The 230,686-nt window shown below is 35.1% G+C and carries 229 protein-coding genes, 5 tRNA genes, 1 other RNA gene and 17 pseudogenes (2 of these 252 only partly in view); 108 read left to right on the forward strand and 144 right to left on the reverse strand.

Going from position 1 to position 230,686, the window contains the following annotated elements; genetic code table 11:
• The 3 genes and pseudogenes from AACH21_RS05735 to AACH21_RS05745 form a co-directional block, all read left to right on the forward strand.
• Positions 1–290 (forward strand): annotated as a pseudogene (locus AACH21_RS05735) (IS481 family transposase) (its annotated part extends 655 nt beyond the left edge of the window); the annotation flags it as partial.
• A pseudogene (locus tag AACH21_RS05740) lies at positions 291–710 on the forward strand (IS5-like element ISWpi1 family transposase); the annotation flags it as partial.
• Positions 711–819: 109 nt separating this feature from the next.
• A protein-coding gene (locus AACH21_RS05745; protein WP_338482425.1) for an IS630 family transposase occupies positions 820–1,831 on the forward strand; the annotation gives its coding sequence in 2 pieces (ribosomal slippage) (positions 820–1,281 and positions 1,283–1,831; 1,011 coding nt in all).
• A gap of 36 nt (positions 1,832–1,867) precedes the next feature.
• Here AACH21_RS05745 and AACH21_RS05750 read toward each other — a convergent pair.
• A protein-coding gene (locus AACH21_RS05750; RefSeq protein WP_338482219.1) for an IS5-like element ISWpi1 family transposase occupies positions 1,868–2,700 on the reverse strand; the annotation gives its coding sequence in 2 pieces (ribosomal slippage) (positions 1,868–2,331 and positions 2,331–2,700; 834 coding nt in all).
• A gap of 145 nt (positions 2,701–2,845) precedes the next feature.
• Here AACH21_RS05750 and AACH21_RS05755 point away from each other — a divergent pair.
• Together AACH21_RS05755 and AACH21_RS05760 are read left to right on the forward strand one after the other, a co-directional pair.
• The gene (locus tag AACH21_RS05755) at positions 2,846–3,652 is read left to right on the forward strand and encodes a DUF2163 domain-containing protein (RefSeq protein ID WP_010962809.1); all 807 of its coding nucleotides are present in this window, start codon (positions 2,846–2,848) and stop codon (positions 3,650–3,652) included.
• A 31-nt stretch (positions 3,653–3,683) separates the two neighbouring features.
• Positions 3,684–3,770 (forward strand) — tRNA-Ser (locus AACH21_RS05760).
• 106 nt (positions 3,771–3,876) lie between these two features.
• Here the strand turns inward: AACH21_RS05760 and AACH21_RS05765 are convergent.
• From AACH21_RS05765 to AACH21_RS05780, 4 genes are read right to left on the reverse strand one after another with little or no spacing between them, the layout of a single operon-like run.
• Positions 3,877–4,128, reverse strand: a complete 252-nt coding sequence (locus AACH21_RS05765; RefSeq protein ID WP_022626339.1) for a hypothetical protein — start codon at positions 4,126–4,128, stop codon at positions 3,877–3,879.
• Entirely contained in the window at positions 4,103–4,276 is a 174-nt protein-coding gene (locus AACH21_RS05770) for a transposase (protein ID WP_338482426.1), read from the reverse strand. Before AACH21_RS05770 ends, AACH21_RS05765 begins: the two co-directional genes overlap by 26 nt.
• Positions 4,270–4,479, reverse strand: coding sequence for a hypothetical protein (locus tag AACH21_RS05775; protein WP_338482427.1), 210 nt, complete (start codon positions 4,477–4,479; stop codon positions 4,270–4,272). Before AACH21_RS05775 ends, AACH21_RS05770 begins: the two co-directional genes overlap by 7 nt.
• A gap of 37 nt (positions 4,480–4,516) precedes the next feature.
• Positions 4,517–4,810 carry a transposase gene (locus AACH21_RS05780; RefSeq protein ID WP_080717625.1) on the reverse strand — a complete coding sequence of 98 codons (294 nt, stop codon included), beginning with the start codon at positions 4,808–4,810 and terminating at the stop codon, positions 4,517–4,519.
• Positions 4,811–4,844: 34 nt separating this feature from the next.
• Here AACH21_RS05780 and AACH21_RS05785 point away from each other — a divergent pair, with 34 nt between their 5' ends.
• From AACH21_RS05785 to AACH21_RS05800, 4 genes are all read left to right on the forward strand, one after another.
• The gene (locus tag AACH21_RS05785) at positions 4,845–5,021 is read left to right on the forward strand and encodes a hypothetical protein (protein ID WP_265014317.1); all 177 of its coding nucleotides are present in this window, start codon (positions 4,845–4,847) and stop codon (positions 5,019–5,021) included.
• Between the two features lie 148 nt (positions 5,022–5,169).
• On the forward strand, positions 5,170–6,279 hold the full coding sequence (locus AACH21_RS05790) for a PQQ-binding-like beta-propeller repeat protein (RefSeq protein ID WP_077188230.1): 1,110 nt from the start codon (positions 5,170–5,172) through the stop codon (positions 6,277–6,279).
• Positions 6,272–7,660 carry a dihydrolipoyl dehydrogenase gene (gene lpdA / locus AACH21_RS05795; protein ID WP_236514553.1) on the forward strand — a complete coding sequence of 463 codons (1,389 nt, stop codon included), beginning with the start codon at positions 6,272–6,274 and terminating at the stop codon, positions 7,658–7,660. The genes AACH21_RS05790 and lpdA overlap by 8 nt, the downstream gene beginning before the upstream one ends.
• 2 nt (positions 7,661–7,662) lie before the next feature.
• The gene (locus tag AACH21_RS05800; RefSeq protein ID WP_006279615.1) at positions 7,663–8,595 is read left to right on the forward strand and encodes a tyrosine recombinase XerC; all 933 of its coding nucleotides are present in this window, start codon (positions 7,663–7,665) and stop codon (positions 8,593–8,595) included.
• On the opposite strand, the gene AACH21_RS05805 is transcribed toward AACH21_RS05800, so the two are convergent.
• The 3 genes from AACH21_RS05805 to AACH21_RS05815 form a co-directional block, all read right to left on the reverse strand.
• Positions 8,540–8,935: a hypothetical protein gene (locus tag AACH21_RS05805; RefSeq protein WP_338482430.1), complete on the reverse strand. Its 396-nt coding sequence runs from the start codon at positions 8,933–8,935 to the stop codon at positions 8,540–8,542. The two genes, AACH21_RS05800 and AACH21_RS05805, sit on opposite strands and share 56 nt — an antisense overlap.
• Positions 8,932–9,943, reverse strand: a protein-coding gene (locus AACH21_RS05810) for an IS630 family transposase (protein ID WP_338482425.1) whose coding sequence is annotated in 2 segments (ribosomal slippage) — positions 8,932–9,480 and positions 9,482–9,943 — 1,011 coding nt in all. Because the reading frame shifts where the segments join, the coding sequence is not laid out codon by codon here. The genes AACH21_RS05805 and AACH21_RS05810 overlap by 4 nt, the downstream gene beginning before the upstream one ends.
• A 109-nt stretch (positions 9,944–10,052) precedes the next feature.
• A protein-coding gene (locus tag AACH21_RS05815; RefSeq protein ID WP_236514306.1) for an IS5-like element ISWpi1 family transposase occupies positions 10,053–10,885 on the reverse strand; the annotation gives its coding sequence in 2 pieces (ribosomal slippage) (positions 10,053–10,516 and positions 10,516–10,885; 834 coding nt in all).
• Positions 10,886–11,215: 330 nt separating this feature from the next.
• Between AACH21_RS05815 and AACH21_RS05820 the strand changes: the two genes are divergently transcribed.
• A complete protein-coding gene (locus tag AACH21_RS05820) occupies positions 11,216–11,632 on the forward strand; it encodes a hypothetical protein (protein ID WP_006279382.1) in 417 nt (138 codons plus the stop codon).
• Here AACH21_RS05820 and AACH21_RS05825 read toward each other — a convergent pair.
• The gene (locus tag AACH21_RS05825; RefSeq protein ID WP_077188223.1) at positions 11,625–12,155 is read right to left on the reverse strand and encodes a Na+/H+ antiporter subunit E; all 531 of its coding nucleotides are present in this window, start codon (positions 12,153–12,155) and stop codon (positions 11,625–11,627) included. The genes AACH21_RS05820 and AACH21_RS05825 overlap by 8 nt on opposite strands.
• A gap of 116 nt (positions 12,156–12,271) precedes the next feature.
• Between AACH21_RS05825 and AACH21_RS05830 the strand changes: the two genes are divergently transcribed.
• From AACH21_RS05830 to dapA, 10 genes are all read left to right on the forward strand, one after another.
• Positions 12,272–13,774, forward strand: coding sequence for an ankyrin repeat domain-containing protein (locus tag AACH21_RS05830; protein WP_338482432.1), 1,503 nt, complete (start codon positions 12,272–12,274; stop codon positions 13,772–13,774).
• A gap of 120 nt (positions 13,775–13,894) precedes the next feature.
• Positions 13,895–14,344, forward strand: coding sequence for an SsrA-binding protein SmpB (gene smpB / locus AACH21_RS05835; protein ID WP_006279384.1), 450 nt, complete (start codon positions 13,895–13,897; stop codon positions 14,342–14,344).
• 6 nt (positions 14,345–14,350) lie between these two features.
• Complete coding sequence (gene lgt, locus AACH21_RS05840; RefSeq protein WP_010962823.1) at positions 14,351–15,142, forward strand: prolipoprotein diacylglyceryl transferase; 792 nt, start codon at positions 14,351–14,353, stop codon at positions 15,140–15,142.
• Between the two features lie 690 nt (positions 15,143–15,832).
• Complete coding sequence (locus tag AACH21_RS05845) at positions 15,833–17,578, forward strand: type I secretion system permease/ATPase (protein WP_065094799.1); 1,746 nt, start codon at positions 15,833–15,835, stop codon at positions 17,576–17,578.
• 361 nt (positions 17,579–17,939) lie between these two features.
• Positions 17,940–19,379 (forward strand): hypothetical protein, encoded by a 1,440-nt coding sequence (locus tag AACH21_RS05850; RefSeq protein WP_338482433.1) that lies wholly within the window; start codon positions 17,940–17,942, stop codon positions 19,377–19,379.
• 4 nt (positions 19,380–19,383) lie between these two features.
• On the forward strand, positions 19,384–19,992 hold the full coding sequence (locus AACH21_RS05855) for a hypothetical protein (protein ID WP_015589194.1): 609 nt from the start codon (positions 19,384–19,386) through the stop codon (positions 19,990–19,992).
• A gap of 4 nt (positions 19,993–19,996) precedes the next feature.
• Positions 19,997–20,812, forward strand: coding sequence for a hypothetical protein (locus AACH21_RS05860; RefSeq protein ID WP_065094808.1), 816 nt, complete (start codon positions 19,997–19,999; stop codon positions 20,810–20,812).
• Between the two features lie 13 nt (positions 20,813–20,825).
• Positions 20,826–20,899 (forward strand) — tRNA-Arg (locus AACH21_RS05865).
• 67 nt (positions 20,900–20,966) lie between these two features.
• Entirely contained in the window at positions 20,967–21,440 is a 474-nt protein-coding gene (ssb, locus tag AACH21_RS05870; RefSeq protein ID WP_006279368.1) for a single-stranded DNA-binding protein, read from the forward strand.
• A 9-nt stretch (positions 21,441–21,449) separates the two neighbouring features.
• A complete protein-coding gene (gene dapA, locus AACH21_RS05875; RefSeq protein WP_077188220.1) occupies positions 21,450–22,331 on the forward strand; it encodes a 4-hydroxy-tetrahydrodipicolinate synthase in 882 nt (293 codons plus the stop codon).
• A gap of 38 nt (positions 22,332–22,369) precedes the next feature.
• Here dapA and ligA read toward each other — a convergent pair whose 3' ends face one another.
• Complete coding sequence (ligA, locus tag AACH21_RS05880; RefSeq protein ID WP_338482434.1) at positions 22,370–24,358, reverse strand: NAD-dependent DNA ligase LigA; 1,989 nt, start codon at positions 24,356–24,358, stop codon at positions 22,370–22,372.
• A 214-nt stretch (positions 24,359–24,572) separates the two neighbouring features.
• On the opposite strand from ligA, the gene gltX reads away from it, so the two are divergent.
• Positions 24,573–25,895 carry a glutamate--tRNA ligase gene (gene gltX / locus AACH21_RS05885; RefSeq protein ID WP_338482435.1) on the forward strand — a complete coding sequence of 441 codons (1,323 nt, stop codon included), beginning with the start codon at positions 24,573–24,575 and terminating at the stop codon, positions 25,893–25,895.
• 102 nt (positions 25,896–25,997) lie between these two features.
• Here the strand turns inward: gltX and AACH21_RS05890 are convergent, their stop codons facing one another.
• From AACH21_RS05890 to AACH21_RS05900, 3 genes are all read right to left on the reverse strand, one after another.
• Positions 25,998–26,150, reverse strand: a complete 153-nt coding sequence (locus AACH21_RS05890) for a hypothetical protein (protein WP_338482437.1) — start codon at positions 26,148–26,150, stop codon at positions 25,998–26,000.
• 62 nt (positions 26,151–26,212) lie between these two features.
• Positions 26,213–27,133 carry an IS5 family transposase gene (locus tag AACH21_RS05895; RefSeq protein WP_338482226.1) on the reverse strand — a complete coding sequence of 307 codons (921 nt, stop codon included), beginning with the start codon at positions 27,131–27,133 and terminating at the stop codon, positions 26,213–26,215.
• A 191-nt stretch (positions 27,134–27,324) separates the two neighbouring features.
• On the reverse strand, positions 27,325–27,891 hold the full coding sequence (locus AACH21_RS05900; RefSeq protein WP_338482828.1) for a hypothetical protein: 567 nt from the start codon (positions 27,889–27,891) through the stop codon (positions 27,325–27,327).
• A 32-nt stretch (positions 27,892–27,923) separates the two neighbouring features.
• Between AACH21_RS05900 and AACH21_RS05905 the strand changes: the two are divergent.
• Positions 27,924–28,868 (forward strand): annotated as a pseudogene (locus AACH21_RS05905) (IS481 family transposase); the annotation flags it as partial.
• A gap of 1,069 nt (positions 28,869–29,937) precedes the next feature.
• Here AACH21_RS05905 and AACH21_RS05910 read toward each other — a convergent pair.
• Entirely contained in the window at positions 29,938–31,074 is a 1,137-nt protein-coding gene (locus AACH21_RS05910; protein ID WP_338482438.1) for a cysteine desulfurase family protein, read from the reverse strand.
• 155 nt (positions 31,075–31,229) lie between these two features.
• Here AACH21_RS05910 and AACH21_RS05915 point away from each other — a divergent pair, with 155 nt between their 5' ends.
• Positions 31,230–31,928 (forward strand): alpha/beta hydrolase, encoded by a 699-nt coding sequence (locus AACH21_RS05915; RefSeq protein ID WP_338482439.1) that lies wholly within the window; start codon positions 31,230–31,232, stop codon positions 31,926–31,928.
• Between the two features lie 238 nt (positions 31,929–32,166).
• On the opposite strand, the gene AACH21_RS05925 is transcribed toward AACH21_RS05915, so the two are convergent.
• Together AACH21_RS05925 and AACH21_RS05930 are read right to left on the reverse strand one after the other, a co-directional pair.
• The gene (locus AACH21_RS05925) at positions 32,167–32,841 is read right to left on the reverse strand and encodes an ABC transporter ATP-binding protein (RefSeq protein WP_077188294.1); all 675 of its coding nucleotides are present in this window, start codon (positions 32,839–32,841) and stop codon (positions 32,167–32,169) included.
• Between the two features lie 194 nt (positions 32,842–33,035).
• Positions 33,036–33,491 carry a HesB/IscA family protein gene (locus tag AACH21_RS05930; protein WP_338482440.1) on the reverse strand — a complete coding sequence of 152 codons (456 nt, stop codon included), beginning with the start codon at positions 33,489–33,491 and terminating at the stop codon, positions 33,036–33,038.
• A 47-nt stretch (positions 33,492–33,538) separates the two neighbouring features.
• Between AACH21_RS05930 and AACH21_RS05935 the strand changes: the two genes are divergently transcribed.
• The 3 genes and pseudogenes from AACH21_RS05935 (at position 33,539) to tnpC (ending at position 37,304) form a co-directional block, all read left to right on the forward strand.
• A complete protein-coding gene (locus tag AACH21_RS05935) occupies positions 33,539–34,738 on the forward strand; it encodes a deoxyguanosinetriphosphate triphosphohydrolase (RefSeq protein ID WP_338482441.1) in 1,200 nt (399 codons plus the stop codon).
• On the forward strand, positions 34,738–35,820 hold the full coding sequence (ribD, locus tag AACH21_RS05940; protein ID WP_338482442.1) for a bifunctional diaminohydroxyphosphoribosylaminopyrimidine deaminase/5-amino-6-(5-phosphoribosylamino)uracil reductase RibD: 1,083 nt from the start codon (positions 34,738–34,740) through the stop codon (positions 35,818–35,820). The genes AACH21_RS05935 and ribD overlap by 1 nt, the downstream gene beginning before the upstream one ends.
• A 112-nt stretch (positions 35,821–35,932) precedes the next feature.
• A pseudogene (gene tnpC / locus AACH21_RS05945) lies at positions 35,933–37,304 on the forward strand (IS66 family transposase).
• A gap of 143 nt (positions 37,305–37,447) precedes the next feature.
• On the opposite strand, the gene rpe reads toward tnpC, so the two are convergent.
• Together rpe and AACH21_RS05955 are read right to left on the reverse strand one after the other, a co-directional pair.
• On the reverse strand, positions 37,448–38,128 hold the full coding sequence (gene rpe / locus AACH21_RS05950; RefSeq protein ID WP_077188290.1) for a ribulose-phosphate 3-epimerase: 681 nt from the start codon (positions 38,126–38,128) through the stop codon (positions 37,448–37,450).
• Positions 38,129–38,230: 102 nt separating this feature from the next.
• Positions 38,231–38,659 carry a zinc-ribbon domain-containing protein gene (locus AACH21_RS05955; RefSeq protein ID WP_236515113.1) on the reverse strand — a complete coding sequence of 143 codons (429 nt, stop codon included), beginning with the start codon at positions 38,657–38,659 and terminating at the stop codon, positions 38,231–38,233.
• A 75-nt stretch (positions 38,660–38,734) separates the two neighbouring features.
• Between AACH21_RS05955 and dapD the strand changes: the two genes are divergently transcribed.
• Positions 38,735–39,565 (forward strand): 2,3,4,5-tetrahydropyridine-2,6-dicarboxylate N-succinyltransferase, encoded by an 831-nt coding sequence (gene dapD / locus AACH21_RS05960; RefSeq protein WP_077188288.1) that lies wholly within the window; start codon positions 38,735–38,737, stop codon positions 39,563–39,565.
• A gap of 6 nt (positions 39,566–39,571) precedes the next feature.
• Here dapD and AACH21_RS05965 read toward each other — a convergent pair whose 3' ends face one another.
• Together AACH21_RS05965 and AACH21_RS05970 are read right to left on the reverse strand one after the other, a co-directional pair.
• Complete coding sequence (locus AACH21_RS05965; protein ID WP_010962783.1) at positions 39,572–39,856, reverse strand: DUF2610 domain-containing protein; 285 nt, start codon at positions 39,854–39,856, stop codon at positions 39,572–39,574.
• Positions 39,857–40,228: a hypothetical protein gene (locus tag AACH21_RS05970; RefSeq protein WP_077188297.1), complete on the reverse strand. Its 372-nt coding sequence runs from the start codon at positions 40,226–40,228 to the stop codon at positions 39,857–39,859.
• A 101-nt stretch (positions 40,229–40,329) separates the two neighbouring features.
• Here AACH21_RS05970 and AACH21_RS05975 point away from each other — a divergent pair, with 101 nt between their 5' ends.
• Positions 40,330–41,379 (forward strand): class I SAM-dependent methyltransferase, encoded by a 1,050-nt coding sequence (locus AACH21_RS05975; protein ID WP_338482445.1) that lies wholly within the window; start codon positions 40,330–40,332, stop codon positions 41,377–41,379.
• Between the two features lie 70 nt (positions 41,380–41,449).
• Here AACH21_RS05975 and AACH21_RS05980 read toward each other — a convergent pair.
• From AACH21_RS05980 to AACH21_RS05995, 4 genes are all read right to left on the reverse strand, one after another.
• Positions 41,450–42,282, reverse strand: a protein-coding gene (locus AACH21_RS05980) for an IS5-like element ISWpi1 family transposase (RefSeq protein ID WP_236514306.1) whose coding sequence is annotated in 2 segments (ribosomal slippage) — positions 41,450–41,913 and positions 41,913–42,282 — 834 coding nt in all. Because the reading frame shifts where the segments join, the coding sequence is not laid out codon by codon here.
• 393 nt (positions 42,283–42,675) lie between these two features.
• On the reverse strand, positions 42,676–44,127 hold the full coding sequence (terL, locus tag AACH21_RS05985; RefSeq protein ID WP_077188287.1) for a phage terminase large subunit: 1,452 nt from the start codon (positions 44,125–44,127) through the stop codon (positions 42,676–42,678).
• Between the two features lie 892 nt (positions 44,128–45,019).
• Positions 45,020–46,594 (reverse strand): penicillin-binding transpeptidase domain-containing protein, encoded by a 1,575-nt coding sequence (locus AACH21_RS05990; protein ID WP_006280388.1) that lies wholly within the window; start codon positions 46,592–46,594, stop codon positions 45,020–45,022.
• Positions 46,549–47,388 carry a polysaccharide deacetylase family protein gene (locus AACH21_RS05995; RefSeq protein ID WP_010962787.1) on the reverse strand — a complete coding sequence of 280 codons (840 nt, stop codon included), beginning with the start codon at positions 47,386–47,388 and terminating at the stop codon, positions 46,549–46,551. The genes AACH21_RS05990 and AACH21_RS05995 overlap by 46 nt, the downstream gene beginning before the upstream one ends.
• A gap of 122 nt (positions 47,389–47,510) precedes the next feature.
• Between AACH21_RS05995 and AACH21_RS06000 the strand changes: the two genes are divergently transcribed.
• The 4 genes from AACH21_RS06000 (at position 47,511) to AACH21_RS06015 (ending at position 49,219) form a co-directional block, all read left to right on the forward strand.
• The gene (locus AACH21_RS06000) at positions 47,511–47,633 is read left to right on the forward strand and encodes a hypothetical protein (protein ID WP_255317433.1); all 123 of its coding nucleotides are present in this window, start codon (positions 47,511–47,513) and stop codon (positions 47,631–47,633) included.
• An 84-nt stretch (positions 47,634–47,717) separates the two neighbouring features.
• Positions 47,718–48,377: a RadC family protein gene (locus AACH21_RS06005; protein ID WP_012673223.1), complete on the forward strand. Its 660-nt coding sequence runs from the start codon at positions 47,718–47,720 to the stop codon at positions 48,375–48,377.
• 103 nt (positions 48,378–48,480) lie between these two features.
• On the forward strand, positions 48,481–48,813 hold the full coding sequence (locus AACH21_RS06010) for a helix-turn-helix domain-containing protein (RefSeq protein WP_041582615.1): 333 nt from the start codon (positions 48,481–48,483) through the stop codon (positions 48,811–48,813).
• A gap of 34 nt (positions 48,814–48,847) precedes the next feature.
• Positions 48,848–49,219, forward strand: a complete 372-nt coding sequence (locus AACH21_RS06015) for a helix-turn-helix domain-containing protein (protein WP_041582616.1) — start codon at positions 48,848–48,850, stop codon at positions 49,217–49,219.
• Positions 49,220–49,291: 72 nt separating this feature from the next.
• On the opposite strand, the pseudogene AACH21_RS06020 reads toward AACH21_RS06015, so the two are convergent.
• Together AACH21_RS06020 and AACH21_RS06025 are read right to left on the reverse strand one after the other, a co-directional pair.
• A pseudogene (locus tag AACH21_RS06020) lies at positions 49,292–50,666 on the reverse strand (IS66-like element ISWen3 family transposase).
• Positions 50,667–50,837: 171 nt separating this feature from the next.
• Positions 50,838–51,920, reverse strand: a complete 1,083-nt coding sequence (locus AACH21_RS06025; RefSeq protein WP_012673224.1) for a hypothetical protein — start codon at positions 51,918–51,920, stop codon at positions 50,838–50,840.
• 198 nt (positions 51,921–52,118) lie between these two features.
• Here AACH21_RS06025 and AACH21_RS06030 point away from each other — a divergent pair, with 198 nt between their 5' ends.
• From AACH21_RS06030 to AACH21_RS06060, 8 genes and pseudogenes are all read left to right on the forward strand, one after another.
• Positions 52,119–53,042, forward strand: coding sequence for a hypothetical protein (locus tag AACH21_RS06030; protein WP_012673225.1), 924 nt, complete (start codon positions 52,119–52,121; stop codon positions 53,040–53,042).
• A 51-nt stretch (positions 53,043–53,093) separates the two neighbouring features.
• Positions 53,094–53,423 carry a helix-turn-helix domain-containing protein gene (locus AACH21_RS06035; protein ID WP_007549995.1) on the forward strand — a complete coding sequence of 110 codons (330 nt, stop codon included), beginning with the start codon at positions 53,094–53,096 and terminating at the stop codon, positions 53,421–53,423.
• A gap of 22 nt (positions 53,424–53,445) precedes the next feature.
• Positions 53,446–53,820 carry a helix-turn-helix domain-containing protein gene (locus AACH21_RS06040; RefSeq protein WP_007549999.1) on the forward strand — a complete coding sequence of 125 codons (375 nt, stop codon included), beginning with the start codon at positions 53,446–53,448 and terminating at the stop codon, positions 53,818–53,820.
• A 297-nt stretch (positions 53,821–54,117) separates the two neighbouring features.
• Complete coding sequence (locus AACH21_RS06045; protein WP_007551899.1) at positions 54,118–54,249, forward strand: ankyrin repeat domain-containing protein; 132 nt, start codon at positions 54,118–54,120, stop codon at positions 54,247–54,249.
• Positions 54,250–54,258: 9 nt separating this feature from the next.
• Positions 54,259–54,480, forward strand: coding sequence for an ankyrin repeat domain-containing protein (locus AACH21_RS07170; protein ID WP_353278965.1), 222 nt, complete (start codon positions 54,259–54,261; stop codon positions 54,478–54,480).
• A gap of 84 nt (positions 54,481–54,564) precedes the next feature.
• Positions 54,565–55,180: pseudogene (locus tag AACH21_RS06050) on the forward strand (IS3 family transposase); the annotation flags it as partial.
• Positions 55,181–55,265: 85 nt separating this feature from the next.
• A complete protein-coding gene (gene tnpA, locus AACH21_RS06055) occupies positions 55,266–55,703 on the forward strand; it encodes an IS200/IS605 family transposase (protein ID WP_265024376.1) in 438 nt (145 codons plus the stop codon).
• Between the two features lie 66 nt (positions 55,704–55,769).
• Positions 55,770–56,264 (forward strand): annotated as a pseudogene (locus tag AACH21_RS06060) (IS3-like element ISWpi17 family transposase); the annotation flags it as partial.
• Between the two features lie 667 nt (positions 56,265–56,931).
• Here AACH21_RS06060 and AACH21_RS06065 read toward each other — a convergent pair.
• Positions 56,932–59,022, reverse strand: coding sequence for a hypothetical protein (locus AACH21_RS06065; protein ID WP_338482446.1), 2,091 nt, complete (start codon positions 59,020–59,022; stop codon positions 56,932–56,934).
• Between the two features lie 8 nt (positions 59,023–59,030).
• Complete coding sequence (locus tag AACH21_RS06070) at positions 59,031–60,503, reverse strand: hypothetical protein (RefSeq protein WP_338482447.1); 1,473 nt, start codon at positions 60,501–60,503, stop codon at positions 59,031–59,033.
• A gap of 408 nt (positions 60,504–60,911) precedes the next feature.
• Between AACH21_RS06070 and AACH21_RS06075 the strand changes: the two genes are divergently transcribed.
• Entirely contained in the window at positions 60,912–61,811 is a 900-nt protein-coding gene (locus AACH21_RS06075) for a DMT family transporter (protein ID WP_338482448.1), read from the forward strand.
• A 47-nt stretch (positions 61,812–61,858) separates the two neighbouring features.
• Entirely contained in the window at positions 61,859–63,166 is a 1,308-nt protein-coding gene (locus AACH21_RS06080) for a UDP-glucose dehydrogenase family protein (RefSeq protein WP_338482449.1), read from the forward strand.
• A gap of 17 nt (positions 63,167–63,183) precedes the next feature.
• Here AACH21_RS06080 and AACH21_RS06085 read toward each other — a convergent pair whose 3' ends face one another.
• From AACH21_RS06085 to AACH21_RS06145, 11 genes are all read right to left on the reverse strand, one after another.
• A complete protein-coding gene (locus AACH21_RS06085; RefSeq protein WP_010405355.1) occupies positions 63,184–64,329 on the reverse strand; it encodes an MFS transporter in 1,146 nt (381 codons plus the stop codon).
• A gap of 140 nt (positions 64,330–64,469) precedes the next feature.
• Complete coding sequence (locus AACH21_RS06090) at positions 64,470–65,513, reverse strand: threonine aldolase family protein (RefSeq protein WP_108784044.1); 1,044 nt, start codon at positions 65,511–65,513, stop codon at positions 64,470–64,472.
• Positions 65,510–66,559, reverse strand: a complete 1,050-nt coding sequence (locus tag AACH21_RS06095) for a GntG family PLP-dependent aldolase (RefSeq protein WP_338482831.1) — start codon at positions 66,557–66,559, stop codon at positions 65,510–65,512. The genes AACH21_RS06090 and AACH21_RS06095 overlap by 4 nt, the downstream gene beginning before the upstream one ends.
• A 1-nt stretch (position 66,560) precedes the next feature.
• Positions 66,561–68,336 carry an ABC transporter ATP-binding protein gene (locus AACH21_RS06100; protein WP_338482451.1) on the reverse strand — a complete coding sequence of 592 codons (1,776 nt, stop codon included), beginning with the start codon at positions 68,334–68,336 and terminating at the stop codon, positions 66,561–66,563.
• Complete coding sequence (locus tag AACH21_RS06105; protein ID WP_338482452.1) at positions 68,337–69,326, reverse strand: phytanoyl-CoA dioxygenase family protein; 990 nt, start codon at positions 69,324–69,326, stop codon at positions 68,337–68,339.
• A gap of 4 nt (positions 69,327–69,330) precedes the next feature.
• Positions 69,331–71,007 (reverse strand): WG repeat-containing protein, encoded by a 1,677-nt coding sequence (locus AACH21_RS06110; protein ID WP_338482453.1) that lies wholly within the window; start codon positions 71,005–71,007, stop codon positions 69,331–69,333.
• The gene (locus AACH21_RS06115; protein WP_338482454.1) at positions 70,968–73,295 is read right to left on the reverse strand and encodes a glycosyltransferase; all 2,328 of its coding nucleotides are present in this window, start codon (positions 73,293–73,295) and stop codon (positions 70,968–70,970) included. Before AACH21_RS06115 ends, AACH21_RS06110 begins: the two co-directional genes overlap by 40 nt.
• Entirely contained in the window at positions 73,252–74,205 is a 954-nt protein-coding gene (locus AACH21_RS06120; RefSeq protein ID WP_338482455.1) for an NAD(P)-dependent oxidoreductase, read from the reverse strand. The genes AACH21_RS06115 and AACH21_RS06120 overlap by 44 nt, the downstream gene beginning before the upstream one ends.
• Positions 74,206–74,330: 125 nt before the next feature.
• Positions 74,331–75,080, reverse strand: a complete 750-nt coding sequence (locus AACH21_RS06125) for an NTP transferase domain-containing protein (protein WP_338482456.1) — start codon at positions 75,078–75,080, stop codon at positions 74,331–74,333.
• A 121-nt stretch (positions 75,081–75,201) separates the two neighbouring features.
• Positions 75,202–77,223 (reverse strand): ankyrin repeat domain-containing protein, encoded by a 2,022-nt coding sequence (locus tag AACH21_RS06130; protein ID WP_410541811.1) that lies wholly within the window; start codon positions 77,221–77,223, stop codon positions 75,202–75,204.
• Positions 77,211–77,801, reverse strand: a complete 591-nt coding sequence (locus AACH21_RS06145) for an ankyrin repeat domain-containing protein (RefSeq protein WP_338482457.1) — start codon at positions 77,799–77,801, stop codon at positions 77,211–77,213. The genes AACH21_RS06130 and AACH21_RS06145 overlap by 13 nt, the downstream gene beginning before the upstream one ends.
• Before the next feature lie 517 nt (positions 77,802–78,318).
• Here AACH21_RS06145 and AACH21_RS06150 point away from each other — a divergent pair.
• Entirely contained in the window at positions 78,319–78,471 is a 153-nt protein-coding gene (locus AACH21_RS06150) for a hypothetical protein (RefSeq protein WP_174516912.1), read from the forward strand.
• 201 nt (positions 78,472–78,672) lie between these two features.
• On the opposite strand, the gene AACH21_RS06155 is transcribed toward AACH21_RS06150, so the two are convergent.
• Entirely contained in the window at positions 78,673–79,593 is a 921-nt protein-coding gene (locus AACH21_RS06155; RefSeq protein WP_264378081.1) for a patatin-like phospholipase family protein, read from the reverse strand.
• A 4-nt stretch (positions 79,594–79,597) separates the two neighbouring features.
• Positions 79,598–79,816 carry a hypothetical protein gene (locus tag AACH21_RS06160; protein ID WP_191110950.1) on the reverse strand — a complete coding sequence of 73 codons (219 nt, stop codon included), beginning with the start codon at positions 79,814–79,816 and terminating at the stop codon, positions 79,598–79,600.
• A 124-nt stretch (positions 79,817–79,940) separates the two neighbouring features.
• Between AACH21_RS06160 and AACH21_RS06165 the strand changes: the two genes are divergently transcribed.
• Positions 79,941–80,387 (forward strand): ankyrin repeat domain-containing protein, encoded by a 447-nt coding sequence (locus AACH21_RS06165; protein ID WP_338482458.1) that lies wholly within the window; start codon positions 79,941–79,943, stop codon positions 80,385–80,387.
• Positions 80,388–80,452: 65 nt separating this feature from the next.
• On the opposite strand, the gene AACH21_RS06170 is transcribed toward AACH21_RS06165, so the two are convergent.
• The 25 genes and pseudogenes from AACH21_RS06170 to AACH21_RS06290 all read right to left on the reverse strand — a co-directional run.
• The gene (locus AACH21_RS06170; protein WP_191110948.1) at positions 80,453–81,421 is read right to left on the reverse strand and encodes a phage late control D family protein; all 969 of its coding nucleotides are present in this window, start codon (positions 81,419–81,421) and stop codon (positions 80,453–80,455) included.
• A gap of 1 nt (position 81,422) precedes the next feature.
• Positions 81,423–81,626 carry a tail protein X gene (locus AACH21_RS06175; RefSeq protein WP_338482459.1) on the reverse strand — a complete coding sequence of 68 codons (204 nt, stop codon included), beginning with the start codon at positions 81,624–81,626 and terminating at the stop codon, positions 81,423–81,425.
• Positions 81,607–82,014 (reverse strand): phage tail protein, encoded by a 408-nt coding sequence (locus AACH21_RS06180; protein WP_338482460.1) that lies wholly within the window; start codon positions 82,012–82,014, stop codon positions 81,607–81,609. Before AACH21_RS06180 ends, AACH21_RS06175 begins: the two co-directional genes overlap by 20 nt.
• 3 nt (positions 82,015–82,017) lie before the next feature.
• Positions 82,018–84,189, reverse strand: a complete 2,172-nt coding sequence (locus AACH21_RS06185) for a phage tail tape measure protein (protein WP_338482461.1) — start codon at positions 84,187–84,189, stop codon at positions 82,018–82,020.
• Between the two features lie 112 nt (positions 84,190–84,301).
• Positions 84,302–84,553, reverse strand: coding sequence for a phage tail assembly protein (locus tag AACH21_RS06190; RefSeq protein WP_015588509.1), 252 nt, complete (start codon positions 84,551–84,553; stop codon positions 84,302–84,304).
• Positions 84,554–84,569: 16 nt separating this feature from the next.
• Entirely contained in the window at positions 84,570–85,070 is a 501-nt protein-coding gene (locus tag AACH21_RS06195; protein WP_065094343.1) for a phage major tail tube protein, read from the reverse strand.
• A gap of 14 nt (positions 85,071–85,084) precedes the next feature.
• Positions 85,085–86,242 (reverse strand): phage tail sheath subtilisin-like domain-containing protein, encoded by a 1,158-nt coding sequence (locus tag AACH21_RS06200; protein WP_338482462.1) that lies wholly within the window; start codon positions 86,240–86,242, stop codon positions 85,085–85,087.
• Between the two features lie 15 nt (positions 86,243–86,257).
• A complete protein-coding gene (locus AACH21_RS06205) occupies positions 86,258–86,815 on the reverse strand; it encodes a hypothetical protein (protein WP_208571640.1) in 558 nt (185 codons plus the stop codon).
• 6 nt (positions 86,816–86,821) lie between these two features.
• Entirely contained in the window at positions 86,822–88,252 is a 1,431-nt protein-coding gene (locus AACH21_RS06210; RefSeq protein WP_338482463.1) for a hypothetical protein, read from the reverse strand.
• The gene (locus tag AACH21_RS06215) at positions 88,249–88,443 is read right to left on the reverse strand and encodes a hypothetical protein (RefSeq protein WP_338482464.1); all 195 of its coding nucleotides are present in this window, start codon (positions 88,441–88,443) and stop codon (positions 88,249–88,251) included. Before AACH21_RS06215 ends, AACH21_RS06210 begins: the two co-directional genes overlap by 4 nt.
• A complete protein-coding gene (locus AACH21_RS06220; protein ID WP_338482465.1) occupies positions 88,443–89,627 on the reverse strand; it encodes a hypothetical protein in 1,185 nt (394 codons plus the stop codon). The genes AACH21_RS06215 and AACH21_RS06220 overlap by 1 nt, the downstream gene beginning before the upstream one ends.
• A 4-nt stretch (positions 89,628–89,631) precedes the next feature.
• Positions 89,632–91,557 (reverse strand): DUF4815 domain-containing protein, encoded by a 1,926-nt coding sequence (locus tag AACH21_RS06225; RefSeq protein ID WP_338482466.1) that lies wholly within the window; start codon positions 91,555–91,557, stop codon positions 89,632–89,634.
• 6 nt (positions 91,558–91,563) lie between these two features.
• Entirely contained in the window at positions 91,564–92,250 is a 687-nt protein-coding gene (locus AACH21_RS06230; protein ID WP_338482467.1) for a hypothetical protein, read from the reverse strand.
• 20 nt (positions 92,251–92,270) lie between these two features.
• Complete coding sequence (locus tag AACH21_RS06235; protein ID WP_338482833.1) at positions 92,271–93,488, reverse strand: phage tail protein; 1,218 nt, start codon at positions 93,486–93,488, stop codon at positions 92,271–92,273.
• Positions 93,489–93,494: 6 nt separating this feature from the next.
• Positions 93,495–94,292 (reverse strand): baseplate J/gp47 family protein, encoded by a 798-nt coding sequence (locus AACH21_RS06240; RefSeq protein ID WP_015588499.1) that lies wholly within the window; start codon positions 94,290–94,292, stop codon positions 93,495–93,497.
• A 9-nt stretch (positions 94,293–94,301) separates the two neighbouring features.
• Complete coding sequence (locus AACH21_RS06245) at positions 94,302–94,637, reverse strand: GPW/gp25 family protein (RefSeq protein WP_264683014.1); 336 nt, start codon at positions 94,635–94,637, stop codon at positions 94,302–94,304.
• Between the two features lie 5 nt (positions 94,638–94,642).
• Complete coding sequence (locus tag AACH21_RS06250; protein WP_065094333.1) at positions 94,643–94,897, reverse strand: PAAR domain-containing protein; 255 nt, start codon at positions 94,895–94,897, stop codon at positions 94,643–94,645.
• A gap of 8 nt (positions 94,898–94,905) precedes the next feature.
• Positions 94,906–95,361, reverse strand: coding sequence for a phage baseplate assembly protein V (locus tag AACH21_RS06255; protein ID WP_338482469.1), 456 nt, complete (start codon positions 95,359–95,361; stop codon positions 94,906–94,908).
• Positions 95,348–95,821 (reverse strand): hypothetical protein, encoded by a 474-nt coding sequence (locus AACH21_RS06260; protein WP_065094331.1) that lies wholly within the window; start codon positions 95,819–95,821, stop codon positions 95,348–95,350. Before AACH21_RS06260 ends, AACH21_RS06255 begins: the two co-directional genes overlap by 14 nt.
• On the reverse strand, positions 95,802–96,290 hold the full coding sequence (locus AACH21_RS06265; protein ID WP_264377374.1) for a phage tail protein: 489 nt from the start codon (positions 96,288–96,290) through the stop codon (positions 95,802–95,804). Before AACH21_RS06265 ends, AACH21_RS06260 begins: the two co-directional genes overlap by 20 nt.
• Positions 96,283–96,603 (reverse strand): hypothetical protein, encoded by a 321-nt coding sequence (locus AACH21_RS06270; RefSeq protein ID WP_338482470.1) that lies wholly within the window; start codon positions 96,601–96,603, stop codon positions 96,283–96,285. Before AACH21_RS06270 ends, AACH21_RS06265 begins: the two co-directional genes overlap by 8 nt.
• An 83-nt stretch (positions 96,604–96,686) precedes the next feature.
• The gene (locus tag AACH21_RS06275; protein ID WP_338482471.1) at positions 96,687–97,691 is read right to left on the reverse strand and encodes a major capsid protein; all 1,005 of its coding nucleotides are present in this window, start codon (positions 97,689–97,691) and stop codon (positions 96,687–96,689) included.
• Positions 97,692–97,724: 33 nt separating this feature from the next.
• A complete protein-coding gene (locus tag AACH21_RS06280) occupies positions 97,725–98,096 on the reverse strand; it encodes a head decoration protein (RefSeq protein WP_264377349.1) in 372 nt (123 codons plus the stop codon).
• Entirely contained in the window at positions 98,071–99,177 is a 1,107-nt protein-coding gene (locus AACH21_RS06285; protein ID WP_338482472.1) for a S49 family peptidase, read from the reverse strand. The genes AACH21_RS06280 and AACH21_RS06285 overlap by 26 nt, the downstream gene beginning before the upstream one ends.
• Positions 99,174–100,067 (reverse strand): annotated as a pseudogene (locus AACH21_RS06290) (phage portal protein); the annotation flags it as partial. The gene AACH21_RS06285 and the pseudogene AACH21_RS06290, both read right to left, overlap by 4 nt.
• A 60-nt stretch (positions 100,068–100,127) precedes the next feature.
• On the opposite strand from AACH21_RS06290, the pseudogene AACH21_RS06295 reads away from it, so the two are divergent.
• Positions 100,128–100,960, forward strand: a pseudogene (locus AACH21_RS06295) (IS5 family transposase).
• Between the two features lie 17 nt (positions 100,961–100,977).
• Here the strand turns inward: AACH21_RS06295 and AACH21_RS06300 are convergent.
• From AACH21_RS06300 to AACH21_RS06325, 6 genes and pseudogenes are all read right to left on the reverse strand, one after another.
• Positions 100,978–101,520: pseudogene (locus AACH21_RS06300) on the reverse strand (phage portal protein); the annotation flags it as partial.
• Entirely contained in the window at positions 101,521–101,745 is a 225-nt protein-coding gene (locus tag AACH21_RS06305) for a gpW family head-tail joining protein (protein WP_143689022.1), read from the reverse strand.
• The gene (locus tag AACH21_RS06310; protein ID WP_338482473.1) at positions 101,738–103,564 is read right to left on the reverse strand and encodes a phage terminase large subunit family protein; all 1,827 of its coding nucleotides are present in this window, start codon (positions 103,562–103,564) and stop codon (positions 101,738–101,740) included. Before AACH21_RS06310 ends, AACH21_RS06305 begins: the two co-directional genes overlap by 8 nt.
• Positions 103,561–105,054 (reverse strand): ankyrin repeat domain-containing protein, encoded by a 1,494-nt coding sequence (locus AACH21_RS06315; RefSeq protein WP_264377346.1) that lies wholly within the window; start codon positions 105,052–105,054, stop codon positions 103,561–103,563. The genes AACH21_RS06310 and AACH21_RS06315 overlap by 4 nt, the downstream gene beginning before the upstream one ends.
• Positions 105,055–105,073: 19 nt before the next feature.
• Positions 105,074–105,544 (reverse strand): hypothetical protein, encoded by a 471-nt coding sequence (locus AACH21_RS06320; protein WP_226079475.1) that lies wholly within the window; start codon positions 105,542–105,544, stop codon positions 105,074–105,076.
• A 132-nt stretch (positions 105,545–105,676) separates the two neighbouring features.
• Positions 105,677–106,147 (reverse strand): Holliday junction resolvase, encoded by a 471-nt coding sequence (locus AACH21_RS06325; RefSeq protein ID WP_264377345.1) that lies wholly within the window; start codon positions 106,145–106,147, stop codon positions 105,677–105,679.
• 872 nt (positions 106,148–107,019) lie between these two features.
• On the opposite strand from AACH21_RS06325, the gene AACH21_RS06330 reads away from it, so the two are divergent.
• The 5 genes from AACH21_RS06330 to AACH21_RS06350 are packed head-to-tail and all read left to right on the forward strand — an operon-like array spanning position 107,020 to position 112,148.
• Positions 107,020–107,511 (forward strand): sigma-70 family RNA polymerase sigma factor, encoded by a 492-nt coding sequence (locus AACH21_RS06330; RefSeq protein ID WP_264377344.1) that lies wholly within the window; start codon positions 107,020–107,022, stop codon positions 107,509–107,511.
• Positions 107,512–107,562: 51 nt separating this feature from the next.
• Positions 107,563–108,360 carry an ATP-binding protein gene (locus AACH21_RS06335; protein WP_338482474.1) on the forward strand — a complete coding sequence of 266 codons (798 nt, stop codon included), beginning with the start codon at positions 107,563–107,565 and terminating at the stop codon, positions 108,358–108,360.
• Between the two features lie 23 nt (positions 108,361–108,383).
• Complete coding sequence (locus AACH21_RS06340; RefSeq protein ID WP_338482475.1) at positions 108,384–108,887, forward strand: hypothetical protein; 504 nt, start codon at positions 108,384–108,386, stop codon at positions 108,885–108,887.
• Positions 108,884–110,110 (forward strand): AAA family ATPase, encoded by a 1,227-nt coding sequence (locus AACH21_RS06345; RefSeq protein ID WP_338482477.1) that lies wholly within the window; start codon positions 108,884–108,886, stop codon positions 110,108–110,110. The genes AACH21_RS06340 and AACH21_RS06345 overlap by 4 nt, the downstream gene beginning before the upstream one ends.
• Before the next feature lie 22 nt (positions 110,111–110,132).
• On the forward strand, positions 110,133–112,148 hold the full coding sequence (locus AACH21_RS06350; RefSeq protein ID WP_338482478.1) for an AAA family ATPase: 2,016 nt from the start codon (positions 110,133–110,135) through the stop codon (positions 112,146–112,148).
• 12 nt (positions 112,149–112,160) lie between these two features.
• Here AACH21_RS06350 and AACH21_RS06355 read toward each other — a convergent pair whose 3' ends face one another.
• Both AACH21_RS06355 and AACH21_RS06360 read right to left on the reverse strand, forming a co-directional pair.
• Positions 112,161–113,270: a hypothetical protein gene (locus AACH21_RS06355; RefSeq protein ID WP_338482479.1), complete on the reverse strand. Its 1,110-nt coding sequence runs from the start codon at positions 113,268–113,270 to the stop codon at positions 112,161–112,163.
• The gene (locus AACH21_RS06360) at positions 113,236–114,432 is read right to left on the reverse strand and encodes a hypothetical protein (RefSeq protein WP_262986322.1); all 1,197 of its coding nucleotides are present in this window, start codon (positions 114,430–114,432) and stop codon (positions 113,236–113,238) included. Before AACH21_RS06360 ends, AACH21_RS06355 begins: the two co-directional genes overlap by 35 nt.
• A gap of 341 nt (positions 114,433–114,773) precedes the next feature.
• Between AACH21_RS06360 and AACH21_RS06365 the strand changes: the two genes are divergently transcribed.
• The 5 genes from AACH21_RS06365 to AACH21_RS06385 all read left to right on the forward strand — a co-directional run bounded on the left by AACH21_RS06365 (position 114,774) and on the right by AACH21_RS06385 (position 120,174).
• Positions 114,774–116,405: a recombinase family protein gene (locus AACH21_RS06365; RefSeq protein ID WP_338482480.1), complete on the forward strand. Its 1,632-nt coding sequence runs from the start codon at positions 114,774–114,776 to the stop codon at positions 116,403–116,405.
• Positions 116,335–117,798: a YifB family Mg chelatase-like AAA ATPase gene (locus AACH21_RS06370; RefSeq protein ID WP_338482481.1), complete on the forward strand. Its 1,464-nt coding sequence runs from the start codon at positions 116,335–116,337 to the stop codon at positions 117,796–117,798. The genes AACH21_RS06365 and AACH21_RS06370 overlap by 71 nt, the downstream gene beginning before the upstream one ends.
• Positions 117,799–117,881: 83 nt before the next feature.
• The gene (locus tag AACH21_RS06375) at positions 117,882–118,334 is read left to right on the forward strand and encodes a hypothetical protein (protein WP_338482482.1); all 453 of its coding nucleotides are present in this window, start codon (positions 117,882–117,884) and stop codon (positions 118,332–118,334) included.
• Between the two features lie 245 nt (positions 118,335–118,579).
• The gene (gene ftsZ, locus AACH21_RS06380) at positions 118,580–119,776 is read left to right on the forward strand and encodes a cell division protein FtsZ (RefSeq protein ID WP_010962790.1); all 1,197 of its coding nucleotides are present in this window, start codon (positions 118,580–118,582) and stop codon (positions 119,774–119,776) included.
• Positions 119,776–120,174, forward strand: coding sequence for an EVE domain-containing protein (locus AACH21_RS06385; protein ID WP_338482483.1), 399 nt, complete (start codon positions 119,776–119,778; stop codon positions 120,172–120,174). Before ftsZ ends, AACH21_RS06385 begins: the two co-directional genes overlap by 1 nt.
• Positions 120,175–120,207: 33 nt before the next feature.
• Here the strand turns inward: AACH21_RS06385 and AACH21_RS06390 are convergent, their stop codons facing one another.
• Positions 120,208–120,534, reverse strand: coding sequence for a hypothetical protein (locus tag AACH21_RS06390; protein WP_236514572.1), 327 nt, complete (start codon positions 120,532–120,534; stop codon positions 120,208–120,210).
• A 24-nt stretch (positions 120,535–120,558) separates the two neighbouring features.
• Between AACH21_RS06390 and ybeY the strand changes: the two genes are divergently transcribed.
• Both ybeY and AACH21_RS06400 read left to right on the forward strand, forming a co-directional pair.
• Positions 120,559–121,011, forward strand: coding sequence for an rRNA maturation RNase YbeY (gene ybeY, locus AACH21_RS06395; protein WP_010082473.1), 453 nt, complete (start codon positions 120,559–120,561; stop codon positions 121,009–121,011).
• Between the two features lie 86 nt (positions 121,012–121,097).
• The gene (locus AACH21_RS06400; RefSeq protein ID WP_010082472.1) at positions 121,098–121,886 is read left to right on the forward strand and encodes a succinate dehydrogenase iron-sulfur subunit; all 789 of its coding nucleotides are present in this window, start codon (positions 121,098–121,100) and stop codon (positions 121,884–121,886) included.
• A gap of 3 nt (positions 121,887–121,889) precedes the next feature.
• Here AACH21_RS06400 and AACH21_RS06405 read toward each other — a convergent pair whose 3' ends face one another.
• The 4 genes from AACH21_RS06405 to AACH21_RS06420 are packed head-to-tail and all read right to left on the reverse strand — an operon-like array spanning position 121,890 to position 125,323.
• Positions 121,890–123,026, reverse strand: coding sequence for a hypothetical protein (locus tag AACH21_RS06405; RefSeq protein ID WP_236514561.1), 1,137 nt, complete (start codon positions 123,024–123,026; stop codon positions 121,890–121,892).
• Positions 123,027–123,068: 42 nt separating this feature from the next.
• A complete protein-coding gene (locus AACH21_RS06410) occupies positions 123,069–123,848 on the reverse strand; it encodes a GNAT family N-acetyltransferase (protein WP_338482484.1) in 780 nt (259 codons plus the stop codon).
• A complete protein-coding gene (locus AACH21_RS06415) occupies positions 123,838–124,320 on the reverse strand; it encodes a phosphatidylglycerophosphatase A (protein WP_006279290.1) in 483 nt (160 codons plus the stop codon). The genes AACH21_RS06410 and AACH21_RS06415 overlap by 11 nt, the downstream gene beginning before the upstream one ends.
• A gap of 19 nt (positions 124,321–124,339) precedes the next feature.
• Positions 124,340–125,323, reverse strand: coding sequence for an NAD(P)H-dependent glycerol-3-phosphate dehydrogenase (locus AACH21_RS06420; RefSeq protein WP_006280098.1), 984 nt, complete (start codon positions 125,321–125,323; stop codon positions 124,340–124,342).
• A 325-nt stretch (positions 125,324–125,648) separates the two neighbouring features.
• Here AACH21_RS06420 and AACH21_RS06425 point away from each other — a divergent pair, with 325 nt between their 5' ends.
• Positions 125,649–126,419: a response regulator transcription factor gene (locus AACH21_RS06425; protein ID WP_006280099.1), complete on the forward strand. Its 771-nt coding sequence runs from the start codon at positions 125,649–125,651 to the stop codon at positions 126,417–126,419.
• 51 nt (positions 126,420–126,470) lie between these two features.
• Here the strand turns inward: AACH21_RS06425 and rnpB are convergent.
• The 4 genes and pseudogenes from rnpB to AACH21_RS06445 form a co-directional block, all read right to left on the reverse strand.
• An RNA gene (gene rnpB, locus AACH21_RS06430) (RNase P RNA component class A) lies at positions 126,471–126,820 on the reverse strand.
• A 157-nt stretch (positions 126,821–126,977) separates the two neighbouring features.
• Entirely contained in the window at positions 126,978–127,568 is a 591-nt protein-coding gene (locus tag AACH21_RS06435; protein WP_231115819.1) for a hypothetical protein, read from the reverse strand.
• 208 nt (positions 127,569–127,776) lie between these two features.
• Positions 127,777–128,788, reverse strand: a protein-coding gene (locus AACH21_RS06440; RefSeq protein ID WP_338482214.1) for an IS630 family transposase whose coding sequence is annotated in 2 segments (ribosomal slippage) — positions 127,777–128,325 and positions 128,327–128,788 — 1,011 coding nt in all. Because the reading frame shifts where the segments join, the coding sequence is not laid out codon by codon here.
• Between the two features lie 84 nt (positions 128,789–128,872).
• Positions 128,873–130,186, reverse strand: a pseudogene (locus AACH21_RS06445) (hypothetical protein); the annotation flags it as partial.
• 224 nt (positions 130,187–130,410) lie between these two features.
• On the opposite strand from AACH21_RS06445, the gene nuoE reads away from it, so the two are divergent.
• From nuoE to AACH21_RS06460, 3 genes are all read left to right on the forward strand, one after another.
• A complete protein-coding gene (nuoE, locus tag AACH21_RS06450; protein WP_010962799.1) occupies positions 130,411–130,911 on the forward strand; it encodes an NADH-quinone oxidoreductase subunit NuoE in 501 nt (166 codons plus the stop codon).
• Entirely contained in the window at positions 130,912–132,126 is a 1,215-nt protein-coding gene (tgt, locus tag AACH21_RS06455) for a tRNA guanosine(34) transglycosylase Tgt (protein WP_010082445.1), read from the forward strand.
• Positions 132,127–132,317: 191 nt separating this feature from the next.
• On the forward strand, positions 132,318–132,635 hold the full coding sequence (locus AACH21_RS06460) for a hypothetical protein (protein ID WP_010082444.1): 318 nt from the start codon (positions 132,318–132,320) through the stop codon (positions 132,633–132,635).
• Between the two features lie 6 nt (positions 132,636–132,641).
• Here the strand turns inward: AACH21_RS06460 and AACH21_RS06465 are convergent, their stop codons facing one another.
• Together AACH21_RS06465 and AACH21_RS06470 are read right to left on the reverse strand one after the other, a co-directional pair.
• The gene (locus tag AACH21_RS06465; RefSeq protein WP_338482488.1) at positions 132,642–133,913 is read right to left on the reverse strand and encodes a pitrilysin family protein; all 1,272 of its coding nucleotides are present in this window, start codon (positions 133,911–133,913) and stop codon (positions 132,642–132,644) included.
• A gap of 1 nt (position 133,914) precedes the next feature.
• Positions 133,915–134,532, reverse strand: coding sequence for a superoxide dismutase (locus AACH21_RS06470; protein ID WP_151807956.1), 618 nt, complete (start codon positions 134,530–134,532; stop codon positions 133,915–133,917).
• Positions 134,533–135,297: 765 nt separating this feature from the next.
• Between AACH21_RS06470 and AACH21_RS06475 the strand changes: the two genes are divergently transcribed.
• The 5 genes from AACH21_RS06475 to AACH21_RS06495 all read left to right on the forward strand — a co-directional run bounded on the left by AACH21_RS06475 (position 135,298) and on the right by AACH21_RS06495 (position 141,843).
• Positions 135,298–136,704 (forward strand): cytochrome ubiquinol oxidase subunit I, encoded by a 1,407-nt coding sequence (locus AACH21_RS06475; protein WP_338482490.1) that lies wholly within the window; start codon positions 135,298–135,300, stop codon positions 136,702–136,704.
• Positions 136,697–137,719: a cytochrome d ubiquinol oxidase subunit II gene (gene cydB, locus AACH21_RS06480; RefSeq protein ID WP_015589177.1), complete on the forward strand. Its 1,023-nt coding sequence runs from the start codon at positions 136,697–136,699 to the stop codon at positions 137,717–137,719. The genes AACH21_RS06475 and cydB overlap by 8 nt, the downstream gene beginning before the upstream one ends.
• A 250-nt stretch (positions 137,720–137,969) precedes the next feature.
• The gene (era, locus tag AACH21_RS06485; protein WP_077188232.1) at positions 137,970–138,854 is read left to right on the forward strand and encodes a GTPase Era; all 885 of its coding nucleotides are present in this window, start codon (positions 137,970–137,972) and stop codon (positions 138,852–138,854) included.
• The gene (locus tag AACH21_RS06490) at positions 138,847–139,668 is read left to right on the forward strand and encodes a 3'-5' exonuclease (protein WP_006279435.1); all 822 of its coding nucleotides are present in this window, start codon (positions 138,847–138,849) and stop codon (positions 139,666–139,668) included. Before era ends, AACH21_RS06490 begins: the two co-directional genes overlap by 8 nt.
• A 207-nt stretch (positions 139,669–139,875) precedes the next feature.
• The gene (locus AACH21_RS06495) at positions 139,876–141,843 is read left to right on the forward strand and encodes a porin (RefSeq protein ID WP_338482491.1); all 1,968 of its coding nucleotides are present in this window, start codon (positions 139,876–139,878) and stop codon (positions 141,841–141,843) included.
• Positions 141,844–142,220: 377 nt separating this feature from the next.
• Here AACH21_RS06495 and AACH21_RS06500 read toward each other — a convergent pair.
• Positions 142,221–143,053 (reverse strand): IS5-like element ISWpi1 family transposase gene (locus tag AACH21_RS06500; protein ID WP_236514306.1). Its coding sequence is split into 2 segments (ribosomal slippage): positions 142,221–142,684 and positions 142,684–143,053, totalling 834 coding nucleotides; the frame shifts between segments, so codons are not numbered across the junction.
• Positions 143,054–143,197: 144 nt separating this feature from the next.
• Here AACH21_RS06500 and AACH21_RS06505 point away from each other — a divergent pair.
• Together AACH21_RS06505 and purN are read left to right on the forward strand one after the other, a co-directional pair.
• Positions 143,198–144,209, forward strand: a protein-coding gene (locus AACH21_RS06505; RefSeq protein WP_338482214.1) for an IS630 family transposase whose coding sequence is annotated in 2 segments (ribosomal slippage) — positions 143,198–143,659 and positions 143,661–144,209 — 1,011 coding nt in all. Because the reading frame shifts where the segments join, the coding sequence is not laid out codon by codon here.
• 45 nt (positions 144,210–144,254) lie between these two features.
• On the forward strand, positions 144,255–144,836 hold the full coding sequence (gene purN, locus AACH21_RS06510) for a phosphoribosylglycinamide formyltransferase (protein WP_338482492.1): 582 nt from the start codon (positions 144,255–144,257) through the stop codon (positions 144,834–144,836).
• On the opposite strand, the gene AACH21_RS06515 is transcribed toward purN, so the two are convergent.
• From AACH21_RS06515 to AACH21_RS06535, 5 genes are all read right to left on the reverse strand, one after another.
• Positions 144,833–146,215, reverse strand: coding sequence for an IS66-like element ISWen3 family transposase (locus tag AACH21_RS06515; RefSeq protein ID WP_007548562.1), 1,383 nt, complete (start codon positions 146,213–146,215; stop codon positions 144,833–144,835). The two genes, purN and AACH21_RS06515, sit on opposite strands and share 4 nt — an antisense overlap.
• Positions 146,216–146,302: 87 nt before the next feature.
• Positions 146,303–147,049 carry a signal peptidase I gene (gene lepB, locus AACH21_RS06520; RefSeq protein ID WP_338482834.1) on the reverse strand — a complete coding sequence of 249 codons (747 nt, stop codon included), beginning with the start codon at positions 147,047–147,049 and terminating at the stop codon, positions 146,303–146,305.
• Positions 147,050–147,821: 772 nt separating this feature from the next.
• Positions 147,822–147,953: a hypothetical protein gene (locus tag AACH21_RS06525; protein WP_255317428.1), complete on the reverse strand. Its 132-nt coding sequence runs from the start codon at positions 147,951–147,953 to the stop codon at positions 147,822–147,824.
• Positions 147,954–147,998: 45 nt separating this feature from the next.
• Positions 147,999–148,886: an aspartate carbamoyltransferase catalytic subunit gene (locus AACH21_RS06530; RefSeq protein ID WP_338482493.1), complete on the reverse strand. Its 888-nt coding sequence runs from the start codon at positions 148,884–148,886 to the stop codon at positions 147,999–148,001.
• 203 nt (positions 148,887–149,089) lie between these two features.
• A complete protein-coding gene (locus AACH21_RS06535) occupies positions 149,090–150,115 on the reverse strand; it encodes a Fe(3+) ABC transporter substrate-binding protein (RefSeq protein WP_006279947.1) in 1,026 nt (341 codons plus the stop codon).
• Positions 150,116–150,612: 497 nt separating this feature from the next.
• On the opposite strand from AACH21_RS06535, the pseudogene AACH21_RS06540 reads away from it, so the two are divergent.
• Positions 150,613–151,160, forward strand: a pseudogene (locus AACH21_RS06540) (DUF6444 domain-containing protein); the annotation flags it as partial.
• Between the two features lie 16 nt (positions 151,161–151,176).
• Here AACH21_RS06540 and AACH21_RS06545 read toward each other — a convergent pair.
• Positions 151,177–151,488 (reverse strand): annotated as a pseudogene (locus AACH21_RS06545) (transposase); the annotation flags it as partial.
• Positions 151,489–151,526: 38 nt separating this feature from the next.
• On the opposite strand from AACH21_RS06545, the gene AACH21_RS06550 reads away from it, so the two are divergent.
• Positions 151,527–152,477: an IS481 family transposase gene (locus AACH21_RS06550; RefSeq protein ID WP_338482200.1), complete on the forward strand. Its 951-nt coding sequence runs from the start codon at positions 151,527–151,529 to the stop codon at positions 152,475–152,477.
• A gap of 184 nt (positions 152,478–152,661) precedes the next feature.
• Here the strand turns inward: AACH21_RS06550 and tyrS are convergent, their stop codons facing one another.
• The 3 genes from tyrS to rsfS are packed head-to-tail and all read right to left on the reverse strand — an operon-like array spanning position 152,662 to position 154,461.
• Complete coding sequence (gene tyrS, locus AACH21_RS06555) at positions 152,662–153,912, reverse strand: tyrosine--tRNA ligase (RefSeq protein WP_338482494.1); 1,251 nt, start codon at positions 153,910–153,912, stop codon at positions 152,662–152,664.
• 1 nt (position 153,913) lies between these two features.
• Positions 153,914–154,153 (reverse strand): hypothetical protein, encoded by a 240-nt coding sequence (locus AACH21_RS06560; RefSeq protein ID WP_338482495.1) that lies wholly within the window; start codon positions 154,151–154,153, stop codon positions 153,914–153,916.
• Positions 154,144–154,461, reverse strand: a complete 318-nt coding sequence (gene rsfS, locus AACH21_RS06565; protein ID WP_338482496.1) for a ribosome silencing factor — start codon at positions 154,459–154,461, stop codon at positions 154,144–154,146. The genes AACH21_RS06560 and rsfS overlap by 10 nt, the downstream gene beginning before the upstream one ends.
• Positions 154,462–154,640: 179 nt before the next feature.
• Between rsfS and AACH21_RS06570 the strand changes: the two genes are divergently transcribed.
• From AACH21_RS06570 to AACH21_RS06580, 3 genes are read left to right on the forward strand one after another with little or no spacing between them, the layout of a single operon-like run.
• Positions 154,641–155,258, forward strand: coding sequence for an AAA family ATPase (locus AACH21_RS06570; RefSeq protein ID WP_338482498.1), 618 nt, complete (start codon positions 154,641–154,643; stop codon positions 155,256–155,258).
• 34 nt (positions 155,259–155,292) lie between these two features.
• Positions 155,293–155,739 (forward strand): RNA pyrophosphohydrolase, encoded by a 447-nt coding sequence (locus tag AACH21_RS06575; protein WP_007548581.1) that lies wholly within the window; start codon positions 155,293–155,295, stop codon positions 155,737–155,739.
• Complete coding sequence (locus AACH21_RS06580) at positions 155,736–156,533, forward strand: TatD family hydrolase (protein WP_338482499.1); 798 nt, start codon at positions 155,736–155,738, stop codon at positions 156,531–156,533. The genes AACH21_RS06575 and AACH21_RS06580 overlap by 4 nt, the downstream gene beginning before the upstream one ends.
• Here the strand turns inward: AACH21_RS06580 and AACH21_RS06585 are convergent.
• The 9 genes and pseudogenes from AACH21_RS06585 to AACH21_RS06625 form a co-directional block, all read right to left on the reverse strand.
• Complete coding sequence (locus AACH21_RS06585) at positions 156,520–157,902, reverse strand: IS66-like element ISWen3 family transposase (protein ID WP_007548562.1); 1,383 nt, start codon at positions 157,900–157,902, stop codon at positions 156,520–156,522. The two genes, AACH21_RS06580 and AACH21_RS06585, sit on opposite strands and share 14 nt — an antisense overlap.
• A gap of 236 nt (positions 157,903–158,138) precedes the next feature.
• Positions 158,139–160,229, reverse strand: coding sequence for a hypothetical protein (locus tag AACH21_RS06590; RefSeq protein WP_338482500.1), 2,091 nt, complete (start codon positions 160,227–160,229; stop codon positions 158,139–158,141).
• Between the two features lie 41 nt (positions 160,230–160,270).
• Positions 160,271–160,465, reverse strand: coding sequence for a hypothetical protein (locus tag AACH21_RS06595; protein WP_236515158.1), 195 nt, complete (start codon positions 160,463–160,465; stop codon positions 160,271–160,273).
• 293 nt (positions 160,466–160,758) lie between these two features.
• The gene (locus AACH21_RS06600; RefSeq protein WP_338482501.1) at positions 160,759–162,132 is read right to left on the reverse strand and encodes a hypothetical protein; all 1,374 of its coding nucleotides are present in this window, start codon (positions 162,130–162,132) and stop codon (positions 160,759–160,761) included.
• A gap of 442 nt (positions 162,133–162,574) precedes the next feature.
• A pseudogene (locus AACH21_RS06605) lies at positions 162,575–163,264 on the reverse strand (hypothetical protein); the annotation flags it as partial.
• A 230-nt stretch (positions 163,265–163,494) separates the two neighbouring features.
• Positions 163,495–164,988, reverse strand: a complete 1,494-nt coding sequence (locus AACH21_RS06610) for a DegQ family serine endoprotease (protein ID WP_338482502.1) — start codon at positions 164,986–164,988, stop codon at positions 163,495–163,497.
• A 3-nt stretch (positions 164,989–164,991) separates the two neighbouring features.
• Positions 164,992–165,864, reverse strand: coding sequence for a protease modulator HflC (gene hflC, locus AACH21_RS06615; RefSeq protein WP_012673275.1), 873 nt, complete (start codon positions 165,862–165,864; stop codon positions 164,992–164,994).
• 2 nt (positions 165,865–165,866) lie between these two features.
• A complete protein-coding gene (gene hflK, locus AACH21_RS06620) occupies positions 165,867–166,901 on the reverse strand; it encodes an FtsH protease activity modulator HflK (RefSeq protein WP_006279849.1) in 1,035 nt (344 codons plus the stop codon).
• Between the two features lie 82 nt (positions 166,902–166,983).
• Positions 166,984–167,199: a hypothetical protein gene (locus AACH21_RS06625; protein ID WP_006279848.1), complete on the reverse strand. Its 216-nt coding sequence runs from the start codon at positions 167,197–167,199 to the stop codon at positions 166,984–166,986.
• A gap of 155 nt (positions 167,200–167,354) precedes the next feature.
• Between AACH21_RS06625 and walE1 the strand changes: the two genes are divergently transcribed.
• Positions 167,355–168,869 (forward strand): actin bundler, encoded by a 1,515-nt coding sequence (gene walE1 / locus AACH21_RS06630; protein ID WP_338482503.1) that lies wholly within the window; start codon positions 167,355–167,357, stop codon positions 168,867–168,869.
• Here walE1 and AACH21_RS06635 read toward each other — a convergent pair.
• Entirely contained in the window at positions 168,844–169,050 is a 207-nt protein-coding gene (locus AACH21_RS06635) for a hypothetical protein (protein ID WP_338482504.1), read from the reverse strand. The two genes, walE1 and AACH21_RS06635, sit on opposite strands and share 26 nt — an antisense overlap.
• Positions 169,051–169,645: 595 nt before the next feature.
• On the opposite strand from AACH21_RS06635, the gene cutA reads away from it, so the two are divergent.
• From cutA to AACH21_RS06650, 3 genes are all read left to right on the forward strand, one after another.
• Positions 169,646–169,981, forward strand: a complete 336-nt coding sequence (gene cutA, locus AACH21_RS06640) for a divalent-cation tolerance protein CutA (protein ID WP_338482505.1) — start codon at positions 169,646–169,648, stop codon at positions 169,979–169,981.
• Positions 169,972–170,046 (forward strand) — tRNA-Gln (locus tag AACH21_RS06645). Before cutA ends, AACH21_RS06645 begins: the two co-directional genes overlap by 10 nt.
• A gap of 135 nt (positions 170,047–170,181) precedes the next feature.
• The gene (locus AACH21_RS06650; RefSeq protein WP_022626355.1) at positions 170,182–170,640 is read left to right on the forward strand and encodes a hypothetical protein; all 459 of its coding nucleotides are present in this window, start codon (positions 170,182–170,184) and stop codon (positions 170,638–170,640) included.
• Positions 170,641–170,655: 15 nt separating this feature from the next.
• Here AACH21_RS06650 and AACH21_RS06655 read toward each other — a convergent pair whose 3' ends face one another.
• The 3 genes from AACH21_RS06655 to recG all read right to left on the reverse strand — a co-directional run bounded on the left by AACH21_RS06655 (position 170,656) and on the right by recG (position 173,900).
• Entirely contained in the window at positions 170,656–170,943 is a 288-nt protein-coding gene (locus tag AACH21_RS06655; protein WP_007549783.1) for a hypothetical protein, read from the reverse strand.
• A 154-nt stretch (positions 170,944–171,097) separates the two neighbouring features.
• The gene (locus AACH21_RS06660) at positions 171,098–171,283 is read right to left on the reverse strand and encodes a hypothetical protein (RefSeq protein ID WP_264329655.1); all 186 of its coding nucleotides are present in this window, start codon (positions 171,281–171,283) and stop codon (positions 171,098–171,100) included.
• 595 nt (positions 171,284–171,878) lie between these two features.
• The gene (gene recG / locus AACH21_RS06665; protein WP_209472617.1) at positions 171,879–173,900 is read right to left on the reverse strand and encodes an ATP-dependent DNA helicase RecG; all 2,022 of its coding nucleotides are present in this window, start codon (positions 173,898–173,900) and stop codon (positions 171,879–171,881) included.
• Positions 173,901–174,196: 296 nt separating this feature from the next.
• Between recG and AACH21_RS06670 the strand changes: the two genes are divergently transcribed.
• Positions 174,197–175,027: a hypothetical protein gene (locus AACH21_RS06670; protein WP_236515191.1), complete on the forward strand. Its 831-nt coding sequence runs from the start codon at positions 174,197–174,199 to the stop codon at positions 175,025–175,027.
• Here AACH21_RS06670 and miaA read toward each other — a convergent pair.
• Positions 175,024–175,908 (reverse strand): tRNA (adenosine(37)-N6)-dimethylallyltransferase MiaA, encoded by an 885-nt coding sequence (gene miaA, locus AACH21_RS06675; protein WP_006280293.1) that lies wholly within the window; start codon positions 175,906–175,908, stop codon positions 175,024–175,026. The genes AACH21_RS06670 and miaA overlap by 4 nt on opposite strands.
• 75 nt (positions 175,909–175,983) lie before the next feature.
• Here miaA and AACH21_RS06680 point away from each other — a divergent pair, with 75 nt between their 5' ends.
• From AACH21_RS06680 to AACH21_RS06700, 5 genes are all read left to right on the forward strand, one after another.
• Positions 175,984–176,454 (forward strand): hypothetical protein, encoded by a 471-nt coding sequence (locus tag AACH21_RS06680; RefSeq protein ID WP_015589217.1) that lies wholly within the window; start codon positions 175,984–175,986, stop codon positions 176,452–176,454.
• Between the two features lie 118 nt (positions 176,455–176,572).
• The gene (locus tag AACH21_RS06685) at positions 176,573–177,160 is read left to right on the forward strand and encodes an L-threonylcarbamoyladenylate synthase (RefSeq protein WP_006280292.1); all 588 of its coding nucleotides are present in this window, start codon (positions 176,573–176,575) and stop codon (positions 177,158–177,160) included.
• Positions 177,161–177,177: 17 nt separating this feature from the next.
• Complete coding sequence (locus tag AACH21_RS06690) at positions 177,178–177,999, forward strand: AAA family ATPase (RefSeq protein ID WP_077188393.1); 822 nt, start codon at positions 177,178–177,180, stop codon at positions 177,997–177,999.
• A 73-nt stretch (positions 178,000–178,072) separates the two neighbouring features.
• A complete protein-coding gene (locus AACH21_RS06695) occupies positions 178,073–178,867 on the forward strand; it encodes a hypothetical protein (protein WP_236514295.1) in 795 nt (264 codons plus the stop codon).
• A 58-nt stretch (positions 178,868–178,925) separates the two neighbouring features.
• Positions 178,926–179,588 (forward strand): conjugal transfer protein TraJ, encoded by a 663-nt coding sequence (locus tag AACH21_RS06700; protein ID WP_236514296.1) that lies wholly within the window; start codon positions 178,926–178,928, stop codon positions 179,586–179,588.
• On the opposite strand, the gene AACH21_RS06705 is transcribed toward AACH21_RS06700, so the two are convergent.
• The 7 genes from AACH21_RS06705 to AACH21_RS06735 form a co-directional block, all read right to left on the reverse strand.
• Complete coding sequence (locus AACH21_RS06705; protein WP_077188396.1) at positions 179,585–181,081, reverse strand: proton-conducting transporter membrane subunit; 1,497 nt, start codon at positions 181,079–181,081, stop codon at positions 179,585–179,587. The genes AACH21_RS06700 and AACH21_RS06705 overlap by 4 nt on opposite strands.
• A gap of 106 nt (positions 181,082–181,187) precedes the next feature.
• A complete protein-coding gene (locus AACH21_RS06710; RefSeq protein ID WP_174930867.1) occupies positions 181,188–181,442 on the reverse strand; it encodes a hypothetical protein in 255 nt (84 codons plus the stop codon).
• A gap of 11 nt (positions 181,443–181,453) precedes the next feature.
• Complete coding sequence (locus AACH21_RS06715; RefSeq protein WP_006279473.1) at positions 181,454–181,825, reverse strand: holo-[acyl-carrier-protein] synthase; 372 nt, start codon at positions 181,823–181,825, stop codon at positions 181,454–181,456.
• Positions 181,822–183,090 (reverse strand): proline--tRNA ligase, encoded by a 1,269-nt coding sequence (gene proS, locus AACH21_RS06720; protein WP_236514297.1) that lies wholly within the window; start codon positions 183,088–183,090, stop codon positions 181,822–181,824. The genes AACH21_RS06715 and proS overlap by 4 nt, the downstream gene beginning before the upstream one ends.
• Positions 183,091–183,192: 102 nt before the next feature.
• Positions 183,193–183,585: a hypothetical protein gene (locus AACH21_RS06725; RefSeq protein WP_236514298.1), complete on the reverse strand. Its 393-nt coding sequence runs from the start codon at positions 183,583–183,585 to the stop codon at positions 183,193–183,195.
• 30 nt (positions 183,586–183,615) lie between these two features.
• The gene (locus AACH21_RS06730) at positions 183,616–183,738 is read right to left on the reverse strand and encodes a hypothetical protein (protein ID WP_255324038.1); all 123 of its coding nucleotides are present in this window, start codon (positions 183,736–183,738) and stop codon (positions 183,616–183,618) included.
• Positions 183,735–184,388 carry a hypothetical protein gene (locus tag AACH21_RS06735; RefSeq protein ID WP_338482507.1) on the reverse strand — a complete coding sequence of 218 codons (654 nt, stop codon included), beginning with the start codon at positions 184,386–184,388 and terminating at the stop codon, positions 183,735–183,737. The genes AACH21_RS06730 and AACH21_RS06735 overlap by 4 nt, the downstream gene beginning before the upstream one ends.
• Positions 184,389–184,785: 397 nt before the next feature.
• Here AACH21_RS06735 and AACH21_RS06740 point away from each other — a divergent pair, with 397 nt between their 5' ends.
• The 4 genes and pseudogenes from AACH21_RS06740 (at position 184,786) to AACH21_RS06755 (ending at position 188,132) form a co-directional block, all read left to right on the forward strand.
• Positions 184,786–184,986, forward strand: coding sequence for a hypothetical protein (locus AACH21_RS06740; protein WP_338482508.1), 201 nt, complete (start codon positions 184,786–184,788; stop codon positions 184,984–184,986).
• A 159-nt stretch (positions 184,987–185,145) separates the two neighbouring features.
• Positions 185,146–186,401: pseudogene (locus tag AACH21_RS06745) on the forward strand (IS4 family transposase).
• A gap of 440 nt (positions 186,402–186,841) precedes the next feature.
• Positions 186,842–187,369 (forward strand): c-type cytochrome, encoded by a 528-nt coding sequence (locus AACH21_RS06750; RefSeq protein ID WP_010082469.1) that lies wholly within the window; start codon positions 186,842–186,844, stop codon positions 187,367–187,369.
• A 1-nt stretch (position 187,370) separates the two neighbouring features.
• The gene (locus tag AACH21_RS06755) at positions 187,371–188,132 is read left to right on the forward strand and encodes an alpha/beta hydrolase (RefSeq protein ID WP_236514540.1); all 762 of its coding nucleotides are present in this window, start codon (positions 187,371–187,373) and stop codon (positions 188,130–188,132) included.
• 175 nt (positions 188,133–188,307) lie between these two features.
• Here the strand turns inward: AACH21_RS06755 and trpS are convergent, their stop codons facing one another.
• From trpS to AACH21_RS06780, 5 genes are all read right to left on the reverse strand, one after another.
• On the reverse strand, positions 188,308–189,306 hold the full coding sequence (gene trpS / locus AACH21_RS06760) for a tryptophan--tRNA ligase (RefSeq protein ID WP_338482509.1): 999 nt from the start codon (positions 189,304–189,306) through the stop codon (positions 188,308–188,310).
• A 17-nt stretch (positions 189,307–189,323) separates the two neighbouring features.
• The gene (locus AACH21_RS06765; RefSeq protein WP_012673267.1) at positions 189,324–189,893 is read right to left on the reverse strand and encodes a nucleotide exchange factor GrpE; all 570 of its coding nucleotides are present in this window, start codon (positions 189,891–189,893) and stop codon (positions 189,324–189,326) included.
• A 61-nt stretch (positions 189,894–189,954) separates the two neighbouring features.
• Positions 189,955–190,941 carry a polyprenyl synthetase family protein gene (locus AACH21_RS06770; protein WP_182320705.1) on the reverse strand — a complete coding sequence of 329 codons (987 nt, stop codon included), beginning with the start codon at positions 190,939–190,941 and terminating at the stop codon, positions 189,955–189,957.
• 10 nt (positions 190,942–190,951) lie between these two features.
• Positions 190,952–191,272, reverse strand: a complete 321-nt coding sequence (rpsP, locus tag AACH21_RS06775; RefSeq protein ID WP_006279266.1) for a 30S ribosomal protein S16 — start codon at positions 191,270–191,272, stop codon at positions 190,952–190,954.
• A 401-nt stretch (positions 191,273–191,673) separates the two neighbouring features.
• Complete coding sequence (locus AACH21_RS06780; RefSeq protein ID WP_236514542.1) at positions 191,674–193,482, reverse strand: peptidylprolyl isomerase; 1,809 nt, start codon at positions 193,480–193,482, stop codon at positions 191,674–191,676.
• 331 nt (positions 193,483–193,813) lie between these two features.
• Here AACH21_RS06780 and AACH21_RS06785 point away from each other — a divergent pair, with 331 nt between their 5' ends.
• A complete protein-coding gene (locus AACH21_RS06785) occupies positions 193,814–194,416 on the forward strand; it encodes a cell cycle transcriptional regulator TrcR (RefSeq protein ID WP_006279803.1) in 603 nt (200 codons plus the stop codon).
• A gap of 199 nt (positions 194,417–194,615) precedes the next feature.
• Positions 194,616–196,019: a transcription termination factor Rho gene (gene rho, locus AACH21_RS06790; RefSeq protein ID WP_338482510.1), complete on the forward strand. Its 1,404-nt coding sequence runs from the start codon at positions 194,616–194,618 to the stop codon at positions 196,017–196,019.
• A 166-nt stretch (positions 196,020–196,185) separates the two neighbouring features.
• Here rho and AACH21_RS06795 read toward each other — a convergent pair whose 3' ends face one another.
• Positions 196,186–196,662 (reverse strand): RDD family protein, encoded by a 477-nt coding sequence (locus tag AACH21_RS06795; RefSeq protein WP_338482511.1) that lies wholly within the window; start codon positions 196,660–196,662, stop codon positions 196,186–196,188.
• A gap of 54 nt (positions 196,663–196,716) precedes the next feature.
• Here AACH21_RS06795 and AACH21_RS07175 point away from each other — a divergent pair, with 54 nt between their 5' ends.
• On the forward strand, positions 196,717–196,845 hold the full coding sequence (locus tag AACH21_RS07175; protein ID WP_256359310.1) for a hypothetical protein: 129 nt from the start codon (positions 196,717–196,719) through the stop codon (positions 196,843–196,845).
• Between the two features lie 72 nt (positions 196,846–196,917).
• Positions 196,918–197,862: pseudogene (locus AACH21_RS06805) on the forward strand (IS481 family transposase); the annotation flags it as partial.
• On the opposite strand, the gene AACH21_RS06810 reads toward AACH21_RS06805, so the two are convergent.
• Positions 197,844–198,227, reverse strand: a complete 384-nt coding sequence (locus tag AACH21_RS06810) for an RDD family protein (protein ID WP_338482512.1) — start codon at positions 198,225–198,227, stop codon at positions 197,844–197,846. The pseudogene AACH21_RS06805 and the gene AACH21_RS06810 overlap by 19 nt on opposite strands.
• A gap of 145 nt (positions 198,228–198,372) precedes the next feature.
• Between AACH21_RS06810 and icd the strand changes: the two genes are divergently transcribed.
• A complete protein-coding gene (gene icd / locus AACH21_RS06815; protein WP_006279798.1) occupies positions 198,373–199,800 on the forward strand; it encodes an isocitrate dehydrogenase in 1,428 nt (475 codons plus the stop codon).
• Between the two features lie 27 nt (positions 199,801–199,827).
• A complete protein-coding gene (nth, locus tag AACH21_RS06820) occupies positions 199,828–200,466 on the forward strand; it encodes an endonuclease III (RefSeq protein WP_006279797.1) in 639 nt (212 codons plus the stop codon).
• 117 nt (positions 200,467–200,583) lie between these two features.
• Here nth and dapE read toward each other — a convergent pair whose 3' ends face one another.
• Positions 200,584–201,780, reverse strand: coding sequence for a succinyl-diaminopimelate desuccinylase (gene dapE, locus AACH21_RS06825; RefSeq protein WP_182320691.1), 1,197 nt, complete (start codon positions 201,778–201,780; stop codon positions 200,584–200,586).
• Positions 201,781–201,822: 42 nt separating this feature from the next.
• On the opposite strand from dapE, the gene AACH21_RS06830 reads away from it, so the two are divergent.
• Complete coding sequence (locus tag AACH21_RS06830; protein ID WP_338482513.1) at positions 201,823–203,103, forward strand: iron-containing alcohol dehydrogenase; 1,281 nt, start codon at positions 201,823–201,825, stop codon at positions 203,101–203,103.
• 170 nt (positions 203,104–203,273) lie between these two features.
• Here the strand turns inward: AACH21_RS06830 and AACH21_RS06835 are convergent.
• From AACH21_RS06835 to AACH21_RS06870, 8 genes are all read right to left on the reverse strand, one after another.
• A tRNA-Met gene (locus AACH21_RS06835) sits at positions 203,274–203,346 on the reverse strand.
• Positions 203,346–204,638 (reverse strand): adenylosuccinate lyase, encoded by a 1,293-nt coding sequence (purB, locus tag AACH21_RS06840; protein ID WP_012673216.1) that lies wholly within the window; start codon positions 204,636–204,638, stop codon positions 203,346–203,348. Before purB ends, AACH21_RS06835 begins: the two co-directional genes overlap by 1 nt.
• Positions 204,635–204,868, reverse strand: a complete 234-nt coding sequence (locus tag AACH21_RS06845; RefSeq protein ID WP_077188215.1) for a hypothetical protein — start codon at positions 204,866–204,868, stop codon at positions 204,635–204,637. The genes purB and AACH21_RS06845 overlap by 4 nt, the downstream gene beginning before the upstream one ends.
• A gap of 6 nt (positions 204,869–204,874) precedes the next feature.
• Positions 204,875–205,429, reverse strand: coding sequence for a 50S ribosomal protein L9 (rplI, locus tag AACH21_RS06850; RefSeq protein ID WP_338482514.1), 555 nt, complete (start codon positions 205,427–205,429; stop codon positions 204,875–204,877).
• A 7-nt stretch (positions 205,430–205,436) separates the two neighbouring features.
• Positions 205,437–205,712, reverse strand: a complete 276-nt coding sequence (rpsR, locus tag AACH21_RS06855; RefSeq protein ID WP_007548890.1) for a 30S ribosomal protein S18 — start codon at positions 205,710–205,712, stop codon at positions 205,437–205,439.
• Complete coding sequence (locus tag AACH21_RS06860) at positions 205,712–206,485, reverse strand: 30S ribosomal protein S6 (protein WP_065094495.1); 774 nt, start codon at positions 206,483–206,485, stop codon at positions 205,712–205,714. Before AACH21_RS06860 ends, rpsR begins: the two co-directional genes overlap by 1 nt.
• Before the next feature lie 48 nt (positions 206,486–206,533).
• Entirely contained in the window at positions 206,534–209,863 is a 3,330-nt protein-coding gene (dnaE, locus tag AACH21_RS06865; RefSeq protein WP_338482835.1) for a DNA polymerase III subunit alpha, read from the reverse strand.
• A 537-nt stretch (positions 209,864–210,400) separates the two neighbouring features.
• A complete protein-coding gene (locus tag AACH21_RS06870) occupies positions 210,401–210,547 on the reverse strand; it encodes a hypothetical protein (protein ID WP_338482515.1) in 147 nt (48 codons plus the stop codon).
• A 33-nt stretch (positions 210,548–210,580) separates the two neighbouring features.
• On the opposite strand from AACH21_RS06870, the gene AACH21_RS06875 reads away from it, so the two are divergent.
• From AACH21_RS06875 to gpmI, 4 genes are all read left to right on the forward strand, one after another.
• Positions 210,581–211,501, forward strand: a complete 921-nt coding sequence (locus AACH21_RS06875) for an IS5 family transposase (protein ID WP_338482226.1) — start codon at positions 210,581–210,583, stop codon at positions 211,499–211,501.
• 25 nt (positions 211,502–211,526) lie between these two features.
• Positions 211,527–211,748, forward strand: coding sequence for a hypothetical protein (locus AACH21_RS06880; RefSeq protein ID WP_236514706.1), 222 nt, complete (start codon positions 211,527–211,529; stop codon positions 211,746–211,748).
• Positions 211,749–212,617: 869 nt separating this feature from the next.
• A tRNA-Asn gene (locus AACH21_RS06885) sits at positions 212,618–212,689 on the forward strand.
• Positions 212,690–212,722: 33 nt separating this feature from the next.
• Positions 212,723–214,243, forward strand: a complete 1,521-nt coding sequence (gpmI, locus tag AACH21_RS06890) for a 2,3-bisphosphoglycerate-independent phosphoglycerate mutase (RefSeq protein ID WP_338482516.1) — start codon at positions 212,723–212,725, stop codon at positions 214,241–214,243.
• Positions 214,244–214,282: 39 nt separating this feature from the next.
• Here gpmI and fabD read toward each other — a convergent pair whose 3' ends face one another.
• Positions 214,283–215,263 carry an ACP S-malonyltransferase gene (gene fabD / locus AACH21_RS06895; protein WP_155969147.1) on the reverse strand — a complete coding sequence of 327 codons (981 nt, stop codon included), beginning with the start codon at positions 215,261–215,263 and terminating at the stop codon, positions 214,283–214,285.
• Between the two features lie 128 nt (positions 215,264–215,391).
• On the opposite strand from fabD, the gene rpmE reads away from it, so the two are divergent.
• The 3 genes from rpmE (at position 215,392) to AACH21_RS06910 (ending at position 217,975) form a co-directional block, all read left to right on the forward strand.
• Complete coding sequence (gene rpmE / locus AACH21_RS06900) at positions 215,392–215,595, forward strand: 50S ribosomal protein L31 (RefSeq protein WP_338482517.1); 204 nt, start codon at positions 215,392–215,394, stop codon at positions 215,593–215,595.
• Between the two features lie 38 nt (positions 215,596–215,633).
• Positions 215,634–216,428 (forward strand): NAD kinase, encoded by a 795-nt coding sequence (locus tag AACH21_RS06905; RefSeq protein ID WP_338482518.1) that lies wholly within the window; start codon positions 215,634–215,636, stop codon positions 216,426–216,428.
• A gap of 83 nt (positions 216,429–216,511) precedes the next feature.
• A complete protein-coding gene (locus AACH21_RS06910; protein WP_186809127.1) occupies positions 216,512–217,975 on the forward strand; it encodes a hypothetical protein in 1,464 nt (487 codons plus the stop codon).
• Positions 217,976–218,215: 240 nt separating this feature from the next.
• Here AACH21_RS06910 and AACH21_RS07180 read toward each other — a convergent pair whose 3' ends face one another.
• The 6 genes and pseudogenes from AACH21_RS07180 to AACH21_RS06930 all read right to left on the reverse strand — a co-directional run bounded on the left by AACH21_RS07180 (position 218,216) and on the right by AACH21_RS06930 (position 220,390).
• On the reverse strand, positions 218,216–218,380 hold the full coding sequence (locus AACH21_RS07180) for an IS3 family transposase (RefSeq protein ID WP_081600772.1): 165 nt from the start codon (positions 218,378–218,380) through the stop codon (positions 218,216–218,218).
• Positions 218,370–218,504, reverse strand: coding sequence for a hypothetical protein (locus AACH21_RS06915; RefSeq protein WP_338482380.1), 135 nt, complete (start codon positions 218,502–218,504; stop codon positions 218,370–218,372). Before AACH21_RS06915 ends, AACH21_RS07180 begins: the two co-directional genes overlap by 11 nt.
• 114 nt (positions 218,505–218,618) lie before the next feature.
• Positions 218,619–218,960 (reverse strand): IS3 family transposase, encoded by a 342-nt coding sequence (locus tag AACH21_RS07185; RefSeq protein WP_095866567.1) that lies wholly within the window; start codon positions 218,958–218,960, stop codon positions 218,619–218,621.
• 21 nt (positions 218,961–218,981) lie between these two features.
• Positions 218,982–219,266: a transposase gene (locus AACH21_RS06920; RefSeq protein WP_038198869.1), complete on the reverse strand. Its 285-nt coding sequence runs from the start codon at positions 219,264–219,266 to the stop codon at positions 218,982–218,984.
• A 72-nt stretch (positions 219,267–219,338) separates the two neighbouring features.
• Positions 219,339–219,991: pseudogene (locus AACH21_RS06925) on the reverse strand (IS630 family transposase); the annotation flags it as partial.
• A 33-nt stretch (positions 219,992–220,024) separates the two neighbouring features.
• Positions 220,025–220,390, reverse strand: coding sequence for a transposase (locus AACH21_RS06930; RefSeq protein ID WP_155969141.1), 366 nt, complete (start codon positions 220,388–220,390; stop codon positions 220,025–220,027).
• Between the two features lie 33 nt (positions 220,391–220,423).
• Here AACH21_RS06930 and AACH21_RS06935 point away from each other — a divergent pair, with 33 nt between their 5' ends.
• The 5 genes from AACH21_RS06935 (at position 220,424) to dnaN (ending at position 224,505) form a co-directional block, all read left to right on the forward strand.
• Positions 220,424–220,633, forward strand: coding sequence for a hypothetical protein (locus tag AACH21_RS06935; protein ID WP_265023556.1), 210 nt, complete (start codon positions 220,424–220,426; stop codon positions 220,631–220,633).
• A 205-nt stretch (positions 220,634–220,838) separates the two neighbouring features.
• Positions 220,839–221,522, forward strand: coding sequence for a P44/Msp2 family outer membrane protein (locus tag AACH21_RS06940; protein ID WP_338482519.1), 684 nt, complete (start codon positions 220,839–220,841; stop codon positions 221,520–221,522).
• Positions 221,523–221,840: 318 nt separating this feature from the next.
• Positions 221,841–222,734: an RNA polymerase factor sigma-32 gene (locus AACH21_RS06945; RefSeq protein ID WP_338482520.1), complete on the forward strand. Its 894-nt coding sequence runs from the start codon at positions 221,841–221,843 to the stop codon at positions 222,732–222,734.
• Positions 222,727–223,224, forward strand: coding sequence for an invasion associated locus B family protein (locus tag AACH21_RS06950; RefSeq protein ID WP_006279310.1), 498 nt, complete (start codon positions 222,727–222,729; stop codon positions 223,222–223,224). The genes AACH21_RS06945 and AACH21_RS06950 overlap by 8 nt, the downstream gene beginning before the upstream one ends.
• 123 nt (positions 223,225–223,347) lie before the next feature.
• Positions 223,348–224,505 carry a DNA polymerase III subunit beta gene (gene dnaN / locus AACH21_RS06955; RefSeq protein WP_236514700.1) on the forward strand — a complete coding sequence of 386 codons (1,158 nt, stop codon included), beginning with the start codon at positions 223,348–223,350 and terminating at the stop codon, positions 224,503–224,505.
• Between the two features lie 98 nt (positions 224,506–224,603).
• Here dnaN and AACH21_RS06960 read toward each other — a convergent pair whose 3' ends face one another.
• The 5 genes from AACH21_RS06960 to ribF all read right to left on the reverse strand — a co-directional run bounded on the left by AACH21_RS06960 (position 224,604) and on the right by ribF (position 230,157).
• Positions 224,604–225,986, reverse strand: a complete 1,383-nt coding sequence (locus AACH21_RS06960; protein ID WP_007548562.1) for an IS66-like element ISWen3 family transposase — start codon at positions 225,984–225,986, stop codon at positions 224,604–224,606.
• A gap of 89 nt (positions 225,987–226,075) precedes the next feature.
• Positions 226,076–227,395, reverse strand: coding sequence for a pitrilysin family protein (locus AACH21_RS06965; RefSeq protein ID WP_338482522.1), 1,320 nt, complete (start codon positions 227,393–227,395; stop codon positions 226,076–226,078).
• Entirely contained in the window at positions 227,382–228,722 is a 1,341-nt protein-coding gene (locus AACH21_RS06970; protein WP_338482523.1) for a pitrilysin family protein, read from the reverse strand. Before AACH21_RS06970 ends, AACH21_RS06965 begins: the two co-directional genes overlap by 14 nt.
• A gap of 29 nt (positions 228,723–228,751) precedes the next feature.
• Entirely contained in the window at positions 228,752–229,228 is a 477-nt protein-coding gene (lspA, locus tag AACH21_RS06975; RefSeq protein WP_006279329.1) for a signal peptidase II, read from the reverse strand.
• Positions 229,225–230,157 carry a riboflavin biosynthesis protein RibF gene (gene ribF / locus AACH21_RS06980; RefSeq protein ID WP_010082493.1) on the reverse strand — a complete coding sequence of 311 codons (933 nt, stop codon included), beginning with the start codon at positions 230,155–230,157 and terminating at the stop codon, positions 229,225–229,227. Before ribF ends, lspA begins: the two co-directional genes overlap by 4 nt.
• A gap of 68 nt (positions 230,158–230,225) precedes the next feature.
• Here ribF and grxC point away from each other — a divergent pair, with 68 nt between their 5' ends.
• Positions 230,226–230,564, forward strand: coding sequence for a glutaredoxin 3 (gene grxC / locus AACH21_RS06985; RefSeq protein ID WP_007550037.1), 339 nt, complete (start codon positions 230,226–230,228; stop codon positions 230,562–230,564).
• 115 nt (positions 230,565–230,679) lie between these two features.
• Positions 230,680–230,686, forward strand: partial view of a hypothetical protein gene (locus tag AACH21_RS06990; RefSeq protein WP_007550039.1) — the 5' end (the start) only. It continues 866 nt past the right edge of the window; the window shows 7 of its 873 coding nt (coding positions 1–7); its start codon is at positions 230,680–230,682; its stop codon lies off the right edge, out of view.

A 230,686-nucleotide genomic window follows, 5' to 3' on the forward strand; every position in this document is an offset into this window, starting at 1 on the left:
GCGAAGAGAATGTTATTGAACATCGTTTGACAAAAGTTAGCCATCCTTGGACGAATGGGCAAGTCGAGCGTATGAATAAAACTTTAAAGGATGCTACAGTTAAGAAGTATTACTATCAATCGCACCAGCAACTTAAAGAACACCTTTATAACTTTGTTATGGCTTATAATTATGCAAAGAGACTCAAAACTCTTAAGGGTCTTACTCCTTATGAATTTATATGTTATCAGTGGACACAGTCTCCAGAATTATTTATACTAAATCCACACCATCACACTCTGGGACCATACAAGGGTTTTATACTAGGTTGTTACGTAGGCGCTGCTAACGAAAATGATAGAGATGGTATTAAAATAGCATTAAACAATATGAGAACAAAATATACTAAAGTTAAAAAAATGTGGGCTGACATGGGATACCAAGGAAGAAATTTAAAGAATCACATAAAGGAAGAATATGACATAGATATTGAAATTGTTACAAGGCCTCCATGTAGATTTTGGGTGCACAAAGATACGCCACCTGAGCTACTACCAACAAGAGAACAAGGGTTTAAAGTACAGCCAAGAAGATGGGTTGTAGAAAGGACTTTTGCTTGGGTTAATAGGAATAGAAGGCTATCGAAGGAGTATGATTTACTCACAACATCCACTGAGAATTTCATATACCTAGCTATGAGTAGGGTTATGTTAAAGAGGGAATATGCTTGAATTTACTAGTTTCCGGACAACCTCTAATACCAATTCCCATTACAGGGCAAACAGATGGACAATGATGGAAGAAAAGCCATACTGAAGTAAGTAAAATAGCGAGGTTTAAATGGCATTAAGATCAAAATTATTGGATGAAAAAGTAGTAGAATCAGCAAAAGAAATGCTGAAGAAAGTAAGGAATAATGCATATGTTTCAAAAAAACTAAATGCTGTAATTGCAGCAAAAAAGTACAGTATAACGGCTGTAGCAAAAATATATTGCATTTCAAGAAGCGCACTAACTTCGTGGGTAAAACTCTTGAAAATTGGCAGAGAAGAAAAACTGTTTGCTCCTTCACAACGTCGTAGAAAAACTAAATTAAATCAGGCTCAACTACAGCAAATTGAAGAGTGGATAGAAGAAAATCCTAATATCACCATTAAAGAAATGAGAATAAGAATCCAGGAAAAGTTCGGATTAAATATCAGCAAATCTACAGTACACCGCCATATGCAAAAGATGAAATTCTCATATATTACACCAAGACCAGTTCATAATGGACAAGATAAAAGCAAACAAGAGGAATTCAAAAAAAAATCTCAATGGAGCTATTAGCAAGTATCCAGAAAAAGAGCTATTTTTCTTTGATGAATCACGGTTTGGTGCACATTCAAAAGTTGGACATGTGTGGTTTAAAAAGGGGATTAGAACACAGGTTAAAACAAAATTAGGTAGGCAAAATTTCTATCTCTATAGTGCAGTTAATCCTAGAAATGGAGAGAGTTCTAGCTTATTTGCACCAAATGTCAACACTGATTGCATGAACATATTTCTTGAGCAAATTTCGCAATATCTAGAAACACGAGAGGCTTTTCTCGTTATGGACTGTGCTAGTTGGCATAGGTCAAAAAATTTAAAGGTACCTAAAAATATCGACATTATATACCTACCTCCATACTCACCTGAGCTAAATCCTGTTGAGAGGCTTTGGTTATATATAAAACAGAACATTTTGCGCAATAAAATATACGATACAATTGCTCTACTTGAGGGTGCTTTGTGCAAATTTATTACTTCTCTTGCCAGCTCCACAATTAAACAACTCTGCAATGTTTCCTATTTGACTGGACAACAATGAGAATTGGTATAAGAGGTTGTCCGGAAACTAGTAAATTCAAGCATATTCCCTCTTTAACATAACCCTACTCATAGCTAGGTATATGAAATTCTCAGTGGATGTTGTGAGTAAATCATACTCCTTCGATAGCCTTCTATTCCTATTAACCCAAGCAAAAGTCCTTTCTACAACCCATCTTCTTGGCTGTACTTTAAACCCTTGTTCTCTTGTTGGTAGTAGCTCAGGTGGCGTATCTTTGTGCACCCAAAATCTACATGGAGGCCTTGTAACAATTTCAATATCTATGTCATATTCTTCCTTTGTGTGATTCTTTAAATTTCTTCCTTGGTATCCCATGTCAGCCCACATTTTTTTAACTTTAGTATATTTTGTTCTCATATTGTTTAATGCTATTTTAATACCATCTCTATCATTTTCGTTAGCAGCGCCTACGTAACAACCTAGTATAAAACCCTGAGTGTCTGTAATTATATGCCTTTTTCTACCCTTTACTTTTTTACTTCCATCATAGCCTTTGATCCCCCCTTTTCTGTAGTCTTTACAGATTGACTATCTACTATACAGGCACTCGGCTGCTCATTCCTTCCTATTTTTCTTCTACTATATTTTGTAATTTCATAATTCATTTTCTCAAAAATTCCCTGCTTCTTCCATTGCCTGAACTGCTCATACACAGTCTTCCATAGCGGAAAATCATTTGGTAAATACCGCCATTGACACCCTGTACGCAATACATAGAAAATTGCTTCTAATATTTCTCTTTTGCTATACTTTGGCGGCCTTCCTCCTTTCTTGTATGATACTCTGAAGTGTTTTTCTATTCTTGCCCATTCCCTTTCGCTTAGATCTGTTGGATACTTTTTTCTCATCTTTACCCCGTACTAAAATTTCAGATATTATAGCCTTTTACTTGTTTCCGGACAACCTCTTAGATGATGAGAAAAGAACACACTGCCCTTATTCTACTGGCCGTATAGCTACTTTCAAATTTAATCAATTAAGCAAGAGGCCCCTATGCAAACCACACTAAAAAATCATTTAGCTGGAGAATTACTTACCACCGCTACGTGCTGGAAATTAAAGCTCGCAGGTGGAGAAGTAATGGGATTCACTGACTATGATGAAGATTTAAATATTGATAATATACTCTATAAATCTTCAAGTGGATTTACAGCCAGTAGTATAATATTAAACAGCGATTTAAAAACTGATAATCTAGAAATTGAAGGGATATTAAATAGTGCTGATATTAAAGAAGAAGATGTTTTATCAGGAAAGTACGACTTTGCAAATATTGAAATATTTCTTGTGAATTATAAAGACTTGACCCAGGGAACAATGAATCTACATTCAGGAATTTTTGGTAAAGTGACATTAAGTAGTGGAAGATTTATTGTTGAAATTAGAGGGCTTTCAGCAAAGCTTGAGAGAAGCATAGCAGAATTATACTCTCCTGCATGCAGAGCACAATTTTGCGATGATAAATGTAAAGCCGATACTAAAAAATTTAGTAAAATAAGTACAATCACTAAAGTAATAGACGAAAGAAGATTTGAAGACACGAATTTAACTGAGAGTGATGAATATTATAAGCACGGAGTAGTAAAATTCTTTGGCTCAATAGCGTTTGAAGGTGTAGTAAAAGAATATAAAAATAAAGTAGTTACGTTGTTTACTTCGCCTCCATACCAAATTTTTGCTGGAGATAAATATTCAATACTCGCAGGTTGCGATAAAACATTTCCAACTTGCAGAAGCAAGTTTAACAATACTGTGAATTTTCGTGGTGAACCCTATATACCAGGTTTTTATATTGTTTAGCAGTACAATTTTCAATATTATGAATAAGCATGGAAAGGTGGCTGAGTGGTCTAAAGCACACGCTTGGAAAGCGTGCACATATGAAAATATGTCGGGGGTTCGAATCCCCCCTTTTCCGTATGTTGCTTCTAGAATAGTATAAAACCCCCGGTCGCGCACACAACTGTACGAACATTGTAATATGGTACAATGTTACAACTATGCGGTGGTAATTTACGATAAATTCATGTAGCCATTTCAAATTTAGCCATACCAATGTCAGTAAATTGATTAAGCAAATAACACTTGAGTAGCAGTTCCTTCCCACGATTAATTTCAGATTTGTTCCGAAAATTAAACCCGAATGTTTGTTTCAGTCGCGAGAAAAAACTTTCTACATAAGATCTTTTTCCGTAGTTTGTTTGCCTTTTCCACCTCTTCATTCCATCTTCGCTGTATGACTTTATTAGTCTAATTGCAGCATTTCTCTCTGCCATACTTTGGATGCTCTGCTGCGTTGTTTTTCGGAGGAATTTTCGTTTTTATACCATATTGATTACACAGCTTATAGAGCTTTTCTCTGTCATATGCCCTATCTGCATATAGTACTTTTATGACATACTGAAAATCGACTTCTTTTAGCAAATCACAAGCTCCATAGTGATCAGACCGTTACTGTATTTTACAGCTATGGCTTTTTTGCTGTTTGTATTCAACATTACATGCAATTTTCTTGTCTGTTCATAGCTGCGATACTTTCTATCTTCGCTATTTTCTTTGCTATGACCAGGAGTGTTGTTGTATATACTAATTCCTGTACTGTCTATGGCAATTTCGATATCTTCCATATTATTTTTATCAATTCTGCAATCATTGATCTTAATATTAAGTTTTTTTTGAAGCTTGCGAATAGCTGATAACTGCCAAATCTCTTCCTATTTGTTGCAAATATCCTTTTATAAACCCGACTGTTTGTCTTAAGCCAATTCTAAAAAGATTAACGATTATATGCACTAAAATCACAACTTTATCACTATAAATATAGTTGCCGCCCTGCATTTTTGGACTATTTTCATACCAATTTTCGATAGCTTTATCGATGTAACGAAAAATATTTCCTCTTTTTTCTAGAAATTTGTTATATTCATGGCAGTTACTAACTCTCATTTTTTGTGGCATATTTTTCCTTAAGCGGTTAAATGGCTATTTTATAATGAATTTTGTCAGTAGCCACCAGATTTTTTCAGTTGCGATGCAACAGAGCCATCCCAGTGTCAAGCACTGGGATGACAGGAAAAGAGGCTATTTGGATGACATCTTTCTTCTTGGTATAAATTACTTTTATATCTCAATGTTCGTACAGCTATGCACGTTGCCGCATAGTGGATGAGGTGTACTACCTCTAAGAGTATACATTATCTCACATAATAATATAATATTTCGTTCATAAATCAACGTTTTTAACATGCAGCAAGAACATTTCCGTTGTAATTAAGGTTCTTAAGATGTATATTAATGAATCTTGTTTTCAATAAATAATGAAAGTAATAATTGTCATGATAATGTTATTGTGTAGCAGTTACACAATGGCAAGCGAGAGAATAAGTCTAGTGGATAAAAAACTATCTCAAGGATATGTAGCTCCAGTGCTTACAGAAAATAGCGTTATTTTATCAGACAAGCACGGCGCTTTATATTCCTTTGATATTGATAACTCAAAGGCTATGAATTGGAAATTACACCTCTCACACAGAAAAAAAATTAGTAACATGAGCCTATTGCGTCACAGAGGAAACGTTTTCTTTATAGTGGATAACGTTCTACACACAATAGATGCAAAAACCGGCAAGATTCAGTGGGAAAAAGAATTGAGAGCTCCAGTAAGAGAGAAAGCAGCAGTAATAAACAATAAATTGGTAGTATTGACTATTGATAATTATCTGTACGTGTTTGATATAAAAGATGGCAGCTTCGTTTGGGCTTATCAAAACGGTATCAATGAGGTTCGAGGTTTGTATTCCATATCGCCAGCAATTTCTAACGATAAAATAATAGCGCCATTTTCAAATGGTGAGTTAATAGCTTTTAATGAAGACGGTAAAAAATTGTGGAGCCAAAAATTGGCTACAAACCTTTTGGATACACAGCTCACAGATGTAACTACTACACCGAGAGTGCTTGGCGATACTTTAATAGCTACAAACAATTCTTATATTTATGGTATTGACGTAAAATCAGGGAATATTTTATGGTCAAAGTCACTGCAAGTAAAAAGTGTATCAGACATTGAATCATATTACAGTCCTCTTATTCCTCCAAAGGAGCAAAAAGAAGGCGGAAGAATTTTTATAGTTACTAAAGACGATAAAATAATTGGCCTGGATATAAAAAATGGAGAAACAGTCTGGGCATCTGATTTAATAGAAAATACGCAATTGTTTGCTCCAATTATGCATGCCCATACACTGTGGGTGACAAGCAATAAAGGTTCAATGTTTGCTTTTCCGGGATCTGAAAATGCAGGAAAGGTAGTCAAAGTACCTGGCAATGTGTTTCACACTCCAGTGTTTACTCACGATAAAATATATGTAACAACTGAGGGAAAAGGTGTTTATTCTTTAGAAAATAGGTTTGTTCTTTATGATTGATTATGACCTGATTGTTATAGGTGGTGGTCCAGGTGGTTATAAGTGTGCTATCGCTGCTGCAAAACTTGGATTGAAAGTTGCCTGCATAGATAAAAATAGCATTTTTGGTGGTACGTGCCTGCGGGTTGGGTGCATACCCTCCAAAGCATTGCTCCATTCTTCCTATCAGTATGCTCACACGAAAAATGATCTGTCGAAGTTTGGCATAAAAATTAAGGACGCAAGTTTCGACTTAAAAGAAATGCTAGGCTATAAGGATGCCAGAGTTCAGGAACTTGGAAAAGGTATAGAATATCTGTTTAACCTTCACAAAATCACTAAAGTCAATGGGCTTGGGGAAATTACTTCTTTTGACCAAGGTAATCTTGAAGTTTCAGTTGAAGGTAAGGTGCTGAAGACAAAAAATATAGTAATTGCAACCGGTTCTGACGTTATTTCTTTGCCAGGAATTAATATCGATGAGAAAAGTATTATTTCTTCCACCGGTGCACTATCTTTAACTGAAGTACCAAAAAAACTTGTCGTAATCGGAGCCGGGGCAATAGGGCTTGAAATGTCTTCTGTATGGAGGAGGCTAGGGTCTGAAGTCACTGTAGTAGAATTTTTTGACAGAATCGCTGCAGCAATGGATGGAGAATTAAGTAAGTCTCTATTTTCTAGTCTACAAAAACAAGGAATAAAATTTTTACTTAGCACTAAAGTTGAGGAGATAAAACAAAGTAGTAACTCTTTGAGTGTGAAAGTTTGCTCTGCTCAAGATAACCAAACAAATACTATAGAAGCAGATAAGGTGCTGGTTGCAGTAGGTCGCAAACCATGCACTGAGAATCTTGGTATTGATGAAAAAATAGAAAAAGATAATCGCGGTTTCGTTCAAGTTAACAACAGATATGAAACTAATGTGAAAGGAATATTTGCTATTGGTGATGTGATCGGTGGAGCAATGCTTGCTCATAAAGCAGAGGAAGAAGGGGTAGCAGTTGCAGAGATAATCGCTGGGCAAGTACCTCACGTTGATTATGGAATCATACCATCTGTCATTTACACTCACCCTGCGGTTTCTTCGATTGGTAAAACCGAAGAGGAACTCAAAAATGCTGGCCGTGAATACAAAGTGGGTAAGTGTCAATTTGCTGCAAATGGCAGAGCAAAAATCACTGATGATGCTGAAGGATTCGTGAAAGTGCTGACTTGTAGCAGAGCAGATACAATACTAGGTGTGCATATCATAGGAGCATACGCTGATACGCTAATCAACGAAGCAGCGGTTGCAATGGCATATGGCGCAGCAGCAGAGGATATATACAGAATTTGTCACTCTCATCCTGATATAAATGAAGCCTTTCGAGATGCGTGCATCGATGCTTTCTTTAAAAAATAATTGTGGACCTCGGTTCAATCATTGAAAAATGGTATGAGTGGCTGAGGTGCAACAGATCTTATTCACCAAACACTTTAGAGTCATACATGAGGGACTTGAAGGATCTTATAAGTTTCCTAAATACTCACATTGGTGGAGAAGTAAATGTCGGCACTTTGGAAAAATTGAGCGTACCTGAGTTAAGAAGTTGGCTTACCTCTCGTTACGCAAGAGGTGTGAATGCAAGATCTAACGCTCGTGCATTGTCAGTAATCAGAAATTTTTTCAAGTACATAAAAAACAACTACAATATAGACAATGAAGCTGTATTTTCCTTATCAAGGCCAATTCAGAGAAGAACTTTGCCCAAAGCATTATCAATACCTAATATAAAAACTTTATTGAAAGAAATGAAACTATCCGATCTGGGCGAATCTTGGGTGGTAAAAAGAGAAATTGCGATTATCGTCCTGCTATATAGTACAGGCTTAAGAATCAGTGAAGCGTTGAACCTTAGGGTTAGTGATATTAACAATGAAAGTTTAATAGTAACAGGTAAGGGAGATAAACAAAGGCAGGTATTCATTCTTCCGGTAGTAAAAAAATGTATACAGGAATATGTAAAAACCTGTCCTTATCTTGGCATTAATGATGAAGCACAATATCTTTTTTTAGGAGTAAGAGGAAAAAAATTGGGAAGAACTTATGTGGCTAATCGTTTGCAGAAAATAAGGAGAATATTAAATCTGCCAGAAATCTTATCTCCACATGCATTTCGTCATAGTTTTGCTACTCATTTGCTTCAGGAAGATATTGACATAAGATCAATACAACAACTGCTTGGTCATTCGAGTCTTGAGACCACTCAAGTTTACACTCACCTCAATTATCAAGATGTTTTTAATATGTATAAGAATTTCCAACAAAGTTTGGAGAAGAAGCCAAAACCCTTGTAACTCGAGGATTATCTGTGGCACTACCAGGTCCTATGTCTTTTTCATCTCCTTTGTATAAAAAATATCCTACTAAAAGAAGAACCAGTGCAACTGCTGTAAGACAAGAACCTATTACTGGATAATCGTATAAAACTGCTAAACATGCACCAACAGCAAACGCTCCAGATAATACAAAAGCAGCAGAAGCGTAGTTGCTTTGTTTTTTACCAGGAGAAATTGCTTGCGAGGGTTTTTCGTTTTTATTACTCAGACTTTCAGTACAGAGCCGTCTATTTTCTGATGAAAGCCTATCTCTTTCTTCAGTCAGTCGAGCTACTTGATTAGTAATACCAATTCTCATTGTTGTCCAGTCAAATAGGAAACATTGCAGAGTTGTTTAATTGTGGAGCTGGCAAGAGAAGTAATAAATTTGCACAAAGCACCCTCAAGTAGAGCAATTGTATCGTATATTTTATTGCGCAAAATGTTCTGTTTTATATATAACCAAAGCCTCTCAACAGGATTTAGCTCAGGTGAGTATGGAGGTAGGTATATAATGTCGATATTTTTAGGTACCTTTAAATTTTTTGACCTATGCCAACTAGCACAGTCCATAACGAGAAAAGCCTCTCGTGTTTCTAGATATTGCGAAATTTGCTCAAGAAATATGTTCATGCAATCAGTGTTGACATTTGGTGCAAATAAGCTAGAACTCTCTCCATTTCTAGGATTAACTGCACTATAGAGATAGAAATTTTGCCTACCTAATTTTGTTTTAACCTGTGTTCTAATCCCCTTTTTAAACCACACATGTCCAACTTTTGAATGTGCACCAAACCGTGATTCATCAAAGAAAAATAGCTCTTTTTCTGGATACTTGCTAATAGCTCCATTGAGATTTTTTTTTGAATTCCTCTTGTTTGCTTTTATCTTGTCCATTATGAACTGGTCTTGGTGTAATATATGAGAATTTCATCTTTTGCATATGGCGGTGTACTGTAGATTTGCTGATATTTAATCCGAACTTTTCCTGGATTCTTATTCTCATTTCTTTAATGGTGATATTAGGATTTTCTTCTATCCACTCTTCAATTTGCTGTAGTTGAGCCTGATTTAATTTAGTTTTTCTACGACGTTGTGAAGGAGCAAACAGTTTTTCTTCTCTGCCAATTTTCAAGAGTTTTACCCACGAAGTTAGTGCGCTTCTTGAAATGCAATATATTTTTGCTACAGCCGTTATACTGTACTTTTTTGCTGCAATTACAGCATTTAGTTTTTTTGAAACATATGCATTATTCCTTACTTTCTTCAGCATTTCTTTTGCTGATTCTACTACTTTTTCATCCAATAATTTTGATCTTAATGCCATTTAAACCTCGCTATTTTACTTACTTCAGTATGGCTTTTCTTCCATCATTGTCCATCTGTTTGCCCTGTAATGGGAATTGGTATTAGAGGTTGTCCGGAAACTAGTAAATTCAAGCATATTCCCTCTTTAACATAACCCTACTCATAGCTAGGTATATGAAATTCTCAGTGGATGTTGTGAGTAAATCATACTCCTTCGATAGCCTTCTATTCCTATTAACCCAAGCAAAAGTCCTTTCTACAACCCATCTTCTTGGCTGTACTTTAAACCCTTGTTCTCTTGTTGGTAGTAGCTCAGGTGGCGTATCTTTGTGCACCCAAAATCTACATGGAGGCCTTGTAACAATTTCAATATCTATGTCATATTCTTCCTTTATGTGATTCTTTAAATTTCTTCCTTGGTATCCCATGTCAGCCCACATTTTTTTAACTTTAGTATATTTTGTTCTCATATTGTTTAATGCTATTTTAATACCATCTCTATCATTTTCGTTAGCAGCGCCTACGTAACAACCTAGTATAAAACCCTGAGTGTCTGTAATTATATGCCTTTTTCTACCCTTTACTTTTTTACTTCCATCATAGCCTTTGATCCCCCCTTTTCTGTAGTCTTTACAGATTGACTATCTACTATACAGGCACTCGGCTGCTCATTCCTTCCTATTTTTCTTCTACTATATTTTGTAATTTCATAATTCATTTTCTCAAAAATTCCCTGCTTCTTCCATTGCCTGAACTGCTCATACACAGTCTTCCATAGCGGAAAATCATTTGGTAAATACCGCCATTGACACCCTGTACGCAATACATAGAAAATTGCTTCTAATATTTCTCTTTTGCTATACTTTGGCGGCCTTCCTCCTTTCTTGTATGATACTCTGAAGTGTTTTTCTATTCTTGCCCATTCCCTTTCGCTTAGATCTGTTGGATACTTTTTTCTCATCTTTACCCCGTACTAAAATTTCAGATATTATAGCCTTTTACTTGTTTCCGGACAACCTCTAACAAAACAGCTCAAAAGGAAAACTTATTTTATAGCAAAGAAGGCAGACTAAACTCTTTATATAAGTGGACCTCTAATTTTGGACCTCACTGGACAACACAAAATAACGAATAGCCCCATGTATCCAGCTAAAACTAGCTTTAATGCTTAGATATTGTGCTATTTTTGTATAATATACCACTATAAGTATATATTTTTGTAATCGCGTTATTATTTATTTAACAAAGTATTAGTATAATTTATTACACTGGATTAAATGGAGAAAGTTCAATGAGTAAATTACCGAACAATGCAAAAATAGGTAAATCTCAGGTTACTCAGTGGGAGGTAATAAAAAATTGTGAATATGCTGATAATTGCTTGTCAAAAATAGTAACTTTGTACGTTATTAGAATAACTCAGCTATCAGATTTTTATACGAGTGACGAACCTGAAATTAACACTGTTTTAGCAAGAATAAGCGTGACAAGTGAAAATGTATTTTTAAACAAGGCTACTACTATTGAAGTTATGGAAGGTATTTTTCCGTATAAATTTAACAGCAAGAAGAGAAATAACATATTAAGGTTAGAAGATTTATATAATTATTTATGTTCTATTGTTAATAATAGCCTTCCAAAAGAAATGCTTGAAAGTCTTGTAAGGGAATATAAGGATGCTGTTAACTTATTTAAAGCAATTACTTAACTGAACGTAGTATTTTTAAGATTTTGTTTTCTATTTCAGAAATGCCGCTTTCAAGGTTTTTATCTATCAAGCATATGGTAGACAAATACGTTTTTTGCTTGCTTTCAACATTGATAGTTAAAGTTCCGGGAGTGATTGTGACTGAATTGGCAAATAACGCAATGCTTTCGTCATTATGCCCTTTGCATTTTCTTAGGATAATAATCGGTTCAAGCTTAGATTTGAGTTGTAGCACCTTTTTTGTTACATAAACACTTGATAAAATGATTTGGTACATTAACCACGGTATATAACTTACTAACTTATAAAACGATAGTCTACTCGTACTATTTAAAATCTGGCTAAGAGCTCTTTCAGCGTTTATCAACCTTCTAAAGATAAACGATGTGAATATAGAGGAAAACACTCCACAAAAAATAAAAAACGGCTCAAAATAACCAGACAATACAGTCCATAGAACAAATAAAATTATAAATGACAGAGAAAAAAACTTGATTTCCTTCCTAAAGTTGAGGTTTTTCATAGTCTGTAATATAACTTAAATGACTCTTTAAGGAAAGATAATAACGAATATTTAGGTTCTTGACTTCTATGTTGAAAGATATAACAACTAAGTTATGTTTTTTAAGTGAGGAAGTTATGAAATATGACAAATTTATGGAAATATTAAAAAAAATAAATGACCTTTCAGATTTGAGCAAGGACAATATAGTTGAAAAAATAAAAGCTAAGTTACAAGAAGAAGATCCAGATTTATGTCAAGAGTGGGAAAAGAGTAAACCTGACAACGATAGTGGATCTGACATAAATTACATATTTACTATATCTTGTGGTCAAAATTCTAAGAAAGTCAAATTGTTACATCTTGCTTCTTATTGGAACTATGCAAATGTAGCAAAAGCTCTGATTGAAAACGGGGCAGATATTAATGCAGAACATGATAATAAAATTACTCCTTTACATATTGCTGCTCACTATGGCCACAAAGATGTAGTAACCATTCTAACTGGAAAAGGAGCAATTGTTGATGCAAAAAATGGTGATGGATGGACTTCTTTACATTTTGCTGTTGAAAAGAACCACGAAAATGTAGTAAACACTCTAATTGAAAAAGGAGCAGATGTTAATGCGAAAGATCATTATAAATGGACTCCTTTAACATTTGCTTCTCAAAAAGGCCATGAAGTGGTAAAAGGAGCTCTATTAAAGGCACAAGAGAACATCAAAGCTTTGCTTTCAGCTGTTAAACATAATAATGAGGAGGAGGTGAAAAACCTATTAAATAAAGGAGTAAACGTTAATGCAAAAGATGATGATGGATGTACTCCTTTACATCTTGCTGCCAGAGAGGGCCATAAAGATGTAGTAGACATTCTAATCAAAAAAGGAGCAAAGGTTAATGCAGAAAATGATGATAGATGTACTGCTTTACATCTTGCTGCTGAAAATAACCACATAGAGGTAGTAAAAATTCTAGTTGAGAAAGCAGATGTTAATATAAAGGATGCTGATAGATGGACTCCTTTGCATGTTGCTGCTGCAAATGGCCACGAAGATATAGTAAAAACTCTAATCGCAAAAGGAGCAAAGGTTAAGGCAAAAAATGGTGATAGACGTACTCCTTTACATCTTGCTGCTGAAAATGGCAAAATAAAAGTGGTGGAGGTTCTGCTACACACTGAAGCAGACCCTTCATTAAAAGATGTTGATGGAAAAACGCCAAGAGACCTTACTAAATATCAAGGTATAATTCAGCTTTTAGAGGAAGCGGAAAAAAAGCAAACGTTAAAAAATGAGAATAAAAAAACGCCAAAGGATCTTACTGAAAATAAAGATGTAATGCAGCTTCCAGAGAAAAAGGAAGAAAAACAGGTTGGAAAAAATGCAATTGTGAAAGAAAAAGAACAATCTGCAAAAAATGCAATTGTAAAAGGTGTTATTGTGTGTTTTGTAACTGCAGTGATAGTTGGTGTTGCACTTGCATTTGCTACTGCCCTATCTGTACCAGCAATAATTGGACTAGCTGCAGGATCTGCGCTCATAGTTGGTGCTGGTCAATATATAATGTCAAAGCCTAAAACTGAAATGAAAGGAGTAAAGCAGGAACTTGTATCTGGAAAGGCAAAAGAAGTACTTACTTGATTTTTGTTATCCTGTTGCTATCAGACTAGCCTGGCACCTTATATTTATTGGGATAACTGTTTTATTATGAATTAAGTCAAAAACTCTGTAATATATTGAAGCTTAAAGATATCTTTAAATATGGAAGTTATTGCAGAAAATAGGAAAGCAAGGTTTGAATATTTCATCTTAGAAGAATTTGAAGCGGGTATGGTCTTATTAAGCAGTGAAGTTAAATCGCTAAGAGAAAGAAAAGTAAATATTTCCGACGCCTATGTTGTTGAAAAGAATAGCGAAGTATGGCTGCACAATATGCATATTGCAGAATATAAAGCTGCGAACCGAAAAAATCATAAACCAAAAAGGGAACGTAAATTACTCTTGCATAAACAGGAGATAAATAAACTAATTGGTCAAATCAAGACTGCTGGGATAACTGTTGTGCCGCTTTCGGTCTATTTTAACGATAAAGGATTTGCAAAAACTAAAATTGCCATTGTAAAAGGAAAAAAACTCTACGATAAGAGAGCAACCATAAAACAGAGAGAGTGGGATCGTGAAAAAAGTAGATTGTCTAAGAATAATTTATAGCAAAATATGTCTTTAAATCCAGTAATTTTCAGCATCGGTCCTGTTTCTATATATTGGTATTCCTTAGCCTACGTTTTGGGTATAGTGTTTGCATATTGGTATTTACATAAGCTAGATGACCAAAAAATATTTACTAAGAATTTTTACGATTCGTTATTAACAGCCACTATTGTAGGTATTATCCTTGGAGGTAGACTTGGCTACGTATTGATATATGATCCAGTTCTTTATATAAGCAACCCTATTGAGATATTGAAGACCTGGGAAGGAGGGATGTCATTTCATGGTGGTGCTATAGGAGTTTTGCTTGCAGTAATAATTTCGTGTAAAAGACATAATATCCCTACATTTTATGCACTGGACCTAGTTTCTTGCGGAGTTCCCATAGGTTTATTTTTAGGTCGCATAGGCAATTTTATAAACGGAGAGTTATTTGGCAGAGTTACAACTATGCCATGGGGTATGGTATTTCCAGAGAGTGGTGATAATTTGCTGCATCATCCAAGCCAGCTTTATGAGGCACTTTTTGAAGGACTGCTACTTTTTGCAGTTGCAAATTCACTGTTTTTCTTAACTAGAATAAGACTGTATCACGGTGCGTTAACTGGTATTGCAGTTATGTGGTATGGAATAGCACGTTTTTTCGTTGAGTTTTTTCGCGAACCAGACTATCAAATTGGCTATTTGTGGCTTGATTTAACTATGGGGCAGTTGCTTTCTATACCTATGGTTTTGCTAGGAATGCTTGTATATCTAGGCGCATTAAATTTAAAATTTAATACGAAATCTGTCACATAGAGAAAAGGTGAGTTCAATAGAAAAATGTAGCCAGAAGCCCCACATTATGCACAATTGTACGAATTTTCTGCGTTGCAGTAGAATGAATCGGTGGGCTTTGTTGCATCGCTAGCTATGATGGATTAAAGATAAAAAAGGTGGAGAATATCAGTAGCTTATTATTCTGGTATTTACAACAAGAACGGTCAGTGAATACCTAAATTTGAGTAAAAGAAATTTCACTACCACTCACTAATCCGGCTAAAATTCAAGAATTTCAATGCTTTAGCTATTTTCAATAGAATTAAATTTATTAATGTAAATAATAAATTACTATTCTTAAATTTGATCAGATTGATTGCAAAAAAACAAGATTTTCAATAGGTTACTTATAATCCTAACTATAGTTAGCCTTTCATAAGTAGCGATGCAACAAAGCCATCCCAGTGTCAGCTACTTTCATGACACCATTTGCTGTGCAGTTTACCTTCAAAAATGAATGTTCGTACAGCTATGGAATGAATCGCGGTATGACGTAGCTTCGCTATAGGCAATGAAGGAAATATTAACTATACTTCTTTTTACCATTGTTTATATTTCCTATTCACATATATTAATATTTTACTCACTTAAAGTAAGCTAACTACCGTTATTAATATTTTTGTAATAAAAATTGTATATGGTGCATGTAATCAAATTAAGAGGAAGATTGTGGAAATTACGCCATCAATAAAAAAAGAATTGAAGCAAAGTACTCTATATATTTGCCTAGAAAAATGCAAAAGTGCATTTTGGTTTATCTTTTGGTTTAGTGCGGGAATCAATTTATTAATGTTATTCCTACCACTTTATACCTCTCAAGTGCTTGATCGGGTGATATCGAGCGAAAGTGTATCAACACTAACTATGCTGACAATTATCACTTTATCTGCATTTGCATGTTCTGCAATGCTTGAAACTTGTCGATATTTAGCCATGGCAAAAATAGGTGATTGGATCGATAAAACTGCAACACCAGATCTGATAGTAAGGTCAATCAGGCTAACGTCAGTGCAGAGCTCAACTTCAAGTGGTGAAGCAATACGAGATCTCGGAGTGATAAAAAATTTCATTACAGGAAATGGTATATTCTCACTGTTTGATACTCCATGGTCGTTAATTTACCTTGTTGTGATTTTCATGATACATACCTCCACGGGGTTTATAGCTATTACTGGAATTATTATATTAGTCTCTATGGCAATATGGAATGAACTTGCCACTAAACGAATATTACAAGAAACCAACGAAGAAACTATACGGAATATCAATGCTATAGATGTTGCAACAAGAAATGCAGAAGTGGTTGAAGCTATGGGCATGTCAGAATTCATAGTCTCTGATTGGTGTAAACGAAATGATCAGAACCGAGCAATGCAAATTAAAGCACAAAATCGCTCTAATGTAATTACTGGAATCACTAAATTTTTGCGCTCAACTCTGCAAATATCAGTGATTGGAACAGGTGCATTACTTGCAATCACAGCTCATAAGACTGCCGGTAGCATCATCGCTGCTTCAATTTTAATGGGTAGAGTATTAGCACCATTTGATGCTGCGGTTCATACTTGGAAGTTTTTAAATCAGGCTAGAATGTCATATGGAAGGCTACAAAGACTTATATTAACATCGCCAAAAAGAGAGCAAACGATGGCTCTACCAGAACCTGAAGGAAAATTGGAATTTGATAGAGTATTTTTTACTCCTTATGGAAGCAATAAGCCGACAGTAAAAGGAATATCATTCATTATAGATCCTGGAGATGTAGTTGGTGTTATTGGTGCAAGTGCTTCTGGTAAATCCACTATCGCAAAATTAACTGTTGGTGTATGGAAGCCAATATCTGGTGTAGTCAGACTAGATGGCGCTGATGTATATACTTGGAATCGAGAAAATTTTGGTAATTATGTTGGCTACTTACCTCAGGATATTGAGTTATTTAACACTAGTGTCAAAGCTAATATTGCTCGCATGAGGCCAGATCCAAATCCTGAAGAAATAATCAAAGCAGCAAAAATTGCAGGAATACATGAACTAATACTAAGCTTACCAAATGGATATGATACAACAATAGGAGGTCCTGGAGGAGTAACGCTCTCTGGCGGCCAAAAACAGCTTCTTGGACTTGCCAGAGCTTTTTATGGTCACACAAAACTTTTAGTACTTGATGAACCAAACGCTAACTTAGATAGCAATGGAGAGGCATGCTTAATTAATGCAATTGGCATTGCAAGAAAACAAAATACTACTACTGTTATCATCACTCACAAGCTACCGTTATTGTCCGTAGTTGATAAGGTGATCCTCATGTCAGATGGTGTCATTTACGCTATGGGACCAAAAGATGAGATTTTGAGCAAATTAGTTGCTCCATCATCAAGTACCACAGAAGATGAGCGCTCTTCAGCAAATGGTTAGTTTACTTACAATAAATTCTGTATCTGAAATAACAACTGTTCCAGAAAAATATATATTTCTTTACCATTAGAAATAATATTACAAGAATAGTAAATAGATTAATAACTCTTATTAATTAAAGTCAATCGGCAGATATAGCTAAAGTGGCTTAGGTTTACCTACAATTTGAAAAACAACAAATTCGTCTTAATGAATTTTCTTAATTTGTTATCTAAACAACTTAATATTAGTGGTAATTTTATAAAAAAATTATAATATAAATAATGTTGCTGCGAAAATTTATAACAATATTTCCCTCTAACGTTTAATGAATTTCAATAAATTGCCTTTTTAATTCTAGATAAGTATATGCTTTGTTAATATGTTTAGTTCAAAATCCAAAAGTAAGTTTATGCTTTCTATTGGAGAAGAAGGCATAATGTTACTATATTTTAAAAATAATACTTTAAATAAAAGGTATTTTGTTAAGGGCAAAAACGATAAAGCAGTTTCCGATTTAATTTCATGTCTTTCGTCAGATAAAAAAGCACCTTTATACCTGGTGCTTAATCATGCAGATCAAAATTACTCGCTACAGTTTATTACAAGGGCAAACAAGATTAGTGCCTATCTATCAGCAAAAACAAAGATGGAGCATTTTTCTCGTAATAATGACATAAGTTCAGTTTTTTTGGTTGAGAAGCCAAACAAATTCAATCAAAACTGGTGCTATCTTCTTGTTTCATCAAAAGCAAAGCATTTAGTAGAATATTGGTTGAATGTGTTTATTGAGATAGGCTCCAACTTTAAGGGAATATTAATGTTTCCTATAGAAATAAGTAATATAACAAAAAAGATTCTACATAAAGATCCTAATAATTGGAAAATTATAGTTGCTGCAACTAAAACGGGAGGCTATAGACAAGTGGTTCTTAAAGAGAATAAAATGGTATTTACGCGCTTAACATCATTTACTAATGATAATTTACCAGGAATTATCGCTGGTGGAATATATCAGGAAGTGCAAGATACTATTCGATCCTTAACTAAGTTTGGGTTTGAAAAAAATAACCCTATCGACCTTTGTATCATAGTGTCAGAAGATATCAAAGCTAGTTTATCAGTCATAAATTTTTCAGAGAACAGTGTGAACATATTAACTCCATATGAGTTAGGCAAACTATTAGGAGCAGAACTAGCTATAAGTGAAAAAGATAACTTTTGCGATACCATAATTTTGTTTCATAGCTTTAAGAATAAATTAGCAGCTATTTTTAATACAAAGGAAACTAAAGAATTTTATCTATTCAATTACCTTTATTTAAACTCTCCTCGAATTTTTCTATACTTCGCCCTGGTTTTAGTTATAACAAACACCCTTTGTTTGCTAAATTTGTATTCAAATGTCAATGTCGCTGATAATTTATCAGCAAAGCAGAACACCTTAAATAACCAATTAACAAAACTTAGCCAAAGCTATAATGTAAAAAAAATAGATGAAATTTATGATTTTATTAATATCAATAATATTTTATCAAAAATAGAATACTCTCCTCTTACACAAGTTAAGTATGTAGAAAAGTTAAAAATACCAGGTATAGAGCTTCGATCATTTGAATGGAATTATAATGAGGCAAAAAGTTATATTACCACAACTTTAAAGTTTAATTTTCAATCCGGTAAAAATATTTCTCATCAATACGAGAAACTACGAAAAAATTTAAACGATAATTTTCGTACCTATGACATTAATATTTCTAGCTTACCTGCTGCTAAAGAGCAAAATCTATCTATTGATGTTGAAATAGGAGAGGCAATGTAGATTAATGACTATCTCTCAATTAAAAAGAAAAGCTACAATTCAGTTTATATCGTATTTGTTATTATCTGTTGGATTAATAGGGTTATTAACATATGTTGTTATCTATAACGAAAAGATTTATAATAAAAACCAAATTGCGATTGATAAAATACGTTCTATTAATTTACAGATTACTGGAATTCAAAAAAAGGAAGTTGTTCTAAATAAAAACCTAGATTTATGGAAAAAAATTTCTTCTTCAAATTTACATAGTAGCAGATACATTGCAAATTTAAATTTCGAGCTTAGCAAGTTATATAAAAAGCACTATATATTAGAACCTGAAATATCAATTTCTATACCCGAAGAAGTTGAGCTCCACAACAAAAGTGAACGCACAAAAGTAATAAAAAGTGAAGTGGTCCTAAATTTAAGCTCAATCAGCGATAAGCATATTTTTTTATTTCTACAGTCTATTCCAAATCTGCCCGGTTATGTTATGATCAAATCTCTTATTTTAAATAAGCAGAGAAATATTGATGCTGCAACTATGAATCAGATTTTGAATGGTAATATGATAGAGATAGTGAGAGCTAATATAGTCTTTGATTGGTATACTATATTAAGTAGATAAGGTGATGAACATAAAGCTGTTTTTTATTTTTACGCTACTCATTTCCAATGTTAATGCATATTGCAGTTGTGAAGATATCATAGAAAGCATAGAAATTTGTAAGGAGTATTCTTGCCGACAATATATTGGCAATGAAGATTTTATTGAGCATAAAATATTAGGATTAAATAGTGGAAATTTATGCGTATATATAGAAAAACAAGGTAATGATGAAATGGTTTGTCATCATTCTCAGTATGGAATGATGATAGAAAAAAGATATTTTGAAAGTATTCTTAAAGTTGGCAATCAAGAAATCGACGATTTTATTGATATAGCAAATTTGCGTGCAAAAGAGTGTTTCTTTATCAACAATCAAAAACTAAGCTATACAGATCGGGACGATATAATAAGAGAAGCAGTGGAAAGTGACTTTGACGTTTTGTCACAATATAGTAACGTAAAAAGCATTTTTTTTGATGAAGAGCCAGTTAATAGAATGGTCAATGAAATGGAAAAGTTCAATTTACGATCTTCAAGAGCTGTAAAAGAGGAGGTATCAGATAATTTCAACTGTAAGGTAGTGAGTTTAGACTCAATTTTATATCTTTCTCCCGATACATGGAAAATATGGGTAAATGGAAAACTGTTTATAAATACCAAGGATTTAAAAGTGCACTCAGTCACTGAAAATTATGTAACTTTTGTATGGACCGTAGATCAAAAAGCAATAAAAAAGCATGCGAATGATTCTCAAAATGTATATTTTGGATATGGGAGTATTATGTTTACGCTTTATCCAAAACAAAAATTTGACTTGGATGGCTTATCTATTAAATAACTTAAATATATATGCGCTTGTAGCTCAGTTGGATAGAGCGTTGCCCTCCGGAGGCAAAGGCCGTGGGTTCGAATCCCTCCAAGCGCACTTTTAATTAAATTTGACAATAGTATTTTCACATAAGATAATAAGAGGATTTATTTAGAGCATAATTATGTCTGGTGGTACCATAAACAAAGTCATACTAGTTGGTAATTTAGGAAAAGATCCTGAAATTAGGACTACACAAAATGGAAAAGAAATGGCAAGTTTTTCAATAGCCACGTCTGAAAGTTGGACTGACAAACTTTCCGGTATGCGCTCTGAAAAGACAGAGTGGCATAATATCGTAATTTTTAGTGAAGGATTAGTAAAAATCGTCAAAGATTTTGCACGCAAAGGCAGTAAAGTTTATGTTGAAGGTTCTTTGAGAACTAGAAAATGGACTGACCAAAACGGTGGTGAAAGATACACAACAGAGGTGGTTCTATATAATTTTAATAGCGCTCTTACTCTCCTCGATTCACGACCAAACTCTGATTACAAGCCGAGTGAATACAAACAAGGTGAAACAGGACAAAAAGATAAACACGAAAGTTTTGACAACGATATAAAAGATGAACTACTCGACGATGAAATACCATTTTAACAATTTAAATTGAAATCTACATTTTTATGGACTGCTTGTGTTACTCCTTTTAATTGCAATGGAGATAGTATAGATTATAGCAGTTTGCAGCGTTTACTTACAATGCAAGTTAAAGCTGAAAATGGCGTAGTGTTGCTGGGTAGTACAGGTGAGAGCCTATCGCTTACTGATTCTGAAAAGCGTACATTAGTTGAATTCGTATGTAAGCTAAAATTAAATACGAAAATTATAATTGGCGTACCAGGAGTGAATCTATATCAGACTCTTGAATGGCTTGATTTTTGCAAGGGTATGCCTATTCATGGCTATCTAATGACAACTCCCATTTATGCAAAGCCCGGAATTATGGGGCAGACTTTATGGTTTGAAAAGCTGCTTGAGAAAGCACATGTGCCGGTTATGTTTTACAATATTCCATCAAGAGCAGGAATAAATCTTCACGCTGAAACTGTACGCAACTTATCCAGCCACGAAAAATTTTGGGCTATCAAAGATTCAAGTGGCACTGTTGATACTTTAGCTCAGTATAAGAAAGTTGCACCAAATATTGAGGTCTTTTGTGGAGATGATAATATGATATCCGATATGGCCGCTTATGGTGCGGCTGGACTGGTTTCCGTTGCTTCCAATGTTTGGCCATATGTAGCACATGAATATGTTAAGAAGTGCCTCAATGGCAGGAACCCTCAGGCAGATATCTGGCAACAGGCTTGCGAAGCGTTATTTACTGCCAGCAACCCAATACCTACTAAAGCACTTTTGCATGATATTGGTCTTATAGAACATCAAACTGTCCGCCTACCGCTCAGCACAGAAGACTTGCCTTCTGTTGAAAAATTGAGGCAAGTCAATAAAATGATTCTTGGATGGAAAGAATTGGCTACTCTCTAAATAGTCTTGCAACTTTGATTTAATATACAATCCAAGTTTCATTTGAACACTCCCAAACTTATCACTTTATGCCACTGGTCTTCATCTAAAATTTCTACACCTAATTCCACTGCCTTTTTATATTTGGATCCTGGTTTTTCTCCTGCAATTAGGTAGTCAGTTTTAGCAGAAAGATGTGAGCTGACCTTTGCTCCTAGAGTTTTGGCTCTTACTTTTGCCTCTCCTCTACTCATAGCAAGTAGCTTACCAGTAAACACTATAATTTTATTATTTAAAACAGAGTTACTAGAGTTGGAGCTCACAGGAAGAATTTGAAGACAAGCAGTAAGATCATTTAACATTTTGATGTTATGTTCCTTAGAAAAAAATGATTCCAAAGATTCAGCTACTTTTTTTCCTATGCCGTCTATACCTACTAGCTCAGTATTATCTGATGACAGTTCAATCATCGAATTATACCAATTATCATAAGAAACATAATAATCTGCAAGCAATTCTGCTGCAACTTGGCCAATAAATCTAATACCTAAAGAAAATATAAACCTATCTAGAGTTATTACCCTTCTGCTTTGTATAGCATTTAATAAATGAGCTATTGATTTCTTGCCCCAACCAGACTGTTCTTCCAGATTAAATTCATCCAATCTTTCTTCTAAAGTAAAAATATCGGGAATTTGTTTTATCAGACCAAGGTCGTAAAAAAACTCTATCTGCTTATCACCAAGGCCAACAATGTCAAATGCATCTTTCGATACAAAATGCTTTAGTTTTTCTATTATTTGAGCTTTACAGGCAAATTCCTCAGGACATCTTACTGCAGCCTCTCCCTCAACCTGACGTACTTTACTACCACATTCAGGGCATACTTCAGGAAACATAAATTCAGGTGTATTTGGAAGACGAGAATCTCTGCTTACTTCAACGATCTGGGGAATTACATCCCCTGCCCTTTTGATTGTTACAATATCTCCCTCTCTTATGTCTTTACGTTTTATCTCATCTTGGTTATGCAGACTTGCTCTACTAACTAGCACCCCACCAACATTGACTGGCACTAAATCTGCAACTGGAGTTAAAACCCCTGTTCTGCCCACCTGTATAAATATCTTGTTTAACTTTGTTTTTGCATAAACCGCAGAAAACTTGTATGCAAGTGCTGAGCGCGGTGCTTTGTGAGTATTCCCTAGACGATTTTGTAGTACCAAATCATTTACTTTATAGACTATTCCATCAATATCATAATCCAAGTTATAGCGACAGTTATAGACTTCATTATAGAACTTCAGCATTCCATCTAAACTACTCGTTAAGGACTGATGCTCATTTACGCAAAAACCAAGTGCCTCAAGCTTATTTAGTACCTCACTTTGACTTTTCTCTGCTCCACCAATCAAAGAATAAGCAAAATATCTAAGAGGTCTGCTTGCTGTAATGTTTGCATCCAATTGCTTTAGAGAACCAGCGGCTGCATTTCGAGGATTGGCAAATTCATCGTTTTCATTTAACTTTAAAAAGTCGCTGTTACTGATGTATATTTCACCTCTTACTTCTAGTCTTCCTTGCACACCTTGCAAAAACTTAGGAAAGCCTTTTATTGTTGCAACATTGTGAGTGACATCTTCCCCTACAAAACCATCACCTCGAGTTGCAGCTTTAACAAATCTTCCATCCTCATAAATTGCAGAAAACGACAACCCATCAATTTTTGGTTCACATAATATCTCTATTTTGTCCTCAATTAAAAACCTCTTTATTTTAGACAAAAATTTCTCTACACCTTGTTCATCATAAGCATTCTCAAGGGAAAGCATAGGTTCTTGATGTTCCACCTTAGAAAACCTCTCATCAGGTGGAGCACCAACACTATCTTGTGTTGCATAAATTTCTGGCTCTATTTCAGCTAACTTTTTCTTCAGTTCATCATATTCAGCATCACTTATTTCTGGCTTATTTTTTTGGTGATACAAAACATTATGATAATTTATTTGATCTTGCAGTTTTTCTCTCATCTTTTCTAAGTTAGTCATGATACCAATATAATGCTACATTAGCCTTTGTCGTCAAGCTGTGAATTTTCTTGAATTTATCATATGGTCTTAATCCATCAAATATCAAAGGTGCCACAATGCTATAGCCATACTTATTCTTCTCTTGCTCAATTGTATTAGCAGATCTCGCTTGCTCTAGCCATATATTTATATAAAATTAAAATAAATTAGAGTAAACAATATTGCTATTTAAATGCTAACAAGATTCGCTCCAAGCCCAACTGGCTACCTCCACGTAGGAAACGTACGAACTGCCTTGGTTTGTTGGATGTACAAACGCAATCAAAATGGAAAATTTTTACTCCGTTTTGATGATACTGACCTTCAGCGTTCAGATGTCAAATATATAAATGATATCATACAAGATTTGAAATGGATTGGTATCAATTGGAATGCAAGTTTCAAGCAATCAGAGCGCTTTGAGCGTTACAATGAGGTGTTTTTGCAGTTAATAAAAGAAGGGCATATTTATGCATGCTATGAAACAAGAGAAGAGTTAGAAATTAAACGAAAATTGCAGTTAAAACAAGGACTTCCCCCGGTATATAACAGAAGCGCGTTACTTCTAACTGAGCAAGAGAAAATTCGTTATGAGCAAGAAGGAAGAAGACCACATTTTAGATTTAAGTTGGATAGAAATGAAGTTGTTAAATGGAATGATGAAGTTAAAGGTGAAATAAATATTGCAACCAGTAGCATAAGTGACCCCGTGGTAAAGAGAGAAGATGGAATGTACACATACATGTTACCTTCTGCTATCGATGATGTTGACTTTAATGTAACCCATATTGTACGCGGGGAAGATCATGTAACTAATACCGCAGTGCAAATTCAAATGATTAAAGCATTAAAAGCGAAAATCCCTACATTTGCTCACCTTTCTCTGCTACATTTTGATGATAGCAAGATATCCAAGCGAGTCGGTGGGCTGGATATCAAATCTATAAAAGAAGATGAAATTGAACCGATGGCACTAGTTAGTTATTTAGTGAAGCTTGGAACATCCAATCCAATTGAAGCTTGCGCCTGTATGCAATCTTTGATTGATTCATTCGACATTAAAAAATTTAGCTCAGCATGTACGCAATTTAGCTTGAGTGAAGCATACAAGCTAAATAGCAAAGTGCTGCAACAAATGCCATTTGAAATGGTGCAAGACCGTTTAAGTCAAATTGGAGTGGACTCCTCAGAGTTTTGGTATTTTATAAGGAACAATATAGAAAGGTTTTCTGAGGTGGCCAAGTGGTGGAAAATATGCAAATCCGATATAGAGCCTGTGATTCTTGATAAGGAGCTTATAAAAATTGCGTTCAATGCATTGCCCCAAGGTGATTGTAATGAAAACACGTTGTCAGAATGGGTCAAAACTATTCGACAAACAGTGGATATAAAGGCAAAAGACCTATTTACGCAGTTGCGCTTAGCTTTAACAGGAACAGAAACAGGCCCAGAGCTCGCTAAACTATTAATTTTTATCGGCAAAGAAAATATCATTGCAAGGTTAAAAGAAAAGTGAAAACTAAAGAATTATAGCTAATGCAATCCCTACGTCATACCGCGATTCATTCGCGGTATCCCTTAGCCGCTAACAAGCAGCGGGATGGCGATTGTCAGGGTGTCATCCAAGTAGCCTCTTTCTTGTCATCCCAGTGCCCAGACACTGGGATCCAGCCTTTCCATAATCATTAAAACATTGTATTTTAACTAAAACAGCTATTTTTATGCTCACCAACTTAATAAAATTCCTGGATCCCAGTGGGCTTTGTTGCATCGCTCTTCGGATAGTAGGTAACGTACAATAAATTCATGAAGCTATCTCAAACTTAGCCATGCCTATTTCAGTAAATTTGTTAAGCAAATAACATTTAGTTCCCTCTCACGATTCATTTCAGATTTGTTCCTAAAACTAAATCCAAATGTCTTTTTTAATCGCGAGAAAAAACCTTCTATATAAGATCTTTTTCCATAACTCATCTCTTTTTTCCACTTCTTTATACCATCTTCATCATATGACTTTATGAGCTTGACTGCAGAATTTCTCTCAGCCATATAGTCTAACTTTGGATGCTCTGCTGCGTTGTTTTTCGGAGGAATTTTCGTTTTTATACCATATTGATTACACAGCTTATAGAGCTTTTCTCTGTCATATGCCCTATCTGCATATAGTACTTTTATGACATACTGAAAATCGACTTCTTTTAGCAAATCACAAGCTCCATAGTGATCAGAGTAGACACCGTTACTGTATTTTACAGCTATGGCTTTTTTGCTGTTTGTATTCAACATTACATGCAATTTTCTTGTCTGTTCATAGCTGCGATACTTTCTATCTTCGCTATTTTCTTTGCTATGACCAGGAGTGTTGTTGTATATACTAATTCCTGTACTGTCTATAGCAATTTCGATATCTTCCATATTATTTTTATCAATTCTGCAATCATTGATCTTAATATTGAGTTTCTTAAACCTTCTTGATGATTGTGAATAGCTGATAACTTGCAAATTTTTCCCAATTTGCTCAAGGTATCCTGCTATAAACCCAACTGTTTGCCTCAGGCCTATTCTAAATAAACAAGTTATTATGTGCACCAAAATTACAACTTTATCGCTATAAATATTGTTGCCACCTGGTATTTTTGGACCATTCTCGTACCACTTTTCTATGGCTTCGTTGATATAATGAAAAATATTTCCTCTTTTTTCTAGAAATTTGTTATATTCGCTATGGTTACTGACCCTCATTTTTTGTGGCATATTTTTTCTTTCAAGGTTAAATGGCTATTTTATAATGAATTTTGTCAGTAGCCACCAGATTTTTCAGTTGCTATGCAACAAAGCCCACCCCACTGGTAGGAATTGCTCCCAAACTACAACGTTCGTACAGTTGTGGAATGAATCGCGGTATGACGATTCGCGGCGGTATGACGTCTGGCCTGCACTATAAGCTAATCATCATCTCCAAATATAGAGCTAATTTTTTTGCCCCCAGGAGAAAATTTATTAGTCCAACTGCTTTGCACTTTGGTTACGTCTTTAGTGGCAGTTTTATTGCTGTATTCCTTGATTTCCTTATCTATTCTCTCCATCATTTGTGAATCAAGGTAGCTCTTTTTCCATTGGCCAGTAGCAAGGAACACTTTGTTTAAGTCTTGAGTGCGGATTAAGTATTCTTTATCTTTAGGGTAAACCTCCTGCGCCCAAGCAAATAGCTCAAAATAGCGTGCAAATAATTCAGATGCACGTGATTTTGCAGTTTGATAAGCCTGTATCTCCTTAAATATAACTTGGCCGATAATTTTCTGCACAAGAATATTTGCTTGCTTTAGGTTCTGCTCAATATCCTGGTAAACTTTATGGAGGAATTCCTGCTCCAAATTTAAGTTCAGTTCATTTTCAACCATGTGTGAAAGTTCATGCACTATAATGTATGGGTTTGACTTCCTCAGTACAATAACATATCTATTTACACTGGAAGACCTGATTGTCTTAGATGTATGGTCCCAGAGAGTGATGGTATACTATCATCATCATTTAAGGAGTCATTATGGGACAGATATTACATGGGTGCGCCAAAACAACACAGACGATTCGTAGAGCAATACAAAATAGAAAAGAGAGCATAGCAAAACTCTCCAAGCATTATAACCTTAATCCAAAAACTATTATTAAGTGGAGAAAACGTTCATTTACGAAAGATGCTGATATGGGTCCAAAGCATCCAAGATCAACTGTTTTAACGCTAGAAGAGGAAGCTATAATAGTTACATTTCGCAAGTATACACTACTGCCACTAGATGATTGCCTTTACGCTCTGCAGTCTACAATTCCGCATTTGACTCGCTCTAGCTTGCATCGTTGTTTACAAAGACACAACATTAGCAGATTACCAACTGTTGATGGAGAAGTTAAGTCAAAAAAGAAATTCAAACAATATCCTATCGGTTACTTTCATATTGATATTGCTGAAGTTAGAACTGAGGAGGGCAAATTACATTTGTTTGTTGCTATTGATAGGACATCCAAATTTACCTATGTTGAGTTGTGTAACAGTGCTACAAAACCCATAGCTGCTGAGTTCTTACGTAATTTGATTAGAATTTTACCGTATAAAATCCATACTATTTTGACAGGTAACGGTATACAATTTACAAACCAGAAGCGTCATAAGTATGCTTTCCAACATATATTTGATAGAGTTTGCGAAGAGAATGTTATTGAACATCGTTTGACAAAAGTTAGCCATCCTTGGACGAATGGGCAAGTCGAGCGTATGAATAAAACTTTAAAGGATGCTACAGTTAAGAAGTATTACTATCAATCGCACCAGCAACTTAAAGAACACCTTTATAACTTTGTTATGGCTTATAATTATGCAAAGAGACTCAAAACTCTTAAGGGTCTTACTCCTTATGAATTTATATGTTATCAGTGGACACAGTCTCCAGAATTATTTATACTAAATCCACACCATCACACTCTGGGACCATACATCTTACACACTCCCTCTTCCATATCCACTAATCCCTCTTGGTATATTTCAAATGAGAGCCTATTTTGCTTTATTAGTGATAAAGTGAGGTTTAATGTGTTTCTAAACTTCTCAAATTGATAGAGATATTCGACATACCGTATTGCATTTTCACTGCTTCCTACTTGAGTTGCTTGTTTTATTAAATTCCTGATTAGCATACCTTATTATTAAAGGAATTTTTTTTATACTCAAGAATTGATTGGCTACAAAGTGTTTTTAGGAAGCCTGATTGCATAGCTAAAGTAATTCATGTTTACTGATAACCGTCATACCGCGATTCATTCCATAGCTGTACGAACATTGTGATTTGAGAGCAATTTCCATAAGGGAGGATGTCATTCCAGTGCCAAGCACTGGAATCCAGCCTTTCCATAATCATCAAAACATTGTATTTTAACGTAAAACAGCTATTTTTATGCTCACCAACTTAATAAAATTCCTGGATCCAAGTAGTCAGGGCACTGGGATGACATTACAGGGGCACTGAAATGACACCATTTTCGGTCTCTTAAATTGCTTTAGCCATAAATATTTAAGAAATTTACTAAATAAAAAAAAGGCAAAAGAAGCCCCGTGGTGGTTGGCTATTTACTATGTACTAAAATATCGGCGTTTTTTTTATTCTAAAACGCTTGATTAAGAGCGATTTAGCTGCTTTTAACTTGCAACTAACCTACACCGCAAGTGTTTAAGAAATTTACTAAGCAGGAAAAAAGGCAAAGAAACCCCGTAGTAGCTAGCATTCAAATTCTCCCTTGTCAATTTGACGTTTTTTGCTGTCTTAAACGCTTTGTAAGCGCGTTTCGGCTTATATAGGTAAAAACCTAAAAATTTTTAAAGACATGCGATGCACGTAGTGCGAAAAATTAAACATGAGACGCCAAATACCCTAAGTTTTTTGTCATTAACCTGCACAGATTGCGAAGATAAATAAATAGCTTCACTGTTATGATAAGGGGGCTGGCGAAACTTGTAAAGGAATTTTTTACATCTAATTTATAGCTCCCTGCATGATATCACGTATTATCTATACCAAGGAGTTCTGCTTGTAGATATTATACCAACAATCCACTATTTTTTTTATGTCTTGTGGTTTAGTTTCTGGACCTATACTGATTCTAATTGAACACTCTGCTTGCTCTTTTGTTGCCCCCATTGCAAGCAAAACATGGGAAGGCTCAACTTTTCCAGAAGAACATGCGGAGCCATTACTAACTGCAATATGATTCAAGTCAAAATGCATAAGCTGCACATCACTCTTTACTCCTGGCATATAAATAAAACTTGTGTTTGGCAGCCTCTTAGAGTTTTTACCGAAGATTCTTATGTCACTGGCAAGATTTAATAATTCACACTCTAATTGATCACGTAGCTCCTTTACTTCATCCATTTTTGATAGAAGGTCTGGAATATTTTGCAGTGCAGCAGAAAGGCCTGCAATCGCAACAATATTTTCCGTACCACCACGAAATCCCTTCTCTTGTCCACCACCTATTATAATAGGTTCTATCGCAAGTTCTTTATTGAATATTAAAACTCCACTGCCTGCTACACCGCCAAATTTATGGGCGGATAAAGTGAGTAAATCCACTCCTAAATCTTCCACATTAACTTTAATTTTCCCAACACTTTGAGCAGTGTCAGTGTGGCAAATTGCTCCAAACTTGTGTACTATTTTAGCTATTTCCTCAATAGGTTGAATAACTCCGGTTTCGTTATTTGCCATCATAACTGAAACTATTGCTTTGTTTCCTTTAAGTTCGCTTAGAATTTTTTCTAGCTCTAAAAAGTCAACAATGCCCTCCTGATTAACAGGTATTATATATGGATTACATGCAGAATTAAGAATTGAAGGATGCTCTATAGCTGAAATTATATGCAGGTAGCCTGCTATTCCTCTCATAACAAGGTTATTCGCTTCAGTTGCACCAGACGTAAAAACTATTTCCTTATCACTTGAAACGCCAATAGCACCACGTACGTTATCTCTTGCATCCTGAAGAATCTTCCTCGCTTCTTGTCCTCTCTTATGTAGTGATGATGGATTGAGCGTTTGTTTTGACAAGACCTCAAATATACTTTTTTTTACATTTTCACTAATTGGAGCAGTTGCATTGTAATCAGCATATACGCAACCACTATTTTCTAAAGAGAATGGATTCATCTGTCACTTAAATAAGTTTACCATCAACTATAGCCATAACTATGTACGTTAGCTTTAACACGATAAAAAATTTATTGCAAAAACAGCGAAATTAATACATAATTAATAACTCACGTCATCAATACCTGTCAAGCAGGTTCTTATTAGGAGTTATCATGGTTGAAGTTTTTTTAAATAATGCAACAAGAAAGATAGAAGGTGAATACCACCAAAGCAAAGATGCCAACCCGCCGGTTGTGCTGGTTTTACATCATCATCCTCAATATGGTGGTAATATGGATAGTAAAATTGTACATAGTACATATACGTCTTTTATCGATAACAATTTTTCTGCATTGAAAATTAACTTTCGTGGTGTGGGAAAATCTACCGGAACTTTTGATAAGGGTATAGGAGAATTAACTGACGCTGCGGTAGCCATTGATTGGCTTCAGGAACATAATCCTAGCAATGTTCCAATTTGGATCGCTGGTTTTTCTTTTGGAGCATGGGTGGCTATGCAGCTAACAATGCGCCGCCCTGAGATAGTGGGTTTTATTGCTCTTTCTCTTCCGGTAACTAAGTACGATTTTTCTTTTCTTTCTCCCTGTCCAGTTTCTGGGCTTATAATACAAAGCAGTAATGATACAATCTCAGAAGAAAGCGATGTAACAGAATTAGCAAAAAGGTTGATAAATTCAGTAAGAAGTGATCACATGAAATACCATATAATAGATGATACTAATCACTTTCTAAAGGATAAAGAAGAGGAAGTGACTCAAATCGTGGACAATTATATAAAACTGCGCTTGAATAGTGCAACTATTTCTTTTCAAAAGGTCAAAAAAGAGGTAAGGGTAAAAGAATATGCCTAATCTTTACAAACAAGAGAAATGAGTGTAGTAATATAAATGAAAAGGTTTTGTTATGTTTAAAAAGCTGTTATTTTTTGTTTTAGCTGTGTTTATGTTATCGGGGTGTTCCCTAAGTAAACAGCGTAAGTTAAAAAGTCCGTGTATAAAAAGCAATGAAAGCATTTCATGCGAGTTGTACTCTGTTAATGATCATTGGTTAGATAAGTATAAGGCATAGAAATTATGCTATTTTTCCTATTCACAACTTCACTAATGATCGATCTCTCAATTGGAAAATGCAGTCTGCCTTTTCTGCAAGGAGATGATTGTGTGTTACTATAAGCATAGAGCTGTTATTTTCCTTTACGTATGAATGTAGCAGTAAAAACACGTTAAAAGAATTTGTTGGATCTAAGTTTCCTGTTGGCTCATCTGCAAGTAAAAGCTTTGGAGAATTTACAATGCTTCTTGCAATTGCAACTCTCTGCCTTTCCCCACCCGAAACTTCAGATACCATGCTACTTGCTTTGTTTTCCAGACCAAATTTTTCCAACATTGCTTGCGAATTTTTTTTTGCTTCAGCTTTGCTTTTTCCTGCAATGAGTTGAGGAAGCATAATATTTTCCAACACCGATAACTCTTGTAACAAATAGTGAAATTGATAAACAAAACTAAGAAAATTTCTTCTTACATGAGTTTTATGCTTATTACTGGCTTGTGTGCAATTTATTCCATCTATCGTAACTATACCTGAAGTTGGCTTATCCAATAAGCCTGCGATTTGCAATATAGTTGTTTTCCCTGCACCTGAATTGCCAATCAGCGCTACTACTTGCCCTCTTGTAACACTTAAGTTGATATCCTTTACAACAACAGAATTGTCCTTGAAGCTTTTATCTACAGAAGTTAGTTCTAGTGCTACATTACCACCCATGTTTAAAAGACCTATAACCATACAAATGTTGTGCTTGCATAGCAAATGATAGTGCATGACCAGTAAAAAAGAAATAGAAGAATAAACCTCAGTGTCAAGTATACAACTATATGAACGTTGTGACTTGAGAGCACCCTCCACCAGAGAAGAGTGTCATCCCAGTGCTTGACACCGGGATGACATCAAATTTTTGACTAAACTGAGAAGCTGTTGCCACAACCACACTGGGATTTAGCAAAGGCATTCTTTATTTGAAAACCAGAACCATTGAGATCCTCAGTATAATCTATAACTGAGTTATTTAAAAATTTTGCTGAACAATTATCAACCATTAATACAGGATTGCCATTTTCATCATTAATTACTATATCTTTACCTTTTTCGCTAAAACTGGAGTGGCTTCTATAGTCCTCGCTTTCTTCATCATCTTCATCTTCGTCATCAAACTCATCATCGTAATCATCGTCTTCATCATCCAAAGATAGATTTTTATTCATTTGATCCATAAGAAAATTGTATTTGAAGCCAGAACATCCACCACCTGAAACTGCAACCCGTAAAATGGAACTCTTATCCCCTTCCTGCTCTGCAAGAGAGTGGATTTTTTTTAGTGCATTATCAGTTAAGTTGATGTTGTAATTTGTTGACATAGTAACCACCGTTTATTATTGATAACTTATTATAGTAGAAATTTTACATGTCAAACAATAATTTTCTATTAAATTATGCATGTTTTCCAAGCAAAACAAAAGGGAGATACTTCAAAGAGCCAGAAGATGAGAATCGCAGCTGCTTTCAGCGTGATAGGGACCGTATCATTCACTCTAATGCGTTTAGAAAGTTGGAGTACAAAACACAAGTTTTTATCAATTATGAGCACGACTACTATCGCACTCGGCTTACTCATAGCCTTGAAGTTGCACAAATTGCAAGGTCCATTGCGCGTAGACTTGGCTTAAATGAGGATATCACTGAATGCATAGCGCTCGCACATGATCTTGGTCATCCTCCATTTGGTCATGCAGGTGAAGATGCTCTAAAGAAATCAGTTCAAGATTTGAATCTTGATAACGAGAAGTATGAGTTTGATCATAATGTTCAAGCTATAAGGATTTTAACTTATCTTGAACAAAAACATGCTGATTTTGATGGTATGAATCTAAGTTGGGAGGTGATTGAAGGAGTTGCAAAACATAACGGTCCCTTGCTTGGTCAAAACGCGGAGTCTTCTACAAGTAATCAGCTGTTATTAGAATACAACAAAAAATATGATCTAAAACTTGAAGAATTTTCAAGCATTGAAGCTCAAGTTGCTTCAATTGCCGATGATATTGCTTACAGTGTTCACGATCTTGATGATGCACTCAGGGCGAATTTAGTAACCATCGAAGATTTGCTGAATGTTCCTTTAATTGAAAAAATTTTTAAAGACATAAGGAGCAGATATTCAGAATTGCCTCAGAGCAAACTCATACATGAATCACTGAGTGGAACTATAGGAACTATGATAAGTGATGTTGTTTCTCAGACTGAAAGAAATATTGAAGATCACAAAATAAAAAGCGTAGAAGACGTAAGAAGTCTAAATAAAATGCTAGTCACATTTTCACCAGAAGTTGCGAATGCTACAAAAGAAATGAAAAGATTCAACATGGAGAAAATATACAGAAGCTATAAACTGAGTAGAACGATGAACAAAGCAAAACGCATAATACAGGAACTCTTTCAATGTTTTTATGAAAACCCAGGATTACTTCCCACAGAGTGGAGCAAACTCGCTTGTGAATCTCAGCGTTCAGTAATAATATGTGACTATATCTCAGGTATGACAGATAGATTTGCTATACACGAGCACAGAAGAATTTTTGATACCTCATACGAAATGACTTCTTTCTAATGACTGATGATCATTTCATGTCAATTGCATTAAGGCTTGCAGAAAAAAATCTTGGAAATGTTGCACCAAATCCTGCTGTCGGGTGTGTTATTGTAAAAGATGGTACAATTGTTAGTGAGGGATATACAGGGATTGGTGGGCGTCCGCATGCGGAGGTAGTCGCTTTGCAAAACGCTAAAGATTCAACTCATGGCGCAACTATATATATCACTCTTGAGCCATGTTGTCATCACGGAGTCACGGGGCCTTGCACTGCAAAAATCATAAAAGCTAGCATAAAAAGAGTAGTAATTGCAACTATTGACCCAGATAGTAGAGTTTCAGGCAGAGGCATGAAAGCTCTGAAAGAAGCAGGAATTGAAGTTGAGCAAGGTATTATGCAAAAAGAGGCAAAAGAACTGAATGTCGGTTTTTTCACCACTAAAGAATTACATAGACCATTTATAGCTTGCAAAGTCGCAACAACTCTTGACGGAAAAATCGCAACATTTACAGGCGATAGCAAATGGATAACAAGTGAAAATACGAGAAATTGGGTGCATGAGCTTAGAGCAAAATATGATGCAATTATGATTGGCAGCAATACTCTTATTAATGATGATCCACTCTTAACTTGCAGATTACCAGGACTTGGAAGTAGATCGCCAATAAGGCTAATTATAGATAGCCAAGGGAGATTAAAGGAAGAGCATAACATTGCAAAGACTGCAGACAAAGTAATAACTTGGGTCATCACAAATAAAGAAGTAGAGAAAAAAATAAAAAACATTAACTACTTAGTAGTTAATTCAAGCAACGCAGGTAAGGTTTGCCTAAAGGACATGGCATTAAAACTTGTTTCAGAAATTGGTATAACAAGATTATTAGTTGAAGGTGGAGGAGTGTTAATCACAGAACTATTAAAGTGTAATTTAATCGACAGGTTGATAATATGCCGCAGTGGTAAAATTTTAGGCAATGATGCCACTCCTTTTGTAGGAGATTTAGGGATTCAATTCATTAACAACTGTTATCAGTTTAAAAAAACAAAGATAATAGAGTTTGGTGAGGATATAGTTGAGGTTTGGGATAGGTCGTCATAATCCTTACATACTCAAACAGTAAAAAAAAGGTATCCGTTCAGCGGAGCGGTAAAATAAAAAGTAGACAAGGAGTGCTAAAAACATAGTATCACAAGTAGTATGTGTGGTAAATATGTCTGATCTACTAGCTAGTCTTCTCAAGCTCTGTGAAAGCTTTAAAATAGAGATAGAGCAACTAAAAGCAGAGATAAAGAGGTTAGAGATAGAAAACGAAAATTTTAGATCTGAGAATAAGGCGCTAAGAATCGAAAATGCTGAATTGAAAGAAAGACTAGGTCTGAATTCACAAAATTCATCGATACCGAGCTCAAAAGAGTTATACAAGCTAAAGAAGAAAAAGAAAAAAAGTGACAGGAAAATAGGGGCACAGATTGGGCATGAAGGAAAGTATCGCCCTAAAATGGAAGCAGATGAAGTGGTGAAAATAGAGTTCTTGCGAGTGCGGAGGAGAAATTGCGATATCGAAAGAGCCATACATTCATCAAAAAGTTGATTTGCCAGAAATTAAGCCTTATGTTGTGGAATACCAATTACAGAATGGCCGCTGTTGCAAGTGTGGAAAAAGAAAAAGTAGCAGGCTACTAGAAGGTGTTACTGCGGATACATTTGGTCCAAAAGTTAAGTCAACAATCGCGGCGCTGAGCGGATTTTACAAGAACTCGAAAAGAGAAGTAGCAAATATTATAAAAAATATTTTCAACCTGGACATCAGTGTTGGTAGCGTGTCAAATAGCGAGGCTAGAGTTGCAGAAAAATGCCAAGAAGCATATGAGCAAATCGAGCAAGAAGTAAGTAAAAGTGAAGTTCTGCATATCGATGAAACGAGCCATTATAACAAAGGTAAACTTGGTTGGTGCTGGATGTTTGCCAGTAATACAGCAAGTTTTATAAAATTGACAGAGTCAAGAGGAATGAAGGTTTTACAAAATAGTAAGTTCTGCAATCGCAATAGCTTACGACAGGTACGCAGCATACAACTACTTTGCCGATAAGAACAGGCAAATCTGTTGGGCACATTTATCAAGAGATTTTGAAAGATTAGCACATAGTTGAAGTTAAAGTTCTGGGCTGTTACTTAAGAAACGTAGCCACTGAATTATTTGCACTAAAAAAGGCCTTGCTAAAAAATGAGATAGATGTTTTTAGATTTACCAGACGTGCCAGAAAATTGCGAAAACGTACAAGGTATTACTTGAAGCCGTTTACCTGAAGCAATTGGAGCTTCTCGAGTTGCAAAAAATATTTTGAAATCTGAAAGAATAATGTGGAATTTTTTAGATGACCCAGAAAACATTCCGCTGACAAACAACCATGCTGAACAGCAGATACGGCATTATGTCGTTTATCGCAAAAATTCATATTTTACCCAATCGAAGCGGGGAAATGCATTCCTTGAACGGATAATTTCATTATACTTGACATGGAAACAAAGGGGTCTCAATCCTTTCCAAAACCTCTTATCTATCATCTCTCACACCGCTTAGCTGAACGGATACAACCCAAGAAAGGTTTTTCTACGTCATACCGCCACGGTATCTCAGCATAGATTCCGCTAACGAGTAGCGGAATGACGAATTTGTTGTTTTTCAAATTGTAGGTAAACCTAAGCCACTTTAGCTATATAGGGTCACAACGATGGATTTTTAAGATCATTTACGGCCTTCTTAATATCTTCAGCCTTGAATATCGCCGATCCCGCAACTAAAATATCTGCACCTGCTTTTATTATATCAGCTGCGTTAAAAGAGTTAATTCCACCATCTACTGAAATTTGTGTTTTAAGGTTACGCTCTTGTATCATTTTTTTTATAGTAGATATCTTGTTCAACTGTGAATGAATAAATTCCTGCCCTCCAAAGCCAGGGTTGACTGTCATAATCAGCACAATATCTAGCTCATGTATTATATATTCAAGCACACTTGGGGAAGTTGAAGGAACAATTGAGACTCCAGCTTGAATCGGTTTTTTTGCGTCGTTTACATTTTTGTATGACTTTATCTTTCTTATCAACCTCTCAAGGTGTATCTCTGCTTCTGCATGTACAGTAATAATATCAGCACCAGCATTTATAAAGCTTTCAATGTGGTTACCAGGAGATTTGACCATTAAATGCACATCAAAAGGAAGATTGCTGTATTTACGTATTGCAGAGACAACGCTAGAACCAATTGTAATATTTGGAACGAAATTCCCATCCATAACGTCTATGTGTATGTAATCTACACCTAAATCGCTAATTTTTCTTACTTCTTCTCCTAATTTTGCAAAGTCTGCTGAAAGTATAGAAGGTGCAATTTTAATACTCATGAGCTGCCTTTTTTACTAAAAAATAACTTATTTTTAAACTCTGTCACCCTAAACACCATCTAAGTAGCTAGAGAAGCTGGATACCGATATCGGTATGCCTATTTAACTAGATCTTAAATTAGATAAAAAAAGGTAGTCTTGATAAAACTTATTTACAGCAAGTTTTTTTACATTTGGACTTTCTGTTTGTTCTTTTTTGTACCCTAATTTATAGCTTATTGAATCCTTGTATAAACTGATCGTTTTGTATGCTTTGTTCATCTCTCTAGGAAAGATGCCATTAGCAATTACAATGCATAACCCTGTAGCTGTTGCAAAAGCTAGAGTGGTAAATGCTAGATTTTGTAAAAAATTCCTTCCACTAACTTTTTTTTCCTGTATATTAGCAGAGTGCTGTTTGTTTGACACTTCTTCTAGATATTCATGCCATATGTGATTGCAGTGCGTACACTTTACCTTTCTTCCAGATGCACCAATTTGCTCGGGGGATACTAAGTAAGTTTTAGTACAACTATTACATTGTATTTTCATAGCACTTACATATAAAGTAGTAACAAGCTCAAATGATACAGAGCTACAAATTTAATATCAATATATATATAACAAATGGAAGGTTTGCAACTAAAAAAAACACAGAGTGAGATAGAAAATATTTGGAAAAATAGAGAAAAATTTAATGACTGTAATCTAAAGAAAACAGCAAGAATAGCAATTAAAGAGGTAATTGAGCTCCTTGATAGTGGCAAAATTAGAGTAGCAGAAAAGCTATCAAGTGGAGAATGGGTAGTACATAAGTGGATAAAGCAGGCAATATTATTACATTTTCTCACCGAAGAAAATAAAATAATAGATAATACTAATTGCTGGTTTGATAAGATCGGTAACAAGTTTAGTGAATGGAATGAGGAGAAATTTCGCCGGTTAAAAATTAGAGCAGTTCCTGGGTGTTTTGTTCGCCGATCTGCTTATATAGGTACAAATGTTGTTCTAATGCCAAGTTTTATCAACGTTGGTGCATATGTTGATTCAGGAACAATGATAGATACCTGGTCAACGATTGGTAGCTGTGCGCAAATAGGAAAAAACTGTCATATTTCCGGTGGAGTGGGAATAGGTGGAGTTCTTGAGCCTATTCAAGCTTCACCTGTCATTATAGAAGATAATTGCTTTATTGGAGCACGTAGCGAAGTGGCCGAGGGTGTGGTAGTGAGAGAAGGATCAGTCCTTGGCATAGGCGTGTTTATTGGGGCATCAACAAAGATTATTGATAGAGAAACTAGCAAGGTATTTTACGGCGAAGTGCCACCTTATTCTGTAGTGGTACCAGGGTCTATTCCATCTAAAAATAATATTTCAACCTATTGTGCAGTCATAGTAAAAAAAGTGGATGAAAAGACGAGATCGAAAATCTCTATAAATGAAATATTGAGGGATTAAACTATCTTACTCCTTGTCGTCACTTTTTTTATCATTATTACTAACCACAGTAATGGCATACGCGCATAACTCTGAGAAAGAGACTCCATTTTCTTGAGATAGTTTATATAATTTTTGTAGACTTTCTTTTACTTTATTAGGAATATTCCCTCCACGTTCTTTTACAAGCCAGGAATCTTGATGATGAATTGGATGAGCATCACTTTTTGGATTTCCTATGTATATTGCAAAAGGTGAACTTTGTCCTTTGAAGTCACATTGTACAGTAAATTTTTTTATAGATTCAGCCATCTAAAGACCTCTACTTTTCTTTTTGGTCGATTTTATAGCAGGTGGAAGAGGTGGTTTCTTTATAAAATCTTGTCTATTGACAACACTTTCTCTACCTTCCAAAGCTCGGCGAACATCAGCTCTGCTTAATTGCGACTCTTTTGCTACCTTCATTCCATGCTTTGCCATAATATTAGCATATGCTAGTACTTTTTTTACCAATGCTAGATCACCATCTAGCATTTGAACTAGCACTTGAAACACTTCCGCTAAAGTTAGCCCATCAGCATTTATAACCTTGTTTTCTATAAAATTGACAGCTTCTTCAAATTTGTATTCAATACTATCATCTTGAGCTATAAGGGCAACATAATCGGTGTTTTTGTCGTCCATAACTGAAGCACTATTACTCACAAACTTAAGTGTATACTATATATATAAATACTCTACTATTTTATATTATGGCACGCTATAGTTAAACATTTATTAATAACATGCTCACTTATATACACGAATTAATTGACAAAAGTCAAGGATCAATATCCATCAGTGATTTCATGAATGCCGTTTTGTACCATGAAAAATACGGCTATTATACAAGTAAATTACCGCTTGGTAAGGATGGTGATTTTACTACCGCACCTGAGATCAGCCAATTATTTGGTGAAGTAATTGCAGTTTGGATAATGCATACATGGGAAAAATTAGGAAAGCCATCAAAATTTTCTCTAGTTGAACTTGGGCCAGGCAAAGGAACACTCATTCACGATATAATAAGAGTCACTAAAAAATACAGCAGCTTTTTTAATTCGATGTTGATCCACTTAGTTGAAATAAGCCCTACTTTACGGAAGATACAAAAGGAAAAATTAAAAAGCTTAGATGTTAATTGGCACAAAAATATTGACAACCTACCAGAACAACCAACCATTTTTTTAGCAAATGAGTTCTTTGACGCTCTTCCGATAGATCAGTTTGTATATCATGATGAGGGGTGGTATGAAAATATGGTGACAAAACAAGATGATGGCAGTCTCTTGGTGTCATGCCAGTGCGTGACACTGGAATCCAGAAAAAAAGAATCATGGATTCCAGTGTCAGCTACTCAGATGACAAATGGAAAATTTTTTAATGGTGCAGTGGTGGAAATATGTTCAGTTGGGGTTGAAATATTAAAAAAACTTGAGAAGAAGATATATAATAATAAAGGAGCTGCTTTGATTGTAGATTACGGTTATGTATACCCCGCATATAAGAGCACTTTGCAATCGATAAAACAACATAAGTATGCTAATTTTCTTGAGAATGTTGGTAATAGTGATATTACCGCACTTGTGAACTTTCAAGCGTTAAGAGATTCATTAAAGCATGTAGATTGTGAGATTTTAACTCAAAGGGAATTTTTATATCTTTTTGGCATAAAAGAAAGAACCCAGGCTTTAATGAAAAGCGCAAGTGATGAACAAAAGAATAGGATCTTTAGTGCATTCTTAAGGTTGACTGAAAATATGGGCACTCTTTTTAAAGCAATGCTATTGATATAGCTAACCCAAGAAAGGTTTCCCTACGTCATACCGCCGCGATATCTCAGAGGTTGTCCGGAAACTAGTAAATTCAAGCATATTCCCTCTTTAACATAACCCTACTCATAGCTAGGTATATGAAATTCTCAGTGGATGTTGTGAGTAAATCATACTCCTTCGATAGCCTTCTATTCCTATTAACCCAAGCAAAAGTCCTTTCTACAACCCATCTTCTTGGCTGTACTTTAAACCCTTGTTCTCTTGTTGGTAGTAGCTCAGGTGGCGTATCTTTGTGCACCCAAAATCTACATGGAGGCCTTGTAACAATTTCAATATCTATGTCATATTCTTCCTTTATGTGATTCTTTAAATTTCTTCCTTGGTATCCCATGTCAGCCCACATTTTTTTAACTTTAGTATATTTTGTTCTCATATTGTTTAATGCTATTTTAATACCATCTCTATCATTTTCGTTAGCAGCGCCTACGTAACAACCTAGTATAAAACCCTGAGTGTCTGTAATTATATGCCTTTTTCTACCCTTTACTTTTTTACTTCCATCATAGCCTTTGATCCCCCCTTTTCTGTAGTCTTTACAGATTGACTATCTACTATACAGGCACTCGGCTGCTCATTCCTTCCTATTTTTCTTCTACTATATTTTGTAATTTCATAATTCATTTTCTCAAAAATTCCCTGCTTCTTCCATTGCCTGAACTGCTCATACACAGTCTTCCATAGCGGAAAATCATTTGGTAAATACCGCCATTGACACCCTGTACGCAATACATAGAAAATTGCTTCTAATATTTCTCTTTTGCTATACTTTGGCGGCCTTCCTCCTTTCTTGTATGATACTCTGAAGTGTTTTTCTATTCTTGCCCATTCCCTTTCGCTTAGATCTGTTGGATACTTTTTTCTCATCTTTACCCCGTACTAAAATTTCGGATATTATAGCCTTTTACTTGTTTCCGGACAACCTCTCAGCATAGATTCCGCTAACGAGTAGCGGAATGACGAGCTTATTGTCATGCCGCCGCGAACCGTCATACCGCGATTCATTCGCGGTATCTCATCAGCTAACAAGCAGCAGTTCTACGTCATACCGCCGTGGTATCTTTTAGCATAGATCCCGCTAACACGTAGCGGGATGACGAGCTTATCGTCATGCTGCCGCGAACCGTCATACCGCCACGAACTGTCATACCACCACGAACCGTCATACCGCGATTCATTCGCGGTATCTCTAGATCCCGCTAACAAGCAGCGGGATGACGGTTGTCTCCTAGCTGTCATCCCAGTACTGGTAGACTCAAATCACAATGCTCGTATAGCTGCAACCCTGGAGGTACTGTTTCTCACCCACTGGAGATATTGCACGGTACTATCTACTTGATCATCGTGTCGAGTTTCAGGAAACATTAAAATCTCATACTCAAAATCGTTCAGCCATACTGCTTGATGTGGCAGAAAAACCTTGCCAGACTCTATAATCGGAACAATTTGATGAAATCGAGTGAGCTTGTCATCATGTGGCACTATTTCAATAATCGGTAAATCACTGTTTGTCTTTAGCTCTTGCACCAATTGTTGACCACTTGTTTTTGCTTCGATTAAAATTGCGTGTGGCGTCCATCTTGCAGCTAGTGACAAAACCTGTTCTTTAAGCTTTGGATACTCAAGCTTTGCGCGATATACGTCGAGTAAATAGAATTTATTATCTATTTTTGCCCAGGTGGTGCAGACACTAAAGTTGCTCATGTTACTTGTTGAAACCGCAGTATCCCAACTTTGTGTTATATGCGAGAGATTATCAGGAAATTTTTTATAGCGTTTCAACCACTCTGGTTTAATTATACCACTTGAAAGCGGCAGAGGGTTTTGTTGATATTGAGCAGCAAAAGCGTAACTCCCAAGTTCAGCTTTTATTATCTCAACTTCTTCTTTTCCTCCATCGAGGGGATATAACAACTGACCTTCTTCTCTTGAATATAATATCCTTACAGGTGACGCTGGTTTATTATATAATCGCCTGGTCGCACAGTGCTGAGCTACTCGGATGATAGGAACGGGAGGTATTGGCTTTTTGATTGAATAAATAACCTGCTTATTTTCAGAAATCATTGGCAAACAAATATGATGCCATATGTTTTTTGGCTTGGAGAGAAGGTGTCCAGTTAAGTCCTCCTGGTGTAGCCTGTGCATTACAAGAACGATGACTCCTTTTTTTCTATCGTTCAGCCTGGTTACTAAAGTCTGATCAAACCAGTTTGTGGCACGCTTTCTAAGCGTTTCACTCAAAGCTTGAGCAGAACTGAGCGGATCGTCCACAATGATAAAATCACCACCTTCACCAGTTAGTGTTCCACCAACTGATGTTGCGATTCTGTATCCTCTCTGCACTGTTTGAAATTTATATTTGGTATTCTGGTCTTTGGATAGTTCTATCTCTGGAAATAGCGCTCTATACCAACTAGACTGCATCACGCACCTGGTGTCGAGCGAGTGCTTTTCGCTGAGCCGCTGAGAATAACTTGCAACTATTATTCTCGCAGTTGGTTGGTTTCCCAGTATCCATGCGGGCCACGCAACACTAGCGCACAGGGATTTCATTGAACGCGGAGGCATATTGAATATTATTCGTTTCACTTCACCAGCGCTCGCTGCTTCCAGCCTGTCTGCTATGACTTTTATATACTGATAATCGTTATACTCACACCCCGGCACTACCGTTTGAAAGCATAACTCAATGAATTTTAGAAAGTTCATGATATAATGTTGAAACCAACGCGTGACGCTGGGATGACAAAAAAAGGAGCACTGAAGGCTATAGGTGAGACGTCGCGGTATCTCTAGATCCCGCTAACAAGCAGCGGGATGACGAATTACTTAACCATCATTACACCGTCATACCGCGATTCATTCGCGGTATCTCTTAACATAGATCCCCTACTATACCTTAACATAGATCCCGCTAACAAGCAGCGGGATGACGAATTACTTAACCATCATCTACACCGTCATACCGCGATTCATTCGCGGTATCTCAGCCGCTAACAAGTAGCGGAATGACAACAATCCTACGTCATACCACCGCGGCGCTAACAAGAGATCCCGCTAACAAGCAGCGGGATACTTAGGGATGACGGTTGTTGTTTAGCTATAAATATTAAGAAATTTACTAAATGAAAAAAAAGGCAAAAGAAGCCCTGGGGTTATTATCCGCTTTAAAATATTGGCGTTTTTTATGTTTTAAACGCTTGACAAGCAAGATTAAGCTGCTTTTAATTGCAACTAACTTACGCTGCAAATGTTTAAGAAGTTTACTAAGCAGAAAAAAAGACAAAGAATCCCCGAGTTAGCTAGTCTTTTACTATCTCTGTCAAGTATTGGCATTTTTTGATGTCTTGTAACGCTTTATAAGCGCGTTCAGCTTATTTAGATAAAAATCTAGATGTAGATGAAGTTTTGTAAAGACATACAGTATCTATATACTGCAAAAAATTGAACATAAGACGCCGATACATTAAGTAATCCTTACCTTTTAATCTGCAGATTGGCGAAAGCAAATACAATAGCTTCACTATCATGATAAGGGCGCTGGCGAAGGGTGTCAAGTAAGTTTTTTCGTTTCTATTCCCAATAAAAGTTTGTTATATGGTTATGCAAGAAGTTTAATACTCATAGTTTCAAGCATATACTGAAATATTTCATTAGCTATAGCAACATCTTGGCGTGGGGCTTTGCCGTGTTCTATAAACACAGAGATTGCATAGCGCGGGTTATGGTAAGGGCCATAGGCGATAAATAACTTATGACTTTCGCCCTTAGAGTTTATCTCTGGTGTACCGGTTTTACCGGCAATTTGTATACCGCTTAGCCCTTTCTTATAGGTTCCAGTTTTAGAATTCACCACATCAAACATAGCTTTTCGAACTATGCTAAGATGCTCACAATCCACATCAATATCGGGAAAATCTTGTATCGTTTCATTCATCTTAATGCGGGGAATTACCTCTTTTCCTGTTGCAATCCTCGCTGCAAGAACTGCAAGCTGTAGTGGTGTTGTAAGCATATACCCTTGTCCTATAACTAAGTTGATAGTGTCACCTAAATACCACTGCGAATATAGCTTTCGTGTACGCCAATCTCTATCTGGCAACAACCCTGGAGCTTCTTCTTTAAACGTTCCAATCAGTGGCCCACTTCCAATACCAAATTTTCTGGCCATTTCTACTAGAGAGTCTACACTTATTTTTTTCCCTATATTATAAAAGTAAGTGTTGCATGATAATGCCATTGCCTCATTTAAAGATACATACCCATGGACTTTGCTTTTCAGACAACGAAATTTCCGCTCACCTATTTTCATATAGCCCTTGCACGAGAATTTCTCTTCTGGTGTTATTATCCCGTCTTTTAAACCCGCAAGCGCAACTATTACTTTAAATATTGAACCAGGTGGAATTTGATATGATAACGCACGATTCACGAGCGGCAATGAAGGAGCATTCAAGCTCTCCCAAGTCTCATTTGATAGCCTGCTAGCAAAAAGATTATTATCGTAAGAAGGTGAATTATATAATGCTAAAATTTCTCCATTATTTACATCAATTACCACTGCGGAGCCTTGGTGATCTTTAAATACCTCTGCGGTTTTCTCTTGCAGATTAATATCAATTGTCAGTTGTACATCTTGTCCGTCTTGTTGTGGTATGCTTGATAATTCTTTTATGACGCGTTTTTTAGAATTTATTTCCTGCTCAGATTTTCCTGACTTGCCTTTCAATATATGATCATATGTATATTCAATACCGCTGATTCCTACTTCGCTTATGCCTTGCTGTCTTTTTGTATATCCGATTACATGAGAACACATTGAACCAAACGGGTAATAACGTTTATAAAGAGCAGTTATTTTTTCTGACGATTTTGCTATTTTAGACTCGACTTCTGATAATGTCTGCAAATCAACTTCCTTACCAGAACCATCAAACAAAACAACATACGAAATTTTGTTTACCGCAAGTTCAATGCTATTCCTATCTAAAATTTTGCCCCGCTTAGGCATAATAGTAGCAACTCTTATTCTATTACTATTAGATAGTGCTTCGTACTTTTGTCTGTTTCGTATTTGTAAATTATATAACCTGCAACTAAAAACCGCAGAAATGGTAAGCTGAATACCACCTAATATGAATGCTCTGCGGTTAAAGACTTTGTTTTTTGTCCACATAACATTCCTTCAAAACACACTTTTTTCCCCTCTTTTATTGTTACACTTCTGGCTTTTACCGTATTACAAACCCTTTTTTCCCACTCACTTAAGGTCACAAACTTATAACCTGATTTTTTTAGTATTTTAATAATATGAGGTAAAGCTTCAATTGTGTTTGACCTGTTATTGTGATCATGAAACAGTATAACTGCTCCATTATGTACATTACTTAAAACTCTTTCAACTAAAGTTTCTGGCTTATCACCTTGCCAATCTAGCGAATCAACTGTCCATAATATTGAATACATATTTAATTGATCAGTATTTTCAATCAGATTATCGTCATAACATCCATATGGCGGACGAAACCATTTTACATCTTGTTTTATTGCATTTTTAATTGCTGTATTTGTCTTTTCCAATTCTTGCAATTGTTCCTCACTTGAAAGTGATGTCAACTTCCTATGCGACCAAGAGTGATTGCCTAACTCATGACCTGATTCATGAATTTTCTTTACTATTTCAGACGTTTTTTCATTTATACGTTCACCAAGCACAAAAAATGTTGCTTTTGCTTCATAGCTTTCCAGAACATTAATAATATCGTTTACTCTATTGTTAGACGGTCCATCATCAAACGTAAGCGCAACAAACTTATCGTCGTTATTCAATAATTTTTTTATATTACTTAAATTTCTATATGATAGATCTAGATTACAACTGAGCCCACAGTATGGTAAATTAAAATTACAATCACTACAAAAAGCCGTACTTGAATATAGTAAGAAAAAAGTGATTATCCTTATAAACATTTGTAATCAGCAAAGTGATAGAATACTACACTTTTTTGCTAAGTTAAGCCATCTTTAATTGCTGTAGCCTTTACTTCATCGCTTCTTTAATATATTGTATTAACAATTTTATATAATATATTATGATTGCAAATATAAATACCGTTGCGCTTCAGGGAATTAGCACAGTAAATGTCAATGCACAAATTCATATGGCAAATGGTATTCCAGCTTTTAAAGCAACAAGGACAACATTGCAAATTTAGAGTTCAAAAGGGTTATTCCTCGAGAACTACTGCGTCAGAAAGCTGGCGTTGAATTTGTATATAATGTTGACCTTGGAGGTTTTTATGAATAATAGTGAGAGAAAAGAAAAATTGGAAACTCGCATTTTATCAAGTAGAGGCAGGTCTTTACTTGACCATGAGCTACTGGAACGTACTCTATCTGAATGTGAAGAAGGAAGAGAAGTGGCCAAAAAGCTAATAGAGCTCTTTAGTAGTTTAGGAAGGGTAATTAACGCTGACTTTCATGAGCTAAAAAATGTTACAGGAATGAATGATGGAGCAATAGCAAGTATCTTTTGTCTGAAGGAGATTTTCGATAGGATACTGAAAGGTAAGTTAAAAAAGCTGTCGATTCTTGATAACAGAGAAGAGCTACTAAAATACTTTAAAACAGCAATAGGGCAGTCACGAAAGGAAAGCTTGCGAGTAATATACTTAGATCGAAGTGGTCATTTGATATACGAGTATATTCAAGACTGTGGAACTATAGACAGAGTACCTCTATATGTGAGAGAAATAATCAAACAGGGATTACTGATCGATGCATCATCTATTGCAATTTCACATAATCATCCAAGTGGAGATACAGAACCATCAAAGGAGGATGAGGATAACACACTTACATTAGCTGCAACCTGCGAAAATGTAGGAATGAAATTAATAGATCACATAATCGTAACACAGAAGAGCCACTTTAGTTTTTATGATAGTGGTTTATTGTAATCTGTAGACCGGAAGGAAAGTTCTCCAACTTTCCTTCTTTTTTTCTACTTCATAAATTAAAAAATTCAATATAAGCTTGAGCAGCTAAAATTAGTAATGAAAGGTGGAATTAGGCAAAAAAATAAAAGAACTTAGATTATACTGTGGTTTAACACAAACTGAGTTGGGAAAGAAAATAGGCGTTTCGTATAGACAAATACAAAGGTACGAAAATAGTTCAAACCAAATTTTGGCCAGTAGGCTATACGACTTAGCAAAAGCACTATCGATTAATGTGGCTGATTTTTTTACTGATGTGCATGTCGACTCACATGAAACTTATGATGAAGAAATACTAAAATTAGTCAAAGGATATAATGAAATTAAAAGCAAAAGGTTACGTAGCGTAGTTTATATATTGGTAAAATCTTTTTCTCAAAGTTACAATGAGAGTTAGTATTGCTTCAATACCTCAGTTAATATATTAATAAATGATTGTACAAGATGAACAACATCCTATTGATAAACAAATAGGTGAAAGAATAAGGAAGAGAAGGTTAATATGCGGTTTTAGCCAAAGAGACTTAGGAAAAAAGCTCGGAATTTCATTTCAGCATATACAAGGATATGAAACTGGAGAGGTAAGGCTTGTAATTGATAGATTGTATAATTTGGCAGAAGCTTTGTCCGTTGATATGTCATATTTTTTTACCAAAGCTTCTGAAGACTTACACGATAAGGCCTTTTGTAGCGATGTGGGTAGTGAAGAAATATCAAGGCTAGTGAGGGAATACAGGAAAATTAAGGATGAAACGTTGCGTGATATTGTGCATTCAGTGATAAAAGCGCTTGCCAATAAATAATATTGCCTGAATATATCTTCAATCCACTTCTACAAGCAATGCTAGTTAAGGGTATCCGTTCAGGAGAGTGGTTTAAGAAACAATAGATAGGAGATTTTGGAAAGGATTGAGACCCCTTTGTTTCCAAGTTAAGTATAATGAAATTATCCGCTCAAGGAATGTATTTCCCCGCTTTGATTGTGTAAAATATGAGTTTTTGCGATAAACGACATAATGCCGAATTTGCCGTTCAGCGTGGTTATTTGTCAGCGGAATATTTTCTGGGTCATCTAAAAATTTCCACATCATTCTTTCAGATCTCAGAACATTTTTTGCAACTCGAGAGGCTCCAATTGCTTCAGGTAAACGAGATATCTCCTTCAAGTAATACTTTGTACGTTTTCTTAATTTTCTGGCACGTCTGACAAACCTCAAAACATCTATCTCACTTTTTAGTAAAGCTTTTTTTAGTGCAAATAATTCAGTGGCCACGTTTCTCAAGTAACAACCCAGAACTTTAACTTCAACTATGTGCTAACCTTTCAAAATCTCTTGATAAATGTGCCCAACAGATTTGCCTGTTTTTATCGGCAAAATAATTGTATGCTGCATACCTGTCAGTTATTACCAAGCTATTGCGATTGCAGAATTTACTATTTTGTAAAACTTTCATTCCTCTTGACTCTGTAAATTTTACAAAACTTGCCGTATTGCTTGCAAACATCCAACACCAAGCGAGTTTACCTTTGTTATAATGGCTCGTTTCATCAATATGTAGAACTTTACTCCTACTTATCTCTTGTTCGATCTGCTCATACATTTTTTTGCATTTTGAAGCAACTCTATGTTCACTATTTGATATGCTACCGACGCTTATGTTCAAATTGAAGATATCATTTACGACACTCGCTATTTCGCGTTTTGAATTTTTGTAGAATCCGCTGAACGCTGCAATTATTGACTTAACCCTTGGACCAAATGTATCTGGCGTAACACCTTCCGGTAACTTGCTACTTCTTCTCTTTCCGCATCTCCGACAACGGCCATGTTCTAACTGATATTCCACTACATAAGGCTTGATTTCTGGAAGATCAACTTTCTGATGAATATATGGTTTTTCACATATTGCAATTTCTCCTCCGCATTCGCAAGTATTAGGCAACTCTATCTTTACTACTTTATCTGCATCCATGTTGGCGCGAAAACTTCCTTTATGACCAACCTGACCGCCAATATTCCTTTCGCTTTTCGGCTTATTCTTTTTTATTTTATACAACTCTTTGGAACTTGGTATTGATGAATTTTTTGAGCTTAAACCGAGTCTTTCTCTTAACTCAGCATTTTCTATCTTTAAAGCCTTATTTTCTGCTTTTAAACTTTCATTCTCTTTTTCCAATCTTTCTATTTTTGCTTCTAACCTTTCTATTTTTTGCTGTAAATTTTTGCAAAGTTCTAAAAGGTTTACCATATTACTTCACTTTTGCTCTATGATTATCTTCTTAGATCACCTTGTCTACCTTATTCTGCCACTCCGCTGAACGGATACAGTTAAGGTAAATTTTTTATGGTAATTTTGATTAAATTTCAAGAACTACTTTACTTTGCAATAATTATGGCTATGTAAAAACATAGCCACCAATCAAGAACGTCCTACAGATGTCGTTTTGGTATCTTTTAATTTGCTCACCCAAGAAAAGGTCTCACTACTTTTAGAATTTTGGTCGCCCCACCTTCCACATCTAGTAAAGCTGCCTTTTTCCACTACTTCTTTAACAGACATTCCACCAAATAAACAACCCTTTCCTACGATTTCTCCTATTTCTTGCAACTCGTTCCACATTTCTTCATCTTCTACCTCAACTTGTACTTGATGATAGTCTTCTGTGTCATGATATACCATTAAATTTAGCTCTCCTAGGCTAGTGCAAAGTGTTACTGTAAAAGCGCTGTTATCGGATATATCTACGTAATTTCTTTTACCGTCTTTCCCAGTTTTGACCTCAACTTCACCATCACCTATTTTTATGATACTACCGCCAAGGTTTAAGTCTCCTTTACTTAAGCCCAAATTTTTTGCACCTTCTACAACTTTGGCAACATCAACTATGCAGCTATGTGAAAATTCAATATAGAAGGTCTTATTATCGATTTCTACATCTTCAACAGTTCCTTCTATAGTAGCGTCTTCTCCAACTTCCCTAAGTTTCTTGAGCCTACTATATATTTGTGGCTCAATTTCTTTTTGCACTTTTTGATACATTTCAGCTATTTTCTTATCAACTTGTACATTAAAATCTGCTCCATGTAAGGCTAACTTTCTGATTATATCTTCTTGTTTATTTTCTTTGAATTCATCACGATACATCTTAAACATTGTAACGTTAGTGAAGCTAAAGCCATCTTCGTTGCGAGCGTTTACTCTTATTCCTAAATCCAAAGCTTCATCGACGATTTTACTTAATTTGTCTAGATTTTCAGCTGCAATAGCTTTTTCCAAGAATTCATTTAATTTCACATTTTCATATTCACTTAGCCTTATCTTGCATAAAGCTGATCGAAATGGATTGAGCTCCTCAGGATATGTTAAGACAGGTAATTTACTAATCTTTTTATTTGCTGTTGGAGCAGCTTTTATAAAATTAGGTAATAACCCTTCTTTTGCTATTCGCTCTACCGCTTTTAACATTTTACTAGACAATTTTTTACCATTTATTTTTTTCATTGTAACCCTCACTTAATTTCATTACTATTCGATCATATCGTGATAAATATTATTTAATTGTTAATATTATACGACTTATTGATTTACTGTATATTATAATAACAAGTTTTGCGGGCATCTACACTAGAAAAACACATCCTATAAAAATTATTTCAGTTTCAACAAAAATGGGGTATCGTAATCGTAAAATTGAAAAAAATGGATATCCTATCTTACTCTACTGAAAAGCTGAAAAAGCATTGTCAGCTACTTGATGATGAAGAAAAAATAGTTCTATATGAGCAGCTGCTAGACAAGGCTAAAGATATACTTGAAAACTCAAGAGATGATATTGCAAAGTTGAAAGAGGTAAGCAAAGCAGTTGTAGCAATAGAGGAAACTACCGATAAGCAGTTACTAGAAAAGTTTAATGATGATCACCCGCTGAGAGAAGTGGACATTTTAATCTACTCTCCTCAAGGAAATACTGAATATCTATTCAGCATAGATAACTCATCAGAGCTTTATGATTTAAAAGAAGATAAAGAAAAAGCTCTTTATAATGCAGTAAAGTTAAATGATGTTGAGCTTGTAAAAAAGCTGCTAATGATCCTTTCACCTACAGAAGTAAGTAATTTTGACACGAAATACTTGGAAGAATTGAAAATATTGCTGTCAGGAATTCACAAAGAATTGCAATTATCACAAGATATGAAAAATTATCTTGAGAAGACGATAAAGTTCTATAGTTTTTTATGTAGTAATTTTAACTTACTAGTTACAAATCCTACTGACGTAAAAGCCATAATTGATCTATTTGCTGCTCAACCAAATATTGATTACCAAATAGATAAGCTTCTACTTTCTTTTATTGTAAGAGATGTTGAGGAAAAAAAGCTAAACTCTGAAATTAGTCATATGATAGAACTTCTTGAGCAACACGAAAGATTTGCTGAGCTCGAATACAAGGTTAGAAGATTAAGATCAGAGTTTGCAAGTGGCAAAAGCAGATACTCGGCTGAAGTAATACGAAATAGCATTGCAGAACGAGAAAAAGAGATGAGGGAAATTGAGAAAAAATACGTAAGGCCAAACGATTTAATTAGCGAGAGGCAGAAATTATTAAAGCAATTACTTTGCTAGCTTTTTTTCCACTTCATAAAATTTGTTGTAAATTTGAATAAGAGGTGAAAAGTGCAATTAGGTAAAAAAATAAAACAACTTAGGTTAGATCGTGCTTTGACACAGACCGAATTGGGAAAGAGAATAGGTGTTTCGTATAGACAGATACAAAAGTACGAAAATGGTTCAAATTGTGTTTTGGCCAGTAGATTATATGATTTAGCAAAAGCACTATCGATAGATGTTGCTAACTTTTTTACTGATATGCACACTGACTCACATGAAGCTTATGATGAAGAAATACTAAAGTTAGTCAAAGGATATAACGAAATTAAGAGCAAAAGGTTACGTAGTGCAGTTTATATATTGGTAAAATCTTTTTCTCAAAGTGATAATACATAGTTAATATTACCTGATACGTAAAATGACTATACAACATCCTATCGATAAACAAATAGGGGAAAGAATAAGGAAAAGAAGGCTAATGTGTGGTTTTAGTCAAAGAGACTTAGGAAAAAAGCTTGAAATTTCATTTCAGCATGTACAAGGATATGAAAGCGGAGAGATTAGGCTTGTAGTTGATAGGTTATATAAATTAGCAGAAGTACTATCGGTTGATATGTCGTATTTTTTTACCAAAGCCTCTGAAGACTTACATGATAAGGCCTTCCATAGCGATGTAGGCAGCGAAGAAATATCAAGGCTAGTGAGGGAATATAGAAAAATTGAGGATGAAACTCTGCGTGACATTGTTCATTTAGTGATTAAGGCTCTTGCTAATACAGGCTTTAAAGCATAAATTCTCTCCTTGAGTCGTTGAAGAAAACTTAAACTTTCATTTTCTTCATCATTTTGCTTTTCTTTCACTTTGATGCGTGTAGTTATACCCTACACAAAGTATAATGTTTTAAAAATAAAAACCTGCACCATAAAATATTGAGATTTAGAATATTAACTTATAAAGTCTTTTCGGCAGTTTTAGCGAGGGTTTATTAGCAAGGATGTTGGAGGTTAGCAATGACTATATCTGAAGGTGTAATACAGCGTATAAGGCATAATGATAAGAACGCGATAGGGGGATGATTTTTTGGTCAAGGTGGCTGTGCACCATCCAGCTAAGTTTGATAGCTTAGAAGTAACAAAATTTTTAGTAAATAATAAAGGTGTAAGTTTTAACGCTAAAACTAATGACGAAAACAAGCCTATTCATATTGCAGCTGATTTTTGAAATATCGATATTGTAAAATTTTCTCTTAATAAGGGAGTAGAAGTTGGTACAAAAGGTAAAAACAATTGGACTCCTTTGCATTATGCTACCAATAAAGGATATCTAGGAATTGTAAAGCTTCTAATAGAAAAGCAACAACAAGAATCATTTATTAATAATTCTAATATTAATAATTCTAAAACTACAGATCAGTCTACTATGCTGCCAAGGAAGGCCATTTACCATCTGTAGAATTTCTCATAGAATATAATGCACCCCATAAACTAGACCAAAAAAAAATGGTTGATCCGAGTAGGAAAGTAAAGGGGTAAAAGTATGGCAACAAAAAAATATGAACCAGAGTTAAAAGCAAAGATAGCTTTGGAAGCAATAAAAAATCAAAGAAGCACAGCTGAGATATGTAGTGAATATAAAATACCATCAACAAATCTATATGATTGGCGTGATAGAGTATTGGCAAGGTTAAAAGACCTATTTGTTGAAGAAAGTGAAAGTGCGAGAAAACAAAGAATCTTAGCGCAAGAAATAGAAAGTTTACATAAAGTAATAGGAGAATTGACAGTGGAAAATAGTTATTTGAAAAAAAAATTACTGAAATAAGCAAAAAAGATAGAGTAAGATTTATAGAAAAAGATTCTGATCTGTCAATTAGGAAACAGGCTGATTTACTGGGGATTTGCAGATCTAGCCTATATTATAGGCCTATAATTAATAACGAAAGTGAAATTTGATTCAAGAAGTATATTTGGCTTCTGATTGCCGTTATGGATATCGTAAAATTACTGCTGAGATCATAGCGAGTGGAGTAGTAGTCAATCACAAAAAAATCTTAAGAATTATGAAAAAAATGAAGATTAGTGGGCTGTATTGTAGAAAAAGATGTAATACAAGTATTAAAGAAAAAAAGCATAAAATATATCCTTATTTACTTTCCATAAGATGGTACAAGCCTCCACCTTCTAGGTGGAGAAACTTTAGTTTGTCAATGTCATAACTGTACTTTATAAAGTATAGTTATGACGGAATATGACAAAGGAAAACACACTGTATTTTATCATAGGTACCATATAGTCTGGATTACAAAATATCGGTACAGAGTATTAACTAAGGCTATGAAGGAGAGAATACGAACAATCATAGCAGAAGTATCTGAAGAAATGGGGATTAAGATAGAAAACGGAGTAATATCATCAGATCATTTACATTTATTCGTAGTAATACCTCCTCATATAGCTGTGAGTGATTTTGTTCAAAGAGCCAAAGGCAGGTCTTCACGCAAAATTCAACAAGAATTTCCAGAGCTAAATAAAATGTACTGGGGAAAGCGTTTTTGGGGAAGAGGATACTTTAGTGCTACCAGCGGACATATCACAGATGAAGTCATTAATGAGTACATCAATAAACATACAGATGCACATCAGCCTCATTCTATATCTAGTATAAGATTGGAGTAGCTTTAGCTTCTCACCGCGCTTCCAGCGCTATATCGAACCTTTCGGCTCTCAGCCGATAGTGGTTGAGTCAAAGATTTGATTATTTGTAGAGTTAATCAGGTATGGGCTACTGATATAACATATATTATGGTAGAAGGTAAGTTTGTCTATTTTGTGGCAATAATGGACTTGTATAGTCGCTATATTATTGCTCATTCATTATCACCATATCTCGATGCTGGATTTTGCCTTTATACTCTCAAAGAAGCTCTAAAACAAGGTAAACCTGAGATTTTTAATAGTGATCAAGGGGTGCAGTTTACTAGCTACAACTTTATTATGGAATTAGAGCGTGCTAATATTAAAATCAGTATGGACCATAAAGGACGTTGCTTCGACAATATATTTGTTGAGCGCTTATGGAGAACTTTAAAGCAAGAAGCTATATATTATTATAGACCAAATAGTATCAGAGATTTGAATCTTATAATAAACGATTTTGTTGCTTGGTATAACTATAGAAGGCGACATCAGACTCTACATTATAAAGTTCCTGCTGATCTCTATTATCATAAACAGTAAATGAATATATTCATAAATACTTTAAATATGTGTCGACGTATTTATCAACATATTCATTTTAAAAATCGGATCACTTTGAAAAAAATGGTCTAGACAAATGGGTGCATTATAATGTATAACAATGTTACAAAAAATAATATCATAGAATTCAGTAGGATAATTCCTAGAAAACCCCTACATACTAAAAAAAGCAAAATGCTGTTAAAATGAGCTTAAGAATAAATAGCAAACATCTAACATAACAATTCTATTTGTAAATCAGGTGAGGCTTATCCTATAGAAAGCTTTCGAACTACGCAAGCGTATCTTTTGCCTTTAGTATTTCTTTATTGTTTAAGATAACTGTCTGAGCTCCTCTGCCTTAGCATTATATCTCCACTTTCTGCAAGTTATTCCATTAAGTAGTAAAAATATTAGACTTGCCGCAAAACTAAGAAAAAAAGACCAAAGATAGAGCAGATTGAACTTACAGTAAAAATAGAACAAAAAAACTCCAACAATAAATTATACAAACTTCATCAGGTTAACTTTAACTTAAGAAAACATAAATCAAATTTTCTTGCTCAAAGACCTTGCTTTTTCTCCAACCTTACTCAAACGTACTCTAGCTTAATGCATAATTTTACCCATAAACAACCTTATCTTTGGTACTTTTATTAGTTACAAGTCATCTAGAAAACCCAGATGCTCTACGAAGCCCACCAATCAATATCAGATCCTGCTCTTGTCCTACAGCATTTAATATAGCGTATAACAAAACCATCGCATCTCCCCCAGTAATACGCTTGCATCCTCCACAAAATTCGTATTCACTTAACTGTCGATTTGCCTCCACCCTTTTTCGTTCAACTTGTTCTGCGGTGTTAGCATACTTCAACTCTATTCCAATTGGATGAGTATCATCATTTTCCGCAGATTTTGATAATACTAGGTCTATTTTCCTTCCTCTCTGTAGCTGGAACTCAATAATTACCTTGGCAGGATTATCGCAACTTTGAAATATCCCACGCAACAAAGCCTGAAATTTAGCTTCATTGTTCACGAGTAGACGGTTTCCATTTAATAACGGAGACAACAGACGAGAAATCTCATTAAATAAAACTTCATACCTAGCCCTGTACTCACCATTAACATTACCATCATTACCAAAATTAGGCTCAGCACTCATCAACTGATCTGCAAGTTGATGTAAATTCCTAACATTACCCATTTGTTCTGAAAACCTTCCCTCGAAATAACCTTCACTATGAGAACGTGAGTAAGCACGTAGTGATTCGAATTTCTTTGCAGAAGCCACTTCCAGATGACCCTGGACATCTACTTCACAAAGTACTTGACGCACCTTAGCATCATCTGTGGCTTGAGGCAGTAACGACAGGTTCAATGCTTTGTCTGGTAAAGTCTGCCACTTTAAACGACGAAAAATGTGAAGCACAACAAAACCAATATTTGATAAAAATAGAGCTAAAGTTAACGCATGGCTTACAATATCTGCTGCATCTCCCCTACCACCTGTACGTTTCATTTTCTCTCCCTGAGAGTGGTTAAATAGATACTTGGTAACCCTTACCTCCCGCCCATCATTTGTTTCTAAGTCCCTCCTTGTAGATAAAACATTTCCAAAAACAAACGATGACGTACAGGAAAAAGTGTTACAATGAGGCGATTGAGTGAACTCTGATGCTATGGGTTGTAAAAAACGTTTTACATTTCCCCTAACTCCATTTCCATGAGGATATAGTAAACCCGGTATTGAGGAAAGACCACCTTCTGAAAAGGCCTGCACAGAAGTTCGGAGACCAGCACCTCCACGTAATTGAAAATTTAACGCTACACAAACAGCACTTGGTGATGAGGTATGAATAGGCAAAGACGAAACAGAACAACTTTTAGCATAATCTTTAGCTTGCTCTAATCCTTCCTCATCACCAACCTTCAACTCAATTATAATTGGAACCGAATCATTTGTCTGATCAACACCACGAACAAGCAAAACAACATCTGCATAACCTTTTCCTATAAGTAGCTCTGGGTAGAAATCAGCCACAGCTCGGTATCTAAAATTTACTAAAAACCCACACAGAAAACCGTGGTAATCAGACTCTGCACGAAACACTAAGCTATCTTCATGTTCATCATGGATATCAATAACATATTCCAAAATTCTTTTAACATTAGTACGCACTTCTCCTGTATCATCATTTGCCAACTCACTCATCAGGTCTAACAATTCACCTTGTTCTCTGATTGGGTTAATTTCATGAAAAATTGGAGCTCCAGGTTCATCACGTTGAGGAAATCTATCTATTTCATGAATAAACCTACATTCTTCTCCAAACCGAAATATTTTATACTCTTCCCAATCCAGATCCTTATCTTCCTGTAATTCTTGTGGAAGATTCTCTTCTACCTGCTGCTTCTCTTCTGCACTAAACCTTGACCCAGGGCTGTTCTCATTATCAGCAACAGTATAACACCTGACTATTCTTCTATTTTCTTTATTAGTGAGAACAGCAACTTTTAGATTTCCATAATTGTCAAAACGAAAATAGACTCTTTCATCTTCAACTAATATACCTGCATCATGTGCAGTAGAAAACATACCAAAAAAGAATGTAGGAAAAAAGCCAGGCTTATTAGCCGAATGCAAAAAAGATGGACAGTTGTTTAAAAAACCTACAAATTGTCTACTAAACTCATCACAACCTCCACTTAATAAAGCCCTAACTAATTCACGATCTTCATTATTACCATGCATAAATACTCCTATTTGTTAACAACTGCAGCAGGCGAAATACTAACATTAGTACCCACTAACGTAGATTGAGGACCTTCAGTGCTAGCAGAGAATAAATTCAAATTTCTCGCTGACTTACACAACTCTTCTATTAAATTGCAGGAGCTAGTTGCATCTATCATCTTAGAATTCCTTGTTTTATCTAAACTATTTGCTATCCTCTCTTTTAATGATTTAAAGCTTTTGTCTGAACAACAATCTTTAGCAAACTTTAAAATACTCAAGACCAAATCAACTTTTTCACCATCGCCAGCACTTTGAGTATCCTTGCTGTTCTCCTGATCTACAATCAAATTTGAAATTGCATTTTCCATTGCAACAAAAGCAATCCTATCTTTAAAAGGATCGACAACATTTATTTTATTTTGGTTAAATACACTAGATTCCCAAAGACTGCTAATAGCTGACCTTGCTTCATTCCTGTTATCCAAGTCATAATCTTTAGAAACTACAACAAATGAAAGCGATGAGAGAAGATGTGCATATCCTCTAGGTGAAAGCATTTTCTCTACTTCAGATCTTGAACATCCCTCGCTCAAGTACTGGATAACATACTTAGTTGTGCAAAGAAAACCGTGCTCTACTAAGTAACTAAGAGGACGATAGATCACACCCCTATCTTTCTTATTCGGTAGCCCAAGTAGTGACTTATGATCTACTTTTGCGCTTATGACTTTACCTAGAAGGGAACTTAAGGTAGAAGCAAGTTTATAGCTAGATTGCAATGGAGATAATTTTGCAATAGCAGAAACTAGCAATTTTTCTCTCTCTTCTTTCACTAATTTTTCTTCAGAACACAGACGATTATAGAAGTGTTCCACTCCCTTACTCCACTTGAAATCTACAGCCTTATTAAATCCATCTTCTGCTTCTATATTTTCTCTAAGGTTACCTGATTCTTGATCAATCCAGAAATTGAAAACAGGATCACGTCTTCCCATGGAACTTAACAATTCAACTCTTGCAAGCTTATCACTGCAAGCTAAATTCCTATCTTCCTCACATGCACCTTTATGAGATAAGTCAGATCTAAAAGACTCTAACGCCTTGTCAAATAATTGCTTAATTTCACTCTCTACACACTCAATACATGCTATTTTATATATAGCAAATGGATTCAACACACCTGATTTAGCTAATTCTCCTACCAATTTAGCAACATCTAGTGTCGCACCTGACCAACAAGATTCATCACGAAACGCATTACATAAGAGGTCCGATTGCTCAACGGTTAGACCCTCTACTGTTACAGGGTGAGCCTTGACCCATTCCTCAATAGCTGAAGTTCTATCACCTTTAACAACATCCTTCAGCTTACTTATTACTTTGCTAGGGATAATCTCTTTATTTTTTTTAGGATCAGAACTGAGACGAGATCTTTTGCTTGGGCCTGCATTACCCTTCAAATCTTCCGTTCCACGTTTAGTTTTACTTTTTGGCATCTAATTACCTCAAAATCAAATATTCAATGAAGGTATTATACAAGCATTAGAATAATATATAAATCGAAAAATTAGTGTGCACCTAAATTTAAGCAGTAATTATAGACCTGCTGCAAAAGAGGAGATATTAAAGAGAGATGTAGCAAGAGGGAATGAGCTTAAATTATCAAATTAACGTTATTCTACTTTACCTCACTAGCATTTTCCTTACCTTGAGCCTTACTATTACTCACAAATATAAACGTTCGTTACATAGCTCTTAATATGTCTAAAGAGACGAAATTTCCCGAATTATTTATAATGAACCCTTACGATCACATTCTGGGGACGTACATCAGAAAACTTTTATATTATTAGTTTTGTAGTAAAATTATATGAGTACATCGTATCTATTAAATCAGAAGCTTTATGGATTACAGATTGAGAGCTTATTTGTTTGGGGTTATCTGGTTTATACTTAGCTTACTTAGTAGTGTAGCTAATGATACTATATCAAAATATCTAAGTTTACATCTTCAGAGTTTTGAAATAATTTTTTTCCGCTTTCTGTTTACCACTATTACCCTTGTACCTTTTATGTTTTACTATGGAATAGAAACTTTTAAAACAAGTCAAATATCTACTCAAATAACCAGGGGTGGATTGTTGTTTTGTGGAATGACCTTATGGACTTACGGGTTGACTGTTTTCCCCATAGTAACTGCAACGATTATAAGTTTTTCTATACCATTATTTGTTATACTTCTTGCAATCCCTTTGCTAAACGAAAATATAATTTGGCAAAGATGGATAGTAACTGTTATTGGCTTTGTTGGTATTGCTATTACTACCAAAGCTCATAGTGAAGATTTTAATCCTAAAATTCTTATTTTTATTGTATCTGCATTGATCTTTGCTATATTAGATATACTTAATAAGAAACTTGTAATAAAAGAGTCAGTAATAAGTATGTTATTTTATTCAGCTCTAACGACAACTATTTTTTCTACTCCACCTTTGTTATTTTATTGGCATATGCCTTCCTTGTTGGAATTAGTATTACTGCTGATTTTGGGAATTAATTCAAATCTAATTTTGCTCTTTATGTTAAAAGCTTTTACTCTTACTGATGCTACTGCACTTGCACCTTATAGATACATAGAGCTAATAATTTCTGCAATAGTAACATACGTTATATTTAATGAATTACCTGATAAAAGTGCTTTATATGGTACTTTGATATTAATACCATCAACCTTATTTATAGCTTATTCGGAAGGTAAGGCAATTAAGAAAAATAATGTAACAACAAAAGTTTATAATTGTTAATGGTATTTATTTTAGATGCTAAGCTATATTTTTAAGGTGATAATAAAATGCACATAACTATTATAGGAGTAGGGTATGTAGGCTTAGTATCTGGTACAATGTTATCAGAACAGGGCCATAAAGTTGATTGCATTGACATAAATACTAAGAAAATTGAACTTTTGAAATCAGGGAAAATTCCCTTATATGAACCTGGATTAGCAGATTATTTAGAGAATAATATAAAGTCACAAAGGATAAGATTTTTCGATTCGTATTTTCAAATAAATCCCAATACAGAAGTAGTATTTATAACTGTAGATACTCCATCAGACTCCCTAGGAAATGCAAATTTAAAGAATGTATATAATGCAGTAAGTGAAGTTTCTGAGAGAGTTAATCAAGATTGCTTAATAGTGATAAAGTCAACTGTTCCTCCTGGTACTGCAGAAAATATATATAATTATTTATCTAATAAGGGCTATAACTTTGATTTGGGGGTTAATCCAGAGTTTCTCAAGCAAGACTCTGCAGTATCAGATTTTTTATACCCAGATAGGATAATAATAGGAGTAAAAACTAAGCTAGCTAGGGCAAAACTAGAAGTTATATATAAATCATTTATAGATAAGAATATTCCGTTAATAGTCACTGATACAGTTACTGCTGAAATGATTAAATATGCTTCTAATGCTTTTCTAGCAACAAAGGTTGCTTTTATCAATGAGATGGCAGGTTTATGTGAGCTATTAGGAGCAGACATTGACCTTTTAGCTAACAGTATGGGAATGGACCATAGAATAGGTAAGGAATTTCTCAAAGCTGGTCCAGGATTTGGAGGATCATGTTTTCCTAAAGATTTGTCAGCTTTAATAAGGCTTGCTGAAGATCACAATGTCAAGCTACAAATTTTAAATTCAGTTAAGGAATCTAACTATAATCATATAACAAACATTGCTAAAAAGGTAGAATATGTATTAAATGGAGTCCAAAATAAAAAAATAGCAATATGGGGGCTAACTTTTAAGTCTGGTACTGATGATGTAAGAAATAGCCCAGCTATAGATATTGCACAATTGTTAGTGAATAACAAGGCTAAAATTACTGCATATGACCCAATGGGGATGGATAATGCTAGGCAAGTTCTAAAGGATATAGAATACGCGGACAATGCTATAGGGGCTGCAAGGGACGCGGAAGCCTTGTTATTGTTAACGGAGTGGAAAGAATTTAAAAATCAAGATTTTGCAAGTTTAAAGAGTATTATGGCTGCACCTAATGTTTTTGATTTCCGTAATTTATTAGATAGCGAGCTATTACTAAGATATGGTTACCATGTTTATTCCTTGGGTAAAAAATCTATCTACAAAGTTTAACTGTTGAGAAATTTTTTTTACACCGCTTTACTTAGTTTTTTTAGATCTTTGCTTGATAGTATGGAAAAGCAAACGAGTGCAACAACAGAGCAAATGGAAAAAAATGAAAACATAATACTGTTACCACAGTGCTTAACAAGTACTCCTAAGAGCACGCATGAAAATATTGAACTTGCAATATACCCAAATAATCCTGTTAAGCTTACAATTGCACATACATTATTTTGTGGAGCAATTTCTACAGCTATAACACCTGTCAGTACTTGCACTCCAAATATAAAGAATCCTGATAAGATTGCACCAAGGTTCATAAGAATTATGTTTTGACCAAAGTTCATTGCAATAAAAGTGAGTGCTATACCCAACATATAAAGTGATGCCAGCAAGCTTCTATTTTGAAAGAAGTACATATCACTAATTCTTCCTGTTATTAAAGTTCCAAGGATTCCACCTAAATCATATACGCCTGTTATTAGTGAGGATTGTACAAGAGAAATTTGTAATTTATTCTTTAAAATTATAGGAAACCAAAAGAAGATTCCCATTTTTATAATATAAGCACAAAAAGTAGCACAACATAGAAACCATATGGAACTTGTTACCTTGATACCTATTTGAGATTTCTGCACCTTATAATAGGTAGTAAAGTTGGCACTTTCTTTGTAATATGCCTTTAATATTATATAAATTCCAAAAAGTAAGCATAAGAAACCAGAGTACAAAAATGCACTTTTTGCATCATATATTTTAATTATACTTGGTAATACAATTAAAGTAATACAAGAACCAAGTTGCTGAGATGCGCTCATAACTCCCCATGATGATGCAATTGAAGAGATGCTAGAGTTTGTAACCATAAACTTGGTAATAGCTGGCCAACCTAACCCTTGTGTCCAAGCTAATAATATTAATGTTAACAGTAATAAAGTTAGATTATTATATGATAAAGTTATACCAATGGTTAATAATCCAGTTGCAATATTGCATAGCCCAAACATAAATAATGGATTATTTTTGGAGTCCATGATTATTCCATTAACAAATTTTGATACTCCATAAAAAAAAGAAAAGCAGGCAAAAAAATAGCTTAATTTTACATGGTCAGTATCTATTAACAGTGGTAGAGCAATTGGTATACTTTGTCTTGATAAATAAAGCAGCATATATCCACAGAAGAATAGTAAATATTGAAAGAAGACAAAGTTCACACCTATTCCCAAATAGCTCTATGTAGATGCTAGCATAATACTATATTGGTATAATATTGTTTGACAAGAAGTTTGCAAACAATTAGTGCAGAAAATTACTTACTTAGTATCTTTCTTATAGCAGATACAGTAGTATTAATATCTTCATAGCTTATATCTCTATGTGTTATAGCTCTGATTTTACCTTTGATGTTAGCCATTCTAATTCCATAATTTGTCATTAGTACGTTTATTAATTCTTGAGTAGATATACAATTAGTACGTAATGAAAAATACGCTATATTAGTTTTATACAGGTCGATATCAATTATAACTTGATCTATGGAGTCTAGGCCTTCTATAAGGTGCTGCATTTTTTTATGATCTTCTTCTAAAGAATTTACATTATTACGTAGAGCATATAAACATGCAGCTGAAATAATGCCAGCTTGGTGCATACCTCCGCCAATTTGAAACTTATAGTACCAAGCTTTTTCAATAAAATCTTCACTTCCAAGCAATATTGCGCCCATTGGAGCACCTAATCCTTTACTAAAATCAATGAATACCGAATCAAAATAACTTGCATACTCCTTTGGAGATATTTTAGTATGAGCACAAGCGTTGAACAGTCTTGCTCCATCTAAATGAGTGAATACGTCATTCTCTTTGCAGAGACTTGAGATCTCTTGAATATATTCTAAAGGCCACACAGCTCCACCACCAAAATTTGTCGTTTGTTCGATAGAAACAAGCCCAACTCTCGGAATATTTCTTAAACTAGGACGAGTAATAAACTCAACAATTTGTTCTCCAGTAAATATTCCTCTTGTACCTTTGATGGGCAAAGGAGTAGCATGTGCCTGGGCTGCGATCAAGCCAGATTGTACTATGAGTGGATGTGAAGTTTCATCAAGCAGCAAGTAATCACCAGGTCTTTGAATGTGTACTTTATAAGCAATTACATTGGACATCGTTCCTGAAATCAAAAAGATTCCTGCAGGTTTACCTAATATTTTACATGCGGTTGCCACTAATTCGTTCACAGTTGGATCTTCACATGCAGCTTCGTTTCCAACTTTTGCTTTAGCCATCGCTTCCCTCATTTTAGCTGAAGGGTCAGTGTTTGAATCGCTAAAGAAATCTATTTTTACTCTCATATTAAATTTAACACAACCTCCTTTATAATTTCAGCAGCTTTCATGATGTCTGTTTCCTTTGTGCCAAGATGGGTAACTGCTCTTATATGAGACTCGAGCCAAGGAAAAAGCAATAAACCATAAGCTTGGCACTTACTCAAGAAAACCTCATTAGTTACATTTAGTGCTTTTATACTAAAGCTTACTATATTAGTTTCTGGATAAGGTAGTACCAGTTTTATATGTGGAATTTCTTTAATCTTATCTGCAAGTAATTTAGCGAGCTTATTATCTTCTTTAAGCCTAGAGATATTATTCTGTAGTACGTATTTTGCTGCATTAGCACAATACCCTATCTGATGATAACCACTACCTAGCCAAACCTGTAGCTTTTTAGCCCTTTCAATTATCTCTCTTTTACCCATAAGCATTGAACCAAAAGGAGCGCCAAGTCCTTTAGTAAAAGAAAAGCTCATTGTATCCACATATTTAGCATAATCTGCTAAAGCAATATTTGTTTCGATATGAGCATTAAATATTCTTGCACCGTCTAAATGAAGATTTACATTGTGAGCTTTTAAAAAGTGATATAACTCGACTTGTTTTTCAAAAGGATAAATTTTACCATTAAACCCATTTATACTATTTTCTATAGAAACAAGACTCACCTGAGCAAAAATTTTATACCTCGGCTTAGAATTAATAGCATATTCTACTTCATCAACATCTAAGATTCCGCTATTATTTCTAATACAATTAAATACGATATTATTTACTTTTGCATTGCCTGCACTATCGAAAAAATTAATGTGATAATTATAATTAGTTATTAGTTCATCACCAGGACTTGTTTGACTGGCAATGGCTAATCTATTTGCAAGCATACCGCTGGTTACAAATAATGCTTCTTCTACTTTGAATAATTGTTTGCAATATTCTGATAAGTCATTACAGCTTTTGTCTTCACCATAAGCAAAATCTCCAACAGTTGCATTACTTATTGCATGTATAACGTTGGAGCTCTGCAGAGTTGTAGTGTCACTTCTCAGATCAATAATTTTTTCCATCTTATTTCTTGCCATTCAAACAACCAATTTGAGCATTCCAAAGTTCCTTGTAAAGACCTTGCTTAGAAACTAATTCAGCGTGTTTACCATCTTGGACAATTTTTCCTTTGTTAAATACTAGAATTCGGTCCATGTGTAAAAGTGTAGAAATACGGTGTGCTATAGTAATCGTAGTTTTATTTTTCATCAATTTGAATAAACTCATTTGAATTGTTTTTTCTGTTATAGAATCTAACTGACTAGTTGGTTCATCGAGAAATAATATTGGAGCGTTTTTTAAAAATGCCCTTGCTATTATTATTCTTTGTCTTTCTCCTCCAGATAGCTTGATGCCTTTTTCTCCAACTGTAGTTCCATATTGATCTGGTAGAGTCATAATGAAATCGTGAATACCAGCCAGCTTTGCAGCTCTCATTATTTCTTCGATAGTAGATTGAAGTTTACCATATATGATGTTTGCTAAAATAGTATCATGAAATAACAATGGGTCTTGAGGTATTACAGATATTTGTTGCCTCAAAGAACTCTGTGTAACTTCTGATACTATTTGATTATCAATCTGTATATTACCTTTTTTAACATCAAATAGCCTTAGAATTAAGTTTATAAAAGTAGATTTACCACCTCCAGAATAACCAACTAGACCTACCTTTTCGCAAGGATTAATGGTAACTGAGAAATCTTGAAATAATGGCTCCTGACCTTCATAAGAAAAAGAAACATTGTTAAACGTTATTCTTCCACTTAATAAATTTAATTCTTTAGCATTTTCCTTATCTTGAATTTCTGGTACAGTAGTCAAGATTGGCAATGCATCTGAAACTTTGCCGAAATGAGTAGAAAATTGGGTAAGATTCCTAGTTAGATGGTTAAGAAACTCTATAATCGATATATTAATTCCAAGTACAAGAGCAATATCTCCTATTGCGATCTTGTTCAATTGATAATCATGAATTAAAAAATACAAGTTTACTGCTTGGAGTATATCGAATGAATAGCCATATATAAACCAAAGACAAAAGTATGCCCATTGTAATTTTCTCTCTGCAATAGTTCTTTTCTTGCATATTTGAAAAAATTTGTGTCTCTCATGTGCTTGCTGAGAAAATAACCTTACTGATATAACATTTAAAATACTATCTGCTATACTAGCTATTACTTTTGAATTTTGTTTAGAGTAATTATCAGCTAGTTCAGTAAGTACACGAAAGCTGAAAATCGAGACTAAAATAAAAATGCTTACCCAAGTGAATGTAGCGATTGCAAACTTTATGTTTACTAATGATAAGGTATAAATAGCTAAGACTAATGCTATACTGTAACCGAAAAAACAATCTATAAGCAATCTTATTAACTCTATCACACTATCCATTAAGCTACTGACCTTATGTACTAAGCTTCCAGATAAATTGTTCTGATAATAGGAATGGTCTTGTTGGAGTAGCCTACAAAAAGATATATCAGCTATTTTTTGACGCATTAAGGTAAACATTCGAATGTCAACAAAATAGCCATAGAATCTAAAAGCAGTAGTGATAAGTAATGCCATGCCAAGATAAGCGCTTACAGGTAATAAAAGATTTTCAATTACATTACCTTCCTGATATTTTACAGCTGTATCTAGAATATTTTTTACTAAATACTTTCTAAAAGACAAATCAACAGCTACCACCAGGGCAACTAAAGACATTATAAGTACATTAAGTTTGAATTTAGATACTATATTCAAGATGAACATCAATACACATTTGAAGCTATCAACTCTACTTCTGTTCATTTATAATACTAGCTCCACTACGTTGACTTTTTTATTGAGAAATACAAGTAGTGAAAACCATAAATTTTTGTATATTTTTCCTGAGATGTCTCCAGCATCATGTAGTGCTGATGCTCGATTCAGAATAAGTAGCTTATATAAATCTCGCTTAGCCTCAGTAGTGTCGATCTCAGAAATATTTGTAGTTGTGTCTGTAATAAAGGCTAACCAGCTCTTGATAAGTTCTTCCATGTTTTTTGCTTTTACACTTTCCTGGTAGCCAAACAATGACAAGCATTCTCTCAGTACAGATTCTGTTAACTCACCACAATTGAGTATACCAAAAACTGAAGGCTGAGGTTTTGGCACATAGGGAAGATCTTGATCTTTTATAATCCACCTTGTTACATAAGCAAATCTATCTTTAGCATCTGTATTCTTATCACTACCATGCCATAACCGTGAATCAAAAACTATTGCATCTCCTGCTGAAATAGGTAATGACTTAATTTTGTAATTTTCCCGATTATTTGAGTACTGATCAAAAAAATATGGGTACCAAAAATCAACTAAAGGCTGTATTTCCCATTTATGACTGTTTTCTATAATTTGCAGTGCACCTGAAGTTTCACTTACATTATTCAAAGCTAACCAAACAGAAAAGTGGTAAGGATCATTGAAACTATAGGAGATGTCTTGATGGAAGGGAACTGCATCTATTAAATCAGCAGTTTTACATATAACATTTGATTTTTTCTGCAGTATCTGACACTGAAGTGACTTTTCAAGGTAATTTTTAATAATTTTATCTAATGCTTGAGAGATAATTCTAGTTACTCGAGATGACGTGCCCCATCTGCCGGTACAGTTTAAGTAGTCAGAAGTTGAAACACTTAGTTCTTGGGATAGCTTTGATATCTTATTTGTTATATCACTTAAAGACTGAGTTATTAGCTCTAAAGGAACCAGATTTTTGATAATAAAAAAACCATTTTTTTGTAATGTTTCCATGTGATTAACACCTGACATCAATAACTGATAAGTAATCTGTTAAAGGTAAAACAGCAAAAATTTTGAATCCTTTTACTTGTTTGAGTATTTTTTCCCAATCGTTTAATGTTCTTAGTTTACCTCCTGTTTCAACCATGACATTAATATCTACAGAGCCTCCAGTTGGAGAGCGGTAATCTAAAATAGTTTCTATCAATAAAATACGAGATATTCCTTTGACCAATTTTAAATAAGACAATACTTTATCATCATCATAGTGCTGTAGAAAGCGGCAAAAGACACCTAATTCATAATTTGTAACTGATAGTTCTTCCTGAGTTATAAGTTTGACTTTTAAATTTTCTACTAACTGTCTTGGTACTTTATGTTCGTTATATAGGCCTATAGAACCTTTATTGTGTATATCAGAATAAGCAAGAAATAAAGAGTGTACACCAAATAGCAATATATTCTTAGCACCATCTATATTAATCCTAGAATTAAACTCTTTAGTATCAAATCTAGAATATCCTAGCAATGCTTGGTAAAACGCTATTTTCTTATCTTCTGATGCTTCTCTTTCCTTAAAAGATTCAAATGAAGAGATTGACTCCTGTTTTAGTATATCAGCAATCTTTAACCAATTCTTTTCAGCGGCAACTCTTGCCCACATTGTTGCTGCTTTTGGCAAAAATGGTATTTCCTTAAAACACTTACCTTTTGATGATAGTTTCCATAAGTCCTCGTCCTTATCATAATCAATAAACCCTATTTCCCACAACGCCCTTAACAGCCTTTCTAGATTTGGTACGATAATGTTTAACTTTTTAGATAAAAACGGCACAGTTGCAGGTAAAATATTTAACAAATCAAGTTCAATAGCAACGCTTGTTAGGTAAGTTTTCCAAAAGGCTGAAAGTTCTGCAGAAATCCTATGCACTTGAGATTCTTTACCTAAATCAAAAATACTAAACTTTACATTTCCGGTAATATCGATTTGTCCTAACACACCTTCAAAAGTTTCAACTTTTGCCATCCCATTATAGAATGCTTCTACCATTTTAAATCTCTGCTGGTAAACAGGATCACCATTAATATCTATATGAAACCAACCATGTTGATCTTCTGCAATAGAATACCCTTTATGAAAAACATTAAGTTTTTTATACCATTTATTATGTACTAACTTTCCATGATGATTAATATGTGTAGCTTTACCATCCTTATAGACTACAGCGATACCATCCTTAAAATCTCCAACATAATCATATTCCTCCTGATAAATCCTGTTGCCATTTAAATTAATATGAAAACATTTATCATGTCTTCTAACTACACAAGCATCTTCCTGATAATTTCCAATCCATTGATAAGACTGTTTGTATACTCTACATCCAGATGAATCAATATGGTAACACCCTGTATCATCTTCTACGGCTGCTCTATTAAAGTAGAATCCAAAAGTTTTTAGAAATCTATTATGATAAACTGCTTCTCCTCTTACATTGATATGATAAGCACCTGTCTGATCATAAACCGGTGCAAGACCGGGCTCATGAAATTTACCAACCTTTATAAACCTATTTTCATACAAAGGATTTCCTAGTAATTCGTGAAAGCTCTCACACGGTGAAATTTTAATAGATCTAAGATTATCTTTGATTAATTGATCAAAGGTTTTCTCATGTTGCATGTTTTGCATAATTTGTAATTTAAATAATTCTTTTGTAAGCTTAGGTACTCACTACTCTGCCATATTTCCTCGAGTTTAACCTCATTAACATTACCAAAATTTCCTAATGTCTTACGGAGTTCATCTGGAGCACAGCAAGGACTAAACTTTCCTTCATTGTTTATCCATGCTTCTTTACCTAAAAATGGGCATTGACCACCTGGAGCCAAATCCTTAATACCTTCTTGAGAAAGAATTGTAAAATTTTCTAATTTTATCTTTTTACCATTTGGTAATAGCATATTATCTCTAAGCTCATATAACCTTCTCACCTCTGTATTCCATCTACTAATTGCTAACTCATCTCTTCTCATAGATAGATCCTTAATTTCCTCAAAATGTGCCCAAAGATGATGTCCTTTAACTCTATCTATGCCATTTTTTATGGCCATCTTAACTATGTCATAGAGTTCATGTAAATTACTTTCCAAAAATGTTAATTGTAAAGTAACGGTACACCTTTCACCTGTATCGCTAAAGTATTTATCTCTAACTTCAAGGAAAGTTTTTAAATTTTCTGTCACTACTTCCCATTTTGAACCTTTCATGATTCTTTCATGAGTTTCTTTAGTTGCCCCATTCCAGGAAATCTTAACATCAGATAAAATTGGTACCAGTAGTTCAGCCCATTTTCTAGCTCCTTTAATAGGAAAAGAACCATTGGTCGTGAGGTTAAGCTTCAGGTCGAACTCATGGCACAAATTGATTATTTCATCAAAGCTTTTATACATTAAAGGCTCACCCATAGTAGAAGGAATGATTTCCCTTAAAGGTGTGCCAGCTGCTTCCTTAATTACTTTTCTGATAGTTTCTATCGACAGTATCTTAGGTTTTATTCCTTTAGCTTTCTTTTCTTCTTTAACTTTGCTGTATGGTGAAAAACATTCGCACATTATACAAGCAAAATTGCAGTAATCTGGATTAGTATCAAAAGTAATTCTCCAAGGACCTGGTTTCATAGCTACTGATTTGCCTTTCTTTTCAATAGCATTACGGTAAATCTTGTTAAGTTTCTCAGTATGCTCACTTATAGAAGGTATATTTCCATTTTTAGTGTAAGGATAGCCTTTTTGGGTAAGTTTACTATATAACTCCTGATCTGTAGATAGGATTTGCATTTTTTCTGATAAACTACTTGCATCTCTGTGCTTAAACAACAGTCCATCTCTTACATATTCTGCCATGCCACCATAATCGGCTGTTATAACTGGTATTCTAAGTTGCTGTGCTTCATGTATTACTAACGGTGAATTTTCACCCCAAATTGAAGGAACGACTATTGCATCAACTTTATTAAATACGTCAGTAACTATATTCTTGTTATCATAACTTCCCATCCATTCTATTCTTTCTTTAACAATAGGTAAAAATTGATCGGTAATCGCTTTTAAAGCGTTAGTTTCTTCTCTTTCTGCTCCCCAAATTCTAAGTTTTGCTTTAGATGATAAGTGAGAAAAGGCTTTCAATAATAGATCAACACCTTTTTCGGGAGTATGAGTACCAATATAACCGAAAATAAACTCTTTTTCTTGTACTCTATTTCTATTCTTAAGACGATTGAGATCAAAACCATAATCAAGATAAGAAATTTTGTTTATCGGAACATTAAAATCCTGAGTAAATTTATCCATCAAGAATTTCGATGGAGAAATAAAGTAATCTATATAGTCTATTATTTTCCTTGTGTGCTTCATTCTAGTTGCAACCCATTGTTCCCAATAATTTATGTCTGAATTCAGGAATTCTTCATCTCCTGTAAAATATCCCTTGTAACATTGGGTTGCACATTTTTGATCCTTTTGTCCATCACAAAGCTGTAATAAATCTTCAGAATTACGTTGAATAAACCTTCCTCTTGGACACATTAACCAAAAGTCATGTAGCGTAAAAATTGTAGGTATATTTTCTTTAAAAGCAATTTCTGGTAAAGTAATTGATAGATGATTAAGATGACCAAAATGTATAAGATCTGGCTGAAAGTTATCTATTATTCTTTTAAATTTTATATTTACTTCTTCATTGATAAATTTATAACGATATTTAGCTGTAGGTATATTAATTAAATGCAGTAAAATCCGGGAATCACTACGATCTAGGACTGTAGTGTAATAAAAATCAGGTAAAAAGCTATTTTCATACCTAGTAAATACTTGTACCTCATTGTTATTTGCTAGTTCATGAGCAAGAGTTTGGCTATAAACCTCTGAACCAGCACTATAATAAGGAGGGTAACCATGAATAACTTTTAATATTTTCATATATTACCATATCTATATTGTTAGGATATTCTTGTGTATTGTTTTGTAGACTTTTTATAAATTTACTTAATCCTACTTCTAATGAATGTTTTGGAGACCAACCAAGTAGCTCTTTAGCTCTAGTAAAATCACCATGGAACTTAGTTACATCAAAATTTCTTGGAGGATAAAAATCAATTCTAGAATCACTTTTCGTGACTTTTAATATTGTTTTTGCTAAGTTTTCTAAAGTACATGGGCTATTAGTAGTAAGATGAATAGCAGGAAGGGAAGATTTTTCGCTTTGTAAATATTTAACAGTTAAGCATATACCCTCTATAACATCATCCAAATAGGTAAAATCAAAAACACATTCTTTACCTTCTATTTTAATTGGATCACCTCTTAATGCATTAATACAGAGTGCAGGAATCACTCTACTGTTATGATCTAGTAAACCACCGTATACATTTGAAAAGCGTAATATTGCTACATTAAAATCTTTTGAACTTGTTATTTGTTCCTCAATAAATGCTTTACCTTTGGCATAATTATTTATTGGATCGATACTAGCAGATTCTGTAACCGGCAGTTTCTTCTGCTCTCCATAGACTTCCCTACTACTTGCATATATAAACCACGGTTTATTTGAAAGTGACTTACATAACCCTAAAAACTGCATTGTACCATCAACATTAATTTTTTTACACAGTTCAGAATAAAGTTCACCATGTATAACTCGAGAAATTGCAGCCAGATGAATAATTCCTGTACACTTAGCAAGTAGTGGTACTATATCTTCTGAAAAAAAACTGAGTGGATTGTTGTGAAACCTAATATCACAGCTTATTACTTCATGGCCCTGGTTTTCTAACTTTTTCACCAAGGTTGACCCTATCAAACCTGCAGCACCTGTTATTAATATCCCCATGTATACCCTCTCACTACAACTAGGAAAATTTGTCGTACCAATTATCTTACAAGTAAGAATCAAAAGGTATTATAAAACCAGTATAAAACAAATGTCAACTTAAATTAATGAATAAAAAAATGTAATTATGAAAGAAAAGTTGGCTGCCTTCTTTCTTGAAAATAGTGTTCGGCTTTAATCAAATCCTCCTTATTATTTACTCCCATTGCTTCTCTTTCATCAGAAACTACATAACCTACACTCAAGTTATTGTTTGCTGCAATGGGCACTATATCATTAAGACAATATTCATTGGTCGAATTATTAAATTTTATTTCTTTTACTAAGGTAAAGAGATCTTTAGCATATGAAGCTATTATTCCAGAGTTTGCAAGAAGCATTTTATCTCCATTTTTTAGGATTTTTTGAACATTGCCGTAATTATCAATTACTAATCTTCCATATTGTTCATCTTGACTATTGAATCCAAGAAGAACTAAATTATTATACTTTAAACAATCAGTCATTTTCATAACTGTATCACTAGATATAAAAGGAGTGTCTCCATACTGTATTAAAACTATGTCTTGATCAGATAACTCCTCCAGATTTTCTAGAGCAATTTTAACTGCAGTGCCAGTGCCTGTAATATCTTCTTGAATTATTAGTTTTATATTGTATTGATCGATTATACTTTTTAGAGTATCAAAGTTTTCTAAATCTTTTAGAAGGGAGTTGTTAACAACAATTGATAAGCTTTTTAGACTCAGCGATTTTGCATTAGAAATTATATGTTCTAAAAGAGTAAGATTTCCCACTTGGTGCAACGCTTTTGAATATTCAGAATTCATTCTACTGCTCTTTCCTGCTGCTAATATTATCAAAATGTTACTCATACATAACTCAGGAATTGATTAGGTAGTAAGTTAATTTATAATTAGTAAGATGTAAAGTCCACTGTAATTTTTATATATTTTCTAGATCTTGGCACCCTCATTAGAGTTTCATTTAAGAGAGCTATAACTTTAAACTCTTTACTCGATTTTCTACGCTGACATCTTGTAAACTCTGATCTGGACTTTTTAATATTTCTAATAATCTACTTGCAAGGTTTGAGTGTTTATTGATTACTGCAACCTGGACTAATGACTTGCCTTGATCATCACGAGCATTTGTTACAGCTACGCGCTCATCGGGTTTTATTGCTCTCAGCTTACTGATAATTTCAACATTACCATTTTTTGCATTTTCAAATAGCTCTTCTACTAATTTCAATAGGTTAGTAATATTCTGGTCTCGAGAAAGATCAAGTGGTGTTTTACCTTCTTTATTCTTGATGTTATAAATTGCACCATGTTTCAACAAAGATTTTACAGCTTCGAAAAAGCTATTTTCAGTAGCAACATGCAACGATGTAGTGCCTTTAACTATTGTTTTAGCATTAATAAAATCACTCAATTTATTGTGGCTTACACGTTGTAACAAAGCTTCAATAATTTCTTTATGACCTTTGGAAGCAGCAGTGTGTAATGGTGTATTACCTTTGTTAGTAACTTTAGTAGCATCAGCTCCATTTGCTAGCAAGATATTTACAACTTTTATGTGCCCATTATTAACAGCATAATGTAATGGCGTTCTTCCATCCACGTTTTTCGAATCAATTATTGCTCCATCTCTAATGGAACTCTCAATTCCTAAATAATTATTATCTTCTATAGCCTTAAATAACTTCTCAGTCAATTTTAGTAATTTTATAACTTCTGGGTTTCCTCTTCTTTCTGCAAAGTGTAATGGTAAAACATATCTACCTCCTTCAGCTCTAGCATTAAAGTATGCTCCGCTCATAAGTAGAGACCTAACTATATCTAAATTACCAATTTGTGCCCCTAAGTGTAAAGGCGTAGCATTTTTACCCATTTTTGCATTAACATCCGCTCCATTTATAATAAGAGTTTTAACTACCTTAGGATGACCATATTGAGCTGCAAGATGTAGGGCTGTGCCTTTATTTTGATTTTCTTTTACATTTACATCAGCACCATGTTTCAATAGAACGGTTGCTATCTGATCATAACCTTTTTCTGCTGCAAAATGTAAAGGAGTCCAATTTGTGTGATCTAAAGCATTAATATCTGCTTCCTTTTCTAAGAGCAATTCAACCACCTCTAAATGATCATGGTCTACTGCAAAGTGTAGAGGTGTAGTACTTTTAACTGTTTTAGCATTAATGTCTGCTCCTTTATCAAGCAAAGATTTAGCAACTTCTAAATTACCATCATATGCTGCACAATGTAGAGGAGTCCAACTTCTGTTATCTAGAGCATTAATATCTGCTCCATTTTCAATCAAGAAATTCATTATTTCCAAGCGATTATGTTCTGCTGCCAAATGTAGAGCTCTTCTACCATCATCCATCTTTGCATTTATATTTGCTCCTTTTGCAATTAAGCTCTCTACTATTTTTAAAGAAAAACCATTATATGCTGCATTATGTAAAGGAGTCCAATTCTGATCATCCACGGTGTTAATGTTTGCTCCATTTTTAATTAAAAAATCACTCACCTCGAAATGACTTTGCTGAATTGCTAGATGCAAAGGTGTAAAACCTTCGTTTTTTTTAGCATTAACATTGGCTTTTTTCTCTATTAGTAGCTTCACTACTTCTAAGTGACCATTCTGAGATCCTATATGTAAAGCTGTGGAATTATCGTGGTCCTTAGCATTAACATCAATTCCCCTTACGAGAAGAAGAGACTTAACTACTCCAAAGTGATTACGTTCTGCTGCTAAATGTAGAGGTGTAAGATTCTCATAATCCTTAGCATTAACATTAGATTTTGCTTTTAGTAAAATGTCTACTAACTCTAAAAAGCCATTTTGAGACGCTAAATGTAGAGGTGTAATCTTATCATCTGTTTTTGCATTAACGTTTGCTCCCGCTTCAAGCAGAACTTTAACTATATCTAACCTACCAGTTTGTGTTCCCAGATGTAAGGGTGTAATGTTTGCATCAACTTTATGATTACCTATGCCGAAGATCCAGCGTTAATATTAGACCCTTGTGAAATAAGAGCTTTAACTACTTCGAGGTTACCATTTTGTACTGCAGAATGCAAAGGTCTTGCTCGATCATTATTTACAGCATTAACATCTAATCCCTTTTCAATAAAAACATTTACTATATCTAGATGACCATTCTCTGCTGCTAGGTGTAAAGGTGTATTAAGTTTATCTGTTTTAGTACTAAGATCTGCTCCATTTGCAATCAAGGTGTTGACTATATCTAAATATCCTTGCTGGGATGCAAAACTTAAAGGTGTAAAGCCTAGAATGGTCTTATGGTTTACATCTGCTCCATGAGTAATAAGAAAGTTAACCATCTCTAAGCGATTTTTTGCAATTGAAAAATACAGTGGCGTAAAGGCATCGTACTTAATCTCTGAGTTAATATCTAAACCCTCTCCTAATAAAGTGTTGACTAAATCCAACTGACCATTTCCTGCTGCTAAATGTAGCGGCGTAAGACTAAGATGTTTCTGAGTTTCATAGTTTTCATTTAAAAACTCTACAAAAAATTGCAGCTGATCCAGATTATTAGATATTCTATTAGTAAACATAAAGGCCTCGCATGAAGAATTTATGTAAAATATAGTATCTACAAGTTTTTAAGCAAGATAAATCTTCTTCTTAAAAAAGATACTGTGATCCAATCTGTGTGCTTATAACTTTTTTATTTGATCATGAGTGATCAGATGTCTCAGCTGCAATAGAGACACCTGCCTTAAGTAGTTACATCAATTTTCTCTGTTTTTGCCCCTTTTTTTTCTGATGAAGATGTCTTCATTCTTCTCAGTAGCCAACATTCTTTTTAAAGTATAATCGTTACGTGCACCAAAGCATTAATAATTATACACAATTGTGAAGAAATATTCAATCTTTTTATTGTTTTGAATGTGTTGATGAAAAAAACGTCTGTCAGAGATCATCTGAGAATTGCATTTTAGGCTTTAGATGTAGAAGGGGTCTTATCGTCTTTTTATAAATACTCTAAAAATAGGCTTAAATCGCCAAGAGATGGATATCATGAATTTAGTAGCGTAAAAACATCAAAGATACCTCATATCATAAAGTTTAATGTCAACATTTGGTGCAACATTCCTGATTTACAAAGCAGAGTCAATAAAGGTTGCAAATAATCTACTTATGTTGGACGTTTCTGTTAATGCTATTTCTAAAATAACAGATTTATCTATTGAGGAACTTGAAAATCATGCTTCCAAAACTTAACCTGAATTAAAAGCAACATTAGTTTACTGATTTCTACACAATATATTAAAATACCAACAAAGGTGATTACATAATTAATTATCTGCATTACTGGATGAAATTCTTGTGCTTCTGTATTCAATATATAATATTAAAAAAATATTTTAGTAAATTTATTAAAGTAGATACTAGAAACTCGCTTATTTTGTTTTTCTAGCTCAGTTATAGTTTTCGATTTTGCTTGCAGAATTTGTCTATCACTTTCTGGTTATCCTCTATCATTTTACTTGCCTCTTGCTGAAGAAATTTGATATTTTTGAGTGTAATATTGTCCATCTCAGTCGATGCTACTTTCAATTGCGATTGTATTCTTATGTATTTATCATCTATTACTTGTTCTAGTTGATAATCAACGCAATCCAATCCAGAAGCGAACATCACATTCAGTAGTGGCTTGATCCACCCTATTTTGCCAAATTTCCTTGAGTTAGCATACTTTATACTTCTATCTGTTCCACCAGTGCCTATTGATAGCAGTATAATCTCATCATTTGGAAATAATCTCTTGCCACTTGCATATGCACAAGCTGCTGGATTATTAGCAAACACTCCGCCATCTATCAACACTCTCTCTGTTTGGCTAATTTTCAGACGTTTTGGTGTGAAGTACGTTGGAGCAGCTGTTGTAGCTCTGAGTGCATCTTTCAACTTAATGTTTTTTTCTTTCCAACTTTTGAAGAAAAATTCACAACTATTGTGAATGTCATAACTGGTGAGCAGTAGATTACTTGCAACATCGGCCATAGTACTTTCACCAAAGTATTTGTTGAGAATAAATTCCATATTTCTATACGAGTACTGAGAACCACTCAGCCAAGAAGCAATTGATTTTCTCCAAAATGATGATTGAAAGATATAAGCTCCATACTCTTGGTAAAGTCCAACTAAATCATTGGCAGAGTATTGAGGTTTATTGCTTTTACAAAGTCCAGCAACAATAATCCCACCGGTTGAGGTTCCTGCCATTAAGTCAAAAATCTGGGAAATTGGCTTTCTTGTTCTAGATTCAATTTCTGCTAGAATAATGGCAGGAATGATTCCTCTAATTCCACCTCCATCAACGGATAAAATATACTTTGCCACTTTTTTATTTGTGTTTCTGCTCAAGTTCATTAACTTCTTCAGCAAGATTTTTAACTCTTTCTTCAAGGCGATAGATGATTTCTGTAGTCCTTTGATTTTGCTCTATAAATTTATCATGCATATGCACTCTTAAGTCGAGCTTAGCTAGCCACCAGATCAATGCTATTGTTTGTATCACCATAGTAGCAATTACTGCCATAGGAATCTTTCCTGTGTTTGTCATCTTTTTTAAAGGAAAAGTTGTATATATACATATACAAGATTCATCAAAAATACGTCCAAAAAATCTTTTCTAAAATAAAGTTAATTAGTTGCACTAAACAAGCGATGTAAATAATATAATCAACATGAAATCTAGCCTTTTTTGGAAATTGTTAACAAGTTCAATAATACCGATGATATGCGTTATTGTTCTGTATCAGCACTTTAGTACAGACCAATTATCAAAAGATGTGCCAATAAAAAGTAAGGCAAGTGGCAATGATCTGGAAACATTATCTACTGCAGCTGAAAAATGTAATTTAGATACTGTAAGATCCTTAATAAAAAATGTAGTAGATATCAATGCTACTCATCATTTTGGTGCAACATCATTACACTATGCTACAAGCGGAGGCTGTTTGGAAGTTGTAAAATTTCTAATTGAAGAAGGCATTAATGTAAACACTACTGATGCTTTTGGCTGGACAGCTTTGCACTATGCTGCACAGGAAGGACGCTTGGAAATTGTTAAATTTCTACTGAAAAATGGAGCAAATCCTCTTGCTAAAAACAAAGATAAAAAACTCCTTTAGATCTTGCTGTAGAGGAATTAAACAATAATAAAGAAAAAAAAGATATTTATGAGGAAATTATCAATTTATTTTCCCATAACTGCTGTTAATATAGTACGATAGCCAAGGTTATCAATTACATGCTCAGCCCTATTTATTATCCATTTACCATAAACTCCTTTGCGAAATCCAGAAAGATTAATCTTTGCTTCAGCAAATAATTCAGGATTTCCTGGCATTGTGACATTGAGTGTTGCTGCATTACTCATCAGCTGATTCAACTTCGCAGATGCTGCACTTTGTGCCAAATCACTACTTGCATAAATATCTCGCAAAATATAGCTTGGTTCTTGATCACCTACTTTTTCCGTTATTGTCTCTGCTTTTTCATAATCATACCAGTAAGCAATAACCGAGCCATATTGATTACGCTCATTAAATTTTACTTTCCAATTTGTAATATCTCTAGGTGTTAAAGTAATAGTGCTTAAAGTTTTTCCGGTAACTGACTTTGCTTTTCCTTTTGAAACAAACAGTAAATACCCTCCAGCAGGTTTTGCTATTGCTCCATAAATTTGAGCAAGCCTGGTTAAAAAATGCATATCGCTCTCTGCAGTCTGATCAATATGTGATATCATGATATTTGCAAACTCTGCAGCAACCTTAGCTTGATAGCCATGTTTGTCTGCAATCTTTTTTACCAAATCATTTAAGGTGATTTGATGCCACTCATTAAACACTTGTTCCTTTAATGACTCTTTTAGATCCGCTGCATGACTCTTGATTTTTAGTCCTTGTGGAGGGCCTTGTAGCGTAATTTCATTCACTATGTAATCTCCCATCGGCACAATGCCAGTTTCCTTATACCCAAGTAAAATATTTAGCTTTGCCCCAGTTCTAGGAATTTCAAATAATGAATCACGGTCATCAAGATGAATTACAGCAGTATCACTTATTACTCCAGCTTCATCAGTAATATGCATTGATACTAACCGACTTTTTATCAACTCAGTGATTAAAATTCCCTCTACTGAAATACTAAAGTCTGGTGTCATTTTAATCCCATAGTTTTACTACTTGCTTTTGTGTCTCTTTTTGAATAACAGGAAGTTTAATGATTAATCCTGCAGGAAGAAGTTCGTACTCTGAAAGCCCAGGATTAGCTCTTAACACAATCTCAACTGCTCCTGAGCTGAATCCATAGTAGTTCCAGCAGATTAAATCTAACATATCATTTTCCTTAGTTTTGTAGTACATCATTGTCAGCTGCAGTAAAGTCAGTAGTGTTATTTTGTGATGATAAATTGCTATAATGTTTTAAACTTAAATGAAACTCAATCTTTCTTGGTTCACCATTTGGAAAAAAATATCTCTGCGTTTCTTCTATTTTCACAATAACAAAATGGCCTAAAATGTTACCTTGGCCATCAATGAGTAAAAGAGGTTTCGATAAATTTCGCATATTATTTATTTGCCCCAGTCCTCCTGAATAGATTACTCCCGCAAGCTCAATAACGTCCTCTCCAGGACCAATACTTTGAAGTAATGGCTTTTCTCCAATACGCTCAAGTGCAGGCCAGCGATATTCACTTCTGCGTGTAAAGCCTTGCTCAATTAATGAAAATCTATATGGACCAAGAGATAACATAATTTAATTTATATCGTAAAGTGCGCCACTAAATTGCTCTCTAATTCGCTCCATTACTTCATCAGCAATGCTACGTGTATCTTGCCCAGGGGTTGAATGAATATTAATACTGAAGTGATTATTTTGAGTTTTATTCTCTACAGCTTTACTGTGTGCCGCAATGGGGTACTTAAGAGAATCACTTATAACGTTATTTACAGACTTAACTTCTAGTTTAGACTCATTTCTTTTATTCCACAGATTACTGATTGTTCTAAAGGGCTGAGTAATATTATTCCAAAACTTTCCTACCCAATCAGAAAAAGATTTCCATACAATTTTTACCGATTCCCAGATAGTAACAAAAAAGTTCTTTACCACTTGCCATTTGGTAATTATCAAAGTTGCAGCAACAGCAAGACCACCAATAATCAGCCCCATAGGGTTGCTCATTACGGCAATTGTCAATGCTTTAAATCCAGCAATTATTGCTGGAAAAACTGCAGAAAGACCTATTTTTACCAAAGTAACAACAGATCCAAACATTTTCCAAGTAGATAAAAGAGCAAATAAGGAACCTTTTACAAAAGTCCAAGCATATCCAAGAGATATGGCTGCTATTTTAATACTAATCAATGTTGCAATCGTACTTATGATCACTGTAGTCAGTACTGGATATTCCTTGGCACAAAGTGCTACTTGTGTAGTTGCTGACCTCAGAAGATTAACAGTAAAATTTAAAGGTGGTAATAGTACAGAACCAAGATTCATTCCTACTTCTGCTATTGAGTTTTTAAGTAACTGAAGGTTGTTTGCTGTAGTATTTGCTCTATTTTCAAACTCCCTTTGCATTGAGCCCTTATATTCCCCGTTTATTAATCGTAAAGATTTTTTGTATTCATCAAGACTACCAATAAGTAGTGCTATATCATCTTGATATTCAAGGCCAAAGAGATCAAAGAGAACGCTAGAACGTTCTTGCTTATCTAGTTTTGTAATTGTTTCTAAAAACTTAACTAATGTGCCTTGTGCATTCTTGCCAATTGCTTTCTCAAATTCCTTAGCATTTATTTTTAGCTGCTGAAAAGCTTTTTGAAAGTTTCCACCCTGTTTACTTGCTGTTTGCAGCTTGCTAAGCATTGCATTGATTGCCGTACCTGCTTTTTCAGGAGTTTTGCCAAGACTAATGAAGCTACTTGCCAGAGCTCCTGCTTCCGCTACAGTTAAGCCAAATTGCCTTGCCGTACCACCAATTCTGTTTAGTGCAGGAACAATGTCCTTAGCTTTTGCGGCAGTGTTATCAGAGATATGATTTATCGCATCACCAACGCTTTTCATTTCACCAATTTTAATTTGGTAAATATTAGAGAGCTTAGCAATAGCATCTCCTGCCTCTTCTGCTGACATATCAAATGCAGTTGCCATCTTGGCCACAGTGTCTGTGAAAACCGTAAGATCCTTAGCTTCAATACCAAGCTGCCCACCACTTGCAGTAATTTGCGCAAGTTCTGCTGCAGATAGCGGAATTGTTCGTGACATCCCCTTTAATGTTTCACCAAGTTTTGTCAAGCCATTTACATCTGTATCTTCAAACTTTACAACTTTCTTTACATCAGCCATGGCACTCTCAAAACTAATTGCAGCCTTAAGTGGTGCTGCAAGGGTGAGGCCAAGTGCCACAGCATCCATCATTTGAGCTTTGAAATTTGCTCTTTGCGCTAAAACTCCTTTACGTTTTTGCATTACGGAATTTAAAGCTGTATAGTTATTTTTAAGCTTTTCAATAGAAGAGCCAAGTTTAACTTGATCTCCAATAAGAGATTTTATATCTCTACCACTTTTACTGAACTCAGTGCGTAGTAGGTGGAGAGCACTTCTTTTTTGTAAATAAGCCGTTTTAGCTTTCAGTGCTGCAGCTTTGGATCTTGTAAATTCATTTTGCAGGCTCTTACTTGGTGCTTCTACATTTTTTATCTGTTTAGCCAGAGATTTTGTTTTTATTTCCAGTTCATTCCAAGAACGCCTAGCAAGCAGAGCATCGTGGCTTAATTGTTTAAACTTGAATACTGATTTACTTGATGATTCAAGTTGTTTTATCGTACTACCAATACGAGAAAGTTGCTTCGTGCTACCTGCTATCGTACTATTAAAACTGCTTTGCAGTGTTGCTCCAATTACTATAGAAATTGCCTTCATTTGTATAATTTTCCGCTACTTTCAAACCAAGTAATAAATTCTTCAATATCCATATCAAGCCACTGATTGATTCCACCACCAACCATTGAGCTAAGTGATAATATGCTCAACCTCAATTCTTCTGCTGAGACAAAAAACCTTGTAACGTTTCTTGAATCTTATTGTAGTCTGCTAAATCAAATTCTTCTACTGCTTCTCTTGAAATACTTGCAAGATTTGCAATCAGTGCTACTTCTTTCTCTGCATCGCTATTACCCATACGTTCAACAGCTAAACGATCTCGAACTTTTGGACGGCGTAGAGTTAGCTCTGAAACTAAAATTCCATCGATTTTTATTGGTTCAGTTAATTTAATTTTTTGCATTGTTTTACCCTTTTAGTTAAATTCCTAAAGCTGTGCGCATAGAAGTCATTTGATCAACACCATCGATCTTGCGAATCATATTCTCAGCGTCAATTTCAATCAATTCTCTGCCATCAATGGTAAGCTTATAATAGTTGGCAGCAATTATACATTTTAGTGTTGCTTTTTCAGCAGCCTTCCAGTTACCAAAATCAAGTTCCTTAAAGAGCCCTCTTAAGTTAATTACTACTGATTCGGCATCACTACTTCCCTGCAAACCTCCTCTTAAAGTAAGAGAAACAGCATTATTGTTTATCAATCCGAAAAGTCTAAAGAGCTCAGAGTCATATTCAGAAAAAGTGAAATCTGCTTCAAGCTTTTCCATGCCCATATCAATATTTATTGGAATATCCATACCACCAGCTCTGTATTCTTCTGTTTTTATGGTAAGTTTTGGCAAGGTTACTTCATCTATTTTTCCTGCATAGCCACGACCATCAACAAATACGTTAAAATTCTTTAGGATCTTTGGTAACATCTCTCTTTCTCCTTTTACAATATTGCGCCACTCACAAGGTGTGACCTGAAAGTAATCTGTTCAGCTGGATATGGTGGCGTGAACTCAAAATCAAAAGACACTTTTCCGCTTGCAATATTTGTTGGTGTATTGAGCTCTGGAGTTGCATAACATTTTCCGCTAATAATCGCCCCTTGCGCTTTTAAATTTGCAAGATAAGAATTTACCCCCTCAATCACATCATCTATATAAGTTTTGGTAATATTGCGATCAACTGTCCATAAATGAGCTCGAAGTAGACTATCGTTGATTAAATCTGCAGTCCTTCTCACTGACAAAAAAGCCCATTTTGAGTCATTTGAACATGTTCTATTTCCCCAAAGCCTATAGCCATTTTGATGAATTATCGTTGTTACTTCATTTTCATTCAAGTGGTTTGCTCTACAATTTGCATAACCTAAGCTAAAATCAATAGGCCTGCTTGTTCCAACAATACCATTTATCTCTTTATTTGAAGGTGAGTGCCAGAAGCCTTGCTCGCTATCTATCTTAGCTATTAAACCAGCTACAAATGAACTTGGAGGGAGAATTTCTTCTTTTCCTTCAATAAAAACCTTAACCCACGGATCAACAACATAAACTCTTGAGCTGCCTACACTTTTTCTCCATTTTATTGCTTCTTCATCATTGGTATTTGGTCCATCTGCTACTATTATTGCTCTTAGCTTTTCTGCTATAGGAATTAAAGCGCTAACCACTGGATTTCCAGCATCTCCAGATAATTGATGAGTAAACTGAGGTGCAATTAGTATTCTTGGCGCAACATGAACTATGCTTTCACTGCTTAAGAACGCTTGAATTCCCTGATATTCTCCAGTTTCTTCGTTAACTCCACCAATGACATTGCTGAGCGTCTCTTCTACTTTCTCCTCAACTCGAATAACTACTACTGTTGCACCAATTTGGGAAAAAATTGCATTAATAGCTGAAGGCAAAGTCCCAGATTGACCAAGTTTTGCTGCTTCTTTTAAGCTTCCTGCTATTAATATTGGTTTATTTAGTGGAAACTTTTGCCCGTCAGCATCAGGTGCAGTACCAATTACTCCAATTACCGATGATTTAGCTGTTCGTACTGTCCTCGCTCCTGAGGTAACCTCGATAACATTTACTCCATGTAGAAACTGTTCTGTCATTTCTTTTTCCCCTTTTCAACTTTCTTGCATTTTTTGTTTACAATTATCTAGCAAAGTTTGCAGCTCTTCCTTACTTTTAGCTTCACCGATTTCCCTTTCAGCTATATCCACCAATTCTTCGCACTTGATTATTGCTTTTTTCGCTCTTTTTGCTTTTTCCTGAATTATTCTTGCCATTTCTACTACTGAAATTCCTCGGACTTTTGCTAATGGCTCTATAATTTCTGCATCTTTTTTGTCTATAGATTCTGGTGCTGCTAAAATGTTCTCTGCGGCTTTTGCTTGTATTTCGTACGACTTAGACTTCTGATGAGAATATCCTGCGTATTGGTGAGTATAGTTATCATAATAAGCATGAAGATTAGAAAGTGCAGAAAACTTCGCATTTTGTAGTAACTCCAATTCAATATCTTCTTGATTCCGCTGAGCAATTTTGCCTCCTTCTGTTAAACAATAGCTTTTTTGCCAATCAAAATCTTCTGGTGCTTCATACCAATCATTTTCAGTTGGCTTGCTTTCAAGTGTTGTTGTTTCTACTTGTTTATCATTTTCAAATCTAATGTAGATAGACATTGTTTGTTACCTCCAAATCTCATACGTGTTAGATAATCCTGGACATTGCCAAGCTTTTAGCGTTCTCTCCACATCTACTTCAAGTCCTGTAGTTAGAACATTGCTACGTATGTTATAAATCCCCCACTGAATAAATTGACCATAGTTGTGTACATAATTTGATGCAAGCATACCTTGACTAACTTGTGTTCTGGAATACAGGTAAGATGATGTGTAAAGTAATATTGCAACTGTTTTTCCTGCTGGAATCTCCACATTACCAGATCCAGCTAATTTGCTATCAGAACTCGTGTATTGGTAAACATTTTTCCACATTATTTTAGAGATTCTTGACTTACTGGAATTAGTATTATCTGGCGTTCCCACAAATAATCCTGCACCTCCATACTCCGCACTCGAATACGATGATCCAACAAATTCCATCGTTTTATTTATGTTCACATTTGTTGTATTTTTTACAAATACTACTCCAAGTGCAGCATATGGGTAATAGTATATTTGATCATAACTACCAGAAAAACTGTTTGTGTATAACTCTCCGTAAATAAATGTTCCCTTGCTTCCCTCTATAAAACTTAGTTGTCTTGGCCGATAAAAACTAACGTAATCTGTATCGTATGTATGGCTACCTGCTAGTAGTTGTAACATATAGTCAGTTTTTGTTATATCACTACTCCACTTTCCAAGCTCTGTCATAAAATTTCCGTGGCCAAAGTAATTATTTTTTCTTCCAAGTACACCAAATAAGAAAGGTAATGCTCCAGGTTCAACCATGTTGCGCTTTCTTATTTCATTTATAAGAGACGCTTTTAACTGTTCATCCCGAGTTTTTACCTCATTAGAGATGTTTTCAATTCGAGTTTCTATTTCTCCTATAATTGATGAGCCAGGTGGTACATTATTAACAGCACGAAAATCTTCTACTAAACCTTTAAGACCATCTTTATGACTGTTACTAATGCTATTTATTGCTGCAATATTGGCATTCTTTCTCGTATCAAGTAGCGATAAATTTGTTGTCCCTTTTTCATCGATTCTCTTTAATAACTGCTTCTCTGATTCAGAGATCACTGCTAAAGAGCTAGCTTTTTTATTATCCAGATCAGTTAAGTGTTTTTTTGCACTATCAAGAAGTTCTTTTAGCTTACCATCTGTCATCTGCACAATTTCAGAAACCGCACTTTTGTCGACTATTGATTCCAATGCTTTAGCAAGATATGCTAATTGATCTGGAGTACTGTTTTCTGCTAAATCCTTAAGTCTTTTTTGTAGTGCATCAATTATTTCTTTTACTTTAGTCATTTGCGCAATATCAGAAATAGCTTTTTTATCTGCTATCAATTCCAGCGATTTTGCAAGATATGCCAGTTGATCAGCTGTGCTACTTACTGCTAAATCCTTTATCCTTTTATGTAACGCTTCCATTGCTTCTTTCATTCCCAAAAATTCAAAAAAGTTTCAAATCTAAATCGTTTAAAATTATTTTTTAGTTGATTATGCTCATCTTCTCTTTCGGTAATATCTTCATCTATTTTTTCTATAGCTCTTCGAATACTTACCACATCTTGAACTGCAATATTTTCTGGATGAGGCAGTGGATATCCTCGTTTGGTTTGGTCAACAGTCATTATGTGACAATCACTCTGAGATTTTTTACCTTAGGGCGATAAACAACCGTTCCACTTAAAACTAATTTTATCCTTGTTTCATTGCCATTAAAGTTTGTCAGCACATGAGTTCTCTCTACCCAATTTTCTCCAATTGGTTTTCCTGATGTTAAATTTACTAATTGCCAATCCACATTTTTTTGCACATATGCTTTTACATCTGCAGTGCCAGGTATTAGCGCATCATACGTTATGGTAATTTTAGTGTTAGCTCCTGCTGTAATACTTCTTGTAACATAATCTCCAGACTCTAAAAGATTACCTAGAACTAGCTGTAACCCTGGATATAGCACTGGACTTTTTTCTTTTGACCCTTTTAAATTTGCCTTTACTGTTAACTCTCCAGATAGTCTTTCACGCAGCGCGAGCGGCAAGTTATCAGATAGAAAATTTTCTTTTCCTTCTTCATCTGTCAGAATAAATTCTACATTGGTATCAAATGCTACTTTTTCGACGTTCGTCAAAACAATTAAATCTGAAGTATTGGTTGCTGTAACTTTGCCAAGATCAATAACATGAGAATTTTCGCTAAATTTTGCAGCTAGTAGTCGAAACGTTAAATCTAAATTTTGATGTGGAGTCCAGGTGCTTGCATTGCTTGATGACAGTAATACTCCTACTTGATATGGCTGGCTTGTTACCCAACGGCTATTTACTGCATCATATTTGCCAAGTTCTGCTATTTTTACTGCAGTACCAGGATCATCAGTAAGCAGTACTATTGCATACTCCTCTCCTGCATGGCAAAACACTGGCGACCATTCTATACGTGTTGCTGTGCCATCTACTTTTATATCTTTCGGCTCAATATAGCTTTCAGCAATAACAGTCTGCGATGGCATTCCCACTGCTGTTTCTCTAATCTGCACAACAACACGTTTTTTGCCTTTATTTATAAACCATAACTCTAGACCTCCTATGTGCCTACTCTCATTTAAAGTAAATGTTTGCGCTAAAGGATCAATTCTTCTTGCTGCGATAACTCTTCTTCTCTCTTCTATGGTAATAGTTTTTTTACCAGTGTACGTTGCTTCTCCATAGCTTCCTTTATCACCATAAAACTGTACTAATTTAGTACCTGCTGGAATATTTGCTGGGATTTTTATTTTTCCACTTATTTGTCCTTGATTGTTAACTATTAACATATTTTTATGCTATAGGTTGAATAATTATTCCGTCAAATTTTATCTCTTTAAGCTTCTCACTTGGCTCAAAACCTTCAATTTCAAAATTCTGTACTGCTTCTCTCATAAATTCAGTTTCGTATGAAGTACTTGACAGCAGCTCTGTCGTTTCTTTAACATTAAATACTCTTGTTACTGGACTTTTCCAATTCGTGGTAACCTCTGTCCAGTGGTCAATGTTTTTATTTAGAGTAATTTCTGCCGGGACTGGATCAAAAGCTTGATACGGATTAATCTTTTCTCCTTTAGTCTGTAAAAGCTGCTCCAGTACCGGTTCAAGTTTATAAGGCAAAAGATATCTTTCCCCACCTTTTTCAATATCTGCAACTTCTACATCTATTGGCAGAACTAGCTCTCTATTTACTATTGCTGCAGACTGTGAAACTCCTTGATCACGCATATCATCGTCAAAAAACGAATCAACAAATACTCCTTTTTTCGTGGTTGGCTCTCTTGAATTTGCATCACTACGTAGACGTTCCTGTGCAACAAGAGCATAAAGATCATTTATTCCTTTTTTCATTGCTTCAAGCTCATTCATCGGTACAGCATGAATAGCATTATTCACTATTTTTACCCCTTCGCCTTTTTTCCACGTCTGATGAATGTAGCAAAGCAAAAGTTGTCCACTAGGCGCTCTAGGCATTGATGGTCGCCAAGGGTGAGCTATGCCTTTTATTCTTCTTACTACTCCTTTGCTATCGATAGTAATTAAATCAAAGCGTGGCATTTTCCAGGTATAATCTATCAAAACCAAGCTGTTATCAACTGCTCCTTTTACTTTACACCCCTTTTCACTTATATCTTCAGGGCTTACGTGGGTACGGCAACGATAAGTTATTTGATAACTACTTCCAGGTGCAGGTTCTTTGCCAGGTAACGACCAATCAACATTTCCTGCGTTTAGTTTATAATCTACACTATTTTCATAAATAACATTGCCTTGTTTAATTTGAATAATCTCAAGTACTGCAGAGTCAGGTATTGGATCAACAGCTCCTGAGTATGAACCATGAGTAACGGTAATGGTTTTTTGAACAGTTATATCTACTTTTTTAATTTCACTTATTGGAAAATCATTAACTTTAAGTTCCATTACTCTTTGGCTATTTGGCTGAAAAGTATGTGGTTCTGATTCAACTGCTTTTATATCTGGATCTTCATCAAAAGAAACACGAATACTGTGAGGTAGCTCAATCTCATAGCCATCAACATGAGCTTTGCCCTCATTAATCACAAATATTTTTTTTCCTCCTTCTCCCTCTTCCTTTTGCAGGAACATTACTTCAAGACCATTTACGACATAGGAACCATTTGCTTCTTTGTCATAACGAGCAAGAGCAGTAGTTACTATATTTGCTTGTGGTGGCGGTGAATGTTCTATCAATACTCCATTTTCAATGTTATAAATTGGATAAAATTCTCCTGAAGCATTAGTAGTCACACCCTCAGCTTGATAACTCCAAGTGGTGGAAACTTTAAGCCTTGCAGCCCCTACTTCTTGATAGTTACGTGTACCAACAGCAGGATCACGAAGGTTTTCATCCTCAAGTTCTGTAATGGTAGATTCTACGTAATAAACACCTATACGCACTGTGGTACTCAGTGGAATAACAAACTCTTCTTTTTCAACTTTTCTAACCGCTCCACGAAGATAGATTTTTCCTGATTCAAGCGTAACTTTACCAGTTTCTCTATCTATAATACAATTGCTTCCTATTATAACATCACCATCACGAAATATTGCATCGCCTATGCCTTTAAGCTTAGAGAGAGCATACTCCTGAGTCTCGTTTAATTCTGCAGATTGCAAACCTCTTCCAGCAAGAAATAAGCTTTTTTCGTATTCTTTGTCAGGATTAAAGCGGTTATAATAGGTGTTTAAAGTCATTTTATTCTAAAAGGTTACAACAAATGAAAAAGTCTCTCTTGTGGCAGCAGTTCTGATAAGTGGTACAGTGTGTTCTAAAATCAGCAAGATTCCATGGTCTTCTATATCTTTTGGTTCAAAATATCTCTGTCCAGGAGGCAATTTTTCTACCACCTTTGTACCAACCATAACTCCAAGCTCTCTTATTACTTGATTTGCTGCGTCCGTGAAATCGAAAGTAAATTTAAGATACAGATTATTGATTGGTACATTCGATGGTTTAAACCTTCCAGATGGAGTCACAAGTTCTCCATTATCATCACCACTGCAAAAGAGCACCTCATCAACAACACGACGTCCAACTTCCTTAATTAATGTTGCAGAAGTAATTAGTTCCGGTGGTGTGTCTTGAGTATACTCTATAGTGATTACGCTATCTGCTATAATTGCACCATTTTCTACACGCTCAATAGCGCCTGAGCTACCATCAACTATATAATCTATGCTTGACTGATAAATTGTTTGCCCTGTATAAACTTTTACATCTTTAATAGTGTGGTGATCTAAACTTATCTTGCCGCCTGCTGTAAAAGTTTTTTCAACTTTGTAGCTGCTTTCCCAGGTAGAATCTCCAGATCCCCAAGCAAGATGTATTGGTTGCTCTTTTATGCTCGCAGCAATAGCTGCTCTGCCTGATTGTGTCAGTATTGACATGTCTGATTGCGTGATTGATATTATATATATACAAGATTCGTAGAAAAAACGTCCAATTTTTTTGTAATAATGGGCTCAAAATTTTTCCAAGGGCGATTTAAGTGGCGATGTTCATGCCAAGTGACCATACCTGGGTAAAATACTGCTACGTAATTTTCTAGCTCATGAATAGGATCTTTCTGTTTTAAATCTGAGTCATTTTGACAATCAATATGATATTCCCTTAAATTAGACTCTATTATTCTTTGATCAGTAAAACTCTTTGCTTCGTAGTAATAAGTTATACTAAACCGCTCTAAAATTGGTGTACGTCGAAAATTCCAAATCTGCTCAGAGAGTTTATCTTCACTTAAGTAAAATGTATGCTCTATTTCTTTATAAGCAGTTGGTGCAAAACAAGCATTGATATCTCCCAAATTCCAACTATCTGATAATACTATCAACGCTTTAGCAAACTTAATTTCTGGCAATAAACCCTGTGGTAGAGGATATAGTGCTTTTAAGTTATACCACTCGTGACTTCTTTCATATATACCGTTGTAATTCTTGGTGTGAGGCTCTGTCTCTCCTAATACTGCAACATCCAACCTATATAAATCATTACTGTAACTTCTATCATAATGTGATCTAAAAGTGCTAAATTTAAATCTTGGATTTCCTATTTTTAGCTCAAATGAGTTTTTTCTTCCAAACGATAATACTGGCCCTTCTTTTGCTATTCTTACACCCGAGTAGCCTGAAAGAAGATCTCCAAAAATACTTTCATCTAACATAAACCGCTGAGCATTGTAATAATCATTGAATATTCGCATTAATCGAGATCTTGCCGGTGCAGAAAGTTTTGCCAGAGCAATTACACTATCGACAAAAAAGTCATTAGGAACATCAGAGATGCCAATTTGAAATTCAGCAAAATGCTCTCCTGGTGGTTCTTCTTGAATGGTAATATTATCAATGTTTGCCCATTTCAGCGCCATCTTCAGTGACTGTGGTGTACCGCGCAAACGTTGAAATCTTATTCCGTTTTGCTTAGCTAAGACCCATTCTTTTAATGCACTCTTAGTAGCTTTCTTACCCCAGGATAAAATTTCTCCCAAGCCGTATTCCGCTACTAGCCACGGCAACATTTCAGTCTGTGGGTTAAATTTAAATCCCCGTAGAGAATTTGCATCAAGAGAATAATTAATTATGTCTGTAAGTATTTGCTCTTGCTTTGAAGCATTTGGAGGAAGTATCACCAATTTTTACCTAACACTTAAATCACTTAAAGCAACGCATTCATTATTTTGTACAATTATGTCTTCTATTGGCTCTGTAAGCTCTATATTTTGTATACCTTCTGTAAAAAGATGAGCAATAATCCAGGACCTGGTTACATTCCACCCTAAACCTTTAGTAGACTCAAGACCTTTGATAAATTGTTCCTTTGCAGCTTCGATAACATCTTTTGATGCAGTAGGGTAAATATGCACTTTAGCATGAATAGTAATGGGAATAATACCACAGCCAATAACTGTAAGCGTATCTGTTAATACACGAATATCATCGCGAATAACGTGATTTCTGACGATCTCTAGCAATTCTTCTGAAGGTACTCCACCATTTTCTGTGGAAAGTATTGAAATCTGTACACTTCCTGGTATAGGTGATACCACTTGCGCATCTTTTACTCTCGTGTCAGCAGATAATGCATGATAGCGATAATGCTCTTTACTCCCTGCTGTTGACCAACCAACAATTTTGGCTTTTACCCGCTTCCTTAAGGATTCATCATTCTCTGACTCCTTTCTCAGCACACCATAAAATTCAGCCAAGTGATCAAGGTCATTACCTCTTGCAAAAGCAAGTAAATTTGCCTGTGCTGCATCATTAATCCTTTGCCTAAGCAAAAGTTCACGCCAGGCTGCTACTTCCAGTATCTTTATTGCTGGATCACTCTCAGTTAGTGCAGAAAAACTTGCATTCCGACGCACTAACTCTTCTTTCATTCGCGAAAAGATTTCCTCAAATTTTAATGTTTCGACAATATTTGGTGTTTTCATCCTACTACCTTATACTATAATACCATCAAGGCGGATCGGCTCTCCATTTGGTAGATAGGTTCCCTCTAAAATGAGAGTTACTTTACCTTCTTTTATTTCTGTTATTTGTACACGTTTAAGCTTAAATCGACGCTCCCACTTTTCTAATGCTTCTGCAACTGCTGCATAAAGTTCTTGTGCAAAACCAGGTACAATTGGATGATCAATCAGCTCAAATAACCTTGATCCGTAATCTCGGCGCATAACACGAGTGCCAATTGGCGTAGTTAAAATATCAACTATTGATTGTTTTAAATGCTCTATACCACTTATTGTTTTACCAGTTTCAGAACTCATACCACGCATATTATTTACCCTGCAAAAACGTTATCACTCCCTTCTTCTGCTATTGCTCCACAGGAAATTAGGTCACCAGTACGAGCAATGGCTTTGCCATTTACAAACACTGCTTTCGACCCTTGTGTCATTACTTTTCCTTCACTAAAATTATCTCCTTGCCTACAGACAGGTCTTCCGTTTATAAATACATCTCTGCTTCCACTTATACAAAAATGCAGCAACGCTCCTTCACAGTGATCTCCTAGGCGTATAACTGATTTATTCATTCCTTTCCCTAATTTAGATTTACTCTTTTTGCTTTTAGTTTTATTTCGCTCTTTGTTATCTCTACACTTGATTCCCCAACATTCAGTGTTATCTTGTCTACTACTTCAATCTCTAAATGATGTTTCTCTTTATCATATGTAAATCTTGTCCCATCTTGAAATTTTACATTATTTACTTCCTTTTTATTCTCTGGAGGAGGGTATTTTTCCTGATATATTGCCGGTAACACCACCCCCAAAGACAATTCTCCCAATGGTGATAATACTATTACCTGTTCATCAATATTTGGTGGTGACCAACTTTCAGCTCTATTTGTTATCCATGGAAGAAAATCTGTTACAAGTTTACCTATTTTAACTTTTACTTTAGCTTTTTCATAATCTATTTTTTCGACAATGCCTATACGGACAATGTTGGCCAATTTCCTCCGCAATTCTGAAATTGCAAAATTACTTTCCAACATTCACATCGATTAAATGAGGTTTTATTTTACTCACTTCCCAAATCGATCGCCCTACATGCAATTCGTGCGCCCAGTCTACCATCCACACTAAATATGCATCGAGCTCTGGCCTAAAATCATCTCCTCCTCCTGATATAAATTCTCCTGGTGAAACATTTTTCACGTTCCAAGTATTTTTATTTACTACTCTGGCAACCTCAGCAGCTAATGATCTGACAATAATAGGGGCATTTTCTATTGTGCTATCGATCACTATTCGTGCCTCAAATTTTGCTCTCAGCGCTAGCTCCTCTGTTCCTGGATCTTTTCCTTGCTCTAGACTTGACAATTCTATAAATACCGCTGGAGCTGCTAACTCTTTCCTTATTGCTGGATAAACCTCACAAGTTTGAATTGCTGGTATCTCTGCCTTTAGCGTATTACAGATTGCCTCATGTAAATTAGTCCAAAATGCCGTCATAAAATAACTTATGTGTAAAATATTTTTCAAATATCCTTTCAACTTCATAATTAACAAGATTTTCTATTATCCTTGAAGCCTCAGGTTCAAGTGGTAGTTTAACCTCCTGTATCGGTAGTGCTGTTCTTCCTACACGTTTAAAAATACCACGATAGCCTCTTGGCATCGTTGCCATAAATGCATCATTAAATGCTGTTCTTATTTTTGCTTGTTTTATATTTATATCATACAGATATGCTCTAATTAAAACCTTCAAAGTGCTTTTCCTTGCCTTGATAATTCTTAGTCTTTTTCTAATTACTTTTAGCCTAATTTGCTTTTCTTCACTGATTTCTCGGACAGCCTGAGATTTTAACCATAATGCCGTTTTGTTTAGCGCTCTTACCGCTGCCAATTCTATTTTGGCTTTGTTAGCATCAATGTTGTGAATAATTCTCTCAATATTTTCATTAACCTCAATGTTAAACATCCTTCTCTCCAAGTACTGTACATTTTATATTCCATACTATTCCTGAATTATCTCGCAGTGGTGGAGAATATACTTTATATTTACGGCCATCAATAACAAAAATATCTCCCACCATTGGCCTGAGTACATCAAAAACGCTTACCTCAAGAAAAAGCATCTCTCCCACAAATTGTCCTTCACCAATCTCGTATAATTTATCTGGCTGTTGCTTTAGTACTTGTACCATATATGACTTATCCTTTGATTCATACAAAGCTACTTTTCCTAAATGAGCAAAACAATCTTTAAATAATCTCTTAATATTCTCTTGCACATTTCTCCGCTATATACTAACATTTATATGCTAAGAAGAGGTAAAGCATTCTTCTGCCTCACACCGCTTTATATTTGTTCTACCTATGTTGCAACGATCTTGACTAGTATTGCTGGACGGTGGCACATTGGCAGAGGGTTTGACTGCGTATGCAAATCAGTCCCTCTATCAAATCTTCTTGGCTCTTGTTTTGCATAGAGTGGCTGTCCAAGAGTATTCACTGTCTCATTAAAATCTGCTGGTGCAAAGTATGTTGTAAATGTGCTTGCTGTTCCTACTGGAAAACAGTGCCCTGTATCTTTGTCAATAAATCTTCTCACCGTTCCTTCAGGGTCAGTTGCTTGCCCTCTATATTCCTCAAATGTTATGCCACAGAACGTAAATCCTGACCTCATATCATTCCTTAGCGCTGCTCCTTCTTGCCATCTCTCATATGCTTCTTTCACTTTAGTATGAGAAGTAAGTGCATCAAAAAACTCAGGGCTTACCAAAGCATGAATTCCTGTCATATATTCACCACTTAGATTATCTTCTATGTGCCGCAATACTTCCAGACACTTACGTTTTACATCTGTTGTTGCTGTTCCCAGTGCAAAATTTACTACTTTTGGTGTTATTTCAAATTCGTTGTACAAATTTAATAATTCTGACCCATCAGCATCTAAAATTATTCCCTTCAGCGCTCCCATCCGCAAATGTTCCAACGTTATCGCATGTTTGTTTCTCATCAATTGCAAATGGTCCGTTATTACATCTGCCAGCGCTTTAAGTTCACTCTCTGATCCAAATGCCCTTATTCCCTGTACTTCCTCTGGTAACACTACATCATCATGTGGAATATGTGGAATCGTAAATGTTCTTACCTTTCTTTTTCCTCTTTTTCCTACTGTTGCTGGTGCTCCGGGTACTTGTGTTGGCAGTAAACTCAATACTCCGTTGTGTTCTTCTATAGTAATATGTCGAAATCTTACTGACCTACTTGGAAATAAATTTAAATTTTCAACACGTCCATAATTTATCGGCAATATATTCATCGCATTTGTTAGTGCCGTCATACTAAATGCTGTATTTGTAAATGGATTTTGCATTTCTTTCTCTCCTTTTTTTCTTATTAATTTTAGTTAAACTCCCTTGCGGATAATGATCCCTCGTACTTCAAGTTGCTTTATTGCTTCAGCTTTCTGTTCTTCAGTGATATTTGCTGGCCATACAATTGCATGATCGGCAAGAAGAGCAATACGAGTAATTATTACTGCTTTAGTATCTCCATCTTTGCTATTTACATCGCTTGTTATTACACCTATCGCTGTTTGTGTGCCATCTGTGGCAGTTGGATTTATTACCTTAATCATGTTGTCTTTATCACGACCAACAACTGTACCAAGTTTAAGATTTTGACCTTTAGCTACTGCTATTGAGTCTCTTGAATACAGGCTTGATGCCTCATACTTTAATAAGTCACCTAGATTATTTTGTTCGGTTATAGTACTCATTTTGCTTTTCTCCTTTTGTTATATATTTTAAATGCCTACGACTTTTCGCTACCTGCATCATCAACTCTTCTCCTGAATTCTGTGGTATTGCACTCAGTATCTCTGTCTTTTTCGTTTGCTCTGCAAGTAATTCCATTAAAACCTCCCTTGCTTGCTCAACACTTACGCCCTGCTCAATAAATTCTCCTATCTTTTCTGGCATCTTTGATATATTACATAAACGTATTAATTCAAGAACTTCAGTACGATACTTAGTTAAATTATTAGTTTCTTCTTTTAGGTCAGTTATAGTTTGTTCGTTCATAGTAATACTCCTGTTTTTATTAATATATTTAAACTCTGAAAGAATTGTAATTCCATCTGCAAGACCTATTTCTACTGCTTTCTCGCCAAAATATAGCCCTGCTTCTGTTGATTTGATTGCCTCTACAGAAAGGTTTCTATTGCGTGCTATTAGCTCAACCAGCATTTCATATAAACGATTCACTTCGCTTTTTAGATTTTCTAAACTCTCAGAAGTTATTGGCTCATGTAGATTTAAATCATTTTTTCTACTTCCTGCAAACACTGTGGTATATTTTATTCCACATTTTTCATCAAATCCACTTTGATCTATATGACTTGCTATTACTCCTATACTCCCAACTCCTGAAGTGCGGGTGAGAAAAATCTTTTCAGCGCTAGAAGCTATAGCGTACGCAGCAGAATATGCATCATCATTTGCTATCGCTATTATCCTCTTTTTTCCTCTTGATTCATAAATAAAGTCAGCTAGGTCAAATATACCGTTTACCTCTCCTCCGGGGCTATCTATTTCCAGTATAATTGTCTCTATGCTACTATCTGCTAATGCTTGTGTAATTTGTTCTTCTATTTGCTCATATGATGTCATTCCGAGCATTTCATCAAGTGCACCAGGTTTTTTAGTTAAAATGCCATGTATCGGTATTATTCCTCTTTCACTATTTCTTACTGCATGTTTTATATTTTTAAAGATAGGCTGCTTTCCTGTTTGTAGTGAAAGTAACTCAAAACTCCTTGGTTCTACCATTACACATCTGTTTAGCCATTGTTGTTTCATATCACCTCTTGATTGGCCGTAACGTCAGAATCAAAACTTAAGCCCAGTTCACTTGCACGTCTTTGATCTTCTGCTATTTCTTGGTCAATTTCTTCTACATCATAACCCATTTCTGATACTACTTCCGCTCGACTCTTGAATCCATTTCTTACTGCCATTTGCTGTGCTTGCTGATCTTTTAGCGGATCGACCCAATCAAATCCCTGTGGTATCCATTTTACTTCTTTTTTTGCTCCTTCTTTTCCCTTTGTCCATTCTTCACCTATGTCTAGCTCTCCAGAAAGTAGTGCTAACTCTAACCACCTATCCCATACAGGACGGCAAAACTGAAATACCATTATGTTATGCTGTAACATTGTACATCTCCTACGAAACTCTATTAATCCTGCTCTAATTGATGAATAATTAACACCGGTTAAATCTCCTGTTAGTTGCTCATATGTTATCCCTGTACCAATCGCTATTGCCCTGAGTTGCTGTTTCATAAACGCTTCATAACTTCCTCCTACATCTGACGGCTCTGAAAATTTTATGTCTTCTCCTGGGTCTAAAAGCTGCATTGTTCCTGGCTCTAAACCAGATAGTGCTACTCCTTGCTCATTACTTTCACTTTCTCCTAAAATATTTGCTTCAGGATCAAGTCTTGTAATAAACCCTGCAAACATTGCTGCAGTTTTCTTTCTCACCAGCTCTGCATCATCATATTGATCAAGCTCATAAAGCTTCAGCAGTATATTAGGAAGCCAAGGCTCCCCTCTGATTTGCCCAGGTCTTAATGGTCTATAAATATGTAAAACATCATTTGCTGGCACTCTCACTGATTCTCCAAACATACTTTCACCAGGGTGTTCTTTAAATAGGTAGTATGCTTCTCTTTGCCCAAGCCTGTTAGAGGTTGTCCGGAAACAAGTAAAAGGCTATAATATCTGAAATTTTAGTACGGGGTAAAGATGAGAAAAAAGTATCCAACAGATCTAAGCGAAAGGGAATGGGCAAGAATAGAAAAACACTTCAGAGTATCATACAAGAAAGGAGGAAGGCCGCCAAAGTATAGCAAAAGAGAAATATTAGAAGCAATTTTCTATGTATTGCGTACAGGGTGTCAATGGCGGTATTTACCAAATGATTTTCCGCTATGGAAGACTGTGTATGAGCAGTTCAGGCAATGGAAGAAGCAGGGAATTTTTGAGAAAATGAATTATGAAATTACAAAATATAGTAGAAGAAAAATAGGAAGGAATGAGCAGCCGAGTGCCTGTATAGTAGATAGTCAATCTGTAAAGACTACAGAAAAGGGGGGATCAAAGGCTATGATGGAAGTAAAAAAGTAAAGGGTAGAAAAAGGCATATAATTACAGACACTCAGGGTTTTATACTAGGTTGTTACGTAGGCGCTGCTAACGAAAATGATAGAGATGGTATTAAAATAGCATTAAACAATATGAGAACAAAATATACTAAAGTTAAAAAAATGTGGGCTGACATGGGATACCAAGGAAGAAATTTAAAGAATCACATAAAGGAAGAATATGACATAGATATTGAAATTGTTACAAGGCCTCCATGTAGATTTTGGGTGCACAAAGATACGCCACCTGAGCTACTACCAACAAGAGAACAAGGGTTTAAAGTACAGCCAAGAAGATGGGTTGTAGAAAGGACTTTTGCTTGGGTTAATAGGAATAGAAGGCTATCGAAGGAGTATGATTTACTCACAACATCCACTGAGAATTTCATATACCTAGCTATGAGTAGGGTTATGTTAAAGAGGGAATATGCTTGAATTTACTTGTTTCCGGACAACCTCTTAAACTCAATCCCGTTTCTTATTACATTACCATTTCCTAAAGTTTGATTTGTTTTATTATCTAAATGTTCAGACTCAAGTACTTGCAGTTGTAATGGTACAGAAAATCCATCTTCGAGTTTACGATTTCGGAGGCGTACAAAACATTCTCCTCCCTCTATCATACTTCTGCATACTAGAGCTTGTAATCCATAAAAATCACTTACTCCGTTACTATCTGCTTCATCTGTCCATCTTAGCCATAATTCTTGTACTTTCTTTCGAAATTCTCCATCTCTTGCTTTTGATTGCGGTTTTATTCCTGTCCCAATAGAGTTACTCACTATGGTATCAATGATATTTGCTGCATATGGATTTTTTCTCACCATATCACGTGATCGACTACGTAAAGTTTCAAGGTTTTGAGACAGCAAATTGTTTATACTTCCTAACTCTGGTTGAAAGTGAAAAAATCTTCTTCCTGAGCCTGCTGCATCCCATGCTGAGCTTTTTATCTTTGGTTTGTTAAATAATTGCTTGAAGGTTTTTAGCAGCATTTATAAAATTCCTTTACTCGTTGAAAAAACAATCTTTCTCTTCGGTTTCATTCCAACAATCTTTAGCTCAGCTTTAATACGTTGTCTTAAGTTTAGTAAATCATTTATCTGAACTTCAGCATATCTCACCACATGATCACCATATGCAATTGATACTACTCTTTCGCCACTCTGAAGCTTCTTTATCGCTTCTTCAATTTGAACTAAATACTCTTCGTTATACATTTTTCAACCACTTACTCTGTCTCACTTTTTTAGGTTTTTTATTTTCCATTTTTCCGCTTAAACTATTCCATTTACTTTCTGGCCAACGATCAATCCCAAGTGCTATTGATGCTGCTCTCGCATAAATCCGGCAATCTAGCACTTCATTTCTTTCTCTTACCTTTTGCCACTCTTGTTTGGTGTATCCTTTTACTACTTTGCTAACTAATTGCTCTGCCGTTAGCTGCTTAAAATATTCAGGTGCATACTCGGGAAAATGACAATATCCTGCTGGAGCTTCTTCACCTTCTTTTAAAACATTAAGTAATTGAAAAAGCTCTGACTTTAATATTGATACTCCTACTGGCCAGAGCTTTATTCCTCTCTTTAGCTTTTGACCACCAACTGTTATATCTACTCTGCTTGGGCTACTCAGCGGCACTAGCGCTTTATTTACACCTTTCACTGCCATCACTCTTCCACAGCCTTGATGACCTCTTACCCAGTTATATACTTCTTGCGTTGCATATCCAGCATCCACTGCCATCATGCTTATCATGTATTCAAGACCATTTTCACCGATAAAATGATGATTTAAGAGCTCTGAAAGCTTTCCCCATACTTCCCTACCTCCTGTATCTCCTTCAAATACTCGGTAGTCTATTGACCAATTTTCACGCCTTTTTCCCCATGCTACAACTTCCACCTCTAGACGATCTTTTTGGACATCAACACCTGCAGTAAGTACCACTTCTCTCCTAGGTACTGTGCCTACGGGAAAAAATTCTCTCCTGTTAAATAATTGCTTCCAGTCTGGTACTTCTCCTTTATCTACCCAAGTTTCTCCAAGCGTAGTATTTATCCAAACTTTCAGTAATTGTTCACTTTCCTTTGCATGCAGAAAATCCTCTACTGCTTGTTGCCAACTATACCACCCAACTGGGCTATAAAGACTTGAAAGATGAAATCCTTTTTTCTCACCTTTCATTGGATTTGTAGCTCTCCATTCTCCACGTTCAAGCATCTCTGTCTTTTGATGATTTTCTATCTTTTCACCACATTCTATACATATATAGTGTGCTGTACTTGGATTTTTATCTTCCCATTTTATTTGTGACCATTTTAGAACTTGATAGTAATTACAATACGGACATGGTACAAAAAAGTACTGCTTATCTGTTGCTTCAAATTCCTTCTCAATTCTGCTTATTCCATGAATCGTTGGTGTTGATACTAAAAAAATCTTTCGCCGTGCAAATGTATTAGTTCGAGCAATACTAAGCAGTACTGGATCTCCTTCTCCTCCTGAATCTCCTGGATATGCATCTATTTCATCAAGAAAGAGATACTTTACTGGCATGGATCTAAGTCCTACACTGCTATTTGCTCCGGTTATTACTACTATTCCACCTGGAAATTCCTTACTTTGTACAGTATTCCCTGAATCTCTTGATCTTGGGTCTTTTACTTTACTTTTTAAACATGGTGTACTCTCTATTAGCGGTGCAAATCTTCCTTTTGACCAACGCTTTCCCATTTCAACTGTTGGCTGTACTACTAGCATTGGACCTGGTGTTTGATCGATAATATAGCCAATCCAATTGTTACCTGCTTCTGTTCCTCCAATCTGCGCTCCTTTCATGAATACTATTTTTTCAGCCGGTGAAGAAGGAGAAAGTGAATCCATGATTTCTTTTAAATAAGGAGTTCTTTCCGTTCTCCATTTACCTGGCTCTGATGCTGCAGTTGCTGCTAAAACTCGATACTCATTCGCCCACTCTGATACTTTAAGCTCTGGATCTGGTTTTAAACCTTCAGAAAAAGATGTGGCGTATATCATTGTCTGCATCTACTCATAATTGGTTCTATCTCAATATTGTTAACAGTAGAGTTTATTCCTCCACACTCCTCCAATTCCATAAACATCTTTTTCTGAAATTCGTTTTCTATATATCTTTTGCTCATCTCACTTACCATTATTGCTATAACAAAAGCAAATATCCCTGTTATTGTTGCAAAAATGATTGCACTGCTTATTGTTGTTGTTATCAACCCTATATATACTGCTACTGCTATTGCGCTGAATGTAGTATAGATGCAGATAATATTATTATGTTTTTTCGTCCTTTTATCTGCTATTTCTCTCTGTGCTATATATTTATTATGAAGGGTTGGAAAATTAATAACGGTATCTCTGCAGAGCAATGACCCATTTTTTTCAGTAAATAAAACTTTAAGTAACTCCAAATTATTTGATTTGATTGCTAAGTGCAGAACAGGTGTATAATTTGCTCCTTTTTTCAGTAGTAATTTTACTACATGTAAATGTCCTCTTTCTGCAGCAAGGTAAATCGGAGAGTGACCTTTATTATTTACAATATCAATATTGATTTCTTCTTTTAAAATTGCATCTACAATCTCAATTTCTCCTCTTTGTGCAGCTAAATGGAGTAGACTATTCTTTTCAGAACCGTATTTATTACTCATCAAAGCCTTCTTTATCTCAGGTTTAGCGTAATCAAATGGTGTTTTACCGCTATCGTCTTTTACCAGAGGGTCTATATCTTCTCGCGTTAGTAAAACTTCTATTGTTTTCAGTCTTTCAGCATAATGTAGTGGTGTTTTATTTTCGTAGTCCTGCAAATTTACTTGAGCATTAGGCTCCTTTATTAAGCATTTGAGGATATCAAGACATAAGTCTCTTTCATCGTAATTAGTATTACTTACAGCTATATGAACAGGTGACAATTTCATTGAGTTTTGTCCCATGCGCGCGCTATTCACATCTGCTCCTAGTCTCAGTAGTAACTTTACTATCTCCAGCTTTTTGTTATTAACTGCATAGTGCATTGGTGTCTGATTTCGTGCATCAAAGACATCTATTTCAGCATTTCCTTCTTTCACTAAAATTTTGACAACATTTTCATGTCCTATGCCTGCTGCTAGATGTAATGGAGTATGATGCAGAGCATTTCGTACATTAACGTCAATACCTTTTCTGATCAAATATCTAACTGCATTAACTTCACCTATCATTGCAGCTAAATGAAGTAAGCTATCTTGTTCTGACCCGTACTTGTTATTAATTAGCGCTTGTAATATTTCTGCTTTTTTCCCTTCTTTGGCGTAATCAAGAGATGTTTTACCTTCATTATCCTCCACAAAAGGATTAATATTCTTCTTCGTGAGTAATAAATCCACCATGCTTAATTCATCAAATTCTATAGCACAATGTAGTGGTGTCTTTCCATTTAATCCTCTGACATTAACATCTAATCCAGGTTGATTAATGAGACACTTTATTAACTCCAAACTTAAGTTATCAGTCATTTTATATTCAAAATCTTTTTTATATTTGAAATTTAGTATTAGATAATTCTTGTAATGAGTTTGTAATCTCTTCAGTTAGCGCCATATGAATCTTTTCAGTGTCACTCAGTGATGCAAGCAGCGCTGAAACTCTATTTGGAATATTAAGCAAATTATTACGGACAACTCTTGCTACGTTAAATGCTTCAGTTTTTACCTCTTCAATTGACACAAATTTGCCTATTTCAGCTTTCACTTTAGCTTCCAAAAGTTTACCACGCTCGGTTTCATTTTTTATTCGCGTTTTTAGCAATATCGTTGAAAGTGTTTCTCCGCGCTCTTTTCTCCTAAGTGGTTGACTTGGATCTCTTATTGCTGCTACCGCTTCATTTGCTTGTTCTCGGTCAATAAGTCCATCTTCCAGCTCAACTATTCCTTTTTTTACTAAAGAACAGACATATTGCCTCGAAAACCCTTTTTCCCTTGCCCACTCTGCTTGCGTAATTCTCACCTTTTTTTCTCCTTTTTAGCACTGCTCAGCTATAATTTCGTAAGTAGTTAACATTTGAAATATGTCTAACGCTAAAGAAGGCCCGAGGTCGGGACCACCAAACCCTCCAGCTTGGCCAAAAGGACCCACTTTTTATGATATTTCCAACATATTAAAATCTTTACTAAAATTCATAACATAGAACATTAATGCTAAAGAATCTGCTTCATTATCATCTGTTGGACAAAAACCCTTTTCCTGCACTGCTTCAATTACATCAGCTTTACTTGCATTGCCCTTGCCAGTTATAAAACGTTTAATAGTCTTAACCGAAACACCTTGATAGGGAATATTACTTTCTTCACACCAAGCAGAAAGGTGTGCTAAAAACCCTCCATAGATATGTGCAGCATCAGTTCCCAAGTGTCTTCTCACTTCTTCAAAGTATACAACTTCAATGCCTGGAAATTTATACTTAAGTGAATTAAGCCAATTACGAAAATTTAAAAACTGCATTCCACCACCACTAAACCTGCTAACATGAAAACTCTTACTTCCACTTTGCACTATTCCATCATTTAAAATAGTCCAGCCGGTTTGTTTGCCAAGATCTAGGGTGAGCATTTCCTTTCAATTGCCGAGTACATATATATACAAGATTTGAAAAAATTACGTCCAAAAAATCTTTAATTTTCGAAATTTAACAACTAACATAAAAACTCTTTTACAGCCAGTTTGTTTACCAAGCCTTTCAATTGTTGTGTACATATATATACAAGATTTGAAAAATTTTCGTCCAAAAAATCTTCAAATTTTTAGGAATTTTTTTTTATAATTCTTGAATTTGAAGACCTTTCAAACGGGTTTCTCTACTTTTAGAGGTTTTTATTATTCTACTCTTATATTTTATATGTTTTTATATATGTGTATATTTTTATATATGTATTATATATATATTATATATAAGGGTTTCAGGAAGCTAGAATCCTCCATATTGGCGGACTTCAGATATGCCGTTCCTAGGAACGGTTTTAGGAACGCATGGTGAAAACCCGCCATACAGGCTAATTCTAGATTCCTGCTTCCTAATTCCTGATTTAGGAAGCCAGTAATTAGGAACGGAACTTAAGGTTATAGAGAGCATACTTTTCAACTATTTTCCTCTTAAAAATTTAAGCTATTCTTTTAATAGCGAAATCCACATTTTTAGCTCTTTAGGTGATATTGAATTTCAAAATATGAAATTCTTATATGTTTTTAATATAACTTTAGGAAGCCTGAGCTACCCATTCTTAAAAATATTGAAATCCATTCAAAATAGGTTCCAAAAACCTGAACTGTATTATTTTAAATTGTATCAGTATTATTCTCAAAAAAAAACAATAGAATATCAATAGATTAAAAATTGCATCAGTATTATTTATTTTTGCTCCTGTCCTACATAAGGGCATTAATAACTTCCATCCTTAAAGCATTAATTTGTTTTAGGGAAAACCATGAAATTAAAAAATATAGCTATAATTGTTAAAAACGTAAAATACCAAGCCTATAGACTAAAACTTGCCAAGTGCTTTATTGATGAGAATAACGAAGACCTTGAGCAAGAACTCTTCTGTGAAATTTGGCCATGTCTTGATCAGTATGATGAAGATAAAAGTAGTTTTAACACCTTTGTAGCAAGATTAACTGAAAATAAAGCTATTAACATGTTAAAGAAACAGCAATGTGCAAAACGTAATATCAATAACTATATTAGCATTGATGTAACAGAGCTACTTGAGGGTGAAATAACAAAACGCATTGATGTAGACTATATGATCTCGGTTTTACCAAAGGAATGGCAAAATATATGTGAGCAACTTAAATTTTTTAACTTACATGAAGTTGCCAAAATGAACAACGTTTCAAGAACCACTTTAAACAATATTATCAAGAAGATACGTGCCAAACTTTCTCCTATTTACTACGAAGGCAAAAAGAAAAATTGAACAAAATTTTTGCCTTTCTTGTATATATATACATCGTAGCATGGATAAATAATGGTTCTTAAAATTTTGAATAATAATGAAAGATTGCAAACAATATCAACTGTAAAAATGGTCATCTTTGGTCCTTATGGTATTGGTAAAACAAGTCTCCTAAAGACCGTAGATGAACCAACACTTTGCCTTGATTTTGAAGCAGGGCTTCTTGCTGTTCAAGATTGGCAAGGAGATTCAATTAGTCTTCGCACTTGGAATGAAGCTAGAGATATTGCTTGTCTTATAGGGGGGCCTAATCCTGCGCTGAAGTCTGATCAAGCATATAGCCAAAGACACCATGAACATGTATCTGGTAAGTACAAAGATCTTTTCCCTGAGTTTTCTAAATACCGATGCATCTTTGTAGATAGTATAACCGTTGCTTCACGTTTATGTCTATTATGGGCAAAAATGCAACCTGAGGCTTTTTCTGAGAGATCGGGAAAACAGGACATGAGAGCTGCATATGGATTACTTGCTCAGGAAATGATGGCTTGGCTCAATCAATTTCAACACATCAGAGACAAAGACATCATCATAGTTGGCACTTTAGGTCAATATCTCGATGATTTCAATCGTCCAATTTGGCTACCTCAATGCGAAGGGGCTAAAACTGCTAGTGAAATTCCTGGGATAGTTGACGAAGTAATCAGTATGGTTGGAATCAAGAAAGATGATGGAACGGAGAAGCGCTCTTTTGTTTGCCACACTTTAAACCCTTGGGGATACCCAGCTAAGGACCGTAGTGGACGCCTGAGTATGGTTGAAGAACCACACTTAGGTAAGCTGCTTACAAAGATTAAAAGCAAGTTTTAAAATTTAAACATGGAGAGTGATATATGTTACAAAACCTATTAACTGATTTTAACACTGTAAAACCGCAAAGTAGATTGATACCTAAAGGGACAATAGTAAAAGTAAAAATGACAATCAAGCCTGGAGGTTATGAAAATTGGTTCACTAAAAGCTATGCTACCGGCAGCATCTATTTAAACGCTGAATTTATTGTCACTGAAGGTCCATACGCAAAACGCAAGATTTTTCAAGTAATTGGTATTAAAAGTGGCAAAGCAAGCGTTGAAGGAGAAGATACTTGGGGAGAATCTGGTCGTTCCATGCTTAGAAGTATTTTGGAGTCAGCACGAAATATTCATGCACATGACACTTCAGAGAAAGCAGTTATTGCTAGAAAAATCAACTCTATAGCTGATTTTAACGGGTTAGAGTTTACTGCAAAAGTTGGTATTGAAGCTGATAGTAGGTACGGAGACAGGAACAGAATTACTGCAGTTGTTACTCCAGAACAAAACAATAGCATTGAATCTGATTGGGTCCCGTTTTGAAGTACGACGAGGAAAAGCTTTGGTCTGCTGTCGTGACTAGAGGTATTCAGGACGCAGTAGGAAAAAACCCAAAGCTAAGAGAAGAAGCAATTAATTGGCTGAATTCAAAATCTTTTGAAACTGTTTGTGAGCTAGCTAATCTCAACTTTAAACGTATGAAAAGTATGTATGGGAGTTTTATGTCTAAAAAGCAAGAAAAGATAAAAGCATTATTAATTGATAATATCAAGGAGTGCCTTTCTTACCTACTTCCAAATGGTGAATTTTACCGAGAAAAAACTTATATTGGAAACTTAAATGGAAATACAATTACAGTTAAAATAGTAGGTAAGGAAGCTGGTGATTGGCGTAATTTTACCAAAGGGACTAGCGGTGATATTATTGATCTTTGGGTTTTAATTAAAGGTGATATAGATTCTGCTAGGAAGTGGCTCAATAAGAAATCAAAGAGTGGAGAAAAAAATGGGGAAAAGAGAGAAGAAAAAATATTTTCTGTAAAGCAGTACTTGAGCGATCAATCACCAATACCAGAAGACATAATAGCTCCACGAATTCTCACCCCAGGTGGTCTTTTAGTCATTGGTGGTACGCCAAAGGTTGGCAAAAGTTATTTTCTTCTCTCTTTGCTTGCACATCTTGCAGCAGGAGTGTCGTTTCTTAAGATGAAGTCAGCAAGGCCACTAAAAATAGTCTATCTGCAAAATGAGATGGAGTACAATTATATCAGGGAACGCATACAACAAATCATAACTAATCAAAGGCTGCCAAATTCAGCAGAAGAAAACTTGATTGTTACTACAAAGATGAAATTAACTTTAAATGATGAAGGTATAGAGAGAATAAAAGAGATCATAGGGGAAGAATTTAAAACGATAGATCTTATCGTTTTGGATTCGATTGACTATGAAAATATATTTTCTGGCCTGCAAAGTAGAATAGAAAAACTACGTTCTATAATTAATCCTATGGCTGGAATAATTATTACACGTCATACCAGAAAAGTATCCACAGCTACACTCGCAAAAAGTCCTTTTCAAGCTTTAATTGGTGCTAATGCTTTAAGAAGTTTTTATACATCTGGTATGGTAATGTTTCAACCAAATAAACGTGCAAATGTCTTGCAAGTAGTATATGAGCTAAGAAACGGTAAATCAATACCAGCAAAATTCATTAGCAGAGTAAATGGGCGTTGGCAGAACTCTAAAGTTATAGCTACGGCTTAATTTATCCACAAAAACCGACACTATGCTAGAGCTAAAAACTCAGCTTTTGCAAAACATCAGATCTTGTCTTTTTTACCTACTACCAGGAGGGACATTTCGTGGTGATAAGTTTTATGTAGGTGATGTACAGGGTAACAAGGGCAAAAGTACTGTAATAGAGTTAACAGGCGAAAGAGCCGGATTATGGAAAGATTTTGCAACGGGAGAAGGTGGTGACATTATTGATCTTTGGGCAACGGTACACGGGAAGAATGCGAAAACAGAATTTCCTGAAGTAATGCTCTCAATAAGTGAATGGCTTGGCATCAAAGAAAAAAATAATATTAGAGATCTAGAACAATATCTGACTTGTAGTTGGAACTACTACGATGAAAATAACCAATTGATTGTAATAGTCTACCGTTATGATCCTCCTTTAGAGAAAAAACAGTTTAAACCATTTGATGCTAAAAAGCAGAGATTCAAAGAGCCAGAGATAAGGCCGCTCTACAACATTCCAGGTATCTTAAAATCAGATAAGGTTGTTCTGGTTGAAGGAGAAAAATGCGCAGAAGTACTTATAGAGAAAGGAATAACTGCAACAACAGCAATGTTTGGAGCAAATGCACCTATTGATAAAACAGATTGGACTCCGCTAAAAGGTAAACATATTATCATTTGGCCAGACAATGGTGAAGCAGGTAATAAATATGCTAAAAACGCTGAAAAGAAACTTTTAGAACTTGGTGTTGCATCACTTGCTACGCTTAGGATTCCACCAGATAAACTAAGGAGTTGGGATGCTGCTGATGCTGTACAAGAGAATATAGATATTTTTGACTTCATCGAAAAAAACTCAAGAAAAATAATTATTAAATCACCGCTTGATATTTTTAGCTGGAGTGTGGAGCGTTTTGTAGGTCCAGTACCAAAGCAAAGATTCTTAGTTGAAGGATTATTTCCTTTGGGTGTCACATCTATTTTAGCTGCAATGGGTGATACTGGTAAAGGTATGCTTCTTCTTGACCTAGCCCTCAAGGTTGCAGCTAGCATAGATCAGGTATGCGGATTTGGCCAACTTGTTACTGAACACGGATCTGTTGTGGTATTTTCTGCAGAAGATGATACAAATGAAATACATCGTCGCTTAGAACGACTTGATCCCAAATGTGAAAGATTAAAATATAAAGATAGGCTATTTATTGTACCACTGCCAAATATAGGAGGATCTTTTGCCATACTTAAGAATGTTCGCGGTAAAGTTGTAGAAATATCTCCAGAATTTGAGTCTGTAATGAAGCAGCTGAGCAGGATAAAGGATTTAAAGCTCATTATATTTGATCCCCTTGCTTCTTTCATTCATGCAGATTTAAATGCTGATCCAGCAGTAGGGGATTATCTCATGTGTTTATTATCTGATTTAGCATGTAGCACTGGAGCTTCAATAATTACTGCACATCATATGAGAAAGCTGAAGGGAGAAAAGCCTATATCAACAGTAGAGCAAGCACGAGATGCTATTCGAGGTACTTCTGCTCTCGTAAATGGAGTCAGGTGTTCTTTTGCTTTTTGGCCTGTTGAGGATATAACTAAACCAATGATTTTTAGATCAATTGGAAAAATCCCAAGACAAAATGCCTTATTTTATGGAGCTGTTGTTAAGGCAAATGGCCTGGCTGATCGTACTGTACGTACTTACCTGAGAAATGAAGAAACAGGACTATTAGAAGACATCACTGAACAATTAAAAGCTCAAAATACTAGTGATAAGGATCTTAAAATATATCTTATTGATTCAATTGCGCGAGCTGCTATTTCAGGACATCCATTTACTCATACAGGAAGTGCAGGAATACATAAACAACGACATAGACTGCCTGAAATTTTTCATAGTATGGGAAGAGATAAACTAGAGCGTATAGTTCAAGAGCTTTTACAAGCAAAGCAAATAGTTAAAGGAATGGCTAATGGTTCAAAAGAAGATAAATGGCTTGATGTAAAAACAGGACCATTTGCACGTGGAGTTGGAAAATTTACTCATGGAGCTGAAAATTTTTAAAATCAGGAAATTCTATTTTTTTATAGTCAAAGTAAAAGGGTTAATACGATAACCATGTGATGATCTTTGCCAACCAAGAGTTTGTATTACATCATCACGTTCAATACTTAATCCTAATCTCTCAGCAAGTGTAGTTTTGATTGTTCTTTGCATTTTATTTAATGGTTTTCTGATTTGATGTTCTAAATCTGCTTCTAAACTAAGTCCCAAGAGTTTTTCTAACTGATTAATATTGAGAAGTGTATGTTTTTCCGGTGGTAATTCTTTCTCACAGTCATGTAAAAATTGCTTGAACAATATTCGAAAAATATTAAGGCATGATGCAGCTTTTTTATTTATAACTTCAATACTATTAACATATACCATACCTTTAACTACTTGTAACTCCAAAAGTTTTGTTGGTATAATTGGTTCAACACGTTTAAGCGAAATATATGAAGCTGGTAAAACTTGCAAAGAAGTATTTTCTACCACCTCTGGTACTCCTCTTTTATCTGCCTCTTGGAATATCTCAGTTACAGTCTTAAGCTGACAAAACAGTTTCACCATTGGCACTACATATAGATTCAGCAATAGATTTGGTATATCTTTTTTTAGAGTGATGAGAACCGTCGGATGGACTCTAAGTTTATCTATAGTTAAAAATATCGCATCAGTACAAAAATCAAGGATTATTAGATTTACAATACGACCTTGATTACAAATATAATAAACTCCTTTTTCCACTTTTTCCCACATAAGTCTTGAATCATTCAACTTTGTTTCAAACCAGTCTATGATTTTCTCTATATTTAAGTATATGGATAAGAGATGAAATCTCTGTTTTTGATAAGTATTAGGCAGAATATGACGAGAACAGTTTTCACAAATAGCGTCATCACATGCTTCATCAAAGTCTGGATCAATAAAAATCTCATTGCTACAACTTGGATCAATTACATTCGGCCAATCAAGATGATCTTCTTCACGAGAACAAACAATATAGCACCTTTCTTGCATTTTTATCAATCCAAGATCAAATAAGTATCTTGCTGCTTTAATATGATTTTGACTTGGATTGATCCAGGAATTATTCAAACTTAAAAGATCAGCAATTTGCTCGTGAAAGGATTTTAAGACCATAAGATTGTTCCATATGTTTTTTCAGGTCCTCTCTTTCTTTTTTATTGAGTGGATGCTCTGAATAATAAACTTCTCCACTTGCTTTGAAAGAAAATGTTACCTTTTTGTTTTGGAACATTACTTTAGCTGATTGAATAGATTGTAGTATATTGCCAACAGATGGCTTTAAAATATGTAACTCTGGTGTAATAGGATCATACGGCTTTACACTTAAAGTAAGATATGTATTACTATTTTTAAAATAATCTGACTTAAAATTTAACTCAAATATACAAATATTAGGGTCAGAACCCTCTATACATGCTTGAAGAAATTTGTGCACTTGTAGTGGAAAGTTCTTATCTTGTATATTTACAAAAGTACATTCGCAGTCAAAATACCCACTTACAATGCTATTTGCTATTTCCACAGCCTTGTTAGTATTTTTAGCACAGAGATTAACCTGAGTGCCATCAAGAGAGAAATCTAAAATCATCCACTCAGGTTTATGACCATGAACAACTTTGTTTGAATTAAGCAGTAAATCCATGTCACTTCCTCGACGTACAAACATATATATTCGATCTTGGTGATGGAAAAAACCCTGCAACTGGTCATCATCCTTAAGTATCTGTTCTACAGCTTCTTGTGACATAAATTCCTTAAATGAAGTGTTTATTTGTCTTGGTGATTTCTGTAGAGCAAATGATACGAAACCTTTCTTTTGTACTTTATCAAAGTGATAGACAGATTTTAGAAGTTCACAATTTATGTGAAATAGTAAAAACAATAAGGATCTTTTATCATACTTAGTATTGTTTTTTACCAGGTACGATCTCATTAACTTCTCAGTCAGAGCAAATCTTGCCACTTCACTGACCGTAGCCTCAAGTTTCGTACGATCAAAGTAGCTAATGAGATAATAGTCAAAAAGAGAGTCAGAGTAACTGGTAAGTATCTTACGTTTTTGTTGAGTGGATCTATCGTCATAATCTCCGTCCTGAAAAAGCTGCCCATTTAAATGATTTTTAAAGCAATGCTGAAAAATGATGCTAAGTTGTTTACCAGAAAGGGAATCTAACCAAGATTGACGTACATTAGAATCCTGAAAGCGTTCTAGTAAAAGGTTAACAGGAACTTCTAAATCACTCTCCCAGAATTCATTACTTGGATAAACATTCATGATACTTTAAATAAGCTATATCATACATAATATGATAATTTAAGCAAAGATTTTTTGGACATAATTTTTTCAAATCTTGTATATTTATTAGGGAGAATTTGTGTGAACTAGACAGCTACCTTGAATAAGGTATCCATTGGTTTAGTTTAAAATGGTAAAAGTTTTCTTTTAGCTGGTGATAAGAATTCTCCCAACCTATTAGAAAATTCACAGGAAGAAAAACATGCAAAAAGGGGATTTAACTATTTATTGCCGTTATGAACCTCACAGGTTGGCGGGTACATATTTGGCAAATGCTTATGAACAATTATTGAAATGTAAAACAAAGGAGGTAGAAGAAAATGACAACGGTAAGCTTGTATGCAAGAGTTTCATCAAGACAACAGGCACAGGAGAATACGATAGAGAGTCAGATTGTAGAGTTGGAGCGCCGCATTAGTAGTGATGGACATGAGTTATTAGATGAGCACAGGTTTGTCGATAATGGTTATAGTGGATCAAATTTAGAACGTCCTGGCTTAGAAAATTTACGTGATAGAGTAGCAGAAGGTAAGATTGATAAGATATATATTCATTCACCTGATCGGCTATCACGTAAATTTTCATATCAAATGATCTTACTCGAAGAGTTTAAAAAGGCTGGATCTGAAATAGTATTTTTGAATCATAAGTTTGATGATAATCCTGATTCCCATTTATTTCTACAGATTCAGGGAGCAATAGCAGAGTATGAACGTGCAAAGATTATGGAACGAAACCGTAGAGGTAAACTTCATGCGGCCAAAGCTGGGTGTATAAGTGTGATGGGTAGGGCGCCTTACGGTTATCGCTACATAGCAAAACATGTAGGTGAAGGAAGTGCTCAATTCGAGGTTGATGAAGAAGAGGCAAATATAGTGCGTAAAATATTTAGTCTGGTTGGCCAAGAAAGAGCAAGTATAGGAGAAGTTGTACATGAACTGAATAAGATACCGGTAATAACACGAACAGGAAAAAGGTATTGGAAAAGGAGCACTATTTGGAACATGTTAAAAAATCCTGCTTATATAGGACAAGCAGCTTATGGTAAAACTAGGACATGCTCAAAACCACAAGTAAAAAAATCAAAAAAAGGAACTTGTGGTAAACTTAAAAGTGGTCGCTTTAATAGTGATAAAGAGAATTGGACTTATATTCCAGTACCAAAAATAATCAATGAAAATTTATTTGATTCAGTGCAAACACAATTAGCTGAAAATAGACAAAGAGCAAGAGTACGGCAAAGAAGAGAAACATATTTATTACAAGGTTTAATGGTATGCCAACGTTGTCAATATACTTATTGTGGTACAAACCACGTTCATAAAAAGTCGACATATTATTACTATCGTTGCTCTGGTACAAACTCTAGCAAATTTAATGGCAATAAAATCTGCGATAATAAATCAATACGCACTGATGTACTCGATACAGTCGTATGGGAGGAAGTTAAGAGTATATTAAAAGAGCCAGATAGGATTGCAAATGAATATCAACGTAGATTGTCAGAGAACAAAAAACCTTTACATAATCAAACACGTGAAAAGCAAGAAAGTAAGTTAAGATTAAGTATCAAAAAATTTATTGATAGCTATGCCAAAGGGTTTATAAGCCAAGAAGAATTTGAGCCAAGAATTACAACAATGAAACAACATTTGAAAGAAATTGAAGAAGAGAAAGAAAGAACACTCGATCAAAAGAAGTTACAACAAGAATTGAGCCTTGTTACAGATAGCTTGAAAAACTTTTCCTCAAGTGTTGAATCAAAGCTTGATCAAGTAGATTGGCAGACTAAGCAAAATATTATTAGAATGTTAATTCATCAAATTGAAATCAACCACAACCACTTATACATAGTATTTCGCATAAAAAGTCTTGCAAATTTTGATCAAAATAGCCATAATAGAATTATGCAATGTTGTACTAGCAGTCAATATTGTTGGCTTGCCGGATAAAACTGTTGCAGAATCCAGAGAGCGCATCAGAGCAGCGTTAAATTCAATCAATCTACTACTACCTCCAAAAAGAATTACAGTTAATCTCTCCCCTGCGGATTTGCTGAAAGAAGGCAGTCATTATGACTTGGCTATTGCTATTGGACTACTTGTTGTAATGAATGTGATACCAGTTGAAAAAGTTCAGTCTTATATCATTATGGGTGAGCTTGCCCTTGATGGCAGAGTTATTCCAGTTTCAGGAGTGCTGCCAACAGCAATTAATGCAAAAAAGGACAATAAAGGAGTAATTTGCCCGAGAGGAAATGGTGTAGAAGCTGTATGGGTGAAGAATGTTTCAATTCTGGCTATAGAGAAATTAACTGATATTATCAGACCCTTTAAGGGTGAGCAATTAATTCAGCCAGTAATTTTTAATTATAGTGATGCACCCAAAGAAAAAAGATTGGTTCCCGATATGAAGGATATCAAAGGCCAAGTTGTTGCAAAAAGAGCAGCTGAAATTGCAGCAGCAGGTGGGCATAATATGCTTCTTGTTGGCCCTCCTGGTACTGGAAAATCAATGCTTGCTAAGCGCTTTATAGGATTGCTGCCTGATTTAACCGAACAGGAGATGATTGATGTTAATATTATTTCCAGCATAACAAAAACTGGTAATGAAATATTCAAAGTAACTCGTCCCTTTCGTGAACCTCATCATTCATGCTCTATGCCAGCGATGATAGGGGGAGGAAAGAATGCAAAACCTGGAGAAATTACCATGGCTCACAATGGCGTGTTATTCCTTGATGAGTTGCCAGAATTTCCAAGACTTGTGCTTGATTCTCTGCGCCAACCACTTGAAGATAGAAAAGTTACCGTTGCAAGGGCAAATGCTCACATAACCTACCCTGCAAATTTTCAACTGATTGCTGCAATGAACCCTTGCAGGTGCGGTTATTTAGGTGATGCAAGCAGATCGTGCAACAAAGCTCCAAAGTGTGGCACAGATTACAAAAACAAAATATCAGGCCCATTGCTTGATAGAATAGACATATGCATTGAAATGCCAAACGTTAGCATACTCTCTCCTGAAATCTCTGTGGAGGGAGAAAGTACTAAAATCATAAGAGAAAGAGTGATAGCAGCAAGAAAAGTTCAAACTGAGCGCTATAGTGAATTAAATATTCGTTGCAATTCAGAAGTAAGCGGTGAAGCATTTAATAAATTTACTGAACCAGATCAGGCAGGGTTAGAATTGCTAAAATACGTACTGAAAGAAAATTACATTTCCAATCGAGGCTACACACGCGTATTAAAAGTTGCAAGAACTATTGCAGATCTTGCAAAAAGTGAAGAAGTAAAAAGAGCACACATTGCTGAAGCGCTCAATTACAGAATAAAGGTATATTAAAAAATTAGTTTACTTGACAGGCAATTTTTTTTACTATATGCTTCCTTAATGAAATTTTAACATTCTATTTAAGGAGTAGAGTTATGGCATTAACAAATTATAAGTATGGAAAAGGGGATGGCATTTTTCATGCTATTTCAGAAGGATATATACAAGCTGAAAAATACTGGGGAATTCCTGGTGGAGCTGGTGGAGCTGGTCAGTACGCTATGCATAATAAAGGGAGAACAGCATTATTTCCGCTTGCAGTTGCAAGTGTTGTCTTTACAGCGATGCATATGAAAGCAGGCTTTGTTAGTGCAGCAGAAGCTTCTGGGTTTCTTGCTAAGACTGCCAGTTACTTTGTTGGAACAAATCAAGCAATAGCTGCTTCATTACCTGGATTTATCGGAACAGGTGTTGCTGGTCAGATAGTTGCGGGTGCCATAATGGCAATTGCTGCAGTTGCTGCTGTTTGTGGAACATATCAAGTTGCCTCAAAATTAAAAGATGTTGCAGTTGAAGCATCGAAAGGGAAAAGTCCGGAAGTACAATAATCTTCAACAAAATAAAAAGGGATAGGTTTCTGTCCCTTTTTATAAACATTTTCTATTTTTTGCATCGGTTAAGTGATGTCATTTAAGAATCTAGTTATTATAATTAACGGCACTTATTAGTATAAATGTTAAGAATAAGTAAATCCCGTTTACTGTTTACGCCTATAGAAGTGAAAAGTATTTGCATATTATTAAAAAAGCGGTAACTTATTATCAAGTGAATTCGCTAAATTTGAGTAATTTAAATGTCTATTGATCTTAGTCTGCCGGAGTTGCCTATATTACACCCAAGGATTACCGTTGTGGGAGTGGGTGGTGCTGGTGGAAATGCTGTGAATAACATGATCCAATCTAATTTGCAAGGAGTGAATTTTGTTGTCGCAAATACCGATGCTCAAGCACTAGAAAAGTCGTTATGTGATAAAAAAATTCAGCTTGGCATTAATTTAACTAAGGGGCTTGGTGCTGGTGCTTTGCCTGATGTTGGCAAAGGTGCAGCAGAAGAGTCAATTGATGAGATTATGGAGCATATAAAAGATAGTCATATGCTTTTCATCACAGCAGGAATGGGCGGTGGTACTGGAACCGGTGCAGCACCGGTAATTGCAAAAGCAGCCAGAGAAGCAAGAGCCGCAGTTAAGGATAGAGCGCCAAAAGAAAAAAAGATATTGACTGTTGGAGTTGTAACTAAACCGTTCGGTTTTGAAGGTGTGCGCCGTATGCGCATTGCAGAGCTTGGACTTGAAGAACTGCAAAAATACGTGGATACACTTATTGTCATTCCAAATCAGAATTTATTTAGAATTGCAAATGAAAAAACTACATTTTCTGATGCATTTAAACTTGCTGATAATGTTCTGCACATTGGCATCAGAGGAGTAACTGACTTGATGGTCATGCCAGGGCTTATCAATCTTGACTTCGCTGATATAGAAACAGTAATGAGCGAGATGGGCAAAGCGATGATCGGCACCGGAGAGGCAGAAGGAGAAGATAGAGCAATTAGCGCTGCAGAGGCTGCAATATCTAATCCATTGCTTGATAATGTATCAATGAAAGGTGCGCAAGGAATATTAATTAACATTACTGGTGGCGGAGATATGACTCTGTTTGAAGTTGATGCTGCAGCCAATAGAGTGCGTGAAGAAGTAGATGAAAATGCAAATATAATATTTGGTGCTACTTTTGATCAAGCGATGGAGGGAAGAGTTAGAGTTTCTGTTCTTGCAACTGGCATTGATGGTCGCAATAATAAATCAGAAACTTCACCTATAAGTCAGAGCGAAGACTCAGAGAAAGAGAAATTTAAGTGGCCATATAGTCAAAGTGAAAGTACGCAAGACAAAACACTGGAAACAAAACCAGCTGAACAGGTAAGCGAAGGAGCTAAGTGGGGCAGCAATATCTATGATATACCAGCTTACTTAAGAAGAAAAAAATAATGCAATTTTGGCTACTCAAGTCAGAGCCAAGTGAATACTCATGGCAAAAAATGGAAAAGGATCAGGTGGTTGAGTGGGATGGTGTGCGCAATTATCAAGCTCAAAATTACATGAAAATTATGAAAGCAAGCGATCTTGCGTTTTTTTATCATACAGGTAAAGAGAAAGCAATACTTGGAATCGTTGAAGTATTTAAAGAGTATTATCATGTTAATGGTCCCAAGTTCGGATTAGTGAATGTAAAGTTTTTGAAACCTTTAAATAACCAAGTAACGTTAAATAATATAAAACAAAACCCACTTTTGAAAAATATGACTATATTAAAACAACCACGTTTATCAATTGCCCCAGTTTCGGAAATTGAATGGAATGAAATAATAAGGATGAGTGATGTGTAATACCTGTCATTTCAGTTCCCAAATGATGTCATCTCAGCACACAACGCACAGCTGTATGAATATTTGTCTCGAAGGCAGTGCATTAAACGTTATAGCCGATTTTGCATCAAACACAAAGGTGTCATTCCAGTGCTTGACACTGGAATCCAGCCTTAATGCAACCACATTAAAGCCGTTGTGTTTTAATATAAGATTAGCTACTTTTATATTCACTAACTTGATGTCTAATCGAAATTCCTGGATCCCAGTGTCTAGGCACTGGGATGACATCCTTCTAGTGTACAATATTCGTACAGTTGTGTACATGACACAAGGGTCTATAACTCTTCTTTTTTGGATTCCAGTGTCAGCTATTTGCATGACACCCTTACTGATGTGTCACTCATGTTAGAAGTAAATATTCTTGACAAGAAATGGTGCAGCATTATAGAAAATCCTAAAAATTTTGTATTAGGTGTCATCAATGCTTCTCTAAAAGAATTAAAAATAGACCACTATAAACCAAATATATCAATAGCTCTGGCTGATGATGACTTGCTACATCAACTTAATTTAAAATTTAGAGAAATGGATAAGCCAACTAACGTACTATCATTTCCGTATGAACAATTGTCTAATGAGTGCGATTTAGGAGACATAGCAATTTCAATAGACACAATAAAAAGAGAATCGCATGAGTATTATATACCCATTCTTGCTCACATTGCACACATGTTAGTGCATGGATTACTGCATTTACTTGGTTATGATCACCAAAAAAAAGATGAAGAAATTATAATGAAAAATCTAGAAAGAGAGATTTTAGCTTCGCTTGGCTACAATATGTGTGCGATTTAAAAGGAATTTAATAAAAATATAGTAGATGATAATAAAATATGTTATCTACAAAGGGTTTTAGCTATAAACAATAAAAGGTAAGTGATATGGTTCAGTTTTCTTTGCCAAAGAATTCTAAAATTAATCAAAAGGGCAAAATTTATCCTATTCCTGCTAGAGCAAAAAACATCAGAAGATTTCAAATTTACCGTTGGTCTGCTGATGACGAGAAAAACCCTAGAATAGACACATTTTTTATTGATATGGATAGTTGTGGCCCTATGGTACTTGATGCATTAATAAAAATAAAGGATGAAATAGATTCGACTTTAACTTTCAGACGTTCTTGTAGAGAAGGCATATGTGGATCTTGTGCCATGAATATTGACGGAACCAATACTCTTGCATGTACTAGATCTATACATGATATAAAAGGTGACGTAAAAATATATCCATTACCTCACATGTATGTAATAAAGGACCTAGTCTCGGATTTGAGCCAATTTTATGAGCAATACAAATCAATTAAACCTTGGTTACAAGCAGATAAGCCTGCCCTACCAAATAAAGAATACTCTCAATCTTCTGAAGATAGAAAAAAATTAGATGGCTTGTCCGACTGTATATTATGTGCTTGCTGTTCGACTGGTTGCCCAAGCTACTGGTGGAATAGTGATAAATTTTTAGGACCAGCAATACTATTACAAGCTTACAGATGGATTGCTGACAGCCGTGATAATAAGACAGGTGAAAGACTTGATGTTTTAAACGACCCATTCAAGTTGTATCGTTGCCATACAATAATGAATTGCACAAAAACTTGTCCTAAAGGACTTAATCCAGCAAGAGCAATAGCGAAAGTAAAACAGCTCATGGTAGAGAGAGAAGGAGTTTAAGTATTATCTTTTGCATTCTTCGTAAGAGAACAGCAAACCTTCCGAAGCGTAGGGTATTGTTAATACCCTGAACGCTTTTCCATTCGTGAAATGCATCGTATCATCATACGATTCAAATAATTTTTTGAACAACTCATGTCTTTGATTACTAATAGTTTGAAAATCCTCTTTTTCTAAAAGCTTTTTAGATTCGCAGAGGTAAAGCATAACTTCATGATAAGTTGGGTAAGATGCCAAAAATTTTGGGTCAAATTGAAAGGTTTTTATAAAAGCATTATTATAAAATTTTAGCTTTTGATTCTTACTATATATTACTATAGCAACCGGTAACCTCTCAAGCAAATTTTTCTGTGTAGCTAAATAACTGTTTAATTCAGTATATAATTTCTCTGCATCACTAACATCTTTCCCATACATTACTATGCTACCAGAACCTTGTATTGGAATTTTAACAAAATCGAAAACCTTAGGTTCGTTCTTATAAGTTATGACATGTCTTCCTGGTTTTGTGCTATGAGCGCTACCGGTAATAGCAAATTTCTTAGAACCATCTACATATTTATCATAAAACAAGTTATAAAACTCCACCTTTCTACTCTTGTTATATCTTAGTATTGGAAATGGTAAAGAGTTGAAAACGTTTTTATAGCTCTCCACTTCCTGTGTAAGCTTACTATTTTCTAACTCAAGTCCGTTAGCCTTTATCTTACAGTCTGAGACATTCCTTATCCATAACAGCACACCTATCACATTGTTAGAATCATCTATTATGCTTCTACCGTAACATATGCAATAAACCTCACTGTCTTTTGACTTTAAATCTAGAGTAAAAGATTTATTTATTTCCTTTGCCTCAACAAAATTTTTGATTAAGCTTTCTGATTGCTCAAAAAAATTCACAAACTCATTAAATGAGTAAAAAACAGTATTAAGCAAAATTAGTAAATTGGGAGAGAACTTTTCTATACGTTTTTTTGCATCCCAAATATAAAACCCATCATTCACAGTATCAATTAAATTATTTATGATAACATTTTGATGCTGTAAGTTCTTAATCTTATTACTAATTTTTAATTTAGAATAAGAGAGAAAGAATAATATTAGAATCAATATTAAAACCACTTCATACAAAAAAAACATAGCACTTTTAAAACAAATGTAAAAATTTGTAACCGCTCAGAATTATGCTGAAGAGGTATATAAGTAAAGATTGCCTAACATTTGAAAGCACAATCTCTTATAAAGGTTCACAGAAGATTTCATACAATGTGCTACTATATATTTGCATTCAAGCTGTTTAGCTATCTTTATTCTTTCTAAAACCATTTGGGTACCTATTCCACGATTCCTGTAAATTGGTAAAACTCCATCACTATAAAAACCAGCTACGCTATCTTGAACATAAAGACCGCATGTCCCAATAATTTCATTATTTAGTGTTACAAGAAAAAATCTTAATCTTGAGTTCTTATCATCATAATTTGATAATCCGCGAAAAAATGTGCTGACAATTCCAACGCCATGATAAAAAATTTTAGAAGTGTGTAGATCTAACTGTTCTAAGAGGTTGCTACCATTCACAGCATTTAACCTCAAGTTTGGAATAACATCAGCAGGTAAAAAGTAATTTTTCATATTAAGTAAAGCTTTTTTTGGTGTGCTAACGTGTTTTATTTCACACTTTTCTAAAATATCTCTTATTTTCATATGTGAATTTATTACCCATGTTGCTTCTATATCTCTTGTTCTGAGATAATCTAGAGTTTTTTGTATAGAAAGCTCGGTACATTGATCTCCACAGAACACAAAATTAAATAATGACTCCCTGGTACCATTTATTGTAAATATGATGTTATCAAATTCATCGTGTACTTCCCACTCAGATAAATTCGCTGTGTACAGTATATAATCCTTTAGATTTTGAACAATTAAGCTTGAATAATAAATTTTTTTATCCTGCATACACCAACAATAAACAATAAAAGGCTCCTATAAGAACACAGGCTAAAATTGCAGCTATAACGTCATCTAGCATAATACCTAAAGGACCTTTGGTATTTTTATCGATTAAATTTATAGGCCACGTTTTTATTATATCAAAAAACCTAAAAGAAAAAAAGCACAACAACAATGAAGAACAATTCATCTCTTGGCTTAACAATATCGAAACTAAAAGTATCGTCAGCAATTGACCAACCACTTCGTCGATTACTACCTCTTTTGGATCACATGAAGTCTTGTAATGTTTTATATAATTACCTGTAGACCATAATCCAATTAAGAATAAAAAAGAAATAATTGCTGCACCTAAAATTTTGTTGCTCAGGATTACAGGAACAAGCGGAAAAGAAGCCAAACTACCCACAGTACCTGGCATTTTTTTTACTGTTCCAGACAGCCACCACGTTGATATTAATTTATATAAAAATTTCACAATATATCCAAATACAAAATTAACTTATAAGAACAGAAATAGTATCCTCTATAGAGGCGCTTTCATACAATAATCTATAGACCGCTTCACATATAGGCATTTTTATCTTTAGCTTTCCTGCTAAATTAAATATGGACTCAGCAGTGCTAAAACCTTCAATCACTGACTTGCCTTCTGACAAAATCTGCTGAACATTAAAGCCATTGTCACTATTACCTATTTTAAACCCAAAAGATAAGTTTCTTGAATTCAAGGATGTGCATGTCATAATTAGGTCACCCAGACATGCTGGCCCAAGTAGTGTATTTATATCCACACTACCGTCACCAATTTTTGCTGAGTATAAAGCCTTAATTTCGCTCATACTTTTCGTAATCAATGCTGCATGAGCATTAAACCCAAGTTTACTACCTAGAACAATCCCACACGCTATAGCAAAAACGTTCTTTAACGCTGCACAAATCTGTACTCCTATAATGTCGTTACTAAACTCCAATTTAACATTTTCTTGTTGCAGCTCTGATACTAGCTTTGAACCTAATGTGTTATTTTGGCATGCAAGAACCATTGAATAGGGTAATTTTCTTGCAACTTCTACAGCAAAGCTAGGACCTGAAAAAATAGCAATAGGATTGTTAGGTAAAATTTCATTTACTATTTCACTAGGTAATTTTAATGTAGACTTTTCTATTCCCTTACAAGCTAAAATTATTGCTACATCTTTTTTCAGATTACAATTATGCAATTGCTGACATACCTTCCTCAGAGACTGAGTGGGAACAGCGAGGATTGTTACTGAAGCATTAATTGTGTCTTCAATAGCCAATTTTACTGACACATTATCAGAAATTCGACAACCGGGTAGCTTGTCACTTTCTCTTTTCCCGTTGATTGATTCAAATGTAGTTTCATTGCGAGTCCACAAAATCACATCTTTCTTACTACCTAATGAAATTGCGATTGCTGTACCCCATGCACCAGCACCTAAAATTGATATTGCCACACAATATTCCTGAAAATATTACTTATACTTTAAAATAGTAGGATAAGTAAATTAAAAATATAACACAGACATATAGAATAGTTAAATATTTATTAACCGAAGTATTCTTTTAATAATAGTAACTTTAATTCAATATTTACTAAAAATATTATTACTATCATGGTATGTCTATTATATTTTAGATCTATTTATATAACTTTGGAACAATATATTTACTATTAATTAATAAGTGTAATTTTGATCATTTGTTAATAAAAATTTGATTTATTACTTTCCTTAGTTATATATATTACTAAAATTATAAACTATTTATGGGGTGTAAAATATGCGTATATTATTAATTGAAGATGATCAAGTAAGTGCAAAGACTGTGGTTAACGCCTTAACTTCTGATGGACATTTCTGTGACGTTGTTACTTCTGCACAAGATTATAACAATAATATGGTTTCCTCAAACGGAGATTACTATGACCTAGTTATTTTAGATATACACTTGCCTGGTGATATTGACGGATATGATATATTGCTAAGACTAAGAAGTGCAAAAATCAAAGTTCCTGTCTTAATACTTTCATGTATATCCGCTGTCAATCACAAAGCTAAAGGACTCGGGTATGGTGCCGATGATTACTTAACCAAACCATTTCATAAAAGTGAGTTATTAGCTCGAATTAAGGCCATAGTGCGTCGTACTAAAGGCCATCCTGAATCGGTGATAAAGATTGGTAATATAAATATCAATTTTGATCACAGGATTGTTGAGGTGAAAGGTAAAACGGTTCACCTTACTAATAAAGAGTATTCTATGATAGAATTGCTAGCACTGCGTAAAGGAACAGTATTAACAAAAGAAATGTTCTTAAATCATCTTTACAATGGCTTAGATGAACCTTCAGATAACAAGATAGTTGATGTTTTTATGTGCAAATTACGTAAGAAACTTGAAAGTGCAAATGATGGAAAAAGCCACATAGAAACCGTTTGGGGCAGAGGGTATGTTCTGAAAGAGTATATTGATGATGATGAATATTCTAATGTTAATGTAGGCGAAAGTAGTGATGGCTATCAAGCAGAACAAGTGAAGGACAACGCATGAAGTGCCTACACATTTAAATATAGCATGGCTTATATCGCACGTATCATGTGAACGCCTAGGTGAAATATAAGCCGAGTTCTGTTTATGTAGCTATTTATCTGGAGTAAATGTTACCATTTACCGCATGCGATTTACCCGAGTAGATATGAGGAAAACATAAAATCTACTTCTATTTAATCTTGCTCCTAGTGTTGGTTACTCGACTACCAATGTTGCCATTGCCATGGTGTGCTCTTACCACACCTTTTCACCCTTACCTAAAAATATTTTAGGCGGTAATTTTCTGTAGCCCTATAACTGGAGTTACCTCCGGCGGGCATTACCCGTCACTATTTTTCCTTGGAGCCCGGACTTTCCTCTGCTATGTTTATCACACAACAGCAGCTACTTATTTGACCTAGGAATTATACTTTAACATGAAAATCACAAAAGCAAAAGACAATTTCCTAACAGTCTACATATTAAAAACATTTAGACAAATAGCTAAAGGTGATATTCCGGCACATCATCACTATCCCAAGATAAGCTTTTTTCACTTTTAGACTCCGCTTCAGTTAGTCAAGAGCCTGGTCCACCGCTTGAAGACGATGAGCTACTTCTTGATCGACTACTACTTTCTACTGATATACTATTTAGCACTGTTTCAGATTGATATATAGTTCGCATTCTGTTACCAGTGGTAAAAATTTCTTCATCGCTACTTGAAGATGATCGCCTTCTATAACCCAAATCAGTTAGTTCTAATACAGGAGCAGCATTACGACCCTTAACATATCTATATGCTATGAATCCTATAATTCCAACAATACCTATTGCTCCAACCAAAGATCCCCCTATCATTCCTGCCTTATTAGACCCTATAGCAAGTTGAGTAGGTTGTGGTGAAGAAGTAGACTGAGGAAGTAAAGTCGTGGTGAATATAGGAGTTGTTGACTCTTTTGTTCTAGTACTTGGTATACTAAATACTGTTTGTGTAGTTTTCTCTGAGCTTGTTGTTGGCGCAGTTGGTTCCACTGTTACTGTGCTTGTTTGAGTCGTTGACTCTGTTGAAGGTTTATTCGTTGTAGAAGTAGGTGCAACGGCTTCTGTTGTTGGCTTCACTGTTACTGTACTTGTTTGAGTCGTTGACTCTGTTGAAGGTTTACTCATCGTAGAAGTCGACGCACCAGTCGCTGCTGTAGGTTTTACAGTACTTGTCTCAGTCCCTGAAGTTACTATCGGCACACTAGTTGACGTTGTAGCAAACGTGGTCGCTTGTGAAGTAGTAGTTGTTTTTGCTACTGTCGTTGACTCCGTTGAAGGTTTACTTATTGTAGAAGTAGGTGCAACGGCTTCCGTTGTAAATTTATACCAATTCTCATTGTTGTCCAGTCAAATAGGAAACATTGCAGAGTTGTTTAATTGTGGAGCTGGCAAGAGAAGTAATAAATTTGCACAAAGCACCCTCAAGTAGAGCAATTGTATCGTATATTTTATTGCGCAAAATGTTCTGTTTTATATATAACCAAAGCCTCTCAACAGGATTTAGCTCAGGTGAGTATGGAGGTAGGTATATAATGTCGATATTTTTAGGTACCTTTAAATTTTTTGACCTATGCCAACTAGCACAGTCCATAACGAGAAAAGCCTCTCGTGTTTCTAGATATTGCGAAATTTGCTCAAGAAATATGTTCATGCAATCAGTGTTGACATTTGGTGCAAATAAGCTAGAACTCTCTCCATTTCTAGGATTAACTGCACTATAGAGATAGAAATTTTGCCTACCTAATTTTGTTTTAACCTGTGTTCTAATCCCCTTTTTAAACCACACATGTCCAACTTTTGAATGTGTGCCAAACCGTGATTCATCAAAGAAAAATAGCTCTTTTTCTGGATACTTGCTAATAGCTCCATTGAGATTTTTTTTTGAATTCCTCTTGTTTGCTTTTATCTTGTCCATTATGAACTGGTCTTGGTGTAATATATGAGAATTTCATCTTTTGCATATGGCGGTGTACTGTAGATTTGCTGATATTTAATCCGAACTTTTCCTGGATTCTTATTCTCATTTCTTTAATGGTGATATTAGGATTTTCTTCTATCCACTCTTCAATTTGCTGTAGTTGAGCCTGATTTAATTTAGTTTTTCTACGACGTTGTGAAGGAGCAAACAGTTTTTCTTCTCTGCCAATTTTCAAGAGTTTTACCCACGAAGTTAGTGCGCTTCTTGAAATGCAATATATTTTTGCTACAGCCGTTATACTGTACTTTTTTGCTGCAATTACAGCATTTAGTTTTTTTGAAACATATGCATTATTCCTTACTTTCTTCAGCATTTCTTTTGCTGATTCTACTACTTTTTCATCCAATAATTTTGATCTTAATGCCATTTAAACCTCGCTATTTTACTTACTTCAGTATGGCTTTTCTTCCATCATTGTCCATCTGTTTGCCCTGTAATGGGAATTGGTATTAGTAGTCTTCACAGCGTCGGTTTCTGCTGTGCTAGTAATTGCAGCAGTCGGCGTTTTCTTAGAAGTCACAACCGTTTCTGCAACAGTTATAGGAGCCACGGTACTACTAGAAATAATATCTGGCGTTAATCGACCGTTAATGATATTAACAAAATCACTGAGAGTTTTGATGCTATTTGCCGGTATTATTGTTGCTTCAGAAGATTTTCCAGAGCCGTTTTGATTAAAAGTTACAATATTTTCTCCACTTACCGCAGTTACGATAAAACCACCCTGACCGTTGCCTTTAATATATAATTGCTCTATAGGATCTGTAAATTGATAGATAGGAAAATCTGACACTGATCCATTTTTAAGTAGAGTTGCTATATGTAACCTCTGCTCATTAGCTGATTGGTCATTTTCAAGAAAAGCAACTAGATCATTTCCTTCCGTTTGTTCAACATACTGCAAAAAGCTTATTTCATGTTCTCTAGAAAGAGATAGTGCTTTATTATCTATTTGACCTTTTCGATTACCAAGTAAAAAGCCATTAACTCCATCCTTCAGACCCTGAATCACTTTAGCCATATCAAATTTAAAAATACGTGTTTTTCTCACCTCTTGATTTTCCTTAGTAATCCTTTTGCTCACTTGCGAATAAAGCATCGTGTTTCCATTTAATGCCAATTGCCCCTGATTATCAAAATTGAACAATTTTCTTTCTGTAACACCTTTTTCTCCAGTCAATACCTTAAATTTTCCGCTCTCGCTTGACTTTAAGTACCAAGAAACTAAAGTTTGATCCTTTAAGTTATGGGCGATTACAATTACGTCACCATTACCAACTTTCACTGCTCTTGGTTGAAAGTAACTATTGCCCACATTTGCAAGACTATTATTATCAATATTCTTTTGTAATTTTCTTTTATCTAAATGTTCAACTGAAGGAGTATTAACTGATTGTTTAATTCCGTAAGTGTTAAAAGATAAGCCTTTAACGCATTTTTCTCCTTCTTCGCTAATTCCTTCTTCAGGAAAGATAACTCCAACTTTATCTATTTCAGCTGAATCTTCTATTAATGTGAGAGATAATTGATCTTTGAATTCATTTGCTACGCTGATATTTGTACCACATTCGTATGTTTTTGATTGATATAATGGACTAATAAGTAATTTTACTTTACTGCTCCCATTACCATTATCTTGATAGCTGAGTCCGTAAGCAACTCCATTCCCCTCAATTAATTCTACGTTTGTTGGATTAAAACCTATCGCTTCTTTAATTTCCGGTGTATTTGAGTTGATCCCGAGTAATCTTCTTAATATAGACATAATTTTATTTAAAATATTAATAAAATGCTATTATGATTACTCCTGTGTGTTAATGTCAATGAAAATTTTAACTAAAATTAAAAAATTAATATAATATTTTATACTAAAAGGTAAATATAAGCTTGAAGAGGGCTAAGAAGCTTTATGCTATTTCTCAAAAAACCAACAATTGCAATCATTGGTTCTACAGGTATAATCTGTTAAAGTTTACACGAGTCTCATGAATGATAGAAAAAGAAGAGCAGTTTAGTTTTACATCAGAAAACCTCAAGAAAGCGGGAAAGTTTATAGAGATGTATCCCAAAGGTAGAGAAGGTAGTGCTGTTATGCCTTTACTATATCTGGTTCAAGAGCAATGCGGATGGGTTTCTGAATCTGCTATGCGTTATGTTGCTGATATGCTGCATATTCCACATATTCGTGTATATGAAGTGGCAAATTTTTACACCATGTATAATTTAAAACCAGTAGGCAAATATCTAATACAAATTTGTAGAACAACTCCTTGCTGGTTGTGCAATAGTGAAGAAGTTTTAAATACCTTTAAAAAAAAACTTGGAATCAATATCGGTGAGACTACTAAAGATAATTTGTTCACCTTAAAAGAAGTTGAATGCCTAGGTGCATGCGTTAATGCTCCCGTTGTGCAGATCAATAATGACTTCTATGAAAATCTTACTCCTGAGAAAGTAGAAAACATCATAACAGAACTTTCAGGCAAATAGATGAAAGAAGAATTTTCATTCAAGAGAATCAAGCAATCAGGTTCTGCAAGAGTTGGAACAATTAAAACTCCAAATGGAAGCGTAGAAACCCCCGCTTTTATATTCTGCGCAACAAAAGCTGCAATTAAAGCTGCAGATATTGAAAGAATAAGTGAAGCTGGTACCCAAATCATACTTTCCAACACCTATCACCTAATGCTTCAACCAGGAGAGAATACTGTTGCAAAACTTGGTGGTTTGCGCAAGATGATAGGATGGAATGGGCCAATGCTAACTGACTCAGGTGGATATCAGATATTTAGCTTAGGCCACGGATCAGTTTCGGAAGAGATAAAAGGAATAAGAAAAAAACAAAAAACTTTGATCAAAATTAATGAGGATGGGGCAATTTTTCGTTCTTACATTAATGGTAAAATTTATTGCTTAACTCCTGAAAAATCTGTACAAATTCAACAGAAATTAGGTGCAGATTTAATCCTAGTTTTAGATGAATGCACTCCATTTCACGTAAGCAAAGAATACACAGCAAAATCAATGCTCATGAGCCACAGATGGGCTGAACGTTCTTTAAATGAATTTGAAAAAAACAATAATGGCAAGCAGGCACTTTATGGAATTAGTCAAGGCGGAGTGTATCAAGATTTACGTAGAGAAAGTTGTGATTTTATCAACGATTTGCCATTTTTTGGTCAAGCAATAGGTGGATCACTTGGTCAAAGTAAAGAGCAGATGCATGATGTAGTTTCTTTCACTATGGACCACCTGAAAAAAGACAGGCCTACTCATTTGCTTGGTATTGGTGGAATTGTGGACATCTTTCGCGGAGTAGAGCTTGGAATTGACACGTTTGATTGCGTGCATCCAACCCGCTTAGCAAGGCATGGTGGCGCACTTGTTAAAGTAAAAAACAGAAATTCTATTTCTTCAAAGTGCAAAGAGCATATTAATTTGCGGAATCAACGATTTGAGCTGGACAACAACCCAATTGAAAGTGACTGTTTATGTTTTACCTGCAGAAAACATTCAAGAGCTTATATACACCATTTACTGAAAGCTAAAGAGCTCCTGGCTTACACGCTCGTTACCATTCATAATATTTTCTTTATGAATAAGTTAATGGCATCAATAAGGCAGGCTATATTAGATGATAGGCTAGATCGGGAGAAAAATAATTGGATTAGTGAGACACCACTACACTGTGAATTATACACCTAGTTCATATTTTTCTACGCTTATTTTATATTCCCTAAAACAGAAAAAGCCTTCCTCTTCCTACTCTTTCTTCCTTGGCTAATCCATAGTTAGCGTTTTTTGCACATGTGCGTTGCATTTTTTAATCTTCTTTAAAAACTTGACAATACATGACAACACTGGTATGTTAAAAATATAGTTTTTGTGAGGTATTTATGGTTAACAATAAAGAAAAACATCAAATAGCGTTTTGCGTTTCAGCCGTTACATTCTTAGCTGGGTTATCATTAATCGCAACTGCAATTGCAGTGGGTACCGTACCTGCTATAGCTGCTTGTCTAGTGATAGGAGGAATTTTGACTGTCTTGTCTGGTGTGCAAGCAGTAGAAAGCTATTTATTTTTACGAAACAGCGAGAAAACTTTGAATAAACTGATAAGTAATATACGCGATGAACCAGAAAGCAAACTTTTTATAGAAAGGATTTTGCAACCGTTCATTGAACTTTTTAGTGAGCTTAAGCAACATAATTAAAGTACACTAAGCTTTAAGCATAGAAACCACTTTATCGTAACTTGGCAATGATTCAATTTCTCCAATTGCAGCTAGAGTGGTTTTTTCATGCTGAGATAACAATTCTTCTGCTGCTTTTTTTACGTTAGCAGTGGTAACTGCACTAATTTTTTCTATTAATTCATTTTTACTGATGTACCTATTATAGTTACCGTAGTAGTGTCCCAATGTTTCAGCACGTGAGCTAACACTTTCGCGTGACATTAAAATTTGGGATTTTACTCGCTCTTTCACTCTATTTACTTCTTCTTCCTTCAGATCATCTGTAGACAACTTCTTCAACTCTGTCGTTATAGATTTTAAAAGCTTATCTAAGTTACTACTGTCTGTACCAGCAAAAATGGAAAACATTCCTGTATTAGTATAGCTGGAATTAAATGAATAAACAGAGTAAGCTAATCCCTGCTTTTCCCTTACTTCCTGGAATAAACGTGATGACATTCCGCTCCCTAATATAGAATCAAGCACTTGAAACGTGTGATATTTATCGTCATGGCGAGAAACACTAGGTAGACCAATTAGCAAGTGTACCTGATCTAATTTACGATGTTCTAAATACTCACCACCAGTACAGCTCGCATTTTGGCTTTTTTTCAGCTTTTTAGAATGAATCTTTGAGAGAAAATCTTTGGTTAATGCAACAACTTCTTCATGTTCAACATTTCCTGCAACGGCAAATAGCATATTCTCACCAAAGTAATGCTCATTTATGTAATTATCTATATCTCCTCGAGTAAAAGATTTTACAGTATTTTGCGTGCCTAAGATTGACCTACCAAATGGTTGGTCTTTATAAGCTGCCTCAAAATATTTGTCGAAAATAATGTCACTTGGTGAATCATTAGTTTGAAAAATCTCTTGTATTACAACACCCTTCTCACGTTCCAATTCATCTTCTGGAAACGTGGAATTCATCAATATATCTATTAATATATCAATACCAGTTTTTATGTCTTTCTTGAGGACTTTTGCATAATAGGTGGTGCTTTCCCTACCAGTGCTGGCGTTGAAAACCCCACCTATGTCATCAAAAGCTTTTGCAATTTCAAATGCAGTTCTTGTCTTCGTCCCTTTGAAAGCCATGTGTTCTAGAAAATGGGATATTCCATTTTGATTTGCACTTTCCGCTCTACTGCCAACACCAACTCGTATGCTTAAAGCTACGGAATCAACATCACGCACCTGCTCAGTTATTATGCGCAGACCATTATCTAATTTTGTTACCTGGGGTACATTCATCTTATGTGTTCTTTTTTAAATTCTCTTCTGCAAAATCCCAATTAATTAAATGGTCAAGGAAAACTTTTATGTAGTCAATTCTACGGTTTTGACAATCTAAATAATAGGCGTGCTCCCACACATCCATAGTGAGTAGTGGCACTTGGCCATAAATTATTGGCAAATCTGCATTTGGAGTCTTGGTGATTTTGAGCTTTCCTAACCTACCTTTTTCGAGCACTAACCATACCCATCCACTGCCAAACTGGCTTACTCCATGACTCGAAAATTCTTCATAAAATTTATCAAAGCCACCGATATCGTCTTGAATTTTTTTTGCTAGAAGACTACCATCTTTAGGCTTACCACCACCATTTTTTTTCATTGAATTCCAATAAAAAGTGTGATTCCAAACTTGTGCTGCATTATTAAATATAGGCAAGTTGCCGCTATTACCATGCACTTTTGTTATTAATTCCTCAATTTTTACATGTTGATAATCCGTATTTTCAACTAGCTCGTTGAGTTTATTTAAATATCCTTTATGGTGCTTATCATAATGAAAATCTAAGGTTTTTGCAGATATATAAGGCTCCAAAGCTGTTTTATCGTATGGTAATTCAGGTAAAGTAAAACTCATAAAAACCTCTTTATTTCTAACCTACTTGGATGGTAGGGCAATATATGCTTTTGTGCAACATATAATTAATAGCTAAAACATTTAGGTATCTATTGCATTATTCTAAATTATACTACAATAACGATTATCATATAAGCCATAGAAATGGATTAAATGCAAAAGTTACTTTACACCCTTCGCCAACCCCCTTATCATGAAACTGAAGCTATTTATTTATCTTCTCTGTACAGATTAAATGACAAAAAAACTCACGTATCTGGCGTCTCATGTTTAATTTTTTGCACTATGTGCACCTTATGTCTTATAAAATTTCTACCTACATAAGCTGAAACGCGCTTATAAAGCGTTTAAAACATAAAAAAACGCCAACTTAAAAAATGGATAGTGAATAACTAGCTACCCTAGGGTTTCTTTTGCCTTTTTCTCCGCTTAGTAAATTTCTTAATGTTTATACGGAAGGTGTCATTCCAGCGCGTGACGCTGGAATCCCAAAAAAAGGATGATGTCATCCGAGTAGCTGACACTGGGATGACATCATAGGGGCGCTGGCCTGACAATCGTCATTCCGCTACGTGTTAGCGGGATCTAGAGATACCGTGACGGTATGACAAGGGAGAACAGTTGTATTCCTGCACAATTTATTCTCATGACAAAAACGTCTTAACTTTCTCTCTACTTTTTCTGGATAAGGTCAATTTTGTGAAAAAATGGATTGAATTATAGGCAGATTTGGCTATTATTTGTAATACATGGGTATTAGGTAAAATGTTTAAATTTGATCCTTTATTATTAGCTCGAATTCAGTTTGCCTTCACAATAGGCTTTCACATTATATTTCCTGCTTTCACGATCGGGCTTGCAAGTTTTCTAGCCTTTTTGGAATGGTGTTGGCTTAAGACTGGTGATACACGTTTCCGTGATGTTTATAAATTCTGGATCAAGATTTTTGCCGTTGCTTTTGGCATGGGAGTGGTATCTGGAGTTGTAATGTCATATCAACTTGGTACCAATTGGTCGATTTTTTCTGACCGCATAGCCAATGTTCTCGGCCCTCTATTTTCCTTTGAGGTTTTAACAGCCTTTTTTCTGGAGGCATCTTTTTTGAGTATTATGCTATTTGGATGGAATAGAGTAAGTTCTCGTATGCACTTTGCTTCTACTTGTATTGTTGCAGTGGGAACGCTTATTTCAGCTTTTTGGATTATTGCGGCCAACAGTTGGATGCAAACACCCGCTGGATTCACGATTGGTGAGAATGGTCTCCTATATCCAACCAATTGGTTAGAGATTATTTTTAATCCTTCTTTCCCTTATCGCTTTATTCATATGGTAACAGCAGCCTATCTTACAACAGCTTTTGTGGTTGGTGGTGTAGGAGCATTTTATCTTTGGAGAAAACGACATGCTCCTCAAGCAAGAATTATGCTTGGTATGGCAACCATTATGGTAGCTTTAGCTGCACCATTTCAGCTGTTCATGGGAGATAGGCATGGATTAAATACACTAAAGCATCAACCTGCTAAGATTGCTGCAATGGAAGGTATATGGGAAACCGAAAAAGGGGCTGGCTTACTTTTATTTGCTTATCCGGATCAGCAAAATGAAATTAATCACTACGAGATAAAAATTCCTAATCTTGCCAGCTTGATCTTAACACATGATTTTTTAGGACAAGTAAAAGGATTAAAGGAATGGAAAAAAGAAGATAGACCACCTGTAGTATGGGTATTCTGGTCCTTCCGTATAATGGTTGGAGTTGGAATTTTAATGATCATAATTGGGTCAGTAAGTGTTATACAGTATCTTCGTGGCAAATTATTCCAAAGTTGTTTCTTACATGGATGGTGGATATCAATGATGCCGTCTGGGTTCATAGCGTTACTTGCAGGTTGGTTTACTACTGAAATTGGCCGTCAACCTTACACTGTATATGGAATTATGCGCACAATTGAATCATTTTCATCTGCGATTACCGGTCCTCAGGTTGCATGGTCTTTGATTGCATTTATCGTTATGTATACCCTTATATTTGGAGCAGGTAGTTACTATATTCTGAAACTTATATACAAAGGAATTCCTGTCATTAAAGAAGAAGAGCAATTTTATAAACACGGTATTGGAGCTTCAGTGATTGATGCTGGTACATCTGGAAAGGACAACAATCATGTTTGATTTTTCTTCCTTAATTAATTTACCCCTAATCTGGGGATTACTAATTGCCATAGCTGTTTTACTGTATATTTTAATGGATGGGTTTGATTTAGGTATTGGTATTTTACTTCCTTTTGCACCGTCAGATAAATGCCGTGATCACATGATAAGCTCAATTGCACCATTTTGGGATGGAAACGAAACATGGTTGGTATTGGTTGGTGGAGGGTTGTTTGCTGCTTTTCCTCTTGCATATTCAATATTAATGCCTGCTTTTTATATTCCAATCATTATTATGCTGCTTGGCCTTATAGTGCGCGGAGTATCCTTTGAGTTTCGTTTTAAGGCAGAAGGAAAATACAGGCGATTATGGGATTATGCCTTTCATTTTGGGTCACTTGGTGCTGCATTTTGCCAAGGCATGATTTTAGGTGCATTTATACATGGTGTAGAAGTAAACGGACGCAACTTTTCTGGTGGCCAATTTGATTGGGCAAGTGCTTTTAGTGTAATGACAGGCATTGCTGTGATATTTGGATATGCACTTTTAGGTTCTACATGGCTCATAATGAAGACAGAAAATATAACACAAGAATGGGCACGCAAGGTTGCTTCTTATACGCTTGGTTTTGTAGGTATTTTCATGGGACTAGTGAGTGTAGTGACACCATTTTTAAATGAACGTATTAAAAACTTTTGGTTTAGTATGCCAAATTTTTATTATTTATTTTCTATTCCATTACTCACATCTTGGCTATTTTTCATGCTGTGGTTTGATCTTCAGAATACTAAACGGGAGTACCGTCCATTCTTTCTCAGTATTGCTATTTTTTTTATGGGATATTTAGGTTTAGGAATTAGTATCTACCCATGGATTATACCTTTTCAATATACCATTCTGGATGCAGCTGCTTCTGGGCCAAGTTTATCTTTAATGCTCATTGTTATAATACCGCTTTTACCAATCATTTTAACTTACACTGGTTATTGCTATTATGTCTTTCGTGGAAAATCAAATTATGAACACACATATTAAGGAGTTAGTGACCTTATGGTTAAAACGTTACCCTTAAATCAAGCAGTCGTTCTGGCAATGGCGTCAACTCAAGAACCTTCATTAGCAAACCCTCCTATGGATTTTCTGAAAAGTTTTTGAGTATATTGTATTTTTAATTTGTAGAATAAGTTTTTTTCCTTTTTGCATGCTAACCAAAAAGGGTTCTGTCATCCTTCTTGTCATATAAGTAGCTTGACGCGGGCATTCAGTTTTCTTTATAATTTTCTTTGTGAAAGAACAAAAATGCTTATTTGTAACCATAGCTGGCTTACCAAATGCTGGGAAGTCTACATTAATTAACAGCATCATAGGCAAGAAAATTGCAATTGTCACCCCTAAAGTGCAAACAACAAGGACGCAAATAAGGGGTGTTGCAACATGCAACAACACACAAGTTGTCTTTACTGACTCCCCAGGAATTTTCTCAGCAGAAACAAAACTTGAAAAAGCTTTAGTCAAATCTGCATGGTCGGCAGTTAAGGATAGTGACATCACTTTGTTGCTTGTTGATGTAAGCAATTATTTGAAAAATATAGAAAGAATTAAGACTATATTTATGCGGCTGCAGCGCACAAAAGGCAGATGCATTTTGGTTATCAATAAAACTGATTTGGTAAAAAGGCCTGAATTAAAGATGGCGCATGAGCATCTGAATTTGCTTTATAAATTTGAAAAGGTTTTTATGATATCAGCATTAAAGAATGATGGACTTTCTGATTTGATGAATTACTTGTCTGAAGTTGCATCGGTGAGCCCCTGGTTTTATGAAGAAGATCAAATAACCGATTCCTCGACAAATTTTTTATCAGCAGAAATTACGAGAGAAAAATTATTCTTGAACTTGCGTGAAGAATTGCCATACTCTACAGCTGTTATAACTGAACAATTTGAGGAAAAAAAAGATAAGAGTTTAGTCATCAAACAGATCATATTTGTGTTGAAAGATAATCATAAAAAAATAGTACTAGGAAAAGATGGCAGTAATATTAAAAAAATTAATATCGAAGCGCGTGCTGAACTAGAAAAATTATTTGAGTGCAAGGTACACCTCTTTTTATTTGTGAAAGTGCGACCTTGGATCGACCGTCCGGAGGAGTATATAGGCAATGCTTAATTCTTTATTGGTATTTGATATTGAAACTATACCAGATGTAAATTCCTGCAAAAATTTACTCAATATTAGTGATGATAGTAGTGTAGAAGAGAAGAGGGATGCATTAACAAAATATCATCTTGAAATAACAAACGGGCAAAACTCTTTTCTGCGTCAGCCTTTTCACCTTGTTGTAGTTATTAGTTTTTTACTTTGCAATATAAGCTACCAGAGTGGTTATGAGGTGTTCACACTGCAAGAAATAAGATCTGGAGGCACACTAAATTCTAGTGAAAAGGAGCTAGTGAAAGGATTTTTTAACTACATATCAGAGAAAAAGCCAAGATTAGTTTCGTTCAACGGACGCACTTTTGATATACCAGTGCTGAAGTATCGTGCTATGGTCCATGGCATTCAAGCAGAATATTTTCATAAAGCTGGCGATAAGTGGAATAGTTACAATCAGAGATATAGCAGTGATTGGCATTGTGATTTGCTTGAATCCCTCTCTGATTTTGGAGCTTCTGCGAGAGTAAAAATGAACGAAGTTTGTGCAGCATTTAATCTTCCTGGTAAGATTGGAGTTGATGGGTCACAAGTTATGGACTTATACGATAGCGGCAAGATACAAGAGATTCGAGATTATTGTGAAACAGATGTAATTAACACTTATTTGATTTACTTAAGGTTCATGCATCATCAGGGACGGATTACTACTGAAAGCTACAACAAAAGTGTGGAAGAGCTGCTTTTAGAGTGCGAAAAAAAAGAATACCTAAAGAAATTTAAAGAAGAATGGCAAATAACTTGTGGTGGAAAAATTTTACTTCCATAGAATAAATAGTCGAGTTATAATGCACTAGCAAGCGAACCTCTGTACTAAATTTTGGTTAATATACACGTTGAGCATATTAAGAAAGTTGCTTTTAAGGTATTGCATTTTACTTTTATTTTCGTTATAAGGTTGCTTTAAGTTGAATTTTCAACATTTTTATACCATTTACATTTAAGATATGATTTCGAAATTTTTTGGGGGCACTTCATGAAAAAGTCTATGTATACTAGAACTGCTCTAGTTTCTTTATTAACTTTATGTTCTTTCAGCAGTTTTGCAGCTGACTTTCCTGATGAGAGTATGAAGGAAATAAAAAAGCAAGAGAGCACAAAAACTTCTGGAAAAACAGAAGTTATGAAAACATCAAATAAAAAACTGAAAGAAAAGATGGACAGAATATGTAATGCTGATCCAAGAAAAAAAGCTGAAGAGCTTAAGAAAAAGGAAGAGATGAGATTAGCAGCCGAGCAGAAGAAAAAAGAGGAGATCAGGCTAGCAAATGAGAAAAAAGCAAAGCTTATAGAGGATTCAAAAGCGAAAGCTCTAAACGCTAAGAATTCTAATATAGAAAAAGGTAAAGTTTCAAAAACTAAGCGTTCTAAAACTAAGAATGCTAAAGTTGAAGCTAAAGATGTAAAGAAGGATATAAAAGTTATTAACAAAAATACAGAGGAAAAAGGTAAGGCAAGTCCTGTTGTTTCAGTTGGTGGAGTTGATATTATCGATACCAATCAAGGGCAAAGTAATTTAAGAATAACTTTTGGTGGTGTTGTTGATGCTCAAGGTTATGGCAAAGCTGGACCAAGTGGCGCAGATTATAAACGTTATAACGTTATGCCAAACAGATCTACAGAGTATTATAATGCCACTCCAGATATAACAAAAGGAGCAAATCCAATATTCTATGAAGGAATAGGAAATATTGGTGATTACAGCAACGATATGGGTATGATTGCTGATGCAATATTGCACCTCAGAGCAGAAAATAAGAATGAAGATTTAGGTATTCTTTATGGTGCTGACGTGCAGTTTCATGTCCCAGTGACCGAAGGTAAGGGAGCTTCACAGGGTGTTTATGCTGCAAAAGGCAGAAGTGCGCATGTGTTTGTTAACTCAAAATATGGTGACGTGAAGCTTGGTTACCAATTTGGTCCTGAGGCTCTGATGAGGCTTGATGCAACAAGAATTGCGACTGTTGACGGAGCTGCAGATAGTGACTGGTTCAGAAAAGTGAACTTAGAAGGAAGCGCTGCTAGCTTTCCATTTTATGTAACACCACGTCTTTACACTGAAAGTTTTTCGAGTGAAAGTGAAAAATTCTCTTTCCGTATGGCAGGGAAATATAACAAAGGCGTTATGACTACACTGCCATTTAGAGTTGCTTACTACTCACCAAATTATATGGGCGCAAGGTTTGGCATCAGTTATGCACCTCGTTATGATAGTAGCTTGTTTATTGTGAAAGAAAAAGAAGAGAAAAACGGTAAGGTAAAAGATAAGATAAGGCATGTCGGTCCAGACTATGAGCACATAGTAAGTGCTGGTGCATCATATGAATATGACTTTGATAAATATAATGTAAAAGTTAAAACTTCTGCAGTTGGTGAGTATGGTCAAGCAAAAAAACTAAATAAAGATAAGCATGTTTATAATGAATATGTAGAGTACAATGACCTTATGGGTGTTAATTTGGGTGTAAGCGCTGATTATAAGATTAATGAAGATCAAGGCGTAAAATTTGCTGCCTCTTTTGCATACTTGGGCAAATCTGGTCAACCGAAGGGTATTAAAAAATTAATTGGTGATACCTATACGGAAATTGATAGTAAAGATGCTACTGATGGCAAAAGAGTGGAAGGGCTGAAAGCTCAATTTGTTAAAGATAGTATAGATACCATGTATTGGACTGTAGGAGCTGGGTATCAACATGAGAATATCTACACAAGTTTGACGTATTTTGGCAGCAGAATGAATGACAAAGATATGCTTCATGATGGTGCACTTGGCGTTCAATATGATCTGTCTCCTGCATGCAGTAAGAGCAAATTTGTTCCTTACGCAGCTCTCCATTATTTTATGACTAACGAAACAGGTAAGCTGAAAGATGAGTCTGATGCTGATGTACCTTCTAACCAAGGAATTCTCCTTCTTACTGGTGTGAAGTTTTCTTTCTAACCAGCCAGTACACACCACAGTTAACTGTGGTGTATTCTTGTCTGTTAGTGTTTATTTGTCGATCAAATAAACATATGGTGTCCTCTCTCCTGTCATCCCAGTGCGTGACACACAACTGTACGAACATTGTGATTTGAGGACACTCCACCAAGAAGGATGTCATCCCAGTGCCCAGACACTGGGATCCAGCTTTCCATGCAACTTCATCAAAAGCGTTTATTCAGCATAAGATCAGCCACTTTTTATGCTCACCAAATCAGTTTGCTTACTTACAAGCAAAATTTCCTGGATTCCAGTGTCAAGCACTGGAATGACACCCTATGGTCACCGGAATGACGCTTTATGGCTACTTAGAGGTTGTCCGGAAACTAGTAAATTCAAGCATATTCCCTCTTTAACATAACCCTACTCATAGCTAGGTATATGAAATTCTCAGTGGATGTTGTGAGTAAATCATACTCCTTCGATAGCCTTCTATTCCTATTAACCCAAGCAAAAGTCCTTTCTACAACCCATCTTCTTGGCTGTACTTTAAACCCTTGTTCTCTTGTTGGTAGTAGCTCAGGTGGCGTATCTTTGTGCACCCAAAATCTACATGGAGGCCTTGTAACAATTTCAATATCTATGTCATATTCTTCCTTTATGTGATTCTTTAAATTTCTTCCTTGGTATCCCATGTCAGCCCACATTTTTTTAACTTTAGTATATTTTGTTCTCATATTGTTTAATGCTATTTTAATACCATCTCTATCATTTTCGTTAGCAGCGCCTACGTAACAACCTAGTATAAAACCCTGAGTGTCTGTAATTATATGCCTTTTTCTACCCTTTACTTTTTTACTTCCATCATAGCCTTTGATCCCCCCTTTTCTGTAGTCTTTACAGATTGACTATCTACTATACAGGCACTCGGCTGCTCATTCCTTCCTATTTTTCTTCTACTATATTTTGTAATTTCATAATTCATTTTCTCAAAAATTCCCTGCTTCTTCCATTGCCTGAACTGCTCATACACAGTCTTCCATAGCGGAAAATCATTTGGTAAATACCGCCATTGACACCCTGTACGCAATACATAGAAAATTGCTTCTAATATTTCTCTTTTGCTATACTTTGGCGGCCTTCCTCCTTTCTTGTATGATACTCTGAAGTGTTTTTCTATTCTTGCCCATTCCCTTTCGCTTAGATCTGTTGGATACTTTTTTCTCATCTTTACCCCGTACTAAAATTTCAGATATTATAGCCTTTTACTTGTTTCCGGACAACCTCTAATACCAATTCCCATTACAGGGCAAACAGATGGACAATGATGGAAGAAAAGCCATACTGAAGTAAGTAAAATAGCGAGGTTTAAATGGCATTAAGATCAAAATTATTGGATGAAAAAGTAGTAGAATCAGCAAAAGAAATGCTGAAGAAAGTAAGGAATAATGCATATGTTTCAAAAAAACTAAATGCTGTAATTGCAGCAAAAAAGTACAGTATAACGGCTGTAGCAAAAATATATTGCATTTCAAGAAGCGCACTAACTTCGTGGGTAAAACTCTTGAAAATTGGCAGAGAAGAAAAACTGTTTGCTCCTTCACAACGTCGTAGAAAAACTAAATTAAATCAGGCTCAACTACAGCAAATTGAAGAGTGGATAGAAGAAAATCCTAATATCACCATTAAAGAAATGAGAATAAGAATCCAGGAAAAGTTCGGATTAAATATCAGCAAATCTACAGTACACCGCCATATGCAAAAGATGAAATTCTCATATATTACACCAAGACCAGTTCATAATGGACAAGATAAAAGCAAACAAGAGGAATTCAAAAAAAAATCTCAATGGAGCTATTAGCAAGTATCCAGAAAAAGAGCTATTTTTCTTTGATGAATCACGGTTTGGCACACATTCAAAAGTTGGACATGTGTGGTTTAAAAAGGGGATTAGAACACAGGTTAAAACAAAATTAGGTAGGCAAAATTTCTATCTCTATAGTGCAGTTAATCCTAGAAATGGAGAGAGTTCTAGCTTATTTGCACCAAATGTCAACACTGATTGCATGAACATATTTCTTGAGCAAATTTCGCAATATCTAGAAACACGAGAGGCTTTTCTCGTTATGGACTGTGCTAGTTGGCATAGGTCAAAAAATTTAAAGGTACCTAAAAATATCGACATTATATACCTACCTCCATACTCACCTGAGCTAAATCCTGTTGAGAGGCTTTGGTTATATATAAAACAGAACATTTTGCGCAATAAAATATACGATACAATTGCTCTACTTGAGGGTGCTTTGTGCAAATTTATTACTTCTCTTGCCAGCTCCACAATTAAACAACTCTGCAATGTTTCCTATTTGACTGGACAACAATGAGAATTGGTATTAGTATTAACTAAATTCTAAACTAACTGTGCTATAATGAAAAAGATAAAACTCGGAATACTAATTTCAGGTGGGGGGTCGAATATGCAGGCCTTAATAGAAGCATGTCAAGATCAGAATTTTTCCGCAGAAGTTGCATGTGTTATCACAAATAATAGCGAAGCTGCTGGTCTGAAAATAGCAGAGCAAGCAGGAATCTCAGCGTTTATTGTTAAAGATAAACCGCTTGATGCTGGTAAAATTCACGAAATACTTGTTCAACATAAGGTTGATTTAATTTGCCTTGCAGGGTTTATGAGAATTCTCAAAGCTGATTTTCTGAGTAAATGGCATAACAAGGTGATAAATATTCATCCCTCTTTACTTCCGTCTTTTAAAGGCCTAAACGCTCAAGAGCAAGCTCTAAAAGCAGGTGTAAAAATTACAGGTTGTACTGTACATTATGTCACTCCTGAAGTTGATGCTGGAGCCATAATTGCTCAAGTTGCTGTGCCAGTGTTACTAGCTGATGATATTCAAAGCCTCTCAGAACGCATTCTAGCTGAGGAGCATAAGTGCTATGTAAAAGCAGTAAGATCAATAGCAGAAAGTATGTATCCGTTCAGGAGAGTGGTTTAAGAAACAATAGATAGGAGATTTTGGAAAGGATTGAGACCCCTTTGTTTCCAAGTTAAGTATAATGAAATTATCCGCTCAAGGAATGTATTTCCCCGCTTTGATTGTGTAAAATATGAGTTTTTGCGATAAACGACATAATGCCGAATTTGCCGTTCAGCGTGGTTATTTGTCAGCGGAATATTTTCTGGGTCATCTAAAAATTTCCACATCATTCTTTCAGATCTCAGAACATTTTTTGCAACTCGAGAGGCTCCAATTGCTTCAGGTAAACGAGATATCTCCTTCAAGTAATACTTTGTACGTTTTCTTAATTTTCTGGCACGTCTGACAAACCTCAAAACATCTATCTCACTTTTTAGTAAAGCTTTTTTTAGTGCAAATAATTCAGTGGCCACGTTTCTCAAGTAACAACCCAGAACTTTAACTTCAATATTCCAACTATGTGCTAATCTTTCAAAATCTCTTGATAAATGTGCCCAACAGATTTGCCTGTTTTTATCGGCAAAATAATTGTATGCTGCATACCTGTCAGTTATTACCAAGCTATTGCGATTGCAGAATTTACTATTTTGTAAAACTTTCATTCCTCTTGACTCTGTAAATTTTACAAAACTTGCCGTATTGCTTGCAAACATCCAACACCAAGCGAGTTTACCTTTGTTATAATGGCTCGTTTCATCAATATGTAGAACTTTACTCCTACTTATCTCTTGTTCGATCTGCTCATACATTTTTTTGCATTTTGAAGCAACTCTATGTTCACTATTTGATATGCTACCGACGCTTATGTTCAAATTGAAGATATCATTTACGACACTCGCTATTTCGCGTTTTGAATTTTTGTAGAATCCGCTGAACGCTGCAATTATTGACTTAACCCTTGGACCAAATGTATCTGGCGTAACACCTTCCGGTAACTTGCTACTTCTTCTCTTTCCGCATCTCCGACAACGGCCATGTTCTAACTGATATTCCACTACATAAGGCTTGATTTCTGGAAGATCAACTTTCTGATGAATATATGGTTTTTCACATATTGCAATTTCTCCTCCGCATTCGCAAGTATTAGGCAACTCTATCTTTACTACTTTATCTGCATCCATGTTGGCGCGAAAACTTCCTTTATGACCAACCTGACCGCCAATATTCCTTTCGCTTTTCGGCTTATTCTTTTTTATTTTATACAACTCTTTGGAACTTGGTATTGATGAATTTTTTGAGCTTAAACCGAGTCTTTCTCTTAACTCAGCATTTTCTATCTTTAAAGCCTTATTTTCTGCTTTTAAACTTTCATTCTCTTTTTCCAATCTTTCTATTTTTGCTTCTAACCTTTCTATTTTTTGCTGTAAATTTTTGCAAAGTTCTAAAAGGTTTACCATATTATTTCACTTTTGCTCTATGATTATCTTTTTAGATCACCTTGTCTACCTTATTCTGCCACTCCGCTGAACGGATACAGAAAAAGCTTACACAACCTTGTGCAATACCCTATTTAACCTCAAGGCAACAGGTAACCTGAAATTAAATGGTAACCAATCGACCTTTCCTAATTTAAATGATAAACCAACTATGCTTACACGCCCAATGATATTTTCCATTGGTACAAAACCAACTTCAGGAAACCTGCTATCCAAAGAATTATTTCTATTGTCTCCCATAACAAAAAATTGATCGTTAGGTACATAATAAACCGGAGTGTTATATGATAGCTTATTAGAAATGTTATCTACCAAAATCTCATGCTCCTTGCCACTTAAAAGCGTTTCTATATACCTTGGTATGTTACGATTCGACTCATAATCAAAAAAACTTTCAATTTGCCTTCGCTCTACTTTCTGATCATTTAGGTATAATTCTCCCTCTATCATTTGCACTTTGTCACCTGGTGTTCCTATTACTCGCTTAACAAACCTGATGCTGTCATTTCTTGTGGGTTTGAAAACTACTATGTCGCCACGCTTTGGAGGGGTATAAAAAATCCTGCCGCTAAAAATGTTTGGAGAAAATGGAAAGGAGTGTTTACTGTAACCGTATGAATATTTACTAGTAAAAATGTAATCCCCTTCAAGTAGGGTGCTTTTCATTGAACCAGAAGGTATATGAAATGGCTCGAATAAAAAACTACGTATTGATAGCACAATCAACAGTAAAAAAAACAATGAAGATAAAAATCTTCCCGCTCTTATCACCCAGTTTTTGCTTAGTTCTTCCAACTTTTCCAACTTTGTTTTTCTTATAGATTAAGCTTATTATAATACATAAATTAAAAAATGGTAATATGAAATTTTACTTGTGAATGTTATTCCTCTATTCAAAACAATTTTGAAAAGGCGGTTCATTTCTTTCAACGGCGTCATCCAAGTAGCGTGACACATAACTGTACGAACATTGCAATTTGCAGGTGGCAGATGAAAGTAGCTGATGCACATCTGTACGAACATTTGCTTTTGTTAAGGTAATATGGTGTTATGAAAGTAGCTGACACTGGAATGGCTTTGTTGCATCGCTACTTATGAAAGGCTAACTATAGTTAGGATTATAAGCAACCTATTGAAAATCTTGTTTTTTTGCAATCAATCTGATCAAATTTAAGAATAGTAATTTGTTATTTATATTAATAAATTTAATTCTATTGAAAATAGCTAAAGCATTGAAATTCTTGAATTTTAGCCGGATTGGTAAATGGTAGTGAAATTTCTTTTACTCAAATTTAGGTATTCATTGACCGTTCTTGTTATAAATACCAGAATAATAAGCTACTGATATTCCCTATCTTTTTTATCTTTAATCCATCATAGCTAGCGATGCAACAAAGCCCACTGGAATCCAGGTTGTAACCGTTCACGGATTGTGAGAATGAATAAAGAACTAAGCAGTCGTAACTTTTGGAAGGGATTTTGGCCATTGAGACGTGATGTCAAAAATATCGACAACATTCTTTCCACAAATCTTTCTCCATGTTCCGACCAGGTGAAAAAGCTGTTTTTACGATAGCCGTCTAATTTGCCGTTCTGCAAGGTTGTTGATTGACTTCAGGCTTTCGTAAAAACTTCCACACCATATCCTCGGCCTTAACATCTTAATGGCCATTCTCAAACCATTTACAAGCCTTGTCATTTCATGCCCCCCCTTTTTGCATTAGTTGTGTAGCATCTTTTAATATTAGCAAGGCCTATAATAGTGCAACACTGCCTTACGTATTGCCAATCCAAATTCTACTTGCTGTAAAATAACACAATCTGCTACATCGCTGCTAATCTCAATCCCTCTGTTTATTGGCCCTGGGTGCATAACAATCGCATCTGGTTTTGCGTATGATAGCTTTTGTGAATCAAGTCCATACAAATAAAAATATTCTTTCTCTGAAGAACTATTATTCATGCGCTCTTTCTGCAATCTCAAAAGCATAATTACGTCAGCATCCTTTATACCTTCAATTAATGAATAATGGACTGAATCTACTTCAGGAAAATGCTTACAAATCAAAGTTGGTGGTGCGACCAAGTTTATCTCTGCTCCAAACATTTTTAGCAATCTTATATTTGATCTTGCAACTCTACTGTGCAGAATATCTCCACATATCACAACTTTGAGGTCCTTTATTTGCTTTTTGTGATTGCTGATTACAAGATAGTCTGCAAGAGCTTGAGTTGGATGTTCACTACTTCCATCGCCTGCATTGATTAGCGAGCAGTTAACATACTTTGCCAGTGTATTAATGATACCACTACTTTTATGCCTGATTATTATGTAATCAGGATTCATTGCATTTAATGTTTTGATCATGTCTTTTAGATCTTCTCCCTTGTTAATAGAAGAAGATCTTATTGGCAAAGTTACAACATTTGCTCCAAGGCTTTTTGCTGCTATTTCAAAAGACGCAAGTGTACGCGTTGAATCTTCAAAGAATAAATTTATTACTGTCTTATTTTCCAAGATATGACTATTTGCAACTTCTTTTTTAAGGTACTGGTTGGCCAACTTAGTTATATTTTCTACATCATCGACTGTAAGGTCTGAGATGTTTAACAAATTCCTTCTATTGTTCATAGTTTCCTTTTCAACTATTTGAACCTATTCTACTTTCTTATTACCTTTTTTCAATAGACTTCTTGTGCAGCAATTGTTTTGGTGAAAGAACGGAAAAAGATAGTAAAGTCAAAATTAAGTTAGAAGGAAGAAAAAGTTCAGCGAGTCAAGAGTAAGGTATATTAGCATAAATCTTTCATCCCAATGTTTAGTGGCGCTGGGGATTACTTCCACTTACACTCATCCGCTATCATAACAGCCTCAAAAAGATGCTTCTCAAGTTCACTTAGAGGCAAATCACTTTGTGAATAATTTCCCCAAGATTTTAGTATATCGGAAGTTTCAACGCCTTCAATAATAGGATATTCTTGGTTTTTTTTAGCGTATAACTCTTGAGCCTGCTTGCTTACTAAAAATTCCAATAAGACTATAGCATTTTCCCTGTTTTTTGCGTTTTTTGTTACTGCTGCACCACTGATGTTTACCATTACACCGTGATCGTTGCGATTAGGAAAAAAAGCCCCTAGCTTGTCTGCAACATTCTTTTTATTTTCTGATGAAAGAATTCTCGCAAAGTAGTAGCTGTTTACTATTGCAACATCTCCCTCACCCGCTGCTACGGCGTAAATTTGATCAGTATCACCACCACTTGGTTTTCTTGCCATATTGCTCACAATTCCGCTTACCCATTCTTTCGTCTTTTCAAAACCATTATTTGCAATCATAAAAGCAATTAACGATCTGTTATATGGACTTGTAGAAGAACGCACTAATATTTTTCCTTTCCATTTTTCATTTGCTAAATCTTCATAAGTACTTAAGTCCTTAGGGTCTACTGACTCTTTATTGTAAACCAATATCCTAGCTCTTTTTGTAAGACCAAACCAATAATCTTCACTGTCTCTAAATCTTGCAGGTATAACACTTTTTAAAACCCCTGAATCTACTTGAGATAAAAGTCCTCTTTTTTTTGCTAGAATTAAGTTGATTGCATCAGCAGTCAAAAATAAGTCAGCTTCACCACCGTTTTCCATTCGTGAAAGTAGCTGAGAATAATCATCAATGATGTAACGTACTTTAATACCTGTATTTTTCGTGAATTCATCAAACAAAGTACGTACTAATTCTTCTTTGCGCGATGAATAAACATTTACCACTTGTGAGTCATTAGTTCCGTCGTTTCTGTATAAATAAGTAATAACTATCAATATAATTGCTATTAAGGATGTGAATATAAAGGCTTTTTTCATATTGGATAAAAAATAACTTCTTTCAGTTAAAGTTACCAAGATGGTACAACTTTAGCAAGTGTAAAGTTCGTTAGATAAATCATAAAAACTTCCTTGACAAGCTTCGCCAGCCCCCTTATTATAACACTGAAGCTATTTATTTACCTTCGCAATCTCTGCAGTGGATTAATGACAAAAAACTTAATGTATTTGGCGTAAATCATGCTTAATTTTTTGCACTATGTGCACCTTATGTCTTTATAAAATTTCTAGGTTTTTACCTAATATAAGCTGAAATGCGCTATTTAAAACATTAAAAAACGCCAACTTAAAAAATGGATAGTGAATAACTAGCTACCCTAGGGTTTCTTTTGCCTTTTTTTCTGTTTAGTAAATTGTATCCGTTCAGCGGAGTGGTAGAATAAGGTAGACAAAGCAAGATAATAAAGATAATCATAGAGCAAAAGTGAGGTAATGTGGTAAACCTTTGAGAACTTTGCAAAAATTTACAGCAAAAAATAGAAAAACTGAAAGCAGAGATAGAAAACTTAAAAGCAGAAAATAAAGCTTTAAAGATAGAGAACGCTGAATTAAAGGAAAGGCTCGGTTTAAATTCAAAAAACTCATCCCTGCCCAGCTCAAAAGAGCTATACAAAATAAAAAAGGACAAGCCAAAAAGCGAAAGGAATGTTGGCGATCAGGTTGGGCATAAAGGAAATTTTCATGCCACAATGGAAGCGGATAAAGTAGTAAAAATAGAGTTGCCTAATATTTGCGAATGCGGAGGAGAGCTTGTAATATGCGAAAAACCTTATGTTCACCAAAAAGTTGATCTTCCGGAAATTAGGCCTTATGTAGTAATTGGAACATGGTCGTTGTTGGAGATGCAGAAAAAGAAAAAGTAGCAAGTTACCAGAAGGTGTTACGCCAGATACATTTGGTCCAAGGGTTAAGTCTATAATTGCAGCACTCAGCGGATTTTACAAAAACTCAAAGCGTGAAGTGGCTAGTATCATAAATGACATTTTTAATTTGAACATAAGTGTTGGCAGCATATCAGAGGTTGTCCACAAACCAGTAAATCAAGCATATTCCCTACTTAACATAACTTTACTCATAGCCAGATATATGAAACTTTCAGTAGATGTTGTAAGTAAATCGTACTCCTTTGATAGCCTTCTATTTCTATTGATCCAAGCAAAAGTCCTCTCTACCACCCACCTTCTCGGCTGTACTGAAAATCCAGGATCCCGTTGTGGCAATAGTTCTAGTGGTGTATCTTTATGCACCCAAAACCTACATGGAGGCCTTTTGACAATTTCAATATCTATCCCATATTCTCTCTTTACGTAATCCTTTAAATCTTTTCCTTGGTATCCTGTATGGTCCCAGAGAGTGATGGTATACTATCATCATCATTTAAGGAGTCATTATGGGACAGATATTACATGGGTGCGCCAAAACAACACAGACGATTCGTAGAGCAATACAAAATAGAAAAGAGAGCATAGCAAAACTCTCCAAGCATTATAACCTTAATCCAAAAACTATTATTAAGTGGAGAAAACGTTCATTTACGAAAGATGCTGATATGGGTCCAAAGCATCCAAGATCAACTGTTTTAACGCTAGAAGAGGAAGCTATAATAGTTACATTTCGCAAGTATACACTACTGCCACTAGATGATTGCCTTTACGCTCTGCAGTCTACAATTCCGCATTTGACTCGCTCTAGCTTGCATCGTTGTTTACAAAGACACAACATTAGCAGATTACCAACTGTTGATGGAGAAGTTAAGTCAAAAAAGAAATTCAAACAATATCCTATCGGTTACTTTCATATTGATATTGCTGAAGTTAGAACTGAGGAGGGCAAATTACATTTGTTTGTTGCTATTGATAGGACATCCAAATTTACCTATGTTGAGTTGTGTAACAGTGCTACAAAACCCATAGCTGCTGAGTTCTTACGTAATTTGATTAGAATTTTACCGTATAAAATCCATACTATTTTGACAGATAACGGTATACAATTTACAAACCAGAAGCGTCATAAGTATGCTTTCCAACATATATTTGATAGAGTTTGCGAAGAGAATGTTATTGAACATCGTTTGACAAAAGTTAGCCATCCTTGGACGAATGGGCAAGTCGAGCGTATGAATAAAACTTTAAAGGATGCTACAGTTAAGAAGTATTACTATCAATCGCACCAGCAACTTAAAGAACACCTTTATAACTTTGTTATGGCTTATAATTATGCAAAGAGACTCAAAACTCTTAAGGGTCTTACTCCTTATGAATTTATATGTTATCAGTGGACACAGTCTCCAGAATTATTTATACTAAATCCACACCATCACACTCTGGGACCATACATCTGAGTAGCGGAATGACGAATTTGTTGTTTTTCAAATTGTAGGTAAACCTAAGCCACTTTAGCTATATATAATAGAATTTCGCTTTCTACTATCTTTCCAGTTGTTTTATACATAATTCTCGAATTTTGAAAATTTGCTCCATATCTAATTTCTCACTTGTATAAAATTTGTTTTCTTACTTCGAGACCTAATCTACCACAACTTTTATATGGCGTTTCTTTCCTGCAGATAATTTTATAAATGGCTGATCTTTAAAGCTTTCGAAATTTATTACATGATCAATATTGTTTACAACATTATCATTAATCTTGCATCCGTTGCCCTGTATTAAACGCTTTGCAGCGCCTTTTGAAGGTTCAAAACCGGTGTCATGTAGTAGGTCTACTAAGGATATGCCGCTTGCAACTTGTTCTTTTTTTATGATGTAATCAGGAAGTAGTGAGCTATCTTCATTCTCAAAAGCAGAAATTGCAGCAAATTGTGCAAGTTCCGCTTCTTTGTCACCATGACATATTTTTGTCACTTCTGTTGCCAAGACCTTTTTTGCTTCATTTATTTCTTGATCCTTTAAAGACTCTAATTTTCTAATCTCATCAATTGGCACATCAGTGAGCAATCTTAAAAAACGTCCAACATCTCGATCATCAACGTTGCGAAAATATTGCCAGTAGTCGTAAGGCTTTAGCATATTATCATCAAGCCACACTGCTCCACTTTCAGTTTTGCCCATTTTTTTTCCTTGTGCATTTAATAAAAGAGGCATGGTAAGGCCAAATAGCTCAGGTAAATTCAACTTTTTTCCAAGTTCAATTCCGTTTACTATATTTCCCCACTGGTCTGACCCTCCAATCTGCAGACGACAATCATATTTTTTGTTTAATTCAATAAAGTCGTAAGCTTGCAATAGCATGTAATTAAATTCCAGAAAGCTTAAGGTTTGCTCTCTATCCAGCCTGGTTTTCACACTATCAAAACTTAGCATACGATTTACAGAAAAATAAGCTCCTATATCACGCAAAAAATCTATGTATTTTATGTTATCCAACCAATCTGCGTTATTTACTATCATTGCACCAGTCTTGCTGTCATTAAAAGACACCATTTTCTCTAATATTCTCCTTATACTGGATGTATTTTGATTGATGTTCTCTACAGGCAAGATGCTTCTTGCTTTATCTTTGAAGGATGGGTCACCAATTTTTGTTGTGCCACCTCCAAGTAAGACTATCGGCTTATAACCAAATTTTTGTAGGTGACAGAGCATCATAATCTGAATTAGGTGACCAGCATGAAGACTTGGTGCTGTGCAATCAAACCCAATGTATGCAACTATATAATTGCTCTGCAATAATAATTGATCTAGTCCTTCAATGTTTGTGCATTGGTATAGGTACCCTCTTTCTTGGATGAAATTTAAAAATTCAGATGCGTGTTTCATTTTATAAACCCCAGTCTATCCTGTCATTAATGCCGAAGGTAACCCTAATAGAGAAGCCAGTGCCCAGACACTGGAACTTAATTATAAACAAGCACACTATACAACGTTTTCGATGAAATTGCATGAAAAACTGGATTCCAGTGTCAGCTACTTTCATGACACCACTACCTGTGCAGGAGTTGCCTTCAAAATTACAACGTTTGTGCAATTGTGTACCAGCTATCTGGATAATCAATTGCATAACTCTTCTATTTTATAATACTCCCTTACTTCCGGCCTGAATATGTGAACCATTATGCCTTGAAAATTCAAAACCACCCAATTGCCTTCATCCATACCTTCTACATCTATTTTATCATGTGGCTTGAGGCTTTTTATTACGTGCTCAGCTAAAGCTTTAACGTGACGGCTTGAATCACCAGATGCAATAATCATATATTTTGCAATAACGGTTTTATTCTGCACATCAAAAGTTACTATATCATGACCTTTATTTTGATCTATTATCTCTTCAATTGTACTTCTTATCGATTCCATATCGCTAAGCATTGTTTACAGGTTATATGATTCATTTATAATTATATACTCAAAATTTCTAAATATGAACTATTTTCAACGCAACTACTTGTTAAAGGTATTACCTGCATCTATTTTATCATCATGTTTTTAGTATGTACAATGTATATACTTTTTATATAATTGAAAATAGCTTTTTACTAGTATTCATTATGGGCAAGACTCTCATCTACTTAATCGGCTTTCCAGGCAGTGGTAAGTTTACTACTGCAAAGGAACTGTGTAAAATCATTGGTGCAGTAATAGTAAGCAATAATCTATTCAATAATATTATATTTGATATTGTTAAATTACAAAACGCTGAAGTTCCAGATGACCTATGGGAAAAAATTTTTGCAGTTAGGGAAAATGTATTAGCAATACTGGAAAAACACTACGTAAAATCAAAACATTATATATTTACAAATGAATTGATAGAGGGTGATCCCTATGACCAAAGATTATATAACTCAGTGGTAAATTTAAGTAAAAAAATGGACATGGAAATTTTTTCTGTAGTATTACATTGTAATAATGAAAAACTAGTAAGACGTGTCCAATCAGAAGAGAGATATCAGGAAAATAAAATTACTGATCCGGATTTTGCTATAAAGAAAATTGAAGGGAAAAGGCTATTTATACCTGAGGGTCCGCTTGAAATTGATAACTCGAACTTGAGTGCAAAGGAAGTTGCAAAGAAAATTGTTGAAGAGATGAAGAAAGAAAAAAATGGAAAATTAATTAAAACTTCTGTAACAAATCATTTAAAAACAGAGCGTACTCGTGGTTGAGCAGAAAGATAAGTACCGTCCTTGTGTTGGCATAATGCTATTTAACAGACAAGGACATGCCTTTATTGGAAAACGCTTTGATAGCGATTCTTACTGGCAGATGCCACAAGGAGGTGTTGATGATGGTGAGGAACTGGAACAAGCAGCGTTACGTGAGTTGCTAGAGGAGGTTGGTACTAATAAAGTAAAGGTTATAACTAAAAGCAAGGATTGGATATACTACAACTTGCCTGAAGAAGTTATACCAATATGCTGGAATGGAAAATATTCTGGTCAAAAGCAAAGGTGGTTCTTAATGAAGTTTTGCGGAGAGGATGAGGACATTGATATTAATTATACTGGTCATCCAGAGTTCAAAGAGTGGCGTTGGCAAGGTATAGATAGTTTAGTAGCCAGTGCTATATCATTTAAAAAAGAAGTTTATAAAACAGTGATAGAAGAGTTTTCTTCTATAATAAAAGCCTCAACAATAAGCTCATGATAGTAGATTCTCATTGCCACTTGATTTATTTTTCTGACGATGAAATACCAAAAGTAATTTCAAGGGCAGAGCAAAATGGTGTAAAGGTTTTGCATAACATATGCGTAAGCATTGACGATGTTCCTAAGTTATTAAAAATTTCTTCATCCTATGATCAGGTCTACTCCTCTGTTGGTATACATCCGCTTGATGCTGCTATAGAAAACGGTGAGTGTATACATGTTGATGAATTAGTTGAATTTACCAAGAACCAAAAGGTAATTAGTATCGGTGAAACCGGGTTAGATTTTTATAAATCTGACAACAAAGACAATCAGAAAAAAAGTTTTGCATTACATATAGAAGCGTCAAGAATAACTGGACTACCTTTAGTTATTCACACAAGAAGCGCTGATAATGAGATGATCGATATGTTAAGGTCAGAAATGAAAGCCGGTGCTTTTAGTGGAGTAATGCACTGCTTTGCTTCCTCTAAAGAACTTGCTTATCAATCTATAGATTTGGGGTTATATATTTCATTTTCTGGAATTATTACTTTTAAAAATGCGAGCTTACTCAGAGAAATTGCACAAAATGTACCACGCGAGCGTGTTTTAGTCGAAACTGATGCACCATATCTATCACCTGAGCCTTATAGGGGAAAAAAGAATGAACCAGCAATGGTGAAATACGTTGTTGATTGTTTGGCAGAGTTGTGGAATGAGTCACCAGAACAAGTAGCGAAGGTAACCACAAGCAACTTTTTTAGGCTGTTTGAGCGTATCCGTTCAGGAGAGTGGTTTAAGAAACAATAGATAGGAGGTTTTGGAAAGGATTGAGACCCCTTTGTTTCCAAGTTAAGTATAATGAAATTATCCGCTCAAGGAATGTATTTCCCCGCTTTGATTGTGTAAAATATGAGTTTTTGCGATAAACGACATAATGCCGAATTTGCCGTTCAGCGTGGTTATTTGTCAGCGGAATATTTTCTGGGTCATCTAAAAATTTCCACATCATTCTTTCAGATCTCAGAACATTTTTTGCAACTCGAGAGGCTCCAATTGCTTCAGGTAAACGAGATATCTCCTTCAAGTAATACTTTGTACGTTTTCTTAATTTTCTGGCACGTCTGACAAACCTCAAAACATCTATCTCACTTTTTAGTAAAGCTTTTTTTAGTGCAAATAATTCAGTGGCCACGTTTCTCAAGTAACAACCCAGAACTTTAACTTCAATATTCCAACTATGTGCTAATCTTTCAAAATCTCTTGATAAATGTGCCCAACAGATTTGCCTGTTTTTATCGGCAAAATAATTGTATGCTGCATACCTGTCAGTTATTACCAAGCTATTGCGATTGCAGAATTTACTATTTTGTAAAACTTTCATTCCTCTTGACTCTGTAAATTTTACAAAACTTGCCGTATTGCTTGCAAACATCCAACACCAAGCGAGTTTACCTTTGTTATAATGGCTCGTTTCATCAATATGTAGAACTTTACTCCTACTTATCTCTTGTTCGATCTGCTCATACATTTTTTTGCATTTTGAAGCAACTCTATGTTCACTATTTGATATGCTACCGACGCTTATGTTCAAATTGAAGATATCATTTACGACACTCGCTATTTCGCGTTTTGAATTTTTGTAGAATCCGCTGAACGCTGCAATTATTGACTTAACCCTTGGACCAAATGTATCTGGCGTAACACCTTCCGGTAACTTGCTACTTCTTCTCTTTCCGCATCTCCGACAACGGCCATGTTCTAACTGATATTCCACTACATAAGGCTTGATTTCTGGAAGATCAACTTTCTGATGAATATATGGTTTTTCACATATTGCAATTTCTCCTCCGCATTCGCAAGTATTAGGCAACTCTATCTTTACTACTTTATCTGCATCCATGTTGGCGCGAAAACTTCCTTTATGACCAACCTGACCGCCAATATTCCTTTCGCTTTTCGGCTTATTCTTTTTTATTTTATACAACTCTTTGGAACTTGGTATTGATGAATTTTTTGAGCTTAAACCGAGTCTTTCTCTTAACTCAGCATTTTCTATCTTTAAAGCCTTATTTTCTGCTTTTAAACTTTCATTCTCTTTTTCCAATCTTTCTATTTTTGCTTCTAACCTTTCTATTTTTTGCTGTAAATTTTTGCAAAGTTCTAAAAGGTTTACCATATTATTTCACTTTTGCTCTATGATTATCTTTTTAGATCACCTTGTCTACCTTATTCTGCCACTCCGCTGAACGGATACAATAATTTTATTGATATCTTTATATTAATACTTTTTAAATATTTAGTACCGTGCAATATCTGCAATGGATGAGAAAAATTAACACCAGTGCTTTCAGGGTCAGGGATTTTGGCTCCAACCCTAATAAAACACTTGGGTGGATATCTAAAAACCTAAATTTATTTTCTCAAAGCCTCTGATACAGGCTCTACCTCACACTCTTTAACCTCTGAAGGGACACTTCCCTTATGTTGCGCAGCAGGAGAACCCATAGAACAAAAACCACTATCTCTATCAACTTTTTTAGAACTAGAGTTATCAGGTGACGATAATTGTGCTTCTGCAAGTCGCCGTAACTGTGATTCTTCACTCTCACATAGAGATCTGCTTAGCTCCCTTTTCCCCTCAGGAGTACGCGTCAAATATAAATGCTGCTCCTTCCCAGGGGAGAAAGAGTTGGAGTCTAGCTTCTTTTGTTCCTCAGGAGAAAGAAATGGGTGTAGTTCCTCTCTCTGATCAGGATTAAGACGTTGTTGCCACTCTGATCCACCTTCATGCGTAGGAGAAGTCACTTCTGAGGGTGGATTACTTTCTGCTCTTATTCTACCTGGGAATGAAGAAGATGACTTAGACACAGGTGGTTTTTCAGTTACAGGAGTTACAGGAGCACTTACACTCGAAGATATCGAACACACCGAACTACGTTCTCTGTTATTTCGCTCAAGAGAAGGTGGCACATTGCCTTTTAGTTTTGACCACACACTACCTATAAACGAATTACTACACAAAGGACCACCCCCATGTTTCTTCTCCGGAGATTCACTCTCTTGTGACTTTGCTTCAGAACACTCATCACTACTTTTTCGATCACTTTTATCAGTAACTTGCTGTTTTTCAGGTTCCTCATTAGAAACCCCAGGATTTAAGAATATTGAATTATCCCATGCTCTAGGAAAAGGAATCGATGATGGCCTATATCTCACTTGCTGACCCCGAATCTCTATTAGCATACTTTCATAAGCACCTAAAGATAGCTGTGATTGATCACAAGTGGATTGACTTGGATCTATTTCCCCCAGCACCCCCCGAAAAGGCTCTGTTTCTTCCTCTTTTTTTGATCTTCGCCTGGGATGCTTCTCTAACCCTTCACCACGACTTCGCTTGGGAAACTCCCGTGTCGGTGATGCTTCAGCTAATAGCGTTCGAGGAAACTCATGGTCAATGGACAGTTCATGTTTTGCATTGATTACAGAGCTTTCTATAATTTTAGTTATCATACAGTGAGAAATTTCTTTATTAGAAAAGTCTATGCCATATACCCCACTGCTTCCATTTACTTTGAATGTTGCTTGAGTTTTATCACTCATATCATCAAGTACAGGATTATTAAATTTATGATTTATATCACGTGCTTCTTCCTTTGTTAAAAACCTAGTTCCTCTATTACTTAGTATAACAGGTATAAGAATTGAGGCTTCCTCTCTATTCAAAGGAGAGGCACACAAAAAGGCACTTGTCACCACACGTGTTGATGGATCAAGAACCTCCACTATCAAATCTTTAAATGCCCTTACATCACTACGACTTTTGCTATCAGCTTGAAGATCACGGCCTATAAGCCATGCGACACGCCGTGTTACACTATCAATAAAACGAGCGTCATCAAAAACGTCCCTGATATATACACCATTGTCTCCACCCCCCAGAGGGTTCTTAGGAGCATTCTCATATTTTTCCCTCATCCTTGATAAAAACTCACGCTCAAATTCCTTGCGTAATTTTTTATTAGGAAATTTAGAATGACACAAATATTTTTCCTTGTTGAATGAGTTAGTAACTATGCTACAAGTTGGCATATCTTCTAAAACATCCTTTACAAGTGAAGAAGCCAAATGAGACTTCAAATTAAAAATTACACCTTGATCTATAGGTGCTACAAACTCAATCCTACCTTGTTTACCTACAGACCAGTCTCCTTTATAGTCGTTAAATGGAAAAGATTTAACATCAAAAATTAACTTGGCTGTATTTAACACTACCTCATCCGTATCTCCTTCTTCAATACCGTAGAACTCACCTACTATCTTCCTTTTCATATTGTAAAGATATTCGCTACACTGATAATCCTCCATACCTTTATCAAATGAGACTACGATACAGTCCTTCCCGTACCTGCTTTGCAGCGTAAAATTGGTTTTAACTGTATTACGAGCATAATTATGTACATTAAAAGCACTAACCAATGCTCTTACTGTTTTTGTATTAGGCATACCAACCTCCCCATTTTTAAATTACAACAGCTACTCTTTACTTAACGTCTAGGACCACCGGGATTATTTTTTTGCTCAGACTGACGCCTCCTTTCTTCTATCTCCTTGGCTTTTTCACGATGATCATCAAGCCTTGCTCCTTTAACTCCCAGCAATTGTCCACCACCTGGTCCCTTATTCCGCTCATCCCATTCTTTTTCTCCCTTGAACCTTTCCTTACCATTATCATTTGGCATATTGCCCCCCAGTAAAAATATTATGTAATTAGTGTACTAAAAATAAAATTAAGTGCAAGCACTTTTTTATATTTTTTTTCAAAAAATTTTATTCACTCTTTTTCATAAAATTCAGTTTTCTAGATTCCAGCGTCACGCGCTGGAATGACAAGAAAGAGGTACCAAAAAGAGTAAAATTCCTTTTTCTTGTCGCCTTAGTAGCCATTCTAACATAGAATGGCATCCCAACTAAGAAGGGTGTCATCCCAGTGCCCAGACACTGGGATCTAGTCTTTTTGTCATCTAAAGCTACACTAGTATCCCCTTGATGGTGCTCTTTCTGGTGCCTTTCCCATTGAATCCACATGATTATTAACTTTTACATTACTACATTTGCTTGCTGGCTGAGCATTACTTACAGAACCTTCATTCTCAGCATCATTCCAAACACCAACTATAAAATCGTATTCATAATCAGCAACAGAACTTTTGACAGATTGATTCGAAGCTTCTTTGCTGGAAATAGAGCTTTGAGCAGGCCGGCTTGGAGTGCTTCCGTGGGTCTCTAGGTTTTTTCTTATTTGCCAATCACTATTGAATCTTTGCACTCTCCGCTTTTGTACCTTCCCCGTCGTATTCGTTGCAGTCTTTGGATCAGGTGGACACACCCCTTTCTTCGGCTTCGCTTTTGTGTCTTCTTTATTTACTTCTTGTTTTGGCAAATTCTCAATATCCTCCTTACCTCTATCATGTGTTTGCACAAAAGGCACTCGATCTTTCAGAGAATTCGACAAAAGATCAAGCTCTGGTTTGCTCAGAGGAATTGGCCTTACAAATCCTGGTGAAATTTCAAAAAGGAAAACTGGCACTTTAGGCTTTTCTCTTTCATCTACCTTGATTTCTACGTCTTTATGAACTTCTTTAATTGCTTCTTCCTTTAATGATGTTTTTTCTGCTTTTTTATCTTCTTTTTCTGTAGATGCCTCTACCGCAGCCGCCAACTCAACTCCAAACATTTCTGCGAACATTGTAACAATCCATCCGACAACAGCCATTTGTAACCTGAGTTTCAGATCTTGCAATGCAGTTAATCTTTCTAACGCCCTTGCAAACTCTTCTTCTGATAACTCACCACTGCCTAATTTCTCTTGTAATTCTTTTATCTCTTTGTCCAACCTCTGATCGAAACTTAAATCGCGTGCAAAAATCTTCTTGATTAACTCCTTAAGCTTATCACGCAAAAACTTAATTATCGAAAGAAGCCAATTTTTTTCTTTCTTCTCCTTGAGCATTTGGTAGATTTTCGGATCATCTACATCTACTTCAAAAAGGTTGAAGAGAGATTCAAAGAAATTCCAGAAATCTCCGAGTACTCTTCCTTTTTCACCAGTGAAGTAATTCTCATCATCACCTTCTCCGATATGTAGCTCTGCTTGAGATGATATTTCATCGATACAACTAGAAGCCTGACGCTCACACTCGAGCCTCCTGAGCAAATCTTGTCTGGTGAGCTCCTCTATGGCTGCTTTTAGTTCATTTAACTTCTGCTCTGCAGAGAAATCTTGCTCCCTGATTTTTCCTTGGAAGATCGAGCTACCGTTTCCGTTATTATCTGAAAAATTTTCCATTATTTTTGCCCCCTCGATAAAATTACTATCTTTATTATTATCTGAGAAGCTTTCCACCATTTTTACTTCCTTCATAAAACTTAATAATTTAATTCTACAGTACTAAATATTTAAGAACTATTAATGTAAAGATGTCAATAAAATTATTTACATTTTTACACTATATATATATTATATCATGTGCTATTTAACCTTTCAATAATATTTTTTATTTTTACTGCTTCTTCAAACTCTAGCATGCGCTTTTCTTAAATTATCCTTATTAATATTTGCTTTTGCCTCTATCCCACTTTTTCTTGTAAAGTATTTGATATAGATTTTATTATACTCTTTGGCATAACATTTGCAACATACTTTACCTATAAATGGAAATTATTATACTTGCAGCTAGACACAATTTGAAATAATTTACACTATAAAGTTAAGGAACGAGATCCCAGATACAAGATACAAGTGTCTGGGCACTGGGATGACAGGAGGGGGGGGTTGGAATGACACCAGTATGGTTATTAATTGAATAAATAACCTCCTTATTTTCAGAAATCATTGGCAAACAAATGTGATGCCATATGTTTTTTGGCTTAGATAAGAGGTGCCCAGTTAAGTCTTCCAGGTGGAGCCTATGCATCACAAGCACAATTACTCCTTTTTTTCTATCGTTGAGTCTCGTTACTAAAGTCTGATCGAACCAGTTTGTGGCACGTTTTCTAAATGTTTCACTCAAAGTTTGAGCAGGGTTAAGCGGATCATCCACAATAATAAAGTCACCACCTTCACCGGTTAATGTTCCTCCAACTGATGTTGCGATTCTAAATCCTCTCTGCACTGTTTGGAATTTATATTTAGTGTTCTGGTCTTTGGATAGTTCTACCTCTGGAAATAGTTCTTTATACCAATCAGATTGCATTATGCACCTGGTATCGAGCGAATGTTTTTCACTAAGCAACTTAGAATAACTTGCAACTATTATTCTTGCAGTTGGCTGATTTCCCAGTATCCATGCGGGCCACGCAACACTCATACATATGGACTTCATTGAACGCGGAGGCATATTGAATATTATGCGCCTTACTTCGCCAGCATTCGCTGCTTCCAGCCTGTCTGCTATGACTTTTATGTACTGATAATCATTATACTCACATCCCGGCACCACTGTTTGAAAGCACAGTTCAATGAATTTTAGAAAGTTCATGTTAGACCTCCTATAGTATCACCCAAGTAACCCCTATGGTGTTATCCAAGTGGCCGACACTGGTTCCTTTATGACGGCGTCATGCAAGTAGCTGACACTGGAATGACATCCTTTGATTTTTTATATGGTTATGCAAGAAATCTAGTGTAGATTTTTATTTATTTTATAAGATTGAAGTGTTACAGTAGCGAGCTTACAACACTACTGTTTTGTAAATTTAGTGAATAAAATTACTTCTTTAACTTTATTGAAGCGAAAAATTGATTTCCATTGCGGTAAATGAGCAACATTATTGAATCTTTACCGTTTTTCTTTACTGCTAAATCAACTTGTTTTTGAAAATCGTTAGTATTTTCTATATCAGTTCCATCCAATTGGATAATGATGTCCCCTTTTTTAATGCCACGCAGCGTGGCATTACTGTTACTATCTACATTGGTAACTATCACACCTTTTGTAGGTACATTATTTTTACTTTCTTTTGATTCTTTTGGCAGATTTGAAACAGTTAAACCGGTTACATAATCAGATGTTGATTTATTTTCTTCTTGATTGTTATCTTGGCCATCATTTGTAGATTCTCCGATCACAACTTTAATATTAACCTCTTTGCTCTTTCTAAGTAACTTAACTTGCACTTTTTTCTCAGGTCCAGCTCTTGAAACCATTTGAGGTAATTGTGTCATTCTATCGATTTTTTTACCGTCAAATTCTAATAATATATCACCTACTTTAATCCCACCTTTTTCTGCAGGACTATCCTTTACTATACTTGCAACCAATGCGCCTTTTATATCTTTTAAACCCAAGGACTCAGCAAATTCTTTCGTTATAGGCTGAACTTGCACACCAAGCCAACCATGTTTTATTTTTTTGCCACTTTTTAATGTGTCAATAATTGACATAGCTAAATTAGATGGTATGGCAAAACCTATACCCACGTTGCCGCCAGACTCAGATGGAGAATAGATAGCAGTATTAATACCTATAACTTTTCCATTTAAATCAAATAACGGTCCTCCAGAGTTACCCCTATTAATTGCAGCATCAGTTTGAATAAATTCATTCATAGTGCCAATACTAATGTCCCTGGACCTTGCAGATATAATTCCTGTGCTTACAGAGCCACCCAAACCAAATGGGTTACCTATTGCCATAACCGTATCACCAACCCTTGCTTTATCAGAATCACCAAATGCAACAGAAGAAAGATCTTTATCAGAATTAATCTTAAGCACAGCAAGATCAGTTCTTGCATCATAGCCTAAAACTTCTGCTTTGAAATAAGTATTATCGTTCATAGTAACTGTGATATCTTTGGCGTTTTTAATAACGTGATAATTGGTTACTATACTTCCACCTTTATCTATAATAAACCCAGAACCAAGCAACACCACCTCTTTGTTAACACTAGGGCCCCTATCCATAAAAAACTGATCAAAATGCTCAAAAAACTCTCTAAAATCATCAAAAAAATTATTTCCTGGCATAGATGGAACTCTAGTTCTGCTGTTATTTTCTTGTTTGATGATTTGTTCGCTTGAAATATTTACAACCGCAGGAATGAGTTCTTCCACTAAATCGGCAAGTCCTTGATTACAGTTGCATGCAGTAGTGCTAGCATCAACGACCTTTTTTGCATTCCAATCAAACATATTAGCATACGAAGAAAACGCAATTAGAAAATATGCAAATATAGATAAAATAAATGCCTTACTTTTCATAAATTATTTCCATCCTTTATTTAAAATATCTAAAAAGTTATTGTTTGGTGAAAGTACAAATTTAGTATTATTTTCGGCAAATGATTTACTGTAAGCGCTCATAGAGCGATAAAAGTTAAAGAACTCTTCATCAACCTTAAATGCCTCATTATAAATTCTAGTTGCTTCAGCATAACCACGGCCCCTTATTTCGTACGATTCTTTTACTGCACTGGAGATAATTTCCCTTTTTAATTTATCAGCTTTTGATCTAACTTCCTGCCCAGCTTGCTCTCCTTCTGCTCTGATTTCTTTTGCTTCTTTTTCCCTTTCAGTTTGCATACGGCGAAATATTGCAGAACTATTTTCTTCTGGTAAATCTGCTCTCTTAATTCTTACGTCTATTATTTCTATGCCAAATTTTTCAGCTTCAGAATAAACTCCACGCTGAATCAATTGCATAACCTCTGATCTTTTTTCATTCAACAAGCTAATCAACGAAAATCTGCCTATATTTTCTCTTATGTGAGCTTCTATAACCGGATATAATCTTCTAACCAGACCTGATTCATTCCTCACAGCCTGGTAAAAAGTAACAGGATTTGTTATTTTATATTTTGCATACGCATCTACTATAATACGTTTTTGATCCGCTGTTATCACTTCCCTTGGGATCTTATCAGGACTTAAATCTAAAACTCTTTTATCAAGAAACTCTACACTATTTATGAATGGTAACTTAAAATATAAGCCACTTTCCCTAACATCCCTTACAACTTTACCCAGTTGTATAACTATTGCTTGCTTTGTTTCTTGCACAACAAATATTGAATTAGATAAAACAATCAATAAAACAACAAATACAGAAACAAAAACAATTTTAATATTACTACTCATGGTTATTTTCCTAAATTTGTAAGAGGTAAATAAGAAAACATACCTTTCAGATCATCAGTTACAACAACTTTGTCTACCTTACTGAAAATATTTTCCATAGTTTCAAGATAAATACGATTCTTAACGAGAGAAGGATTCTGTCTATATTCCTCATAAAGAGATAAAAAGCGATTTGCATTACCTTTTGCTTCATTTATTACTTCATTTTCATATGCTTGTGCATCTAATTTTATCTTTATCGCTTCACCCTTTGCTCGAGGTATAATATCATTATTATAAGCATATGCTTCGTTTATAGTACGCTCTTTGTCTGCACGAGCACTTTGTACATCTCTAAACGAACTGATTACTTTTTCTGGTGGATCAATTTTTTTCATTTGAACAGATAAAATCTCTATGCCCATTTGGTATCCATCAAGAATCTGCTGCAATAGAATTCTAGTATCTCTAGAAATTTCTGGTCTGCCTTGACCAAGTGCAAAAGAGATCGTGTTTTTACCTATTATTTCTCTCATGGCACTCTCAGCAGCATTTTTAACACTGAAACCGGGTTTGTAATCCCGCACTTTGAATAAATAGTCCTTAGCATCTCTAACGCGCCATTGAACCTCGAAGTTAACGTTGACTATATTTTCATCTCCAGTTAGCATCACGCCTTCACCGCGATCTGTATCTCGCCCATAAGAACTACTTACCCCAATTTCTTCACGATTTACTTCCTTAACGTTCACTTTAAAAACCTTGCCAATAGGGTAGGGGAAGTGATAACGCAAACCAGGTGTTTCTGTATTAGAATATTTACCAAAGGTAAGTTCTATACTTTCTTCACTAGGATGGACAATATAAAAGCCAGTGCAAGCATAGAACAGCAAAATAATGAAAATGATGAAATAAGGTTTTTTGCCCCTGTTTCTGGTTAATCCATTAAGAAAGAACCTTATATCAGATACAGCTTTACTTAAAATATCTTCATTATTAGGAGTTTTGTTCCCTACCGGTTTCTTTCCCAGATTCCAAGGATTATTATCATCAAACATAATGATTGATTCTATAATTAATACGCTAATATTACTTCTTTAATAAGAAAATGCAAACATAAATTGCTATTTTATTTACAAATTAATCATCAGGATGGAAAACATGATCGTACACTTCCTTTTCTCTATGTAATATGGTCGACTCTATGGAATTTTCTGGCTTTTTTTTGAATTCTTTGTTGTCACTCTTTAAGTGCACTACGTCTTTGTGAAAATGGGAATTATACCTAAATAGTAAAGCTATTATTATTAAAGTTATAACAGCCAAAAAGATGAGTGTTCTTTTTCTATACTTCATAAATGCTGCAGCTTCTTGACCTAATTTTCCACACTATCAAAAAACACGTCAAGCGAAATTATTTGAAGACAAATAAATACTGGCAATCAATTTAACACTAACTTAAGAATCAAGGAATACAATTATAATATATTTAATTAATAGTGAGGTTAAAAATGTTACCTAATAAAAAAAGTTTAAATTCTGTTGAAACTGAAATAGGCCTACAACAAGAAGGTAGTCTTGATTTGAATAAAACTATGCAAAATCTATCAAATTCAGATATTGCTAATGATCACAAGAAGCTAAAAGAAAGAATGACTGACCTGTTAAAAGGAGATACAGAATTCTCTAAGATGAAACAAGGAGATAAGATTCTTGTAGTAAGTACAGCAAGTGGGTTATTTACGGCAGTACTACCACTTTTGGCAGTTGGTGCAACACTTGCTATACCGGGTGCTATAGTTGGTCTTGCTTTATATTTCGCTGTAAAAGCAGTTCAATCTGGATATAAAGGGCTCAAGTGGTCAGCAGAAAAAACAGTTGATGGGGCGAAATATACTGCTGGGAAAGTTAAGGACGCATCAACATACGCTGCCGGAAAAGTTAGAGATGGTGCTATGCATGTTAAAGATAAGGTGAAAGAAGGTTATGAACATTCAGTAGATTCACTGAAAAAAGGCGCTAGTTTTGTAGGCGAAGGAGTGGCAAATAAGTTCCATAAGGCATCTGGTGAGACGGACTATTTAGATAAGGTAAAAAGGTTTACTCCAGATGCAATTAAGAAATCTGACGAAATAAGAAATGATATGAAAGCAATTTTTGCTGATAAAGGAAATAATTCTGGGTTAGTGAAAAATATACTTTCTGGAATATCGTCAGAAATTGATTTAAAAATGGCAGAGAAGGCAAAATCAGGGGAGATTGAACATACTTCTGGATGGCAAATGCAGAAAGAATTCATTAATAATTTAAATGAAAAAAGCTTGCATAACTTGTTAACACAAAGGTCATTACCTAAAGGTAGTTATTTCATCGACAGTGTTTTCTCTGAACATCACGATGAAATTAAGAAGGTTATTAAAGAATGTAGAGAAAATCATTTGTACTCAAGCGTAAGCAATATGTTTGACAGAGCAGAGAAAAAAGCTAACAGGCCTTCTGTCAAAAGTTTAACTAGGTCTGTGTCATCATCATTCTCTTCACTGGGAAGAAAAGGCTCTGAACAATCTAACAGCTTGTCAAAAAGCAATTCACTAAATTCTATGGGAACTGAAAGTACTGCTACTGTCTCTGATTCAGATTCTCAGAACTTTGCAACAGTCCGTAGAAGCAATTCATCTAGTAGCTTAACTCCTAAGCTTACTCCAGTTGCTCCACCAGAACTACCTAGAAGCGCCTCATTGACTAACTTAAATGGACAAAGTTCTTTCAGTGAAGATGTTCTCAGTGATCCTATTGTGGAGCAAAACCTGGATAGTTTGAGTAACAGAACTCTCACTCACAGTAATTCTACTGATAGTGGAATGGGTTCTGGTTCTTCTACGCTAACAAGAAAACAAGTTCTTCCTTTAAAAGAAGAATTTGACAGAGAACTCGAAGAAAAGTTGGCAAAACGACGCGCATCTCTAGATCAACCTAGTGCAGAACCTGTCAACTCAAGAGCTACAGCAACTCCAGGAACAGTGTAATAAGTAAAACTTCTACCTTCTCCAAAAGGATGTTACTCAATGAGTAACGTCCTTTTTTTGTTTTTAAACTATAGAAAAATCCTAGATCCCAGCGGTATGCGTACAACCGTATGAACATTGTGATTTCTCTGCTAGGAAAGGTGTCATCCGAGTAGCTGACACTGGGATGGCTTTGTTGCATCGCTACTTATGAAAGGCTAACTATAGTTAGGATTATAAGCAACCTATTGAAAATCTTGTTTTTTTGCAATCAATCTGATCAAATTTAAGAATAGTAATTTGTTATTTATATTAATAAATTTAATTCTATTGAAAATAGCTAAAGCATTGAAATTCTTGAATTTTAGCCGGATTGGTAAATGGTAGTGAAATTTCTTTTACTCAAATTTAGGTATTCATTGACCGTTCTTGTTATAAATACCAGAATAATAAGCTACTGATATTCGCTATCTTTTTTATCTTTAATCCATCATAGCTAGCGATGCAACAAAGCCCACTGGGATCCAGGAAAGTTTGCTTGTTTACAAGCAAACTAGCATAGAAAGTGGTTACAACGTTTTCGATGAGATTATATGGAAAACTGGATTCCAGTGTCAAGCACTGGAATGACATCACAGGGGCACTGGGATGACACCTTTACGTTTGAGGCAAACTAGCTATAACACTTAACATACTACCTTTGCAAACAAATGTTCATACAGTACGCGCTGGCGTTATTTTCTCTTGATGAATAAATCTCGGTAGAGTATAGTAGCAATGCATTTATGTAGCTACTAATGAATAATTTAGTTTTGGTTTATACAACTTTTTCAAATTTTGAGGAGGCTAAAACTGTTTCTGAAGAATTGTTAAACGAGAAATTAATTGTATGTGTAAATATATTTCCCGAAGTGAATTCTCTGTATTTATGGGAAGGTAAAATTAGTAATAGTTGTGAAGTAGTGGCAATTATGAAGAGCAGGAATGATCAAGTTGATAAAATTGTAGAAAAAATCGAAGCAATGCATTCTTATGATCAGCCAGCTATTGCTGTGATGCACATAGAAAAAGCAAATAAATCTTTTACTAATTGGGCTAATAGTGTTATTGATGTAAGTAGCATTGGGGTGTAGCCAAGTGGTAAGGCAGCGGTTTTTGATACCGCCACGCGAAGGTTCGAATCCTTCCACCCCAGCCATATTGAAGTGGGTGTGAAATGATATCACTTTTCTATAAATTAAGATTATTGAATTATATATTAGGTAGTCTCAAAGATATAATTGTGAAACTGTTTCTCTTCACAATGTATCTTTACACATTCAGCATTGTGCTCATGTTTCTCAGCAATGGTTTTTGGTATGCTGTAGAATTTTGCTCTTTCAAAAATGCGTTTTACCGTTTGTTTCAATATTGCAAGTGGTATTATGAAAATAGGGAAGATCTCGGTTACGGAATTTCTATTCGAATATTAGTGGCGTTTCTTACTCCGCATTTTCTCTATAAATTATTACTTGGCACAGGCTGGAAGTCCTTTTTAAAGGAAAAGATAATACAGATACTCAACACAAGAAGAAAAAAGGGTAGTGAGTTCAGTAACAGTAGCAAACCAAGTGGCAGTAGTTATAGTGATAAGAATAATTACAGCAATAACAGTGGTAACAATGAGCGTCAAGCTCAAGATGCAAAGCGAAAAGTAAACATGATAAAGCAGCTATTAATCAAAGATATAGAGGCAACTATAGATAGGAGATTGAATTATATTTTTTTCGGTAAAAGGAGTAAACCTCATTAAGTATATAAAAAGGCTTTATCTAGTAAGGCTTTTTAAGGTTGGCTGTATTTTATTTTTTACGTATACCGGATCACAATCAGCCAATATACATGTGTGCACAAAATCTTGACTAAAGTCTGATAACCAAGAAATTGCCTTACGTTTTTCTACCAAGCTTTCTGTTTTTTTGCAGTGACTTGCTGCATCAATCATTGCCTGCGCTATTACTGATTTCCACAGCAAATAATACCTTTGTATATCATCTGACGTACTATTTGTTTCATAGTGGTTAAAAAATTCTTTAAAATTGAAGTTGTTTGACATAATGATACCTCTTTGGATTGAAATTTGAAATGATTTGAGTTTATGTCGCCACAGCAGATTCCGCTAACAAGCAGCGGGATGACGGTTGTCAGGCCAGCGCCCCTATGATGTCATTCAAGTAGCTGACACTGGTTCCTTTATGACGGCAGTGCCCCTATGGTGTCATCCCAGTGCTTGACACTGGGATCCAGGAATTTTGATTGGACACTGGGTTGGTAAGCATAAAAGTGTTATGTAAAATACAACGTTCTTGATGGGATTGCATGAAATGCTGGATCCCAGTGTCTGGGCACTGGGATGACACCATAGGAGGCTGCTTGGATGACAAAAAAAGGAGCACTGGAATGACAGCAATCTACGTCATACCGCGATTCATTCGCGGTATCTCAGCCGCTAACAAGAGATCCCGCTAACAAGCAGCGGGATGACGGTTGTCGTTTAGCCATAAACATTAAGAAATTTACCAAATGAAAAAAAAGGCAAAAGAAGCCCCGTGGTTATTATCCGCTTTAAAATATTGGCGTTTTTTATGTTTTAAACGCTTGACAAGCGAGATTCAGCCGCTTTTAATTGCAACTAACTTACGCTGCAAATGTTTAAGAAATTTACTAAGCAGAAAAAAAGACAAAGAATCCCCAAGTCAGCTAGTCTTTTACTATCTCTGTCGAGTATTGGCATTTTTTGATGTCTTGTAACGCTTTATAAGCGCGTTCAGCTTACTTAGATAAAAATCTAGATGTAGATGAAGTTTTGTAAAGACATACAGTATCTATATACTGCAAAAAATTGAACATAAGACGCCGATACATTAAGTAACCCTTACTTTTTAATCTGCAGATTGGCGAAAGCAAATACAATAGCTTCAGTTTCATGATAAGGGGGTTGGCGAAGGGTGTCAAGTAAGTTTTTTTGTTTCTGCGGGCTACCTGGTTTTTCTACTGAAATTTTGAAAAATGTAATCTACTCCTATATTCAAATATATCAAGCAGTAATTCAAAATCAGCCATTGCGCCTTTTGCGTTATTATACGCGAGATTGAGCAGCTCTTTGTCCTGATATAAATCAGCAAATTTAAATTCCATACATCCTGATTGTTTTGTGCCTAAAATATCTCCACTGCCTCTTAGCATCATATCCCTTTCAGCAATGTAAAATCCATCTTGTGACTCACACATGATCTTTAACTTTGAAGATGAGCTTTTACTTAAATTATCGTATAATAATACACAAAAAGATGGCTTGTTTCCTCGCCCTACTCTGCCTCTTAACTGATGCAATTGTGATAACCCAAATTGCTCTGCATTTTCTATAATCATGATGGTTGCATCTGGCACATCTATACCAACTTCTATCACAGTGGTTGCAACAAGCAGAGAAAATTCATTCCTTTTGAAGGAAAACATAACTTGATCTTTCTGCTCCTGAGTCAATTTTCCGTGTATTATCCCGACTTTATCAAGAAATGTTTTTTGTAATTCCTGAAAACGCATCTCTGCTGCAGCAATATTGGTCTCTTCGTTTTCTTCTATATATGGACAAATCCAATATGCTTTTTCGCCCCTGTTTATAGCACCTTTTAGCTTTTCAATAACATCTGGCACCCTACTAATGTTCATAGTTACAGTTTTTATTGGCAATCTGGATTTTGGTTTTTCTTTCAAAATTGAACATTCAACATCACCATACATAGCTTGCTGCAAGGTTCTTGGAATGGGAGTTGCAGTAACGAAAAGTATATCGGCATTTTCTCCTTTTCCTACCAAGCGATTTCTCTGCATCACTCCAAATCGCTGTTGCTCGTCTATGACTGCAAGCCCTAAATTTTTAAATGTAACGTTAGCTTGAAATAGTGCATGAGTGCCAATCACTATATTTAAAACACCACTTGCAAGTTCGTTCATGATAATCTTTCTTTCCTTGCGCGAAGTTTTACCAGTAAGCAGCGCAACTTTTATATCGGTACAGGATAAAACTTCCTCAATCCAATTATAATGTTGCTCCGCCAAGATAGTAGTCGGTGCCATTAGAGCTGCCTGCATGTTGTTTTCTACCACATTTATCATTGCAAAAAGTGCAACTACGGTTTTGCCACTACCAACATCACCTTGCAGCAAGCTTATCATGCGATACTTGGATTTTTGTCTCTCTGAGATCTCATCTATTGCACGAGTTTGATCATTTGTTAATTGAAACGACAATTCATTTAAAACTTGCTCTTTGTATTTACTCAATATTATAAATTCTCTTCCCCTTTCTTTCACATGATTTTTTCTTGCAAGTTTCAGCGCTAGCTGATACGCAAACAATTCATCATAAGCAAGCCTTTTTCTACAAACCTCAGCTTCCGCCAATGAGCTTGGTCTGTGCAACTTTATGATGCTTTCCCTCCAACTTAACCATTTTTTTTGCTTGATTAATGTATCATCTATCCACTCTGGTAAATCAGGCAATTCCTTTAGATTAGAGCTTATTATGTTCCCAATGCGCTTATTGGTAATGCCACGGCATAATTGGTAAACTGGCTCTATGCAAGCTATTTCTTTAAATTGGTTGATGTCAAGCGACACGTAATCTGGATGAGTAATTTGCCAATGTTCAGCAAATTTTTCGAGTTTGCCACTGATGATCACATTCGCTCCAATTGGAAATAGTTTATATAAATACTTAACTGAGTAATTAAAAAAGACTATGAATATATACTGACTCTCACTTTCAACGACTATTTTATATGGTCTACCTCTAAAAGTGGGCGACTGATGTTCATAAACTTTTGCAATGAAAGTTGTAAATTCTCCAACTCGAGCATCAGATAGTAACTTGCTTCTATCCACATAACTAAGTGGCTTATAAAACAGCAGATCCACCACCTTGTCCCCACCACAAAGTTTAGGTAATATTGCTGAATGAAATTTAGGTATATTCTCCAGCCTGCTATTTAGAAAAATCTGATTGCTCATTGAGATTCATACATGTGTAAAACTGTTATAGAGCCTTTTTAAAATCTTGTCACCTTATGGTCAGGTATGCACTATAGCTAGCACAGCTCTCTAACGTTATACCGCGATTCATTCGCGGTATCTCAGCCGCTAACACGTAACGGAATGACGAATTTGTTGTTTTTAAAATCGTCGGTAAGCCTAAGTTACCCCTAACTATATTTGCTATCATAGGGCTTATAGTAGGTATTTTATTAACTTATTAATCATTTTTATGTGTTATTATACCATTAGCAGTCTATATCAAGGTATTAATGATGAACAGCTCTACACCAAAAGAAAAGGAAAACCCAGTAGTTACATTAAGAGCTCAAGCAGAAAAGTTTGGTTTTAGCAAGTTAAGAGCTGGTAAAGACAATGCTGAAGCGAATTCTGGTAATACAGCGTTCTTAGATTTTCAGAGAATGGATTTTGTTATTAACGGCAAAAGTATAAGTAGAGATTTGATTGCCGAGCTATACAAAGAACATGATAGTTTACTGCCAAAAAGTGAAGGTAAAAATGAAGACTACCGCCCATTTGCAAGAAAAGTTTTTAAGGAGATGTTCAAATACGCTAAGGCAGAAGTTCCAAGTGACTCTATCTTGGAAGAATTAGTTATCAATTGTAATCAAGCAGGATATGAAGCTGGTGTACATATAGAGTTTCAAGGTGCACTTAGCCAGCATTCATTCATAATAGAAAGCCCTGAAAAAGTGATAAGTATTGACTGTGTTAGCCAAAATAATGTGAGTGTTAAATCTGATATGACATTACCAATATTTTTCCAAAGGAGTGACGGTACATTCGGTGACAAGGTGTGTGATCTATCCAGCTCACTAGAATTCACGCTTAAGTCTCAAGATGATAAAAATGTAACATACACAAATGGTAACTTGTCACTTACTGTTCCTGAGAGACTGAAGGACTATAATATAGGTGATAAAAGCTTATTTGACATTATAAAAGAATACTTTCAGAAATTGTGCGAGAGGCTTGGATTTTTTAAAATAAAAATAGAGCATGGTTTAGGCGATCCACTAGAAGTAAGCGACCATCTGGAAAATATGGAACCCCCTATTCGTAGTAATGAGCACGGCCTGAATTAAAATATCTTGAGCTTGTTTGCACAATCAATCACTTCAGCATTTAGAAATTGTTTTTTAAACCAGGTATACTGACGTTTCGCGTAGTGTCTTGTGTTTGTTTGAGCAATTTGTATCGCTTCGTCTAAAGTAATCTCACCTTTCAAGTACTTTATAATTTCTGGCACTCCGTGTGCTTTCATAGCTGGCAAATGTGGGGCTAGGTTCATGCTAAGTAGCTTTTTTACTTCATCAATTGCTCCATTTTCAATCATTGTAATGAAACGAGAATTTATTTTTCGGTATACATCTTCACGTTTAGGCAGAATTGTATATATCTTAAAATTATTGAATAAAGGAGGCTGTCTATTCTCTTGCCATACAAAAATTGACTTGCCAGTTTCAGTGATAACTTCAAGTGCCCTTGAAAGGCGGTGCGAGTCATTCATGAACACTTTACCTTGAATCCTTGGATCTTTGCTTAGCGCTAATTTGTAAAACTCCTCTTTACTTAAATTTTTCCTGAGCTCACTTACGTTTTTTCTCACTTTCTGACTTATTTGTGGCATTGATGATAAGCCTTTGATTAAACTGCTGATGTAAAGCCCGCTTCCTCCAGTGATGATAGGTATTTGAGCATTTTCTAATGCGTGATTAACTTCTTTTTCTAAATCTTCTAACCATAGACCCACGGAATAATTTTCTTTTGCTGAAACATAACCATATAGTTTATAAAATACTTCTTGCTTTGGTGGTTGAGCAGTAATTATGGGAATTTCTTCATATACCTGCTTTGAATCACAATTTATTATACTAATATTTCCATATTTTTCTATCAGGTTATCGCATAATTCTGATTTACCTGAGGCCGTAATTCCTGTAATAATTACTATATTATTTTTCATTTATATTAATTTAATTAACATATGATAGAGTGTAGTAAAAGTTTGGATTCTACAATCTAAAGTTTGGAGATTTTTATGGCAGAAAACAACGACAATAATTCATTTACTAAGCGTTTCACAAACAGGACTCCTGGCGGTACAGGGGAAGGTTTTTCCAGTAAGTATTCGTCTCAAAACACCAAAGAACGGGCATTAGGGGAAAAAGGAAAAATTTCTGAATTAGCAGGCAAAAAAACCGAATCCAAGGAAGCTTTTTCTGAAAGTGGCGGCATAAAAAGTAAAAGCAGAACTGTCAATGAAAGATCTTTTGCTGATGCAACAAAAAGAAGTAGGTCAGATCTTGTATACTTAGTCCGTGGTAAAGATCGTGGAAAATCAGCGTGGCATTATGTATTAGTTGATAAAGAGAAAAGAGAAATGTTTCTAGCAAAAAGCAGAACTGGCTCTATAGATGTTGCAGACTATGGAGAGATTTTGTATTCAGGATGGGGAGAGGATCCACCACAGGCAATAATTGATAAAGTCAATGAAGAGTTTGGGTTGTAGCAAATCTGCATAACAAATGGTAAGCTGCGTTGCATTACGTTTACAAAAACTAGCAGTTACTATATAAGATACAGTGCAACAAAACTGATCTAGTTGTTATGAATAAGTTTTTAGCTATATGGTATCTAAAATAATAAATGCAATACAGAACAATTTATTAGTGTGTTTTCCAACAGAAACAGTGTATGCTCTTGCTTGTAATGCACTAGATAATGAATCTATAGGAAAAATATATCAGATAAAGAAACGCTCTCAAAATAAACCACTGTCTATATTTGTTAGTGATATTTACAATTTGACAAAAATAGCAAAGGTAAAGGAAAGATATATTGATTTAATAAACCACTTTTCTCCTGGACCAATTACCTATATTTTACCACTTAAAAACAACAACATATTGCCAAACGAATTCTTTAAAGATAGTATAGGTATCAGAATTCCTGAGCATCCTATTGCAATTTCAATACTAAACAAACTGAAAGTTCCAATAGTTGCAACTAGTACAAATATTTCAGGAAAAGAAAGTGTATGTAAGGCAAACGATATACCACAATCCATTAAGCAACATTTATCTGTAGTGATTGAAGATGACGAACTAGTTTCTGGTATAGAATCTACTATTATTGACTTAACCGAAGATAAGATTAAGGTTTTAAGGGAAGGTGCAATTTCATTACAAACAGTAAACAACGCATTTTCAAACTAAAATCTATAGGAGAAAGAATGAAAAAAGTAATAGGCCACAACCAAGCCAAAAAAAAAATAATGAACAACTTATCTGTTCAGTCTTGGCTGATCTGTGGTAAAAAAGGTATAGGAAAAGCAACACTTGCAAAATCCTTCTCCAATTGGTTACTCATAAAAAACTATAATGAAGTAGCATTGGACTTACACATTGTTGAAGGTGATACTATCGGAATAGAAAAAGTCAGAGAAATGAAAAACTTTCTACACTTAAGTCCCATTCAATCAGAACACAAAATAGCTATAATAGATAGCTTAGAGGCAATGACTAATAACGCTAAAAACGCAATATTGAAAATATTAGAAGAGCCGCCAAAAAATTCTAAGATATTTATAATTAGCCATAAGCCATATGATATACAAACCACTATCTTGTGTAGGTGCTTTCAGCTAAATTTACTCCCATTAACTTATGATGAAACAAAGCAAGTTGCTTCATCTCAATGTAAATTTGATAATCAAACGTTTGACGAAATGATTACTTTATTTCCTGGAATGCCAGGAATGATAATAAATACAATAAGTAGTGATGCTTATGAAGCATACAAATGCTTTTATAAATTTCTTCATGATTTAAAGAATCCCAATATGATTAATAAAGTAATTAATAGCGAAATCGAACTAGAACTAGCATCATATATAATTCAGGCCTTCATTTTAGAAAGCATAAAGAGAGAGGTAAATGGTGTTGAAATTCTGCTAAGTCAGTGGAAAAAAATAGATGAACTTTTCGTTGTTGCTAAGCAACTTCACTTAGATAAAAAGCATGTTTTAGCTAATGTAGTTAATATCATGACATAAGTTTACGAAGTATAATACTTTTAACATAAATTCATGATAAAATTCTGTTAATTTAATACTCGAAGTATATAATTTGACTGATAATAAATTAACTGTATGGCAATCAATAGAAGTTTTGACGAAAGCCATATTGAACATGCAGAAAAAATTAAGCTTAATTAAGAATATAGCTTCAGATCAAGACGTAACCCTAGAAAAAGGAAAGGAGTTGTTAAGTGGCATTTATGAAGCAAATTTTAAGCTAAACAAGACAATCAATATAGCTACTTTGCCAAAAATTGGCTATCATATGCTAAATGGTGAGCTTGTTGTACGTAATCATATTACGGAAGAGGAAGTAAAGATTCCTGGAGATTTTCATTACCTTAAAGTCGTTAAATCCGATCATGATAATTATAAATTAACGTTTTGTAATTTTTTAGGTAATGAGTTTTTTGAATATAAAAAGTATGATCCACAATATTCTGGCGTTTCAGATGAATATAAATTTGTGGATTTTGGTAGTGTAAAAAAGACTCATAATCTAAAATTTAAGGAATATGTTGGTCATGCACCTAAGTTTTTTGCTGCAGAAGGTCCTATTGAGCCTGGATCTCAAAACCATGCAATTGATCTATTTAGGCTAGTCAAAGATGGTAAAGGTAGCAAAGTGGGAACCCTCGCTGATGAATTTGGTTATTTTGATGATCAAAATAAATTACATTATTATAATTATCACAAAAGTGCTGAAAGTAATATTTACAATCCTGAAAATTTCAGTATAAAAATGATAAATATAGATGTGAGCAAAATCGACAAATTCTACCTTATTGCGGAACAAGGTGATATAATCATTCATCCTATTTTGGAAAATTTAGACATATTTTAAAGTTTTTTAGAGTATCTAATCTTGTTGTTATTATAATTGGATTTGGTAGCATTGTGTTATGGAAGATAAATTGCTTGAATCAGTAAAAAACAAAAGTTATTTCAGTAAAGCAGTCGAATGGTACTGCCATAGGTATCTGTTTTGTGTAGCAGAAAGATCTTGGATGGCATTAATAGTATCGCTTCTCCTAGTATGCTTATGTTTATTAACATTAAACATATACCTGTTATTTCCTATTAAAAAAGATTTAAATTTTGTGAAGTATATGAACCACACAGAAGATGAGTTCTCTGCAATGCATAAGCTTAGTTTCAGTAAAAAGGAAGATGAATACACTTCCACAGCGAGGTACTTAATAAGTAAATACATTGAAATATACGAGTCCATTAAGATCGTTGAACCGAAGTACCAAGAAAATTTTATAAGAAACAATTCTATACATAAAATCTATCAATGCTTTCAGGAAAAAACGAATAATGAAGCTGGTAATTTGTCTTTATCTAAAAGAAAAATCGCCAACATAAATGTAATAACATTATCTATTGATCGATCGACCAAGGACTTAGTTACATTTGCTGGAAATGCTACTGTAGTTTTTACAACCGAGCAAAATAAGGAGGATACTGTGGAGATTAGCTTCACTTTGTCGAATATAAAAGCAACTCTGGCTGGTATAATACCATTTAAATTTATTGTTAATGGTTATAAATACAGATTTTAAAATATTACTTGGTAGCTAAAAAAAATAACCAAAGTGCACATAGCAGTAATAACTAGAGGTAAAACTAGAAGAATTGGTGTTTTTTTAATAAAGTAATTCTGAGAAGGTTTTAAGAAAAAGGCATTGTAAATTATCGGTAAAAAGTACAGAGCGTTGAGTATAGTACTAACAATTAACACTAGAGTTACAAACACAGAAAGTATTACATTGCCAGAGTTGAAAACAGCTTGAAAAATGAGAAATTTACCCCAAAAAGTCGGAGCAGGCGGCACCCCTATCATAGACAATGCACCTATAGCAAATGCTGTCATGCTAATTGGCATACTGCGTCCTATACCGTAAATCTTATCTATATATTTCTCACCTGCTCTCGTTATTATTGCTCCGGCAACGAAAAACAAAGTGATTTTTGCAAATGCGTGGCAAACTAATTGAAAAATTGCAACCCTCATGCTGAGATCACTAAAAATTGAAGCGAATAATATAATATACGACAATTGAGAGATGGTAGAGTAAGCAAGCAACTTCTTTAATTCTTTTTGCTTTAGTGCAATCAATGATGCAGTAATAATAGTAAATCCAGCAGCGTACGGAAGCCACCCTCCAGCAAACCAATTTTGCTGCACAAAACGTTGCATATTATCGACGCCGAAAGTGTATAATATAACTTTTATGATGATGAAAACTCCGGATTTCACAACAGCAACAGCATGCAGTAGTGCACTCACAGGAGTTGGTGCAACCATTGCTTTTGGTAACCAAAAATGCATTGGCATTAATGCAGCTTTTCCTATTCCGTAAATTAGCATAGCAAAACACACTGCAATAAAAGTGATGAGTGAAGTATCAAATTTGAATATTCCACCACTTACAAAGTCTAAAGTATGAAATTCATTATATAAAAGGCCTATTGCAGGAAAAAATAATACCAAAGAAGAGAAAAATAGCACGCCAAAGTAATAGCGTCCTGCAATCATTGATTCATTTGTTGAGTTGTAAGTAACCAGAGGGTATGTACTAATAGTTAGAAGCTCATAAAAGACAAATGTAGTGAGCAAATCTCCAGAAAAAGCAATAAACATTGCACAGCTAATCGATATTGAAAAAAAGCATAGAAAACTTGAGTGATTGCTATCAGCATAGTTATTCTGCATATAACATATTGCATATACACTGGTTAGTATCCATAAAAACGATATCAATAAACTGAATATTACTCCGGTAGACTCTAGCTTTAAACTAATGTGCAAATTATTACCAAAATCCATGAGGATAAATTGAGAATGATCACCGTACACCCAATATAAAGTGCACAGACACGTATACGCAAATAGAAGTACAGAAGAAGTGACAGTGATACTATTGTTCACTCTGGGCCATTTACCAGTAAAAAAAATAACTAACGCACTTAAAAGTGGAATCAACGCAGTAATTAATAAATAATTCTCGGTAATTGAAAATGGTAAGGAAAGAGACGTTAAAACACAGTCCATTAAATAATTCATCTTTTTGTTTAGGTAAAGCTAGAATTATACTAAAATCATAGAAAAACCGCTATGTTTTTTTAGTTGTTTGTGTATGCTATAGCTATACTGCGATTCATTCCACAACTGTACGAACATTTGTTTTTGTTAAACACAACAAAGATGTCATCCCAGTGCCCTGACTACTTGGATCCAGGAAAGTTTGCTTGTGAGCAAGCAAACTAGCATAGAAAAACGTTTTCGATGAGATTGCAGAAAGCCAGTGTCTGGGCACTGGGATGACAAAGGAGGACAGTGTCAAGCACTGACCATTTGCTGTGCAGTTTACCTTTAAAAATGAATGTTCATACAGTAAGCCATAGGATGACAAAAGAGTAAACTTTATCTGTGTGAGCTATAGACGCAAATTACAACAAATGCAGTAGCGTAATCTCCATCGTCACTTAGAGAAAGATGAATTTTGGAGATAAAATCCTTGCTAACGGTAAGATATGGCTTGCCTCTTACATCATTGTATATTTCTATATCTTTCATTATAATACCCTGACCACTACCTCGTGCTTTAACAAAAGCCTCCTTTGCTGCAAAGCGTTTAGCAAAATACCTTGCTCGCATTTCTTGACTATTATACTTTCTACTTAGCTCTATTTCTTTTTCAGTGTAGATTCTATTGAGAAATTTTTCCCCGTATTTTTGTAATATCCTCGATACTCTTGGTATATATACTATGTCAGTGCCGATACCGTGTATCATTTTGTGCTAAAGTGATTTATTGCTTCTTCAATCTGCATTTCCTTTACCTCTCCAGTTGCTCTATTTTTTACTTCAACTATCTTTTCATCTATTGCCTTTTTTCCGACAATTATTTGCCACGGCAAGCCTATCAGATCCATTCTAGAAAATTTTACTCCTACACTCCCTTCCGTATCATCGTAAAGCACTTCATCGCTTTTCAAAGCTTTATATATTTTATCTGCAGCCTCCGTTACTTTCGGTTGTAAATTGATTAAACCAATTCTGAAAGGAGCTACCGATTCTGGCCAGATAATTCCTTTATCATCATGAAAAGCTTCTATTATTGCACCAACAAGTCTTGAAACCCCAATGCCATACGAACCCATATGTATATTGACATTTTTTCCATCTTGAGAAGTAACACTTGCCTTCATAGGCTTCGAATATTTATCACCAAAATAAAAAATATGCCCTATTTCAATACCCTTACTAACATTTAACTGTTCTTGTGATATAGGGCAAGTCTCAGGATCATGCATATCATCTGCAACTGCATATATACTCTTTAAACTTTCAATATCTTCACTCTCTAGTAGTTCAGAAAATTTATTGTCATAATATAAAGTGCTCTCACCAGTGTTTGCCAATATATGAAACTCGTGGCTCAAATTTCCTCCAATTGGCCCCGTATCAGCTCGAACTCCAATTGGAGTAAATCCCATGCGTTTGAAGATTTTTATGTAAGTTTTGTACATCAAATTATATGAATTCAGTGCACCTTCGTAATCTACATCAAAACTGTATGCATCCTTCATCAAAAATTCCCTGCCCCTCATAACACCATAACGTGGTCTTACCTCATCACGGAATTTCCATTGAATTTGGTATAAACAAAGTGGCAAATCTTTGTAACTTTTTACCACATCTCTAATTAAATCAGTTGCTATCTCCTCATGCGTTGGACCAAAAAGCATATCTTCCTCATGCCTATCCTTTATGCGTAGCATTTCCTTACCGTAATCATCGTAACGCCCTGATTCTCGCCAAAGACTTGCTGGTTGCACACAAGGCATTAATGCTTCAATAGCACCGGATTTGTTCATTTCATCTCTGATAATATCTTCAATATTCTTAAGCACTAAGAGACCAAGTGGTAACCACGTATAGATGCCAGATGCTATCTGCTTTATTAAACCTGCACGCAAAGAATATTGATGGGAGATAATTTTAGCATGGGCAGGCTTTTCCTTTAGAGTTGGCAGGTAATATTTGGATAAACGCATATAATAGATCTGATTGTATTAAGTAATCTTAATACAATCAGACCTGTAGGTAAACTTATTTTGAAAAGGAAGGAAAGTGCATGGCTGACCATTTCATAGTTATCATAGTCCTTGTACAACATTTTCCTTTTGGCATCGCAACGCTTTTCCACCAAACTGTGCTATGCGATCCTCAACAGAAAGAGGAGGTGAATCTTGCACCTCATTATCCACTGAGTCAACATTATTTACTTGTGGTGAATCAACACACGAACTTGGCGGTACCGGTGACTCCTCTGTTTCTTGTTCAGGATGTATCGGAGATGTGGCTCTAGATCCTATACCACTGTCAAGACCCCCGCTTCCTTCTTCCTTGCTTGATGGGGAATTTGTGTGTTTTGTCTGCTCCTCTTTTTCCTGCTCTATCTCTTTTTGTTTGTCTTTGCTTTCATCTGTAGTCCAATCTGAATCGCTAATAGAATCAGAATGCTCACTTTCACTATCTGAGAATTGCATGACTGCTACTCTCTCCTTAAGTCTCTTTGTCTAATCTGAATCATTATCATCCGACTTCTTTCTCTCTGCTTGCTCCCTATCTATTCTTGCAGCAAACTCTTCTGGTGTTTCTTTTTTGTCAGTGCCCCCACTACTTTCTAATTTTGCTTTCAATTCATTTGTAAAATTTTGTTGCTGCCCACTCTTTTTAACGTAGTACCTCCTCTTATCTGTTCAAACAGAGTAGAATGATTATTATTCTCAGGTTCACCAGCCTTCTTCGGTGCATCATTCTTAGGTTGCTCCGTACGCTTGGAAGCTGTAAAAAAATGCGGAGGCGGAGGTGGTAGTGCAGCATCTTGTGGCAATGGAGGAGGTGGCGGCGGTGGTACACTGACACTTGGATTTGGTTGTGTTCCAAACGTTACTGGAGGTGATTGAGGAGTAGGTACATTTGATTTATTCTCCAGATTAGTACAATTTTTACACACAAATTTTTGTGGTTCTTGAGATGGAGTATGGCCGAATTTCTGTCCATTAAGACCTACTTCTTTCTTATTATCATCTCTAGAAATAGCCAGTTTAACAAGATATGTCACTGAAATAAGTGCAACAACCGTAGAAACAGCAAAAATTGCTAAAGGCACTGCTGCAATAGGACCAGAACCAGAAACTGCTATAATAACATAAGGAAGATATTGACCAGATATGAAACTAAATATAGATAATAATGAAACAGCAATTAAAGGTTTCCATATAGTCTGCTTAGTTTTAGTAAGCTCCTGACTATCTTTTAGCAATGAAGAACTATTGGATATCATCATTTCTTTGCCTCACTTGTTAACGATAATTTAATAATAACCCAATTAATAATTTCTGTCAATAATTAATTATGAAAAACAAAGTTGCAATTTGAATAGATAAGCTATAAGTAATATACGACCAGCAATAGCCATACAATAGACTTCTTGTATAACCCACACTAAGTAGAAAAAAGGTGTCATCCAAGTAGCTGACACTGCTCTCCTTTGTCATTCCAGTGCTTGACACTGGAATGACACCGAAGGGGCTACTGCCGTCTTGGATGGAAACCAGCGTCAGAACTAGTTAACCATGGGGCTTCTTTTGCCTTTTTTTCCATTTGGTAAATTTCTTAAATATTTATGGCTAACATGAAGCTAAGTACGAACTTTGTTAAACATAACAAATGGTGCCATTCCAGTGCTCCTTTTTTTGTCATCCCAGTGCTTGACACTGGGATCCAGTTTTCCATATAATCTCATCGAAAATGTTGTAACCACTTTCTGTGCTAGTTTGCTTGCTTACAAGCAAACTTTCCTGGATCCCAGTGTCAAGCACTGGGATGACATCATAGGGACACTGGGATTACACCCTGACAATCGTCATCCAGCTACTTGTTAGCGGCTAAGAGATACCGCGAATGAATCGCGGTATGACGGTTCGTGGCGGCATGACGATAACCTCGTCTCACTGCCATTAAGTTAAGGAAAAAAGATAGATTTTATGGGATAATGATGTATACCAATAAGTTTAAAGGTAGTATGAGTAAAAAAGGCAGTAATAAAATTTATTCAAAATGAATTGGCAAGTCTAGAATTTATAGAATCCCATAAATCATCTTCAAAAGATTTTATGAGAAAGAGGAAGTTATCTTTTATTGACATATTTATCTTAATTTTAAGAAAAAGTGTAAAGTCGCTGCAAGTAATACTAAACGAATTTATTTTATATAGGAAAAAAGACTATACCGTTACTGCTAGTGCTTTTAGTCAAGCAAGAAAAAAAATGAAACACAGTGCATTTTCAGAAATTAACGAAGGTGTGGTTTCCTTGTACTACCAAGACCAAAAATTTAAAACTTGTTTTGGCTTTAGAGTGTTAGCTCTTGATGCCTCCAAAATCATTTTACCAACAAGCGTTGAAATAAAAAATGAATTTGGCTCAAGAAAAATACGTAACCAAAAACCAAAAGATTTAGGTGATTATGCAAGTGCAACCTTTGCGGTTTGTTAAGATGTGCTAAATAATGTTGCCATAAGGTCAGTGTTAGATAGAGGTAACACTCATGAAATTAACTTAGCAGATGAAATGCTTAAAGTTGTAAATACTAATGACTTACTGATTTGTATATTTATCTTATAAATTTCTTTCTAGCCTTACAAAAAGAAAAATTGCTTATGTCATTCGATGTCCCAGATCATCTTTTAATGAAGTGAATGCTATGTTTGAAGAAAAAAGCCCATCTAGTGTTGAGGTTACCATATGTGCTCAGCGTAAGATAAAACAAGAAAATAGTGGAATAACGCTTCAAAGTGGTACTGCCATCTGGTGAAATTGAAGTGTTAGCTACATCATTAATGGATGAACAAAAGTTTCAAACTGGAGGATTTAAGGAGTTATATTTTTTACGCTGGGGAGTTGAGACATTTTTTGCAAAACTCAAAGGAAGACTAAGTCTAGAAAATTTTACAGGAAAAAGTGTTGAGTCTGTTAAACAGGATTTTTGGTCAGCTATCTTTATTAGCAACCTAGAAAGTGTTATGACAGAAGATGTAGAAGAAGCGTTGAATATGGACTTAACCGATGATAAGCTTAAGAGGAGCATTAACAAATCTGTCTCATTTAACGCGATCAAAAACTTGGCTTTCGACATTTTTGCTACGGAATCAGATACTGACTGCATTATGGATCAATTATCAAAGCTATTTTTGATGAACACTTTGGCGGTAAGAAAGGGAAGGAAAGTTGATCGTCATAAGGTACCTTATCTTCGTTCGTTCAATTACCAAAAAAGGGTTAGAAAACACATATTTTGACTAGAGGTAGTATTCATATCTTCTGATAATAACTGGGTAGCTTATTGCCATAGCTCCTGTAAAATGACTTCTAAACAAACTATTTCTTAAGTAATTTACACTTCAGAGTTTATCTGCTTTAAAGTTTACTCTATTCTGTTTCAGTATTTGTCATAAATCCTTAATTATTTCTGACTTTTTAGTTCAGTTTTTAACCATTCTTTCCTTAACTTAATGGCAGTGAACCTCGTCATCCCGCTACTTGTTAGCGGGATCTCTTGTTAGCGGCTGAGATACCGCGAATGAATCGCGGTATGACGGTTCGCGGCGGTATGGACGTAGGAAAACCTTTCTTGGGTCAGCTATAGAGACTCTCATCTTTAGCGAGCTTCAAGGTAATTGGTTGCTATTTGCGAAAATATTCGCATAATTTAAGTAACATTACTTAATAAAAATTAACTATGGAGCTTAATAAGATTGCAGCATCGATTTTACTTTCTGGGCTAATCATTATGATAGTTAGTAATGTAGTTGATATGCTTTACAGTCCAGAAGAATATAAGATTGAACACCAAACGATAGTAGCTGCTGGCAGCAATGAGTTCCAGCAAAAAATCGAGCAAGTGGCGCTTGATATTGGAGCGCTCATGCAGAATGCTAGCTTTGAGAAAGGTAAATCAGCAGCAAAAAAATGTATAGCCTGCCATAGTTTTGAGAAAGGTGGAATGAATAAAGTAGGACCAAACTTATGGAACATAGTTGGAAATAAAAAGGCCCATCTTGGTAACTCATTCAATTACTCAAAAGCAGTGCTTGAAAGAGGTGGAAAATGGGGGTATGAGGAGCTATTTGCCTTTTTAAAGAACCCAAAAGCCTATATAAAAGGTACACGTATGGCATTTGCAGGTATTTCCAATCCACAAGAAATTGCAGATCTAGTTAGTTATTTGCATCAATTGAGTGATAGCCCGGTTGCTTTGCCAAAGTAGTATGGATTATTGTAAATTGTTTGATGGAAATAATGGTCACATAGCATATCGAAAGCTACAAGGAAAGAAAGCTTCTGTAGTTTTTTTCGGTGGATTTGCATCCAATATGGATGGAACTAAAGCAACTGCTATTTACAAATTTTGCCAAGAAAATGACGTAGCACTTGTGCTATTTGATTATTTTGGTCACGGTCATTCAAGTGGTAATTTTATTGATTACACGATAAGTGATTGGCAAAAAAATTGTGCTAAAGTAATGAGTGAATTAACTAGCGATAAACAAATAATTATAGGTTCAAGTATGGGAGGATGGCTGATGTTGCTCACTGCCCTTCAATTTCCAGAAAAAATTGCAGCACTAATTGGTATATCGTCTGCTCCCGATTTTACTGAAGATTTGATATTCAAGCAATTGTCAGGCAAGCAAAAAGAAGAACTAGATTCTAAAGGTGTAATAGATTTTACTTCAGAGCATTGTACATACAAAATAACTAAAAATTTGATCGAAGATGGCAGAAAGAACCTTCTTTTAAACAAAAAGACAATAGAGATAAACTGTCCTGTGCGCTTGCTGCATAGCATTAATGATAAAGATGTTCCTTATCAAACTTCATTGAATTTAGCTGAAAAAATTAAGTCAACCGATGTTGAAGTACACTTAATAAAATCAGCAGAGCACAATATGTCTGACAATCATTCACTGGAAGTTTTATTTAAGACCATTAGAGAATTTTGTAACCAGACTGCATTCTGTGATTTTTAGCAAAACACGATTTTTCATTTGAGCTTTCTTCAACTTAAAATAAATACAGAAAATTGCTGCCTATAGCTAAACTGACTTAGATTTACCGACAATTTGAAAAACCGTCATCCCGCTACGTGTTAGCGGCTGAGATACCGCGGCGGTATGACGGTTCGCACCATCACACTTTGGAACCTTACAGATATTGAGCAAATCCAATAATATCCTTGATTTCTTTTATATTATGGGTTGCAATTTCTGCTGCTTTCTTTGTGCCTTTTTTTAATATTTCATGTAAATGGAATTGGTCTTTTAAAAGATCATTCATTTTCTCACGTATGGGTGATATAACACTGATAATTAAATCAGCTAACTCTTTTTTGAAGTGCTTCATGTCATGTTTGTTCACTTCTTCACATACTTTTTCCGCATTTACATTACTAAGCACTGAATAAATGTTTATCAAATTGCTTATTTCTGGTCGGCACTTTAAAGTAGCAAAGCCTAGAATTGAATCTGTTTTTGCTTTTTCTATTTTTTTGACAATTAAGTCATCCGTATCATCAAGGTTAATGCACGAATGTTCTGAAGGATCAGATTTACTCATCTTGCTTGTGCCATCCCTTAAGCTCATTATCCTTGATGTGCAATCCAAAGTTAAGATTTCAGGTACGATGAAATAATCCAGCTTATAATGATTGTTAAAAGCTGATGCAATATCACGTGCAAGCTCCAAATGCTGTTTTTGATCATCACCAACAGGAACGTATTTAGTTTGATACAACAATATATCTGCAGCCATAAGTACTGGATAACTATATAATCCAAGAGAGGCTTTTTGTTTATCGCTGCCAGCTTTATCTTTAAATTGAGTCATGCGATTAAGCCAACCAATTGGTGTATAGCATCCAAGCAGCCAGCCCAGTTCTGCATGACCACTAACTGTGGACTGACTAAAAATAATGGACTTTTCTGGATCTATTCCGCATGCAATATAAGCTGCTGCTGTTTTGAAAATATTACTTTTTAATTCACTTGCGGGAAGCTTATTTGCTGTGATTGCGTGTAGGTCGACAATACAAAAAAGAGATTTGTATTTATCCTGTAAGTCTATCCACTGTGTGATTGCACCAAGATAATTACCTAAATGTAGTACGCCACTTGGCTGGATACCTGAAAAGACAATACTTGTCATTATACATTTACCTCATGCTAATCGCTTCCACAATCAGCAGATTTCTTAGAAAGAATAACCATTGCAGGACGGAGCAACCTATTTTTGATAGTATAACCAGTTTGTAGTACTTCTACAATGGTGCCAGGCTTTTTTTCATTGTCTTCTCTTTCCACAACAGCTTGGTGTAAATTACTATCAAAAAGCTCACCAAGTGGATCTACTTCCTCTATTCCATGTTTTTTTAGATCATTTATAATTTTTTGATAAGCTACTTTAATCCCCTCATGAACAGGATCACCGTCTTTCAAAATTTCCATTACTCTTTTTAAATTGTCGCACGAGTCGATCATATCACGTGCAAGTTTTGTGACTGCGTAGTCACTTGCATCGCTAATTTGCTTTTGCATTATACGTTTGACGTTTTCATTATCTGCAACAGCACGGCGTAAATGATCTTCAAGCTGAACTGCACGTTCTTTTAATGTATTGAGATCTTCATTTAAATCATCAGTTTGCTTATGGTTATCACTTTGTTGGTCGTCACCTTTCTGCCTACTTACCATATCAGCAAACTTCTTCTTTTTCTCCTTACTGCTATCTGACATATCATTACCCTTAAGAATCTAATAAATATATAACAATTAATCTGAAAATATCAAGCGCCAGCTACATTCGTCTTTCTATGCTCGCATTTAAAAAGTTAATTAAAGTAGTTTTATAAAAAGAATCAGAAAAAGTACTAATATCATTTTGTGCCATATTAATGTAGTGTCTAGCTTTTTCCATAGAAAGCTGAATGGCATTATGGTGATTAATATAGTGTAATGCTTGGTCAAAATTGTGTCTAGCTGAAGAAAAGCATTTTTCCCAGAATGTTTGCTCTGCTGGACTGCCCTTTTCGTATGCTATAATAGCAGGTAAGGTGACTTTACCTTCGAAAAAGTCTTTTCCGACTTGTTTTCCAGAAGTGCCTTGATTAGCAGTATAATCGAGCATATCATCAACTATTTGAAATGCCATACCAAAATTAAAACCAAAATTCTTTAGCCTCTCTGTTTCGTCATTTGTTGCACCAGATACTGTTGATGCAGCTTCACAGCATGCAGAAAATAAAGATGCTGTCTTTTCTCCAATGATATCAAAATAATTTTCCCTGACTGTGTGGGGGTCAAAGCGTGCTGTCATCTGCTTTATTTCACCCTTCACAAGTAAATGCGATGCTTTAGATAAAATAGAGAGAATATTTAAATTTCCACACTCTATAAGCCATCTAAATGCTAGAGTCAACAATAGATCACCAACTAAAATGCTTGATTTATTTCCCCAAATCTTATTCGCTGTTTTAACTCCATGGCGTGCCTCACTTTCATCGAGCACATCATCATGAAGTAAAGTAGCATTGTGTATAAACTCTACCGATGCAGCAACGTTGATCCTATTCTCCCCAGAATAGTTTAGCATTTTACATATAATAAAAACTAGTTTAGGCCTTATTTTTTTTCCACCTGACCTAACAAGATGAGATATAATATCAGTAGCAAGCTTAGCATCTTCATCATTGACATTTTTGAAGACAAAGTCATTCATAGCTGACAAATCAGAAGATACAATATCGTCTAATTTATCGCTGTTTGTTAAATCAGTATTTAGCATTTTAAGAGACTTATGCCTCTTGCCCTTGTGCTTTCTCGTTCTCTACTTTCTTCTTTTCTGTTTTCTTTGGTTCTGTTTCTAAAGTTACTATGCCTTTTTTGATAAACCACAGTACTCTTTCAGTTGCCTGCGCGCCTACACTTAGCCAATGTTTTAATCTATCAGCTTTCACCACAACACGATTTTTATTGTCTTTTGGTAACATTGGATCATATTGTCCTATTTTCTCAATAAAACGCCCATCTCTTGGTGCTCGTGAATCAGCTACAACTATCCTATAAAAAGGGCGTTTCTTTGCGCCAAACCTCGCCAACCTTATTTTAACTGCCATGTTAACCTTTATTCATATATTAGCCACAATTTTATACAATGAGCCGTTTTAAGTCAAATGAATTATACAACTTTTGCACCTTATAATATAATTACCAATAATGTAGGGCAGTGCCGGGTGTACAGCTATACGAACATTCATTTGTGAAGGTAAATTGCACAGCAAATGGTGTCATTCCAGTGCTTGACACTGGAATCCAGCCTTTTTTTAATCATTAAAACGTTGTATTTTAACATAAAACGGCTACTTTTATGCTTACCAACTTAATAAAATTCCTGGATCCCAGTGTCTGGGCACTGGGATGACATCCTTTCTAGTGAAGATTGCTCTCAAATCGCAATGTTCGTACAGTTGTGTGTCTGGGCACTGGATGCGTTTGAAGCAACTTATAAGATTTTTGATTATATATCATCAAGTATAGCGTGATTAACTTCGACTTTATACTTTGATTCCAGATAGCTAATTAATTGCTCTTTTAGCGATATCATCACACGTTTTCCGGTGTCAAGCATGTTTAATTTGCCATTTGATGAATGCATTTCTTTTAGAACACCTATTATAATTTCATTATTGTATTGAATAGGATCTGTCACTGAACCAGTTGTTTTCATATTGAAAATCTCTTCTACAAAAGAAAAGGGGTAGTTTTGTTGATCCACTTTATTGCGGTGCATCTGCTGACCTTTAACTAATTCCACACCTTGAATTTCTTCCAAATCTGTTTTTTCTCTTAGTTGAACTGCAACCTCTTGCCCGAATTTAAACATTCTTTCTTTTATAAACTCACTACGCCAAAGCTCTACCGCTAATGCCTTGCCTTCTTCAAAACTTTGCAATTTGGGTGGAACGATATCGACGATTTTTACACTAACAACAGCGTCCCCAACGCCCTTAAAATAACCTTTCTGATCCTTTTCTCGCGAAAAAATGAAAGAAATCAAATCACCAGAATCTCCTACGTTATTACCGCTTTGATCTTTTCCACTCGCATCTACTGGACCAATAGTTTGTATAGGTAAATTATATTCACTCAATATTTCTTCAATTTCTGAACCATTGTATATCTTATAGTTCACTTGGTTTATGAAATCATTGACTCTTTCAAAAGACTTTTGGTTAGTTAGAACTGACTTTATGTCTTTTTTTAAATCAACTAAGTCTTCATCAGAGATTTGATGCGCACTTTCCACTTTTACTATGTGCCAACCAAAACTGCTTGCTAAAACTTCACTTACTTCACCTACTTTAAGAGCAAATACCTTCTCTCTCACGTCTTCTGGTAAAAAATCCTTAGTTATATTATTTACTCTAGTTTCCTCAAGTTTTGCTTTGCCAAACTCTTCTACTATCTGTTCAAAGCTTGTTTTACCCTCCTCAAATGCTCTTCTTGCTGTCTCAGCTTCTTCTTTGGTAGAAAATATTGCATTGAATATATCTCTTTGATTTTTAAGTTCTTGTTGTTCTATTATACCATCAACTTCTTCATCTGAGATCTTGATTTGATCTTCAAAATACTTTTGGCCTAGGGAAATATATTGCGCAGTTCGATACTCAGGATAATAAAAATGGGATTTATTTCTTTCGTACAAATCAAGTAAGGCTTGATCATCTGGTTCAGGAATGTTTGTAACTGCATCTTCAGTTATTTTAACAATATCAACTACTCTAGTTTGGTAGCGACTTTTGTATATCTGCTCATCAATTTTCTCGCCAAAAGTTACTGGATAATTATCTTTAAATAATGAAGTCATGAACATCATTGCAGGCAGGACTTTCTCTAGCTTTGCTATATACTCTTTCTCTGTCATATGCAGGTCATTTAGCGTTTCATAGAATTTATTTTTGTCAAATTCACCTTTATCATTTTGAAAGTATTTGGTGTTTTTAATATGGTTTTTTATAGATTCTTCTCCAACTGTCAACCCCAGCTCACTAGTTAGGTTAAACAATAGTTTTTGCTCTATAAGTGCGTTAAGCAAATCATATTTCAGCTTTTTTACTTGTTCTCTACTCGCATCAGATCCAGAAATTTGCTTTTCATAATTTTGATATAGTGATTTATACTCATCTGACGTTATAACTTCTTTTCCAACCCTAGCTACCTCTTCTTTTTCATCATCACCTGATAAAAGGTTGCCAATTCCCATGAAGATTAACAAGCAAGCTAAAAGGACAACGGTTACTTTAGTGAAAAAATTTTTAACATTCATTTTAAACCCAGTTAATTAATGATTAATTATAGAATAGTGATAATTTAATGCTTGTAAACCTGTTGCTTTATTAGCTAATATATATAATATTACAATATATTAACTTAAAATTTAACTCTCTAATCTTAAATAGGAACATATGTTTAACTGAGTTATACTATACCTTAGGAAGGGGAAATATTTTGTTTGAAATATGCTTAAAGGTAAGCGCATTTAATTAACTTAAGAGGTGGGAAGTGACAAACAAAAAGTTATTGAATGACAAAATTAATGCTTTTTTAGTTTTAATAGTTTATATTTTAGCTCTGTATAACAGTAAGGGATACTTTAAATGGGAGATGCTTTTTTGATGTCAATGGAATCTTCTAAGGGCAATAACGATAGAAATAAACAGTTTCTAGTGCAAATAGCTGCTTGGTTAGTAGACAACACTGGTTTAACTTTTAATCAAATAGCACAATGTTGCAGATTGGCCCTTGAAGAAGTACAAGACATAGCTGATGAGGAAATAGAAGTAGAAAAATATAACCCTATTATTTCTGGAATAATTACTGAAAAAGAAATCGATGATTGCAAAAAAAATCCAAATCGTGTACCAAATTTGATTATAAAAAATATAAAAAAAAGGAGTAAAGCGATTGGTAGCATTCTTGGCTTTGCCTCTACGGCAAGACGTAGAGATAAACCTGATGCGATTTATTATTTAGTAAAAAAATTTCCTATCTTGGACGATAACGTTATAGCTAAATTAATTAGTACAACAAATTACACAGTTGAGCAGGTAAGAGATGGATCTCATCATAACATGCAAAATATAAAACCCCAAGATCCTGTACTACTCGGCTTATGTAGTCAAGAAAATTTAGAAGCAGAAGTGGAAAAAGCAAAAGTAGAAGAGGAGAAGCAAGAAAGGTTAAAAAAATATAAAGAATAGCTATTGAAAATCCTCAAATTTTTGTGTTTTGTTAACATTAAATTAACTTGACTTGCTAGTGTTTATTAGTATAATGTAAGTAAAGTACGGGGTTTAATGATAATTAAGCTTGATACGCACTGAAACTAGCTCAGCCTAATTTATTATCTTATAGTCACATTTTAGGTTAGTAAGCATCAATTAAAATTTTTGGAGGATTATGACAACAATCAATGGAGATGTTTTGGCAAAAGGAAAGGTTACAGCTCAACCTGAAAAAAGTGAGCAAATTTACAATAACGATACAGTAAAACAGATGGTTAATGAAGGTAATGAGAAAAACAGAAAAACATTAGATCTGAGCGAATTAAAAGAGAAAACAGCAGAAGAATTGTTAGAGTTAGCTGAAGAAAGAAAAATTTCAACTAACGGTAAAAGCAATGGTAGAATGCTAAAGCAGGAAATAATATTCAGCTTAATGAAAAAAATGAGTGAAGAAGGAGGCATAACCACAGGGAGTGGAATAGTGGAAATATTGCCTGATGGTTTTGGTTTCTTACGTTCAGCAAGTGCAAATTATGCCCCAAGTACCGATGATGTTTATATTTCTAACGGGCAAATAAAGAAGTTTAATTTACGTACAGGAGATATGGCATATGGAGAAATAAGGCCACCTGGTGATAAAGAGAGATATTTTACTTTAACTAAGGTTCAAAGTATAAACTCTACTGAAGTAAGTGAATTAAGAAAGTACGTCCATTTTGATAATTTGCTTCCTCTTTATCCTGAGGAAAGCATAGTACTTGAGTGTAATAATGGTGATGATAAAAAAGGCTTAAGCATGCGTGCTATAGATATAGTAGCTCCTCTTGGAAAAGGGCAAAGAGCGTTAGTAGTTGCTCCACCTCGCACAGGAAAAACTGTATTGCTTCAGCAAATGGCTAACTCTATAGCTATAAATCACCCTGAAGTAGAATTAATAGTGTTACTTATAGATGAAAGACCTGAAGAAGTAACAGATATGATACGTTCTGTAAAAGGTGAGGTAGTAAGTTCTACGTTCGATGAGCCTGCTTACCGTCACGTACAGCTTGCTGAAATAGTAATAGAAAAAGCTAAAAGAATGGTTGAGCATAAAAAAGATGTGGTAATTCTACTTGACAATATTACTAGACTTGCACGTGCTTATAATGCGGTTATTCCTTCGTCTGGGAAAGTTCTAACTGGTGGTGTAGATTCAAACGCACTGCAGAGACCAAAACGCTTTTTTGGAGCAGCTCGTAATATTGAGAATGGGGGTTCTTTAACTATAATCGCCACAGCTCTTATAGAGACTGGTTCAAAAATGGATGAAGTTATTTTTGAAGAGTTTAAAGGTACAGGAAATGCTGAGATCATACTTGATAGAAAACTTTCTGATAAACGTATATTTCCAGCTATTGATATTACAAAATCCGGAACAAGGAAGGAAGAGCTATTAGTTGATAAGGCTATACTAAATAAAATATGGGTGGTGCGTAGGATACTCAATCCTATGGGACCCGTTGAAGCAATGGAATTTTTACGTGACAAACTACTTTTAACAAAGAGCAATGCTGACTTTTTTAACTCCATGAATCACTAAAAGTAAGCCAGTTATGATGGATATGCTGAGCAAAAAGTAAAACGCTCTTATAGCTAAAATAATTTGGATTTACCAAAATATATTTATAGTTAAGTTGGCAATTTACCTTAAGTTAGCGCGTGACACTGGAATGACACCCTTGGTGGCAGACAGCTAAAGGAAAATATCAACTAGGTTTATAATCTATCACTACCGTGTTTGCAATTTTGTCGTGAAAAGCTTGTTTATGTTCATCACCTACTGCACATACTAAAACTAAGATTAGTATAGCTAAGAATAAAATGGGATTACAAAGTGATATGCAATAAATTATAAAAAGAGCTATAGTCCTTTTCATTGCTTGCATTGTAGTGATTGACTCAAATGTATCTTTGTCTTTTACGCGCATGCTAAATAACAAGTGTCCTGGAGTGCCGCCAAATTTTACTAGCATGAATATATGAAATATACATGGTATCATTAAAAATAAAGAAAATACAATCGTGGTGATTACAATTATTGCACCCATGATCCCTTTTATTGCGTGTGTAAGTGAGAAACCCACCGCCATTAAACCAAATGGTATTGCGATAAATAAAATACAATCAACTATAAATGCTAGAGTACGTCTTGTCATCGTTGAGTAGTTTACTTTTTTATCCATGTACTACCTATAAAGAAAAATATCAACTAGATTTATAGTCTATCACTACTGTTTTTGCAATTTTATCGTAAAAAGTCTGTTTGCGTTGATCAAATACTGCAAACAAAAATAAAATTAGCACAATTAAAAGATATAGAAAAGTATAACCATGATAATGCAGATGAAGCAAAAAGCGAAAAATAATCCAGATGCTTCCCTTAGATATATGGTCCCAGAGAGTGATGGTATACTATCATCATCATTTAAGGAGTCATTATGGGACAGATATTACATGGGTGCGCCAAAACAACACAGACGATTCGTAGAGCAATACAAAATAGAAAAGAGAGCATAGCAAAACTCTCCAAGCATTATAACCTTAATCCAAAAACTATTATTAAGTGGAGAAAACGTTCATTTACGAAAGATGCTGATATGGGTCCAAAGCATCCAAGATCAACTGTTTTAACGCTAGAAGAGGAAGCTATAATAGTTACATTTCGCAAGTATACACTACTGCCACTAGATGATTGCCTTTACGCTCTGCAGTCTACAATTCCGCATTTGACTCGCTCTAGCTTGCATCGTTGTTTACAAAGACACAACATTAGCAGATTACCAACTGTTGATGGAGAAGTTAAGTCAAAAAAGAAATTCAAACAATATCCTATCGGTTACTTTCATATTGATATTGCTGAAGTTAGAACTGAGGAGGGCAAATTACATTTGTTTGTTGCTATTGATAGGACATCCAAATTTACCTATGTTGAGTTGTGTAACAGTGCTACAAAACCCATAGCTGCTGAGTTCTTACGTAATTTGATTAGAATTTTACCGTATAAAATCCATACTATTTTGACAGGTAACGGTATACAATTTACAAACCAGAAGCGTCATAAGTATGCTTTCCAACATATATTTGATAGAGTTTGCGAAGAGAATGTTATTGAACATCGTTTGACAAAAGTTAGCCATCCTTGGACGAATGGGCAAGTCGAGCGTATGAATAAAACTTTAAAGGATGCTACAGTTAAGAAGTATTACTATCAATCGCACCAGCAACTTAAAGAACACCTTTATAACTTTGTTATGGCTTATAATTATGCAAAGAGACTCAAAACTCTTAAGGGTCTTACTCCTTATGAATTTATATGTTATCAGTGGACACAGTCTCCAGAATTATTTATACTAAATCCACACCATCACACTCTGGGACCATACATCTTAGAAATACATCTTATTGTTGCTTGCATAAGGGTAACATTTGTAAATGTATTAGCATCTTTAATATGCATACCACACAATAGTTTTCCTGGGGTACCACCAAGTTTTGTTACCATTAATATTTTGGATATTGTTAGTACTAATGTTGCGACCACTGTAGAAACTATAAATGGTATTTCTGTTGCTAGTTGTGCAAGTTCCTGAAAAGAGTCTTTATCTTGATCTTGTAATGATACGATGAATACACCATAGATAAAACCGAAGATAAAATGAGGGGAAAATATGATGAGGTCAAGTATTTCTGCTACAATACGCCTTGTAAATCCTACATAATTTACTTTAACATTTATTTCAGTATTCATAACCCCACCTATATTTCATAATATCATCATATAATATAAAAATACGTTATTAAATAACCGTAAATATACTAACTTGGGTAATATTAGCTACTTGTGCCACTCTATTATTTAAATTAATATTAAATCATTTATAACTAGGGAAGTTATGTCAACACCAATCACAGTTGCATATGGCGACGGTATCGGACCAGAAATCATGGAAGCGGTGCTGTCGATATTGCGCGAAGCAGAAGCGAAAATCTCAATAGATATTATTGAAATAGGGGAGCGTGTTTATAGTAAAGAATGGTCTCACGGAATTTCTCCAAGTGGTTGGGAATCAATTGAAAGGACAAAAATATTATTAAAATCTCCGACAACAACTCCTCAAGGTAAAGGCCACAAAAGCTTAAACGTTGCACTCAGAAAAAATCTAGGGTTGTATGCAAATATCAGACCATGCATTTCATATCATCCTGTTATAGAAAATAAATTCGATAAGTTTGATATCGTAGTAATACGTGAAAATGAAGAGGACGTTTACACCGGAATAGAGCACAGGCTCACTGGTGACTCTTACCAATGCACTAAAATTATTACTAGATCCGGCTCAGAAAAAATATGCAGGTACGCTTTTGAATATGCAAAAAAACATAGTAGAAAGAAGGTAACTTGTCTTACTAAAGATAACATAATGAAAATGACTGACGGAACTTTCCATGCGGCGTTTGATCGTATTGCAAAGGAATACCCGGACATAAAGGCAGAACATTATATAGTCGATATTGGGATGGCACGTGTTGCCACAGAACCGGAGAATTTCGATGTTATAGTAACCGAGAACTTATATGGCGATATATTATCGGACATTGTGGCGCAAACCTCTGGATCTGTTGGACTCGCTGGAAGTAGCAATATAGGTAATGAATATGCAATGTTTGAAGCAGTGCACGGTTCTGCTCCTGATATTGCAGGAAAAAACATAGCTAATCCTTCTGGACTTTTGAATGCTGCAGTGCATATGTTGGTCTACATCAGTCAAGTGAGTACTGCAAAACTAATTTACGATGCATGGCTCAAGACTTTGGAGGATGGAATACATACCGCCGATTTATATAAAGAGAAAAAGAGTAAACAGAAAATTGGTACCAAAGAATTTGCAGAAGCCGTTATAGATAATCTAGGAAAAAAACCGAAAACATTATCTGAGCTTACAGTCGGTAGCAGTACAAATAGCAAAATAAGTGAAATACAAAATAGCTATGAACAGGACTATAAAACCAAAAAGCTAGTAGGTAGTGATATAGCGCTTGCTTGGGACAAATCCAGCAACTTTGACCAAATAGTTAGGTTATTTGAATCGAGTAATCTGCAAATGATAGCAATATACTCAAAAGGTCTTGCGATTTGGCCAGGAAACTCAAAACCTTCAAGTGATCAAATAACCTGTAGGTTTATCGCAAATAATGAAAAGCAAGCTATTACAAATAGTGATGTGAATAACTTGCTAATCAAACTTGAAGAACACAATTTTGACGTGGTGAGAATGGACAAATTGTATTTGTATGATGGGAAAGAGGGGTTCTTTGTTTAAATATTTAAAAGAGGTGTGGTAAATGAAATGGACTCAAAAAAAGTAGAACTAATATTTGAAAAGTTTCAACAATCAAATCCTGCGCCAAAAATAGAGCTAAATTATACCAATCATTTTACGTTACTGGTTGCGATAGTTTTATCAGCGCGGACAACTGATGTAAGCGTTAATAAAATTACAAGAGAACTATTTAATATCGCTGATACGCCAGAAAAAATGCTGAGCTTTGGGCAGAGTGAGCTGAAAAAATGCATAAGCAGTATTGGTTTATATAATTCCAAAGCAAAAAATATAATCGGGCTTAGTAAAATATTGGTAGAACGATACAACAGCAAAGTACCTACTAATTTTGATGATTTGGTGTCTTTGCCTGGAGTGGGGAGAAAGAGCGCTAATGTGTTCTTAAATTCGGGGCTGGGCATTCCAACATTGGCAGTTGATACTCACGTTTTTAGAGTGAGCAATAGAATTGGGCTTGTGAAAGAAAAAGATGTGTTTAAAACAGAGCAATCTCTTTTAAATGTGGTTCCCAAAAAATACCTGCTTTATGCTCATCATTGGCTAGTTTTGCATGGTAGATATGTTTGCAAAGCACAGAAACCTTCGTGTGAAACGTGCATAATTCATGATTTATGTGAATTTGAGTGCAAAAGGTATAAAGTCTAGTATTTCTTCTTTTGTCATCCAAGTAGCTATAGAAACGAAAAAACTTACTTGACACATTTTGCTGGAATGATACAAGTTATTATTCAAACAACAGTTATGCAAGAGATCTGATTACATCTAAGCTAACAATGGACCACTAGATATATTACTAACCACGTTGACCTGATTCAATATTTTATTAGTGGGATTGAAATAATTTTCTATAAATTCCTTATATATAGCTGTTAACTTGTGTATATCGTTCACTGATACGCATTCGTTTATCTGATGTGCAGTTTTGTTGATTATACCAAATTCAATCACTGGACAAACATCTTTGATAAACGCAGCGTCAGATGTGCCACCACTTGTGCTCAACGCAGCATCAATACTGGTAACTTTATTTATTGCATCAAGCATAATATCAGTATTCCTATCGGGAGTAGAGAGGAAAACGTCCCTGCTGCTATGCATAAAAAGCTTATAATCGTTAGTTACACTAGAGCATATTTCATCAATCAGCTTATATAAGCCACCCGGTGTTTGTTCATTGTTATATCGAATGTTAAAACGTGTAGTTGCTGAGCCAGGTATTAGATTGCTAGTATTATTTCCAACATCGATAGTAGTAACTTCGCAATGTGAAGGCTGAAAATATTTATTACCATGATCAAAAGTAGTATTTTTTACCTTACTCAATATCGATATTACCTTATATATTGGATTGTCTGCTAGGTCTGGGTAGGCAACGTGCCCTTGTTTTCCATGGCAAATTAATTCAAATGTTACAGAACCTCTTCTGCCTATTTTTATGGTATCACCTAATTTCTTACTACTGGTTGGTTCGCCAACCACACAAAAATCTATCTTTTTCTGCTTATTTTTCATCCATTCCAAAACTGCCTTTGTTCCATATTCTTCCATGCTTTCTTCAGCACTGGTAATCAATGCACTTATCGAACCATTAAATTGAAACTTCTCTGCAATCAAATTTACCATAGCAGCAATAAATGCAGCTACTCCGCTTTTCATATCAGCGGCCCCTCTTCCATATAGCATTCCATCCCTCACTTCTGGATTAAATGGACCAAATGCCCAATCTTTTAACTGACCCGGTGGTACAACATCAACGTGCCCAGCAAAGCACAAATTTGGTACTCCATTTATATATTTCGCATAAAGATTTTTAACTTTATCACCAAATTCTAAAATCTCACAATCAAAGCCGCTCTTCTTGAAGATTGTTGCTATATACTCTATTGCCCCGCTGTCTTCTGGTGTTATACTCTCAAAAGAGATCAATTTCCTAGTTAGCTCTACAGGGTCAATTTTCATGTCAATCTTAAAATACTTATACTGCTATATTGTAAACACTCTATGCACTATTTAAAACAAATATTACATCAAACCGAACAAACTTTTCTAAGGGAAGTAATAACAGATTACTACCTTGCTGATGATATCTATGAAATATGCACACGACACGGAAATGACGTCTTTCTAGTTGCAGATAAAAATACAGCAAAACTTTTAAACAAAAACGTACTTAATAAAATTCCTAACTTAATTATTCCAGCTCCACCTGTCATTCCAGCGCGTGACACTGGAATCCATAAGTTGTTTTCCTGGATCCCAGTGTCAGCTACTTGCATGACACCAAGCAGAGCTGCCTCTCTTGAAACCGTAAATCTAGTTAGAAACAAAGCAAAAGACAGTGACTTAATAGTTGCATTTGGTAGCGGCACTGTTAACGATATCTGCAAATATGCAAGCTACCTCGAGAAAAAAGATTATATATCGTTCCCAACAGCCGCTTCTATGAATGGATATACCTCTGCAAATGCTTCAATATTAGTAAATGGATATAAAAAATCGTTCAAAGCACATCTTCCAAGAGCAGTATATATAGATATAGACATACTTGCCAATGCACCACTGCGTCTCACATTAAGCGGATTTGCAGATTTCATTTGTCGTTCAACAGTTCAGGCTGACTGGCTACTATCTCATTTGTTGCTTGGCACAGAATACAATGAATTACCTTTTACACTTGTTCGCGATTTGGAGCAAATTTTGCTAAGAGAGTATACGGCGCTTACTAAAAGAAGTAGAAAAGTGGTCCTATTACTTATGGAAGTTCTACTAATTTCAGGACTTGGAATGGTAATATCAAAAGGCAGCTATTCTGCAAGCCAAGGAGAGCATATGATAGCTCACGCAATGGAAATGGTAACAAGAGATCATTCCTTACTACATGGCGAAAAAATTGCTGTTACGACGATTACCATGGCTAATTTGCAGGAAAAGATATTATCAATACAAAACCCGATTATCAAACCGACCACTTTAGATGTAAAACATATAACTCAGTGCTTTGATAATATCGAATTTGTAAGAACTTTTGAACAGAAGCAAATTATGCAGCAAAAAATCCAAGAGATTATTTGTAAAGAATGGCATAATATTTCCGGTTTAATTAAGCAAAATTTACTACCTGCAAAACACCTGCAAAAAATATTTGAAGATCTATCAATTCCACACTTACCAGAGCACCTCAGTTGGAATAAAGAACAATATTGTAAAGTGGTCAATCTTGCGTTTACAACAAGAGATAGATTCACCTTTCTTGACTTAGCTAACTGCATAGAAGAAAGTTAAGTTTTGTAGTGAAATTCTGTCATTTAAAGAGATCATAGGCCAAAAGCTAAACCCTTTTCACAATCTCTTATCCATTGTCTCCTCGCCTGAGTGGATATACAACTCATTCCAAGTAACTGACACTGGGTTTCACCAATAGCACTGCTTTGCTAAACATAGTTTAGTTCGAGTGGCTGAGGAGGGACTTGAACCCCCGACCAAGAGATTATGATCCTCCTGCTCTACCAACTGAGCTACTCAGCCTAATTAAAAACCTTATTATATACACGATCTATATGTTTCGTATAATACTTCAAATCAAACAAAGATTCAAGTTTTTCCGAGTTAATAACCTTAAGTAAGGGTTTATCTTGTTTCAATTCGGCCAGAAAATCACTGTTGTTTTGTTTCACTTTCATTGCATTGCTCTGAACAATTTTATACGCCTCTTCCCTCGCCAAACCACTATTTACTAACTCAAGCAATACACGCTGTGAGAAAACTAAACCTTTTGAAGAATTTAAGTTCTTTTCAATGTTTTCCTTATTGATCACCAATTTATCTATCAAATCTGTTAATCGCACTAAAGCAAAATCCATTGTTATACAAGCATCAGGAGCAATGCATCTTTCCACAGACGAGTGTGATATATCACGTTCGTGCCACAATGCAACATTTTCTAACGCAGGAAAAACATAACTGCGTATTAAACGTGAGAGTCCAGTCAGATTTTCACTTAAAATAGGATTACATTTGTGTGGCATAGCAGAGCTTCCCTTCTGCCCAGTGGAAAAATGCTCAGAAATTTCGCCGATTTCAGTTCTTTGCAAATGACGAATTTCAACAGCAACATTTTCTATTGAGCTTGCAATCACTCCCAAAACTGAAAAGAACATAGCATGTCTATCACGAGGAATGACTTGAGACGATATGATTTCAGGTATGAGTCCTATTTCTTTCGCTACATATTCTTCAACAAACGGATCAACATTTGCAAAATTGCCTACTGCACCTGATATTTTACAAATTGAGATCTCTTTTTGCGCGCTAATTAATCTCTGATAATTGCGTTTAAATTCAGCATAAAATCTGGCAAATTTTATTCCAAGAGTTGTTGGTTCTGCATGCATTCCGTGACTGCGTCCAACACAAACAATATCTTTATAGTCCTCAGCTTTTTTTTTCAATGCTGCAAGTAAATTTTTTAGATTCTCGAGCAAAATATCACAGGACTCTTTCAGTTGCACCGCAAGGCATGTATCCAAAACATCAGAACTTGTCATTCCATAATGAAGATAACGAACATCAACTCCCGCTTTTTTAGCAATATATGTCAGAAAAGCTATAACATCATGTTTTACAATGGATTCAATTTCGTTGATACATTCAACATCAAATTCAATAGCACCAGAGAGGTTCTCAGCAATATTATTCGGAATCACTCCTAACTTTGCTTGAGCTTCACACGCTAATTTTTCTATTTTAAGCCATATATTAAATTTATTATTTTCCTCCCAAATGGAAGACATTTCTTTTCTGCTATAGCGGGGAATCATTTTTGATTTATTCCAATAATGGTGTCATTCCAGTGCGTGACACTGGAATCCAGGTATAAAAGTATTTGCAAATTATTCAATGGACAACGGATTCTAGAAGCATAAAATAATGTCCATGATGAAATAAACTGGATCCCAGTGTCACGCACTGGGATGACATGAGGGAAGCACTGGGATGACACCAGCTTAGCCATGGCAGACATTTCTTTACGACTATAACAAGGGATCATCTTTGATCAGCTATCATCACCATCAGTAGCTTCTTTATTCGCATCTTGCTCTGCCTCTTGTTGCTCAGACTTCTGATTTTGCAATTTTACTTGCCTTAGCTCATTTGCATCTGTTTCGGATTTCACGACGTATATAGTAATTGGTACTACTACTTCACTATGTAATTCTACGTTTACTTGGTATTCACCCAAGTTTTTGATGCTTACTCCACCAAAAGATAAACTACGGTGATCTATCACATGTCCTTCTTGTAGTAAAATTTTCGCAATTTCACGTGTTGTTACAGAACCAAAAATTTTACCATCCTCTGAAGCTTGCTTTATCAATATCACAAACTTATCATGTAGTGACAATGCAAGCTCTTTTGCTACATTTAATCTTTTTATATTCTCTTCTTCCAGTAATAAACGTTGCTCCTCTAGCTTTGTTAAATTTTCCTTGGTAGCTTTCACCGCTTTTCTTTGTGGAAAAAGAAAATTACGTGCATAACCTGGTTTAACTTTGACAACTTCACCAAGCTTACCTAAAGTCCTTATATTTTCCTTTAAAATTATCAACATAAATTACCTAAACTTTTTTAGTACAGTAAGGAATAAGAGCTAAAAAACGTGCCCTTATGATCGCTAAGCGTAACTTCCTTTGTTTTTTTGCACATACGCCTGTTAATCTTCTAGGTAATATCCTACCATAGTCAGAGGTAAACTTGGATAATAAATCTATATTCTTATAATCTATGTCTTCATCTTTAGACGCAGCAAGAGGGCAAACTTTAGAACGCCTAAAGCCAGTCCTATTATTTACAGATACGTATGAATTATTAAAACTATTTCGTCTTTTCATCATTATGCGCTTTGCTCCTCAATTTGTTTATTCATCATATGAGATTTACCTTCAAAAATTTTATCAACCTGCACAGGAAAGTGGCGAATAACGTTCTCATTAAGTTTCATTCTACGCATAAATTCATCCAGAATGCTTGCAGTAGAACTTATGCACATTATACAATAATGACCGCTCTTCATTTTATTTTTGTGATATGCAAAATCCAAAAGACCCCAATGTTCATACTTGATTAATCCTGATGCTTCAATGTTTTTCAAAAGCATTTCCAACGCTTTGCTCGATTGAGTTGGACCGTTTATTCTAAAATCTTTCAAAATATCTTGAAAAATCTTTATTAGATGTTCTGAAATATTTCTCTTCAAAGCATTTACTGCGTTATGGATAAACGCACTTTTAGTACTGCCTCCTAGAAATTTTGTAAAATCTTGCGTTATTCCTAAATCTTTTAGGTCATCTTTCAACTCTTTATCGATTTTTGACTTCACTTCTTTCAAATTTGAAAGATCTTCTTCCAATTCAACCCATAAAATTTTTGTAAGATCTTCCAAGAAATCAGAGTAAGCAACTAGACCTTCTTTAATGTTTTCAGCACGCACTTCTAACTCTTGTGTTGTAAGCTTGTCATTTCCTTTTTTCAGAATATCCCTGATTTGCTGGAACATAACATCTGCTTTAATATTTTTCAATGAAACAGCTAGCTCTTGGACCATCTCCTCTACTTCTTGCTGTAATAATCCTTGTTGTGTTATAAAAGTAAATTCATAAAGATTCACTATATCTTCCTTTAATGCCGATTAAATATTTCATTATATAAAGCTTTTTTATATAAGCAAGTTATTTGTATTAATTTCTACGCCTTTAATCCAGCTTAAGTTAGATATTTCATAAATTACTTGAGGAGCAATTGAGTATGCACCTGGTAATAAGATGCTCACTTTATGTTTTTCGAGAAGAAGTTTTAGCATTATTTTGGTTCTGCCTTCATCTTTCAATATTGCGTTTAATTCCATAGCGGCTTTTTGCGAATCCGTGCACTCAGTGGTGAGAACTAATTCTTTTATTGTAGAAGTGATTCTTTTTGTAAACTCAGATATATCTTTGCCTGCCAATCTTGTTGTATTTTCCGAAGCTTCAAGACCAATTATCACAAATGTTCCTGGTGAAAATAAATCTCTTTTTTCTTCTATTATTTCATTATTATAGAATGCTATTTCAGAAACGTTATGGGGATCAGAAAGTGTGAGGATAACAAACCTTCCACGCTCTGAAGTTCTCATACGTGCATTTAATATTACCCCAGCAGTTTTTGCTGTTCTATTTTCTCCGATAAACCCAATATTTAACTTTTCCAGAAGAGTTCTAAATTTTTCAAGCGGATGATTAGTTAAATAAAATCCTAGTGAAAATAACTCATGTTCTAATTTTTCCTCTTCATCAAAATCTTCCACATTCTCAAGTTTCGGTTTGAGGACATCAAGACTACCAAACAAAGCAGCTTGACTTGATTCTCTATCCTGTTTGTTTTTATTTGCAAAGTAAATCAGCGTGTCCATTGACTCATATAGCTGCTTTCTGTTCTTATGCACGCTATCGAATGCTCCGGATTTAATCAGGCTTTCTAGCGCTCTCTTATTTATTGTATGACCTGAATTTTGAATGAATTCCCATATGTCCTTACAAGCGCTTGAATGTACGTTCACTATTCCTTCCGCTATAGAAAAACCAACATTCCTCAAGGCAGCAATACCATAACGTATGCGTTCATCCTCTATTGAGAATTCAGCTTGAGACTTGTTTATATCAGGTGAAAGAACGGTAACGCCACTAAACTTTGCTGCATGATAAAATAAATTCAGTTTATCTCTATCATCAATATTCAGATTCATTAATGCTGTAAAAAATTCTAATGGATAATTAGCTTTAAGGTAAGCCGTTTGATAAGATATCACCGCATATGCTGCAGCATGAGATTTATTGAACCCATAACCAGCAAATTTTGCAACAAGGTCAAAAATATAACTTGCCCTGTCATAATCAACGCCATTCTTCGTTGCCCCTTGGATGAAAAGTTCACGTTGTTTATCCATCTCTTCCTTGATTTTCTTACCCATGGCACGTCTCAGCAGATCTGCTTCCGCTAAGCTATACCCGGAAAGAATACGGGCTATTTCCATCACTTGTTCTTGGTAAATTATTACCCCAAATGTCTCTTTTAATACTTCCTCAAGTAACGGGTGAATATAATCTGGCTTTTCAAGTCCGTGTTTTCTTGCAACATAAGTTGGAATGTTATCCATAGGTCCTGGACGATAAAGGGAAATTAAAGCGATAATATCTTCAATGCAGTCCGGTTTTAGTTTAATTAAAGCTTCTCTCATTCCCGAACTTTCAAGCTGAAACACTCCAATTGAATCACCGCTTGAGAGTATCTCATAGGTTTTTTGGTCATTTAAAGGAACTGAAGAAATATCAATCTTTTTTCCATCACGATTAATTAAACGACATACATGATCTATTAGCGTTAGCGTACCAAGCCCAAGAAAATCAAATTTTATTAGCCCAGCTTTCTCCACATATTTCATGCTGTATTGAGTGATTGGCAAAGCTGAATTTGGATCATAATACACAGGAACAAAATTTTCCAACTTTTGATCACATATTACAATTCCAGCAGCATGGGTTGAAACGTGACGATATATTCCTTCAAGCTTAAGAGATATATCAAGAAGCTTTGCAATTACCTCATCACTATCCCGCTCTTTCTGCAGGTTTTGATCAAACTCTATCGCTTGTGATAAAGTTACAGGATTTACTGGATTAAATGGAACCATTTTAGATATTTTATCCACTTGAGAGTAAGGCATTTGCAATACTCTACCAACATCACGCAATACTGCCCTTGCCTGCAATTTACCAAAAGTGATTATTTGAGCAACATAACCGTACTTTTTCTGAACATAATCAATAACCAGGTCCCTTTTCTCTTGGCAGAAATCGATATCAAAGTCAGGCATCGATACACGATCAGGATTCAAAAATCTTTCAAATATTAGGCCAAACTTTATTGGATCAAGGTCTGTAATCTGCAAGCCCCAAGCAACAATTGATCCAGCACCAGAGCCTCTTCCTGGACCAACTGGAATGCCATTTGCTTTGCTCCAACGAATGAAATCAGAAACTATCAAAAAGTAGCCAGCGTAGTTCATCGAAGTTATCACACTCAGTTCGTAATTCAGCCGATCGTAGTATTGTTTAAGGTCTATGTCTGTCTCATTCGCAATACGGAATTCTAATCCTGCAACTGCCTGCTCCCTCAGTTCTTCATTCTCAGTTTTATTTTCTCGACAAGGAAATTTAGGCAAAATAGGCTGCCTGCTTCTTGGCATGTAAGAGCACCGCTTAGCTATCACTAAAGTGTTATGAATTGCTTCGGGAATGTCGCTGAACAGCTCCTCCATTTCTGCCACAGACTTGAAGTAATGCTCGGTAGTTAACTTCTTTCTGTTATTCTCCAGAGCATAACTCCCCTCCGATATACACGTTAATATATCATAAGCCTCATAGTCAGACCTATTTGGAAAAAACACATCGTTCGTTGCAACTAGTGGTATATTGCGCTGATAAGCAAAGTCTATCAAAGCTTCTTCAAGCTCTAGCTCTTTATTCAACCCATGACGCTGCAATTCAACATATAAATGACCATTGAATGCTGAAAGCAGTTTTTCAACCGTTTCTTTATCTTGCCCCAACAATAGTTGAGCCAAACATCCACCGGTTAAAGCGATCAGACCCGTACTTAAATTCAATAGCTCATCAAAATCAACGTAAGGAATATCGCTGTTATTCTTGCGCTTTCTAAAAGACTCACTCACCAAAGTGACTAAATTAGTGTACCCTTGCTCATTTTTTGCAAGCAATAATATAGGTAAATTTTGTTCTGAATGTTTAACTATAATATTGCATCCTATTATTAGCTGTATTCCCCTACTTGCCGCATATTCTGCAAATTCAAGTGAGCCAAACAAGTTACCTGAATCAGTAATTGCAACCGCTGGCATTTTATTTCGCAAACAAAGGCCGATCAGCTCCTCAATTTTAACCGAGCTTTCAAGCAGCGAATAAACACTATGAACACGTAAGTGTATGAACATAAGAAACTTCAGATCAACAAAAAAGGATAACATTAATTTACTCATGAGAACATAATTTTCATGAGAACAAAAGCCTATAAAATTCTAAAATTAAAATACAAAAACTTACTTGACAAACTCCGCCAGCTCCCTTATCATGATAGTGAAGCTATTGTATTTGCTTTCGCCAATCTGCAGATTAAAAGGTAAGGATTACTTAATGTATCGGCGTCTTATGTTCAATTTTTTGCAGTATATAGATACTGTATGTCTTTACAAAACTTCATCTACATCTAGATTTTTATCTAAATAAGCTGAACGCGCTTATAAAGCGTTACAAGACATCAAAAAATGCCAATACTCGACAGAGATAGTAAAAGACTAGCTAACTCGGGGATTCTTTGTCTTTTTTTCTGCTTAGTAAATTTCTTAAACATTTGCAGCGTAAGTTAGTTGCAATTAAAAGCGGCTGAATCTCGCTTGTCAAGCGTTTAAAACATAAAAAACGCCAATATTTTAAAGCGGATAATAACCACGGGGCTTCTTTTGCCTTTTTTTTTATTTGGTAAATTTCTTAACGTTTGTAGCTAAAAGAGCCCAAGAGAGGTCAGTGCTCCTTTTTTTGTCATCCCAGTGCCCAGACACTGGGATGGCTTTGTTGCATCGCTCAAGTGAAAAGAACTGGCAGTTACTGACAAAATTCATTATAAATAGCGATTTAACTGTTGAAGAAAAAATATGCCACAAAAAATGAGGGTCAGTAACCATAGCGAATATAACAAATTTCTAGAAAAAAGAGGAAATATTTTTCATTATATCAACGAAGCCATAGAAAAGTGGTACGAGAATGGTCCAAAAATACCAGGTGGCAACAATATTTATAGCGATAAAGTTGTAATTTTGGTGCACATAATAACTTGTTTATTTAGAATAGGCCTGAGGCAAACAGTTGGGTTTATAGCAGGATACCTTGAGCAAATTGGGAAAAATTTGCAAGTTATCAGCTATTCACAATCATCAAGAAGGTTTAAGAAACTCAATATTAAGATCAATGATTGCAGAATTGATAAAAATAATATGGAAGATATCGAAATTGCTATAGACAGTACAGGAATTAGTATATACAACAACACTCCTGGTCATAGCAAAGAAAATAGCGAAGATAGAAAGTATCGCAGCTATGAACAGACAAGAAAATTGCATGTAATGTTGAATACAAACAGCAAAAAAGCCATAGCTGTAAAATACAGTAACGGTGTCTACTCTGATCACTATGGAGCTTGTGATTTGCTAAAAGAAGTCGATTTTCAGTATGTCATAAAAGTACTATATGCAGATAGGGCATATGACAGAGAAAAGCTCTATAAGCTGTGTAATCAATATGGTATAAAAACGAAAATTCCTCCGAAAAACAACGCAGCAGAGCATCCAAAGTTAGACTATATGGCTGAGAGAAATTCTGCAGTCAAGCTCATAAAGTCATATGATGAAGATGGTATAAAGAAGTGGAAAAAAGAGATGAGTTATGGAAAAAGATCTTATATAGAAGGTTTTTTCTCGCGATTAAAAAAGACATTTGGATTTAGTTTTAGGAACAAATCTGAAATGAATCGTGAGAGGGAACTAAATGTTATTTGCTTAACAAATTTACTGAAATAGGCATGGCTAAGTTTGAGATAGCTTCATGAATTTATTGTACGTTACCTACTATCCGAAGAGCGATGCAACAAAGCCCACTGGGATCCAGGTTGCTCACAAGCAAACTAGCATAGAAAGTGGTTACAACATTTCCGATGAGATTGCAGAAAGGCTGGATCCCAGTGGGCTTTGTTGCATCGCTAGCTATGATGGATTAAAGATAAAAAAGATAGGGAATATCAGTAGCTTATTATTCTGGTATTTATAACAAGAACGGTCAGTGAATACCTAAATTTGAGTAAAAGAAATTTCACTACCACTCACTAATCTGGCTAAAATTCAAGAATTTCAATGCTTTAGCTATTTTCAATAGAATTAAATTTATTAATATAAATAACAAATTACTATTCTTAAATTTGATCAGATTGATTGCAAAAAAACAAGATTTTCAATAGGTTACTTATAATCCTAACTATAGTTAGCCTTTCATAAGTAGCGATGCAACAAAGCCATCCCAGTGTCAAGCACTGGGATGACACCCTCCTAGTAGAAACGCTTTTGTAATTGCAACATTCGTGCAATCTTTAGCCATAAACATTAAGAAATTTACCAAATAAAAAAAAGGCAAAAGAAGCCCCGTGGTGGTTGGATATTTACCATGTACTAAAATATCGGCGTTTTTTTTATTCTAAAACGCTTGATTAAGAGCGATTTAGCTGCTTTTAACTTGCAACTAACCTACACCGCAAGTGTTTAAGAAATTTACCAAGCAGGAAAAAAGGCAAAGAAACCCTAGGATAGCTAGTATTCAAATTCTCCCTTGTCAATTTGACGTTTTTTGCTGTCTTAAACGCTTTGTAAGCGCGTTTCGGCTTATATAGGTAAAAACCTAAAAATTTTTAAAGACATGCGGTGCACGTAGTGCGAAAAATTAAACATGAGACGCCAAATACCCTAAGTTTTTTGTCATTAACCTGCACAGATTGCGAAGATAAATAAATAGCTTCAGTTTCATGATAAGAGGGCTGGCGGAGTTTGTCAAGTAAGTTTTTTCGTTTCTGTGACCAGTTGGACTTAAAGTCTACACAAAAAACGTTTACAACCAACGTTCAACATGGTAAATTAAAAACGGTTTATTCCTCGGTAGCTCAGTGGTAGAGCAGTTGGCTGTTAACCAATTGGTCGCTGGTTCGAATCCGGCCCGGGGAGCGTTTCTCTGTGAAATTCTAGTGTTGATTTTATATGAACATTAAATCAGTGGTTTTATGTATACTAGATGGCTGGGGAAATGGAATAGAGAATAATAAATACAACGCTATCAGCAACGCAAATCCACCCTGTTGGCAATATATTAGCTCTAATTATCCAAAATGCAGTTTATCCGCCTGTGGAGCTGATGTGGGGTTACCTGGTGGTCAAATAGGTAATTCAGAAGTTGGCCATATGAATATTGGCAGTGGTAGAGTAGTAATGCAAAGCCTTCAGCGCATTAATCAAGAGATTGGAACAATAGAAAACAATGCAAATCTACAAAGTTTTATTAGTAATCTAAAAAGTAAGAACGGAGTATGCCATATAATGGGATTAGTGTCAGATGGCGGTGTTCATTCGCATCAAAAGCATATTTCAACTTTAGCAAATAAAATATCACAGCATGGAATAAAAGTGGTGATACATGCATTTTTAGATGGCAGAGACACATTGCCAAATTCAGGAAAAAAATGCATTCAAGAATTTACAAAGAGTATAAAGGGAAATGACACAAGAATTGCTACTGTTTCTGGGCGTTACTATGCTATGGACCGTGACAACAGGTGGAAGAGAACAATCGAAGCTTATGAGGCTATCGCATTTGCAAAGGCACCTTGTCATGATAATGCAGTATCGTTGATTGAGAATAACTATCAAAATAACATAACTGATGAGTTTATCAGGCCCGCAGTAATAGGTGATTATCAAGGTATAAAACCAGAAGATGGAGTGCTGTTGGCTAACTTTCGTGCTGATCGAATGATACAATTAGCAAGTATTTTGCTTGGCAAAACAGATTACGCTAAGGTAGCAAAATTCTCTTCAATTTTAAGTATGATGAAGTATAAAGAAGATCTCAAAATTCCTTATATTTTTCCTCCTACTTCTTTCGCTGATACTCTAGGACAAACAATAGAAGAAAATAAATTACGACAATTACGTATCGCCGAAACCGAGAAATACGCTCATGTGACTTTCTTTTTCAATTGTGGAAAAGAAGAACCTTTCTCTGGTGAAGAAAGAATACTCATTCCCTCACCAAAAGTTCAAACTTACGATTTGCAGCCCGAAATGTCAGCCTTCGAGCTCACAGAAAAGCTTGTAGAAAAAATTCACTCCCAAGAATTCGCACTGATAGTTGTAAATTACGCTAATCCTGATATGGTAGGGCATACAGGTAATATAAAAGCAGCCGAGAAAGCTGTGCTAGCTGTAGATGATTGTCTTGCGAAAGTGCTGAATGCTGTTAAAAAGTCAAGCAACACCGCATTAATTGTTACTGCAGACCATGGTAACGTGGAATGTATGTTCGATGAAGAAAATAATACACCTCATACAGCACACACTCTAAATAAAGTGCCATTTATTGTGTCTTGCGATAATCTAAAACTAAGAGACGGAAGGTTATCTGACATTGCCCCTACTATTTTACAGCTACTTGGAATTAAAAAACCAAACGAAATGACAGGCAGTTCGTTGATTTCTTGCATTACCCTCTGTCATTCCAGCTAGGCAGCGTTATGCACCGGAATGACATCAAATAGATGTGTTTTAACTTAATCCAACTTTTAAATTTTTCGCTGTTAGTACTAATGATTCATTAAAGAAGCTGTCAATATCACCAATACTATCTATATTTTTTGTACTGATAGATTGGTCAATTCTTTTGACCAAATTAGATAAAACTTTATTAGGGCCAATTTCAACAAATTTGTTAATGCCACGGCTTGACATATACAAAACCATTTCTCTCCATTTCACTCTGCTTACAACTTGCTTGGCGAGTAAAGTTTTTATAACTTTGGGATCACTCTCCTCTTTAGCTGTAACATTTGATATCAAAGGAACTATAGGACGGGTTATTTTAATACCCTTCAAAAACTCCAAAACTTTTTCATCAGCAGGTTTCATAAGAGATGAATGAAAAGGCCCACTAACCTGTAATTTAATTAGTTTCCTCACACTCGAGTTTTTGAATAAATCGGGTAACATTTCAAGAGCTTCTCTAGTGCCACTTATAACCACTTGTCCGCCACCGTTATCGTTTGCAATTTCACAAATTCCGTCAATTTGAACTGATTTCAATATATCTTCCACTTCATTTATCTCTGCTCCAAGCAACGCAACCATTCCGCCTTTACATTTCAGTGAAGCTTCATGCATTGCTTCGCTGCGAACTTTCAGCAGCTTGATTGCAGACTCAAGCGTTAACGCTCCTGCAGCACACAGCGCTGTATATTCGCCAACTGAATGCCCACAAACATATTTAACATTGTGATCAGTGAAAAGAGATTTGCCAAACACATGCTCCATAACACGTAGCATTGCAATTGATACTGCCATTATAGCTGGCTGAGCGTTTTCTGTAATGGTTAATTCTTCAATAGGACCGTTGAAGATTAAATGAGACAGCTTTCTATCCAATATGCTATCTACTTCATTAAATACTTGTCTTGCAACAGAAAACTCACTATATAAGCTCTTTCCCATTCCTACAAACTGAGAGCCCTGACCGGGGAAAGCAAAAATCATGATAGTTATTATTTATTCCTTATTAAATATACTACTTTATTTATTTTTTGTCAATATTTTAGAATAATGATTGACTTAGTGAATTAAGTTCACTAGAATATTAACTGACTAAAAATTTATAAACAACAATGAATTATCATAAAATTATTATAGTTATGACAGACGGTCAAGAGTTTGAAACTCGTTCCACTTATGGAAAGGAGGGAGATAGGGTAAAACTTGATAGAGATCTTCTTACTCACCCTGCATGGACTGGAAGTTTGACAAGCGGGTTAGCAAGTAAAACTAGCAAATTAGCTAAGTTTAACGATAAATATGGAAGCATTTTCTAATTTTCCTCCTCTTTAAGTTTTAGAGAGTTTACTGAAGCATGCATAAATACAAAAATATGGGCTATGTTGTTTCTCCATCACCAAAATCGCAGGAAGTGTCTAAACTATTAAAGAAACTTAATTTTATCAATATAACAGAAGAAAATAAGTCCGAAATTGATCTACTGATAGTTGTTGGCGGTGATGGCTTTATGCTGCGTACCTTGCATAATTACGTTATAGAAAATAAAAACATGCATGTGTATGGGGTAAATACCGGCAATGTTGGGTTTTTGATGAATAAATGCTTTAGCCGCAGTGAAGATTTAATTGATCATATAGAACATGCAACTTCAACTCAGTTAACTTTGCTAAAAATGGAAGCAACAGACACAAGTGGCAAGAGGTATCACTACATAGCGGTAAACGAGGTATATGTTTTTAGAAAAGCAAACCAAATAGTAGAAATGAATATCACTATTAATGATAAGCTAAAAGTAGAAAAATTTAGAGGGGACGGAGTAATATTATCTACTCCCACAGGTAGCACTGCATATAACTTCTCTGCCGGTGGCCCAATCTTGCCGCTAAATTCAAATTTACTTGCATTAACCTCTATCAATAGCTATTACCCAAGGCATTGGAATGGAGCGTTAATATCAAACGATACAATCGTACAAATTGACATTAACGACACAAAAAACCGTCCAGCACTTGTAGTATCAGATTACAAAGAATTTCATGATATATCACAGATAAAAATACAAAAAGACCATGAGAACACAATCACTTTGCTTTTTGACAAAGATTACCCTCTGAATGAAAGAATCTTTGATAGACAATTTCTATACTAATAATTATCCGTAAATTGGTATTTACTATATCTTAATAACTATAGCGTAATCAATGCAGCATAGTAATTAACTTTGGAGTGAATATGCATGGGTCAGTCGAAAAATCAACAGTAAAATTAACTTCTTACGAACAAACAGGTGACAATAGCAAGATAACACTAAAAGATCCACCATCGCCTGAAGAAGCAGGAAATGCTATCTCAAGTGTACTGAATGTAGTACCACGTGTGCAGGGAATGTCACATGAAGAATCAGATGATGAGGAAGTGGATCCTACTTATGCATCTGTAAATCGACAAAAAGATGGTGATGGAGCACCACCGATTTTGCCAAAAGCTCCAGGGTTACAAGACAAAGAAGACAAAAATTTGTTTGGTCTTAGTACTGAAGTACTACCTCCTTCCCTAGAAGAAACAAAAGGTGAGACTCATGATTGGGTATCACAAACAGCAAGTTTAGGTTTAGGAGGATTATCTGGTAATGGATCAGAAGAACATATTTATGCAGCTATAGACCCAAATGCAAAATCTTCGAAAAAGAGTTTAGACAGTGGAATAGGTGGTCAAAACTCAAAAGATGATTTAGGTGCGTCTTCAAATACTTTACCATCGTATAAAAGCAAAGATGACTCTGAAGAGTCTTTGTCACTAAATTCTGATATAGGTAGCACAACAAATAAAAAAACAAACAGATTCTTGCCAAGAGCAAAGTATGCCATGCAGCAGAAGGGTTTTATAATTTTTGGTGCAAGTGCTATTATACTCAGTATATCTGCAGCTTTATTATATTTACAAGATAAAGCAAAATTTATTGCATTTTTTACAAACAGCCCAAAATATATCACTATACCAGTTATCGCACTTGCTGCATTGCTTACAATTGGTCCAATATTTTTTGCAACAAGGCAATTTATAGATACTGAAGAACATTCCATTCAAAAAAAAGATGCGGATAAAATTTTAGCTGAGGTGTTGGAGCACCAGCCAAAAGATAAAGCTATAAAATCTGTAAGACTGGAATATAGCAATGGCACTCATTCAAATTTTGTACTTAATGCTTGGGAAGCTAAACAAGGCTTCACTAACATTGACGAAAAAGTAATTACTAGAACTAATAAAATAAAATCAGTAATTAACGACAGACCAATATTTACTGCATTATTTACTGGTGTAGTTGCTGCAAATATAGCGTTTCCTCTAGGGCTACTTGCAACACATGGTGTTAATGGTGTACAAAAATTTTACCAAAACCCTTTGACTAATAACATAGGATTATCATTACTTATAGGTTCTGGTATACTTGCATTACTCATTGTGGGTTTTGGCATACATTATTATAGAAAAACAAATTGCACTAATCTTATATATTCGCAGGAAAAGATTGACCCTGAAAGCGTTAACAAGAAATTCATTGAAGAAATAAAACACGAAAGAACAAATGTTCTTGGGGAAAACCACGGTAAAGACGCTAAACGCAGCAGCTTAACGCTTGAGCAAGTTGTGGTTCAATCTCATAATTGTAAGGATGTTGTTTATAGTGTCGGTTAATAAAATGCATGATATAGCTAGTGCAGCCCTACGTCATACCGCTGCAGACCGTCATACCGCGATTCATTCGCGATATCTCTAGATCCCGCTAACACGTAGCGGGATGACGATTGTCAGGGTAGCACCTCCCTCCCCTGTCATCCAAGTAGCTGACTGACCTTACCCAGAAAAAGTGGAGAGAAAGTTTGGAATGTTTTTCACAAAGAGAATGATGAATCAAAATGCTCAGGAATGCAATAGTTAATAGTGACGTTGTTTGTTATAAAAAATTTCTATATATTCAAATATAGCAGTTTTGATATGCTGTTTAGAGTGCCGAGAGGTGTCTATTGGTAACTCCCTTTTTAGAGAACTGAAGAAGCTTTCCACAACAGAATTGTCGTAACAACAACCTTTATGACTCATCTATGTTTTTTATGGATAAGAGATATTGATAACCTTGCAAAGTATATTGTGAACCTTGATCACTATGTAATAGTAGATTTTTGGCAGGTTTACGCTTGTTAACGGCCATTAATAAAGAGTCCATAACCTATTGTTTATTTATTGAACTGCTCATTAACTACCATGCGTGAATATAGATCGATTATTGTTGCCAAATATAGCCATCCTTCTTTGGTTTTTATATAAGTAATCCCATACTTTATTTGGTTGATCGACAATAAAGTTTTGGTCTAATATATTGGGAGCTACTGTCCGTTTGTTGTTTCTTAATTTTAAATTTTCTTCTCAATATAGCCTGAATACCATTTTTCTGCATAATACTTTGCACTGTTTTTAAGTTGCAACTTTTACCCAAAGCCTTTAATTCAGCATGAATTTTAGGAGCTCCATATCTACATTTAGAAGCTTGATATATTTTTTGAATATCTGCTAATAACTCTTTATTTGCTGATTCTCTACTGCTTATTTTCCTTGTAGTCCACTTATAGTAGCCACTAGCAGAAAACCCTACATAATTCCTGCACTTTATAGTGTTTACTATGCTCTTTTATGAAAAAATATTTTACTCTTTTTGACTGGCCAGGGCTTTTTTTAAAATGTCTCTTTCTCTTGTTACTTTTGCTAACTCTTTCTGTAAATCAAATCTCTCTTTGTCATAAGGTGCTACATCTGGAAATGCATTTGCCGCTGACTTTTTTTCGTTATATTTCTTCATCCATTTTCCTAATACACTATCCCTTATTCCTAGATCTCTTGCTACTTTTGCAACTGGTTGACCTACCTTTCTTTGTTCATTTGCCAGCTTAACAGCTTCCAATTTGAATTCTGCCGTATATTCTCTTGCCATTTCTAATCCTCCAAAATTTTATTTTACCCGAAAAAACTCCTTTCTTTCTCTCCACTTTTTCTGGGTAAGGTCAGTCTGTCCAGGTTCCAAGATCGGTGTCAAAAATTGCTCAAACCATCCATTAAAAACATCCATATTACAGTGGCCTTCAAAGGTTAACGGAACAACTATCTTTCTTCCACTTAAGGCTGCAACCATACTGATTCGTTGAGTTTTCTTTCCAGATTTTAAGGCATAAAACCGCTGTCCTTTCTGGCAATATCCGTAGGGGTAGTCTTCGGTGTTATCAATGCCAGACTCATCTATATACACTAAGTTTTTAGGTTCTTTTGTCGCTATAATTTTCAAAAATTCAGCACGTTTTTCTTCGTTTCTTTCCTTGTATCCATATGTCTTTTTTTGCGCGTAAATCCAATTTTTTTAAGGGCTCGATAGATCGTTTGGATACTAACGTTGTTCCAAAGTTTAGCCATTTCCGATAGAGTCTTTCCTCCGTGTTCTCTGGCAAATTTGGCAAAGGTACCCCAGTCGGTAATTTTGTGATTGTAACCCCCATTTCCAAGTTTTTTTGATTGAAAGTCTCCTGTTTCTTTTCTTCTTTGCTGCCACTCCCATAAAGTAGTTCGTCCAATCTTAAATCTTGCTGCCACTGTTTCTCTGCTTTCTCCTTCGTCTAGCGCTTCCATTGCTTTTTTTCTTAAATCATAACTATATGCTGCTGGCATTCAACCTCCTTATCATCATCTACCCTTATCCTATCACATCCGGACTTTTATGGAAAGAGCTATATTTTTATCAATTCTGCAATCATTTATCTTAATATTAAGTTTCTTAAACCTTCTTGATGCTTGTGAATAGCTGATAACTGCCAAATCTCTTCCTATTTGTTGCAAATACCCTTTTATAAACCCGACTGTTTGTCTTAAACCAATTCTAAAGAAACTGACGATTATATGCACCAAAATCACAACTTTATCACTATAAATATAGTTGCCGCCCTGCATTTTTGGACAATTCTCGTACCAATTTTCTATGGCGTCATTGATATAACAAAAAATGCTTCCTCTTTCTTGGAGAAATTTGTTATATTCATGGCAGTTACTGACTCTCATTTTTTGTGGCATATTTTTTCTTCAACAGTTAAATGGCTATTTATAATGAATTTTGTCAGTAACTGCCAGTTCTTTTCACTTGAGCGATGCAACAAAGCCATCCCAGTGTCACGCACTGGGATGACAAGAAGAGGGTACTTGAATAAGAGGCATTGCCCTCCTGGTAGACTCAAATTGCAATGTTCGTGTAGTTATGGATTCATTCGCGGTATCTCATCCGCTAACAAGCAGCGGAATGACGAGGTCTTTCGATAGTAAATCTTACCTATGTTAGCTATACCAAAAAATCAAGAGTAAAAAAGTCGTGTAACTCTATTTATTCATTAATAAAATCTTTGTCTTCTCCTAAAAATTAGTTAAAATGTAGGATATTTTGTGTTATTAAGTTAGCACTTGACTTAACTTTAGTTGTTACTTAGACTGCTAAAGTGGAATTTTAATTTTTTTTACGAGGACAATTATGCATTATAAAAAGTTTTTTTCAGCAGCCGCTTTAGCAACGTTGCTAAGTTTATCAAACTCTGCTTTTTCAGATCCTGTTGGTCCAATAAGTGATGAAGAAACTAGCTACTACGTTCGTTTGCAATACAACGGTGAAATTTTACCTCTTTTCACAAAAGTTGATGGTATTACCTATAAGAAAGGCAATAGTGATTACAGTCCATTAAAAGCGTCTTTTATAGCTGGTGGTGGTGCGTTTGGTTACAAAATGGACGACATCAGGGTTGATGTTGAAGGAGTTTATTCATACCTAAACAAAAATGATGTTACAGATGCAAAATTTACGCCAGATACTATTGCAGACAGTTTAACAGCAATTTCAGGACTAGTTAACGTTTATTACGATATAGCAATTGAAGATATGCCTATCACTCCATATATTGGTGTTGGCGTTGGTGCAGCGTATATTAGCACACCTTTGGCAACTGCTGTGAGTAGTCAAAATGATAAATTTGCTTTTGCTGGTCAAGCAAGAGCTGGTGTTAGTTACGATGTAACTCCAGAAGTCAAACTTTACGCTGGAGCTCGCTATTTCGGTTCTTATGGTGCTAACTTTGATAAAACTGACAAAGACGGCAAAGGGGAACTCAAAGTTCTTTACAGCACTGTTGGTGCAGAAGCTGGAGTAGCGTTTAATTTCTAGTCTATCTCAATCTTGTTATCCCAGTGGGTTTTTTCTTGTCATCCAAGTAGCATGACACTGGGATCTAGAAAAAAGAAATGTGGATTCCAGTGTCAAGGCACTGGAATAACACTATTTGCTATGTGTTTAAGCTATAACGTTTACCATTGTACTGGTAGAATATCATCTAAAGTTACATGATGTTATCCAATTAGCTAACACTGCGGCCTACTGTCTCCAAGAAATTAGATGGAAAATTTTTACTTTTTTCAAATCAAAGCTTGAATTTTTGCTGGAAAATCAATATATTATATGCATGAAGTTTTAATTTAAGTTGTTATGTTGACCTCAATGGCAAACTTATGTGTCGATAGCAGAACCAATCTCATGCAATATATTGCTAGGGTGCAAAAATTTCCTATGCTGTCTCAAGAGGAAGAGGTACGATTAGCAAAAAATTGGAACCAACATAAGGATGTTTCTTCTGCTCATAAATTGATTACCAGCCATTTGAATTTGGTAGTGAAAATTGCAATGAAATTCAAAAATTATGGACTATTGTTGATGGACCTGGTCATGGAAGGAAATATGGGTTTAATGCATGCAGTGAAAAAGTTTAATCCTGATTTAGGGTTTCGTTTTTCAACTTATGCGGTGTGGTGGATTGAAGCTTCAATAAAAGACTTTATATTGAAATCTTGGTCGTTTGTGAAAATAGGCACAACGCAAGCACAAAGAAGATTGTTTTTTAGTTTACGTAAAATAAAAAAAAGAATTTTACAGTATACAAACAGGGAAACCTTAAATAATGAAGAAATAAAAGCAATATCTAATGAGCTTTCTGTATCCGAAGGAGACGTTCTGCAGATGAATTACCGTATGGCTTGTAAGGATCAGTCGCTAAACGATTGCATAAAAATAGGTGATGACTCTAAAAGGGAGCTACAAGATATGATCCCATGTAACTTGGTCAGTCAAGAAGTAACCTATCAGAATCATGAAGAAAAAGAATTAAAAGAAACAATTTTAAACAATGCACTAGCGAGCCTCAACGAAAGGGCAAGAGACATTTTTATCAGTAGATATTTGTCTGAAAACATTCAAACTCTGGATGAACTTAGTAAAAAATATTGTGTTTCAAGAGAAAGAATAAGGCAGTTGGCTGAGCAGGCGATGGCTAAGGTAAAACAATATATACAATCTGAAAGTTTGAAATTTGGTTTGCATGCGTAGTTTTTTTATATTTCTAATATTTTTTTCGATAGGCGCTTTTGCATCGGTTAGTGATGTACAATTGAAGGAAAAATATAAAGATTGGCTCGTGTATACTGCATTGGAAGATGGAGAGAAAGTATGTTATATTGTATCCTATCCTAAAAAAAAAAGCGAATATTATACAACCAATCGCAAGCCGTATGTAATGGTTAGTTATGTTGATAAAAAAGCAGATGAGGTAAGCGTTACCTCTGGTTTTCAGTATGATAAGGAGCCTGTAGCTCTCAATATCGACAAAAAAATTAAATATACACTGCCCATAATACAGGGAAGTTTTGCGTGGGCAGAGCATACAAAAATAGATCAAGATCTCATTCTAAAAATGAAGCAGGGATTATCAATGGTAGTTAATGGAAAAACAAAAACAGTGACCATTGATGATACTTATTCCCTACTTGGTTTTCAAAAAGCGTATCAAAAAATGCATGATTTATGCCATACAAAGTAAATTATTGTAACAGAATAGGTAATTTTCCAGTTGTAGTATAAAACAGACTGCCCTTTCGATAAATAGCACTTTACTTTATATGGGATGTGGATATCATTTAAAATATATTTTTGAGAGTTAGCAATGTCAGAGGTTGCAGGTGTAGATACAGAAATCAAAAAGCAAAATTCTGTGTGCGAGCAGATGCGTTTTAGCGTGAGCCGCACAAGTCTTTTAAATACATTATCCAGAGTAAGTGGAGTGGTTGAAAGGCGTAATGCAATAGATGTTTTGGCGTGTATAAATATCAAAGCACAACACGGCAGCATAAAATTAATGGCAACTGATCTTGACATTTCAATGTTTGCCTCACTTGCTGCAACCGTATTAACAGAAGGAGAAGTAAAAATTTCAGCGCATACTTTACATGACATAGTGAAGAAGTTACCCGCTGATTTGGATGTCAATTTTGAAGTAAACAACCAAGGAAAATTATTGATGTCTTGCGGAAATGCAAACTTTTCTTTACCGAATGTAGTTTCAAGCAGCTTTCCTGCTCTTGAAGAAGACAATTATAAACATGATTGTACTCTACTAAATACAGACCTGATAGACTTATTAACTAAAACAAAATTTGCTGTATCACTAGATGATACAAGGTATAATTTAAATGGAATATATCTACATACAGATGAGCAATTTCTGTACTGCGTTGCAACTGATGGCCATCGTTTATCATGTATAAAGAGGCCAAAGCCTGGGAACATCAATGGCGAATTTGGTGTGATCATTCCACGTAAAACTGTTATGGAGCTGTTAAAAATATTGGACGATTGTAATGAAATTAAAGTAAAACTCTCAGACAGAAAAATCAAGTTTACATGCGGTGAATATATTCTAATATCAAAATTAATAGATGGAACTTTTCCAAATTATAAAGCAGTTATTCCAGCATCTCAAGATAAGCATATGATTATTGAAAGTAAAAAACTTTCAGACGTTATAGATCGAGTTTCCGTTGTTGTATCTGATAAAGTAAAATCTATTAAATTCTCACTACAAGAAAAGCTGCTAACTCTGCATTCAAACTCCCAAGAGTGCAGTGATGCAACTGAATCCATAGAAGTGGACTACAATGAAGCCCCTATAGAAATAGGGTTCAACTCGCGTTATTTACTTGATGTTCTATCCTGCATAAAAAATAAATGTAAGTTTAGCTTAGCCGATGGTAATAGTGCTACAATTATCACTGATGAAGACGATTCAAGTGCATTATATGTAGTAATGCCAATGAGAACTTAAACTCGTCATCTCGCTGCTTGTTAGCGGAATCTGGAGATACCGTGGCGGTATGGCACTTATTTCACTAGCTTTTATTAGTATCCGTTCAGGAGAGTGGTTTAAGAAACAATAGATAGGAGATTTTGGAAAGGATTGAGACCCCTTTGTTTCCAAGTTAAGTATAATGAAATTATCCGCTCAAGGAATGTATTTCCCCGCTTTGATTGTGTAAAATATGAGTTTTTGCGATAAACGACATAATGCCGAATTTGCCGTTCAGCGTGGTTATTTGTCAGCGGAATATTTTCTGGGTCATCTAAAAATTTCCACATCATTCTTTCAGATCTCAGAACATTTTTTGCAACTCGAGAGGCTCCAATTGCTTCAGGTAAACGAGATATCTCCTTCAAGTAATACTTTGTACGTTTTCTTAATTTTCTGGCACGTCTGACAAACCTCAAAACATCTATCTCACTTTTTAGTAAAGCTTTTTTTAGTGCAAATAATTCAGTGGCCACGTTTCTCAAGTAACAACCCAGAACTTTAACTTCAATATTCCAACTATGTGCTAATCTTTCAAAATCTCTTGATAAATGTGCCCAACAGATTTGCCTGTTTTTATCGGCAAAATAATTGTATGCTGCATACCTGTCAGTTATTACCAAGCTATTGCGATTGCAGAATTTACTATTTTGTAAAACTTTCATTCCTCTTGACTCTGTAAATTTTACAAAACTTGCCGTATTGCTTGCAAACATCCAACACCAAGCGAGTTTACCTTTGTTATAATGGCTCGTTTCATCAATATGTAGAACTTTACTCCTACTTATCTCTTGTTCGATCTGCTCATACATTTTTTTGCATTTTGAAGCAACTCTGTGTTCACTATTTGATATGCTACCGACGCTTATGTTCAAATTGAAGATATCATTTACGACACTCGCTATTTCGCGTTTTGAATTTTTGTAGAATCCGCTGAACGCTGCAATTATTGACTTAACCCTTGGACCAAATGTATCTGGCGTAACACCTTCCGGTAACTTGCTACTTCTTCTCTTTCCGCATCTCCGACAACGGCCATGTTCTAACTGATATTCCACTACATAAGGCTTGATTTCTGGAAGATCAACTTTCTGATGAATATATGGTTTTTCACATATTGCAATTTCTCCTCCGCATTCGCAAGTATTAGGCAACTCTATCTTTACTACTTTATCTGCATCCATGTTGGCGCGAAAACTTCCTTTATGACCAACCTGACCGCCAATATTCCTTTCGCTTTTCGGCTTATTCTTTTTTATTTTATACAACTCTTTGGAACTTGGTATTGATGAATTTTTTGAGCTTAAACCGAGTCTTTCTCTTAACTCAGCATTTTCTATCTTTAAAGCCTTATTTTCTGCTTTTAAACTTTCATTCTCTTTTTCCAATCTTTCTATTTTTGCTTCTAACCTTTCTATTTTTTGCTGTAAATTTTTGCAAAGTTCTAAAAGGTTTACCATATTACTTCACTTTTGCTCTATGATTATCTTCTTAGATCACCTTGTCTACCTTATTCTGCCACTCCGCTGAACGGATACGAAAGTATTAATTATTGACCCTGAGCGTTTTTTCCAACTTCAACGAAAAATAAATTTTCGGGTTCCAGTAAAGAACTTGCCAGCTCGTTTACTTTTTCTAGCTTTACGTCATTAATGAGACTTACAAAATTATTTAGACGATTAATATCGCGATTACGTACCTGCATACTAGCCAAGAACACTGCTGTGTTTGCGTTATTAGATAGGGAAAAGATAAAATTATTTACCATACTAATTTTTGTATCTTTAAATAATTGTTCATCAATTCCTTCCTTTTTTATCCTGCTCAATGTATCTCTTATTGCAGATATGGATTGACTGGCAGTAGAGCTATCAGTACTTAAACCTCCGGCTATAATATTTGCATGCGTATAACTAGCCATAGAGGCACTAATACCATAAGTAATTCCAAGATTTTGCCTTAGCTCTTTCATCAGCACTGAATTCAGCCCCATACCACCAAGCGCATTAACCAAAACTTGAGCATTATAGTAGTCTGGATCTTCATAAGCTATACCTTTTTGAGCAAAAAGTATCACACTTTGTGGTATATCCATAAAAATGTTCTTACTTTCTGCAGAACCAAAATCATCTTTCACAGGTATTTTTCTCACTTTTGATCTTTTTGACGGCAATTTAGATAAATATTTATCTAATAGCGTAATAATTTCTTCTTTTTTTGCACAACCAGCAACACTGATAACTATGTTATCTTTAGCAAAATTACGCTTTATGTATGTTAAAACATCGTCTCTAGTAATGCTCATTATAGTATCAAGAGTACCGTACACACTTTTTGAGTAAGGATGTTTTTTAAACAATAACGTATCTAATTCTTTTCCAGCAACAAAATAAGGATTTTTTTCAAGATTATTAAAATCAACTTTGGCTTTCTCGAAAACTCTATTCAACCCTTCAGGGTCAACTTTAGGACGTATTATAGCATCGCTAAGTAGTGAAATACTTTCTTCTAAATTTTCAGACAAAGTTTCTAATGACACTCCGAAACTTTCTAAATCGGGGTAAAAAAGTAAATTTATTCCTTTGATCTTCAGTTTTTTTGCAAAATCCTTAGCGTCATTTTCTCCTGCCCCTTCTTGGATTACAAGAGAAGTAAACCAAGCAAGCCCCTGTTTTTCTGCACTCTCATACACATAACCTGCATCTTTAAATGATATATTCAGTGAAACTTTTGGTAAAGCACAGTTTTCGACAAATAAAAACTTAAATCCTTTACGGGTAGTGACCTCCTCTATATTTAAGCTACCACTTGCTTGTAAATTAAAGCTTAGGCAGAAAAAAAACAGAAGTACAAATTTACTTATTCTCATTGTTATCTCCTTTTGGTAATAAACGACCAATTAACTTATTGGAAGAAAAGATAGTACGAATTTTGTTATTTACATCCTCTAAATTAACATCATCTATTTTGCTATATGAAATATCTATTTCATCAAGTGGAATACCAAGTGCAAGGTGTGGCACATAGAACATCGCTATATGAGTTAAGTCAGATAGATTATCAAACTGTGCTGCTTTGTATCTATATTTCGAGCTTTGCAACTCCTCATCCGTTATTCCTTTAGACATGAAGTTATTAATAGCATTATCTAACTCTCTTTCAACAATATCTAAATTAACTCCGCTTTTTGGAATGACCTGAATATCAATGTAGCCATCACTAAAAGCTAGGCTATTATAATAAGCAAACACTAATACTGCCACATCTTCATCTAAAACCAGATCATTATACAGTTTGCTGGATTTGCCGCCACCTAAAATTTCAACCGCTAAATGAGCAGCGGAAGCTTCATTTATATGCTCAAATAAGGGTACACGATAACGAAAATATAAAACTGGTTCTTTTACTTCAGTGCTCTCTAAGGTCACCGATAGACCTGCATTATGCACTGGATCCTGATTTGGGTAATTTCTCATTACAGGCTTAGCTTTAATTTCGCCATATTTTTCTTCTGCTAATTTCACTACTTCATCAAGTTCCACATCACCCACAATCAGCAATATTGCATTACCAGGGTGATAATAACTATCGTGAAACCTCACTATGTCATCCTGATTGTAAGTTTTGATATCGCTCTCCCAGCCAATAACAGATCTACCATAGCCATTACGGTAAAATGCACTATCCATTTCTTCCCACAACAAGTTATGAGGTTGGTTATCAAATCTCATTTTTCTTTCTTCCAGTACAATGTTTTTTTCTCTATCTATTTTGTCTTGAGTAACATTAAAGCTGCCCATTCTATCTGCTTCAACTTCCATTGCCAGTGGTAAATCTTTTTTGGGGACTAACTCATAATAACAAGTATACTCTTTAGTGGTAAACGCGTTAAATTGAGCCCCAATGCTACTCATAGTTGCTTCTATATCTGTGAACTTTCCTGTAGTTTCAAACATTAAATGTTCAAAGTAGTGAGCCAATCCTGCTTTGCCGATTGGATCATCCATTCCCCCAACTTTGTATATTACTGCATGTAAAACGGCTGGAATCCGATGATTAGAAACAACATAAACATCTAGTCCGTTACTGAGTTTAGTATATTTTATGTTGTGCTCTATGTTTAAAGCATTCGAAGAAATTGGGTAAGTAAAAAAAAGTACAGGTAGTATAAGAAAACTAAAAAACTTATGAAGCATTATTTCGACCTAATATAAAAACAATTATTTTATTCCTCATTTTGTTTAGAAATAAGCATATCGTATATATACCACTTATATAACAATGTAAACATTCCACAAACTATAGATAAATCTGCTAAATTAAAGGCTGGCCAATACCAATCATCAATATGAAAATATATGAAATCATATACAGCTCCCCAATAGATCCTATCAACTACGTTTCCGATTGCTCCACCAATCATCAGAGAAAAACCAAGGTAAGTTGACTGATCGTCAGACTTGTATATCAAATATGCAAGTATACCAATTATTAGTATTGAAAATGCTGAAAAAAAGAAACCGCCATGTGGTAAAGCGCTACACATTCCAAAACTAATACCTGAATTCCAAACTTCAACTAGTTTTATAAAACTAGCGATCTCAATTGATTCTCCTTCATCAATCAATGAGTTTATGTACAATTTGCTCGTTTGGTCAATCAATACTATAATTAATATAACAACTAAGCATAACTTTTTCATAAATTTGCCTTTAACCTATAAACTTTAAGTATATCATAATTTATCTGTTTTGTTAACTCCTCAATACTATGGAATTTTTTTTCTGACCTTATGAATTTTAAAAGTTGTATATTGACTTTATGACTATATACGTCTTCATCAAAATCGAATATGTGCATTTCTATTATAGGCTTTTTCAGATCCTTAAAAGTAGGTCTCATACCAATATTGACTACTCCATATAACCAATTTGGATTACTATCAGGAAAAGTCACTCTAGCGTAATATGTGCCAAACTTAGGTTTTATCATGCAATCTTCTATAGGAATATTTATGGTTGGAAATCCTATTTCTCTACCTCTACATGCACCTTTTGTCACAACACCAGAAACTTGATAAGGCCTGCCGAGCAATTTATTAGCAATTTCTATTTCGCCCCTTTGTACATACTCCCTTATTGAAGAAGAAGAGCAAATTTTGCCGTCAATTGTTAATGGCTCTAATTTAGTCAAAGAGTATCCATATATTTCAGAATATTTCTCTAGAGTTAATATATTACCCAATCGTTTATGACCAAAAGTGCAATTTTCTCCGACAATTATGTGTTTAGCGCCATATTTATCTATTAAAATCTCACTGATAAAGTCATCGCAGCTAACCTCAGAAAAACCTCTATTAAAATTAATAATATATAAGTAATCTATACCATAGCTGCTGATTAGTTCCTTTTTTTGTTCTTGGTCTATTAACCTAAAATTGTTTCTACCAAATAAAACAGTTGATGGGTGAGGCTCAAAAGTTAAAACTGCAGAGGGTAATCCTCTTTCTTGTGCTACCTTCTTTAGAGTAGAAATTGCAAACTCGTGTCCTAAATGAATGCCATCGAAATTTCCGAAGGTTAGTGCTATATTATTTTCTATCCCTTGCTCACAATTATAAATAATTTTCATACAATTTGATGTTTTTACATGTTTCTTATATATAATAACTATATTTTAGTAAGCTACGGAGATAAATTGTGAAAAATGTTGTGATATATGTAAAGAAGGGCTGTCCATACTGCATAAGGGCAAAGGATTTACTAGATAAAAAAGGTGTGAAGTATGAAGAAATTGATGTGCTCAAAAACTCAGATCTATTTAACGACATAAAATCAAAGTATAACGTTAGAACAGTTCCACAGATTTTTATCAACGATAAGCACATTGGGGGGTGTGACAAATTGATGGATCTTGAAAAAGAAGGAAAGTTGGATGATATGCTAAATAATAATGACAATCACACTGATGTCACAACCTACACAAACAGCAATGATGAATGTGGAGAGTGTGTTATACCACATGATGATTTTATGTAACTTTTTATCTTGTTTTGTCGTGTAATACGTAAATGAAAACTAGTATGCTCACTTTAAACAATTCTTAATGAATTAAAAATACAATTCATTCAGTGAGTTTTTTTAGTGGGAAAAAATGACAA

The sequence above is a fragment of the Wolbachia endosymbiont (group A) of Ophion costatus genome (assembly GCF_963969245.1).
Taxonomy (GTDB): Bacteria; Pseudomonadota; Alphaproteobacteria; order Rickettsiales; family Anaplasmataceae; genus Wolbachia; species Wolbachia pipientis.

Coding starts and splice junctions, on each gene's coding strand:
- AACH21_RS05755 (WP_010962809.1), top strand. CDS start 2,846: ATGCAAACCACACTAAAAAATCATTTAGCTGGAGAATTACTTACCACC.
- AACH21_RS05765 (WP_022626339.1), bottom strand. CDS start 4,128: ATGGCAGAGAGAAATGCTGCAATTAGACTAATAAAGTCATACAGCGAA.
- AACH21_RS05775 (WP_338482427.1), bottom strand. CDS start 4,479: ATGGAAGATATCGAAATTGCCATAGACAGTACAGGAATTAGTATATAC.
- AACH21_RS05780 (WP_080717625.1), bottom strand. CDS start 4,810: ATGCCACAAAAAATGAGAGTTAGTAACTGCCATGAATATAACAAATTT.
- AACH21_RS05785 (WP_265014317.1), top strand. CDS start 4,845: ATGAATTTTGTCAGTAGCCACCAGATTTTTTCAGTTGCGATGCAACAG.
- AACH21_RS05790 (WP_077188230.1), top strand. CDS start 5,170: ATGAAAGTAATAATTGTCATGATAATGTTATTGTGTAGCAGTTACACA.
- lpdA (WP_236514553.1), top strand. CDS start 6,272: ATGATTGATTATGACCTGATTGTTATAGGTGGTGGTCCAGGTGGTTAT.
- AACH21_RS05805 (WP_338482430.1), bottom strand. CDS start 8,935: ATGAGAATTGGTATTACTAATCAAGTAGCTCGACTGACTGAAGAAAGA.
- AACH21_RS05820 (WP_006279382.1), top strand. CDS start 11,216: ATGAGTAAATTACCGAACAATGCAAAAATAGGTAAATCTCAGGTTACT.
- AACH21_RS05825 (WP_077188223.1), bottom strand. CDS start 12,155: ATGAAAAACCTCAACTTTAGGAAGGAAATCAAGTTTTTTTCTCTGTCA.
- AACH21_RS05830 (WP_338482432.1), top strand. CDS start 12,272: ATGAAATATGACAAATTTATGGAAATATTAAAAAAAATAAATGACCTT.
- smpB (WP_006279384.1), top strand. CDS start 13,895: ATGGAAGTTATTGCAGAAAATAGGAAAGCAAGGTTTGAATATTTCATC.
- lgt (WP_010962823.1), top strand. CDS start 14,351: ATGTCTTTAAATCCAGTAATTTTCAGCATCGGTCCTGTTTCTATATAT.
- AACH21_RS05850 (WP_338482433.1), top strand. CDS start 17,940: ATGTTTAGTTCAAAATCCAAAAGTAAGTTTATGCTTTCTATTGGAGAA.
- AACH21_RS05855 (WP_015589194.1), top strand. CDS start 19,384: ATGACTATCTCTCAATTAAAAAGAAAAGCTACAATTCAGTTTATATCG.
- AACH21_RS05860 (WP_065094808.1), top strand. CDS start 19,997: ATGAACATAAAGCTGTTTTTTATTTTTACGCTACTCATTTCCAATGTT.
- ssb (WP_006279368.1), top strand. CDS start 20,967: ATGTCTGGTGGTACCATAAACAAAGTCATACTAGTTGGTAATTTAGGA.
- ligA (WP_338482434.1), bottom strand. CDS start 24,358: ATGACTAACTTAGAAAAGATGAGAGAAAAACTGCAAGATCAAATAAAT.
- gltX (WP_338482435.1), top strand. CDS start 24,573: ATGCTAACAAGATTCGCTCCAAGCCCAACTGGCTACCTCCACGTAGGA.
- AACH21_RS05890 (WP_338482437.1), bottom strand. CDS start 26,150: ATGCAACAAAGCCCACTGGGATCCAGGAATTTTATTAAGTTGGTGAGC.
- AACH21_RS05895 (WP_338482226.1), bottom strand. CDS start 27,133: ATGCCACAAAAAATGAGGGTCAGTAACCATAGCGAATATAACAAATTT.
- AACH21_RS05910 (WP_338482438.1), bottom strand. CDS start 31,074: ATGAATCCATTCTCTTTAGAAAATAGTGGTTGCGTATATGCTGATTAC.
- AACH21_RS05915 (WP_338482439.1), top strand. CDS start 31,230: ATGGTTGAAGTTTTTTTAAATAATGCAACAAGAAAGATAGAAGGTGAA.
- AACH21_RS05925 (WP_077188294.1), bottom strand. CDS start 32,841: ATGGGTGGTAATGTAGCACTAGAACTAACTTCTGTAGATAAAAGCTTC.
- AACH21_RS05930 (WP_338482440.1), bottom strand. CDS start 33,491: ATGTCAACAAATTACAACATCAACTTAACTGATAATGCACTAAAAAAA.
- AACH21_RS05935 (WP_338482441.1), top strand. CDS start 33,539: ATGTCAAACAATAATTTTCTATTAAATTATGCATGTTTTCCAAGCAAA.
- ribD (WP_338482442.1), top strand. CDS start 34,738: ATGACTGATGATCATTTCATGTCAATTGCATTAAGGCTTGCAGAAAAA.
- rpe (WP_077188290.1), bottom strand. CDS start 38,128: ATGAGTATTAAAATTGCACCTTCTATACTTTCAGCAGACTTTGCAAAA.
- AACH21_RS05955 (WP_236515113.1), bottom strand. CDS start 38,659: ATGAAAATACAATGTAATAGTTGTACTAAAACTTACTTAGTATCCCCC.
- dapD (WP_077188288.1), top strand. CDS start 38,735: ATGGAAGGTTTGCAACTAAAAAAAACACAGAGTGAGATAGAAAATATT.
- AACH21_RS05965 (WP_010962783.1), bottom strand. CDS start 39,856: ATGGCTGAATCTATAAAAAAATTTACTGTACAATGTGACTTCAAAGGA.
- AACH21_RS05970 (WP_077188297.1), bottom strand. CDS start 40,228: ATGGACGACAAAAACACCGATTATGTTGCCCTTATAGCTCAAGATGAT.
- AACH21_RS05975 (WP_338482445.1), top strand. CDS start 40,330: ATGCTCACTTATATACACGAATTAATTGACAAAAGTCAAGGATCAATA.
- terL (WP_077188287.1), bottom strand. CDS start 44,127: ATGAACTTTCTAAAATTCATTGAGTTATGCTTTCAAACGGTAGTGCCG.
- AACH21_RS05990 (WP_006280388.1), bottom strand. CDS start 46,594: ATGTGGACAAAAAACAAAGTCTTTAACCGCAGAGCATTCATATTAGGT.
- AACH21_RS05995 (WP_010962787.1), bottom strand. CDS start 47,388: ATGTTTATAAGGATAATCACTTTTTTCTTACTATATTCAAGTACGGCT.
- AACH21_RS06000 (WP_255317433.1), top strand. CDS start 47,511: ATGATTGCAAATATAAATACCGTTGCGCTTCAGGGAATTAGCACAGTA.
- AACH21_RS06005 (WP_012673223.1), top strand. CDS start 47,718: ATGAATAATAGTGAGAGAAAAGAAAAATTGGAAACTCGCATTTTATCA.
- AACH21_RS06015 (WP_041582616.1), top strand. CDS start 48,848: ATGATTGTACAAGATGAACAACATCCTATTGATAAACAAATAGGTGAA.
- AACH21_RS06025 (WP_012673224.1), bottom strand. CDS start 51,920: ATGAAAAAAATAAATGGTAAAAAATTGTCTAGTAAAATGTTAAAAGCG.
- AACH21_RS06030 (WP_012673225.1), top strand. CDS start 52,119: ATGGATATCCTATCTTACTCTACTGAAAAGCTGAAAAAGCATTGTCAG.
- AACH21_RS06040 (WP_007549999.1), top strand. CDS start 53,446: ATGACTATACAACATCCTATCGATAAACAAATAGGGGAAAGAATAAGG.
- tnpA (WP_265024376.1), top strand. CDS start 55,266: ATGACGGAATATGACAAAGGAAAACACACTGTATTTTATCATAGGTAC.
- AACH21_RS06065 (WP_338482446.1), bottom strand. CDS start 59,022: ATGCATGGTAATAATGAAGATCGTGAATTAGTTAGGGCTTTATTAAGT.
- AACH21_RS06070 (WP_338482447.1), bottom strand. CDS start 60,503: ATGCCAAAAAGTAAAACTAAACGTGGAACGGAAGATTTGAAGGGTAAT.
- AACH21_RS06075 (WP_338482448.1), top strand. CDS start 60,912: ATGGATTACAGATTGAGAGCTTATTTGTTTGGGGTTATCTGGTTTATA.
- AACH21_RS06080 (WP_338482449.1), top strand. CDS start 61,859: ATGCACATAACTATTATAGGAGTAGGGTATGTAGGCTTAGTATCTGGT.
- AACH21_RS06085 (WP_010405355.1), bottom strand. CDS start 64,329: ATGCTGCTTTATTTATCAAGACAAAGTATACCAATTGCTCTACCACTG.
- AACH21_RS06090 (WP_108784044.1), bottom strand. CDS start 65,513: ATGAGAGTAAAAATAGATTTCTTTAGCGATTCAAACACTGACCCTTCA.
- AACH21_RS06095 (WP_338482831.1), bottom strand. CDS start 66,559: ATGGAAAAAATTATTGATCTGAGAAGTGACACTACAACTCTGCAGAGC.
- AACH21_RS06100 (WP_338482451.1), bottom strand. CDS start 68,336: ATGAACAGAAGTAGAGTTGATAGCTTCAAATGTGTATTGATGTTCATC.
- AACH21_RS06105 (WP_338482452.1), bottom strand. CDS start 69,326: ATGGAAACATTACAAAAAAATGGTTTTTTTATTATCAAAAATCTGGTT.
- AACH21_RS06110 (WP_338482453.1), bottom strand. CDS start 71,007: ATGCAAAACATGCAACATGAGAAAACCTTTGATCAATTAATCAAAGAT.
- AACH21_RS06115 (WP_338482454.1), bottom strand. CDS start 73,295: ATGAAAATATTAAAAGTTATTCATGGTTACCCTCCTTATTATAGTGCT.
- AACH21_RS06120 (WP_338482455.1), bottom strand. CDS start 74,205: ATGGGGATATTAATAACAGGTGCTGCAGGTTTGATAGGGTCAACCTTG.
- AACH21_RS06125 (WP_338482456.1), bottom strand. CDS start 75,080: ATGAGTAACATTTTGATAATATTAGCAGCAGGAAAGAGCAGTAGAATG.
- AACH21_RS06145 (WP_338482457.1), bottom strand. CDS start 77,801: ATGTTTACTAATAGAATATCTAATAATCTGGATCAGCTGCAATTTTTT.
- AACH21_RS06150 (WP_174516912.1), top strand. CDS start 78,319: ATGTCAACATTTGGTGCAACATTCCTGATTTACAAAGCAGAGTCAATA.
- AACH21_RS06160 (WP_191110950.1), bottom strand. CDS start 79,816: ATGACAAACACAGGAAAGATTCCTATGGCAGTAATTGCTACTATGGTG.
- AACH21_RS06165 (WP_338482458.1), top strand. CDS start 79,941: ATGAAATCTAGCCTTTTTTGGAAATTGTTAACAAGTTCAATAATACCG.
- AACH21_RS06170 (WP_191110948.1), bottom strand. CDS start 81,421: ATGACACCAGACTTTAGTATTTCAGTAGAGGGAATTTTAATCACTGAG.
- AACH21_RS06175 (WP_338482459.1), bottom strand. CDS start 81,626: ATGATGTACTACAAAACTAAGGAAAATGATATGTTAGATTTAATCTGC.
- AACH21_RS06180 (WP_338482460.1), bottom strand. CDS start 82,014: ATGTTATCTCTTGGTCCATATAGATTTTCATTAATTGAGCAAGGCTTT.
- AACH21_RS06185 (WP_338482461.1), bottom strand. CDS start 84,189: ATGAAGGCAATTTCTATAGTAATTGGAGCAACACTGCAAAGCAGTTTT.
- AACH21_RS06190 (WP_015588509.1), bottom strand. CDS start 84,553: ATGCAAAAAATTAAATTAACTGAACCAATAAAAATCGATGGAATTTTA.
- AACH21_RS06195 (WP_065094343.1), bottom strand. CDS start 85,070: ATGTTACCAAAGATCCTAAAGAATTTTAACGTATTTGTTGATGGTCGT.
- AACH21_RS06200 (WP_338482462.1), bottom strand. CDS start 86,242: ATGACAGAACAGTTTCTACATGGAGTAAATGTTATCGAGGTTACCTCA.
- AACH21_RS06205 (WP_208571640.1), bottom strand. CDS start 86,815: ATGTCTATCTACATTAGATTTGAAAATGATAAACAAGTAGAAACAACA.
- AACH21_RS06210 (WP_338482463.1), bottom strand. CDS start 88,252: ATGAAAGAAGCAATGGAAGCGTTACATAAAAGGATAAAGGATTTAGCA.
- AACH21_RS06215 (WP_338482464.1), bottom strand. CDS start 88,443: ATGACTGTTGACCAAACCAAACGAGGATATCCACTGCCTCATCCAGAA.
- AACH21_RS06220 (WP_338482465.1), bottom strand. CDS start 89,627: ATGTTAATAGTTAACAATCAAGGACAAATAAGTGGAAAAATAAAAATC.
- AACH21_RS06225 (WP_338482466.1), bottom strand. CDS start 91,557: ATGACTTTAAACACCTATTATAACCGCTTTAATCCTGACAAAGAATAC.
- AACH21_RS06230 (WP_338482467.1), bottom strand. CDS start 92,250: ATGTCAATACTGACACAATCAGGCAGAGCAGCTATTGCTGCGAGCATA.
- AACH21_RS06240 (WP_015588499.1), bottom strand. CDS start 94,292: ATGAAAACACCAAATATTGTCGAAACATTAAAATTTGAGGAAATCTTT.
- AACH21_RS06245 (WP_264683014.1), bottom strand. CDS start 94,637: ATGCGTGGTATGAGTTCTGAAACTGGTAAAACAATAAGTGGTATAGAG.
- AACH21_RS06250 (WP_065094333.1), bottom strand. CDS start 94,897: ATGAATAAATCAGTTATACGCCTAGGAGATCACTGTGAAGGAGCGTTG.
- AACH21_RS06255 (WP_338482469.1), bottom strand. CDS start 95,361: ATGTTGGAAAGTAATTTTGCAATTTCAGAATTGCGGAGGAAATTGGCC.
- AACH21_RS06260 (WP_065094331.1), bottom strand. CDS start 95,821: ATGACGGCATTTTGGACTAATTTACATGAGGCAATCTGTAATACGCTA.
- AACH21_RS06265 (WP_264377374.1), bottom strand. CDS start 96,290: ATGTTTAACATTGAGGTTAATGAAAATATTGAGAGAATTATTCACAAC.
- AACH21_RS06275 (WP_338482471.1), bottom strand. CDS start 97,691: ATGCAAAATCCATTTACAAATACAGCATTTAGTATGACGGCACTAACA.
- AACH21_RS06280 (WP_264377349.1), bottom strand. CDS start 98,096: ATGAGTACTATAACCGAACAAAATAATCTAGGTGACTTATTAAAGTAT.
- AACH21_RS06285 (WP_338482472.1), bottom strand. CDS start 99,177: ATGAAACAACAATGGCTAAACAGATGTGTAATGGTAGAACCAAGGAGT.
- AACH21_RS06305 (WP_143689022.1), bottom strand. CDS start 101,745: ATGTATAACGAAGAGTATTTAGTTCAAATTGAAGAAGCGATAAAGAAG.
- AACH21_RS06310 (WP_338482473.1), bottom strand. CDS start 103,564: ATGATATACGCCACATCTTTTTCTGAAGGTTTAAAACCAGATCCAGAG.
- AACH21_RS06315 (WP_264377346.1), bottom strand. CDS start 105,054: ATGACTGATAACTTAAGTTTGGAGTTAATAAAGTGTCTCATTAATCAA.
- AACH21_RS06325 (WP_264377345.1), bottom strand. CDS start 106,147: ATGCTCACCCTAGATCTTGGCAAACAAACCGGCTGGACTATTTTAAAT.
- AACH21_RS06330 (WP_264377344.1), top strand. CDS start 107,020: ATGAAATTAAAAAATATAGCTATAATTGTTAAAAACGTAAAATACCAA.
- AACH21_RS06335 (WP_338482474.1), top strand. CDS start 107,563: ATGGTTCTTAAAATTTTGAATAATAATGAAAGATTGCAAACAATATCA.
- AACH21_RS06340 (WP_338482475.1), top strand. CDS start 108,384: ATGTTACAAAACCTATTAACTGATTTTAACACTGTAAAACCGCAAAGT.
- AACH21_RS06350 (WP_338482478.1), top strand. CDS start 110,133: ATGCTAGAGCTAAAAACTCAGCTTTTGCAAAACATCAGATCTTGTCTT.
- AACH21_RS06355 (WP_338482479.1), bottom strand. CDS start 113,270: ATGGTCTTAAAATCCTTTCACGAGCAAATTGCTGATCTTTTAAGTTTG.
- AACH21_RS06360 (WP_262986322.1), bottom strand. CDS start 114,432: ATGAATGTTTATCCAAGTAATGAATTCTGGGAGAGTGATTTAGAAGTT.
- AACH21_RS06365 (WP_338482480.1), top strand. CDS start 114,774: ATGACAACGGTAAGCTTGTATGCAAGAGTTTCATCAAGACAACAGGCA.
- AACH21_RS06375 (WP_338482482.1), top strand. CDS start 117,882: ATGGCATTAACAAATTATAAGTATGGAAAAGGGGATGGCATTTTTCAT.
- ftsZ (WP_010962790.1), top strand. CDS start 118,580: ATGTCTATTGATCTTAGTCTGCCGGAGTTGCCTATATTACACCCAAGG.
- AACH21_RS06385 (WP_338482483.1), top strand. CDS start 119,776: ATGCAATTTTGGCTACTCAAGTCAGAGCCAAGTGAATACTCATGGCAA.
- AACH21_RS06390 (WP_236514572.1), bottom strand. CDS start 120,534: ATGCAAATAGCTGACACTGGAATCCAAAAAAGAAGAGTTATAGACCCT.
- ybeY (WP_010082473.1), top strand. CDS start 120,559: ATGTTAGAAGTAAATATTCTTGACAAGAAATGGTGCAGCATTATAGAA.
- AACH21_RS06400 (WP_010082472.1), top strand. CDS start 121,098: ATGGTTCAGTTTTCTTTGCCAAAGAATTCTAAAATTAATCAAAAGGGC.
- AACH21_RS06405 (WP_236514561.1), bottom strand. CDS start 123,026: ATGTTTTTTTTGTATGAAGTGGTTTTAATATTGATTCTAATATTATTC.
- AACH21_RS06410 (WP_338482484.1), bottom strand. CDS start 123,848: ATGCAGGATAAAAAAATTTATTATTCAAGCTTAATTGTTCAAAATCTA.
- AACH21_RS06425 (WP_006280099.1), top strand. CDS start 125,649: ATGCGTATATTATTAATTGAAGATGATCAAGTAAGTGCAAAGACTGTG.
- AACH21_RS06435 (WP_231115819.1), bottom strand. CDS start 127,568: ATGAGTAAACCTTCAACAGAGTCAACGACTCAAACAAGTACAGTAACA.
- nuoE (WP_010962799.1), top strand. CDS start 130,411: ATGATAGAAAAAGAAGAGCAGTTTAGTTTTACATCAGAAAACCTCAAG.
- tgt (WP_010082445.1), top strand. CDS start 130,912: ATGAAAGAAGAATTTTCATTCAAGAGAATCAAGCAATCAGGTTCTGCA.
- AACH21_RS06460 (WP_010082444.1), top strand. CDS start 132,318: ATGGTTAACAATAAAGAAAAACATCAAATAGCGTTTTGCGTTTCAGCC.
- AACH21_RS06465 (WP_338482488.1), bottom strand. CDS start 133,913: ATGAATGTACCCCAGGTAACAAAATTAGATAATGGTCTGCGCATAATA.
- AACH21_RS06470 (WP_151807956.1), bottom strand. CDS start 134,532: ATGAGTTTTACTTTACCTGAATTACCATACGATAAAACAGCTTTGGAG.
- AACH21_RS06475 (WP_338482490.1), top strand. CDS start 135,298: ATGTTTAAATTTGATCCTTTATTATTAGCTCGAATTCAGTTTGCCTTC.
- cydB (WP_015589177.1), top strand. CDS start 136,697: ATGTTTGATTTTTCTTCCTTAATTAATTTACCCCTAATCTGGGGATTA.
- AACH21_RS06490 (WP_006279435.1), top strand. CDS start 138,847: ATGCTTAATTCTTTATTGGTATTTGATATTGAAACTATACCAGATGTA.
- AACH21_RS06495 (WP_338482491.1), top strand. CDS start 139,876: ATGAAAAAGTCTATGTATACTAGAACTGCTCTAGTTTCTTTATTAACT.
- purN (WP_338482492.1), top strand. CDS start 144,255: ATGAAAAAGATAAAACTCGGAATACTAATTTCAGGTGGGGGGTCGAAT.
- AACH21_RS06515 (WP_007548562.1), bottom strand. CDS start 146,215: ATGGTAAACCTTTTAGAACTTTGCAAAAATTTACAGCAAAAAATAGAA.
- AACH21_RS06525 (WP_255317428.1), bottom strand. CDS start 147,953: ATGACAAGGCTTGTAAATGGTTTGAGAATGGCCATTAAGATGTTAAGG.
- AACH21_RS06530 (WP_338482493.1), bottom strand. CDS start 148,886: ATGAACAATAGAAGGAATTTGTTAAACATCTCAGACCTTACAGTCGAT.
- AACH21_RS06535 (WP_006279947.1), bottom strand. CDS start 150,115: ATGAAAAAAGCCTTTATATTCACATCCTTAATAGCAATTATATTGATA.
- AACH21_RS06550 (WP_338482200.1), top strand. CDS start 151,527: ATGGGACAGATATTACATGGGTGCGCCAAAACAACACAGACGATTCGT.
- tyrS (WP_338482494.1), bottom strand. CDS start 153,912: ATGAAACACGCATCTGAATTTTTAAATTTCATCCAAGAAAGAGGGTAC.
- AACH21_RS06560 (WP_338482495.1), bottom strand. CDS start 154,153: ATGCAATTGATTATCCAGATAGCTGGTACACAATTGCACAAACGTTGT.
- rsfS (WP_338482496.1), bottom strand. CDS start 154,461: ATGCTTAGCGATATGGAATCGATAAGAAGTACAATTGAAGAGATAATA.
- AACH21_RS06570 (WP_338482498.1), top strand. CDS start 154,641: ATGGGCAAGACTCTCATCTACTTAATCGGCTTTCCAGGCAGTGGTAAG.
- AACH21_RS06575 (WP_007548581.1), top strand. CDS start 155,293: ATGCTATTTAACAGACAAGGACATGCCTTTATTGGAAAACGCTTTGAT.
- AACH21_RS06580 (WP_338482499.1), top strand. CDS start 155,736: ATGATAGTAGATTCTCATTGCCACTTGATTTATTTTTCTGACGATGAA.
- AACH21_RS06585 (WP_007548562.1), bottom strand. CDS start 157,902: ATGGTAAACCTTTTAGAACTTTGCAAAAATTTACAGCAAAAAATAGAA.
- AACH21_RS06590 (WP_338482500.1), bottom strand. CDS start 160,229: ATGCCTAATACAAAAACAGTAAGAGCATTGGTTAGTGCTTTTAATGTA.
- AACH21_RS06595 (WP_236515158.1), bottom strand. CDS start 160,465: ATGCCAAATGATAATGGTAAGGAAAGGTTCAAGGGAGAAAAAGAATGG.
- AACH21_RS06600 (WP_338482501.1), bottom strand. CDS start 162,132: ATGGTGGAAAGCTTCTCAGATAATAATAAAGATAGTAATTTTATCGAG.
- AACH21_RS06610 (WP_338482502.1), bottom strand. CDS start 164,988: ATGAAAAGTAAGGCATTTATTTTATCTATATTTGCATATTTTCTAATT.
- hflC (WP_012673275.1), bottom strand. CDS start 165,864: ATGAGTAGTAATATTAAAATTGTTTTTGTTTCTGTATTTGTTGTTTTA.
- hflK (WP_006279849.1), bottom strand. CDS start 166,901: ATGTTTGATGATAATAATCCTTGGAATCTGGGAAAGAAACCGGTAGGG.
- AACH21_RS06625 (WP_006279848.1), bottom strand. CDS start 167,199: ATGAAGTATAGAAAAAGAACACTCATCTTTTTGGCTGTTATAACTTTA.
- walE1 (WP_338482503.1), top strand. CDS start 167,355: ATGTTACCTAATAAAAAAAGTTTAAATTCTGTTGAAACTGAAATAGGC.
- AACH21_RS06635 (WP_338482504.1), bottom strand. CDS start 169,050: ATGCAACAAAGCCATCCCAGTGTCAGCTACTCGGATGACACCTTTCCT.
- cutA (WP_338482505.1), top strand. CDS start 169,646: ATGAATAATTTAGTTTTGGTTTATACAACTTTTTCAAATTTTGAGGAG.
- AACH21_RS06650 (WP_022626355.1), top strand. CDS start 170,182: ATGTTTCTCAGCAATGGTTTTTGGTATGCTGTAGAATTTTGCTCTTTC.
- AACH21_RS06655 (WP_007549783.1), bottom strand. CDS start 170,943: ATGTCAAACAACTTCAATTTTAAAGAATTTTTTAACCACTATGAAACA.
- recG (WP_209472617.1), bottom strand. CDS start 173,900: ATGAGCAATCAGATTTTTCTAAATAGCAGGCTGGAGAATATACCTAAA.
- AACH21_RS06670 (WP_236515191.1), top strand. CDS start 174,197: ATGAACAGCTCTACACCAAAAGAAAAGGAAAACCCAGTAGTTACATTA.
- miaA (WP_006280293.1), bottom strand. CDS start 175,908: ATGAAAAATAATATAGTAATTATTACAGGAATTACGGCCTCAGGTAAA.
- AACH21_RS06680 (WP_015589217.1), top strand. CDS start 175,984: ATGGCAGAAAACAACGACAATAATTCATTTACTAAGCGTTTCACAAAC.
- AACH21_RS06685 (WP_006280292.1), top strand. CDS start 176,573: ATGGTATCTAAAATAATAAATGCAATACAGAACAATTTATTAGTGTGT.
- AACH21_RS06690 (WP_077188393.1), top strand. CDS start 177,178: ATGAAAAAAGTAATAGGCCACAACCAAGCCAAAAAAAAAATAATGAAC.
- AACH21_RS06700 (WP_236514296.1), top strand. CDS start 178,926: ATGGAAGATAAATTGCTTGAATCAGTAAAAAACAAAAGTTATTTCAGT.
- AACH21_RS06705 (WP_077188396.1), bottom strand. CDS start 181,081: ATGGACTGTGTTTTAACGTCTCTTTCCTTACCATTTTCAATTACCGAG.
- AACH21_RS06715 (WP_006279473.1), bottom strand. CDS start 181,825: ATGATACACGGTATCGGCACTGACATAGTATATATACCAAGAGTATCG.
- proS (WP_236514297.1), bottom strand. CDS start 183,090: ATGCGTTTATCCAAATATTACCTGCCAACTCTAAAGGAAAAGCCTGCC.
- AACH21_RS06725 (WP_236514298.1), bottom strand. CDS start 183,585: ATGCAATTCTCAGATAGTGAAAGTGAGCATTCTGATTCTATTAGCGAT.
- AACH21_RS06735 (WP_338482507.1), bottom strand. CDS start 184,388: ATGATGATATCCAATAGTTCTTCATTGCTAAAAGATAGTCAGGAGCTT.
- AACH21_RS06750 (WP_010082469.1), top strand. CDS start 186,842: ATGGAGCTTAATAAGATTGCAGCATCGATTTTACTTTCTGGGCTAATC.
- AACH21_RS06755 (WP_236514540.1), top strand. CDS start 187,371: ATGGATTATTGTAAATTGTTTGATGGAAATAATGGTCACATAGCATAT.
- trpS (WP_338482509.1), bottom strand. CDS start 189,306: ATGACAAGTATTGTCTTTTCAGGTATCCAGCCAAGTGGCGTACTACAT.
- AACH21_RS06765 (WP_012673267.1), bottom strand. CDS start 189,893: ATGTCAGATAGCAGTAAGGAGAAAAAGAAGAAGTTTGCTGATATGGTA.
- AACH21_RS06770 (WP_182320705.1), bottom strand. CDS start 190,941: ATGCTAAATACTGATTTAACAAACAGCGATAAATTAGACGATATTGTA.
- rpsP (WP_006279266.1), bottom strand. CDS start 191,272: ATGGCAGTTAAAATAAGGTTGGCGAGGTTTGGCGCAAAGAAACGCCCT.
- AACH21_RS06780 (WP_236514542.1), bottom strand. CDS start 193,482: ATGAATGTTAAAAATTTTTTCACTAAAGTAACCGTTGTCCTTTTAGCT.
- AACH21_RS06785 (WP_006279803.1), top strand. CDS start 193,814: ATGGGAGATGCTTTTTTGATGTCAATGGAATCTTCTAAGGGCAATAAC.
- rho (WP_338482510.1), top strand. CDS start 194,616: ATGACAACAATCAATGGAGATGTTTTGGCAAAAGGAAAGGTTACAGCT.
- AACH21_RS06795 (WP_338482511.1), bottom strand. CDS start 196,662: ATGGATAAAAAAGTAAACTACTCAACGATGACAAGACGTACTCTAGCA.
- AACH21_RS06810 (WP_338482512.1), bottom strand. CDS start 198,227: ATGAATACTGAAATAAATGTTAAAGTAAATTATGTAGGATTTACAAGG.
- icd (WP_006279798.1), top strand. CDS start 198,373: ATGTCAACACCAATCACAGTTGCATATGGCGACGGTATCGGACCAGAA.
- nth (WP_006279797.1), top strand. CDS start 199,828: ATGGACTCAAAAAAAGTAGAACTAATATTTGAAAAGTTTCAACAATCA.
- dapE (WP_182320691.1), bottom strand. CDS start 201,780: ATGAAAATTGACCCTGTAGAGCTAACTAGGAAATTGATCTCTTTTGAG.
- AACH21_RS06830 (WP_338482513.1), top strand. CDS start 201,823: ATGCACTATTTAAAACAAATATTACATCAAACCGAACAAACTTTTCTA.
- purB (WP_012673216.1), bottom strand. CDS start 204,638: ATGATTCCCCGCTATAGCAGAAAAGAAATGTCTTCCATTTGGGAGGAA.
- AACH21_RS06845 (WP_077188215.1), bottom strand. CDS start 204,868: ATGATCCCTTGTTATAGTCGTAAAGAAATGTCTGCCATGGCTAAGCTG.
- rplI (WP_338482514.1), bottom strand. CDS start 205,429: ATGTTGATAATTTTAAAGGAAAATATAAGGACTTTAGGTAAGCTTGGT.
- rpsR (WP_007548890.1), bottom strand. CDS start 205,712: ATGATGAAAAGACGAAATAGTTTTAATAATTCATACGTATCTGTAAAT.
- dnaE (WP_338482835.1), bottom strand. CDS start 209,863: ATGTTCATACACTTACGTGTTCATAGTGTTTATTCGCTGCTTGAAAGC.
- AACH21_RS06870 (WP_338482515.1), bottom strand. CDS start 210,547: ATGAATTTTGTCAGTAACTGCCAGTTCTTTTCACTTGAGCGATGCAAC.
- AACH21_RS06875 (WP_338482226.1), top strand. CDS start 210,581: ATGCCACAAAAAATGAGGGTCAGTAACCATAGCGAATATAACAAATTT.
- AACH21_RS06880 (WP_236514706.1), top strand. CDS start 211,527: ATGAATTTATTGTACGTTACCTACTATCCGAAGAGCGATGCAACAAAG.
- gpmI (WP_338482516.1), top strand. CDS start 212,723: ATGAACATTAAATCAGTGGTTTTATGTATACTAGATGGCTGGGGAAAT.
- fabD (WP_155969147.1), bottom strand. CDS start 215,263: ATGATTTTTGCTTTCCCCGGTCAGGGCTCTCAGTTTGTAGGAATGGGA.
- rpmE (WP_338482517.1), top strand. CDS start 215,392: ATGAATTATCATAAAATTATTATAGTTATGACAGACGGTCAAGAGTTT.
- AACH21_RS06905 (WP_338482518.1), top strand. CDS start 215,634: ATGCATAAATACAAAAATATGGGCTATGTTGTTTCTCCATCACCAAAA.
- AACH21_RS06910 (WP_186809127.1), top strand. CDS start 216,512: ATGCATGGGTCAGTCGAAAAATCAACAGTAAAATTAACTTCTTACGAA.
- AACH21_RS07180 (WP_081600772.1), bottom strand. CDS start 218,380: ATGAGTCATAAAGGTTGTTGTTACGACAATTCTGTTGTGGAAAGCTTC.
- AACH21_RS06915 (WP_338482380.1), bottom strand. CDS start 218,504: ATGGACTCTTTATTAATGGCCGTTAACAAGCGTAAACCTGCCAAAAAT.
- AACH21_RS06920 (WP_038198869.1), bottom strand. CDS start 219,266: ATGGCAAGAGAATATACGGCAGAATTCAAATTGGAAGCTGTTAAGCTG.
- AACH21_RS06930 (WP_155969141.1), bottom strand. CDS start 220,390: ATGCCACAAAAAATGAGAGTCAGTAACTGCCATGAATATAACAAATTT.
- AACH21_RS06935 (WP_265023556.1), top strand. CDS start 220,424: ATGAATTTTGTCAGTAACTGCCAGTTCTTTTCACTTGAGCGATGCAAC.
- AACH21_RS06940 (WP_338482519.1), top strand. CDS start 220,839: ATGCATTATAAAAAGTTTTTTTCAGCAGCCGCTTTAGCAACGTTGCTA.
- AACH21_RS06945 (WP_338482520.1), top strand. CDS start 221,841: ATGTTGACCTCAATGGCAAACTTATGTGTCGATAGCAGAACCAATCTC.
- AACH21_RS06950 (WP_006279310.1), top strand. CDS start 222,727: ATGCGTAGTTTTTTTATATTTCTAATATTTTTTTCGATAGGCGCTTTT.
- dnaN (WP_236514700.1), top strand. CDS start 223,348: ATGTCAGAGGTTGCAGGTGTAGATACAGAAATCAAAAAGCAAAATTCT.
- AACH21_RS06960 (WP_007548562.1), bottom strand. CDS start 225,986: ATGGTAAACCTTTTAGAACTTTGCAAAAATTTACAGCAAAAAATAGAA.
- AACH21_RS06965 (WP_338482522.1), bottom strand. CDS start 227,395: ATGAGAATAAGTAAATTTGTACTTCTGTTTTTTTTCTGCCTAAGCTTT.
- AACH21_RS06970 (WP_338482523.1), bottom strand. CDS start 228,722: ATGCTTCATAAGTTTTTTAGTTTTCTTATACTACCTGTACTTTTTTTT.
- lspA (WP_006279329.1), bottom strand. CDS start 229,228: ATGAAAAAGTTATGCTTAGTTGTTATATTAATTATAGTATTGATTGAC.
- ribF (WP_010082493.1), bottom strand. CDS start 230,157: ATGAAAATTATTTATAATTGTGAGCAAGGGATAGAAAATAATATAGCA.